192 protein-coding genes, 4 tRNA genes and 1 pseudogene (2 of these 197 running past the window's edge) are annotated in these 230,686 nt (G+C 64.6%); 92 read left to right on the top strand and 105 right to left on the bottom strand.

Annotated elements, in window-relative coordinates; translation table 11 throughout:
* Positions 1–1,722: the 3' portion of a TonB-dependent receptor gene (locus M0209_RS11620; RefSeq protein WP_258888430.1), read on the top strand. The gene continues 639 nt to the left of window position 1, outside the view; 1,722 of the gene's 2,361 nt are visible here — the last part of the coding sequence; its start codon lies off the left edge, out of view; its stop codon occupies positions 1,720–1,722.
* A 172-nt stretch (positions 1,723–1,894) separates the two neighbouring features.
* Here the strand turns inward: M0209_RS11620 and M0209_RS11615 are convergent, their stop codons facing one another.
* Together M0209_RS11615 and M0209_RS11610 are read right to left on the bottom strand one after the other, a co-directional pair.
* On the bottom strand, positions 1,895–3,178 hold the full coding sequence (locus M0209_RS11615; RefSeq protein WP_258888429.1) for a sensor histidine kinase: 1,284 nt from the start codon (positions 3,176–3,178) through the stop codon (positions 1,895–1,897).
* Positions 3,175–3,825, bottom strand: a complete 651-nt coding sequence (locus M0209_RS11610; RefSeq protein ID WP_258888428.1) for a response regulator transcription factor — start codon at positions 3,823–3,825, stop codon at positions 3,175–3,177. Before M0209_RS11610 ends, M0209_RS11615 begins: the two co-directional genes overlap by 4 nt.
* A gap of 143 nt (positions 3,826–3,968) precedes the next feature.
* Here M0209_RS11610 and M0209_RS11605 point away from each other — a divergent pair, with 143 nt between their 5' ends.
* From M0209_RS11605 to M0209_RS11590, 4 genes are all read left to right on the top strand, one after another.
* Positions 3,969–8,270 carry an S-layer family protein gene (locus tag M0209_RS11605; RefSeq protein WP_258888427.1) on the top strand — a complete coding sequence of 1,434 codons (4,302 nt, stop codon included), beginning with the start codon at positions 3,969–3,971 and terminating at the stop codon, positions 8,268–8,270.
* 574 nt (positions 8,271–8,844) lie between these two features.
* Complete coding sequence (locus M0209_RS11600) at positions 8,845–9,807, top strand: Abi family protein (RefSeq protein ID WP_258888426.1); 963 nt, start codon at positions 8,845–8,847, stop codon at positions 9,805–9,807.
* Between the two features lie 425 nt (positions 9,808–10,232).
* Positions 10,233–14,045 (top strand): S-layer family protein, encoded by a 3,813-nt coding sequence (locus tag M0209_RS11595; RefSeq protein WP_258888425.1) that lies wholly within the window; start codon positions 10,233–10,235, stop codon positions 14,043–14,045.
* A gap of 23 nt (positions 14,046–14,068) precedes the next feature.
* Positions 14,069–16,459, top strand: coding sequence for a serine/threonine-protein kinase (locus M0209_RS11590; protein WP_258888424.1), 2,391 nt, complete (start codon positions 14,069–14,071; stop codon positions 16,457–16,459).
* On the opposite strand, the gene M0209_RS11585 is transcribed toward M0209_RS11590, so the two are convergent.
* The 6 genes from M0209_RS11585 to M0209_RS11560 form a co-directional block, all read right to left on the bottom strand.
* A complete protein-coding gene (locus M0209_RS11585) occupies positions 16,444–16,950 on the bottom strand; it encodes an ECF-type sigma factor (RefSeq protein WP_258888423.1) in 507 nt (168 codons plus the stop codon). The genes M0209_RS11590 and M0209_RS11585 overlap by 16 nt on opposite strands.
* Before the next feature lie 589 nt (positions 16,951–17,539).
* Positions 17,540–18,166, bottom strand: a complete 627-nt coding sequence (locus M0209_RS11580) for a hypothetical protein (protein WP_258888422.1) — start codon at positions 18,164–18,166, stop codon at positions 17,540–17,542.
* A gap of 524 nt (positions 18,167–18,690) precedes the next feature.
* On the bottom strand, positions 18,691–19,290 hold the full coding sequence (locus M0209_RS11575) for an outer membrane protein (protein ID WP_258888421.1): 600 nt from the start codon (positions 19,288–19,290) through the stop codon (positions 18,691–18,693).
* Positions 19,291–19,888: 598 nt separating this feature from the next.
* Positions 19,889–21,253 (bottom strand): efflux transporter outer membrane subunit, encoded by a 1,365-nt coding sequence (locus M0209_RS11570; protein WP_258889629.1) that lies wholly within the window; start codon positions 21,251–21,253, stop codon positions 19,889–19,891.
* 2 nt (positions 21,254–21,255) lie between these two features.
* Complete coding sequence (locus tag M0209_RS11565; protein ID WP_408988198.1) at positions 21,256–22,425, bottom strand: HlyD family secretion protein; 1,170 nt, start codon at positions 22,423–22,425, stop codon at positions 21,256–21,258.
* Positions 22,422–24,101: an MFS transporter gene (locus M0209_RS11560; protein ID WP_258888420.1), complete on the bottom strand. Its 1,680-nt coding sequence runs from the start codon at positions 24,099–24,101 to the stop codon at positions 22,422–22,424. Before M0209_RS11560 ends, M0209_RS11565 begins: the two co-directional genes overlap by 4 nt.
* A 282-nt stretch (positions 24,102–24,383) precedes the next feature.
* On the opposite strand from M0209_RS11560, the pseudogene M0209_RS11555 reads away from it, so the two are divergent.
* Together M0209_RS11555 and M0209_RS11550 are read left to right on the top strand one after the other, a co-directional pair.
* Positions 24,384–25,015: pseudogene (locus tag M0209_RS11555) on the top strand (tyrosine-type recombinase/integrase).
* Between the two features lie 267 nt (positions 25,016–25,282).
* Positions 25,283–25,957: a Crp/Fnr family transcriptional regulator gene (locus tag M0209_RS11550; RefSeq protein WP_258888419.1), complete on the top strand. Its 675-nt coding sequence runs from the start codon at positions 25,283–25,285 to the stop codon at positions 25,955–25,957.
* Here M0209_RS11550 and M0209_RS11545 read toward each other — a convergent pair.
* Entirely contained in the window at positions 25,951–27,564 is a 1,614-nt protein-coding gene (locus tag M0209_RS11545) for a hypothetical protein (protein WP_258888418.1), read from the bottom strand. The two genes, M0209_RS11550 and M0209_RS11545, sit on opposite strands and share 7 nt — an antisense overlap.
* A gap of 124 nt (positions 27,565–27,688) precedes the next feature.
* Positions 27,689–28,054 (bottom strand): UrcA family protein, encoded by a 366-nt coding sequence (locus M0209_RS11540; protein ID WP_258888417.1) that lies wholly within the window; start codon positions 28,052–28,054, stop codon positions 27,689–27,691.
* Positions 28,055–28,215: 161 nt separating this feature from the next.
* Here M0209_RS11540 and M0209_RS11535 point away from each other — a divergent pair, with 161 nt between their 5' ends.
* On the top strand, positions 28,216–29,976 hold the full coding sequence (locus M0209_RS11535) for a hypothetical protein (RefSeq protein ID WP_258888416.1): 1,761 nt from the start codon (positions 28,216–28,218) through the stop codon (positions 29,974–29,976).
* Between the two features lie 7 nt (positions 29,977–29,983).
* On the opposite strand, the gene M0209_RS11530 is transcribed toward M0209_RS11535, so the two are convergent.
* The 9 genes from M0209_RS11530 to M0209_RS11490 all read right to left on the bottom strand — a co-directional run bounded on the left by M0209_RS11530 (position 29,984) and on the right by M0209_RS11490 (position 45,531).
* Complete coding sequence (locus M0209_RS11530; protein WP_258888415.1) at positions 29,984–30,250, bottom strand: hypothetical protein; 267 nt, start codon at positions 30,248–30,250, stop codon at positions 29,984–29,986.
* A gap of 30 nt (positions 30,251–30,280) precedes the next feature.
* Positions 30,281–32,197 carry a TIR domain-containing protein gene (locus tag M0209_RS11525; protein ID WP_258888414.1) on the bottom strand — a complete coding sequence of 639 codons (1,917 nt, stop codon included), beginning with the start codon at positions 32,195–32,197 and terminating at the stop codon, positions 30,281–30,283.
* Positions 32,194–33,237: a serine protease gene (locus tag M0209_RS11520; protein ID WP_258888413.1), complete on the bottom strand. Its 1,044-nt coding sequence runs from the start codon at positions 33,235–33,237 to the stop codon at positions 32,194–32,196. Before M0209_RS11520 ends, M0209_RS11525 begins: the two co-directional genes overlap by 4 nt.
* Positions 33,234–35,171, bottom strand: coding sequence for a caspase family protein (locus tag M0209_RS11515; protein WP_258888412.1), 1,938 nt, complete (start codon positions 35,169–35,171; stop codon positions 33,234–33,236). Before M0209_RS11515 ends, M0209_RS11520 begins: the two co-directional genes overlap by 4 nt.
* Positions 35,168–38,455, bottom strand: a complete 3,288-nt coding sequence (locus M0209_RS11510) for a caspase family protein (RefSeq protein WP_258888411.1) — start codon at positions 38,453–38,455, stop codon at positions 35,168–35,170. Before M0209_RS11510 ends, M0209_RS11515 begins: the two co-directional genes overlap by 4 nt.
* Positions 38,456–39,007: 552 nt before the next feature.
* Positions 39,008–40,840, bottom strand: a complete 1,833-nt coding sequence (locus M0209_RS11505; RefSeq protein WP_258888410.1) for a DUF885 family protein — start codon at positions 40,838–40,840, stop codon at positions 39,008–39,010.
* A 17-nt stretch (positions 40,841–40,857) separates the two neighbouring features.
* On the bottom strand, positions 40,858–42,648 hold the full coding sequence (locus tag M0209_RS11500; protein ID WP_258889627.1) for a long-chain fatty acid--CoA ligase: 1,791 nt from the start codon (positions 42,646–42,648) through the stop codon (positions 40,858–40,860).
* Positions 42,649–42,796: 148 nt separating this feature from the next.
* A complete protein-coding gene (ggt, locus tag M0209_RS11495; RefSeq protein WP_258888409.1) occupies positions 42,797–44,464 on the bottom strand; it encodes a gamma-glutamyltransferase in 1,668 nt (555 codons plus the stop codon).
* A gap of 23 nt (positions 44,465–44,487) precedes the next feature.
* The gene (locus M0209_RS11490) at positions 44,488–45,531 is read right to left on the bottom strand and encodes a quinone-dependent dihydroorotate dehydrogenase (RefSeq protein ID WP_258888408.1); all 1,044 of its coding nucleotides are present in this window, start codon (positions 45,529–45,531) and stop codon (positions 44,488–44,490) included.
* 318 nt (positions 45,532–45,849) lie between these two features.
* On the opposite strand from M0209_RS11490, the gene M0209_RS11485 reads away from it, so the two are divergent.
* From M0209_RS11485 to M0209_RS11450, 8 genes are all read left to right on the top strand, one after another.
* Positions 45,850–46,713 carry a helix-turn-helix domain-containing protein gene (locus tag M0209_RS11485; protein ID WP_258888407.1) on the top strand — a complete coding sequence of 288 codons (864 nt, stop codon included), beginning with the start codon at positions 45,850–45,852 and terminating at the stop codon, positions 46,711–46,713.
* A gap of 45 nt (positions 46,714–46,758) precedes the next feature.
* Positions 46,759–47,169, top strand: a complete 411-nt coding sequence (locus M0209_RS11480) for an Rrf2 family transcriptional regulator (RefSeq protein ID WP_258888406.1) — start codon at positions 46,759–46,761, stop codon at positions 47,167–47,169.
* A 169-nt stretch (positions 47,170–47,338) separates the two neighbouring features.
* Positions 47,339–48,829, top strand: a complete 1,491-nt coding sequence (gene sufB / locus M0209_RS11475; protein WP_258888405.1) for a Fe-S cluster assembly protein SufB — start codon at positions 47,339–47,341, stop codon at positions 48,827–48,829.
* 405 nt (positions 48,830–49,234) lie between these two features.
* Positions 49,235–50,071: a Fe-S cluster assembly ATPase SufC gene (sufC, locus tag M0209_RS11470; RefSeq protein ID WP_258888404.1), complete on the top strand. Its 837-nt coding sequence runs from the start codon at positions 49,235–49,237 to the stop codon at positions 50,069–50,071.
* A 166-nt stretch (positions 50,072–50,237) separates the two neighbouring features.
* The gene (locus M0209_RS11465) at positions 50,238–50,966 is read left to right on the top strand and encodes a SufD family Fe-S cluster assembly protein (protein WP_258888403.1); all 729 of its coding nucleotides are present in this window, start codon (positions 50,238–50,240) and stop codon (positions 50,964–50,966) included.
* 53 nt (positions 50,967–51,019) lie between these two features.
* Positions 51,020–52,234, top strand: a complete 1,215-nt coding sequence (locus M0209_RS11460; protein ID WP_258888402.1) for an aminotransferase class V-fold PLP-dependent enzyme — start codon at positions 51,020–51,022, stop codon at positions 52,232–52,234.
* Entirely contained in the window at positions 52,231–52,686 is a 456-nt protein-coding gene (locus tag M0209_RS11455) for an SUF system Fe-S cluster assembly protein (protein ID WP_258888401.1), read from the top strand. The genes M0209_RS11460 and M0209_RS11455 overlap by 4 nt, the downstream gene beginning before the upstream one ends.
* Positions 52,686–53,045: an iron-sulfur cluster assembly accessory protein gene (locus M0209_RS11450; protein ID WP_258888400.1), complete on the top strand. Its 360-nt coding sequence runs from the start codon at positions 52,686–52,688 to the stop codon at positions 53,043–53,045. Before M0209_RS11455 ends, M0209_RS11450 begins: the two co-directional genes overlap by 1 nt.
* Here M0209_RS11450 and M0209_RS11445 read toward each other — a convergent pair.
* On the bottom strand, positions 53,042–55,294 hold the full coding sequence (locus tag M0209_RS11445; RefSeq protein ID WP_258888399.1) for a S8 family peptidase: 2,253 nt from the start codon (positions 55,292–55,294) through the stop codon (positions 53,042–53,044). The genes M0209_RS11450 and M0209_RS11445 overlap by 4 nt on opposite strands.
* 114 nt (positions 55,295–55,408) lie before the next feature.
* On the opposite strand from M0209_RS11445, the gene M0209_RS11440 reads away from it, so the two are divergent.
* The 5 genes from M0209_RS11440 (at position 55,409) to pdeM (ending at position 60,455) form a co-directional block, all read left to right on the top strand.
* The gene (locus M0209_RS11440; RefSeq protein ID WP_258888398.1) at positions 55,409–56,092 is read left to right on the top strand and encodes a pyrimidine 5'-nucleotidase; all 684 of its coding nucleotides are present in this window, start codon (positions 55,409–55,411) and stop codon (positions 56,090–56,092) included.
* Positions 56,089–56,922, top strand: coding sequence for a 2,3,4,5-tetrahydropyridine-2,6-dicarboxylate N-succinyltransferase (gene dapD / locus M0209_RS11435; protein ID WP_258888397.1), 834 nt, complete (start codon positions 56,089–56,091; stop codon positions 56,920–56,922). The genes M0209_RS11440 and dapD overlap by 4 nt, the downstream gene beginning before the upstream one ends.
* A gap of 170 nt (positions 56,923–57,092) precedes the next feature.
* Entirely contained in the window at positions 57,093–58,661 is a 1,569-nt protein-coding gene (locus M0209_RS11430) for a cisplatin damage response ATP-dependent DNA ligase (RefSeq protein ID WP_258888396.1), read from the top strand.
* 196 nt (positions 58,662–58,857) lie between these two features.
* Entirely contained in the window at positions 58,858–59,832 is a 975-nt protein-coding gene (locus tag M0209_RS11425) for a retroviral-like aspartic protease family protein (RefSeq protein ID WP_258888395.1), read from the top strand.
* Entirely contained in the window at positions 59,790–60,455 is a 666-nt protein-coding gene (gene pdeM, locus M0209_RS11420) for a ligase-associated DNA damage response endonuclease PdeM (protein WP_258888394.1), read from the top strand. Before M0209_RS11425 ends, pdeM begins: the two co-directional genes overlap by 43 nt.
* Positions 60,456–60,683: 228 nt before the next feature.
* On the opposite strand, the gene msrA is transcribed toward pdeM, so the two are convergent.
* The 3 genes from msrA to pabB all read right to left on the bottom strand — a co-directional run bounded on the left by msrA (position 60,684) and on the right by pabB (position 64,485).
* Positions 60,684–61,364, bottom strand: a complete 681-nt coding sequence (msrA, locus tag M0209_RS11415) for a peptide-methionine (S)-S-oxide reductase MsrA (RefSeq protein ID WP_258888393.1) — start codon at positions 61,362–61,364, stop codon at positions 60,684–60,686.
* Between the two features lie 162 nt (positions 61,365–61,526).
* Positions 61,527–62,729, bottom strand: coding sequence for a pyridoxal phosphate-dependent aminotransferase (locus tag M0209_RS11410; RefSeq protein ID WP_258888392.1), 1,203 nt, complete (start codon positions 62,727–62,729; stop codon positions 61,527–61,529).
* Between the two features lie 25 nt (positions 62,730–62,754).
* Positions 62,755–64,485 (bottom strand): aminodeoxychorismate synthase component I, encoded by a 1,731-nt coding sequence (pabB, locus tag M0209_RS11405; RefSeq protein ID WP_258888391.1) that lies wholly within the window; start codon positions 64,483–64,485, stop codon positions 62,755–62,757.
* Between the two features lie 65 nt (positions 64,486–64,550).
* Here pabB and M0209_RS11400 point away from each other — a divergent pair, with 65 nt between their 5' ends.
* Positions 64,551–65,918: an L-serine ammonia-lyase gene (locus M0209_RS11400; RefSeq protein WP_258888390.1), complete on the top strand. Its 1,368-nt coding sequence runs from the start codon at positions 64,551–64,553 to the stop codon at positions 65,916–65,918.
* A gap of 1 nt (position 65,919) precedes the next feature.
* The gene (locus tag M0209_RS11395; protein WP_258888389.1) at positions 65,920–66,444 is read left to right on the top strand and encodes a TetR/AcrR family transcriptional regulator; all 525 of its coding nucleotides are present in this window, start codon (positions 65,920–65,922) and stop codon (positions 66,442–66,444) included.
* Here M0209_RS11395 and M0209_RS11390 read toward each other — a convergent pair.
* From M0209_RS11390 to hflK, 5 genes are all read right to left on the bottom strand, one after another.
* Positions 66,441–66,806 carry a hypothetical protein gene (locus M0209_RS11390; protein WP_258888388.1) on the bottom strand — a complete coding sequence of 122 codons (366 nt, stop codon included), beginning with the start codon at positions 66,804–66,806 and terminating at the stop codon, positions 66,441–66,443. The two genes, M0209_RS11395 and M0209_RS11390, sit on opposite strands and share 4 nt — an antisense overlap.
* 135 nt (positions 66,807–66,941) lie before the next feature.
* Positions 66,942–68,576 carry a DUF853 domain-containing protein gene (locus M0209_RS11385; RefSeq protein WP_258888387.1) on the bottom strand — a complete coding sequence of 545 codons (1,635 nt, stop codon included), beginning with the start codon at positions 68,574–68,576 and terminating at the stop codon, positions 66,942–66,944.
* Positions 68,577–68,656: 80 nt separating this feature from the next.
* Positions 68,657–70,192, bottom strand: coding sequence for a Do family serine endopeptidase (locus M0209_RS11380; RefSeq protein ID WP_258888386.1), 1,536 nt, complete (start codon positions 70,190–70,192; stop codon positions 68,657–68,659).
* Positions 70,193–70,276: 84 nt separating this feature from the next.
* The gene (hflC, locus tag M0209_RS11375; protein WP_258888385.1) at positions 70,277–71,146 is read right to left on the bottom strand and encodes a protease modulator HflC; all 870 of its coding nucleotides are present in this window, start codon (positions 71,144–71,146) and stop codon (positions 70,277–70,279) included.
* On the bottom strand, positions 71,143–72,222 hold the full coding sequence (hflK, locus tag M0209_RS11370) for an FtsH protease activity modulator HflK (protein WP_258888384.1): 1,080 nt from the start codon (positions 72,220–72,222) through the stop codon (positions 71,143–71,145). The genes hflC and hflK overlap by 4 nt, the downstream gene beginning before the upstream one ends.
* Positions 72,223–72,294: 72 nt before the next feature.
* On the opposite strand from hflK, the gene M0209_RS11365 reads away from it, so the two are divergent.
* Positions 72,295–73,263, top strand: coding sequence for an Mrp/NBP35 family ATP-binding protein (locus M0209_RS11365; protein WP_258888383.1), 969 nt, complete (start codon positions 72,295–72,297; stop codon positions 73,261–73,263).
* A 1-nt stretch (position 73,264) separates the two neighbouring features.
* Positions 73,265–73,684 (top strand): CoA-binding protein, encoded by a 420-nt coding sequence (locus M0209_RS11360; protein WP_258888382.1) that lies wholly within the window; start codon positions 73,265–73,267, stop codon positions 73,682–73,684.
* A 104-nt stretch (positions 73,685–73,788) separates the two neighbouring features.
* Here the strand turns inward: M0209_RS11360 and M0209_RS11355 are convergent.
* A tRNA-Thr gene (locus M0209_RS11355) sits at positions 73,789–73,863 on the bottom strand.
* Positions 73,864–73,964: 101 nt separating this feature from the next.
* Here M0209_RS11355 and M0209_RS11350 point away from each other — a divergent pair.
* The gene (locus M0209_RS11350; protein ID WP_258888381.1) at positions 73,965–74,162 is read left to right on the top strand and encodes a hypothetical protein; all 198 of its coding nucleotides are present in this window, start codon (positions 73,965–73,967) and stop codon (positions 74,160–74,162) included.
* A 1-nt stretch (position 74,163) separates the two neighbouring features.
* On the opposite strand, the gene M0209_RS11345 is transcribed toward M0209_RS11350, so the two are convergent.
* Together M0209_RS11345 and M0209_RS11340 are read right to left on the bottom strand one after the other, a co-directional pair.
* Positions 74,164–74,949, bottom strand: coding sequence for an SDR family NAD(P)-dependent oxidoreductase (locus M0209_RS11345; RefSeq protein ID WP_258888380.1), 786 nt, complete (start codon positions 74,947–74,949; stop codon positions 74,164–74,166).
* A 13-nt stretch (positions 74,950–74,962) separates the two neighbouring features.
* Entirely contained in the window at positions 74,963–76,135 is a 1,173-nt protein-coding gene (locus tag M0209_RS11340) for an acetyl-CoA C-acetyltransferase (protein ID WP_258888379.1), read from the bottom strand.
* An 89-nt stretch (positions 76,136–76,224) separates the two neighbouring features.
* Here M0209_RS11340 and M0209_RS11335 point away from each other — a divergent pair, with 89 nt between their 5' ends.
* Positions 76,225–76,887: a nitroreductase gene (locus M0209_RS11335; protein ID WP_258888378.1), complete on the top strand. Its 663-nt coding sequence runs from the start codon at positions 76,225–76,227 to the stop codon at positions 76,885–76,887.
* A gap of 105 nt (positions 76,888–76,992) precedes the next feature.
* On the opposite strand, the gene M0209_RS11330 is transcribed toward M0209_RS11335, so the two are convergent.
* Together M0209_RS11330 and M0209_RS11325 are read right to left on the bottom strand one after the other, a co-directional pair.
* Positions 76,993–77,187 (bottom strand): hypothetical protein, encoded by a 195-nt coding sequence (locus tag M0209_RS11330; protein WP_258888377.1) that lies wholly within the window; start codon positions 77,185–77,187, stop codon positions 76,993–76,995.
* Between the two features lie 43 nt (positions 77,188–77,230).
* Complete coding sequence (locus M0209_RS11325; RefSeq protein ID WP_258888376.1) at positions 77,231–78,142, bottom strand: DUF808 domain-containing protein; 912 nt, start codon at positions 78,140–78,142, stop codon at positions 77,231–77,233.
* 85 nt (positions 78,143–78,227) lie between these two features.
* Here M0209_RS11325 and M0209_RS11320 point away from each other — a divergent pair, with 85 nt between their 5' ends.
* Both M0209_RS11320 and M0209_RS11315 read left to right on the top strand, forming a co-directional pair.
* Positions 78,228–79,541, top strand: a complete 1,314-nt coding sequence (locus M0209_RS11320; protein WP_258888375.1) for a M20/M25/M40 family metallo-hydrolase — start codon at positions 78,228–78,230, stop codon at positions 79,539–79,541.
* Positions 79,542–79,572: 31 nt separating this feature from the next.
* On the top strand, positions 79,573–79,938 hold the full coding sequence (locus M0209_RS11315) for a four helix bundle protein (protein WP_258888374.1): 366 nt from the start codon (positions 79,573–79,575) through the stop codon (positions 79,936–79,938).
* A gap of 32 nt (positions 79,939–79,970) precedes the next feature.
* On the opposite strand, the gene M0209_RS11310 is transcribed toward M0209_RS11315, so the two are convergent.
* On the bottom strand, positions 79,971–81,122 hold the full coding sequence (locus tag M0209_RS11310; RefSeq protein ID WP_258888373.1) for an acyl-CoA dehydrogenase family protein: 1,152 nt from the start codon (positions 81,120–81,122) through the stop codon (positions 79,971–79,973).
* Positions 81,123–81,243: 121 nt separating this feature from the next.
* Here M0209_RS11310 and M0209_RS11305 point away from each other — a divergent pair, with 121 nt between their 5' ends.
* The 5 genes from M0209_RS11305 to M0209_RS11285 all read left to right on the top strand — a co-directional run bounded on the left by M0209_RS11305 (position 81,244) and on the right by M0209_RS11285 (position 86,793).
* Positions 81,244–82,524 (top strand): 3-methyl-2-oxobutanoate dehydrogenase (2-methylpropanoyl-transferring) subunit alpha, encoded by a 1,281-nt coding sequence (locus M0209_RS11305; protein WP_258888372.1) that lies wholly within the window; start codon positions 81,244–81,246, stop codon positions 82,522–82,524.
* Positions 82,525–82,669: 145 nt separating this feature from the next.
* Positions 82,670–83,674, top strand: a complete 1,005-nt coding sequence (locus M0209_RS11300) for an alpha-ketoacid dehydrogenase subunit beta (RefSeq protein WP_258889626.1) — start codon at positions 82,670–82,672, stop codon at positions 83,672–83,674.
* Positions 83,675–83,679: 5 nt separating this feature from the next.
* Positions 83,680–85,011 (top strand): dihydrolipoamide acetyltransferase family protein, encoded by a 1,332-nt coding sequence (locus M0209_RS11295; protein WP_258888371.1) that lies wholly within the window; start codon positions 83,680–83,682, stop codon positions 85,009–85,011.
* 172 nt (positions 85,012–85,183) lie between these two features.
* Positions 85,184–86,389 carry a multidrug effflux MFS transporter gene (locus M0209_RS11290; RefSeq protein ID WP_258888370.1) on the top strand — a complete coding sequence of 402 codons (1,206 nt, stop codon included), beginning with the start codon at positions 85,184–85,186 and terminating at the stop codon, positions 86,387–86,389.
* A complete protein-coding gene (locus M0209_RS11285) occupies positions 86,389–86,793 on the top strand; it encodes an EVE domain-containing protein (RefSeq protein WP_258888369.1) in 405 nt (134 codons plus the stop codon). The genes M0209_RS11290 and M0209_RS11285 overlap by 1 nt, the downstream gene beginning before the upstream one ends.
* Positions 86,794–86,828: 35 nt before the next feature.
* Here M0209_RS11285 and M0209_RS11280 read toward each other — a convergent pair whose 3' ends face one another.
* A complete protein-coding gene (locus M0209_RS11280) occupies positions 86,829–88,859 on the bottom strand; it encodes a beta-propeller domain-containing protein (RefSeq protein ID WP_258888368.1) in 2,031 nt (676 codons plus the stop codon).
* Positions 88,860–88,972: 113 nt separating this feature from the next.
* Here M0209_RS11280 and M0209_RS11275 point away from each other — a divergent pair, with 113 nt between their 5' ends.
* Positions 88,973–90,298: a dipeptidase gene (locus tag M0209_RS11275; protein ID WP_258888367.1), complete on the top strand. Its 1,326-nt coding sequence runs from the start codon at positions 88,973–88,975 to the stop codon at positions 90,296–90,298.
* Here the strand turns inward: M0209_RS11275 and M0209_RS11270 are convergent.
* Positions 90,282–91,274: a glycerophosphodiester phosphodiesterase gene (locus tag M0209_RS11270; protein WP_258889625.1), complete on the bottom strand. Its 993-nt coding sequence runs from the start codon at positions 91,272–91,274 to the stop codon at positions 90,282–90,284. The genes M0209_RS11275 and M0209_RS11270 overlap by 17 nt on opposite strands.
* Before the next feature lie 65 nt (positions 91,275–91,339).
* On the opposite strand from M0209_RS11270, the gene M0209_RS11265 reads away from it, so the two are divergent.
* Together M0209_RS11265 and M0209_RS11260 are read left to right on the top strand one after the other, a co-directional pair.
* The gene (locus tag M0209_RS11265; protein WP_258888366.1) at positions 91,340–92,005 is read left to right on the top strand and encodes an MBL fold metallo-hydrolase; all 666 of its coding nucleotides are present in this window, start codon (positions 91,340–91,342) and stop codon (positions 92,003–92,005) included.
* An 11-nt stretch (positions 92,006–92,016) separates the two neighbouring features.
* Positions 92,017–92,433 carry a low affinity iron permease family protein gene (locus M0209_RS11260; protein ID WP_258888365.1) on the top strand — a complete coding sequence of 139 codons (417 nt, stop codon included), beginning with the start codon at positions 92,017–92,019 and terminating at the stop codon, positions 92,431–92,433.
* A gap of 19 nt (positions 92,434–92,452) precedes the next feature.
* On the opposite strand, the gene kynU is transcribed toward M0209_RS11260, so the two are convergent.
* The 9 genes from kynU to M0209_RS11215 all read right to left on the bottom strand — a co-directional run bounded on the left by kynU (position 92,453) and on the right by M0209_RS11215 (position 102,074).
* Positions 92,453–93,688, bottom strand: a complete 1,236-nt coding sequence (gene kynU, locus M0209_RS11255) for a kynureninase (protein WP_258888364.1) — start codon at positions 93,686–93,688, stop codon at positions 92,453–92,455.
* Positions 93,685–94,308 (bottom strand): arylformamidase, encoded by a 624-nt coding sequence (gene kynB, locus M0209_RS11250; RefSeq protein ID WP_258888363.1) that lies wholly within the window; start codon positions 94,306–94,308, stop codon positions 93,685–93,687. Before kynB ends, kynU begins: the two co-directional genes overlap by 4 nt.
* A gap of 118 nt (positions 94,309–94,426) precedes the next feature.
* A complete protein-coding gene (locus M0209_RS11245) occupies positions 94,427–94,726 on the bottom strand; it encodes a hypothetical protein (protein ID WP_258888362.1) in 300 nt (99 codons plus the stop codon).
* Between the two features lie 115 nt (positions 94,727–94,841).
* A complete protein-coding gene (locus M0209_RS11240; protein WP_258888361.1) occupies positions 94,842–96,098 on the bottom strand; it encodes an isoprenylcysteine carboxylmethyltransferase family protein in 1,257 nt (418 codons plus the stop codon).
* 55 nt (positions 96,099–96,153) lie between these two features.
* The gene (locus tag M0209_RS11235; protein WP_258889624.1) at positions 96,154–97,818 is read right to left on the bottom strand and encodes an ATP-binding protein; all 1,665 of its coding nucleotides are present in this window, start codon (positions 97,816–97,818) and stop codon (positions 96,154–96,156) included.
* Positions 97,819–97,906: 88 nt separating this feature from the next.
* Positions 97,907–98,671 carry a TIGR02186 family protein gene (locus tag M0209_RS11230; protein WP_258888360.1) on the bottom strand — a complete coding sequence of 255 codons (765 nt, stop codon included), beginning with the start codon at positions 98,669–98,671 and terminating at the stop codon, positions 97,907–97,909.
* The gene (locus M0209_RS11225; protein WP_258888359.1) at positions 98,668–99,582 is read right to left on the bottom strand and encodes a sulfite exporter TauE/SafE family protein; all 915 of its coding nucleotides are present in this window, start codon (positions 99,580–99,582) and stop codon (positions 98,668–98,670) included. The genes M0209_RS11230 and M0209_RS11225 overlap by 4 nt, the downstream gene beginning before the upstream one ends.
* A gap of 66 nt (positions 99,583–99,648) precedes the next feature.
* Entirely contained in the window at positions 99,649–100,344 is a 696-nt protein-coding gene (locus M0209_RS11220) for a hypothetical protein (RefSeq protein WP_258888358.1), read from the bottom strand.
* A 344-nt stretch (positions 100,345–100,688) separates the two neighbouring features.
* Positions 100,689–102,074, bottom strand: a complete 1,386-nt coding sequence (locus M0209_RS11215) for a glycosyl transferase family protein (RefSeq protein ID WP_258888357.1) — start codon at positions 102,072–102,074, stop codon at positions 100,689–100,691.
* Positions 102,075–102,220: 146 nt separating this feature from the next.
* On the opposite strand from M0209_RS11215, the gene M0209_RS11210 reads away from it, so the two are divergent.
* The 4 genes from M0209_RS11210 (at position 102,221) to ung (ending at position 112,138) form a co-directional block, all read left to right on the top strand.
* The gene (locus M0209_RS11210) at positions 102,221–107,968 is read left to right on the top strand and encodes an alpha-2-macroglobulin (protein ID WP_258888356.1); all 5,748 of its coding nucleotides are present in this window, start codon (positions 102,221–102,223) and stop codon (positions 107,966–107,968) included.
* Positions 107,969–108,145: 177 nt separating this feature from the next.
* On the top strand, positions 108,146–110,227 hold the full coding sequence (gene pbpC, locus M0209_RS11205) for a penicillin-binding protein 1C (RefSeq protein WP_258888355.1): 2,082 nt from the start codon (positions 108,146–108,148) through the stop codon (positions 110,225–110,227).
* A gap of 19 nt (positions 110,228–110,246) precedes the next feature.
* Positions 110,247–111,443: a Na+/H+ antiporter NhaA gene (nhaA, locus tag M0209_RS11200; protein WP_258888354.1), complete on the top strand. Its 1,197-nt coding sequence runs from the start codon at positions 110,247–110,249 to the stop codon at positions 111,441–111,443.
* Positions 111,440–112,138, top strand: coding sequence for a uracil-DNA glycosylase (gene ung / locus M0209_RS11195; RefSeq protein WP_258888353.1), 699 nt, complete (start codon positions 111,440–111,442; stop codon positions 112,136–112,138). Before nhaA ends, ung begins: the two co-directional genes overlap by 4 nt.
* 9 nt (positions 112,139–112,147) lie before the next feature.
* On the opposite strand, the gene M0209_RS11190 is transcribed toward ung, so the two are convergent.
* From M0209_RS11190 to M0209_RS11170, 5 genes are all read right to left on the bottom strand, one after another.
* A complete protein-coding gene (locus M0209_RS11190) occupies positions 112,148–112,402 on the bottom strand; it encodes a DUF5654 family protein (RefSeq protein ID WP_258888352.1) in 255 nt (84 codons plus the stop codon).
* A gap of 23 nt (positions 112,403–112,425) precedes the next feature.
* A complete protein-coding gene (locus tag M0209_RS11185; protein ID WP_258888351.1) occupies positions 112,426–113,355 on the bottom strand; it encodes an electron transfer flavoprotein subunit alpha/FixB family protein in 930 nt (309 codons plus the stop codon).
* Positions 113,352–114,101: an electron transfer flavoprotein subunit beta/FixA family protein gene (locus M0209_RS11180; RefSeq protein ID WP_258888350.1), complete on the bottom strand. Its 750-nt coding sequence runs from the start codon at positions 114,099–114,101 to the stop codon at positions 113,352–113,354. The genes M0209_RS11185 and M0209_RS11180 overlap by 4 nt, the downstream gene beginning before the upstream one ends.
* Positions 114,102–114,198: 97 nt before the next feature.
* The gene (gene sucC / locus M0209_RS11175; protein ID WP_258888349.1) at positions 114,199–115,398 is read right to left on the bottom strand and encodes an ADP-forming succinate--CoA ligase subunit beta; all 1,200 of its coding nucleotides are present in this window, start codon (positions 115,396–115,398) and stop codon (positions 114,199–114,201) included.
* Between the two features lie 39 nt (positions 115,399–115,437).
* On the bottom strand, positions 115,438–115,746 hold the full coding sequence (locus tag M0209_RS11170; RefSeq protein ID WP_258888348.1) for a hypothetical protein: 309 nt from the start codon (positions 115,744–115,746) through the stop codon (positions 115,438–115,440).
* Positions 115,747–115,876: 130 nt separating this feature from the next.
* On the opposite strand from M0209_RS11170, the gene M0209_RS11165 reads away from it, so the two are divergent.
* Entirely contained in the window at positions 115,877–116,389 is a 513-nt protein-coding gene (locus M0209_RS11165; protein WP_258888347.1) for a sterol desaturase family protein, read from the top strand.
* Between the two features lie 28 nt (positions 116,390–116,417).
* On the opposite strand, the gene clpA is transcribed toward M0209_RS11165, so the two are convergent.
* The 3 genes from clpA to M0209_RS11150 form a co-directional block, all read right to left on the bottom strand.
* The gene (gene clpA / locus M0209_RS11160; protein ID WP_258888346.1) at positions 116,418–118,748 is read right to left on the bottom strand and encodes an ATP-dependent Clp protease ATP-binding subunit ClpA; all 2,331 of its coding nucleotides are present in this window, start codon (positions 118,746–118,748) and stop codon (positions 116,418–116,420) included.
* A 110-nt stretch (positions 118,749–118,858) separates the two neighbouring features.
* Positions 118,859–119,059, bottom strand: a complete 201-nt coding sequence (locus M0209_RS11155) for a DUF1192 domain-containing protein (RefSeq protein WP_258888345.1) — start codon at positions 119,057–119,059, stop codon at positions 118,859–118,861.
* A gap of 40 nt (positions 119,060–119,099) precedes the next feature.
* Positions 119,100–119,765 (bottom strand): CDP-alcohol phosphatidyltransferase family protein, encoded by a 666-nt coding sequence (locus tag M0209_RS11150; protein ID WP_258888344.1) that lies wholly within the window; start codon positions 119,763–119,765, stop codon positions 119,100–119,102.
* Positions 119,766–119,984: 219 nt separating this feature from the next.
* Between M0209_RS11150 and M0209_RS11145 the strand changes: the two genes are divergently transcribed.
* Both M0209_RS11145 and M0209_RS11140 read left to right on the top strand, forming a co-directional pair.
* Positions 119,985–120,986, top strand: a complete 1,002-nt coding sequence (locus M0209_RS11145) for an NAD(P)H-quinone oxidoreductase (RefSeq protein WP_258888343.1) — start codon at positions 119,985–119,987, stop codon at positions 120,984–120,986.
* Positions 120,983–121,675 carry a hypothetical protein gene (locus tag M0209_RS11140; RefSeq protein WP_258888342.1) on the top strand — a complete coding sequence of 231 codons (693 nt, stop codon included), beginning with the start codon at positions 120,983–120,985 and terminating at the stop codon, positions 121,673–121,675. Before M0209_RS11145 ends, M0209_RS11140 begins: the two co-directional genes overlap by 4 nt.
* On the opposite strand, the gene M0209_RS11135 is transcribed toward M0209_RS11140, so the two are convergent.
* Positions 121,672–123,534, bottom strand: a complete 1,863-nt coding sequence (locus tag M0209_RS11135) for an ABC-F family ATP-binding cassette domain-containing protein (RefSeq protein WP_258888341.1) — start codon at positions 123,532–123,534, stop codon at positions 121,672–121,674. The two genes, M0209_RS11140 and M0209_RS11135, sit on opposite strands and share 4 nt — an antisense overlap.
* 212 nt (positions 123,535–123,746) lie before the next feature.
* Entirely contained in the window at positions 123,747–126,743 is a 2,997-nt protein-coding gene (locus tag M0209_RS11130) for a class I SAM-dependent DNA methyltransferase (protein WP_258888340.1), read from the bottom strand.
* Between the two features lie 74 nt (positions 126,744–126,817).
* On the opposite strand from M0209_RS11130, the gene M0209_RS11125 reads away from it, so the two are divergent.
* The 4 genes from M0209_RS11125 (at position 126,818) to M0209_RS11110 (ending at position 130,205) form a co-directional block, all read left to right on the top strand.
* Positions 126,818–127,438: a glutathione S-transferase family protein gene (locus tag M0209_RS11125; protein WP_258888339.1), complete on the top strand. Its 621-nt coding sequence runs from the start codon at positions 126,818–126,820 to the stop codon at positions 127,436–127,438.
* Between the two features lie 75 nt (positions 127,439–127,513).
* Positions 127,514–128,386 (top strand): UDP-2,3-diacylglucosamine diphosphatase, encoded by an 873-nt coding sequence (locus M0209_RS11120; RefSeq protein ID WP_258888338.1) that lies wholly within the window; start codon positions 127,514–127,516, stop codon positions 128,384–128,386.
* A gap of 11 nt (positions 128,387–128,397) precedes the next feature.
* A complete protein-coding gene (locus tag M0209_RS11115; protein ID WP_258888337.1) occupies positions 128,398–129,423 on the top strand; it encodes a glycosyltransferase family 1 protein in 1,026 nt (341 codons plus the stop codon).
* Positions 129,424–129,521: 98 nt separating this feature from the next.
* Entirely contained in the window at positions 129,522–130,205 is a 684-nt protein-coding gene (locus M0209_RS11110; protein ID WP_258888336.1) for a DUF1013 domain-containing protein, read from the top strand.
* Positions 130,206–130,324: 119 nt separating this feature from the next.
* Here M0209_RS11110 and M0209_RS11105 read toward each other — a convergent pair whose 3' ends face one another.
* The gene (locus tag M0209_RS11105; RefSeq protein WP_258888335.1) at positions 130,325–131,710 is read right to left on the bottom strand and encodes a metallophosphoesterase; all 1,386 of its coding nucleotides are present in this window, start codon (positions 131,708–131,710) and stop codon (positions 130,325–130,327) included.
* Between the two features lie 217 nt (positions 131,711–131,927).
* Here M0209_RS11105 and M0209_RS11100 point away from each other — a divergent pair, with 217 nt between their 5' ends.
* The 7 genes from M0209_RS11100 (at position 131,928) to queA (ending at position 138,267) form a co-directional block, all read left to right on the top strand.
* Positions 131,928–133,025, top strand: coding sequence for an MBL fold metallo-hydrolase (locus tag M0209_RS11100; protein WP_258888334.1), 1,098 nt, complete (start codon positions 131,928–131,930; stop codon positions 133,023–133,025).
* 36 nt (positions 133,026–133,061) lie between these two features.
* Positions 133,062–134,750 (top strand): AMP-binding protein, encoded by a 1,689-nt coding sequence (locus M0209_RS11095; RefSeq protein ID WP_258888333.1) that lies wholly within the window; start codon positions 133,062–133,064, stop codon positions 134,748–134,750.
* Between the two features lie 33 nt (positions 134,751–134,783).
* Positions 134,784–135,023: an exodeoxyribonuclease VII small subunit gene (locus M0209_RS11090; protein WP_258888332.1), complete on the top strand. Its 240-nt coding sequence runs from the start codon at positions 134,784–134,786 to the stop codon at positions 135,021–135,023.
* A gap of 9 nt (positions 135,024–135,032) precedes the next feature.
* Positions 135,033–135,932: a polyprenyl synthetase family protein gene (locus M0209_RS11085; RefSeq protein WP_258888331.1), complete on the top strand. Its 900-nt coding sequence runs from the start codon at positions 135,033–135,035 to the stop codon at positions 135,930–135,932.
* On the top strand, positions 135,929–136,426 hold the full coding sequence (coaD, locus tag M0209_RS11080; protein ID WP_258888330.1) for a pantetheine-phosphate adenylyltransferase: 498 nt from the start codon (positions 135,929–135,931) through the stop codon (positions 136,424–136,426). Before M0209_RS11085 ends, coaD begins: the two co-directional genes overlap by 4 nt.
* Before the next feature lie 64 nt (positions 136,427–136,490).
* On the top strand, positions 136,491–137,198 hold the full coding sequence (locus M0209_RS11075) for a peptidylprolyl isomerase (RefSeq protein ID WP_258888329.1): 708 nt from the start codon (positions 136,491–136,493) through the stop codon (positions 137,196–137,198).
* 13 nt (positions 137,199–137,211) lie between these two features.
* Positions 137,212–138,267, top strand: a complete 1,056-nt coding sequence (gene queA, locus M0209_RS11070) for a tRNA preQ1(34) S-adenosylmethionine ribosyltransferase-isomerase QueA (RefSeq protein ID WP_258888328.1) — start codon at positions 137,212–137,214, stop codon at positions 138,265–138,267.
* Here queA and M0209_RS11065 read toward each other — a convergent pair.
* Positions 138,242–139,144 carry an OmpA family protein gene (locus M0209_RS11065; RefSeq protein WP_258888327.1) on the bottom strand — a complete coding sequence of 301 codons (903 nt, stop codon included), beginning with the start codon at positions 139,142–139,144 and terminating at the stop codon, positions 138,242–138,244. The genes queA and M0209_RS11065 overlap by 26 nt on opposite strands.
* A 205-nt stretch (positions 139,145–139,349) precedes the next feature.
* On the opposite strand from M0209_RS11065, the gene tgt reads away from it, so the two are divergent.
* Both tgt and M0209_RS11055 read left to right on the top strand, forming a co-directional pair.
* Positions 139,350–140,459 (top strand): tRNA guanosine(34) transglycosylase Tgt, encoded by a 1,110-nt coding sequence (gene tgt / locus M0209_RS11060; RefSeq protein WP_258888326.1) that lies wholly within the window; start codon positions 139,350–139,352, stop codon positions 140,457–140,459.
* A gap of 40 nt (positions 140,460–140,499) precedes the next feature.
* The gene (locus M0209_RS11055; RefSeq protein WP_258888325.1) at positions 140,500–141,681 is read left to right on the top strand and encodes an aspartyl protease family protein; all 1,182 of its coding nucleotides are present in this window, start codon (positions 140,500–140,502) and stop codon (positions 141,679–141,681) included.
* Here the strand turns inward: M0209_RS11055 and M0209_RS11050 are convergent.
* The 3 genes from M0209_RS11050 to M0209_RS11040 form a co-directional block, all read right to left on the bottom strand.
* Positions 141,672–143,051 carry an MATE family efflux transporter gene (locus M0209_RS11050; RefSeq protein WP_258888324.1) on the bottom strand — a complete coding sequence of 460 codons (1,380 nt, stop codon included), beginning with the start codon at positions 143,049–143,051 and terminating at the stop codon, positions 141,672–141,674. The two genes, M0209_RS11055 and M0209_RS11050, sit on opposite strands and share 10 nt — an antisense overlap.
* 140 nt (positions 143,052–143,191) lie before the next feature.
* Complete coding sequence (locus M0209_RS11045; RefSeq protein WP_258888323.1) at positions 143,192–144,565, bottom strand: DEAD/DEAH box helicase; 1,374 nt, start codon at positions 144,563–144,565, stop codon at positions 143,192–143,194.
* Between the two features lie 61 nt (positions 144,566–144,626).
* On the bottom strand, positions 144,627–145,088 hold the full coding sequence (locus M0209_RS11040; RefSeq protein ID WP_258888322.1) for a hypothetical protein: 462 nt from the start codon (positions 145,086–145,088) through the stop codon (positions 144,627–144,629).
* 56 nt (positions 145,089–145,144) lie between these two features.
* On the opposite strand from M0209_RS11040, the gene M0209_RS11035 reads away from it, so the two are divergent.
* Both M0209_RS11035 and M0209_RS11030 read left to right on the top strand, forming a co-directional pair.
* A complete protein-coding gene (locus tag M0209_RS11035) occupies positions 145,145–146,560 on the top strand; it encodes an FAD-binding oxidoreductase (RefSeq protein WP_408988233.1) in 1,416 nt (471 codons plus the stop codon).
* A 70-nt stretch (positions 146,561–146,630) separates the two neighbouring features.
* A complete protein-coding gene (locus tag M0209_RS11030) occupies positions 146,631–147,416 on the top strand; it encodes a SapC family protein (RefSeq protein WP_258888320.1) in 786 nt (261 codons plus the stop codon).
* 208 nt (positions 147,417–147,624) lie between these two features.
* On the opposite strand, the gene M0209_RS11025 is transcribed toward M0209_RS11030, so the two are convergent.
* A complete protein-coding gene (locus M0209_RS11025; protein ID WP_258888319.1) occupies positions 147,625–148,464 on the bottom strand; it encodes an N-formylglutamate amidohydrolase in 840 nt (279 codons plus the stop codon).
* A 113-nt stretch (positions 148,465–148,577) separates the two neighbouring features.
* Here M0209_RS11025 and M0209_RS11020 point away from each other — a divergent pair, with 113 nt between their 5' ends.
* From M0209_RS11020 to M0209_RS10990, 7 genes are all read left to right on the top strand, one after another.
* Entirely contained in the window at positions 148,578–148,955 is a 378-nt protein-coding gene (locus tag M0209_RS11020) for a response regulator (protein WP_258888318.1), read from the top strand.
* A 55-nt stretch (positions 148,956–149,010) separates the two neighbouring features.
* Positions 149,011–149,085: transfer RNA gene (locus M0209_RS11015), tRNA-Val, on the top strand.
* A gap of 73 nt (positions 149,086–149,158) precedes the next feature.
* Positions 149,159–150,139, top strand: coding sequence for a thioredoxin-disulfide reductase (gene trxB / locus M0209_RS11010; protein ID WP_258888317.1), 981 nt, complete (start codon positions 149,159–149,161; stop codon positions 150,137–150,139).
* Positions 150,140–150,178: 39 nt separating this feature from the next.
* A complete protein-coding gene (gene maiA, locus M0209_RS11005; protein ID WP_258888316.1) occupies positions 150,179–150,793 on the top strand; it encodes a maleylacetoacetate isomerase in 615 nt (204 codons plus the stop codon).
* Positions 150,794–150,822: 29 nt separating this feature from the next.
* Positions 150,823–152,109 carry an acetyl-CoA acetyltransferase gene (locus M0209_RS11000; RefSeq protein WP_258888315.1) on the top strand — a complete coding sequence of 429 codons (1,287 nt, stop codon included), beginning with the start codon at positions 150,823–150,825 and terminating at the stop codon, positions 152,107–152,109.
* Entirely contained in the window at positions 152,106–152,900 is a 795-nt protein-coding gene (locus M0209_RS10995; RefSeq protein WP_258888314.1) for a DUF1295 domain-containing protein, read from the top strand. Before M0209_RS11000 ends, M0209_RS10995 begins: the two co-directional genes overlap by 4 nt.
* 72 nt (positions 152,901–152,972) lie before the next feature.
* Entirely contained in the window at positions 152,973–154,454 is a 1,482-nt protein-coding gene (locus tag M0209_RS10990) for a carotenoid oxygenase family protein (RefSeq protein ID WP_258888313.1), read from the top strand.
* A 37-nt stretch (positions 154,455–154,491) separates the two neighbouring features.
* Here the strand turns inward: M0209_RS10990 and M0209_RS10985 are convergent, their stop codons facing one another.
* The 9 genes from M0209_RS10985 to M0209_RS10945 all read right to left on the bottom strand — a co-directional run bounded on the left by M0209_RS10985 (position 154,492) and on the right by M0209_RS10945 (position 167,840).
* Positions 154,492–157,470 carry a TonB-dependent receptor domain-containing protein gene (locus M0209_RS10985; protein ID WP_258888312.1) on the bottom strand — a complete coding sequence of 993 codons (2,979 nt, stop codon included), beginning with the start codon at positions 157,468–157,470 and terminating at the stop codon, positions 154,492–154,494.
* 165 nt (positions 157,471–157,635) lie between these two features.
* Positions 157,636–159,108 (bottom strand): D-alanyl-D-alanine carboxypeptidase/D-alanyl-D-alanine-endopeptidase, encoded by a 1,473-nt coding sequence (dacB, locus tag M0209_RS10980; protein ID WP_258888311.1) that lies wholly within the window; start codon positions 159,106–159,108, stop codon positions 157,636–157,638.
* A 4-nt stretch (positions 159,109–159,112) separates the two neighbouring features.
* Positions 159,113–160,147, bottom strand: coding sequence for an N-acetyl-D-Glu racemase DgcA (dgcA, locus tag M0209_RS10975; protein ID WP_258888310.1), 1,035 nt, complete (start codon positions 160,145–160,147; stop codon positions 159,113–159,115).
* A complete protein-coding gene (gene dgcN, locus M0209_RS10970) occupies positions 160,093–161,088 on the bottom strand; it encodes an N-acetyltransferase DgcN (protein ID WP_258888309.1) in 996 nt (331 codons plus the stop codon). Before dgcN ends, dgcA begins: the two co-directional genes overlap by 55 nt.
* A gap of 69 nt (positions 161,089–161,157) precedes the next feature.
* The gene (locus M0209_RS10965; RefSeq protein WP_258888308.1) at positions 161,158–162,042 is read right to left on the bottom strand and encodes a LysR family transcriptional regulator; all 885 of its coding nucleotides are present in this window, start codon (positions 162,040–162,042) and stop codon (positions 161,158–161,160) included.
* Between the two features lie 68 nt (positions 162,043–162,110).
* A tRNA-Gly gene (locus tag M0209_RS10960) sits at positions 162,111–162,184 on the bottom strand.
* A gap of 265 nt (positions 162,185–162,449) precedes the next feature.
* The gene (locus tag M0209_RS10955) at positions 162,450–163,742 is read right to left on the bottom strand and encodes a glycoside hydrolase family 130 protein (RefSeq protein ID WP_258889623.1); all 1,293 of its coding nucleotides are present in this window, start codon (positions 163,740–163,742) and stop codon (positions 162,450–162,452) included.
* Positions 163,743–163,776: 34 nt separating this feature from the next.
* Positions 163,777–166,062 (bottom strand): glycosyltransferase family 4 protein, encoded by a 2,286-nt coding sequence (locus tag M0209_RS10950; protein ID WP_258888307.1) that lies wholly within the window; start codon positions 166,060–166,062, stop codon positions 163,777–163,779.
* A 116-nt stretch (positions 166,063–166,178) separates the two neighbouring features.
* Entirely contained in the window at positions 166,179–167,840 is a 1,662-nt protein-coding gene (locus M0209_RS10945; protein WP_258888306.1) for a formate--tetrahydrofolate ligase, read from the bottom strand.
* A 180-nt stretch (positions 167,841–168,020) separates the two neighbouring features.
* Here M0209_RS10945 and M0209_RS10940 point away from each other — a divergent pair, with 180 nt between their 5' ends.
* Genes M0209_RS10940 through M0209_RS10930 form a run of 3 tightly spaced genes read left to right on the top strand, consistent with a single transcriptional unit; the run spans position 168,021 to position 171,839 of the window.
* On the top strand, positions 168,021–168,737 hold the full coding sequence (locus tag M0209_RS10940) for a response regulator transcription factor (protein ID WP_258888305.1): 717 nt from the start codon (positions 168,021–168,023) through the stop codon (positions 168,735–168,737).
* The gene (locus tag M0209_RS10935; protein WP_258888304.1) at positions 168,734–170,008 is read left to right on the top strand and encodes a FecR domain-containing protein; all 1,275 of its coding nucleotides are present in this window, start codon (positions 168,734–168,736) and stop codon (positions 170,006–170,008) included. The genes M0209_RS10940 and M0209_RS10935 overlap by 4 nt, the downstream gene beginning before the upstream one ends.
* Before the next feature lie 4 nt (positions 170,009–170,012).
* Positions 170,013–171,839 (top strand): CHASE2 and HATPase_c domain-containing protein, encoded by a 1,827-nt coding sequence (locus M0209_RS10930; RefSeq protein WP_258888303.1) that lies wholly within the window; start codon positions 170,013–170,015, stop codon positions 171,837–171,839.
* 6 nt (positions 171,840–171,845) lie between these two features.
* On the opposite strand, the gene M0209_RS10925 is transcribed toward M0209_RS10930, so the two are convergent.
* The 7 genes from M0209_RS10925 to M0209_RS10895 all read right to left on the bottom strand — a co-directional run bounded on the left by M0209_RS10925 (position 171,846) and on the right by M0209_RS10895 (position 177,765).
* Entirely contained in the window at positions 171,846–172,343 is a 498-nt protein-coding gene (locus M0209_RS10925) for a hypothetical protein (RefSeq protein ID WP_258888302.1), read from the bottom strand.
* Positions 172,344–172,348: 5 nt separating this feature from the next.
* Entirely contained in the window at positions 172,349–172,927 is a 579-nt protein-coding gene (rpsI, locus tag M0209_RS10920) for a 30S ribosomal protein S9 (RefSeq protein WP_258888301.1), read from the bottom strand.
* Positions 172,927–173,406, bottom strand: coding sequence for a 50S ribosomal protein L13 (gene rplM / locus M0209_RS10915; protein ID WP_258888300.1), 480 nt, complete (start codon positions 173,404–173,406; stop codon positions 172,927–172,929). The genes rpsI and rplM overlap by 1 nt, the downstream gene beginning before the upstream one ends.
* Before the next feature lie 155 nt (positions 173,407–173,561).
* Complete coding sequence (locus M0209_RS10910) at positions 173,562–173,855, bottom strand: hypothetical protein (protein ID WP_258888299.1); 294 nt, start codon at positions 173,853–173,855, stop codon at positions 173,562–173,564.
* 134 nt (positions 173,856–173,989) lie between these two features.
* The gene (locus tag M0209_RS10905) at positions 173,990–175,660 is read right to left on the bottom strand and encodes a diguanylate cyclase (protein ID WP_258888298.1); all 1,671 of its coding nucleotides are present in this window, start codon (positions 175,658–175,660) and stop codon (positions 173,990–173,992) included.
* Between the two features lie 94 nt (positions 175,661–175,754).
* Positions 175,755–176,717 carry an oxidoreductase gene (locus tag M0209_RS10900; protein ID WP_258888297.1) on the bottom strand — a complete coding sequence of 321 codons (963 nt, stop codon included), beginning with the start codon at positions 176,715–176,717 and terminating at the stop codon, positions 175,755–175,757.
* Positions 176,718–176,739: 22 nt separating this feature from the next.
* Entirely contained in the window at positions 176,740–177,765 is a 1,026-nt protein-coding gene (locus tag M0209_RS10895) for a COX15/CtaA family protein (protein WP_258888296.1), read from the bottom strand.
* Positions 177,766–177,853: 88 nt separating this feature from the next.
* Between M0209_RS10895 and M0209_RS10890 the strand changes: the two genes are divergently transcribed.
* Together M0209_RS10890 and M0209_RS10885 are read left to right on the top strand one after the other, a co-directional pair.
* Positions 177,854–178,219 (top strand): MerC domain-containing protein, encoded by a 366-nt coding sequence (locus M0209_RS10890; RefSeq protein ID WP_258888295.1) that lies wholly within the window; start codon positions 177,854–177,856, stop codon positions 178,217–178,219.
* Between the two features lie 9 nt (positions 178,220–178,228).
* Complete coding sequence (locus tag M0209_RS10885; RefSeq protein WP_258888294.1) at positions 178,229–178,687, top strand: Fur family transcriptional regulator; 459 nt, start codon at positions 178,229–178,231, stop codon at positions 178,685–178,687.
* Between the two features lie 93 nt (positions 178,688–178,780).
* On the opposite strand, the gene M0209_RS10880 is transcribed toward M0209_RS10885, so the two are convergent.
* On the bottom strand, positions 178,781–179,317 hold the full coding sequence (locus M0209_RS10880; RefSeq protein WP_258888293.1) for a GNAT family N-acetyltransferase: 537 nt from the start codon (positions 179,315–179,317) through the stop codon (positions 178,781–178,783).
* 93 nt (positions 179,318–179,410) lie between these two features.
* On the opposite strand from M0209_RS10880, the gene dxs reads away from it, so the two are divergent.
* Complete coding sequence (dxs, locus tag M0209_RS10875) at positions 179,411–181,333, top strand: 1-deoxy-D-xylulose-5-phosphate synthase (protein WP_258888292.1); 1,923 nt, start codon at positions 179,411–179,413, stop codon at positions 181,331–181,333.
* Positions 181,330–181,731 (top strand): diacylglycerol kinase family protein, encoded by a 402-nt coding sequence (locus tag M0209_RS10870; protein ID WP_258888291.1) that lies wholly within the window; start codon positions 181,330–181,332, stop codon positions 181,729–181,731. The genes dxs and M0209_RS10870 overlap by 4 nt, the downstream gene beginning before the upstream one ends.
* 156 nt (positions 181,732–181,887) lie before the next feature.
* On the opposite strand, the gene M0209_RS10865 is transcribed toward M0209_RS10870, so the two are convergent.
* Positions 181,888–182,217, bottom strand: a complete 330-nt coding sequence (locus M0209_RS10865; protein WP_258888290.1) for a type II toxin-antitoxin system PemK/MazF family toxin — start codon at positions 182,215–182,217, stop codon at positions 181,888–181,890.
* A complete protein-coding gene (locus tag M0209_RS10860) occupies positions 182,214–182,441 on the bottom strand; it encodes an antitoxin MazE-like protein (protein ID WP_258888289.1) in 228 nt (75 codons plus the stop codon). Before M0209_RS10860 ends, M0209_RS10865 begins: the two co-directional genes overlap by 4 nt.
* A 188-nt stretch (positions 182,442–182,629) precedes the next feature.
* On the opposite strand from M0209_RS10860, the gene M0209_RS10855 reads away from it, so the two are divergent.
* From M0209_RS10855 to M0209_RS10840, 4 genes are all read left to right on the top strand, one after another.
* Positions 182,630–183,364, top strand: a complete 735-nt coding sequence (locus tag M0209_RS10855; protein ID WP_258889622.1) for a TlyA family RNA methyltransferase — start codon at positions 182,630–182,632, stop codon at positions 183,362–183,364.
* A 13-nt stretch (positions 183,365–183,377) separates the two neighbouring features.
* Positions 183,378–184,028, top strand: a complete 651-nt coding sequence (locus M0209_RS10850; protein WP_258888288.1) for a TonB-dependent receptor domain-containing protein — start codon at positions 183,378–183,380, stop codon at positions 184,026–184,028.
* A 64-nt stretch (positions 184,029–184,092) separates the two neighbouring features.
* Positions 184,093–184,653, top strand: a complete 561-nt coding sequence (locus tag M0209_RS10845; RefSeq protein WP_258888287.1) for a TspO/MBR family protein — start codon at positions 184,093–184,095, stop codon at positions 184,651–184,653.
* A 19-nt stretch (positions 184,654–184,672) separates the two neighbouring features.
* Complete coding sequence (locus M0209_RS10840) at positions 184,673–184,918, top strand: accessory factor UbiK family protein (protein WP_258888286.1); 246 nt, start codon at positions 184,673–184,675, stop codon at positions 184,916–184,918.
* Position 184,919: 1 nt separating this feature from the next.
* Here the strand turns inward: M0209_RS10840 and M0209_RS10835 are convergent, their stop codons facing one another.
* The 3 genes from M0209_RS10835 to M0209_RS10825 are packed head-to-tail and all read right to left on the bottom strand — an operon-like array spanning position 184,920 to position 186,877.
* Entirely contained in the window at positions 184,920–185,657 is a 738-nt protein-coding gene (locus M0209_RS10835) for a thioredoxin family protein (protein ID WP_258888285.1), read from the bottom strand.
* Between the two features lie 48 nt (positions 185,658–185,705).
* Entirely contained in the window at positions 185,706–186,347 is a 642-nt protein-coding gene (locus tag M0209_RS10830; RefSeq protein ID WP_258888284.1) for a DUF1109 domain-containing protein, read from the bottom strand.
* Complete coding sequence (locus M0209_RS10825; protein ID WP_258888283.1) at positions 186,347–186,877, bottom strand: sigma-70 family RNA polymerase sigma factor; 531 nt, start codon at positions 186,875–186,877, stop codon at positions 186,347–186,349. Before M0209_RS10825 ends, M0209_RS10830 begins: the two co-directional genes overlap by 1 nt.
* 105 nt (positions 186,878–186,982) lie before the next feature.
* Between M0209_RS10825 and M0209_RS10820 the strand changes: the two genes are divergently transcribed.
* Complete coding sequence (locus M0209_RS10820; protein ID WP_258888282.1) at positions 186,983–187,492, top strand: YbjN domain-containing protein; 510 nt, start codon at positions 186,983–186,985, stop codon at positions 187,490–187,492.
* A complete protein-coding gene (locus M0209_RS10815; RefSeq protein WP_258888281.1) occupies positions 187,489–188,271 on the top strand; it encodes a pyrroline-5-carboxylate reductase in 783 nt (260 codons plus the stop codon). Before M0209_RS10820 ends, M0209_RS10815 begins: the two co-directional genes overlap by 4 nt.
* A 494-nt stretch (positions 188,272–188,765) precedes the next feature.
* Here M0209_RS10815 and M0209_RS10810 read toward each other — a convergent pair whose 3' ends face one another.
* Both M0209_RS10810 and M0209_RS10805 read right to left on the bottom strand, forming a co-directional pair.
* Entirely contained in the window at positions 188,766–189,461 is a 696-nt protein-coding gene (locus M0209_RS10810) for a hypothetical protein (RefSeq protein WP_258888280.1), read from the bottom strand.
* 218 nt (positions 189,462–189,679) lie between these two features.
* Positions 189,680–190,195 (bottom strand): MarR family winged helix-turn-helix transcriptional regulator, encoded by a 516-nt coding sequence (locus M0209_RS10805; RefSeq protein ID WP_258888279.1) that lies wholly within the window; start codon positions 190,193–190,195, stop codon positions 189,680–189,682.
* Positions 190,196–190,249: 54 nt separating this feature from the next.
* Here M0209_RS10805 and M0209_RS10800 point away from each other — a divergent pair, with 54 nt between their 5' ends.
* The 4 genes from M0209_RS10800 to ligD all read left to right on the top strand — a co-directional run bounded on the left by M0209_RS10800 (position 190,250) and on the right by ligD (position 195,264).
* Positions 190,250–191,338: a branched-chain amino acid aminotransferase gene (locus tag M0209_RS10800; RefSeq protein WP_258888278.1), complete on the top strand. Its 1,089-nt coding sequence runs from the start codon at positions 190,250–190,252 to the stop codon at positions 191,336–191,338.
* 55 nt (positions 191,339–191,393) lie between these two features.
* Positions 191,394–191,468: transfer RNA gene (locus tag M0209_RS10795), tRNA-Gln, on the top strand.
* 458 nt (positions 191,469–191,926) lie between these two features.
* Positions 191,927–192,769: a Ku protein gene (locus tag M0209_RS10790; protein WP_258888277.1), complete on the top strand. Its 843-nt coding sequence runs from the start codon at positions 191,927–191,929 to the stop codon at positions 192,767–192,769.
* Positions 192,769–195,264: a DNA ligase D gene (gene ligD, locus M0209_RS10785; protein ID WP_258888276.1), complete on the top strand. Its 2,496-nt coding sequence runs from the start codon at positions 192,769–192,771 to the stop codon at positions 195,262–195,264. The genes M0209_RS10790 and ligD overlap by 1 nt, the downstream gene beginning before the upstream one ends.
* Positions 195,265–195,759: 495 nt before the next feature.
* Here the strand turns inward: ligD and M0209_RS10780 are convergent, their stop codons facing one another.
* The 4 genes from M0209_RS10780 to M0209_RS10765 form a co-directional block, all read right to left on the bottom strand.
* A complete protein-coding gene (locus M0209_RS10780) occupies positions 195,760–197,043 on the bottom strand; it encodes an MFS transporter (RefSeq protein WP_258888275.1) in 1,284 nt (427 codons plus the stop codon).
* A 33-nt stretch (positions 197,044–197,076) separates the two neighbouring features.
* Positions 197,077–198,393: an MFS transporter gene (locus tag M0209_RS10775; RefSeq protein ID WP_258888274.1), complete on the bottom strand. Its 1,317-nt coding sequence runs from the start codon at positions 198,391–198,393 to the stop codon at positions 197,077–197,079.
* Positions 198,394–198,468: 75 nt separating this feature from the next.
* Positions 198,469–201,198 carry a TonB-dependent siderophore receptor gene (locus M0209_RS10770; protein ID WP_258888273.1) on the bottom strand — a complete coding sequence of 910 codons (2,730 nt, stop codon included), beginning with the start codon at positions 201,196–201,198 and terminating at the stop codon, positions 198,469–198,471.
* Between the two features lie 201 nt (positions 201,199–201,399).
* The gene (locus M0209_RS10765) at positions 201,400–202,749 is read right to left on the bottom strand and encodes a LuxR family transcriptional regulator (protein WP_258888272.1); all 1,350 of its coding nucleotides are present in this window, start codon (positions 202,747–202,749) and stop codon (positions 201,400–201,402) included.
* A gap of 159 nt (positions 202,750–202,908) precedes the next feature.
* On the opposite strand from M0209_RS10765, the gene M0209_RS10760 reads away from it, so the two are divergent.
* Genes M0209_RS10760 through tcuB form a run of 3 tightly spaced genes read left to right on the top strand, consistent with a single transcriptional unit; the run spans position 202,909 to position 206,198 of the window.
* Positions 202,909–203,712 carry a substrate-binding domain-containing protein gene (locus M0209_RS10760; protein WP_258888271.1) on the top strand — a complete coding sequence of 268 codons (804 nt, stop codon included), beginning with the start codon at positions 202,909–202,911 and terminating at the stop codon, positions 203,710–203,712.
* A 7-nt stretch (positions 203,713–203,719) separates the two neighbouring features.
* Positions 203,720–205,099 carry an FAD-dependent tricarballylate dehydrogenase TcuA gene (gene tcuA, locus M0209_RS10755; RefSeq protein WP_258888270.1) on the top strand — a complete coding sequence of 460 codons (1,380 nt, stop codon included), beginning with the start codon at positions 203,720–203,722 and terminating at the stop codon, positions 205,097–205,099.
* A complete protein-coding gene (gene tcuB, locus M0209_RS10750; protein WP_258888269.1) occupies positions 205,086–206,198 on the top strand; it encodes a tricarballylate utilization 4Fe-4S protein TcuB in 1,113 nt (370 codons plus the stop codon). Before tcuA ends, tcuB begins: the two co-directional genes overlap by 14 nt.
* 368 nt (positions 206,199–206,566) lie before the next feature.
* Here the strand turns inward: tcuB and M0209_RS10745 are convergent, their stop codons facing one another.
* Positions 206,567–207,724 (bottom strand): diguanylate cyclase, encoded by a 1,158-nt coding sequence (locus tag M0209_RS10745; RefSeq protein ID WP_258888268.1) that lies wholly within the window; start codon positions 207,722–207,724, stop codon positions 206,567–206,569.
* Between the two features lie 163 nt (positions 207,725–207,887).
* Here M0209_RS10745 and M0209_RS10740 point away from each other — a divergent pair, with 163 nt between their 5' ends.
* Positions 207,888–209,870 (top strand): lipoxygenase family protein, encoded by a 1,983-nt coding sequence (locus M0209_RS10740; protein ID WP_258888267.1) that lies wholly within the window; start codon positions 207,888–207,890, stop codon positions 209,868–209,870.
* 18 nt (positions 209,871–209,888) lie between these two features.
* Here M0209_RS10740 and M0209_RS10735 read toward each other — a convergent pair whose 3' ends face one another.
* From M0209_RS10735 to M0209_RS10725, 3 genes are all read right to left on the bottom strand, one after another.
* Positions 209,889–211,241, bottom strand: a complete 1,353-nt coding sequence (locus M0209_RS10735) for an MFS transporter (RefSeq protein ID WP_258888266.1) — start codon at positions 211,239–211,241, stop codon at positions 209,889–209,891.
* Positions 211,242–211,327: 86 nt separating this feature from the next.
* Positions 211,328–212,566, bottom strand: a complete 1,239-nt coding sequence (locus M0209_RS10730) for an MFS transporter (protein WP_258888265.1) — start codon at positions 212,564–212,566, stop codon at positions 211,328–211,330.
* A 63-nt stretch (positions 212,567–212,629) separates the two neighbouring features.
* Entirely contained in the window at positions 212,630–213,193 is a 564-nt protein-coding gene (locus M0209_RS10725; RefSeq protein ID WP_258888264.1) for a CHAP domain-containing protein, read from the bottom strand.
* A gap of 159 nt (positions 213,194–213,352) precedes the next feature.
* Here M0209_RS10725 and M0209_RS10720 point away from each other — a divergent pair, with 159 nt between their 5' ends.
* Positions 213,353–213,634: a DUF3297 family protein gene (locus tag M0209_RS10720; protein WP_258888263.1), complete on the top strand. Its 282-nt coding sequence runs from the start codon at positions 213,353–213,355 to the stop codon at positions 213,632–213,634.
* Here M0209_RS10720 and M0209_RS10715 read toward each other — a convergent pair.
* Complete coding sequence (locus M0209_RS10715) at positions 213,591–214,175, bottom strand: CHAP domain-containing protein (protein WP_258888262.1); 585 nt, start codon at positions 214,173–214,175, stop codon at positions 213,591–213,593. The two genes, M0209_RS10720 and M0209_RS10715, sit on opposite strands and share 44 nt — an antisense overlap.
* Positions 214,176–214,316: 141 nt before the next feature.
* Between M0209_RS10715 and M0209_RS10710 the strand changes: the two genes are divergently transcribed.
* Positions 214,317–214,958 carry an MOSC domain-containing protein gene (locus M0209_RS10710; protein ID WP_258888261.1) on the top strand — a complete coding sequence of 214 codons (642 nt, stop codon included), beginning with the start codon at positions 214,317–214,319 and terminating at the stop codon, positions 214,956–214,958.
* On the opposite strand, the gene M0209_RS10705 is transcribed toward M0209_RS10710, so the two are convergent.
* Positions 214,955–215,347, bottom strand: a complete 393-nt coding sequence (locus M0209_RS10705; RefSeq protein WP_258888260.1) for a hypothetical protein — start codon at positions 215,345–215,347, stop codon at positions 214,955–214,957. The genes M0209_RS10710 and M0209_RS10705 overlap by 4 nt on opposite strands.
* A gap of 29 nt (positions 215,348–215,376) precedes the next feature.
* Between M0209_RS10705 and M0209_RS10700 the strand changes: the two genes are divergently transcribed.
* Complete coding sequence (locus M0209_RS10700) at positions 215,377–216,291, top strand: S9 family peptidase (RefSeq protein WP_258888259.1); 915 nt, start codon at positions 215,377–215,379, stop codon at positions 216,289–216,291.
* Positions 216,292–216,301: 10 nt separating this feature from the next.
* Here M0209_RS10700 and M0209_RS10695 read toward each other — a convergent pair whose 3' ends face one another.
* The 10 genes from M0209_RS10695 to M0209_RS10650 form a co-directional block, all read right to left on the bottom strand.
* Entirely contained in the window at positions 216,302–217,174 is an 873-nt protein-coding gene (locus tag M0209_RS10695) for a RimK family alpha-L-glutamate ligase (RefSeq protein WP_258888258.1), read from the bottom strand.
* Complete coding sequence (locus tag M0209_RS10690) at positions 217,171–219,177, bottom strand: 3-hydroxyacyl-CoA dehydrogenase NAD-binding domain-containing protein (protein WP_258888257.1); 2,007 nt, start codon at positions 219,175–219,177, stop codon at positions 217,171–217,173. The genes M0209_RS10695 and M0209_RS10690 overlap by 4 nt, the downstream gene beginning before the upstream one ends.
* Positions 219,178–219,195: 18 nt before the next feature.
* Positions 219,196–220,422 carry a serine hydrolase gene (locus M0209_RS10685; RefSeq protein ID WP_258888256.1) on the bottom strand — a complete coding sequence of 409 codons (1,227 nt, stop codon included), beginning with the start codon at positions 220,420–220,422 and terminating at the stop codon, positions 219,196–219,198.
* Positions 220,419–221,363 carry an aldo/keto reductase family protein gene (locus M0209_RS10680; RefSeq protein ID WP_258888255.1) on the bottom strand — a complete coding sequence of 315 codons (945 nt, stop codon included), beginning with the start codon at positions 221,361–221,363 and terminating at the stop codon, positions 220,419–220,421. The genes M0209_RS10685 and M0209_RS10680 overlap by 4 nt, the downstream gene beginning before the upstream one ends.
* Positions 221,360–222,160, bottom strand: a complete 801-nt coding sequence (locus M0209_RS10675) for an SDR family NAD(P)-dependent oxidoreductase (protein WP_258888254.1) — start codon at positions 222,158–222,160, stop codon at positions 221,360–221,362. The genes M0209_RS10680 and M0209_RS10675 overlap by 4 nt, the downstream gene beginning before the upstream one ends.
* Positions 222,157–222,918: an SDR family oxidoreductase gene (locus M0209_RS10670; protein WP_258888253.1), complete on the bottom strand. Its 762-nt coding sequence runs from the start codon at positions 222,916–222,918 to the stop codon at positions 222,157–222,159. The genes M0209_RS10675 and M0209_RS10670 overlap by 4 nt, the downstream gene beginning before the upstream one ends.
* Positions 222,915–223,976 (bottom strand): phosphotransferase family protein, encoded by a 1,062-nt coding sequence (locus tag M0209_RS10665; RefSeq protein ID WP_258888252.1) that lies wholly within the window; start codon positions 223,974–223,976, stop codon positions 222,915–222,917. Before M0209_RS10665 ends, M0209_RS10670 begins: the two co-directional genes overlap by 4 nt.
* A 46-nt stretch (positions 223,977–224,022) precedes the next feature.
* Positions 224,023–225,111 carry a Zn-dependent alcohol dehydrogenase gene (locus tag M0209_RS10660; RefSeq protein WP_258888251.1) on the bottom strand — a complete coding sequence of 363 codons (1,089 nt, stop codon included), beginning with the start codon at positions 225,109–225,111 and terminating at the stop codon, positions 224,023–224,025.
* A 9-nt stretch (positions 225,112–225,120) separates the two neighbouring features.
* On the bottom strand, positions 225,121–226,362 hold the full coding sequence (locus M0209_RS10655; RefSeq protein WP_258888250.1) for an acyl-CoA dehydrogenase family protein: 1,242 nt from the start codon (positions 226,360–226,362) through the stop codon (positions 225,121–225,123).
* A 61-nt stretch (positions 226,363–226,423) separates the two neighbouring features.
* Complete coding sequence (locus M0209_RS10650) at positions 226,424–227,836, bottom strand: MFS transporter (protein ID WP_258888249.1); 1,413 nt, start codon at positions 227,834–227,836, stop codon at positions 226,424–226,426.
* A gap of 105 nt (positions 227,837–227,941) precedes the next feature.
* On the opposite strand from M0209_RS10650, the gene M0209_RS10645 reads away from it, so the two are divergent.
* Together M0209_RS10645 and M0209_RS10640 are read left to right on the top strand one after the other, a co-directional pair.
* Entirely contained in the window at positions 227,942–229,096 is a 1,155-nt protein-coding gene (locus M0209_RS10645; RefSeq protein ID WP_258888248.1) for an acyl-CoA dehydrogenase family protein, read from the top strand.
* A 475-nt stretch (positions 229,097–229,571) separates the two neighbouring features.
* Positions 229,572–230,686, top strand: the 5' portion of a protein-coding gene (locus M0209_RS10640; RefSeq protein ID WP_258888247.1) for an acyl-CoA dehydrogenase family protein. 16 nt of this gene lie beyond the right edge of the window; the window shows 1,115 of its 1,131 coding nt (coding positions 1–1,115); it begins with the start codon at positions 229,572–229,574; its stop codon lies off the right edge, out of view.

Below are 230,686 nucleotides of genomic sequence, written 5' to 3'. Positions count from 1 at the left end.
CCGTGGGTCAACCAGCTCGACGGCCTGCGCTACGGCGGGTCGAACGACCTCTCGGGCCGCGCGACGCTCAAGGCCGACTTCGGCGGGATCGAATGGGTCGTGCGCGGCGACTATACGCGCCTGAGCGGTGACGGCGTCGCCAATTTCGATTTCGACGCGAACTCGGTGAGTCCGGCGCGTCTCGCCTTCATCCAGGCCGCGTTCAACGGCGGCCCCGACACAGTTCTGGGCGACCGCAACATGAACCAGTTCATGGCAACGGGCCTGGTCGATACCAACTGGGGCGTGTCGAGCACACTGACTGTCCCCGTCGGCAACGCGTCGCTGAAGCTTATCAACAGCTACCGCGTGTGGAAAAACGATCAGCTCGACGGCGACATCATCTACTTCCCGGTATCGCTCGCCTCGCGGCGCAGCCTGTTCGATTCGAAAAGCCACAACCACGAGTTGCAATTCATCTCGCCCGAGAGGGAATGGTTCGGCGGCGCGTTCGACATGGTCGCGGGCGTGTATTATTTCAATGAAGATTTCCGCCTCGACGAACTGCTCAACATGGGCACGAACTATTGCGGCGTCCTCGTGCCGGCAGGCGCAGCACGCACGGCCTGCGCCGCCTATTACGCGACCGCCAATGGTGTCGCCGCGACCAACCAGCAGGTGTTCCAAAACGTCAGCAGTATCGCTGCCTATGCACAGGGCAATATCCACCTCGGCGATCAACTGACGCTGACCTTGGGCGGCCGCTATACCAACGACCGCAAGCGCGGCACCTATAACCAGGCATCGAGCGCGTTCACGCAAACCTTGCGCGCGCCCGAGGTACTGACCTATCCGGGCCTGAACGAAAGCAAGTTCACCTATCGCGTCAGCCTGAACTACAAGCCCAGCCGCGATGTCCTGATCTTCGCCAACCTGTCGACCGGTTATAAATCGGGCGGTTACAACTCGGGCGGCGGCACGCCGTCGCTCTCGACCTTCGATGCGAACGGCAACCTCGTCTCGACCAAGCGCGTCTTTGCGCCGGAAACGGTCAAGAACTACGAACTGGGCATCAAGTCGAGCTGGCTCGACCGGACGCTGCGCGCGAACCTCACTTTCTACCGCATAGATATCGACGGTTTTCAGGACCGCGCGTTCGACGGTGTGAGCTTCATCGTCCGCAATGCCGGCGGTCTACGCCAGCAGGGATTCGAATTCGACACGACGCTCAGCCCGACGCGCAACCTGTCGCTGACCGTATCGATTGCCTATCTCGACTCGAAATTTACCTCGTTCACGACGGCGTCGAACCTGCCGGGCCTCACCGGCACGCAGGATCTGACCGGCAAGCCCAACAGCTTCTCGCCCGAATGGACCGGCAATTTCGCGCTCGACTGGTCTTCAGAACTGGGTTCGAGCGGGATGCGGTTCGCCGCCAACGCCAATCTGTCGCTGGTGTCGGATCAATTCGTCGGCACGCAGAACGACGGCAACGTCCAGACTCTCGCCGACGGCTATGCGTTGCTCGGCGCGCGGCTCACGCTGTCGGGCCGCGACGACCGCTGGTCGGTCAGTATGTTCGGCCGCAACCTGACCGGTACCAGCTACTCGCCGCTTGCCGTCTATCAGCCGCTCGGTGCCGCGCTCGGCCTGAACAACACGGTCTTCAACGGCAGTACTGCCGTCCGCATTCAGGCAAGCGAGCCGCGGACATACGGCGCGAGTGCGACGATCCGCTTCTAGATGATTGGTGTCGAAGCACAGCATCTGAACGAATGTCAGCTAGCGACGATTACGAAGCTCTGACGCAATGTCTGCAATGTTTGGGGAATACGGCCGCGTGACTTGACCATTCCCGCGTCGGCTAACCGAGCATGATCTTCGACGCAGCATTTGGGTCGAATATGGGTAGCAACTAGAAATTGCGCGCCTCATCGCGTTTATGAGGAAGCCACAAATCGATGCGGGTTCCCTTGGCGACGACTGCGGCGATGTCGATCTCGGCGCGCAATATGGCGGCGCGCGCCCGCATTGCCGTCAGTCCGGTGCCGTTTTTCGACAGCTTGTCGGTCGCAAAGCCGCGCCCGTTGTCGCTTATGACGAGCAGGACGCCTTCGGCATCGTGCCGGCGTTCCGGTCGGCACTCGAAACGTATGTCGCTGGCCCCCGCATGTCCGATAACGTTGCTGACCGCTTCGTTGACAAGGCGCAGCAGGTGCAGCGCATGAACCGGATCGAGCCAGGCAATGGGCGGGCAATCGCGCACGTCCCAGACGACGGCAAGCCCGCATCGCTGCAGATCGTCGTCGAAACGATGTCGGAGTCCGCCCAGCAAGGCGAGCAGGTCGCCGTTAAGGGGATCGAGGGAGTCCACGGTGAGTTTGAGTTCGGACAGCGCGCGCCGCAGGACTTCGGTGGTTTCAGCCGGATGTCTTTCGCGCTGCGCGATGGCGAGTGCCGTGACCAAGCTCGAGCCGATCCCGTCGTGGACTTCGCGCATCAGGCGCTCGCGTTCGGTATCGATGGCGCTGCTCACTTCAAGTTTGCGCCGTTCGGTTTCGGCCGCCGCAAGATCGGTCTGGGTTGCGACCAATGCCGCATGGGCCTGATTGATCGACCGGGTAATCGCCTCGCGAAACGCCATCATCAGTGCGGCAAAGATCGCCAGAATGACCAGAAGCGTACCACCCAGATACCATCCTTCGATCAGGTGCAGCGCCAGCAGGGGCGGCAGTTCGACGACTGGGGCGAGTGTCGCCAGCAAAGTACGCGGTTGTTTGCCGGGCGCCGTGATCGTCGCCGTCGAAGCTATGGCGATATAAACAACCGCAAAAGTTACGGCGAGAAATCGGCGATCATCGCCCGCCGCCGGGTTTTCGAGCCAGTCAAGCGTCACACTGGCTAGGCCCGTGCTCCAGAGCATGGCGACGATGAAACCCTGCCAGGAATCGTCGCGGTCGATGCCGTGCGAGAGCCGCCGCCGATGCAGCGCCAGACCGACGATCCAGCAGGTCAGCAATAGCAGGAAGGTCAGGTCTGCGGCGTCAGCGGATGTGGCACCGAGCCGTCCGGCAGCCCAGTTGTGAAAGCTGAACCAGTCCACCAGCAGCAGAACGATGGCGATGACGACGAACGCCAGCCGCGGCGACAGCACCACCGGCAAAGCAGCTGCTGCGCGCGCAAATGGATGAACCTTCAATCGATCATTCCCTGGGCAGACGCCTCATAAATCGCCGCGGTGCGCGAATTGACCTCGAGCTTGCTGTAAATCCGTTTCACATAAGTGCCGACCGTATTGACCGAAATGCCCAGCAAACCCGCGCACTCTGCTTTCGAGAAGCCGCGCGCGAGCACGTTCAGGACGTCACGTTCGCGTTCGGTCAACTGGGCGTCGCCGTCTATGGCATCTGGCCTGATCTGCTGAAGCAGCATGCGGGCGATGCGGGGGTTGATCGGCGATCCGCCGCGCAGCATTTCACGGATCGAGCCCGTACAGGCATCGGCTTCCATCCCTTTTAACAGATAGCCGCGCGCGCCTGCGCGGATCGCGTTTACGACGTTCCGCTGGTCGTCGAACAGGGTGACGACCATGACATCGGCGTCGGGATGCTGGCGCACGCTCTGGCGGATCAGGTCGATTCCGCTGCCATCGGGCAGGCCCAGGTCGCAAAGTAGGACATCATAGCCGCCCTTGTCGATCAAGGCAGCGCCGTCGCGCGCGGTCGTGGCAACCGCGCTGATGCAGAGATCCTCGGCACCTTCGATTGCCGCGCTGAGCCACGAGACCATCGCCGGATCGTCCTCGATGATGGCGATGCTCGAGATAGTGCCCCCCCTGCAATACATCCGCGATGATCGAACCTACGCAATCCGGACACCGACTTAGCGGACTCGATGACTGCCGGTTGTCACCTGTTCGGGTGACGAGGCTGCCCCGCTGCTGTGTCTACATTCCCCGCCACAGTTCACGCAACGGCAACGAGGTTCTCATGCACAGCACAGCTTCACCTCTTTCCAATACCCGTTTTCTGGGTGTCAGCACGCTCGCGCTCGCACTAGCGTTGACGGCACCGCAAGCGGCGCGGGCACAGGCGGTAATCGGCAGCAGCGACGCGACCGCACCATGCCTGCAGCTGACGGCACCGCGCCTGCTCGCGTGCGGCACCAACAGTATCGCGGGCAGCCCCTCGGGCGTCAGCGACGCGACGGCGGTCGGTAATGGTGCCCAGGCGAGCGAGGAGGACACGACCGCGCTCGGCTCGGGCGCGCGCGCGTCGAATCTTCGCGGCACCGCCGTCGGTAACAACGCCAATTCGGCGGGGATCGATGCCATCGCCATCGGTGCAGATGCACTTGCCAATGCCAACCAGACCGTCGCGGTCGGCAATTCGGCAAGCGCAGACGACGACGATGCGACGGCGATCGGCTATCGTTCGCGGGCCAATGGCGGCAGCACCGCCATCGGTTCGCAGAGCAACGCGCAAGCATTCGGTGTCGCCCTTGGAAACAACGCCGTGGCGAGTGCCTATCGTTCGGTTGCCATTGGTGCCAATTCGGTCGCGTCGAGCGCCAATACGGTGTCGTTCGGCGACGCCGCAAACGGGCTCACCCGGCGGCTGACCAGCATCGCTGCGGGCACCAGTGCGACCGATGCCGTCAACCTCGGCCAGATGAGCAGCGCCATTGCCGCCATTCCGACCTATCTGATGGCGGGGATCATCACCGGCATTCACACAGTCCCAATAGCAAGCGGGGCAAACGCCCTTGCGTTCGGCAGCGACGCCCAGGCGCAGGGCGACAATTCTGTTGCCTTGGGACTCGGGGCGACTGCCAGTCAGTTCAGCAGCATCGCGATCGGCCGAAACAGTACGTCGTCGGGCTCGCTCGCTTCGGCAGTAGGTGTCGCGGCAGCGTCGGATGGCTTCCGCAGCACGGCGCTCGGCCCATTTGCGCGCGCGGGCGGCGACTTCGCAGTGGCGCTCGGCGACAGCACGGTAGCATCGGGGGCCAACGCCGTCGCCATCGGCATCCTGTCTTCTGCCACGGCGGCGAGCAGCGTGGCCATCGGCAACCAGAGCGTGGCGGATCAAGCCGACACGGTGTCAGTGGGATCGACTACTCAGCAGCGTCGCATCGTCAACGTCGCAGCCGCGATTGACACCGCCGACGCGGTCAACCTGGGCCAGGTCAACACGCTGATCGCAGCGAGTGCGGGGAGCGGTGACAATCCGGGCTTTGCCGCAAACCGCGTCGGCACCACGCCGGCGGCGGCGGCGAGCGGTGCCTCAAGCGTCGCGTCCGGCTACGGCGCGCAAGCAAGCGGGTCGGCAAGCGTGGCAACCGGTTTTCGCGCAACCGCATCGGGCACTTCGGGAACTGCGACGGGCGGCTTGAGCACCGCAAGCGGCGACTATGCGACTGCCACCGGGACCAGCAGCTCTGCGAGCGACTTTTCATCGACGGCTAATGGCGCGCTGAGCAGCGCAACCGGCCGGTTCAGCACAGCTTTGGGTGCCTCCGCTGCCGCTTCGGGACTACAGAGCGTCGCGCTCGGGGCCAATTCGGTTGCCGATCAGGCCAACACCGTCTCGGTCGGGTCGAGCACGCAACAGCGCCGGATCGTCAATATCGCCGCCGGGACGGCGAACACCGATGCGGTCAATGTCGGTCAGCTCAATAGCGCCCTCGCCGCCCTTCCTGCCGGGGGAATTCCGGCCCTCGCCGCGAATAATACGCATGGTTTTGCAAACGCAGCGGCATCGGGGCCGGACAGCCTTGCCATCGGCTATGCCGCATCGGCGGGAAGCAATGCGAGTGTCGCGACCGGCACCGGCGCAAATGCTGCAGGAAGCGGAAGCGTCGCGAGCGGCGCATCCGCCAGCGCGACCAGCACAGGCAGTGTCGCGGTTGGCATCCTGGCCGTCGCCAGTCAGAACAATGCCGTCGCGCTCGGATCGGGTGCCCGTTCCACTGGTGTCGGCAGTGCGGCTTTCGGTTCCGATTCGCTTGCCACACAGGACTATACGGTATCGTTCGGCACTTCGGCGCAGCAGCGCCGTTTAGTCAACGTTGCGGCAGGTTCGGCGAACACGGATGCGGCCACAGTCGGTCAGCTTAACAGCGCCATCGCCGCAATTCCCGCGGGCGGCGGCAGCCCGGCCTTTTCAGCGAACAATGGCGGAAGTTTTGCTAGCGCCGTCTCCAGCGGCAGCAACAGCGTCGCGTCGGGCTATGGCGCCCAAGCGGGGGGCAGCGGCAGCGTTGCCAGCGGCACGCTGGCAACTGCGAGCGGGACTGGCAGTGTCGCGCTCGGGGCTGGCGCGGTAGCGACACAGGATTTCACGGTTTCGCTGGGAACTGCATCGCTACAGCGGCGCGTCGTCAACGTCGCAGCGGGTATCGCCGCGACCGATGCAGCGACAGTCGGTCAGCTCGATACAGCGCTCGGCGGCTTCGTCGCCGACAATATGGCGGGATTGGCCAAGGCATCTGCAACCGGCACGAACGCCGTCGCCGGTGGCTATGGCGCGATTGCCACCGGCACCGGGACGGTCGCAAGCGGCGCGAACGCGCGGGCCAGCGGCCTCGGCAGCGTCGCGCTCGGCGCGAACGCGGTTGCCGATCAGGACTTCACGGTCTCGGTCGGCTCTGCCAGCCAGCAGCGCCGTATCACCAATCTCGCCAGCGGAACCTCGGCATCCGACGCTGCGACCGTGGGTCAGCTCAACGTCGCGCTCGGCGGGTTCCGCATCAACAATGCCGCTGGCCTGTCCATTGCCTTTGCCAATGGCACCAATGCAGTTGCACTTGGGTACGGCGCGAATGCGGGGGGCGTTGGCAGCGTGGCGCTGGGTGCAAGCACTTCGGCGAGCGGCCTCGGCAGCGTTGCCATCGGCGTGAATTCGGTCGCCAATCAGGCGAACACCGTCTCGGTCGGCGCCGTCGGCAGCGAGCGCCGCATCGTCAACCTGGCCAATGCCATCGGCGCACAGGATGCGGTCACGCTGAGCCAGATGAACGCTGCCATTGCCGCGATCAGCATCACGTCCGGCGGCTCAAGCGTACAGAGCGGTACGTCGACGGCGACCGGTGTCGGTGCCGTCGCGCTCGGCTTTCGCCAGAATGCCAATGGGAACGGAGCGGTCGCCCTCGGCGATCCGAACAATGCGACCGGCACCGGCGCTGTGGCACTGGGGGCCGACAACAACGCAACCGGTGACGGCGCGGTGGCTATTGGCAATGCCAACACCGCCAATGGTGCAGGGGCCGTTGCGCTCGGTAACGGTGCCAATGCGGGGACGGCAGGGGCGGTGGCGCTGGGCGGCAATGCCCAGGCGACGGGAGCCAATTCAGTCGCGTTGGGCACCGGCTCGGTCGCGGGCCAGGCGAACACCGTGTCGGTGGGGGCGTCGGGCAGCGAACGGCGCGTGGTCAATGTGGCATCGGGCAATGTCGCCAGCGGATCGACCGATGCCGTCAATGGCGGCCAGTTGTTCGCAACCAACCAGGCGGTGACGGCGGCGCAAGGAGCGGCCAATACCGCCCTTGCCAACGCCGCCACCGCGCAGGGCGTCGCGAACACGGCCCTGACCAACGCCGCGACGGCCCAGACGACCGCGAACACCGCGCTTGCCCGTACCGACTATGTTGCGGTCAACGGCACCGGTACCCGACCGACGGCGAGCGGCGCGAACGCCATCGCGATCGGCAGCGCCACCAGCGCAACCCATGCCAATGCCACTGCGGTCGGTGCCGGGGCGACCACCACGCGTAACGCCCAGGTAGCGCTCGGCGGCGCAGGATCTTCGGTGACGGTCGGCGACATCGCCGCCTCGACAGCGGCGCAGGTCGGGCCGACCGATTTGTCAACGGTCGATGCGTCGGGAACGCTCGGTCGCGACACCACCATCCGCCCGGCGATAGCGTCGTTGCAAACCAGCGTCGGTAATCAGGCGACGCAGATCACCGCGTTACAGGCGATGGACGCTGCCCAAGTCGGTCGTTTAAGTGCGCTCGAAGCCGGGCAGGCAAGCCTCTCCGCCCGGATCGATGTCAACAATCGCAACGCCAATGGCGGAATTGCGGCGGCCATGGCGTTGGGCGGGACGATCATCCCGGCCGACGCGCGCGTGGCGGTGTCGTTCAACCTCGCGACCTATCGTGGCGAACAGGGCTTTTCGACTTCGGCCGTCGTGAAGGCGGGCGACCATGTCTATTTCAACGCGGGTATCGCGGGATCGACGGTCAAGGACAGCACCGGCGGTCGCATGGGGGTTACCTTCGCTTGGTGAGGGTGCGCAAGCAACACCCACACCGCGCAGCGGTGGCTTTCGCAGCCATACTAGCGAGAGCCGCTGTTCTTCATGCCGTCGGATCGCCATCGATCGGACACCTAATCTGACGATGTCTGCTTTGGCAGATGGCGATCCTGACAGCGAACCCACTGCACGCGGCCCCATGCCGATCATTTTCTTCTCGGCGAAATCTCCGATGAACGGACGGCCGTTTTTGGGATTGGCTAGGCGGCGGACTATCAACCGCAATGTTGGCGGCAGCTGACCGTCCGCTTTGGCCGAAGCAGTATGTCCGTAACCGCCAACATTGCTGCCGTTCGGTGATCAAGAAAGCCGATTCGATAGCCGTCATACATTAATCCTGCCTTCGCGAGCGATCTGAGGCGCGCTTGGGTTCGCCTCGACGTTGGTGCCGAGGCGTGTCATTCAGGCACCCTAGCTTCCAGTGGCTGTCGAACGGCTGTCAACTTTTAGTTGAATCCTAACCCTCTCGTGCGTATATCGGTTTCAACATGGCCGCCCCCGCTGTTGCCGCTGGCATCAAGGGGCGGCCTTCTTCATATGAGGCTGGATGCTTCCGCCTTATACCAAACCCCACCTTACTTTTGCCGCCCAACTTGGGCTTCTCATGCAGCGCGGGCTTGTCGTAACCGATCAAGCCAAAGCGATCGTTCACCTTCAACGGATCGGATACGGGCGGCTTACGCCTTACTGGCAACCGTTCCAACAGCTCGTCCCCGATCCCAATGACACAACACGCACCATCCGCAGCGATAATTTTCTACCCGGTGCGGAGTTTCGCCACGCCGTAGATCTCTACCTGTTTGACAAACAGCTCCGTTTAATCTTCCTCGACGGCATTGAGAGAATTGAGGTCGCGCTACGCGTCGATCTCGCGCATGCGCTCGGCAAGCGAGACCCTTGCGCGCACCGCTCTACCGCTTTCCTCGATACGCATCGTGCGAATCAGACGATGCCAAGAGGAGGCACGCGCCATCAGAATTGGCTAATCAAGGCAGATGATGCCATTACTCGGTCCAAGGAAGATTGGGTTACAGAATTCTTTGCTAGCTACAGCTCGCCCGTGCCAATCTGGATGGCCGTGGAGGCATGGGACTTTGGCACGCTGTCCTGGCTGCTCGAGATGGCGCACCCCAATGATCGTGCTGCAATTGCTAAACGCTACGGCCTCCTTCCCAACACGCTGGTGAGCTGGATCAAGACGCTTGCGTTCGTACGAAACATTAGTGCGCACCACGCCCGTCTATGGAATGCCGGGATCATCAATCAGCCCTTAGTACCCAAGCCGTTTGAGGCACGACAGCTGGTGCACATCGGTAGCAACCTGGAGCGTCGCACGCGCGTCTATGGCGCCGCGGCGGTGGCGAGCTATTTCGTAAGGCGCATCAACCCCGGGACCTCTTGGCCAAGCCGCATGAAGGCGCACTGGCAAGCTTTCCCGATCATGCCGTTCGCCACTCCCGCCCAAGGTGGGTTTCTGCCAAACTGGAATCAGGAAACAATTTGGACCTAAAACAAGGGAACGTTGGAGTCACTTTCATTCGATTCAGCCGGATCCGCCGACATTTCGGACCTACAGAATTGGCTTGGCGGGGCTAATTCCCGCCTTTCGTTCAAGCAAAATGAATGGCCCGGCCCGGACAAATTACAGGCGAGGTGCGTTTCGTCATTTCTGCACAGCTTCGACATTTTGAATACGTGGTGATCGCCTGGGTTAGCTCCAGAAATTGCGAAGCATGACAACCTGCAAAAGGGCAAAGCAGGCAACCGTCGTGAAGCCGAATGACGGTCTTTTGACGACCATAGGCCGGCTGCCGTTGCCCCCGAATTCCGTCCGGCCGAGAATTATTTTTCATGCTCGTGAACCGGAATCCGGCCCGATGTCGCCTCTGCCTTTTGAACGCGGTCGTTCGGACCGATGGGCAAAGGGGAATGGCGATGACACGAATTTCAGCGCTTTGTTTGAGCGTGGCGGTGGCGGCGTTGCTGGTGCCGGCGTCGGCATGGGCCGATTGCGTGACGACGACGGCGGTCGACGGCACGGTCACGATAACCTGCGGCAATACGACAACGACCGTCGCTACCAACACCAGCGGCACCAACGCAGGAACGACTGCCAATCGCCACCAGTTCACCGCGCCGATCAACGTCAACATTGCCAGCGGAACCACGATCAGCGGCTTTGGCCTCGACGTTGTCGGTCCACTGTCGGGTCCGCTAGTGACCAACAACACCGGTCCCGTCACGATCACCAACAACGGCACGATCGGCCACACGGCGGCCAATGCCAACGAAGCTTTGCCGAGGGATGGTCTGTCGGTGACAAGCAGCGGCGGACTGATCACCTATCTCGGCAACGGCACCGTCACGACCAACTCTACGGCTGCACTGGCCACCGCGTTGGTATTGAACGCCGCAGGGACTTCCAGAATCATGGTGGGGACCCAGGCCGCCCCCATTTCCGGCACGTTCAGCGGGATTGCCGGGATCGACCTCTATTCGTTGAATCGCGGGATCGATGCGTGGTTCGCGGGCGGCACGATCACCGCAACCGGCGTAAATACGGGTGCAGTCGCGCTCGCGCTCGACGGCGGGGCTGACGTCAACCTGACAATGACCGGCCAGACTGTTGTAACGGGAGGAATCGCCGCCTCGATCTTCAACGGAAACGATGTCGCACTGTCGTCGGCGTCGACTCTCAACCTGACCACCAACGCGCTGATCACCAACACCTATTCTGCCGGAACGGGCATTGCCGCATCGGGGCGTGGAGGCGGAACCAATGTCACACTGACCAGCGGCGGATCGGTCACCGTGGCGAATATCGGCGTCTTACTTCGCCCCGATACCGGGGTCGCTCGCTTCACCACCGCCGCAGGCACGACCATCAACCAGACTGGCACCACCGGCGCCCTCCGGAATGGCGTATGGTTCAATCCCCTCAACAACGGGGCGCTGATTGCCGACCTGTCGGGCACGATCAACGCGACGGGGACGGGCATGCTGCTGTCCATGGGCAACGGCAACGCCAGCGTGACGATCCGAAGCGGGAGCAGCGTCAGCGGCGACACGGCGGGGATCGTGGTGAGCCGCACCGCCGGGGCGACCGGCGTGGTCGATATCCTCAACCTGGGCACGATTACATCCGCCAATACCGCCGCCGATTTCGACGGCACGCTCCGCATCGGCGATGGCAATTTCGCCGGCACGATCAGCGGCAACATCGTCAATCGCGGCAGCCTGATCTTCAATCGCGCCGACCAGACCACCTATGGCGGCGTCATTTCGGGGACCGGCTCGCTGACCAAACAGGGTGGCAATTTCGGCAGCGGCCTCAGACTGACCGGAGCCAACACCTATACTGGCCTGACCACGATCGCGACCGGGGCACAACTTATTCTCGGCAATTCGACGGGGGGCCAGAACGGGTCGATCAATGGCACGTCGGGCGTCGTCAATAGCGGGCGGCTGACCTTCGACGAAGCAACAGCAGTGACGTTCTCCCGACAGGTCAGCGGGTCGGGGGAGGTTTTTGTGCAGGGCACCGGCGCTGTGACGATCACCAGCGCGCAAAGCTACACGGGTTCGACCGGGGTGATCGGCAGGCTCAACATCGGAGCTGGCGGCTCGATCGCCAGCAGCAGCAGCGTCGGCTTGCTCAACGCCGCCTCCGAGCTCGATATCTCCAGCGGCGGCAACCAGACGGTCCAGCAGCTTGGCGGGAGCGGCTTCGTCACGCTGGGCAGCAATACGCTGACAAACCTCGAACCCGGGAATTTCGTGAGTATCTATTCAGGCAATATCCGGGGCGCGGGCAATTTGATCGTCGACGGGACGGGAAGCCTGGTTCTGGACGGCACCAATAGCTACACCGGCACCACGACCGTCCGCGCCGGAACGCTCTGGGTCGCGGGATCGACCGCCAGTTCTTCGCTGACCACCGTCGCCAGCGGCGCAACGCTGGCAGGTAACGGCACGGTCGGCAACACCGTCGTGAACGGCACCTTGTCGCCGGGCATCTACACCCCGACCGGCACGCTCACCATCAACGGCAACCTCGTGTTCAACGCGGGTTCCACGTTCCGCGTCGATGTCGGCGCGACGCAGGCGGCGACCGACCGGGTGCTGGTCACCGGCACGGCGACGCTGGCGGGGAGTGTGTCCGCGTTCGCGGTCGGCGGCGTGTTTACGTCGGGGAGTTACACGCTGCTGACGGCGAATGGCGGACGGACGGGCACGTTTAGCCCGCTTTCAACCAATCCAAACGCAACGGCAGCGTTGCGCTACGACGCAAACAATGTCTATCTCGATATCAATTCAAGTCCGACAGACAGCTTCACCGATGCGACGCGTCAAAGCCTCGTATTCAACGCGGCGACCGTGGCGACCAACCGGTCAACAGCCTTTTCGACGCAAATCGTCGGCCGTCTGCTTGGCGGGGCGCCGCTGTACGATCAGACATTCGCCGCTGCTTTTGCCAGCACCGCTGTCCAGAATGGAGTTACGGCGGCGCGAGCGGCGATAACGACTGCGGGTGGTCCGGGGGTTATCATCGGGAGTCCGACCCGCACGGCATCGACCACGACAAGCACAGCTGTCACCGGCACCTCGACCTATTCGCTTGCCGGTCCCGGCGTTCAGACGCTGAACACCGTGATCACGATTGGGCCCGCCACGGTCCAAGTTGGAGCCTTGTCGACTTGCAACGTCTCGTCGCTGCCCTCGTCAACGCGACCGACCTGCACGACCGGCGGGACATCCTATGTCGTTGGCGAAAGCGAGAATAACTTCAACACGATCACCACCACGACCTACACCATCAACGAAACCCGCACCGATACCGTCACCGAAACGCTGCGCGAAACCTATGAGCTCAACGGACAGGTCGTCGCGGTCGGCAGTGTTCATGCCGAGGTGCAGTCGGGGCTGTTCGACCTCGGCGGGCGGCTGCTCGGGCGGCTGGGGCGCGTCGAGGCGGGGAGCGCGGGCTGGGCCGATGTCTATGGCTTTCGCGTGAACCAGGGCGCGCGGCGCGCGGCGCTGGGCATCGCGGGCGGGGTCGGCATCGGCGTCGCGCCGGGGCTGACCTTGGCGCTCGGCATCGACCGGGGGCGGATCGATATGGATGTCGCGGGTGCGCTCGAGACGGGCCGGGTCGAACTGACGGAAATCGGCGCGGCGCTGCGCTTCGACAGCGGTCCGTTCGCCGCCTCGCTGGCGCTCGTACAAGGCTTCGGCAATGCCAACACCCGCCGCACGATCATCGGCAGTTCGTCGGCGCGCTACGACGTCCGCGTGACCGGCGTGGCACTCGACTTGGGCTATGCGATTGAGAGCGGCGGGTGGACCTTGCGGCCCGAAGCCGGAATCGACTGGGTACGGCTGTCGACCAGCGCCTTTACCGAAACCGATACGCTCGGGCTCGTCGTCGGCGGCACCTCCACGCGACAAGTGCGCGCGACGGCGGGGCTGTCGGTCGGGCGCGATTTCGGCTCGTTCAGCCTGTCGGCCCGCGCGCGCTACCTCGCGGTGCTCGAAGGATCGGCGCGCAACGTGCCGGTCGCGTTCGCGCTGGCCCCCACGCGATCGTTGACGATGAGTGCGCCAGGCGAACCGAACGGCGTCCTGCTCGGCGCGCGGGTCGGCGTGCCGGTCGGCAAGCGGGCCTCGCTCGGCTTCGGCTATGACGGGCGGCTGGGTGGCGGCTACACCTCGCACACCGCGACCGCGAGCGTGCGGGTGGCGTTCTGAGGGCGGCGCGTTAGGCTGATCCGATGTCCACCGATGCAGACGCGCTGAGGATTGTCGAGGCCGCACTCGGCCTTGACGATCCTCAGGCGCGCGCCGCCCTCATCGTGGCCGAATGCGGCGGTGATGCGGGGCTGCGCACGCGCGTTGAGGAGCTGCTCTCGCGCGAGGGCGGCGATTTCCGCCTGCTGCCCACCGAAAGCTTCATCCGCCCGCTGAGCATCGTCGACAGCATCCCCGAGCGCATCGGCCCTTATCGTGTCACCGGCGAAATCGCGCGCGGCGGGATGGGTGCGGTGGTGAAGGCCGAGCGCGACGACGGCGTGTTCGCGCAAACGGTCGCGATCAAGCTGATCCGCGGCGACCTCGCCAGCCCGCGCGCCCAGGCACGCTTTGCCGAGGAACGCCGCATCCTCGCGCGCTTGTCGCATCCCGGCATCGTCCGCATCCTCGACGGCGGCGACGCCGACGGGCGGCCGTGGCTGGCGATGGATTTTGTCGATGGGGTGGCCGTGACCGAGGCGCTCGACGCGCGCGGGGCGGATCGCGCCGCGCGGCTCGACGCGGTGGAGACGGTGTGCGATGCGGTCGCCTATGCCCACCGCAATCTGGTGATCCACGCCGATATCAAGCCGTCGAACGTGCTGATGACCGCCGATGGGCGGGTGCATCTGCTCGATTTCGGGATTGCGCGGCTGATCGTCGGGCTCGATCCGGACGAAAGCGGCGACCCCTATCCGCTGACCAAGGGCTATGCCGCGCCCGAACGCGGTGTCGGGGTCGCGCCGACGATTGCCAGCGACGTGTTCAGCCTGGGCGTGCTGATGCTGGCAATGCTCGGCGTGGCGGTGCCGGGGCCGGACACCGTCCATGTGCCGGGGACGCGCCTGCCGGTCGGGCAGCTCGACGGTGATCTGGCGGCGATTGCCGGCCGCGCGCTGCGCGAGCAGCCCGGCGACCGCTATCCCGATGTCGCGGCGCTGCTGTCCGACATCCGGCGGCACCGTGCGTTCGTGCCGGTTGCGGCGCGCGACGATGCGGGCTGGCGTTATGTCGCGAGCCGGTTCGTACGGCGGCACCGGCGCGGGCTGGCACTGACCGCGCTGGTCGGGCTGGCTCTGGTGGCGACGACAGTGGTCAGCACGGTGCAATATGTCCGCGCGGAACGGGCGCGGGCGGAGGCCGATGCGCGATTCTTCGAAGTGCGAAAGCTCGCGCACTTCATGCTGACCGAACTCAGTGACGACCTGAGCGATGCGCCGGGCACGGTGGTCGCCCGCGCGCGGCTGGCGGAAGTGTCGGGCCGCTATCTCGAACGTCTGGCAGCAGTCCGCGATGCCCCCGCCGACCTTCGCTTCGATACCGCGCAGGGCTATCGGCGGCTGGCGAGCCTGCTCGGGCTTTCGGGCACGGCAAGCTTGGGGCGACCGGCAGACGCCGCTCGTGCACTTAACGCAGCGCAGGACCTGCTCGACACGCTGCACCGTGAGCAACCGGGCGACGCCCAGGTGAACGAGGAACTGGGCTGGGTCGCCAGCGCGCGCTGGACACTGGCGAAGGATGGACGCGACGATCGCTGGAACGAGGTCGCCGCGGCAGCTTTCGACAAATCGCTGGCGGCGCAGCCCGAACGCGCGAGCGCGTTGCTCGGCCGCCTGACTGTCGAGAAGAACCGCGGGTTTGCGCGCACGACGTCGGACCGGCCCAAAGAAGCCATCGCGGTGCTCGATGCTGCGCTGGCACGACTGCGCGCGTCGGCGCTCAAGACCGCACTGCCGCGCGAGGCAAAACTGCTCGAATCCGGGTTGCTGGAGCGGCTGGGGGACGCCCGCTATTACGCCGACGATATTCCCGGCGCGCTGGCGGCCTACCGCGCTTCTGCCGCAATTATCGACGCCGCGCTCGCCCGAACGCCTTCGTCGCTCTGGACGGAGAAGCAGGGCGGGGCGGCCTTCAACATTTCAAGCACGCTGGCCGACATGAAGGGCCGCGAGAGCGAAGCCCATGCGATCGCCGCAAAGGGCATTGCCGATCTGCGGCGCTATCTCGCGTTCGGGCCGGATGCCGCGCTCGAAATGCGTTTGCTCATCCTGCTGGGAGAAGACTCGATCCTGCTGCAGGCACTTGGCAGAACCGGCGAGGCCGCATCGACGTCGCGCGAGGGTGTTGCCCTGCGCGAACGACGACTGGCCGCCGCACCTTCGGACCCCACACGCCGACGCGATCTTGCCGTGGCGATGGCCAATCATGCGGCGATCGTCGCGGCGGCGGGGAGCCGCGCGGAGGCATGCGCGGTGGCGCGGCGCGGGCAGAACCTCTGGACTTCGATCCGGACGTCGGGTGCCTTGGCCGAACGCGATGCGCGGATCGACATTCCAAGGATAAACCAAGCGGTTGACCGTTATTGCGGCTCCTGAAGTTCGTCGGCCAGCCACAGCCGCGCGGTTTGCCACCGCCGCTTCACCGTCGATTCCGAACTGCCGAGCACAAGCGCGATCTCGTCGGGCTTGAGGCCCACGAAAAAGCGCATCTCGACGATTTTGGCGAGTTCGGGCGAGACGCCCTCGAGCTTGGTCAGCGCCGCATCGAGCGATTCGACATCGACCCCGGCATGGTCGGCGTCGCCATCGAAGAAGATCGTCGGTGCTTGTCGCTTCGCGCGCTTGCGGCTGCGGATGGCGTCGATCATCGCCTGCCGCATGATCCGCGCGCCGGTCGCAAAGAAGTGCTGGCGGTCGTTCCAGCTCATTTTTTCGAGCCGGACGATCCGCAGCGCCGCCTCGTTCGCGAGTTCGGTCGGCTGGAGCGTCAGCTGCGGTGCGTCGTAGCGCAACATGCGCGACGCGGCGGCGCGCAACTCGTCGTAGAGTTCGCTCAGCATCGTGTCCCGACTGTCCTTGTCCTGCATCGGCCCCCGCACAGCTTCGCAAACACTCTATCGCGATACAGGCCCGCAGACCAAACTTGTCAGATTGCGGCGGCTCGAATCGTTGGCTCGATCGCCGCTTTCGCCAACTTTGCGGACGCAGCACGGGGTACAGCTTCATCCTGATTGCTGACATTCGTTCATGGGCGGCGATTTACGAGACCAACTGCTCACTTTGGCAAGATTTAGTGCTGCAAAGCGCGTCTTCGCGGCGTCGACAAACGCGCGGACATTGACGGAGGCGCGTCTGTTCGCCTGATAAACCAGATGAACCGGCACCGGCGGTGGGGCTTAAGGGCGGCCTCGCTCAATGGCGTTCGGATATTCCGCAGCCACACGATCCATGGCTCGACGCATTTCTTGCCGAAGCCACGCGTGTGCCGCCTGACCGCTTCCCGGCGGCAGTAACCTAGACCCGGTGACCTCGCGGGACCTGGATGCTCGCCGAAGGCGGATGCCCGTTCAAGGCGGTCAGAACCAGCTGACGATCGGCCCATTGCCCGTCGGGTCTCACGTCTGTTATTATCAGGGACATGGCCACGCAATTGGCATCCGGAAAAGCGAGCGCTCGTCAGTTGCGAGACGCAGGACCAGCTAGCTCAACCATGCTATTCAGCGCCATTTCTTGGAAGCCCCGCATGATGCCTTCATAGACATCGATGCGAACGTCAAATGGTCGATGTCCGCGCTGATTGGTGATGAGCTGGGCGGCAACTGCCGGGTTCTGCCCGGTGAGAGCGCCCCCAAGGGCCGCGCCCATTGCACCGCCAAGCGCGCCAAATCGGAAGCCACGCTGGACGTCGAGGTTCGCAATCTGAGTCCGCTGCCAAACATCGGCCCCACTGGCGAGGTCGCGCAAGCGATAAGTCACGACGCTTCGGTTATGGACCCCTGCGGCCAGTGGCGTGATTGCCATCGATCGAACCTGGGCAGTAAGTTCGTAACGCGCGGTTTCCGGCTTCTTGGACAGCAGGCCATTGCGTTTCAGGGCTGCGCGATATGTTCGAGTGAACCAGCCGTTGGCAGGTTCGGAGTCTGATGCAGACGTGAAAACCAGACTGGATATGTCGGACGGCACGACTTCGCGGAGGCTCGGACCACCTGTAGCGGCGCCTAATCGGACAGCGCCCACCAGATCGCTCGCCGGAATCGACAGTACTTTCGGCGGTTCGACGGCTTCAATGGCGCCCGTTCCCATTGCAGTGGGGACCCGTCGCCTTGGCACCGGATTTGCGAGATTAGCCTGCGGTGCGAGATCCGCTGAACGCATGGCGCTAGCCGGTTCGGCCGCCCTTACGGGCGCCACAGTCGGTGACGCGCCGAGATCGGCCAGTCGCGATCTTGGGAACATTGGCGTCTTTGGCAAGGGATCCGGAATGCTTGCTATCCGATCAACCCGAACTTGCTCCACCGCCGAAGGAGCAGACCGCTCCGGGGTGCCGCGAAGGTTTGCCGGAGATCGTTCTGGCGGTGCGCTCGCCACATTCAAAGGTTCAACCGGCGGTGGAGGCGGCAAAGGTTCGAGTGTTGTCTGCGCCCAGGCGGAAATGCTGGCTGCACTTACAGCGAGCCCGAGCATTACCCGAATGGGAAGCTTTATCATGCCGCGCACTGCTCTCTCCTCGTTCATCGGTTAGCGGTCAGGGTCACACGTCCTGCTGACCTGCCGTGCGTGATTCGACCTGGACGATGCCCGCTACGGGGAGCAGCGGGCATCGATTCTCAGAAGCGGTAGCCAAGACCGGCGATGGCTTGATGGCGTTCGAACTTCACGCGCGTACCCAGTCCGTCGTCATAGCTGCCGTAATTTGAGTAGCGGTACTCGACGAGGCCGAACAATTCGCTTGTGAGCTTGAACTCAGCACCGGCACCGAGACGCCAGCCGTCGACAGTTGCTTTTGCCGACAGGCCCGCGGACGTCGCTTTGACTTCGGCGTTGGTGTATCCGCCCTTCATATAGAGCGCGACGGCTTCGGATACGTCAAACTTCAAGCGCCCGCCGATGTAGAGATCGCGACCCATCTTCACGGTGTCGCCGCCGCCGAAGTCCAGCTTTGCCGTCGAATTGGTTGCTTCGACTTCGACCCCGAGCAGTCCGTATTGCGTCACGCTGAAATCATAGCCGAGCTTTACGCCATAATTGACACCATCGAGCGTGTCCGACGCGCCACCCCCAGAAAATTTGCTGCCGTCGTACCCGGTGACGATGGCAACATGAGCGCCTGCGCTGCTCTGCGGCTCGCTGTAATCGGGCGCCTGCGCAAAGCATGGCGCCGAAGCACACAGCAGCGGTAGTGCGACGAGTTCAAATTGTTTTTTCAAGCTTACTACCCCTGTTACGTTAGACCGCAGCGGTGCGGCCGTCGAAGGGCGCAGTACTTGCTTCGTGTTAAAACTGAGTAACTTCGCAAAGCAAATGCGCAAAAGTTCGTGATTAGTCCAAGTGGTTACGTGTCCGTTCCGATCACAGGCCGAGTTCAAATTCTTCTGATCGTTGATTTCGAAACTTAACCCGACGTTCCAAGGGAAATGATTAGTGTCGGGTTCGAAGCCTCGACACAGCCTAAAATATCAGGCTCGTCGGCAACCGCCAAATCTGCGGACGTCGCGATCCAAGAATGGTTGGCTCTATAGCTGACATTCGCTCATTCGGTTTGGCGGCGTCTGCTTTGCGCCCAATTTCGATTGTTCCGACGCCCAATTGCAGGTCTTAAAAGCAGCCCATCTACGCTGGACTGCCGTCCGCAATTTGGAAGTTCCAGATCGTCATAGGCAGGCAACAGCTGGGGCAACAGCTGCAGAGCGGCAATTGCGAAGCTAGGCTGAGTAACCAGCGGCACGACGGATTATGGGCAGTGGCCCGCCTATGGACTATTGATCGAGGCTGTCACGTCCTCTGGACCGTTCACAAAAATCATCTCTACTCTCGCCAGCCGCCGCCGAGCGCCTGAAACAGAGCCACGCGTGCATTGAGCGTGTCGGTCCGCAGCTGGACACGAGAAAGATCGACCTGAAGCAGTGCGCGTTGTGCATCGAGCTGTTCCAGATAGGGGCTGTACCCCGCGCGGTAGCGGTTGGTCGCATGACGTAACGCATCGGCGATAGCCAGTCGTTGTGCCGTCAGGACGCGTTCCTGTTCTGACAGACGGTCGATAGCAGCAAGTGCGTCCTCCGTCTCACGGAACGCCTGAAGTGCAATCTTCTGATAGCCGAAGGCGGCCTGATCTCGCCGTGCGGTTGCCGCATCGACATTCGCACGTAGACGCCCGCCTTCGAAAATGGGTGCGAGGATGCTGGCGCCGATCGACCAGATGGTCAGCGGGTTGGCAAGCGCGTTGGAAAGAACGGCGCCGCCCGTGCCGTTGAGCCGCAAACTCGGCAGATACTGCGCGCGGGCGGCAGCGATGGTTGCGTCGGACGCCGCCAGCGTTCGCTCGGCCTGGGCGATATCGGGCCGACGGCGCAACAAGTCCGACGGCAGGCCCAATGGTACGCCCGGCATGGAGACACGGTCGATCGTCGACACGCGCGCAATCGGGCCGGGATTGCGTCCGGCGAGGGCGCTCAAGGCATTCTCCTGCCGCGCGATCGCCAGTTGCACCTGCGGCAGGATCAGCGCGGTTGCCTGATATTCGGCCTCGGCCTGTCGCAATTCGAGCTGCGACGTATAGCCGACGCGCGCACGTGAACGGGCAATCCGCAGCGCCTCTGCTCGCGACGCAATCGTATCACGCACGACCTGCAATCGGCCATCGAGGCCGAGGAGCGTGAGATATCCCGAAACCGTGGCGGCCGTGATGCTTAGCGCCGCGGCGTCACGCGCGGCACCGAGCGCGTCGCCCGTCAGGCGCGCAGCGGCAATCTGGTTGTCGATCCGTCCGAACAGATCGACTTCATAGGCGGCCTGAAACACCGGCTGGACCCCTGCACTCGTCGTCGGCGTGCCGAACGGGCTGACGCTGCGCGCGTAAGTGGCGCCTACACCCAGATCGAGCGTCGGGAAGAGCTGGACGCGTGCCAACGATTCCTGGGCGCGCGCCTCGCGTACGCGTGCGGCAGCCGTCGCGATATCCGGATTGTTCGCGAGGGCATCGGTGACCAGTCGGTCGAGCGCGGGATCGCCGAAATCCTGCCACCACTCGGCGTGAAGCGGCACAGTTGCCGCCAGCGGTGTTCGCCATGTCAGCGGGGGCACGACGCGGGCCGCCTCGGGCCGTGCCATCTGCCCGGGCGCACATCCGGCGAGGAGCAGCGCGACCGAGGCCGCCGACACGATAAGCCGCATCGTCACCGGCGAGGCCCCGCGTCGACCCGCGCCTCGACCGACATGCCGGGACTCAGTCGACGGTAGAGCGGGTCGCGCGTATCGAGCGCGATCCGCACTGTAATGCGCTGCGCGACCTTGACGAAATTGCCAGTGGCGTTGTCGGGCCGGATCACCGAAAACTCGCTGCCGGCGGCGGGTGACAGGCGCTCGACCGTGCCATGCAGTTCCGCGCCACCGAGTGCGTCGACCCGCACAGTAGCGCGCTGCCCCGGTGCAATGCGCGCCGTTTGTGCCTCTTTGAAATTGGCTGACACCCAGACACGCGGCGGCACCAATGTCGTGAGTTGCGTGCCTGCGGTCACGAACTGTCCCAGCCGCACCGCAACTTCGCCTAAGCGGCCGTCCTGCGGCGCACGGATGACGGTATTGGACAGGTCGATCTGCGCGAGGCGGACCGCCGCATCGCCACCTGATACCGCCGCCTGCAATCCGCCACGTCCGACCTGTACGGTGCGCACCTGTTCGGCGGCAACGCTGCGCTGGGCCTGCGCCTGGAGCACCCCGGCCTCCGCCTGACGGAGCGCGGCAAGCGTCTGGTCGCGTTCGCGTAACGAGACCGATCCCTCCTGCACCAGCTCGTTGACCCGGCGCATGTCGGCCTGCGCGCGCAGCAGTTGTGCGCGGGCATTGAGGACGGCGGCGGCCTGACCGCCCAGCGTCGCTTGACTCGATCGCTGGCTTTGCTCGGCATTGGCCAGCGTAGCCAGTTGCCCGGCGCGCGCGGCAATCGCCTGTTCGACGCGCTGGCGGTAGATGCGGTCGTCGATGCGCGCGATCACCTGGCCTGCGCGGACCGTGTCGAAATCCTGCACCAGCACTTCTGCCACGTAACCGCTCACCTGTGGCGCGATGATCGTTGTCTGCCCGCGGACATAAGCGTTCTCGGTGGACTCGATCGCCGAGACGAACGGCGGGAGGCGCCACGCGTAGAGGATCAGCAACACCCCAGCGATTGCGAGCGCGATGAAGCCCAGCGTCGCGCCTCGCCCGCCGCGAGGCGGAGCCCAGCCGCCACGCATCGGCGTCGGTTCTGTTGGCTGCTCGACCGGAGTCTCGATCGGTTCGTCGAGCCTATTATCTGCGCGCTCGTCTGGGGTGTCGCGCGACACCGGACGTCCATCGTCGGTCATGCTGCCTGCCTTTGTGCCATCATTTTTTGAAGCGCTGCCAATTCGTCCGCGAGCGGATTGATCCCCCGGTATTTCAAGATCGCCCAGCGCGCCGCCAGCCACGCGAGGACGATCACCGCGAGGACCGCGATCAGCATGAAGACGTCGTTGAACGCGAGGATGTTGGCCTCGCGCGCGACTTGCTGGGTCAGCAGATTTATCCCTTGCGTCTGGCGCTGGACCGGATCGCCTACTGCCCGGGCATAAGCGCCGCCAAGCTGCTGAACGCGCGTCGCGACCAGCGGGTCGGTCAGGACCAGCGCCTGCGACAGCGCGTTGGAATGGAACTTCTCGCGCACGATCTGGAAGCTTCCCAGGAGCGCCGCGCCCCCGATGCCGCCGAGCGTCTGCGAGATCGAGAAAACGGCTGAGAAACTGACGATATGGCTGGGCCCCTTGGCCAGGGCCCGCAACAGCCCGACCATCATCGTGGGACCGACGAAGTAGATCGCGGCAAAGGCGATCAGTGCCTGGCTCAGGTACAGATTTTCCGGTCGCGTCAGATTGGTCGCGCTCGCATCCATATAAGCGCCAATCGCGATGAGTGCCGTGGCGAAGATCACGGGGCGGAGCAGGTCGAGCGGGTTCAGCAAGATCACGCTGATCACGAGCCCGGCAAGCGACGCGACCGTGAGCAGCGCGTAGAAGCTGACCAGCTGGTCGTTGGTCATGCCGACGACGGTGAACAGGCCCAGGGCCCCGAAATTCTGTTCGGAAAGCAGGATTCTCATCGCTGCGGCGACGGCCGCAAAGCGCAGGACATCGCGGCTGCCGATCCAGCGCGTATTTAACAGCGGGTTCGCGCGGTTGCGCTCGACCAGTAACGCCGCCGAAATCAGGATTGTCGCGCCCGCCAGGGCCCAGCCGAGCCAAGGCGTGCTCCACCAGATGATGCGCCCCTGCACGAGCACGGCGCAAAGCAGCGCCATACCTGGTGCGAACAGGGCGAAGGTCAGGAAATCGAGCGGTTCGAAGGCATCGACCCGCTCGCTTGGAGGGAGACGCAGCAGTGCGACGCTGCCGAGACAGGCCAGTGTCAAACCGAGCTCGAAGACGAACAGGTTCTGGATGTCCCCTTGGCCGAGCAGGAAGGGCGACACGACACGCGCGAGCGGCGTGGCAATCTGGCCGAAGCCCACGCCGAGCACGAAACCGCCGAGCCGCTTGGCCGCCGGCATGGCCTGCATGATGTAGAACAGCGCCAGCGTCGACAGGCCGCTGGCAACGACGCCGCTGGCCGCGCGCAGCACGAGCTCGAACCCATAGCTGTGCACGAACAACTGCGTCAGGTTCAGCGCCAGAAAGCCGGCGAGCGTCACACGGGTGAAGCGCTGGATGCCGAATTCTTGCCGGAACTTGATAAGCAACAGGCTCATGCAGATGTTGGTCATCGAATAGGCGGCGGTGAGCCAGCCGCCCTCGACCGGTGTCAGCCCGAGCGCACCCTGGATTTGCGGCAGATTGGCCATCAACAGGCCATTCAGGAAACCGCCGGTGATTGCCAGCAGCACACCGATCACGAAATAGCCCAGACGCCGCCGGACCGGATGATCGGGCGTCGCAGGCGAACCGGGCATCAGCGGGCGCTCATGCGGCAGGAATTCATGGGAAGGCGTGGAGACGGAAATGCAGGCCACCTGTTCTAATCGGCAGCGTAACAATGTTCGACAAGGATAATGGTTTCGACGAAATCGCGAGTCGTCATCAGCAATGAGCTGATCGCTCGGGTCATAGACAGACGTTCCACGAGCGACCGCCGCGAACCGTGACTGGAAATGCAGCCAGTCGGCTTTTGGGACTTCAGTGACGGCCGCAAAGCGGAAGTATCTGGCGCGGCAGGTGCCATGCATGAAATGTCGCTTCACCCACGTCCAACAACACGTTCCCGTGCTGGCCAATTCCGGCCGCGGGGAAGGAAGATTGGATATTCACGATACGATTTGGCGGTTCAGGCGCGTCCGGCATGGGATGCCGGCAAGGACGTCGGCACCAAGCGACCTCTCACCCCGAAGCAAATTTGGGGCGCGCGCTTCTTTCTCGATCATGGTGGTCGGCTGCGGGACCGAGCGCTCTTCGACCTAGCGATCGACAGCGAGCTGCGCGGCTGCGACTTGGTCTAGATCATGATCGGCGACCTCGTTTCGGGCGCTGAGACCAGAACCCGTTCGAGGGTCATTCAACAGAAGACCAGTCTTCCAGTTCAGTTCGAGCTCACTGCCGACGTTCGGGCAAGTCTGCTCGCTTGGCTTGAACGTCGGGGCGGCTTGACGGACGACTATGCTTTCCCAAGTCGTGTTGATCACACCGGCCACCTCAGCACCAGGCAATATGCCTGGCTCGTGAACGAATGGGTCACCGCCATCGGGCTCCGGCGATCCGAATATGGTACGCATTAGCTGCGCCGGACGAAGCGTCGATGATTTACAAGGCGGCCGGCAATTCGCGGGCAATCCAGATACTCCCCGGCCATACCAAGATCGAAAATGCGGTCAGGTATCTTGGTATCGAACTCGAGGATACTCTTCTATTCGCTGAATGCACCGAAATCTGATGCTCGAGGCGGCCCGTGCAGCCTCACGAAGGGCCGCCTAAAGCCGGCGGCATGCGCCAACATTGCTGCCCACTAACCGCCACATCTTCCCGATTAACAGCAGTCTTACGTTCAGCTTGCTCACGGACAGCTCATTCATGGGAGCAAAAAGCCATCCGCTCAAATCTCGGTTCGATCGGCAAGAACAATGGCATTGTCGAACGCGGGCGGACGGCAGACGACCGGTCCAGCTTGACCATAACCGGACTGCAGTGCTCAACTCGCGAAATGGTTGGCACCATGCCTCTCGACGCGCCCGGCGTCATCGCCGCTGCGTTCGGTTGCGAGGCTGCGGTGGCCAGTATTGTCGCCACGAAAGCTGCCTATCGCCATTATCCCGCCCGTTCGATGATCGCCGGCAGCGAGGCATTGCCCCAACAACTCTACATCGTGATCGCAGGGCGCGCGCGGATGCTGGCATATGCAATCGACGGACGGCTGGTCGTGGTCGAGGACTTCAAAGCAGGCGCGCTGTTCGGCGAGGGTGCGCTGTTTGATTCCGCTGCTGCAAGCCACGAAGTGACGGCAGTCGACCCGGTCGACGCAGGCGCGTTCGAACGCCATGTCTTTCTCACTCTGATGAGCGGTTACAGCTGCATCGCGCTCGCGGTCTCACGCCTGCTCGTAGCGCGGCTCGAAGCAACGACACGCCGACTGGTCGAGGGCGCGACTCTGTCGGCAGCGGGGCGCATTCACGCTGAATTGTTGCGGCAGGCGCGGTCGAGCCCGGACATGACGATCCGCCCTGCTCCGGTACTCGCGACGCTCGCGCTGTCGGTCCAGAGCACGCGCGAGTCGGTGTCGCGGGCGATTAACGCCTTGCAAAAGCGCGGCATCATCCGCCGCGACGAGGTTGCGCTGACCGTGGTCGCACCACACCGGCTCGAAGAACTGATCTACTGAGGCGTCAGCGCGAACAGTCGCGCCCCGTCGCCGAGCTCGCCGACCCATTCCGCCCGCGCATCCGCCACATCGCACGCCGACAGGGCAGAGGCAAACGTCTCGCTGACGGTTGCCACCCCCGGCATCGCGCGTGCGGCAATCCGTTCGAGTTCGACAATGCCGGGGCCGACGAGCGCGGGCGGCATGTCGAGCCAGTGGGCGAGGGCGTAATGGCCCGCGATCCGCAGCGGTAACGGACCGTCATGCGCTGACATCAAGGCCGAGGCGAAGCGCCACGCCGCCGCCGGATCGGCAAAGCCGACGATCCGCGCATTGCCTGTCGGCAGGACGATGTCCGGCTGCGGATCGACCGACGCGATCCGTTCGCGAAACGGCGTGAGCATCGTATCGACGGTCGCGGCAAAGGCGCTGTCGTCGAGCGTGTCGAGCCCCGCGAACGCAATGTGGAGCATTGCGGCGAGACGCCGGTCGGGTCGTCCCTCGGGCGCCGTGCGCGCGCCAGAGGCGACGACAGGCGCGTCGCGCGGGTGGACGACAACGTGCTGCGAACGACCGCTGCGCGCCCAGCGCAGACCGTCGCGCGCGGTACCCAGCCCCGAACCGAACGGGCCGGGTCCCTCATCGACAACGAGCAATTGTACCGCCGCACTGTCGAGCATTCGCGCGTTGAGCACCGCCGACCCCATGGCGACATCGGCGGCGAGTGCGGTTGCCAGCGGCTCGTAATCGCCGCTGACGCGCGTCAGTTCGCGCACGCTGGTCGCAGCGTCGAGGCAGGCATCGAAGCGCCGGGTCCACGTGGGGGCGTACGGCGCGACCGACTGTGCGCGGAAAGTGTCGGCGGGGACGGGCAAGACGACATGCAATTCGGCCCCTGCGGCGAGCAGCGCTTCGGCGATCACGATGTCGGCCCCGGCCGCCAGCGCGCCATAGCCGAACCCGATCCGTGCCTCGGCGATCAGCGCGTCAACGCGCGCGCCGAGATCGCTGTCGGGCGCAACGCCCAGATGTCCGGCAAAATGCAGCGAACGGGGAGGGCGGAACCGGTCAAGCCACATCGCGGACTCACCACGCGCGGCCAAAACCAGCCGAAGCTGGGCGAGCGTCGATGCGTGGTCCGCCCATCCGTCTGGATCGGCGACATAGGCTTCGTCGAGCGCAGCCTCGGCTGCATCGACATCGCCAAAAAGCAAATGTGCTTCGGCGCGCGTCGCCGCCAGATAATAGGGTGTTTCGGCGATGGCATCGCCCGACGCCAGCCAGCCGAGCAGGTCGCGTGCGATCATTGCCGCACGCGCGCCGTCCCCTGCGAGCAGGGTCAGTGTCGCCATGTTGATGCGCGTATAGGGCTGGGGTGCCATCGCGTCGGCGGCGGCATAGGCACGCGCGGCCTCGGCGAAAGCCGGACCCTGTGCGTCTGGCGGCAGACGGAGCGCGGCGTCCTTGAGCAGCCGCCCTTTCACGGCAAGCGCACCGGGATCGCCGGTCCGCGCTCCATAATCCCCGGCAGCGAACAGCGCGCGCGCATGATCGAGACTGCCCGCGCGCGCAGCAGTGATAATCGCCGACAGGGTCGGCGTGCCGGTCGGGAGCGGGGCTAGGGGCATGTCGCGGACTTCACGGGGCAGCGCTAGCAAAGCGCGGGGAGCATGACGAATCGAAGGAGCCTTGCCGGGTCGCTCGGCAAGGCTCCTTCCCCCCGATGATACATGTCGGGGTAACCGTGAGGACTTACTTGGCCGTCGGCAGCGCGTTGGTGTCGGCGACGGCAACCTGTTCGCCGGTGCGGCCTGCCGTGCGGATCTGGCGTAGCGCCTCGATCTGCCGGGTGACCTCGACGACGTTGCTCTTGAAGCATCGGTTGGCCGCGACGCTGAGGCCGAGATCGCGGTGCTTATTGACGCCGCACGCTTCCATCGCTGCCATGTGGGCCTTGCGCGTCAGCGCGGCGACGCCTTCGGGGCTCGAGAGGTCATAGCCCTTCGAATTCAGTGCAACGGTTGTGAGATCATCGCGAGTTTGTCCTGCCAGCGCGGGGCCGGTGAAGGCGGTGACGGCGACGGTCGCGAGGATCAGGTTCTTGATGGTGCTGGTCATGGTCGTGGTCCTTTTCTTCGATTTCATGCCTGTCTGGCGAAGACCGGATTAGGCGGGGCGGGACGAAGAGGCGCGTGACGGCCATCACGCTTGCGTCACGTTTTTTGACAAAAGCAGCCCAGCGATTGACCCGCCCTTGTCGGGGCTTCTACGAAAGCGGGGTGACCGCCCCGCATCCGCCCCGTCCCGACAACCAAGGCGATGCGACGGACGCCGCGACCCCGCGCGCCGCGCTCAACATCGGAGTGACGGGGCACCGGCTCGAACGGCTGGGCGATGTCGATCCCGACCGGCTGCGGATAGCAATCGCGGGTGTGCTTGCCGATATCGAGGCGGCGAGCGGCGAGCGCGGGACCGTCGCACTGACGATGGTCAGCAGTATTGCGGACGGGGCCGACAGCATCGCCGCGCGTGCCGCCTTGGCGCGCGGCTGGGCGCTCGATGTGGTGCTGCCCTTTGCCGCCGACGATTATGCGCGCGATTTCGCGAAAGGTGCGGCGCGCACGACGTTTGAGGAAGAACGCTCTGCTGCGCGCGCGGTGTTCGAGCTACCGGGAATACGCGATGCGGGCGGCGAGGCGGCGGTCGCGTACGAGCGCGCCGGTCGGGTCGTGTTGACCCAGTGCGACATGCTGATCGCGGTGTGGGACGGCGAGCCCCTGCGCGGACGGGGTGGTGCAGCTCAGATTGTCGCCGAGGCCGTCGCGTCGAGCATTCCCGTTGTCCATATCGACCCGCGGACGCCCGACGCGCCGCACCTGCTGTGGTCGGGCCTCGAAGCCCATGATCTCGGCCAGCAAACCGTCGAGACGGTGCCGCGCGAGGGGATCGCGGCACTGGAAACGCTGGTTCGAGACCTGTGCTGTGTACCCGACGACGCGGGACAGGCCGATGCGCTGTTGCCCCGCTGGTCGATTGCCTTTGCCTGGCCGCTGTTCCTGACTCTGCTCGGCATCCGGCGCGTGCGGGTGTCGGATATGGTGCGTCCCCGTGTCTCGATCGAACCGGCGACGGGGCCACAGGAAACGGTGCAGACACGCTTCGCGAACGCCGATGCCGTCGCCGCGCATGCGGCACAGCTGTTCCGCAGCGGTTATGTCATGAATTTCAGCTTTGCCGCGCTCGCGGTGATCTTGTCGCTGCTCGGGTTCGTCCTGCCTGCCGCGACCAAGCCGGTGCTTGTCGTCCTCGAGCTTCTCGTCATCGGCACGATCCTCGGCGTCACCTGGGCGGGTAATCGCGCGGGGTGGCACCGGCGCTGGCTCGACAGCCGCAATCTGGCCGAACGGCTGCGCTGCCTGAACCTTTCCGCCGATGTCGGCGATCTCGACCTGCGGACCGATGGCGCGCGGTCGAGCGCCTGGGTCGGGTGGCAGGTGCGCGCCACCGCGCGCGCGCTCGGCCTGCCCTCGGCGCGTGTCGATGGGGCCTATCTGGCGCGGGTGCGCGACGCGCTGTCCGCGCTGATCGATGGGCAGGTCGCCTATCTATCGGGCGATGCGAAGCGGATGCATCGGCTCGAACACCGGTTGCACCGGCTGGGGCTGTTCCTGTTTGGGGCGACCGCGCTGGTCTGTGTGTTGACGCTGACGTTGAAAGCTGCGTCGGGGATGGGCCTGCACCTTGCCGCCGAGCCGGTCGAGCATTCGCTCGCGATGTGGCTGACCATCGGCAGTGCGGCGCTCCCCGCAATGGGGGCGGCGATCTATGGCATCAGGATGCAGGGCGACTTTGCCGGGATCGCCGAGCGCAACGAAGCGCTCGTCGACCATCTGGCATCGCTGCGCCGCGCCATCGATGCCGATGCGCTCGATTTCGACACGCTACGCAGGCGCGTCCGCCGCGCGACCGACCTGTTGACGACCGATCTCGACAACTGGCTGCAAACCTACCACGCCCGGCCGCTCGCGCTGCCGGGGTGAGAGTCGATCAGTGGCCGCTGCTGCCGCCGTGCGGATCGGTGCCGTTGCCTTCGGTCGTGTTATTGCCCGCCATCGCCGAATTGCCCGCACCGCCGCTGCTGTCCATCGCATTCCCGGTGCCGTTCGCCATGGCGTCGACCGCGTTGTTGTCGGCCATCGCTTCGGGTGCCGTGGCCATCGCGTTGTCGGTGGCGTTGGGCGTGGCGGGTGGTTTACACGCACTGAGCGCGACTAGCGATGTGGCGATGAAAAGCCCTGCTACGATCTTCTTCATGATGCACTCCCCCGTGGTTGACACCCGCAGTTAATCAAATCCCAGCGACTTAAGCAAAGCCGAAAATTCGGGCCGGTTGCGGATGGGATCGAGAAGCGGATCGGTTGCTGCGTATATCAGGCCCGTATCGCTCGCTTTTTGGGCTCCAAGCAGCGCGGCGATTGCCAAATCCGTTTTGCCCCATTGTGCCGCAATTTCCGCTTGCTGGTAGAGCGAGTTATCACCCAGACGCTCGATCAGGTCAGCTCGTGCTGCCTGCGCTTCCGCCGTTCGCCCGAGCTTCTGCTCGATAATCGCCAGTCCGGTCAGGCGAAACAGATCGATAGGCTCTCCGGCACAAATGTCGCGGGCTTCAGCGGCACGACCAGTCAGCAATAATGCATTGGCCTTGATCGCGCGGGCAAAGCCAAGGTTCGGCGCAAGCCGGATCGCGTGATCATAGTTGCCGATCGCCGAAGGATAGTCGCGGCGCGCATAATCCACCGTCCCAACCATTCGCCAGGCGCGCGGATTGAGTGGGTCAAGCTCACGCGCCTTGGTCGCGGCACGCTGGGCATCGGCGACACGTTTGGTCATCGCAAAGTAGAAGGCACACGGGATCAACACATCGGCATCGCCTGCGCCGAGCTGCGCTGCGCGCTCATAGGGTGCACGTGCGCCCTTCACATCGATCCGCCCGTTGAACAGCGTGTTGCCGAGCGCAATCTCGGTATCGACCAGATCGGGCGCGATCTTTGCCGCGTGCTGTGCGGTTGCGATGGCGGCGTCATACGCCGCGCGCAGTCCGTCGGGAACGGCATATTGATCCGCAATCAAGGCCTGAATGCGTGCCTTGAGCGCCAGCGCCGCCGCGTAATTGCCGTCGCGCGCCACGGCCGCGTCGATCTGTGCCAGTGCCGCGCGGTCCGACGCCTCGCCCGCGTCGGCGTTGTAGAGCGCCTTGGCGCGCAGATAGGCGTCATAGGCAGCGGGATCGTTGGTAGAGCCCTTGGCCTTCGACGCCGGATCGACCTTGACCGCGAGCGCACGCGCCACCGTATCGGCAATCTCGGTCTGGACGTTGAGCACATTGGCGGCGGGCCGGTCGAAGGTCTGCGACCAGCTGCTGAACCCGGTTTTCGCATCGATCAGCTCGGCGGCGACGCGGACCATATCGCCACCCTTTCGCACGCTCCCCTCGAGCAGGAAGGCGACGTCGAGCTTCTTCGCCACGCCCTTGGCATCGTCTTTCAGGTCGCGGAACAGGTTCGACGACGTGCGCGCCGCGACCTTCAGCCGCCCATTGCGAGCGAGCGCCGCGCGGACTTCCTCGGCCAGCCCGTCGGAGAAATAGGCCTGTGCCGGATCGCCGCTGAGATTGGCGAAGGGCAGCACTGCGACGCTGTTGGCATCGGCGGTGGCGGCAAAGGGCTTGAACACCACCAGCGCGCCGACCGCCGTCGCCGCAACGGCGGTGCCGCCCGCAAGCATGGCTGTGCGCCGCGAAACGCCGCTACGCTTTGCGATGCCCCGTTGCGGCGCGGGGGCACCGCTGACATCGGCAATGGCCGCAATCACAGAGTCGATTTCGGGCGCGCTGGTATTGCCGTGCCATTTCGACAGGTCGACCGCATGATACTGGCCGAACCCGAGCGGCGGCAATGTGCCGTCGAGCAGCACCGGCGCGAGGCGACCGCGCTGGCGGGCATGATCGGCCTCGTCGCGCACCCAATCGGACACGACTGATGCTGCCGACCAGACGACGATGACCGCATCGGCGGCCTGCAACCGCTCGGCGATCGTCTTGGCAAACGCCGCGCCGCCCTCGATCAGCACGTCCCACCAGACCTCAAACCCCGCCGCCGTCAGCGCATCAGCCAGCGGCTTCACGCGCGGCCGGTCGGTGCGTGCATAGCTGATGAAGACGGTCGGCTTGAGTGCCGCTTCGGTGCCCCCGGCCTCAGTCACATCGGGGAGACCTTGCCCACGGGGGCTGCCTTGGCGAGCTCGATCCAGCGACGATAATAGGACACGCGCGTGTAGATCGCCGGATAGGCCGGGAGCGCACAGCCGCGCCCCGACGACACGATGCCGACCAGCAGGCGCGGGCCGCCGGGGCTGTCGGGGTCGCGGGTCAGCGGCCCGCCGCTGTCGCCGCCGCAGACGTCCTTGCCGCCGGGCAGCGTTTTCGCCGCGTCGATCACGCCGGCGCACACAGTACGTTCGGGGTCGATCCCGCGCCCCACAATATTGCAGCTCTTCCCAGGCAGGGCCTGAAGCGCGATCTGGCGCAACACCGCCGAATTGACGTTCACCGTGCGGTTGTCGCGCGCCATGATGTTACGGCCCGGGTCCATCGACTCCATCATGCCCCAGCCGGTGACGAGCAGGTCGTCGTAATCGGTGAGGGAGCGGTCGGTCGGTCCGGGCAGCGCGACCCTATCGATCAGTCTCGGATCGAACGGGCGGCTGCCGCGCGGGCGCTTGAGATGGATGATCGCGATGTCGTTGGGGTAGGTGCCGCCCGCGACATAATCCTTGTGATAGGCGGCGCGGTCGACCGAGAAGACCTGCCCGCGATTGCCGCTGATCGTCTGGGTGCCCAGTCGCACCTTGCGCGCCTTCAGAAAGGCAACGTCGGGCCGGAACACGCAATGCGCCGCGGTCAACAGCCAGTCGTCGCCGATATAGACCGCACCGCAGCGATGATTGCGGTCCCAGTCCGCGCGCGTGCCGAGGTGGAACCCGGCATCGGCATTCTTGGCGACCAGTGCGTTGTCGTCGGCGACCTCTTCGGGCGTGTAGGGCACGACGGTGAAAATCTGGGCTTGCCAAGGTGCAGTGCCGGGAGGTGCAACCTTGCCGCCGACGATGCGGCCATTGCCGGGATCGGGTTCAGGCGGCGTGTCGGGGTTCTGCACCGGCGGCGTCTCAGGCACCGTCTGCGCCGCCGCCGCCATCGGCACGGCGGCGAGCAGCAATAGGGCGAATCCGGCGCGGTTCATCATTGTTTACCTTCGAGCATCGGGTCGCCGGGCGCAACCACCCGCGCGGGCAGGACAATCGCGCTCCAGTCGCCGACCGCGGGGACCGTTGCGTCGCGGGTGCCGCCATTGGCGTCGCACAGCAGCCGTGCGAGCGTCGATCCGCACGCTTCGACACTGCGCGCGCCGCTATTCTGTTCGAGCGCGGCAGCATTGATCGGCGTGTCGCTGGCGAGCACCATGAACAGGTAATTGCCCGCCGAGCGCGGCGTGATCTGCTGGTTCTGCGGCAGCATTCGTCGCTTGGACAGTGCTTCGTCGGTCACGCCGACGATCGGCAGGATCTGGCGGACGTTATACTGCGCGTCGATGCCGAAAACGTAGAAATGGCGCGGGCGGTCGGTCGCATTGAACACGCGCACGCGCACCGGCTTGCCGCTTTCGAGCACCCTCCCGTAGCGTCCGGTCACCGGCGCGCAGGGCGCGGCCCCCAGCGGCGCATTATCGAGGCAGAAATCCACATCGCCCTTGGCCGGGTCGCTCCGCAGCGCAAGCATTGCCTGTACCCGCGCGACGCGACGGAGCGCGGCGGCAAGTGCATCGATCAGGCTTGGGCCAGGGTCGGACGGCAGCACCTCGACCACGCCGCCGTCAGGTGTCGTCAGCAGGTGACGCATCCCCTGCCCGCTCTGGCCGAAGCTCAGCACGAGCTGCGGCGGCCCTTCGAAACTGACGAACGGCAGGGTGGCAAGATCGCGCTTGAACGCCGCTTCGCGCGTTGCATCGAGCGCAAAGCCCAGCCGCAGCTGGCGGTCGCCGAACGCATGGTCGGTCTCGCGCGCGCGCAGAAGGCCGCTTGCCGTGCGGTCGAGCGTCAGCGTCGCGGCGAAATCGTCGAGCGCGGTGACACGGCCCGTCGCAACCGGTTGCGGGTCGGCAGCAATGGCACGCGCTCGGTCGGGGAAGAGTGCATAGACCGACCCCATCGTCACGCCCGCCAGCCGTCCGGCAGCGAGCTTTGCCGAGGTGCCGCTCGCCTCGACATCGACCAGAGGAATGTTGCTGTTCGCCCCGCCCAATGTCGCGTTCAGCGCGCCCTCGACCTGCGGATGCTGGTCGGTGCGTCCCGTATCGCGCACCGCCAGCTGCACCGCCGTCGCAATGTCACCGAAGGTCGCGCCCGCCAGACGCGGCTGGGCGATCGTTTTGACAAAGGCATCGGTGAACAGCCCCCCGTGCCGCCCGCCGCCCATCGGCACCTCGTAGGATTGCTCGTCATCGGTAGAGGCGCCGAAATGGACCCAATAGCCCGGCCCCGCGACCACCGCGACATCGGCCGGGGTCGCGATAGGCAGCGGCGGCGCGCTGCGCTTGCGACCGGCCGGCCCCATCCCGCGCGCGCCTGTACCCGAATGGCAGGAGTCGAAGATCGACACGAAATTGACGCCCTTCGCAACCGCGCGGTTGATGAAGACGCGGATGTCGTGGTCGAGTATATCGCCCTGCACCGTCGCATCGGGGCTGCGCGCGTCGACCGGCAGGATGGTGCTGTTGCGCCCCGACACCTGGGTCCTGAGCGACCCGTCGTCGGTCTGCGACCCGTGTCCGGCGAAGAAGAAGATCAGCGTGTCGCCCTTGGCCGCCGCAGCGATCTGGCGGTCGAGCGCGGCGAGGATCGCCTTTTTCGTCGCGCAGTTGTCGATCAACGTCACCGAAACGCCCGCCCCGTTCGGGCAGCCGCGCTGTCGCGTCGGTCCCACATCGATGCCATAGGCGGATTGCAGCGCCGCCTTGGTCCGCCCGACATCGCTGACCGCGCCTTCGAGGTCGTCGAAGTCGTTTTCGGGGGCGTTCGAGTAGCGGTACTTGTCGATGCCGACGAAGACGCTGCGGATCGTTGCTGCACTGGCCCCGAGCGGCATCGCGAGCGCGAGCAGGAACAGGACGACCCGCGTCACGGCGTCCGTTTCCGCAATACGGTGCTGCTCGGCCGCCCGGTGAAGTCGAACAGCGCAGGTTCCTGTGGCTTGGGCTTTTCGACCGGGACCAGCGGCACGAGATCGAAATCGCGGCTGCCGAGAGTGCTGTAGCGTTTGAGGCGCACATCCTCGCTCAAGGCAGGCAGACGCTCGGTCGCATAGCGCAGCCATTCGTCGAGCGTGATCGCACCGTCCCTGTCGCGGTCGGCACGCCCGAAACCGCCGGCGTCGATCCCCTCCCCGGCCAGCGCCCAGGTCAAAAGCCCGTGGCCGAGCTTGTCGTCCTCGAGCGCGACATCGGCATTCTGCGTCGCCGCGAGAATGCGGATACCCTTGTCGAACGCCAGCTGGCCGAGATTGGCATCGCCCATCGGCCCCGGCTTGAACCCGCCCGCATCGACGCTCGCTGCCGAATTGCACGCATCGATGATGAAGGCGATCTCGCCCGCGTCGACGCCGCTCAGCCAGTTGCCGAGATCGATGGCGGACACGAACCGCGACGTGTCGGGCGGGGTTGCCGGGTCGATGGCCTTGGCATCGCTCGGGATCAGAAAGAAATTGCCGGTCTTGTCGGCCCAGCCGTGCCCGGCATATGCGATGATGACGATGTCGTCGGGGGATGCCGCGTCGAGTGCCGAGGCGTCGAAGCCAGCCTCTCGGAGCTTTTCGAGCAGCGGTCCACGTGGAGCGCCCGCAAGGATGCCGAGCGCCGCGCTTATGGTTTCCTTCGAAATCGCGCGCGACGCCCCACTCGGCGCGGTCAGTGCGACCCGCCGCACATCGCCCTCGCCAAAGCCCGGGATCGCCGCGAGCCGCGTCGCGATCAGATCGGCATCGCGCGCAGCAAAGCGCAGCTTGAGCCGCGTATCTGTATAGGCATCGATCCCGATCGTCAGCACATAGGCACGTCGTGGGCGTGGAGTTGTCGCGGGCCGGTCATAGGTCAGAGCCGCCGTCTCGCTTTTGATGCGGTCCTCGTTGAACGCATAGGCACTGAATCGCACTTCCTTGATGTCCGCACCGGTCGGCAAGGCGACGACCCGGCGGTAGCGCGCGACGCCATCGGGACCGGTTCGCACCAGATTGGCGGTGCGCCAGTCGTCCAACGACAGCCCGGCCCGGTCAGTCACCCCTGGGAGGCGCGCGACGAGATTGCCATCGCGAAACAGGCGAAGGTCGTAGATTGCGCTCGACGTCTTGCCGAACCGGGCCTCGGGCTTGTTGCCGGGTCGCGCGACGATCTCGACCCAGGCGGTATCGGGTTTAGGCCCCGGCGTGAAGCGGGCAATCTCGACGGTCGGCAGCGCGCGGTTGAGCTGGACCACCGATGGCACCCGCTTGAACATCTGGTCGCAGTTGCCCGCCGCAGTACACGCCAGCGCCCGCCCGCCGAGGCGCGGCTCGAAATAGTCGCGCATAAAGGTTTGCGGGCCGAGCGATTCGAACGCCGAGTCGGTCACGATCCAGCGAAACTGGTCGCTGTCCGCGCCCAGATCGGTGTCGTAGCGACGGTCGGGGGTCAACGTGAAATAATGCCCGCCGGGAATCAGCCAGGTCGAGATCATATCGAAAGTGCTGCGGGTCAAGTCGAACGATGACGGCCAGAACCGGATCCCGTCGTTCCGGGTCACGGCCCAGTAGACGTTGTTGCCGGGCATCAACCCCGCCGCAACGACCCCATCGAGCTTGCGCGTCACACGCGGTGCAGCACCCGGTCGATTGGGGCCGATGTCGATCAGCGACACCGTATCAAAGGACGAGCTATATTCGTGCCAGCTCAGTCCGTCGGCGGCGACCGCAGGCTGGGTAAAGGGCAGTGCGGGCGGCGTATTCGGCCCGACTTCGATGGGGGGCTTGCCCGGCTCCCAGTTGAAATGGCGACCGTTGAGCGTCGCGATCACCGATCGGCCGTCGGGGGCATAGGCCAGCGCGGCATAACTATAGTCGGGCATCGGCGTCTGCGCGATGGTCGCACCGCTCGCGGCATCGTACAGCCGCAAGACATAGGTCTTTGCGGGGGCCGCTCCCGCGTAGAACACGGCGATCCGGCTGCCATCGGGGGACGGCGCGATGTGGCTGATGACGGCCCCCTTGAAGCTCGCTTCGTCGAGCGTGCGCCAACCGCTGCCTGGATCGTAGCGCATCAGCCCCCGCGCCGCCGTCATGTCGGTGGAACAGTTCCCGAGCCCCGCGCCGACCAGCACATCGCCCTTCAATGGCACCACAAAGCAGCGTTCGGGAACCGGCGGGGCAACCTCCTGGCCCGTCGTCACATCGACAATCCGCGCGGGTGTGGGCGGGCGTGGATCGGGCAGGAATTTTGAATCGCCGATGGCAATGGCGAGGTCGTTCCGGGCCAGCAGGATGCGCTTGTCATCAAGCCACGTCACCCGTGCATAAGCACCCGGGACGGTGATGGGCTTCGGTTGGGTGGATGTCGGAATCTCGAACAACAAAACCCGCGTGCTCGCGGGCTGGGCACGTAGCCCTTCGTCAATGTCGACAATGTAGCTCCCGTCTTCGCGAAATCTGCGAGCGTCGACGATCAGCGCCATCGTGCGTCCATCGGGCGACAGCGCCGCGTGCGTGAACGCGAGCGGTGGCGGCTTTTGCAGGCGGCGGATCACGCGGTCATTGGCGTCGAGCACGCGCAGCGCCGGGTCGTCTGTGGTGCGACCGTTGACCAAAGTCATCAGCCCGTTGTGCGCGTAGGTGCGTCCGCCATCGTCCGACCTGGCAACGGTATTGGCCGCACCACCGGGGGCACATGCCACCTTGTCTTCGAACGGGGTCGAGCGGTTCCAGATTCCGGCTTTACCCAGCGGGTAACGCAGTTCGACATAGCGGCAGAACTTCTCGTCGTCGGCTGAAACAAGACGACCACGCACAGTCATTCGGGCGTCCTTGTCGACCTCGACCGCCACTTGGGACGGCTCGAACCACTCGTCGTCGGCAAAGGACGGAAAATCGATCTTGTTGATCAGCCGCCCGGTCGCGACCTCCCAGACGAACACCTTTTGATCGAGTGCGTGGACGGCAACGACGAACTTGTCGTCCCACGTCCACGCGACGGCGTCCGCGGCTGAACCCCCTGGATTTTGCGATTGCAGGATGAGGCGGGCATAGGCTGGGTAAAAGGCATCCCCGACCCGCGTCCGGGGCGGCGCGTCAGCCGTCTGGGCAACACCGGTCCCGATCCCGAACAGCGTCACGAGCACGGCAAGCACGATGCGAACCAGAACCGGCATACGCAGAACGCTCATCGCAGCCCCCTTGTGGCGGATGCCTACCGCATTTGTCGAGTAGCTCCTAGCTGCGGCGGATCGCTGCTGATTCAACCTAAGGCGCCGGGTAACTTATCCCACAGTGGTTCCGCGCTTCCCGTTGTAGCAAATCGGTATGTTGGCACGGAACGGTCGGTCTTTGGATCACGACCAGTGATTGCCGTGGATGGGCTGGATTAGCCCCGAAGCTGCCATACGCAAGCAGATGAATGAAAGGCCGGTTCAAGCCTTTGTAGCTCAATAGGAGACTTTCCGGACTGTCCAACGAAGCTGCCGTCACGCTACCCGTGACCATGGCACTGAAATTTCCCATTGTTCTGAGTGCCCATCTTGGTAGGCTTTGGGGCACCAGTGTTCACTGCACAAAATCGTCCGGGGGACGATTTTGGCGTGAACACTCCCGAGCGAAGCGAAGGGGTGCGCTGCCGGGGCACGATTTAGCGAAGCTAGATTGCCCACCGGCTAGCACGGCCGGCCTGAGCGAAGCTTAGGACCGACGACGGCGCGGCTTTGCCGCGACGCACACCCTCCTTACTTCGCCCGCGCCGCAATCCACTCGTCGACCCGCCGCTCCAGGATCGACAGCGGCTGCGAGCCCGAGGCGATCAGCAGGTCGTGAAATCCCTTCAGATCGAACTTCGCGCCCAGCGCGGCTTCGGCTTTTTTGCGCTGCTCCACGATCTTGAGCATGCCGATCTTATAGCCGGTCGCTTGTCCGGGCAGCGTGATGTAGCGCCGCACTTCCGAGCGAGACCGTTGCAGCGGCTGGCGACCCGTCGTCGTCATATATTCGACTGCGGCATCCTCGGTCCAACCAAGTGCGTGGAGGCCGGTGTCGGTCACGAGGCGCGCGGCGCGGAACAGTTCGGCGTCGAGGCGCATGAAATCGGCGGCAATGTCGGGGTAAGCTCCCATTTCCTTGCATACGGCTTCGGCATACAGGCCCCAGCCTTCGCCGAACGCCACATAGCCCGTCACCGCACGGAATTTCGGCCCGCCTTTTTGCCGCACCTGGATATCGCCCTGCGTGTTGTGGCCGGGGACAGCCTCATGGCACATCAGCGTGTAGAGAGCCGCCGGGTCGGTGGTGTTGCCGACCAGATGGACATAGGTCCGCGCCGGTCGCTTGCCGTCGGGGCTCGGCGCGGAGGCGTGCGCGGCCCCGCCCGCCACTTCGCTGAACGCCGGTTCGCGCACCACTTCGATCCCGTAAGCCGGCAGCATCCCGAAATAGCCGGGGAGCAAGGCGCGTGTCTTGGCGACAAAAGCATTGGCGGTGGCCAGATATTCGGCGCGCGATGCATCGTCATAGGGCTTTGGCGGGAACAGCCGCGCACGTTTGGCGTAATAGGCGCTGCGGTCCTTGAACCCGGCCTGCCGCGCCAGCGCGTCCTGCTCGCCCTCGATCCGCGCGACTTCTTTCAGGCCGATGGCGTGAATCTGCGCGGCGGTCAGGTCGGTCGTCGTGTTGAGTTTCAGTTCGTTGGCATAATAGGCCGCGCCGCCCGGCAGCGAAATTGCGCCCACGCGCCCGCTCTTCGCGGTCGGCAGTTCGGATTTGGCCCAGGCAATCACGCGCGCATAGGCCGGCTTCAGCGCAAGAATGGCTGTACGTGCTTCGGCCAGCCGTGCATCGGCGTCGCTGCGCGACAGCTTGTTCGCGGCGACCAAGGCTTCGGTCTTCGCCTTCACATCGGCCCAGAGCGCGGCATCGGGACCGGGGCCGAAGGGCGCACCGCTGACCAGTTTCGTGCTGCCGTCGATGATCCAGTCGATCTGGAATTTCGGCGCGCGGATCCCTGCGGCGCTGCTTACCTTGCTACGCGCGATCGCGACGTCGAGCACGGCAGGCATGCCGCGCAGTCGGGCGATATAGTTCTGCAAGTCTATCGCGTCGGCGACAGTGTGCGTGTTGACCAGGAAATCGGGCAGCTGGCTGTGCAGCGAGTAAAGCCGCGAATAAAAGGGCGGACGATAGCGGCGGTCGGCCTGCGACAGCGCGGCACGCTCGGCCTCGAGCGCCCAGATATCGTAATTCACCTGCGCTTCGGGCGACAGGCGTGCGCGGTCGAACTGCGCCTTCATCCGCGCGACGCTCGCCTTGCGCCACGCGAGCTGGTCGATCGCGGCCTTGTCGCCGATGTCGTTCCAGCGGTCGCCACCGTCCTTGATGCCGAGGCGCGTCGCCAGCTGCGGCTGGGTTTTGACATATTCGGCGAATTCGGCGTCGAGGAAGGCGGTCAGCCGCGCATCCTCGCTGCTTGCGGTCGCTGCGGCCACCGGCGTTTGCGCGGGCGCGCCGGTCGCCGGGAGGAGCAGGCTTGCGGCAACGATAGCGAGGCCAAACATCGGTTTCTGCTTCATAAAATATCCTTTGGCCGTCAGGCCTTGTACAGCGCGTCCAGCCGCTCGCCATAGACTTCGCGAATCTTGTGCCGCCGGATCTTCATCGACGGGGTCAGCATCTCGTTGTCGACCGTGAACGCGTCCGCCGTCAGGCACACCCGGCGTACCTTTTCGGTGACCGACAGCTCGGCATTGACCCGGTCGACTGCCGCCATGATCGCACGCTGGACGGCGGGGTCGCCGCACAGCGCGGTGACATCGGGCTTCACGTCATTCTTGATGCACCAGTCCTGCAGCCATTCGGGATCGGGTACGACCAGCCCGACGAGATGCGGCCGCTTGTCGCCCGCGACCATGGCCTGGATGATTTCGGGTTGCAGCGTCAGCATCCCCTCGACCTTTTGCGGGGACACGTTGTCGCCCTTGTCGTTGACGATCAGGTCCTTTTTGCGGTCGGTAATGACGATGCGGCCCTTGTCGTCGATATGGCCGACGTCGCCGGTGTGGAGCCAGCCGTCGATCAGGACGCGCGCGGTCTCCGCCTCGTTGTTCCAATAGCCGTGCATGACGAGCTCGCCGCGCACCAGGATTTCGCCGTCTTCGGCGATGCGGACTTCGGTGTCCTTCATCGGCGGGCCGACGGTGTCCATCTTGAGGCCCGCCTTGGGCCGGTTGCAACTGATGACCGGACCGGACTCGGTCTGGCCGTACCCCTGCAACAGGGTCAGCCCGAGCGCGTGGAAGAACACGCCGATTTCGGGATTGAGCGGTGCGCCGCCCGACACCAGCGCCTTGATCCGCCCGCCGAACTTGGCCTGCACCTTGGGCCGCAGCGTCTTTTTGATGAAGAAATCGACTGGCTTGTCCCAGAAGGGCACCCCCTTGCCGAGGTCTTTGGCACCCAGCGACAGCGCGCGTTGGAGGAGTTTTGGCGCGAGGCCGCCCTGTTTCTCGATATTCTTGACGATCCGCGCGCGCAGCACTTCGAACAGGCGCGGCACGACGACCATCAGGGTCGGGCGGACTTCCTCGATGTTCGACGCGAGCTTTTCGAGCCCTTCGGCGTAATAGATTTGCCCGCCCAGCCCGATCGGCAGGAACTGCCCGCCCGAATGCTCATACGCATGGCTGAGCGGCAGGAACGACAGAAAGATTTCGTCGTCCCAGCCATAATCGTTCGACACGATATCGATGCAGCCCGCGACATTGTGCAGGATCGCGCCATGATGCTGGCGCACGCCGCGCGGGGACCCGCCGGTGCCGCTGGTATAGATCAGGCAGGCCAGGTCGCTGCGCTGAAAATCGGCAGCGGCTGCCGCTGCCGCGACGTCGGGCGTCTGGCCCGCGATCAGCGCATTCCAGTCTTGCAGCACGATCTCGCCCGACTGGCCGATGCGGACGTCTTCGATGCCGATCACGGTCTTGCAATGCGTCGAGCGCAGCACGGCCGGGAGCAGGGTGCGCGCGAGTTTTGCGGTCGAGACGATGGCCGCCTTCGCGCCTGAGTCGCCCAAAATATGCGCGTGGTCGCGTTCGGTATTGGTGACATAGGTCGGCACCGTCACACAGCCTGCGGCCATGATCGCCAGATCGGCGATACACCATTCGGGCCGGTTTTCGCTGACCAGCATCACCCGGTCGCCGCGTTGGAGGCCCATCGCCTTGAGCGCGGCGGCAAGGCTCGCAACTTCGAGCGCGGTCTGCGCCCAGCTGCGCGATTCCCAGCCCTTGCCCGCCTTGTGCGACAGGAACGGCGCGTCGCCGTTCTCCGCCGCGCGCGTAAAGAACATCGTCACGAGGTTGGGGAATGTCTCGAACGTCCGCATGTCTCTCCTCATCCTCCCTCTCCTTAAAGGGGAGAGGGAAATGCGAGCGCAGCGAGCGAGGGAGAGGGGCCGGGTTTCCCGGCTCTCGGCACTCTCCTCTCCCTGGCGCTGCGCGCCTGTCCCTCTCCCCTTCAGGGAGAGGGAGATATCACTCGCTCAGCGCCTCGCCCTTGCTGCGCGGATCTGCGGCCCCGACCCAGCCCTTGGACGTGCGCTCGACCGCGTTCAGTTTCGAGCCGAGGTCGGTGGACACCACCGTACGCCCGAGTGCTGCCAATTCGTTCGACATCGCCGACAGCTTCGTCCCCTGTTCGACCAGGATGGCGTCGCCGCCGAAATAGATGTTGGGCAAGCCCAGCGCGTTCTTGGCGGGCAGTCCCCAGTCGAGCACGCCGACTAGCGCCTTCATGACATGCATGATGATGCGTTTGCCGCCCGCCGAGCCGACCGCGAGCACGACCTTGCCATCGGGGCCGTAAACGATCGTCGGCGACATCGAGGACAAGGGCCGCTTGCCTGCCGCGACGGCGTTGGCCACCGGCGCGCCGTCCTTGACGGGGGCAAAGGTGAAATCGGTCAGCTCATTGTTGAGGACGAACCCTTCGGCAATCAGCTGGCTGCCGAACGGCCCTTCGACGGTCGAGGTCATGCTCGCGACATTGCCGCTCCCGTCGACCGCGACGAAATGCGTGGTGCCCGCAACTTCGGACGACAGCGCAGCGGTGCGCGCCTCGGCCCCCGGCGGGGTGCCCGCCTCGTATTTCGCCAGCGAGGTCTTTTCGGAAATCAGCGCCGAGCGCGATTTGACGTAGGCCGGATCGAGCAGCCCCGCGACCGGCACTTTCACAAACCCCGGATCGCCCAGATATTTTTCACGGTCGGCATAGCCCAGCCCCATGGCCTCGGCGATCAGATGCCAGCCGACCGGGCTGTCCGGCCCCAATGCCTTCATGTCGAAGCGCTCGATCATGCCGAGCATTTGCAGCACGGTGGTTGCGCCCGACGACGGTGGGCCCATGCCGCAGACTTTATACTGGCGGTACGGACGGCAGACGGCGGCGCGGTCGACGACCTTATAGGCGGCGAGATCGGCTGCGGTCAGTTGCGTCGGGCTGCGGGTCGAACCGGCGACGGTGGCGGTGATCGCGCGGCCGGTCTGTCCCGCGTAGAACGCCCGTGCACCGCCCTTGGCGATACGGCGCAGGGTGGCGGCGAGCGCCGGGTTCTTGACGGTCGACCCTTCCGCCTTGGGCCGGTCGCCATCCCAATAAATCGCGCGCGCCGCCGGAAAATCCTTCCACAAGGGCGCGACGGTGCGGAGCAGCGCGGCGGTCGGGCCGCTGACGGTATAGCCGTCCTCAGCCAGCTTGATCGCGGGCTGGAACAGCTTGCCCCAGGCGAGCTTGCCCCAGCGGGCATGGACACGTTCCATCAGGCGGATATTGCCGGGCACGCCGACCGACTTGCCGCCGGGAAAAGCCTGGATGAAGGGGAGCGGTTTGCCGTCCGCGCCGAGAAACAATTCGGGTTTCGCGCTTGCGGGTGCCTTTTCGCGGCCGTCGATCGTGCCGATCCGTCCGGTCTTCGCGTCGTGGTACAGGATGAACCCGCCGCCACCGATGCCCGAGGACTGCGGCTCGACCACGGTCAGCGCCAGCATCATCGCCATCGCGGCGTCGGCGGCGCTGCCTCCCTGGCGCAGGATTTCCTGCCCGGCCTCGGCAGCGCGCGGGTCGGCGGCGGAGACGGCTCCCCCATCGGCAAGGACGGGCTGGGCGGCGAAGAGGGCGAGCAGCCCGATGAGTTTGCGGATCATGGACGGCATCCTAGGGCGCGATGCTAAACCGCGTCTACCCCCACGGCTTCGGCGACGCTGGCAAAACCGTCGTGTTTCAATTGGCGGGCGAGGCCGTCGGCGATTTCGCGCGCGAGGCCGGGGCCGCGATAGACCAGCGCGGAATAGAGCTGGACCAGCGCCGCGCCGCTGCGGATCCGGGCATAGGCTTCCTCCGCGCAATCGATGCCGCCGACCCCGATCAGCGGGATCGTGCCGCCGGTCGCGCGGCGGAAATCGCGGAGTCGCTCATAGGCATGGCCGCGCAGGGGCTTGCCCGACAGCCCGCCCGCCTCGCTTTTGTGCGGCGAACGCAGGTTTTCGAACCGCATGATCGTTGTGTTGGAAACGACCAGCGCATCGACTCGACCCGATGCCGCCTTCACAATCCCGTCGATGTCGCCGTCGGTCAGGTCGGGCGCGACTTTCAGAAACAGCGGCGGCCCGCCCGCAACGCGCACGTCGCCGATGGCCGTCAGCAACTCGGTCAGCGGCCCCAAATCCTGCAAACCGCGCAGCCCCGGCGTGTTCGGCGACGAGATATTGACCGTCAGATAGTCGGCGACCCCCGCCATCGCCCGCACGCCCGCGACATAATCGCCGATCCGGTCCACCGCGTCCTTGTTCGCGCCGATATTGATTCCGACCACACCGCGCCGCTTGCGCCGCTTGCGCCGTTCCAGCCGTTCCAGCGCCGCCGTCTGCCCGCGATTGTTGAACCCCATCCGGTTGATGACTGCCTCGTCCTCCTCCAGCCGGAACAGGCGCGGGCGCGGGTTTCCTTCTTGCGGCAACGGGGTCAGCGTGCCCACCTCGACAAAGCCGAAGCCCAGCCCCAGCATTGCATCGGGCACCTCGGCATCCTTGTCGAACCCGGCAGCGAGCCCGACCGGCGAGGGGAAGTCCAGTCCCGCCACTTGTGTCGCCAGCACCGGATCGTGCCGCACCGTCCGCCACGGCGCGACCTTCAGCGCCGCGAGCGTCATGCCGTGCGCGCGTTCGGGGTCGAGGCGGAACAGGGCAGGGCGGGCAAGATCGAACAGCGACATGGCGGTTGCGGCTATCGCCCGTCGCGCACGCCGTCAAAGCAGCTTTCGGCAATGGTGAAGTTTTTCGATATGTCGATTCCATCCAATACGACTCGCAAACGTAACGTTTAGACACATTCCTGCGACCCGAAGGGCTTCGCGGGGCTCGTCCACGCGGAAACCTTTTCCTGGCGGCCCGGACGGGAAACTGTCCGGGCCCCTTTTTTTCGGGCCATCCGACGCAATATTTGCATCGTCCGACATCGCTCCTGCGACTTTTCATTTGCTTGTGAAGCGCATAGCCTGAAATCAACCGGGGCTTATAATAACGGGCGCAACATGGGTGATGCAGTGCAGCCAACGGGCGCCGTGACGCTCGACTATGCGATGCCGCCCGAAGACCTGCGCGCGCACTTGTCCGTTTTCTACGAGTTCCGCGCCGACGTCCCGTCCTTCGAGGACACCGACAAGGCCGACCTCGCCCAATTCCGCATCAACCTGGCCGGCGAGGGCGAGTATCGCTTTGCCGACGGGCACGTGCAGCGCGTCCCCAAGATCCAGATCGTCGGCCCGACCACCGGTCCCACGCATATCTCGATGCGCGGCCCGGTGCACACCATCGGCGTCGGGCTGCTCCCCGCCGGCTGGGGAACCTTGCTCGATTTCGAGGCCTCGCTGCTCGTCAACCGCGTGGTCGATGCGGTCGAATTGCTCGGCGACGACGTCCGTGGCGCACCCGAAGCACTGTCGGCGTGCACGACCTTCGACGAGCGCGTTGCCGTCGGCAGCGCGCTGGCCCGTCGGCTAATCGCGCAGGGGCGCACAATTGCGCTCGATTTCACCCGCATCGTCGATGACTGGCTCGCGTCGCCCTATCCGGAGGTCGACGATCTCGTCCGTGCGACCGGCCTGTCGCGCCGCCAAGTCGAGCGGCGCTGCAATGCCTATTACGGCTCCCCGCCGAAGATGCTCGCGCGCAAATATCGCGCGCTGAAGGCGACCATCGCCATGGCAAGAGGGCAGTCGAACGCCGACGCACTGCTCGACGGCGGCTTTTACGACCAGTCGCATTTCATCCGCGAGATCAAGGCGTTTACCGGGGTCACGCCGACACACATCCACACCGATCTGCCGACGCTGGCGGCGCTGACGCTCAAGCGCAGCGAATTCGACGAGCTCGACCCGCTGGTGACCAAGGCCTAGCTGAAGCGTGACTTTTCAATCGGATCGATTATATCCGATTACAACATGCGACTCACTGCCCAGGCCGATTACGCCATCGTGATGATGAGCGCCGCTGCCCGCCACCGCTGCGGGACGCGGCTGTCGGCGACGCAATTGAGCGCCGAAACCGGCGTGCCGCTCCCCACCGCGCAGAAACTGATGCAGCGGCTAAGCCATGCCGGGCTGCTGTCGTCGTTGCGCGGCACTGGCGGCGGTTTCCGACTGACGCGCCCGGCGGCAGCGATCAATCTGGCCGACATTATCGAAGCCATCGAAGGGCCGATTGCGATGACTCCATGCGTCGAGACCGGTCGCCATGATTGCGGGCTGGAGGGCAGCTGCCAGACCAAGCCGCACTGGGGTGCCGTTAATGGCGCGGTGCGCGGCGCGCTGGCGGCGGTGCCACTGACCCAACTGGCGGAAGTGCACGCATGACACGCCCAAGCGCCGCAGGCCTCCCCCCTTCTTTGCGTCTTTCCCTCTTCTTTGCGGCTTCGCGTGAAACCCTTCTTGCCGACGGCGACGGGAGAAAAGATTTAACGCAAAGGCGCAAAGTAGAGAAAAGGCGCAAAGGTTTAATGCCTGCGGCGCGGGGAGCGTTTTAATGGCCACGAAGAACGCCGAAGCCATTGCTGCCGCCGACAGTGTTGCCGATTACGAGCATGGCTGGTCGAGCGACATCGAGACCGATTTCGCGCCAAAGGGGCTGAGCGAGGACACCGTCCGCTTCATCAGCGCCAAGAAGAACGAGCCGCAGTGGATGCTCGACTGGCGGCTGAAGGCGTTCCGGATGTGGCTGACGATGGAGGCCCCCGACTGGGCCAAGCTCGACGTTCCGCCCATCGACTACCAAGATGCGTACTATTACGCCGCGCCCAAGCCCAAGCCGAAGCTTGGTAGCCTCGACGAGGTCGATCCCGAAATCCTGCGAGTCTATGAAAAACTAGGCATTCCGATTGCCGAGCAGAAATTGCTCGCAGGCGTCGAGGGTGGCGAAAACGGCGGGCTGCCGCAGCGCCGGGTCGCAGTCGATGCGGTGTTCGACAGCGTCAGCGTCGCGACCACCTTCCGCGCCGAGCTCGAACGCGCGGGCGTCATTTTCCGCAGCATCTCGGAGGCGATCCGCGAATATCCCGAGCTGGTGAAGAAATGGCTCGGCAAGATCGTGCCGATGCACGATAACTACTTCGCGACACTCAACTGTGCGGTCTTTTCCGACGGGACGTTCGTCTACATCCCCGAAGGCGTGCGCTGCCCGATGGAGCTGAGCACCTATTTCCGCATCAATGCCGAGAACACGGGGCAATTCGAACGCACGCTGATCGTCGCCGACAAGGGCAGCTATGTCAGCTACCTCGAAGGCTGCACCGCGCCGATGCGCGACGAGAACCAGCTCCACGCCGCCGTCGTCGAACTCGTCGCGCTCGACGATGCCGAGATCAAGTACTCGACGGTGCAGAACTGGTATCCCGGCGACGCCGAGGGCAAAGGCGGCATCTATAATTTCGTGACCAAGCGCGCGCTATGCCAAGGGCGCAACTCCAAGGTCAGCTGGACGCAGGTCGAGACCGGCAGCGCGGTGACGTGGAAATACCCGTCGTGCGTCCTGTCGGGCGAAAACAGCGTCGGCGAATTCTACTCGGTCGCGGTGACGAACAATTACCAGCAGGCCGACACCGGCACCAAGATGATCCATCTCGGCAAGAACACCCGCTCGACTATCGTGTCGAAGGGGATCAGCGCGGGGCACAGCAACAACACCTATCGCGGGCTGGTGCGGGTCGGACCAACGGCGGAAAACGTCCGCAATTTCACCCAGTGCGACAGCCTGTTGCTGGGCAGCCTCAGCGGCGCGCACACCGTCCCCTATATCGAAGTCCGCAACCCGACCGCGCAGATCGAACACGAAGCAACGACGAGCAAGATCAGCGACGACCAGCTGTTCTATGCGATGGCGCGCGGCCTGAACGCCGAGGAAGCCGTGGCGCTGATCGTCAACGGCTTTGCGAAGGAAGTGCTGCAGCAACTCCCGATGGAATTCGCGGTCGAGGCGCAGAAACTGCTGGGGATTTCGCTTGAGGGGAGTGTGGGGTGATGAGGCCTTCAACTCTTGTCGTACTCATTTTTCTCGGTTTTTCAAGCATAGTTTCGCAGCTTGCAACTGCTGGCACGACTTGTGATACTACACAATTTAGAAGTTCCCAGAAAGTTGATCACGATCGAATACAAGCGGAAATGTTCAGGCTGACGTTAGCAGCGAAACTTACGATACAGCAACGTTCCGATTTAATTGATTTACAAGTCGAATCGATATCGATGAATCCTATCGGACGAGCATTCAGTCAAAAGCACAATGAGAGAAACATCGAGAAGCGTCTAGATGCATTGTCAAGAAAGCTAGACGGCATAAAAATGGAGATGAAGTTTCTAGATATTGAGCGAAATGCGCTCGATGTTCAGCTCCAACAGTTCTTGTTGGAATGTAGGGTGAAATAAGACAGTGCTCCAAATTAATAACCTGCTCGCCAACGTCGGCGACAAGCCGATCCTCAAGGGGCTTTCGCTCACTGTAAACGCGGGCGAGATCCATGCGATCATGGGGCCGAACGGCGCGGGGAAATCGACGCTGGGCTATGTGCTGGCCGGGCGGCCGGGTTATGAGGTGACGGGGGGTGAGGTGCGCTTCCGCCCCAAAACCGACTTGGCTGAGCTTGTCGAAGCCCCTTCTTCCTCTGGTGCAGTCGAGAAGGAAGAAGGAAGGCCTTCGACAAGCTCAGGCAAGTCGGTCGACCTCCTCGCTCTCGCCCCCCACGAACGCGCCGCCGCAGGCCTGTTCCTCGGCTTCCAATACCCGGTCGAAATCCCCGGCGTGTCGAACGTCCAGTTCCTGCGCGAGGCGCTCAACGCGCAGCGCAAATCGCGCGGCGAAGCGCCGCTGTCGGGGGGCGAGTTCCTGAAGATCGCGCGCGCTCAGGCGGCGGCACTGGGCATGGATTACGACATGCTCAAGCGCCCGGTGAACGTCGGCTTTTCGGGCGGCGAAAAGAAGCGCAACGAGATGGTGCAGATGGGCATCATCGACCCCGCGCTGGCGATCCTCGACGAGACCGACAGCGGCCTCGACATCGATGCGCTGCGCGTCGTCGGCGACGGTATCAACCGGATCATGCGCAAACCGGACAAAGCGGTGCTGCTGATCACGCACTACCAGCGTCTGCTCGATTATGTGAAGCCGGACTTCGTCCACGTCCTCGACGGTGGCCGCATCACCCGCACCGGCGGCCCCGAACTCGCGCTCGAACTGGAGCGCGAAGGCTATAGGGAACTGGCGGCATGACGAGCGTTAGCGCCGCAGGCCTTATTCCTTCTTTGCGTCTTTCCTTCTTCTTTGCGCCTTCGCGTGAAACCCTGTCCCACACTTTTGGCGCGTACACAGTTGCAACGAAGGGAAGAGGTTTAACGCAAAGGCGCAAAGTAAAAAAAAGGCGCAAAGGGTGCGTTCTGTGACCGCCCTTGTTCTCCCCACCCGTAAGGATGAGGCGTGGCGGTATAGCGATTTGGAGGCTGTCGCGCGCTTGTGGCCCGTGCAGCCTGCAACCGAGATTGTGGCTGCGGCGGGCGAGACAGCGAAGCGCTATCTGATCGCCGACAGCGGCATCCATGACTTCGCCATCACCCTCGGCGCGGGCGCGCGGATGGACTTTCATGTGTTGAACGAGGGCGCTGGTTATGGCCGCATTGCCATCGACGTGACGCTCCACGACGGCGCGCATTTCGAATTCGGCGCGGTCCAGATCGGCGGCGGGGAGGCCAACCTCGAAATCGTCACCACCGTCCGCCATATCGAGCCGAACGCGACCAGCAATCAGGTCGTGCGCTCGGTCCTCGGCGGGTCGGCGACGGGCAGCTACCTCGGCAAGGTCGCCGTCGCGCGCGACGCGCAAAAGACCGACAGCGTGCAATCGGTCAAGGCGATGCTGCTCAGCCGCACCGCGACCGCCAATTCGAAACCCGAACTCGAAATCTACGCCGACGACGTGAAATGCGCGCACGGCGCGACGGTCGGCGAACTCGACAAGACCGCGCTGTTCTATCTCGCCGCGCGCGGGATTCCGCCGGAGGACGCGCAGACGCTGTTGCTGCAGGCGTTCGTGAGTGAGGTGTTTGCGGGGGCGGAGGCGCAGGACAAGCTGGAAGCGGCGGCGCTGGACGCTCTGGGGCGGTTGTCGTGAGCACTCTCACACCCGACTTGACTGAGCTTGTCGAAGGCCTTTCTTCTGCGTCCATGGCAGAAGAAGGAAGGGGCTTCGACAAGCTCAGCCAAGTCGGTGCGTTGGGCATCTCCTCTTACCGCGCCGATTTCCCCGGAATCGGTGACTGGCACTACCTCGACACCGCCGCCACCGCGCAGAAACCGCAGGTCGTGATCGACGCCATCGCCCGCGCCTATGGTCCCGATTACGCGACCGTCCATCGCGGGGTGTACGCGCGTTCCGCCGACATGACGCTCGCTTACGAGGCCGCCCGCCGCCGCGTCGCGAAGTTCATCGGGGCGGCGTCGGAAAACGAGATCGTGTTCGTGCGCGGCGCGACCGAGGGGATCAACCTCGTCGCGCAGAGCTACCCTGAAAAGGGCCGGGTGCTGCTTAGCCAGTTGGAGCATCACTCGAACATCGTGCCATGGCAGCTCGCGGGCTGGCAGGTCGACGTTTGCTCACTGACCTCCGACGGGCAGATCGACCTCGACGCCGCCGAAGCAATGCTGACGCCCGACCACAAGATGGTCAGTTTTGCTCATGTTTCCAATGTCTTAGGGTCAGTGCTCGACGTCGAGCGCGCCGCCACGCTCGCTCACGCTGTCGGCGCCAAGCTGCTGCTCGACAGCTGCCAGGCGATTCCGCGCCTGGGAGTCTCCTTTACGAACCTTTCGGCCGATTTTGCGGTGTTTTCAGGCCACAAGCTCTACGGGCCGACCGGTATCGGCGTGCTGTGGGGCCGCGCCGAATTGCTCGATGCGATGCCCCCGATGCACGGCGGCGGCGCGATGATCGACCGGGTGACGTTCGAGCGTACAACCTACGCACCACCCCCGGGTCGGTTCGAGGCGGGGACGCCGCACATCGTCGGTGTCGTCGGGCTGCATGCGGCCATCGACTATGTGGACAGCATCGGTCTCGACGCGATCCACGCCCACGAGACCGCGCTCGTGGCCCAGTGTCGCGACGCGCTGCGGTCGATGAACTCGGTCACGCTTTACGGTCCCGAAAACTCGGCAGGCATCGTCAGCTTCAACGTCGAGGGGGTGCACCCGCACGACGTCGGCACTATCTTGGACGAAGAGGGCGTGGCGGTCCGCGCGGGGCATCACTGCTGCCAGCCGTTGATGGAATATTTGGGCGTGGACGCCACTGCGCGCGCGTCATTCGGCATTTACAACGGGCCCGACGACATTGCGGCGCTGGTCCGGGGACTGGAACGGGTAAGGAAGCTGTTCGGATGAAGATCGAGGAAGTCACCAGCGTGGAAGCGCCGCCCAAAGCGCGGGTGCAGGATGTGGAGGAGTCGCCGCGCGAGTCGTTCGAGCGCAAGCGCGACTATCTCGACGGGTTCCTGAACGCCAAACCGCCCGAACTGGCGGCAGGCGAACCCGGCGGCGACCTGTACGAAGCGGTCATCGCCGCGTTGAAGGACATTTACGACCCCGAAATCCCGGTCAACATCTACGACCTGGGCCTGATCTACGGCGTCGAGGTCGATGAGGGGCATGTCCATGTCAACATGACACTGACCACCCCGAACTGCCCGGTCGCCGAAACCATGCCGACCGAAGTCGAACTCCGCGTCGGCAGCGTGCCGGGCGTGGGCGTGGTGGACGTCAACCTCGTCTGGGATCCGCCCTGGGATCCGGGCAAGATGACCGACGAAGCGCGCCTCGAACTGGGGATGTTGTGATGAGTGTGGAGACCAAAACCCGTGCGCGCCCGGCAGCGCTTCTCCTCACTCCGGGTGCCGAGACCCGCATTGCCGACCTCATGTCGAAAGCCCCCGCCGATGCCGTCGGCGTCAAGCTCTCGACCCCGCGCCGCGGCTGTTCGGGCCTCGCGTACTCGGTGGACTATGTCAGCACCGCCAGCCCGATGGATGAGAAGATCGAGACGGCGGGCGGCACGCTTTATGTCGACAGCGCGTCGGTGCTCTACCTGATCGGCAGCCGGATGGACTGGGTCGAGGACGACTTCACTGCCGGGTTCGTCTTCGAAAACCCCAATGCCAAGGGAGCCTGCGGCTGCGGCGAGAGCTTTACGGTCTAAAACCCGAAGCTGTAGCGCACCGCCGCGCCCAGATCGTCGGGCGCGGTCGCATAATGCCCCGCCTGCCGCCGCAAATAGGTGTTCGCCGTCAGCCAGCCACGCCCCAGCGGCCGCGCATAGACCGCCTCCCAGTCGCGCTCGCGGCCCGAAGGCGTAAGCGACAGCAGCTGCGGCATGCTGCCCAAGGCTAGCAGGTCCAACCCGCCCCCGGTTACGCGCAGCGGTTCCGAATAGCGGAGCGCCAAACTGTCGCCCGCGACCCATAGATTGTCGCGCGTGACCGTCCCTGACAGCCCCTGCGTCAGCAGCACCGAGTGCCCGCGCACGCTATTCGCCCCCAGCCCGGTCCACCCGCGCCGCCACGTCGCGCCCAGCCGCATGTTCTCGCCCGGCGAGACCGTCGCCCCGACATCGGCGAACCAGCTAACCGCGCCATTGCCGCCCAGCGCCGCGCCGAAGCGACTGCCGAGCACCGTCGCCCGCTCGTCGAGCCGCGACAGTTTCGCGGTCAGCGCAACCGGCCCTGCGCGACCATCGACGCCGGCCGACACCTGCGAATAGGCATAGCGCCGCACGCCATCGGCCATCGGGCCGACTTCGCCGCGTTGCCACAGCTGCATCTGGCCGCTCTCGGCAGCGAGCGTCACCCCGATCCGCCCGAACGCCTGCCGCACCGCGAACGCGCCCAGCGGCGCACGGTCGAGGCTGCGGTCGGTGACGAGGAACGCGGGTTCGCGGCTGTGCTGTGCGTCCGGCAACAGCCCGTCCGCCCCGACACCGCCGCCGAAGCCGAGCTTCAGATCCTTCGACACTGCGATGGTCATCGACCCGGCCAGCACCCGCGCCTGCCCGGCCTCGCGCGACGTCAGCATCAGCGGACGCGCGCTCTCGCGGTCGTCGATGGCGAGCGCGAAGCTGGTCCGCCCGCCCGCCGCCGACAGGTTGCGCCCCAACAGCGCCAGTCCGCCCGCCAAAGTCCGCCGGACTGCGGTGCGCGTCAATGTCGGCGCGAGATCGACGCCGAAATCGCGCCCGAACTCGTCGCGGATGACGGCGCTCAGGCTCCCTTTCACCGCATCGCCCATCGCCCCACCCAGCGTCGCATTGGCGCTGAGCGACACTGGCACTGCCGAACCGGGCAGCGATAGCGACCCGATGGGGCCGAACGCGCGCGCCAGGTTGATCTCGCCATTGCCATAGACCGTATCGACGCCGGTCGCGCCGCGGTCGTCGGCGGAGCGGTAAAGCAGCGCCACGATCTGCGCCGGGGTCAGGGTGGGAAAGGCCTGCGCGATGAGCGCCACCGCGCCCGAAATCACCGGCGCAGCAAATGACGTTCCGCTGTAGAGGTACGACGTGCCGGTCTCGTCCACTGCCCGCACCCGCGACCCCAGCGCCGCCAGATAATTCGTCGCGCCATTGCCCGCCCGGTTCGAGAAATCGGCAAGCACCCCGGTCGAGTCGGTCGCGCCCGCGATGATCACCAACCCGCGCGCGATGGGATCGTTGGCGACTTGCGCCAGCATGTCGGGATTGTTCGCCGCGACCGGATTGGTCACGCCTTCGTTGCCCGCCGCGATGACGATGATCGTGCCCGCCGCCGTCGCGCGGTCGATGGCCCCGCGCAGCCGGGTGTTCGCCGGTGTCCCGCCCAGCGAGATGTTCACCACCCGCGCCCGCGCGGACACGGCGGCGTCGAGCGCGGCGGCAATATTGTTGTCGTTATGCGTGCAGCCGTCGCTGCCGCCCGTCGCCGACGCGCAGGTTCCCGGCGTGTCGGTGCGGAGCGCCAGCAGGGTGGCGTTGAAGGCGACGCCATGAATGCCGGTGTCGTTGCGTGCACCCAGCAACACATCGGACACGGCGGTGCCATGGCCGCCCTCGTCCTGAATCCCGCGCGATCCCGCAAAATCGGCAGACAGCGGGCTGATCCGTCCGGCAAACTCGCTGCTCGTCGCATCCACACCCGAATCGATCACACCGACGAGCACGCCTGCGCCGGTCGCCCCGGCGTTATACGCCGTCAGCGCCTGCGCTTGTGCAGCGGCATTCGAGCGACGGTATTCGGCGGTATCGTAATTGACGGTCGGCGTCGGCGTCGGCGCAGGGGTGGCGGACGAAGTCACCGATACGGGTGTCGGGGTCGGGGTGGAGGCGACGCTGCCACCGCTCTCCCCGCCGCCGCACCCTGCGAGTGCGCCCAACGGCAAGGCCAGTCCCGCCAGCAATCGCGCGCGTATCGCCGTCATAAGCCCTCCCGACTCCCGCACCGGAATCATGGAACATGGCTAAGCAGCGATTATCCGTTCGGGCACTGCGAACGCGATTGCGCCGTGGGACAGTGCCGGTAAGGGACGTTCACCATGAGCGTTCACGCATCTCCCGACCTGTCGCACATCGAGGCGTGGATTTTCGATCTCGACAACACGCTCTATCCGGCGTCGTGCGACCTGTTCGCGCTGATCGACGAGCGCATGACCGCCTATGTCGGGCGGCTGGTCGGCTGCGATCCCGTGCAGGCGCGCGCGATCCAGAAGCGCTATTTCCGCGATCACGGCACGACGCTTTCAGGGCTGATGGCGTTGCACGGCACAGATCCCCGCCATTTCCTCGGCGACGTGCACGATATTGCGCTCGACCGGGTCGAGCATGACGCACGTCTGGTGGAAGCAATTGCACGGCTGCCGGGCCGCAAGCTGGTCTTCACGAACGGCGATGTCGATTACGCGCAGCGGGTGCTCGACCGGATCGGCCTCGGCACCAGTTTCGAGGCGATCCACGACATTCATGCGATGGACTATGTGCCCAAACCCGCACCTGCCAGCTACGCCGCGATGTGCGCGCGCTGGGACATCGATCCTGCCGCTGCGCTGTTCGCCGAGGACATGGCGCGCAACCTGAAACCTGCGAAGGCACTCGGCATGACGACCTTGTGGATCAACAATGGGTCCGAACAGGCGTCCGACGAGGAATTTGCGCCCTACATCGATTATCGCGCTGCGCATCTGACCGACTGGCTGCACGAACTTACGGGGGAAATGGCGTGAATCTGGAAAGCATCATCGACGCAGCCTGGGAGGCGCGCGACACCATCTCGACTGCGACGCAGGGCGAAGTGCGCGAGGCTGTCGAAGCGGCGATCATGGCGCTCGACAGCGGCGATCTGCGTGTGGCGGAACCGGACGGCAAGGGCGGCTCGACGGTCAATCAATGGGCGAAGAAAGCGGTGCTGCTCAGCTTTCGCCTTAACGACAACGCCATCATGCCTGGGCCGCACGGGGCGAACTGGTTCGACAAGGTGCCATCGAAATTCACCGGCTGGGGCGACAATGCGTTTCGCGCCGCGGGCTTCCGCGCGGTGCCGGGAGCCATCGTCCGGCGCGGGGCGTATATCGGCAAGAACGTCGTGCTGATGCCCAGCTTCGTCAACATCGGCGCGCATGTCGGCGCGAACACCATGGTCGACACCTGGGCAACCGTCGGCAGCTGCGCGCAGATCGGCGCGAACGTCCATTTGTCGGGCGGCGTCGGCATCGGCGGCGTGCTCGAACCGCTGCAGGCCAATCCCGTGGTGATCGAGGACGATTGCTTCATCGGGGCGCGGTCCGAAGTCGTCGAGGGCGTCCATGTCGGGCGCGGCGCGGTACTGTCGATGGGCGTGTTCATTTCGTCCACGTCGAAGATCGTCGACCGCGAAACCGGCGAAATCTTCGTCGGCCGCGTGCCCGATTATTCGGTCGTCGTCCCCGGCAGCCTGCCCGGCAAGCCCCTCCCCGACGGATCGCCGGGGCCGAGCCTGTCGTGCGCGGTCATCGTCAAGCGCGTCGACGCACAGACGCGTGCGAAGACCGCGATCAACGAACTGCTGCGGGACTAAAAGCCCCTCTCCCCTTGCGAGAGAGGGGCCTCGCGCGAAGCGCGGGAGGGTGAGGGGTCGGCGGTCGGACTGCTGCTCTTGCCGACCCCTCACCAAGCGACGCTAGGCGGCAAGCCGCCAAGCTGCGCTATCCACTCCCGCAAGGGGAGAGGAGCTCCTACATAGCATTCGTGCAAGCTTTCTCCGACCTCCTCGACCGCCTGATCTACACTCGCTCACGCAACACCAAGTTGCGTCTGATCGGGGATTATCTGCGCGCGACTCCGGACCCTGATCGTGGCTGGGCGTTGGCAGCACTGACCGGCTCGCTCGACCTGCCGGGCGTGAAGCCCGCCGTTATTCGCGCGCTGATCGAGGACCGCGTCGACCCCGTGCTGTTCCGCATGAGCCGCGATTTCGTCGGCGACACGGCGGAAACGGTCGCGTTGCTATGGCCAACTCGCGACGCCGAGGCGCAGGATTTGTCGTTAGGGGCCATCGTCCACCGCCTGATGATGCTGGGTCGGGTGGAAGCCCCTGCCGCACTCGCCGCCATGCTCGACGCGCTCGACGAGAACGAGCGGTTCGCGCTGCTCAAGATGGCAACCGGCGGCCTACGTGTCGGCGTCACCGCGCGCCTTGCCAAGACCGCGCTCGCCCAAGCCTTCGATCTCGATGTCGAGGCGGTCGAGGAAGTCTGGCACGGCATCGCGCCGCCCTACACGGCCCTGTTCGACTGGGCCGAGGGCCGTGCCACGCAGCCTACCGCCGCCGATACACCGGTGTTCCGCAGCTTCATGCTCGCGCACCCATTGGAGGAGACCCAAGTCGATCTCGCCGACTATGCCGCCGAATGGAAATGGGACGGCATCCGGGTCCAGATCGTGCGGGTCGCGGGGCAGGTCCGCCTGTTCTCGCGCGGCGGCGACGATGTGTCAGACAGCTTTCCCGATGTTGCGGGCACGGTGACCGTCGATGGCGTGTTCGACGGCGAACTACTGGTGCGCGGGGCTTTCCAAGGCGGGGAGGCGGCCAGTTTCAACGCCCTACAGCAACGCCTGGGGCGCAAGGCTGTGTCGGCAAAGATGCTGACCGATTACCCGGCCTTTGTCCGGCTCTACGACGTGCTGTTCGATGGCCTCGAAGACTTGCGCGCGTTACCGTGGACCGAGCGGCGCGCGCGATTGGAATCAGTCATGTCGCGCTTCGATAGCGACCGCTTCGACATCTCTGCTATTATCGACGCCGCAGACTTTGCTCACCTTGAGGAAATCCGCGCCGGTGCCCGCGATGCCGCCATCGAGGGCGTCATGCTCAAGCGCCGCGACAGCCCCTATGTCACCGGTCGCCGCGTCGGCCTGTGGTACAAATGGAAACGCGACCCGCTGACCGCCGATTGCGTGATGATGTACGCCCAGCGCGGCAGCGGCAAACGCTCGTCCTTCTATTCGGACTTCACCTTCGGCTGCTGGACGGCGGAGGGCGAGCTGTCGCCGGTCGGCAAGGCCTATTCGGGGTTCACCGACGTCGAACTGAAAGACCTCGACCGCTTCGTCCGCCAGCACACCGTCGCGCGCTTCGGCCCGGTACGCGAAGTCGAAAAGACGCTGGTCCTCGAAGTCGCGTTCGACTCGGTCCACAGCTCGTCACGCCACAAATCGGGCATCGCGATGCGCTTTCCCCGCATCCACCGGATCAGGACCGACAAACCGGCGGCGGAGGCGGATACGGTTGAGACGCTGAAGCGGATGGTGACATAGGCCGACATTCCTCCCCGGAACGGGGAGGGGGACCACCAAGTGGTGGAGGGGGTTCTCCGCGCTGGATCGGTTGCGGGCGGAGAGTCCCCTCCGTCGGCTTCGCCGCCACCTCCCGTACCGGGGAGGAGTGAAACACGATACCGCTGTCCAACTTCCGAAAAATACTTCATCCTCCCCGCCGGAGAGGAACAAGGACATGACCGTCCCCCGTTTTGCGCTCGTCTGCGCCGCGCTTGTCGCGGCAGCTCCGCTCGCCGCCCAGCAGACTCCGCCGCCCGATTACAGCCCGACGACGACCGTCAGCACGGGGGTCGATCGGATCGACCGCATGACCGTCCCGGTCACGGTCGATGGCAAGGGTCCGTATCCCTTCGTCGTCGATACCGGTGCGGATCGTACCGTGCTGTCGCGCGAACTTGCCGATCACCTCGACCTGAAACCGGGCGAGAGCGCGACGATGCACACGATGACCGGCGTTGGGGAGGTGCGAACCGTGCGGGTGCCGACACTCGAGGTCGGCGGCGGGCGCAACGACGATTTCAACGCGCCCGCGCTGGCCGAGGCGCATCTGGGAGCAAAGGGTCTGCTCGGCATCGACAGCCTGCAAGGCCGCCGCGTGGTCATGGATTTCCGCAAAGGGACGTTCACGGTCAGCGAGTCGAAAGCGGTGCGCGAGCGCGTCGAACCCGACATGATCGTCGTCACAGCGAAGTCGCGCTACGGCCAGCTGATCCTCGTCGATTCGGATGTCGGCGGCGTGCCGATCACCGTCATCATCGATTCGGGCGCGCAGAACAGCGTTGGCAACCTCGCGCTGCGACAGATGCTCGCCAAGCGCAAAAAGGTGCGCAATTTCGTGCCGATGACGATGACCGATGTCACCGGCACGTCGATTGCCGCCGAGCTCGCCTCGGTCGATGGCATCCGCATCGGCGGCTTCACGATCAACGATGTCGCGGTCGCGTTCGTCGACGCGCATCCGTTCAAGAAATTCGGGCTGCTAAACCGACCGGCGATGCTGCTCGGCATGGACACGTTGCGCGCGTTCCGCCGGGTGTCGGTCGATTTCGCGCAAAGGAAGGTCCGCTTCCTCTTGCCCGACGGCAGCTCGAACGATACCCGCAAGCAATGGTTCGCTTTTCGTTCGCCGGACAGGAATTCGCCGCTTTAGGCGCAGGCGCGCTGTGGTGGGCGGACCGGCGCGCGCTGGTCGTGGCCGATCTGCACCTCGAAAAGGGCAGCTGGTTCGCGCGTGGCGGGCAGATGCTCCCCCCCTACGACAGCCTGGCGACGCTATCCGACCTGACCGCGCTGGTCGCGGCGACCACGCCCGCCGAAATCTGGTGCCTGGGCGACAGTTTCCACGACACGCGCGGGTGCGAACGCCTGCCGCAGGAGGCGCAAGCGATGCTGCGCGCCCTGACGGCGGCGACCGACTGGGTGTGGGTGACCGGCAACCATGATGCAGGCGGCGTCATCGACCTGTGCGGCGGGCGGATCGTCGAGGAGGCGGTCGTCGACGGCATCGTCCTGCGCCACGAAGCCGACCGGCGCGAGACGCGGCCCGAGATGTCGGGCCACTTCCACCCAAAACTGCGCGTCACTCTGCGCGGCCGCAACGTCGCGCGGCGCTGTTTCGTGGCGAGCGCGACCAAGCTGATCCTGCCCGCCTTCGGGTCGCTGACCGGCGGCCTCGATGCAGGCCACCCCGAAATCGTCCGTGCCGTGGGGCTGGACGCGCGGGCGCTGGTGCCCGTCGCCGACAAGATGCTGAGCTTCCCGCTGGCGGCCTAGCGATCGTTGGGGAATCGGGCCGGTTTCACGCAAAGGCGCAAAGAAGAAGGGAAAGGCGCAAAGAGCGCGATCTGCACGGCGATGGTCCGCGAAGCGGCTTTTCGACTGGGTTCGAACTGATGCGATAAGCTCGCTTCGCGGGACGCGACCCGCGCGCATGATCCCTTTGCGCCTTTTCTTTCTTCTTTGCGCCTTAGCGTGAAATATTCTCCTCGCTACCGACTCTGCTCAGGCCGACGGTTTCGCGCTCCACAATGTCGGGAATGCCTTTTGCAACGCCGCCACCTTGGGCGCGTCCCATATGCGGATATAGCCGTGGTTCGGGTTCTTCACCGCGAAATCCTGGTGATAGGCCTCGGCGGGAAAGAACTTGCCGCTCTCCAGCCGTGTCGCAATCGGTGCACCCCAGCTTTTGGCGGCGCTCAGTTGCGCGATATAGGCCCGTGCCACGCGCAGCTGCTCGGCATCCTGCGGGAAGATCGCCGAACGGTAACTGGTGCCGCTGTCCGGTCCCTGCCGGTTCACTTCGGTCGGGTTGTGCGCGACCGAGAAATAGACGCGCAGCAATGTGGCGTAGCTGATCTGGCGCGGGTCGTAGACGACGCGGATCGCTTCGGCGTGGCGGGTCGTTTCGCTCGACACCGCGTCGTAATTCGCGCCCGCGGCATCGCCTCCGGCATACCCCGAGGTAACGAGCTGAACGCCCTTCAGATGGCTGAACACCGCTTCCATGCCCCAGAAGCACCCGCCCGCGAGCACCGCGACCGCGCGCGGCGCGGCGGTCTTCGCATCGGTTGTGGCAGCGGGGACCAATACCGTCCGCTCGGCGGCGAATGCGGGCAGCAGCGTCTGGCTCGCCAGCACCGCTGCGCCCACAAGTGCAGCGCCGGTCAGCATGCGCCCGATCATGAAAACAGCCCCGTCGTGATCGCCATCGGGACACCGGCCACGGCAAAGCCGATCAGGAACGCGTTGAAAGCGGAATTGCGGAACAGGACAAGCATGGCGAAACACTTTCGGTGGTTGCGTATCCAGTTACGGACGCAACCCCCAAATGGTTTCACCGCTGCGTTACTTCAATGCCGCGCAGGCCGTTTGCATCCGCGTGCACGCCTCGGTCAGGATCGCTTCCGACGTCGCATAGCTGACGCGGAACGCCGGGCTGAGGCCGAACGCGTTGCCCGGCACCGCTGCCACGCGCGCCGCGTCGAGGAAATAGTCGATCAGGTCGGCGTCGCTGTCGATCCGTTTGCCCCCCGGCGTCGTCTTGCCGAGGCAGCCGGTCGCGTCGGGATAGACGTAGAATGCCCCCTCGGGCGTCGGGCAATGCAGACCCGGCGCAGCATTCAGCATGCTGACAACGAGGTCGCGGCGCTTGAGGAACGCGGCGTTGCGGTCCTTGAGGAACGACTGGTCGCCGTTGAGCGCCGCCACCGCTGCCGCCTGGGCGATCGAACAGGGATTGCTGGTCGATTGCGACTGCAGCTTCGACATCGCCTTGATCAGCCATGTCGGACCGCCCGCGAAACCGATCCTCATGCCCGTCATCGAATAGGCCTTGGCGCAGCCGTTCACCGTCAGCACCCGGTCGTACAGGTCGGGCGCGATCTGGGCGAAGCTCATGAACGGTGTGTCGGCGTACCAGACATGCTCGTAGATTTCGTCGGTCAGCACCATCACCTGCGGGTGGCGGCGGATGACCTCGGCGAGCGCCTGTAGCTCCCCGGCCGAATAGGCCGCGCCCGTCGGGTTCGACGGCGAGTTGAGCAGCACCCATTTCGTCCGCGGCGTAATCGCGGCGTCGAGCTGTTCGGGCAGGATCTTGTACAGCTGGTTCGCGCCCGCCGACACGATCACCGGCGTCCCGCCCGCGAAATTGACGATGTCGGGATAGCTCACCCAATAGGGCGCGGGGATAACGACTTCGTCGCCCGGATCGAGCGTCGCGACGAACGCGTTGAAAATCGTGTGCTTGCCGCCGACATTCACGCTGATCTGGCTGGGTTCATAGGTCAGCGTATTGTCGCGCGCGAACTTGGCCGCGACCGCCGCCTTCAGCTCGGGCGTGCCGTCGACGTCGGTATATTTGGTCTTGTCGGCATGGATCGCGGCGACGACCGCTTCCTTGACGAAATCGGGCACAGGAAAGTCGGGTTCGCCCGCCGACAGGCCGATCACGTCGATCCCTTCGCGACGCATCGCCCCCACCCGCGCGGTCATCGCGAGCGTCGGCGAGGGTGTGATGCGGTCGAGCGCGGCGGACGTCTGGGCCATTTTCAATCCCCTGTTGCGCGGTGGCCTATAACCCCGCCAGCGTCGCGGGCAACAGGCCCCGCAGGCTGTTTCCGATAAAAAAGCGCTGTCGCAGGTCATCGGCACACAATTCCGCTTCGCGCGCGCGGCCCTCCGCAATCAGTTCCTGACGCAGGATGCCACCCAGCAAGCCGGTATCGAGCGATGGGGTCAGCAGCACGCCGTCGCGTTCTACGAAGATATTGGTGAAGCTTCCCTCGGTCAGGCATCCGTCGGAATCGGCGAACACGACCTCGAACGCGTCGCCCCGCGCCGCGTCGTAAAACGCCCGGTCGGTGCTCTTGTGGCGCAGGCGGAAATCGCCCGTATCGACCGGCAAGGGCACGACCCTCACTTCGACCGGTCCAGCCGGAACCGGCGGCAGCACGCGGACCTCGACCGCGACATGCCCGCCGCGCCCCAGCAACAGCCGCACCCGCGCCGGTTCGCGCAAGCGGAAAGTCGCCGCCTGCAAATCGTTGCGCGCGGCGTGCCGGTCGAACGCGAACCCGAACAGATCGGCGCTCGCCTTCATCCGCGCCAGATGCAGGTCGAGCCGCGCCAGCCCGCCTTCAGGCTCGAAGCGCATTGTCTCGATCAGGTCGAACCGCCGCGCCGACGGCACGAACGCGCCCTTGGCCAGACATTCGATCCACTCGCTCGTTGCAACCGAATCGGCGACGATTCCCGAACCGAGGCCCAGCCGCGCGGTGCTGTCGCCATCGTTCAGCACCAAAGTCCGGATCGCGACATTGAACGCCGCGTCTCCGTTGGTATCGATCCGCCCGATGGCACCGGTGTAAACCCCGCGCGACCGCGCCTCGATCTCCCTGATCGCCTGCATCGCCCGGATTTTCGGTGCGCCGGTAATCGACCCGCAGGGGAACAGCGCCCCGATCACATCGACCGCATCGCGCCCCTCGGCGAGCTGCGCGGTCACGGTCGAGGTCATCTGCTGCACCGTCGGATAACGCTCGACCCGGAACAACTCGGGCACCGCGACGCTCCCCGTCGCCGCGACCCGCGACAGGTCGTTACGGAGCAGATCGACGATCATCAAATTTTCGGCGCGCTGCTTGGGATCTTCGGCGAGCGCCTCGGGACCGGCATCGGGCGGGGCAGTCCCCTTCATCGGCCGCGTCGTCACCTTGCCGTCGTGCAGCGCAAAGAACAGCTCGGGCGATAGCGAGAGCAACCATTGCTTTCCCGTCGCGACGACCGCGCCATAGGGATTGGCCGACCGCGCGCGCAATCCGGCATAAAGCGCCAACGGATGCCCCGCCGTGGCAACGGTCGCGGCAAAGGTCAGATTGGCCTGATAGATATCGCCCGCCTCGATCAGCGCCTTCACCTGCGCGAGCTGCGCTTCGTACTCGCCCCGCGACACATCGGGCACGGGCTTCCCGAGCCATCCCCCCGCCGCATCGGGCAGCGCTGCGGCGACGTCGCCCGGCGCGATCTCGCGAAACCTGCGGAACAGCCCGAACCACAGCAAGGGGGTATCGCTTGTCGCTGCGGCCCCGAGTTTCGGTTCCAGCGCCGCGCCCGCCTCATAAGCCAGATAGCCCGCCGCATGCAGCCCACCCCGGGTCGCTGTCCGCAACGCCTCAAGTGCAACCGCCACCTCGCCCGCGCGCCGCGTCGTCACGATCTCGACCGGATCAGTGTACAGCCGCGCCGGGGCCGTCGCGGTGGCGCGGGCATCGTCGAGCAAGACAAAGGGCGGGGTGAAACTCACAAGCGCCTCTTGGCATTACGGAGTTGCGCTTGCCAGCCCATCCCGGTGCGGCGCATGACGCGCCAATGGTTGCCAGCACATTCGACTTGTTCAAGATCGGCGTCGGCCCGTCGTCGTCGCACACGATGGGGCCGATGACAGCCGCCGCCGATTTCGCCGCAGGTGTCGTCGTCCTGCCCGTCGCCCGCGTCGATGTCGCACTCTACGGATCGCTGGCGTTGACGGGGAAGGGCCATGCGACCGACCGCGCGATTCTGCTCGGCCTGACCGGAGAACGGCCCGCGACTTTGTGCCCCGACCGTGCCGATGCGACGGTGGCGGCAATCCGCGAGGCCGGTCGCCTGGTGCTCGGCGGCACGCACGATATCGCGTTCGACGAAGCGCGAGACCTGCGCTTCCTGCAAAAAGAACGCCTGCCCTTCCATTCGAACGCCATGCGCTTCGCCGCCTTCGATGCCTCGGGTGCAGAGCTGCTCGCCGTTACCGCCTATTCGGTCGGCGGCGGCGCGGTGGTGTACGAGGCGGACATTGCCCGCAATGCGCCGCCCGAGGGGCTGGCGGATATCCCGCACCGCTTCTGTTCGGGTGACGAACTGCTCGCCAAGTCCGCCGCATCGGACAAGTCCATCGCCGAAATGATGCGCGAAAACGAGCTGGCCGCGCTGTCCGAAGAAGAACTTTCAACGCGCCTCCGTGCCATCCGCGATGCCATGTCGGCCTGCATCGACCGGGGGATTTCCATCGGCGGCATCCTGCCCGGCGGTCTTGAAGTCAAACGCCGTGCGCCCAGCATTCTCAGGCAACTGGTCGAGCGGCAGGAACGCGCGCTCGCCGACCCGCTTACCGTCATCGACTGGGTCAACCTCTGGGCACTCGCGGTCAACGAGGAAAATGCAGCGGGTGGCAAGGTGGTGACTGCCCCCACCAACGGCGCGGCGGGCATCGTTCCGGCCGTGCTGCGCTACTACGAACGCTTTGCCCCCGGCGCATGTAATCGCGGCGCGGAGGACTTCCTCCTGACCGCTGCCGCCATCGGATCGCTGTTCAAGGAGAACGCTTCGATCTCGGGGGCCGAAGTCGGCTGTCAGGGCGAAGTCGGCGTCGCCTGCTCGATGGCGGCGGCGGGCTTGGCAGCGGCACTCGGCGCAACCCCGATGCAGGTCGAAAATGCGGCAGAGATCGGCATGGAGCACAACCTGGGTCTCACCTGCGACCCCGTTGCGGGGCTGGTGCAGGTGCCCTGTATCGAGCGCAATGCGGTCGGCAGTATCAAGGCCATCGAAGCAGCACGCCTCGCGATGCTCGGCGACGGCACGCACCGTGTGTCGCTCGACCAGGTTATCGAGACAATGCGGAAAACCGGTCTCGATATGAGTGAGCGCTACAAGGAAACCTCGCTCGGCGGGCTGGCGGTCAATGTGGTTGAGTGTTGAAGTGACCAAGGCCGAAGACCGCCGCACCGTCCTCCTCGACTGCCTCGCCGACCATGTCCTCGCGCATGGCCTGTCGGCGTCCAGCCTGCGCCCGTTGGCCAAAGCTGCCGGGACCAGTGACCGGATGCTGCTCTATTATTTCCCCGACAAGGGCGCGTTGATCGGGGCCGTACTGGAGGTCGTTGCAGCTCGGATGGTCGTGCTGCTCGACGCGCGGCGCGCGGCGGGGCCGCTGCCTTACGCCGAACTCAAGCGCCAGTTGCTCGCTATCGTCTTCGCCGACGATCTGTGGCCCTACATGCGGCTGTGGCTCGAAATGGCGTCGCTCGCCGCGCTCGGCGATCCGGTGTTCCGCGCGGTCGGCGAGCAACTGGGCCGCGGATTTCTGGCCTGGGGGGCGGCGCAACTCGACAGCGCCGACGAGACCGCCCGCGAGGTCGAGGCGGCACAGTTGCTGGTCGCGATCGAGGGCACGCTGCTGTTGCGCAGTGTCGGGCTGGGCGACGTCGCGGCGCGCGCGGTCTAGCGTCGCTCCAGCATCATCCCCAGCGCCAGCGCTACACCCGCGCCCCACATGATCGACGCCGCGCCGCCGAGCACCACTGACGGATCGGTGCCATAAAGAGATTTCGCCCAAGTCAGTGCCACCCCGTCGAGCAATAGCGCCGTCCCCGTCATCACCGTCGCCGAGATCTGTGCCCGGTCGCGCCCGACCCGCGCAACGGCCATGCCCAAGAACAGCGCCGGCACCGTCGCGACAACGATCAGCGCAAATACCAGCGCGGTCGCACCGTCGCTGCCAACCCAGTTCGCGGCCGTCCAGCGCACCACCAGTGCGGCAACGAACCAATAGACCGCGCCCATCGATGCGAGGGTTGCGGTCTGCATAGTCGTCAATCGGCGGGGCGGGGCGAACTCGGTCACGGCAAGGCTCCCTTGAGGAAGAGCCATGGCATAACACTATGTAGCAGTTGCTACAATAACTGAATATTTGCCGCGGGGGAGCCAGCAGGACAAGCTGGGCTATTTGAACAAGCCGCCCAGAATACCGCGAACCAGTTGCCCAGCTATGCCGCCGCTGCTCGACCGGCTCCGCCCACCGCCGAACACCGCTCTTCCCACTTCGTTGGCAACCTGACGCGTGATCGTCGTCGCGGCGGTCTGTGCCATCTTGCCCATCATCGTCGGCTTGGCCGCTTCGCGCGCGGCAGCGGCGTCGAGCCGCGCTTGCTGCGCGGCCTGTTGCCCGGCGAGCTTGGCGGCGGCGGCATCGGTTTTCGCCTGTTCCTTGGCGGCGACGGCAGCCGCTTTCTCCGCTTCGGTCGTGGCCTTGGCTTCGGCAGCAGCAGCGGCAGCCTGTGTCGATTTGGCCAGCAGGATCTCCTCGGCCGATTCGCGGTCGACCAACGTATCGTATTTGTCGCCCACGGCATCGGTCGCGATCATCACACCGCGCTCCTTGGCGTCGAGCGGACCGACGCGGCTGGCAGGCGGTTTGATCAGGGTGCGCTCGACCGGCGTCGGCGATCCGTCGGGCTGGAGCAGCGAGACCAGCGCCTCGCCGATCTTCAACTCGGTGATGACGGTCGCGACATCGACGCCCGGATTGGCGCGGAACGTTTCTGCCGCAGATTTGACCGCTGCCTGATCGCGCGGCGTGAAGGCGTTCAATTTATGCTGGACGCGGTTGTTGAGCTGGCCCGCGACCGTGTCGGGAATGTCGATCGGGTTCTGCGTGATGAAATAGACGCCCACGCCCTTCGACCGGATCAGCCGCACAACCTGCTCGATTTTTTCGAGGAGCGCCTTGGGCGCATCGTTGAACAGCAGGTGCGCCTCGTCGAAAAAGAAGCACAGCTTGGGCTTGTCGGGATCGCCGACCTCGGGAAGCGTCTCGAACAGTTCGCTGAGCAGCCAAAGTAGGAACGTCGAATAGAGTTTCGGGGACGCCATCAATTTGTCGGCAGCAAGAATGTTGACGACCCCGCGCCCGCTGTCGTCGAGTTTGATCAAATCGCCGATGTCGAGCGCAGGCTCGCCAAAGAAATGCTCCCCGCCCTGCGAACGCAGTTGCAACAGCGACCGCTGGATCGTGCCGACCGACTGTTTCGACACATTGCCGTAAGTGACGGTCAGCTCGTCGGCCTGATTGGCGCACTCCGCCAGCATCGCCTGAAGGTCGTCGAGGTCGAGCAGCAGCAGCCCGTCCTTGTCAGCGACGTGGAAGGCGATGGTCAGCACCCCTTCCTGCACTTCATTGAGATCCATCAGTCGGGCGAGCAGCAGCGGCCCCATTTCGCTGACCGTAGTGCGGATCGGGTGACCCTGCTCGCCGAACAAATCCCAGAACTGGACCGGATTGTCCTTATAGGCCCAGGCGGTGTCGCCGATGTCGGCGGCGCGCGCGGTGAAGATGTCGTGCATCTTGCCCGTCGGCGATCCCGCCATGGCGAGGCCCGACAGGTCACCCTTCACATCGGCCACGAAGCAAGGAACGCCGTTTGCGGAAAATCCCTCGACTATGCCCTGCAACGTCACGGTCTTGCCGGTGCCGGTCGCGCCCGCGATCAGACCGTGGCGGTTGGCACGCTTCAGGTTGAGCTGCTGCGGGTTCGCGCCGCCGCTCGCTGCGCCGATAAAAATGCTGTCGTCCGCCATTACGAAAAACCCCTGCCGAAACTCGTCCGGCAGGGGCTTAGCGCAATCGAGTGCGACCCGAAAGCTGGCTTGAACGTGGACTATTGTCCGTCGTTCAGCCGAACCGGAACATAGCGGGACGGGGTATTGCCGCGCTGGACGCTGAGCAGCACGCTCGGGCGACCGGCGGACTTCGCTGCGGCGACCGCGGCGGCGATCTCGGCAGCGGACGTCACTGGGCGCTGGTTGACGCCGGTGACGATATCGCCGCGCTGCAGTCCCTTTTGCCCCGCATCGCTGCCTTGGTCGATCGACGTGATGACAACACCCTTGACCGGCGCAGGCAGACCCAGCGCGCGCGCGATATCGGCCGTCATCGGGGTTACCGAGAAACCGAGCGTGTCGCGTGTCGCCTTTTGCGTGGTCTTGTCGTCCTGCGGGACGGCACCGTCGCCGTCGGCGCCCGACAGGGCCGCAAGCTTTTCGTCGGAGGGTCGTTCGCCGAGCGTTGCGGTGACGGTCTGGCGCTGGCCGTTGCGGATCAGCTCGATCGGGATGCGCGACCCGATCGGCAGATTGGCGACGATGAACGATAGCGTCTGGTCGGGGGTCACGTCCTGATTGTTGACCTTGGTAATCACGTCGCCCTGCTGGATGCCCGCGCGCGCCGCACCCTCGCCGGGAACAGTGCTCGCGACCAGCTCGCCGCGATCCTTGGGCAGACCCAGCGATTCGTAGAATTCGGGCGTCATCGGCTGGAGCTGGATACCCAGATAGCCGCGCTTGATCTTTGCGCCGCCCCGCAGCTGGTCGACGATGGGCTTGGCCTGTTCGGCAGGAATCGCGAAACCGATGCCGACATTGCCGCCGGTGGGTGTGTAGATCTGCGAATTGATGCCGATGACATTGCCGTTCATGTCGAACATCGGGCCGCCCGAATTGCCCTGGTTGATCGAGGCATCGGTCTGGATGAAGCGGTCGTACGCGCCGCCCTGCCCGGTAACGCGGTGGAGCGCCGACACGATACCCGCCGTCACCGACGAACCGATACCGAAGGGATTGCCGATGGCGACGACCCAGTCGCCCACGCGGGCGCGCGCCGAATCGCCGAAACGTACGAAAGGCAGGCCCGCAGCGTCGATCTTGAGCACGGCGATATCCGACGCGGTATCGCGACCGACCACGCGGGCCTTGTACTCCTTCTTGTCGGTCAGCGTCACTGTGATCGACTCGACCACCGCCGTCCGCGTGCCCGCCGAAATCACATGGTTGTTGGTGACGATATAGCCGTCGGCCGAAATGATGAATCCCGAACCCAGCGACTGGCCCTGCCGGGTTACCGGCCGGTCATCCCCGCCGCCCTGTTGCTGGCCGAACAGATCGCCGAAGGGGGTGCCCGCGAACGGGTTGTTCTGCTGCACCGTGATTTTTTGCGTGGTCGAGATGTTGACGACGGCGGGCTGGAGCTTCGCCACCATATCGGCAAAGCTCATCGGCGCCCCAGCGCGGGGCGGCGCGACAGTGATGGCACCGGGTTCGTTCTGCGCGACCTGCGCTGCGGACGGTGTCTGGAACACCATCGTCGCGGCAGTGCCGCCGATCAGCAGGGCCGTCGTCAGGGCATAGACATTACGCACGTGTGGTCTTCCTCTCAGGATGTGCTCATCAACTCGCCACCGGCGATGCCGCGCCGTGGCTGAACGCCGATTGAATGAACCCGCTTAACGGTTTCCGCCACGGAATTCCCGCAGATAATCGTTGCCGGGCGACAGGATGATCGACGATTGCCCCGTCGGCGTGCTGCCATCGGCCCCGAAGGTGTGCTCGTACGACTGCATCGCGCGATAGAAATCGTAGAAGCTCGGGTCTTTTCCGTAAGCCGCTGCATAGATGCCCGCCGCTTCCGCATCGGCGTCGGCGCGGATGATCTGCGCCTGTTGTAGGCCCTGCGCCTCGATGGTCCGCGCTTCCTGAACGCGTGCGCTCCGCATCCGTGCATAGGTCGCGTCGAGCGGGGCGCCCTCGGGCGGATCGGTCTTCTTGATGCGGACATCGACGATTTCCGCACCGTACTGCCGCGCCTGCACGTCGAGCGCGCGGCGGATATTCTGCATGATGATGCCGCGTTCCGGGCTGAGCAATTCGGCGAACTGGCGCTTGCCGAGCTCGTTGCGAACCACCGACCCGAGAATCGGCGCGAGCTGGTCGGCCACCCGGTCCTCGGTGCGCGCCGAGATATACATTTGCAGGGGATTGGTGATGCGATAGCGCGCAAACGCATCGACGTTGAGCCGGTACTGGTCGGTCGACAGGACCTGTTGCCCCGCCATGTCGACATCGCGCACCCGCTTGTCGATCCAGATAATCGAATCGGAGAACGGGATGATGGCCAGCAACCCCGCACCCGACGCGCCGAATTGCTGGTTCGGCTGATAACGGTTCACCAGCGCGACCGGCTCGCCGAAGCGGAGCACCACGCCCTGCTGGGTTTCGGGCACGACCCGGATCGTGTTGGTGATCAGGAACAGCAGCGCAATCGCGCCGATGCCGAAGATCAGGGGATGGCGCATGAAGCGTTCGATAAGGCTCATTGTGCGGCTCCCGTCGCGGGTTCGGGTGCGCGCTTCAACTCGCGCAGCGGCAGGTAAGGAGTCACACCCGGTGCCTCGACGATGGTCTTATCGACCTTGGACAGGACGCGCTCCATCGTCTCGTAATACATGCGTCTCCGCGTCACTTCAGGCGCAAGTTTATACTGGGTGTAAACGCGGTCGAATGCACCCGCCTCGCCCTTCGCCTTGGCGAGGACTTGCTGGGCGTAAGTGCGCGCGTTGTTGACCGACGTTTGCGCGTTGGACCCGGCCGCCGTCACTTCCTTGAACGCATCGACGACCGCTTCGGGCGGATCGGTCTGCTTGATCGTCACGCGCTGGACGGTGACGCCGGTGCGATAGCCGTCGAGGATCGTCTGCATCTGCTGGCGGACCTCGGCCTCGATGGTGTTGCGGCCCGAACCGATGGCGACATTCAGCGGCATGTTGGCGATGGCGGCGCGCATCGCGCTTTCGGCGACGCTCTTGATCGTCGTTTCAGGCTCGACCGACTGGAACAGGAACAGCTCGGGATCGCGGATTTTCCAGCCGATGGAATATTCGAGATCGATGATGTTCTGGTCGCCGGTCAGGACCAGCCGTTCGCCGCTGCCACCCGGAATGTCGATGGTCTGGAGGCTCGACACGTCGATCGTCTGCACCCGGTCGATGGGGGCAGGCAGTGTCAGGCTGACGCCGGGGCTGAGCGTGTGCGAATACCGCCCCAGCCGCGTGACGACCCCGCGCTCGGCAGGTTCGATCTGGTGGACGCTGGTCAGGCCGATCCACAGGGCGAGGATGGCGAGCACGCCATAGCCGATCCAGCGCACCGGATTGCTGCCCTCGGGCATCTGGCCGCGCACCCCGCGCGCGCGCTTCATAAACTCGTCGAGCGCCGATGGATTGGTGCCGCGCGGACGGTCGCCCTCCGGGGGCTGGCTCCACGGATTGCGCGGGCCACCGGTATCGCCACCGCTGCCCGATCCGCCGGACCCCTTGTTGCCGCCGCCCCAGGGGCCGCCGCCTTCGTTGAACAGCACGGCCATGGCCGAACGCATCTCGCGCAGTGTTTTCATATATGACGTTATAGGTAGCGTTGGCGCGATTTACAGTGGGTAACCGCCGATGCCGGTGTATGGGCACGCGCGATGACCGATATTGCAACGCTCCAGACCGCCCTCGACGCCATCCCCGCTGCAAAAGGACGCGCCGGACCGCCGCGCTTTACCGACGGCCGTGCCAGCCTGATCCTTGATGTGACCGGCCTCGACCTAGCGGCTCGCGAGGCGCTCGACGGGGCGATCAAGGGAGCGCTCGGCGCGCTTCCCGGGGTCGAGAGCGTCCGCATCGCCCAGACCAGCGAAAAGGGCGGCCGCCGCCTGATTGCGGTCGCGAGCGGGAAGGGCGGTGTCGGCAAATCCACCTTGTCGGCGAACCTTGCGATTGCCCTGTCGCGGCAGGGGCTGAAGGTCGGGTTGATCGACGCCGACATTTACGGCCCGTCGCAGCCGCGCCTGATGGCAACCGAGGGCGCAAAGCCGATGGCGAGCGGCAACCGGCTGGAACCCGTCCCCACCCGCTTCGGCATCCCGATGCTGTCGATCGGCCATCTCGTCGAACCGGGTCAGGCGGTCGCGTGGCGCGGGCCGATGGCGGGCAACGCGCTGGGCCAGATAATCGATGCCGACTGGGGCGCGGCGGACGTGCTGATCGTCGACCTGCCGCCAGGTACGGGCGATGTGCAACTATCGATGATCTCGAAGCACAAGCCCGCCGGCGCGGTTATTGTCTCGACGCCGCAGGATCTGGCGCTCATCGACGCAACGCGCGCCATCGACCTGTTCAACCAGTCGGGCGTTCCCGTGATCGGCATGGTCGAAAACATGAGCGGTTACGAATGCCCGCATTGCGGCGAAGTCAGCGACCCGTTCGGCAGCGGCGGCGCAAAGGCGGCGGCAGGAACGATGGACTTGCCCTTCCTCGGCCGCATCCCGCTCGACATCGCGATCCGCACTGCGTCCGACGCGGGCGATCCCCCGGCGGCGGGGAACAGCGCGCAGGGACAGGCGTTCGCCGATATCGCGGCCAAGGTCGCCGACTGGCTCAAGGACCACTGACATGCCGCTGACCACCGATGTCGAAATCGCCGACCTGCTGTCCTCGGTCCGCACTATCGCCATGATCGGTGCGTCCGACCGGCCCGAACGGGCAAGCTATGGCGTGATGCGGTTCCTGCAGGATCACGGCTACCGTGTGATCCCGGTCAATCCGCAGATCACCGGCGAACATGTCCACGGTGAATATGTCTGGCGCGAGCTTGGTCAGATCGGCGAACCCATCGACATCGTCGACATCTTTCGCCGCAGTGCGGATGCAGGCGAGGCGGTGGATCAGGCGATTGCGGCAGGTGCAAAGGCGGTGTGGATGCAGCTGGGTGTCGTCAACGAAGACGCGGCTTCGCGTGCGGAAGCGGCGGGGCTGAAGGTTGTCATGGACCGCTGTCCGAAGATCGAAATCGGGCGGCTGCGCCTGCCGTGAGTGGCCGTCGCGGAATAATTCCGCGCCGTCGGTCCTCGCTGCGCGGGCCGGCCGCGCTTGGCCGTCTCGTGAATAGCTTCGCTATTCGCGCGCGGCCTGCGCGGTGGTGCTGCCGGTGAGGATTGAACTCACGACCTCAGCCTTACCAAGGATGCGCTCTACCACTGAGCTACGGCAGCATACCGGCGCCACGTCTCTGCTTCAGACGTCTCGCTGGTAGGGGCGGGCCTATGAAGAAAGCGTGTGGACGCGTCAAGGCGCACGGGCGTATTGTGGGATTATGGCCAAAGCTGACCCCGAGGCGCTTGCCGCCGCGCTTCGCGAAAACCTGAAGAAGCGCAAGGAACGGATGCGCGCCGCCCGCGACAGCGGCACCGCGATCGAAAGCTTCGGGTCGGACGAAGAAGGCGATGTCCCCATGCCCGAGGACGGCTCGCGCCCCGGGGCATGGGTGAATATCGGGTCGAAGAAGACCTAGCTTAGCGCGGCGCCATCCGCAGCGCGCCGTCCAGCCGGACGTCCTCGCCATTGAAATAGTCGTTCTCGATCATCGTCAGCGCGAGGTGCGCGTATTCCGCCGGTTCGCCGAGACGCTTGGGGAACGGCACCGACGCCGACAGCGATTCCTGCGCCTTTTCGGGGAGCCCGGCGAGCAGCGGCGTCTTGAACAGCCCCGGCAGGATCGTGTTCACGCGGATGCCCTCGTTCATCAGGTCGCGCGCGATGGGAAGGGTCATGCCGACGACGCCGCCCTTCGACGCCGAATAGGCCGCCTGGCCGATCTGGCCGTCCTCGGCAGCGACCGACGCCGTATTCACGATCGCCCCGCGCTGGCCGAACTCGCCGAGCGTATCCAGCGTCATCATCCCCGCCGCCGATTTGGCGATGCACCGGAACGTGCCGATCAGGTTGATCTCGATGACGAATTTGAACGCATCGAGCGGGAAGTGCTTGATGCTGCCGTCTTCTTTCGAGCGGCTCGCGGTCTTGATCGCGTTGCCGATGCCTGCACAATTGACTAGGATGCGTTCCTGCCCGTGTGCGGCACGCGCCTTGGCGAACCCCGCATCGACGCTCTCGTCGCTGGTCACGTTCACTTCGCAAAAGATGCCGCCGATTTCATTGGCGACTTCGGTGCCCTTGCCTTCCTGAAGGTCGAAGATGGCGACCTTGACGCCCTTGGCGGCAAGCGCCCTGGCCGTGGCGGCCCCGAGGCCGGAAGCGCCGCCGGTGACGACAGCGGAAATGGTTGAGTCGAGTTTCATGAGGTTTCGTTCCTTAAAGCCGCTCGATAATCGTGACGTTCGCGATCCCGCCGCCTTCGCACATCGTCTGCAACCCGTACCGCCCGCCGCGGGCCTTGAGCGCATGCACCAGCGTTGCCATCAGCTTCGTCCCCGACGCGCCCAGCGGATGCCCCAGAGCAATCGCGCCGCCATTGACGTTGAGCCGGGCATGATCGGCCCCGACATGTTTCATCCACGCCATCGGCACCGGCGCGAACGCCTCGTTGACTTCGTACAGGTCGATATCGTCAATGCTCAACCCGGCCCGCTTCAGCGCACGGTCGGTGGAGAACAGCGGTTCTTCGAGCATGATGACCGGATCTCCACCCGTGACGGTGAGGTTGTGGATGCGCGCCATCGGAGTCAGGCCGTGGGCCTTCAACGCCGCCTCGTTGACGATCAGGACCGCGCTCGACCCGTCGCAGATCTGGCTGGCGTTGGCGGCGGTGATGCTGCCGCCTTCCTGCAACAGCTTGACCGCAGCGAGACTCTCGGGCGACGCGTCGTAACGGATGCCCTCATCGGTGCGGTGGCTTTGCGTGCCCTCAGGCGTTTCGATGTCGAGCGGCACGATTTCGGCATCGAACGCACCGCTCTGCGTCGCGGCCGCTGCACGGCGGTGCGATTCGAGCGCATAGGCATCGAGCATCTCGCGGTTGAAGCCATGCTTCTTGACGATCATTTCGGCGCCCATGAACTGGCTGAACATGACACCGGGGTAGCGCGCCTCGAGACCGGGCGATTTATAATTGCCCATGCCTTCCTTCATGAACAGCGCCATGGTCGAGCCCATCGGCACGCGCGACATGCTTTCGACGCCGGCGGCGATCACCATGTCCTGCGTGCCCGACATGACGGCCTGCGCCGCGAACTGCATCGACTGTTGAGACGATCCGCACTGCCGGTCGATGCTGACCGCAGGGACGCTGTCGGGCAGGTGCTTCGAGGCGAGCACCGCGTTGCGCCCGACTTGCCCCGCCTGTTCGCCGCCCTGCATGACGCAGCCCATGATGACATCGTCGACCGCTGCACCGTCGATCCCCGTACGCGCAACCAGCGCGTCGAGCGTGGCGGCGGCCATATCGACCGGGTGCCAGCCCATCAGTTTCCCGTTGCGCTTGCCGCCTGCGGTCCGCACCGCATCGACGATATAGGCTTCCGCCATCCCCTCATCCTTTCCGTGAACGTAAACTTTAGCCTTCAATCGCGCGTTCGGCTAAGCGAGGCAAGACGGTTTCGGATCAGGGGAGCGATATGGACGTTCGCGATGCAGTGGCGGCCCGGCGGTCGGTACGCGGGTTTCAGGACACACCGGTCGATCTTGCCCTGGTGGAGCGGCTCGTGGCCGAAGCGGCCCGGTCGCCCTCGGGCGGCAATTTGCAGCCCTGGCACATCGACATCGTCGCGGGCGAGGCGATGAACCGGTTGAAGCAGGCGATGATGGCGAAACTCGCCGGGGGTCAGGAAACACCCGAATACGACATCTATCCCAAGGAACTCGTCGCCCCCTATCGCGACCGCCGCTTTGCCGTCGGCGAGGCGATGTACGAACGCATCGGCATTCCACGCGAGGACAAACTTGCGCGGCGCATGTGGTTCGCGCGCAATTTCGCGTTCTTCGGCGCGCCGCTCGCGCTGTTCATGACGGTCGACCGCCGTATGGGGCCGCCGCAATGGAGCGACATGGGTATGTTCCTGCAAACGTTCATGCTGCTCGCGGTCGAACAGGGCCTGGCCACCTGCGCGCAGGAATGCTGGGCGGTGTACCCCGAAACGGTCAAGGCGTTCCTCGGCACGTCCGACGAGCGGATGCTGTTTTGCGGCATGGCGGTCGGATATGAGGACTTGAGCGAACCCGCCAATGCGCTCCGCACCGACCGCGCCGACGCGGGCGAGTGGTTGCGCGTGCTGGCCTGACGATTGGATCGGGGGTGCACGCGGACGCATCGGTGATTTTTTCACGCAAAGGCGCGAAGAAGAAGGGAAGGCGCGAAGGGTTCGCACCCGTTGAGTTTGCCCGCGTCAGCGGGCGTTAATATCACAAACGGAGAGCGCGATCAGTATTGCCGCTTCGCGGACGTTGCCGGTTGAGAGATCGGCCTTTGCGCCTTTCCTTCTTCTTCGCGCCTTTGCGTGAAACCCGGCCCGATCCTTCGACACGCGATCCGCAGCAGCTAAGGCGTCGGTGTAGCCCGCGCCGTAACCGATGCGACGCACTTTGCGGTCCTCGAGCGGGTAGCTCTCGCCGTAACTAGATCGCTCATCCGTGTGCCTTCCCGCGCGCCCTTTGGATGAGGCCCACCGCGGCTGCGATCACGCCCCCGATCGCCAGCCCGACGACGCCCGAAAAACCCGCATCGGCCAGCCAGTGCACGAACCCGTTGCCGCCGCCGACGTCCTCGATAAAATGCGGCGTCGCGTGCAAGCCATGTACGATGATGCCGCCGCCGACCCAGATCATCGCGGCGGTGCCCAGCACGGTCAGGAATCTCAACAACCACGGCATCGCCTCGACCAGCCCGCGCCCTGCCGCGCGGAACGGCGACAGCTTGTTCTTCGCCAGATGCACGCCGATGTCGTCCATTTTCACGATCAGCGCGACGACGCCATAGACGCCGGCCGTTACCGCAAGCGCAACCAGGATCAGGCTTGCCGCCTGCGCCCAGATCGACTGCGCCGCCACTTCGGCCAGCGCAATCGCCATGATTTCGCCCGACAGGATGAAATCGGTGCGGATCGCGCCGGCGACCTTGGTTTCCTCGAGCAGCGCATGATCGTCGCCGCCGTCGGGGTCGAGGTCTTCACCGGCATGATGCCCCGTAAAAACATGAATGACCTTTTCCGCGCCCTCGAAACACAAATAGGCGCCACCGATCATCAGGATCGGCGTGATCAGGAACGGCGCGAAGGCGCTGAGCAACAGCGCAGCGGGCAGCAGGAAAAAGATCTTATTGCGTAAGGAGCCGACCGCGATCTTCCAGATGATCGGCAATTCGCGGTCCGGGGTAAAGCCCGTTACATAGGTCGGCGTGACGGCGGTATCGTCGATCACGACGCCCGCCGCTTTGGCACCTGCTTTCGCCGCCGCAGCACCGACGTCGTCGACTGAGGCAGCAGCGATTTTGGCGATACCGGCGACATCGTCGAGCAGCGCGGCGAGACCCGAGGGCATAAGCGATCCTGTTTACCTGGAGACAATGTGTAACACGTGAGCGTAACACTTGGCATCGCGCGACCGGCTCGGCTAGCCTTGGCGTATGAAACATCTGCTCACGCTCGCCCCCGCCCTGATCGTCGCCCTATCGCTGCCTGTCGTCGCTGACGCCAAACTTTCGCCCGCAGAGGCGAAAATGGCTGCGCATGTCGAGGCGAACTACGAACCTTCGGTCGCGCTGCTCCAACAGCTTGTCGATGTGAACAGCGGGTCGATGAATTTCGCCGGTGTCGAGCAGGTCGGGCGCATGATGCGCGCCGAGCTCGAACCGCTGGGGTTCAAGGTCGAATGGAAACCGATGGCCGCCGCCAATCGCGCAGGCCACATCTTTGCCACCCATGCGGGCAAGCCGGGCACGAAGCGCCTGCTGCTCATCGGCCACCTCGACACGGTGTTCGAAAAGGATTCACCGTTCCAGAAATTTGTTCGCAAGGGCGAGTCCGGCGAAGGGCCGGGCGCAGGCGATGACAAGGGCGGCATGGTCGTCATCCTGATGGCGCTCAAGGCCATGAAGGCAGCGGGCACATTGGCAGGCGCGAATATCGAGATCGCGCTGACGGGCGACGAGGAGGACGCGGGCGACCCCATCGATGTCGCGCGCGCCGACCTGATCGCGGCGGGCAAACGCGCCGATGTCGCGCTCGATTTCGAGGGGCTGGTGACCGAGAACGGCCGCGACATGGGCTCGGTCGCGCGCCGCTCGTCGAACAGCTGGACTCTGACCGCGACGGGGAAGGCGGGGCATAGCTCGGGCATTTTCAGCAGCGGCGCAGGCGACGGCGCGATCTATGAACTGGCGCGGATCGTAGCGACGTTCCGCAAAGAGCTGCCCGAACCGAACCTGACCTTCAACGTCGGCCTGATCGCGGGCGGGCAAAGCGCGGCGTTCGACACCGACGGGGTGCGCGCGACGGCAACGGGCAAGTCGAACATCATCCCCGGTATCGCGATTGCCAAAGGCGATTTCCGGACATTGTCGGAGGAGCAAACTGCGCGGGTGAAGGCAAAGATGACCGCGATTGTCGCCGCCCATGCCCCGCTGACCGATGCGAAGATCGCATTCGAGGCGGGCGGCTATCCCGCAATGGCCCCGACCGACGGCAACCGCGCGATCCTGACTGCGCTCAACGGGGTGAACGCCGACCTCGGCCTGCCCGAAATGCCGCCGCTCGACCCGCTGAAGCGCGGGGCGGGCGACATCTCGTTTGTCGCAAACGATGTCAGTGGCCTCGCGGGGCTGGGGCCGTCGAGCCGGGGCGACCACGCGCCGGGGGAAACGGTCGATCTGAACAGCATGAAGCGTCAGGCAAAGCGCGCGGCGATATTGATGACTCGGTTAAGCGGGCAGCGGCGGTAGAACAGGGAGCAGGGAGCAGGGAGCAGGGAGGGTGGGCGTTTCGTCTTATCGTGAACTCAAGACGTGGCAAACTGGCATGGCACTTGCGGCAGAAGTCTATCGGCTTTCACGTGGCTGGCCGAAAGACGAACTCTACGGACTCACAAGCCAAGCGCGCCGCGCCGCAGGCTCGATCCCTGCCAATATTGCGGAGGGTTATGGACGCGAGAGCCGGGGAAGCTACATGCAGTTTCTCAAGATTGCTCGGGGTTCACTCAGGGAACTCGAAACGCATTTGCTCTTGGCGGAAAGAGTAGGGGTCGCAGCTTCCGGGACGTGTGAGGCCAGCCTGCAGTTCGCGGACGAACTTGGCCGCATGCTGCATTCGCAAATCCGGCGCTTGGGCGAAACGAGCTAAACCGCTCCCTGCTTCCTGCTCCCCGCTCCCTGCTATAATTTCCGCCCGATCAACTCTTTCATGATCTCGTTCGTCCCCCCGAAAATCCGCGTCACCCGCGCGCCGCGCCACATCTTCGCAATGGGATATTCGTTCATATAGCCCGCCCCGCCGTGGAGCTGGAGGCATTTGTCCATCACTTCCCACTGGAATTCGGTGTGCCACAGCTTGGCGGCGGCCCCTTCCTCGGCGGTCAATTCTTTCCGCAAATGCCGCGCAATTGCCCAGTCGAGATGTGCCCAGCCGACTTGCAATTTCGACTTGAGATCGGCGAGCGTAAAGCGCGTGTTCTGGAAATCGATCACCGGCTTGCCAAACGCCTTGCGGTCGCGGACGAACGCCACGGTTTCGTCATAGGCGCGCTGCGCCGAGGCCTGCGCGCCGATGGCGATCGACAGGCGTTCCTGCGGCAATTCGCTCATGAGGTAGATGAAGCCCTTGCCCTCTTCGCCGAGGCAGTTGGTCATCGGCACACGGACGTCCTCGAAGAACAGTTCCGATGTGTCCGCCGCGTCCTGCCCGATCTTGTCGAGGTTGCGACCGCGCTTGAACCCCTCGCGGTCGGCCTCGACCAAGATGATCGACACGCCCTTCCACGCCGGTTGCACCTCAGTGTCGGTTTTGGCGCAGACGAGGATCAGGTCGGCATTCTGGCCGTTCGTGATGTACGTCTTGCTGCCGTTGATGACGTAGTGGTTGCCATCTTTCTTTGCCGTAGTGCGGATGCCCTGAAGGTCGGATCCGACGCCGGGTTCGGTCATTGCGATGGCGGTCACGACTTCGCCCGAAACGAGCTTGGGCAGCCAATGGCGCTTCTGCTCCTCGCTGCCGTAGCTGACGATATAGTTGACGACGATATCCGACTGGAGCGAGAAGCCGAGCGCGGTGCCGCCGTAGCTGATTTCTTCGTCGATAATCGCATTATAGCCGAAATCGAGGCCCAGCCCGCCGTACTCTTCGGGCACCGTCGGGCACAGCATCCCGACCGCGCCTGCCTTCGGCCAGATCGCTTTTTCGACGATCCCGGCTTCGTCCCAGCGGTCGATGTTCGGCACCACCTCTGCCTTGATGAAGCTGCGGACGGAGTCGCGAAATGCTTCGTGATCCTCGGTATAGGCAGTGCGTCCGGCGACATCGAGCGTCATGGGGGTCTCTCCAGCTTTACGTTTGCGTAAAGGTTAGCGAGCGGGGGCCGGGGCCGCAACGCGTTTTCGAGCGTTGTAATATTATTGCGCGCGACTAATGCTTGAGCCTCAGGAGAACCCCGTGTCTGAGTCGTCTTCGTCCCTTGGTCGCCCCAACCTGCCGCCGCTGTCGCTGCACGTGCCGGAACCGCAATTCCGCCCCGGCGACGAGGCCGAATTCGTCAGCGTCGAAGTGCTGGCAGCCGGGATCACGCCGCGTCCGGACAGCGCCGCCGATGCGGGCACGATGCGCGATATGGCCTATGGGCTGGTGCGGGTGCTCGATGATGCGGGGGTTGCGGTCGGCGCCTGGGATCCGCGCCTCTCGCCAGATTTGCTGCGCCGAATCTTGCGCAGCATGGCGCTGACCCGTGCGTTCGACGAACGCATGTTCCGCGCCCAGCGGCAGGGCAAGACCAGCTTCTATATGAAGTCCACCGGCGAGGAGGCCGTCGCGGTGGCCGCGACCTATGCGCTCGACCGCGACGACATGTGTTTCCCGAGCTATCGCCAGCAGGGCATCCTCATCGCGCGTGACTGGCCCATCGTCGACATGATGAACCAGATCTATTCGAACCGCGCCGACCGGCTGAAGGGCCGCCAGCTGCCGATCATGTATTCGACGAAGGAAGGTGCGTTCTTCTCGATCTCGGGCAATCTCGCGACGCAATATCCCCAAGCAGTCGGCTGGGCGATGGCGAGCGCGGCCAAGGGCGACACGCGGATCGCCGCGACCTGGTGCGGCGAAGGATCGACCGCAGAGGGCGATTTCCATTCGGCGTGCATGTTCGCCACCGTCTACCGCGCGCCGGTCATCATGAATGTCGTCAACAACCAATGGGCGATCAGCTCGTTCGCGGGTTTTGCGGGCGGCGAGGCGACGACCTTTGCCGCGCGTGCCGTCGGCTATGGCATCGCGGGGTTGCGGGTGGACGGCAACGATCCGCTCGCCGTTTATGCCGCGACCGCCTGGGCAGCGGAACGCGCGCGGACCAACAAGGGACCGACCCTGATCGAGCATTTCACCTATCGCGCGGAGGGGCACAGCACGTCGGACGATCCGGGGGCCTATCGCAGCGCCGACGAGGCGACGAAATGGCCGCTCGGCGACCCGATTGCGCGGTTGAAGACGCATCTGATCGGGCTAGGCGAGTGGGACGAGGACCGCCACGCCGCGCAGGATGTCGAACTCGCCGAAATGGTGAAGGCTGCACAAAAGGAAGCCGAGAAGAACGGCATCCTCGGCCACGGCCTGCATCAGCCGTTCGACACGATGTTCGAGGATGTGTTCGAGGAGATGCCCTGGCACCTGATCGAACAGCGCGACCAGATGCGGGATGAGCGGAAGGCGGCGGGGGTATGAAGCGCGCTGATCAAACCCTCTTCGCTTCGCGGAGAGGGCGATGCGAAGCATCGGGAGAGGCACAGCCCGTTGCCATGCCATTCCTCTCCCGGCTGCGCTACGCTGCGCCGCCCTCTCCACGAAGTGGAGAGGGTTGATGCCGCGCATGAACATGATCGAGGCGATCAACTCCGCGATGGACGTGTGCCTTGCCCGCGATCCGGATGTGACGGTGCTCGGCGAAGACATCGGCTTTTTCGGCGGCGTGTTCCGCGCGACGGCGGGGCTGCAGGCGAAACACGGCAAGACGCGCGTGTTCGACACGCCGATCAACGAATGCGGCATCATCGGCGTCGCGGTCGGCATGGCCGCCTATGGCCTGCGCCCCGTCCCCGAGATCCAGTTCGCCGATTACATCTACCCCGGTCTCGACCAATTGGTCAGCGAAGCGGCGCGGCTGCGCTATCGCTCGGCGGGCGAGTTCGTCATGCCGATCACGGTGCGCTCGCCCTTCGGCGGCGGCATCTTCGGCGGGCAGACCCATTCGCAATCGCCCGAGGCGATGTTTACCCATGTCGCGGGGCTGAAGACGGTCATCCCGTCGAACCCCTATGATGCCAAGGGGCTGCTGATCGCCGCGATCGAGGACAACGACCCCGTCATCTTCTTCGAACCCAAACGCATCTACAACGGTCCGTTTGATGGCCATTACGACCGGCCGGTCCAGCCGTGGTCGAAAGTCGAGACGCCCGATGTGCCTGAGGGCCATTATACCGTGCCGCTCGGCAAGGCGGCGGTGGTGCGCGAAGGGGCCGAGGTGACCGTGCTCGCCTTTGGCACGATGGTCCATGTCGTGCGCGCGACCGTCGAGGAAAAGGGGATCGATGCCGAGGTGATCGACCTCCGCACCTTGCTCCCGCTCGACATCGAGACCATCGAGACGAGTGTGAAGAAGACCGGCCGCTGCGTCATCGTGCACGAGGCGACGCGGACCAGCGGGTTCGGCGCGGAACTGGCCGCGCTCATTCAGGAACGCTGCTTCTATCACCTCGAAGCGCCGATCCAGCGCGTGACCGGCTTCGACACGCCCTATCCGCACTCGCTCGAATGGGCATATTTCCCGGGGCCGATCCGCATCGGGACGGCGCTCGACCTGGTTCTGAAGGACTGACGACGATGGCGCTCTACAAATTCCGCCTGCCCGACATCGGCGAAGGCATTGCCGAGGCCGAAATCGTCCAGTGGCATGTGAAGGTCGGCGACCGGATCGAGGAGGACGCCAACCTCGCCGACATGATGACCGACAAGGCGACCGTCGAGATGGAATCGCCCGTGTCGGGCGTGGTCGTCGAACTGGCGGGCGAGGTCGGCGATATGGTGCCGATCGGGAGCACGCTCGCGGTGATCGAGGTCGCGGGCGAGGATGAAGTTGCCGAGCGGATCGATGCGGAGACGCCGGATGCCAATCCTCCCCTGCGCATAGACGCAGGGGAGGGGGACCGCGAAGCGGTGGAGGGGCGCGACGCAGTCGCGGCGGTGCCTGCCATCAGTGCGTCGCTCCCTGCGGTCGCACCCCTCCACCACCCGCCGGAAGAGGCGGGCGGTCCCCCTCCCCTGGCTTCGCAAGGGGAGGAATTAAGAGTCCTCGCCTCCCCCGCTGTCCGCACACGCGCCACCGATCTCGGGATCGACCTGTCGCACGTCAAACCCTCCGAAGACGGCCGCCTGCGCCACGCCGATCTCGACGCCTATCTCCGCTACAACAGCGCACAGGGCTTCGGCGTTGCTGCCGCGCCGCGCGCCGACGAAGCCATCAAGGTCATCGGCATGCGCCGCCGTATCGCCGAGAACATGGCGGCATCGAAGCGCAACATCCCGCATTTCACCTATGTCGAGGAAATCGACGTTACCGCGCTGGAGGCGATGCGCGCCGACCTGAACGATAACCGCGGCAACCGGCCCAAGCTGACGATGCTGCCGCTGATGATCGTCGCGATCTGCAAGGCGGTGCCGCAATTCCCGATGATCAACGCGCGCTACGACGACGAGGCCGGGGTCGTGACGCGCAGCGGCGCCGTCCATCTCGGCATGGCGACACAGACCGATGCGGGCCTGATGGTCCCGGTTATCCGCGACGCGCAGGCGAAAAACGTGTGGCAGCTTGCGAGCGAAATAACCCGGCTCGCCGAGGCCGCGCGGACCGGCAAGGCGACCAGTGCCGAAATGTCGGGCGGCACGCTGACGATCACGTCGCTGGGGCCGCTCGGCGGGATTGCAACGACGCCGGTCATCAACCGGCCCGAAGTCGCGATTATCGGTCCCAACCGCATTATCGAACGCCCCGTCTTCGCCAAAAATCCTTTGGGGGGCGACGACATCCGCCGTGCCAAGCTGATGAACCTGTCGATCAGCTGCGACCACCGTGTCGTCGACGGCTGGGACGCCGCCAGTTTCGTCCAGGCCGTCCGCAAATTGCTGGAAACACCGGTACTGCTGTTCGCGGATTAAGCCCTCTCCCTGAAGGGGAGAGGGACAGCTTGCGGTTGCAACGCAAGCAGGGTGAGGGAACGAGTGAAGCTTCATGCCCTCACCCCGCCGCGCTTCGCGCGAGTCGACCCTCTCCCCTGTAGGGAGAGGGTATCCATTTGCCGCAATGCAGCATAAAGGCGACGCCATGAAAATGCCCGGCCGCATCGAATTCGTCGCTCTTGTCGCCACGATCAACATGATCGCGGCGTTTGCGATCGATTCGATGCTGCCGGCGCTTCCTGCCATCGGTGCCAGCCTGGGTGTTGCCGAGGAAACGCGCTGGGGGCTGGTGGTGACCGCCTTCACTTTCGGATTCGGCGTCGCGCAGCTGTTCGTCGGTCCCTTTACCGACCGCTACGGGCGGCGCGGGCTGATGTTGGGCGCGCTGGTCGGTTATGCACTGACGGCCCTGCTCGCGGCTTCGGCGTCGACCTTTACCCTGTTGCTGGCAGCGCGGATGGCACAGGGGCTCGCGACTGCCGTGGCGCGGGTTCTCGCTACCTCGATCGTCCGCGACCGGTTCGAGGGGCGCGATATGGCGCAGGTGATGAGCCTGTCCTCGGCGATCTTCATGGCCGCGCCGATCATCGCGCCGTTCATGGGCCAAGCGGTGCTTGAGGTCGCGCCATGGCGCTATATCTTCATTGTGCTGGCGTTCGTGGGCGTTGCGATTTTCCTGTGGGTGGCGCTGCGCCTGCCCGACACGCTCTCGCCCGAACATCGCCGCCCGATTTCGTTTGCGTCGATCAGGGAAGCCGCGGGCATCGTGCTGCGCGACCGCCAATCGGTCGCCTATAGCGTGTCCAATGCTTGCCTCACCGCGACTGTGATGGGGTTCCTGACCTCGGTGACACTCGTCTTTACCGAAACTTTCCACCGCCCAAAGCTGTTGTCCGTCGGCTTCGGAATCATGGCGGGGTGCATGATGGCGGCCTCGCTGACCAATGCTGCCATCGTCAAGCGGTTCGGGATGCGGCGCATCGGCCATGCCGCAATTCTGGCGATGACGGCGATTGCGGCGTTCCATGCCGGACTGGTGGCGTGGCGCGGCGATGGGCTGGTCACCTTCGTCGTGCTGCAATCGGCGATGATGGTGTGTTTCGCGCTCGCGGCGGGCAATTTCGGCGCCATGGCGATGGAGAATATGGGCGATGTCGCCGGGACGGCGAGTTCGATCCAGGGGTCGTTCGGGGCAGTGCTCGGGGCCATCGGCGGCACCGTGATCGGCGCGAGTTTCGACGGGACGACGATGCCGCTCTATCTGGGCGTGACCTTCATGGGGCTGGTCTCGATCGCCGTCATCTGGCTGGCCGAAGGCGGATTGTTCGTCGCCCGCCATGATGTAAGACCCGCGTGATGGCGTACTGGCTGGTGAAATCCGAACCGCATAAATATGCGTGGACCGACATGGTCCGCGACGGCCGCACGATCTGGGACGGGGTGCGGAACCACACTGCCGCGATCAATCTGCGCGCGATGAAACTGGGCGACCGCGCGTTCTTCTACCATTCGAACGAGGGCAAGGAGATCGTCGGCATCGTCGAGATCGTCCGCGAGCACTACCTCGACCCGAAGGACGCCGCGGGACGGTTCCCTGCCGTCGATGTCGCACCGGTCGCGGCGCTCGAAAACCCGGTGACGCTCGCCGCGATCAAGGCCGACCCCGCACTTGCCGAGATGGAGCTGGTACGCCAGTCGCGCTTGTCGGTTGCGCCTGTGCGCGACGCGGAATGGGCGCGCGTGCTGGAGATGTCGCGCTAGCGCGGGCTATCGGCGGGTTCCGTCCGCGACGATTTTCAGGGGCGCATGTCCGGCTCTGCCCGCCGCACCAGCGACGCCATATCGACGCGGCCGACCTCGTCCATCGTTCCCTGCTTCGCGCGTCCCTCGACCAGCTCATAACCGAGCAGCGCGAACACGCGGGGCCCGCGAAAGATCGGGCGGGCATTGCCGTACCAGTCGACGCACGAGGCGCGGCAGCCGTCGTCGCGCTGCTCGCTGCGCGATGCCGCCAGTTCGCCATTGGGGCCGAGTTCGCGGCCCGACCGGCGCAGGAACACCACCGCCGCCGATTGCTGGAACCCGCGCGCCAGCCTGAACTGGCGGGCGACGGGCAGGCCGAGCAGACCCGACCGCCCCGCCGGATCGCGCGCATCGGGCTGGAAGAAAAACGCCTGGCTACGCGATTCGCTCTCTTCCGCGTCGGGCAGGCGGTATTCGGCGGCGAGGCGCGGCGTGCCAGTCAGATCGATGGCCGAAAAGCCGAGATAGCCCGTCCCCTGTCCGACGACGACGGCATCGGGGCCGATCGCGTCGAGCCGGTCGACCCGGTGCGGCAGCGCAACCGCCGTCACCGTCCGCGTCGCCAGCGACACGACGCGCACCGCATTGGTCGCGCCGCGTGCGCCATAGCCGCCCGACATACCGTAGAGCAGGTGGTCGCCGACAAAGCGGTTCTGGATGCCCCAGCTTTGCCCTTCGCCGGGCAGCCGCTGATAGCGGCTCTGCGGCACTTCGGCGGCCCCGCTGCCGAACAGCCCCATCGGCACGCTGACCAGCGCCAGCCGCCCGTTGGTCCATTCCGGTCCCCACATGCGGTCGCCGCCGCCGCTGCCGACGACGACCTGCAGCGCGCTACGTTTCGTGTCGGCAAAGAACGAGAACTGGTCGACCGGCTGGCCGCGCGCGGCCACGGCTTGCGGGCGCGAGGTGTCGAACGGCAGGCGATAAAGCAGCGCTGACGGACCGCCGCGCGGCGCGTCCTCGTCGTACTCCGACTGTCCGCCGTTCAGGCCGGTCCAGACATAGACGGCGTTCTGCGACACATAAAAGGTGCGCGAGTCCGATCCGAGCACACTGGTTGCGTCGCAATCGAGCACGGCGGCGGTGAGGTCGCAGCTGGTGACGCTGTGCACCGTCGTTACCGCCCATGGCCCCGCGCGGCGGACGCGCTCGGGCACATAGACCATGTTGGCGTTCCACAGCGGCTTCGACGGATCGGCGCGCCCGTTGCTGCGCCAGCGGGTCAGCGACGGGAACGAGCTTTCCCAGCGATCGATGTCGAGCGGAATCGGGGCGTAGAGCACCAGCCGGTTGCCGATCAGACGGCTGGCATAGTTGCGCGACGAATAATAATCGGCGGATTTGAAGCTGTACGCGTCGAGGAAGCTCAATTGTCCGGCGGGGCCGAGCCGGAAGCGGTTTACCTGCGTGCCGTTTCGCGCATAGCTATAGCCGATCACCGCGACAGTATCGTCCGCGACCAGCATCTCGTCGTACCAGTCGCCGCGCCCGTCGAGCCCCGGCGCCATCGCGTCGATGGCGGCAACCGGGCGCATCCCGCCGTTTGCGGTCGAGACCGTGAACAGCCGCCCGCGCCGCAACACGACCAGGATGTCCCCGCGCGCCTTGACGATGCCGCCCTCATCGACGCCCTGCACTTGCGTGTTTGTGATATTGTCGCTGGCGGCCTTGCTGCCGGTTACGACCATTGCTTCGGCGGCGGGCGGCGCGGCCATGGCGACCGCCGGAGGTGCGGGGGGAGGTGGCGGCGGGGGTGGCGATGCCATGTCATAGCTCGACTGACTGCGGTTTCGCATCGTTGCTGCCCGCGCGTTCCGCAGGTCGCGCATGTAGGTGGCCAGCTCGGCTTTGTTGCGGAACGCTGACAGGCCGGGGCCCGAACCGCCGCCCAGCCCCATGACCGTCGCGCCGCGGCTGGCGGCTGCCGTCGACGTGCTGCCGGGGACAAGCACGAGCGCTACTGCGACCGCGACGACCCATAACCCCGTCATGACCGCTCCGAAGCGATGTGCAGCGTCCGGCATGGCTCTCTCCTCTCCGCTTGGCGAAGTCGACGAATGATACATTATAACTTGACCGATGCAAGCACGCCGAAAACCGCTGTCCTACACCCCGCCTGCTGTGCTTAGCTGGCGGGATGACCAGACCCATCGCCCCAGCCCGCACCGCACTCCGCCCCATTGCCGCGCATCTTGTCGCAGGCGCGATATGGGTGAGCTTAGTGACTTTAGGGACGCCGATCGCAGCCCAGAGCGCTCCGCCGCCACTCGACGCCGCGACCCAGGCGCGCATCGACCGGGTGCTCAAGGCTACCCCGCTGATCGACGGTCACAACGACCTGCCCTGGGAATTACGCGAGAAATACGCCTCGAAAGTCGAGACCACCGATGTGTCGGCGAACAGCGACAAGCTGCGCGAGCCGCTCCAGACCGACATCGCGCGGCTGCGTGCGGGCCGGGTCGGCGGCCAGTTCTGGTCGGTCTATGTCCCCGCCGAACTCACCGGCGGCGCGGCGGTGCAGGCGACGCTCGAACAGATCGACATCGTCAAGCGGCTGGCCGCGCGCTACCCGCGGGATCTCGAACTCGCCACTACTGCTGCCGATGTGGTCCGCATCCACAAGGCGGGGCGAATCGCGTCGCTGATGGGGATGGAGGGCGGCCACCAGATCGGCAATTCGCTGGGCGTGCTGCGCCAGATGTACGGGCTCGGTGTCCGCTACATGACGCTCACCCATTTCCTCAACAACGACTGGGCCGATTCGGCGACCGACGACCCGAAGCGCAACGGGCTGACCCCCTTCGGCAAAAGCGTTGTCGGCGAGATGAACCGGCTGGGGATGATCCTCGATCTGAGCCATGTCAGCCCCAAGACGATGATGGACGCACTGGCCGCGACCAAGGCTCCCGTGATGTTCTCGCACTCCGGCGCCCGCGCGCTCAACGACCATCCGCGTAACGTGCCCGATGACGTGCTGAAACTGCTCCCTGCGAACGGCGGCGTCGTCATGGTCAATTTCTATCCCGGCCATTTGTCGCAGGCAGTGACCGCCTGGAACGCCGTGCGTGCGGCGGAGGAAGCGCGGAACAAGGTCTATTTCAACGGCCAGCCCGAACGGCGCAAGGCGGCGATGCAGGCGTGGGACAAGGCCAATCCGAAGCCTGCAACGTCCATGGGTCTTGTTGCCGACCATATCGACCATATCGCCAAAATTGCGGGCCATGACCATGTCGGCATCGGCGGTGACCTCGACGGCATCGGTGGCGATTTCGTGGTCGGGCTGGGCGGCGTCGACGGTTATCCGCACCTGTTTGCCGAACTCATCCGCCGCGGCTGGAGCGACGCCGACCTCGCCAAGCTCGCGGGCGGCAATATCCTGCGCGTGATGCGCGGGGCCGAAGCGACAGCGGCGGCGATGAAGGGGGTGCCGCCGGGAACGGATGTGCTCAGCGCCGCGAAGTGACCGCAATCCCCGGATAGTCGCTGAACACCCCGTCGACGCCCAGCGCATAGAACTGGCGGAGTTCGGCGGCGAGGTCGCCATGCCCCTCCGGCTCGCGTCCGGCGCGCAGTTCGAGCGGCAGGAAGAAGTTCTCGGCGCGGAAGGTCCAGACATGGACTTTCAAACCAGCCTTGTGCGCGTCGGCAACGAGAGTGAGCGGCTTCACCGAGTGCCCCGCCCCGTCGCGCGGTACGACCAGCGTCTTGGTCACGCCAATGGCATCGGCATAGCGCGCTACCTCGGCAAGGCCCGTCGGCGTCACCATCGTCGCGCTCGGCAGATCGGGCCGGTCGGCGGGATGGCCGCTGCCGTCGATCAACTGGACGAGGCGCAGCTTCGTCGCTTTTCGCAGCCGCTGGAGATTGCCGACCTCGAACGACTGGATGAATACGGGATCGGTCCTCTTGCTGAACCCCGCCTTTTTCAACGCGGCAAGCAGCGGCGCTTCCATGTTCATGCCAAGGCCGTCGAAATATGTCCCGTGCTTGATCTCGGGATAGACGCCCACCCGCCGCTTCGTCGCTTTCACCAACGCGAGGATTTCGTCGAATGTCGGCACCTCGAACTGCCCGTCGTACGCCCGGTTCTGCGGGCGCAAATCGGGCAGACGCTCGCGGGCGCGGAGTGTCTTCAGCTCGGCCAGCGTAAAGTCCTCGGTAAACCAACCGGTAAAGCTCTGCCCGTCGATGACCTTGGTTGCCTTGCGCGCGGCAAATTCGGGGTGCGCCGCGACATCGGTCGTCCCCGAAATCTCGTTCTCGTGCCGCGCGACGAGCACATGGTCCCTGGTCATGACAAGGTCGGGTTCGATGAAATCCGCGCCTTGCTCGATGGCGAGCGTGTACGAGGCCAGCGTGTGCTCGGGCCGTTCGCCGCTCGCGCCGCGGTGGGCGATCACCAACGGGTGCGCGGTGGAAAGGGCGGCAGCGGCAATCATCGCAATCCAGTCGAGCACGGTCGTCTCCCCTTGTCACGCCCTGATGCGCGCGCCATGTCGCCGCTATGACAGTCACGCCCCCTATGCGCGCCGCCATCATTCCGGTCACCCCGCTTCAGCAGAATTGCACCCTGTTCTGGTGCACGGCAACCATGCGCGGCGCGTTCGTCGACCCCGGCGGCGATTTGCCCAGGTTGAAAGCTGCCGCCGCGCAGGCGGGGGTGACCATCGAGAAGATCCTGATCACCCACGGCCATATCGATCATTGCGGGGAGGCGGGGACGCTGGCGAAGGAACTCGGCGTCAGGATCGAGGGACCGCATGAGGCCGACCGCTTCTGGATTTCGCGCCTCGAGGACGACGGGCGCAGCTACGGCGTGAATGGCAAAGTCTTCGAACCCGACCGCTGGCTCGACAATGGCGACACGGTGACGGTCGGCAATCTGACGCTCGACGTCTATCATTGCCCCGGCCACACCCCCGGCCATGTCGTGTTCCACCACGCGCCCTCTGGCGTGGCAATGGTTGGTGACGTCCTGTTCCAGGGTTCCATAGGCCGCACCGATTTTCCGATGGGCAATCATCAGGATTTGCTCGACGCCATTGTCACCCGGCTTTGGCCGCTCGGCGGGCATACCAATTTCGTGCCCGGGCACGGGGCCATGTCGACCTTTGCCCATGAACGTGCGACCAACCCCTATGTCGCCGACCGGGTCTTGGCCGCCGCCTGAGGGGAGCTGCCATGAAACACACGCTCGACAAATTCTTCACCCGCATCTCGACCTGGATCGCCGATGCGGCGGGGCAGCCCGCGACGTTCATCCTCGCAATGGCGACGGTCATCGTCTGGGCGGTGACCGGGCCGATGTTCGCGTTCAGCGAGACGTGGCAGCTGGTCATCAATACCGGCACGACCATCGTCACCTTTCTGATGGTGTTCCTGATCCAGAATTCGGCGAACCGCGACACCGCATCGATGCAGGCCAAGCTCGACGAACTGCTGCGCGCGGTCGAGGGGGCGCGCGAGAAATTCATCGGGATCGAGCATCTGACGTCTCACGAGGTCGAGGCAGTGCGCGCCGCGCTCGAAAAGGAAACCAACGGCGAAAAGGGTGAGGCCGTCGACGAAAGCCTGAAAAAACTCGCGGCAAAACTCTAACGCCGCATCGACCCGATGGTCAGGTGACTACCGAATGCGCATGATAGGCCGGAGCGTCCCATGCCCCGCTGTCGACGATGTCGCGAATGGCCTCGACCGCGTGCCAGACATCCGCGAACCCGGTGTAGAGCGGCGCAAATCCCAGCCGCAGTGCGTCGGGCGCTCGAAAATCTCCGATCACGCCGCGCGCGATCAGCGCCTGACAGATCGGCCAGGCGTTCAGGTGGGCAAAGGAAACATGGCTGCCGCGCGCGTCGCCATTGCGCGGTGAAATCAGGGCAAAGCCCTGTCCGGCGCAGCGCGCGTCCATCAGGGCAATACAATAATCGCCGAGCGCGCGCCCCTTGGCGAACAAGGCGGTGGTATCGACGCCGTCGAAGGTGTCGAGCCCCGCATCGAGTGCCGCCATCGCCAGGACCGAAGGGGTGCCCGACAGGAACCGATCGATACCGGGAGCCGGGCGATAGCCATCCTCGAACGCGAACGGCGCGGCATGCCCCATCCAGCCCGAAAGTGGCGAGTGAAGTTCGTTTTGCAAGCGCCGCGCGACATAGAGGAAGGCCGGGGCACCCGGACCGCCGTTGAGGTATTTATAGCCGCACCCGACCGCGAGATCGGCGTTGCACCCGTTCAGATCGACCGGCACCGCGCCGGTGCTGTGGCTCAGATCCCAAATGACAAGCGCGCCGACAGCATGGGCGGCGGCGGTGATCGCCGCCATGTCGTGAACGGAGCCGGTTTTGTAGTGGACATGGGTAAGCAGCAGTACCGCAACATGGTCGTCGAGCGACGACAGGATTTCAGCCCCCGCAGCGGTTTTGAGCTGCGCGCCGCGCATCGCCGCTGCGCCCTGCGCGATGTACAGGTCGGTCGGGAAGTTTCCCGCTTCCGACAGGATGACTTGCCGGTGCGGCCGCGCAGCGAGTGCGGCGGCGATCAGCTTGAACAGGTTGGTCGACGTGGTGTCGGTAACAATGACTTCGTCGGGTGCGGCCCCGATCAGCGGCGCGATCCGGGCACCAAGGCGCTGCGGCAGGCCGATCCAGTCGTGGCGGTTCCAACTGGTGACCAGTCCCTCGCCCCATTGCCCGGCGATCACGTCGGCCATGGCGGCCGACGTTGCGAGGGGCAGGGCACCGAGCGAATTGCCGTCGAGGTAGATCACGCCGTCCGGCAGGGTGAAGCGGTCGCGCGCAAAAGCGAACGGGTCGGCGGCATCGCGCGCCTGTGCTGCGGCGAGCGAGAGATCGCTCATGGCAGGTCGCGCAAGATGGCGCGCACGGGAGCAGCGTCAAGGCCCGCCAGCTTGAGCGGCAGCGCGATCAGCTCGTAATCGCCCGCCGCGATATCGTCGAGCACCAGCCCTTCGAGGATTGCCATCCCTGCCGCGCGAACCGCGAGATGCGCGTCCATCGTTTTCGACTCCTGCGGGTCGAGCGACGGGCTGTCGATGCCGATCAGGACGACACCGTGCGCCGCAAGCAGATCGATTGTCGCCGCTGCCACCGTCACGAAAGATGCGTCCCAGTGCCCATGGGGGAAGCGGCTATAGGTTCGCAGCAGCATGCGTTCGCACGGCGTCGCCAGCGCGGGGGCAACCATGTCGGGCGTTACCACCGAACCCTGCCCGCGCACATCGACCAGACGGGCGGGGCCGACATAAGGGGCCAGATCGACGGCTGCGATGCTGTCTCCATCCGGATCGTAGTGCAGCGGCGCATCGGCATGGGTGCCCGCATGCGTCGAACTTTCGAAGCGCGACACATTGACCGGGCAGCCGGGACCATAGCTCCACGTCTGCGCCGATCCGAACGGCGTATCCCCGGGCCACATCGGGGTTTCGGGGCCAAGCGGTTGCGTGATATCGCGCAGCATGGCCGCTTAGTGGGCGCTCGGCAGCGCGGCTGCAACTAGATCAACAGGGCAAGCGCCATTGCGGCAAGCACAAGGCCGGTCGCGACCGTGACTTCGGTCCAGAGCCGTCGCTGCGTCATCAATTGGCCGTGTAGCGATAGGTTGAAACCTCGCACACGTTGATCCGGGTGCGCGTCAGCTTTTGTCCGTCGTCGAAATCGGCGCGGAAGTCATAGATACACGACCCCGTGCCATCGTCGACATTGATGCGAACCGACTGGCCGGGTTTCAGGATGCGGTCCCCCAGAATGTCTTCTTCCCAGCTCGTCCGCCCGCTGTTCGATGCGTAGAAGCGCACCATCGTGTCGTTGGTCGCGTTGACGATGGTGACATGACGATCCGCTGCGGCTGCCGGTCCGGCAAATGAAGCGAGCAGCACGGCAGTCAGGGCTGTACGAAATTTCGGCATGGCAATGTGTTCCCCCAAGTGAACCCGTCGATGCCGGTCTCGCGCAGGGTGCCGTCAGGCGGCAGCCCCATTTGGGGTAGGTCGCCTAAATTTTCAGCGCGCGGCGTCCGCGTGCGAACCAGCCGTTGCGGTCGATCCAGGATGCATAGGTGCGGTAGTCCTCGTCCGAGCGCAGATGCTTTTCCTCGGTCATCGCGCGCCAGAAATAGACGCCGCTGACCGCCGCCATGATGATCGTGTTGCGCGCGGCATCCGCAAGGCTGTCGGTGCTGACCAGAAAGGGGAGTGTCGAGAGCCACCAGAAGGTGTTCTTCGACACATAGGCGGGGTGCCGCATCCAGCTGTACGGCCCGTGGGTCAGGATGCCGCGATGCGTGAGATTGGAAAAGCGAATGCCGAACGCCATGGTTGCCCAGGCGTAGACCCCAGTCAGCACGACGAGAGCGAAGGCCCAGATCCAAAGCATTGCAGGGTATGCAGCAAGCCAATGCGCCCAGCCTTGGTCACCGAACGTCCCGACATGATAGTCTAGCGGGCCGCCGCCACCCATAAGAACGAAGGGCGGATAACAGATCAGCGCGGACACCCAGCCGCTGGCATAGGGCGTAGCGGAGCGAATATGAGCGTCGAGCGGCTTCATCGTCAGGATATAGCCGACGGTGGCAAGCGTCATGTCGATCAGGAACATGACCGAGATCAGGAAATTGGCGAGACCCACGGGGTCGTTGAGCGCGGGAAAGGGGCGCTCCACTGTGTCGAAGAAATTGCCCGGAAAGCCCGACAGCATGAACGCGGTGAAGAACGCCTTCACCGCCCAGCTGCGGAAATGGTCGCCGATCGCGCTGCGGTCGGCAGTGCGGTCGCCCATCAGCCAGCTGCCGAATGCCCAGCACCCGTCGCGCGGGTTTTTCAGCCGCGTATCGAGCCACAGGATATAAGGAACCGAGGCCACGAACAGGAACGGCGCGGCGACGATGAACGTCTTCATCGCAAAGGTATAGTTGCCGACCCAGTAGAAGCGCGCGCTGGCATAAACGACTGCGATAATCGCCCAAGTCGCCCAAAGGCCCGCCAATTTGGCGAGGCTGGTTTCGAGCGTTTCCGACAGCGGCTTGCGCGGTGCGCTCCAGTCGATGCCTGTTGTCGGGTTCCGGTGAACGCGGTCCACGAACAGCGACCACAGCACCATCGGGATGCCCGCCGCAAACGCCGCCGTCACCGCCGAAAACGGTCCGTACATGTGAAAATAGCGCGCGATACCCATCCACAGCGCGAGGCCGACAAGCCCCGCGATACCGACGCCGGACGAAACGGCGGAGCGCGGGCGGGGGTCGGCGGCCATTACCGACGTCCCTAGCGCGTTCGGCGCGCGCACGAAACCGCGCCCCGCGTCCATGCTATTTGCCCTGGGCGCGCCAGCGCTTGATGACGCGGGTCAGGATTTCCTCTTCGCCGCCGGATTCCTTCCAGAGTTCGGAGAACAGCGGATCGGACGACGCCGGGCGCTTATGGTCTTCGAGCGGGTCGAAACTGACGCGCACGGGAATGGCGACGCCTTCGCCGCAGATAATGCATTCGCGGTTTCGCAGCGCCGGGATGGTATCGAGGAAGCCGCGCGCGCCCTCGGGCATGGCGGCCTTCACGAAGGCTTGATCGCGTTCGTTGTTGAGGCGCATCGCGATGATCGTGCCGCACTGCGACAGCACGCCTTCGGCAAGGTCGGACGGGCGCTGGGTGATTAGGCCGAGCGAGACGCCGTATTTACGGCCTTCCTTGGCGATGCGGCCGAGAATCTTGCCGACGGCACTCTTCTGCGAGTTCGCTTCGTTCGGCACGTAACGGTGCGCTTCCTCGCAGACGAGCAGAATCGGGCGCTGCGGCTCGTTGCGGCTCCAGATGGCATAGTCGAACACCATGCGCGCGAGCACCGCGACCACCACCGATGTGATGTCCGACGGCACACCCGACACATCGATGATCGAAATCGGCTTGCCGTCGCCGGGCAGGCGGAAAATGCGCCCGAGGAACCCGGCCATGTTGTCGGCGACGAGCATGCCGGAAAACATGAAGCTGTAGCGCGGATCGGACTTGATCTCGTCGATCTTGGTCTTGAGCCGCATATACGGCGCATTGTCGCCCGCCTTGTCGAGCTTGCCCATTTCGGCGGTGATGAAGTTGGTCAGGTCGCTGAGCAGATAGGGGATCGGCGAGTCGACGGTGAGTTTCGAGATGCCTTCCGCCGCGCGGCTTTTCGATTTGGCGGCGAGCAGGCACTTGGCGAGGACGTCTGAATCGGTCTGCCGTTCGGACCCCTGCGTGGTCACAAAGACCTCGCAATGCTCTTCGAAATTCATCAGCCAGTACGGCATCGCCAGATTCGTTACGTCGAACAGCGCGCCGTTGGTCTTGAACGCCGCCGAATATTCGCCGTGCGGATCGATCATCACGATATGGCCTTGCGGCGCCAGTTCGCAGATGCGGTGAAGGATGAGTGCGGCGCTGGTCGATTTGCCGGTGCCGGTCGACCCCAGCAGCGCGAAATGCTTGCCGAGCATCGCATCGACGTAAACCGCACCGCGAATGTCCTTGGTCGGGTAGACGGTGCCGACTTCGATGAAAGCGCGGTCGTCGGCGGCGTACATCTGGCGCATGTCCTGCCCGCTGACGGGGAAGACCTGCCCGCCGGGAGTCGGGTAACGGGTGATGCCGCGGCGGAAGTTGTAGATCTTTCCGGTCAGCCGTTCCTCGTCGCCTTCGCCGAGAAAGTCGATGAACCCGATCACGCTGCCCGCTTGCTGGGGATCGACGCGGAGCGAGCGGACGTTGGCGACGAGCCATGTCGAACCGAGCCGGATCTTGATCTGGCTGCCGACCTGGCCTGCGGTGGCGAGGCTGGGATCTTCGGCACCGCTCTGGCGGGCGAGCGCGGCACCGTCGAAACGGACTTGCGAGGACGATCCGGAAATCTCGATGACTTCGCCGATGGGGCCGTTGAAGGCACCGACGGTGCGCGGCCCTTCGTTGCTGGTCGTTGTCGATTCGAACGCGCCGGTACGCTGCATGTCCACTAGTTTGATCCCACCTGTAAAACGCACCGTCGGTCGTAGCGCGGGAGTGGTTAACAAACCGGTTACGGATGGGCCAAGTGGTTCAGATGCGCCGGAACAATGCGCCCGCGCCCCAGCCGAAACCGACCGACAGCAGCACCGCGAGCAAGCCATAGGAAATCGGCCAGTCTTGCGCGAAGCTTGCGACGATCCGTTCGAAGCCCTGTTTGCGGACCGTAATGGTGCGTGTGGCCGCCGCGATGACCTTGCCGTCGCGGATCAGGAACGTCTCCGCTGTATAGCGTCCGTCGGGAACGCGTGGCGGAATGGTGAGGCGCGCGCGATAGAGCACACCCTTGGAGATTTCGATGGCGCCGGGTTGGGTTACGAACAATCCGCCCCTGGCACGCAGATCGACGAAACCGGTCTCGAAGCGGTGTGCGACTTGCGGGTCCGCCCCGCCCGCAGGGGACAGATGGATGCTGCCGAGACCGAGTTCGTAGATCGCCGCCGTGCGCTCGTCGACGAGCTTGTCGAGCGGGCGCGATGCGGCAATCGCATAAAAGGCCGGTGCCGAGCGAAACCGCGACGATCCTGCGTTGGCCCAGATGACGCCCGCCAGCTTCTGCTTCTCGCGCACGAGGATCGATTGCGGCGGCCCTTTCAGCACCACCGCCACATCGGTGCGTCCGTCAGGCACCTTGCCGCCGGGATAGAGGATCGCGCCGAACAACAGCAGTTCGGCCCCGGTGAAGCTGTAATGGATGTCGACTTCGCGTTGCGACACGTCAGGGACGAGCACCGGCGCATCTTCGGTTGCGGCGGTGAGCAGGACCAGAGCCAACAGGGCAACAGCGACCCGCTTCACAGCAGCTGCACCGTATAGATTTCCTCGGGCTGCCAGGTCAGGCCGATGGCCATGCGGAAAGCGACGGCAAGCACGATCGCGGCGAGCAGCAGCCGCAGGTAATCGGGTTTGAACCGCGCCGCGAGCCGCGCCCCGACCTGCGCCCCGATGACGCTGCCGAGTAGCAGGAAAAAGGCGAGGACGACGTCGACAGCCTTGGTCGTGACCGCATGGACCATCGTTGTCGCGGCAGTGACGAACAAGATCTGGAACAGCGAGGTGCCGACGACAACGCGGGTTGCCATGCCGAGGATGTAGAGCATTGCCGGCACCATGATGAACCCGCCGCCGACGCCGAGCAGCACGGTCATGATGCCGGTCACAAAGCCCAGGATCAGTGGTGCGAGCGGCGAGATATAAAGGCCCGAGGCGTAGAAGCGCCAACGGAAGGGCAGGGCGGCAACCGCCGGGTGATGCCGCCGCTTCTTCGCGGGCAAGGGCGTGCCAGATATCGTCGCGGCAACGCTCTGCACCGCCTCACGCGCCATCGGGATACCGACGCCCAGCAGCAGCACGACATAGAGGATGTTGATAACCGTATCGATCTGGCCGAACTGCTGGAGCACGCGGAAAATACCCGAGCCCGCGATCGCGCCGACGATGCCGCCAACGACCAGTACTGCGCCCATCGGGATATCGACCCCCCCCCGCCGGTAGTGCGCCAGCGCGCCCGATACGCTCGCCCCCGTCACCTGCGTCGTGGCGGAAGCGGCAGCGACCGTTGGCGGAATGCCATAGAAGATCAGCAGCGGCGTGGTCAGGAATCCGCCACCGACCCCGAACATACCCGACAGCAAGCCGACGCCCCCGCCCAGCAGGACGATGACCAGCGCGTTGACCGACAGGTTCGCGACGGGAAGGTAGATATCCATCGGCGCGACCAGCCCTAGCCGCTCGGTTCGCCGCCCGAAAGGGTCGCCCCGGCAAAAACCCTTCGATCAGAAATCGGCGCCCAACGTTACGGCCGGTCCCGATCCCGGCGCAGCACTGCCCGCCACTCGCTGCCGCCATTCGGCGGACAGACGCACCGCCCGCCCACCGAGCGATGCGCGCGCCACGATTTGCGGGCCGATATCGAGCCGGGAAACGCCCGGCTGGACGCTCCCCCATGCGCCTGCGCCGACCGCGAGACGGTCGGCGCTGGTACCGATGATTGTCCGCTCAACCCGCAGCGCGCCATCGGCAAAGCCGTCGCGGCCGACGATCCCGGCCTGGGCATAGCCGTCGAGCCGGATTGCGAGTGGCAAGCGAATGTCCGAAACGCCCGCTACTGCTGTCACCGACCAGTCGTTGCGCCCGCCGCCATCGAGCGCAAAGCGGCGCTCGGCGAGCAGGGTGAACGCGCCACGATGCAGCGCAAGTCCGGCGGACGCCTCGCTCTGTCGCGTGGCAAGCGCTGCCGAAACACGCCCTGTGAGCGAGAGTGCAGGCCTCACTTGGCGATAAATCCGGACCCCCGCTTGCGATCCGCCGAGCTGGCTGCTTCCCAATGTCAGTGCCGTCGAAACGCCTTCGCGTGCCGTTAGCCAAAACGATCCGGACCATTGCGATTGCGGATGGACAGACAATTGCCGATCGAAGGTAGGCAAGGCCGCGACCGGCGGCGAACGGGCCGTCGTTGTTGCCAGCGTCATCGGCAGTGGAGCACTTGTTGCTGGAGGCGTGAAATCGCTCTCGACCTGGGACGAGACGAAATCTTTCGATGTTGAGACGACGGGCCTTGGTTGCGCTCGCCGGACTGCCCATATCGTTGCGGCAATCGGTACCGGTCTTGGGGATGCCGGAATTGCAGCCGACGCTTTCTCAGGAACGCCTTTCGGCGAGGAGGCAATGGCCGCAATCGGCAGGGCGACCGCCGTTGCTGGACTCGCGCCTGCCGCGACCGGATTCCTGCTCAGCAGAAATGCGGCGCGTGCGCCGACCCAAAGTGCGAGGACCGCAACCACCGCGCGGATCGGGCGCGCGGGACCCGCCCTGTTCACCGCGCCGTGCCGGGATCGGCGGGGAAGGCGTGGCGAGTCTTGTCCCAGCGGACGACGCCGTCGCGTCGCGCCTTTAGATAGACCTCGACCGCGCGTCGGGCGGCCATCATGTCGATGACGTTGGCAAAGAAGGAGCGCGGGATGGATCGCAGCCCCTCGCGCCACCCGTAGAGCTGCGTGACCAGCACCCCCCGCAGCGTCAGTCGCCACAGCAGCAGGACGCCGCACAGGAGCAGAAGGATATCGAAGAGCCAAGAGCTGCGGAGGCTGCTTTCGATGCCGAGCGCCGCACCGAGCAGCGTTGCGATCGCATAGGTTGCCAGCGCGCCATAGGCTGCGAGCATCACGATAGCAGCAAACAACGCGCGCCGGTCGTTGAGGCGCATCCAGCTTTCGGCAAAGCCGCCCTGCCAGCCGAGACGATCCCAGCCCGACAGGGCGATCCCCGCAATCCAGCGCGATTTCTGGACGACGGCATCGGCGAGCTCTGCCGGAAAATGCGCGCGCACACAGACGAGCGGACCGCCCGGTGACTCGGGCAGTCGAACAAAGGCGCCACGTCCGCCCAGCTGGCGGATGCGAAGTCCGAGTTCATAGTCTTCGGTCAGGCTGGCCGCGTCGAACGGGCCGTCACGCCCCTGGGCGATCCTGTCGAGCATAGTCCGCGAGAAGGCACATCCCACGCCTGCCGAGGGCAGCCCCGCCCCGATCCACTCGCGCGCGACAATGGTCTTGCCATGATGGACGGCGAACTCGTCGATGTAATGGCCGGAGATCCAGCGCGACGCAGGATCGACCAGCGGTACGACGGGAAGCTGGACGAGGTCGAACCGGTCTGTGAGGCAGTCGAATACCCGGGCTTCCGATGCGTGAACAACGTCTTCTGCATCGTGGAGAACAACCGCCTTGGTGCGGACCCCGTCGACGAGGTCGTCCGCCTGCATCTGCTGCCAGAGGATATTCAGGCAGTCGGCCTTGGTCGTGGGGCCGGGGCGGGGGCCGATAACCGGTCGCACGCGGGGCGACGCGACAGCGGCGACGGCAGCAATGGTGGCCGGATCGTTCGGATAGACCCCGACGTAGATGACACAGTCGGCCGGTGCGAGCGCGTCTATTGCATGGCGGAGCATGGCGCCGATGACGGTGCTTTCGTCCCATGCGGGGATGAATACGGCCAGTCGCTCCGGTTTGACCGAGGGTTCCAGTGAAATCGCCGTGGCACGGGTGAAACGCTTGAATATGAATCCGCGTCGCCATGTAGCCCGCGCGGCCCAGATCAGGTCGACTGCCGTGTCGCTAGTGCCGCCCAGCACAAATGCGAACGCCGCGAACAGCATGAGTTCGTGCGAGATCGACAGCAGGACTTGAATGAAGACGGCCATCGTCCCCCGAAATGGCTTAACGACTCAATTATTGAACAATGAACTATTGGCCGAATTCGTCAAGTAACGAGCCGGGTCGAAATTTACGACGGCCACTGGACTCGTCCCGATGCTTGTCGGACCATGGCTGCCAAGGGAGATCGTCGATGCGGATTCGGTGGCGGTGGCTGGCGCTCGGACTATGTGCGGTTCCCTTGATCGCCATCGGCAGCGCCGCGCCGCAAGTCGTTCTGGCAACGCCGGGTTCGGCGGGTGCAAATGGCGGGGCCATCGAACGCTTCACGATGCGCTTTTCGGAGGCGATGGTACCGCTCGGCGATCCACGCGCGACGCCGCCGGCCAAGATCACCTGTCCGATTGGCGCGAACGGGCGCTGGGTCGATACGCAGACCTTTGTCTATGATTTCGAAAAGGCGCTTCCCGGCGGGCTGACCTGCAAAGTCGACCTGAACGACAATCTCGCCTCGGCGCGGGGCGCGCAGGTCGAGGGGGCGAAGAATTTCACGATTGATACCGGCGGTCCGTCAGCACGCGGCGTGCTGAGCGGCAATGACTCGGACATCGAGGAGGAACAGGTTTTCCTTGTCGCGACCAATGTCGCGCCGACGGCGGCATCGGTGGGGGCCAACGCCTATTGCGCGGTCGATGGTATCGGCGAAAAGATCGCCGTCGATGTGCTGAAGCCCGAGGTCGCCGCGACAATCATCGACGGGTTGGGTGAAGACAGCTGGCAGCTCCGCAACTTCCTCGATCAAGCGGGCCAGCCACAGACATTGCCGACCAACGCCGCCGACAAGGCCAAGGCGCTCTCGACGATCGTGCCCGTCAAATGCCGTCGCCCGCTGCCCGCCGGACGCGATGTCGCGCTGGTGTGGGATGCGGGCGTCGCAAGCGCCGACGGGCGTACGGCGGGTAGGCTCCAGCGGTTCGACTTCACCGTGCGCAAAGCGTTCGAGGCACGCTGGGAATGCAGCCGTGTCAACCCGCAAGCGGGCTGCAACCCGGTTAGCGACGCGCACGTGCGGTTCGCTGCACCGATCCCGATGGCGCTGGCAAAAGCGATCAAGCTGACCTTTGCCGACGGCACGGTGCGGACGCCCAAGATCGCCGACGAAGACCGCAGCGATCCCGAGATCGCCGACCTCGATTTCAAGGGACCGTTCCCCGAGGCGCAGGCAGCAACGCTGACGTTGCCTGCAAATATCAAGGACGCGAGCGGGCGTACGCTCGCCAATGGCGAGCGCTTTCCTTTGCAGGTCAAGTTCGACCCGGCACCGCCGCTGGTGAAGTTCGCGGCGCCCTTCGGGATCATCGAATCAAAGGCGGGCAGCTCCCTGCCGGTGACCGTTCGCGCTGTGGAACCGCAGCTCGCCATGAACATGCGCCCCATCCAGGGCAACATGATGCGCGTCGATGGCAGTGACTCGCAGGACGGGGTCGTCGCCGACTGGCTGCGACGGCTCGGCAAGGCGAACGAGAACGACTTTCGTGAGGAAGGCCCCGAGGACAAGGACGGCAATCGCAAGACGGTCAATTACACCGGGGCAACGCCGCTGCTGACTGGCGGCGGAAAGCCGCTGCAACTCGATCTGCCCGGTAAGGGAAAGGACTTCGAGGTCGTCGGCGTGGGCTTCGCGCGCCCAGGATTCTACGTCGTCGAATTGGCGTCACCCATTCTCGGCAAGGCCCTGCTCGGCCGCGATGCCGTACGTTACGTGACTGCGGGTGCGCTCGTCACCAACATGGCCGTGCATTTCAAATGGGGGCGCGAAGGCTCGCTGGCCTGGGTGACCGCGCTCGACAGCGGCAAGGCGGTCGCAGGAGCGGATGTCCGCATAACCGACAGTTGTTCAGGCAAGCTGCTTGCGCGCGGCAAGAGCGACGCTGAAGGGCGACTGCTCGTGACGTCCGGCCTGCCGCAACCCGAAACCTATGGCAGTTGCGACGAGAGTTCGGAGGCGCACCCGCTGATGGTTTCGGCGCGGCTGGCCGATGATTTCAGCTTCACGCTGACCGACTGGGGGCAGGGCATCCGTCCCTATGATTTCGACTTGCCCTATGGCTATTCGGAGCGTGACGACATCCTGCACACCGTGTTCGACCGGACCCTGATGAAGCAGGGTGAGACGGTCAACATGAAGCACATCCTGCGCAAACCCGTGGGCGCGGGGTTCGCTTTGGCGCAGGGGATCGAGGGCACGCTGCGGCTGTCGCACCGGGGCAGCGAAACCCAGTTCGACATGCCGGTGAAGATCGGCGCGGACGGGGTCGGCGAGTCGAGTTGGACAGCGCCTGCGGAGGCGCCGCTCGGCGACTACGATCTCAACATCATAGTCGGCGACAAGACGATCTACACCGGCCAGTCGGTGCGCGTTGACGAGTATAAGCTGCCGACGATGCGCGCGACGGTAACGGGGCCGAAGGAAGCGCTGGTGCGACCCAAGCTGGTCCCGCTCGACCTGTTCGTCGGCTATTTGTCGGGCGGCGGCGCGTCGAACCTGCCGGTTGCGCTCCGCACCGCCTTCTCGACGAGCTATGTCGACCCGCAAGGCTGGGACGGCTGGACCTTTGGCGGCGAAGCGCTGAAGGAGGGAACGACCCCGCTCGACGGCGACGGCAATGCGCCCGATACGCCCTTGCCGCTGTCGCAGACTTTGCCGGTCACGCTGAAGGACGACGGCACCGCGCAGACCCAGATCGAAATCGCGCAGGCCGTCGAGGCGACCACCGCGATGACGGTCGAGATGGATTATCTCGACGCCAATGGCGAAACACTGACCGCATCGCGCACGCTGCTGCTCAATCCGGCGGCGGTGAAGCTGGGCATGAAGACCGACGGCTGGCTGATGCGCGACAGCGACCTGCGGTTGCAGTTCGTCGCGCTCGATGCCGAGAATAAGGTTAAGAAGGGCCAGCGGGTCTCGGTCGACCTCTACACCCGCGAGACGATTACCGCGCGACGGCGGCTGATCGGCGGGTTCTATGCCTATGACAACCAGTCGAAGGTGACGAAGATCGGCGCGAGCTGTTCGGCGACGACCGACGACAAGGGGCTGGCCAACTGCAAGCTCGACCCCGGCGTCTCGGGCGAAGTCGTGGCGGTGGCGACCACCACCGATGCCGACGGCAATGTTGCCCGCGCGGTCCGCACGGTGTGGCTCGCGGGCGAGGACGACTGGTGGTTCGGCGGCGACAATGGCGACCGCATGGACCTGATCGCGGAGAACAAGGCGTATAAATCGGGCGAGACCGCCAAGTTCCAGGTGCGGATGCCGTTTCGCAACGCGACCGCGCTGGTGACCGTCGAGCGCGAGGGCGTACTGTCGAGTTTCGTGACCCAGCTATCGGGCAAGGATCCGGTGGTGTCGGTGCCGATGCCCGCCAGCTACGCCCCCGATGTCTATGTGTCGGTGATGGCCGTTCGCGGGCGCATCGGCGGCTGGACTCTCTGGTGGGCCGACCTCGCCAAACGCTGGAACCTGCCCTTCCTCAGCCGCGAGGGGGCCGAGCCGACTGCGCTCGTCGATCTTGCCAAGCCGAGCTACCGGCTCGGCATCGCCAAGGTGCAGGTCGGCTGGGAAGGGCACAGCCTCGGCGTCAAGGTCGTTGCCGACAAGCCGAAATATGCGATCCGCGAGACCGCGCAGGTCGATGTCGCAGTGACGCAGCCCGACGGCAAACCTGCGCGGTCGGCCGAAATCGCGTTCGCCGCCGTCGACGAGGCGCTGTTGCAGCTACAATCGAACGAGAGCTGGAAATTGCTCGACGCGATGATGGGTGAACGCACGCTCGACGTGCTGACCTCGACCGGCCAAACTCAGGTCGTCGGCAAGCGTCACTATGGCAAGAAGGCAGTCGAGGCGGGCGGCGGCGGCGGCGATGCAACGGCGGTCACGCGTGACGATTTCAAGCCCGTCCTCATGTGGAAAGGCCGCGTCACGCTCGATGCCAACGGCCATGCGCGCATTCCGGTGCAGCTGTCTGACGCGCTGTCGTCGTTCAAGATGGTCGCGATTGCGACCTCCGGCCCCGACCTGTTCGGCACTGGCATGGCGAGCGTGCGGACGAGCCAGGACTTGCAGCTGTTCTCCGCATTGCCGCCGCTGGTCCGCAGCGGCGACTTCTTCGGTGCGAGCTTCACGCTCCGCAATTCGAGCGACAAGCCGATGCGCGTGACCGCCACGGTGAAGGTCAACCCCGGCATTGCCGATGGCAAGCCGCTGACCGTCGATCTCGCCCCCGGCAGCGCACAGGCGGTGACCTGGAACCTGACCGCGCCTGAGGGGCTAGCGAAACTCGACTGGGTCGTCGAGGCGAAGTCCGAGGACGGCAAGGCCATCGACCGCGTCGCCGCGTCGCAGGACATCGTCCCCGCCGTGCCGTTCGAGGTGTGGGCGGCGACGCTGGCGCGGGTCGGCAGCGGCGGGAATATCCCCATCGCTCCACCTGCAGGCGCGCTGACGGGCAGCTATGTAGATGTGAAACTCAGCGACAGCCTCGCGCCGCCGCTTGCCGGAGTGCGGGCGTATATGGCGGCCTATCCGTATAATTGTTTCGAACAGCAATTGAGCCGCGCGGTGGTCCTCGGCGATGCGGGTGCCTGGGGCGCGCTCGCGGGGGCGCTGCCGACCTATCAGGACAGCAACGGCCTGATCCGCTATTTCCCAGGCGAATGGCCGGGGTCGGAGGCGCTGACGGCCTATGCGCTGTCGATGACCGCAGAAGCGGGTTTCGCGATGCCCGAAGCAGGCAAGGCGAAAGCGGTCGAGGCGCTCAAGGCGGTAATCGAGGGGCGGCTGAAGGCGGACAGCTATGGGCCGGTCGATAACCGCTTGCTCAAGGTTGCGGCACTGGCCGCGCTCGCGCGCAACGGTGCGTCGAGTCCGGCGTTGCTCGGGGCCATCGATATCGCGCCGGCCGATATGCCGACGGGTGCCCTGTCCGACTGGCTGGTCGCGATCGACCGGACGCCGGGACTGAAGAATGCGGCGGCGCTGCGCGGTGTGGCGGAGGGGACGCTGCGTCGGCGGCTGGTCTATGAAGGCACGCGGATCGACCTGACGGACGCTTCAACTGCGCCGTGGTGGATGATGGTCAGCGATGACGAGATGGTGCTCAAAGCGCTTGGTGCGATCCTCGGACGTCCCGGCTGGGATAATGAGGGACCGAAAATGATGGTCGGGGTGGCGCTGCGCCAACAGCGCGGCAGCTGGGACACGACGCCCGCCAACGCCTGGGGCACGGTCGTCGCGCGGCGGTTCGCGACGCTCTATCCGGCGAGCGCGGTCACGGGAACGACGACGGTCGCTTTGGGCGGTGTCAGCCGGACGCAGGGCTGGCCGATGGCGGCGAATGCATCGCCGTTGCGACTGCCCGCCGTCGCGGGACCGCTGACGCTCGCCCAGTCGGGCGGCGCGGGACCATGGGCGACGGTGTCGGTCAGCGCCGCCGTGCCGCTGATGCAGCCGCTCTACGCCGGTTACCGGATCGAGAAATCGACCGAGATGGTCAGCCAGAAGGTCAAGGGTCGTCTGACGCGCGGAGATGTGATGAAGGTCACGATCAACGTCGATGCGACCGCCGACCGGACCTGGGTCGTGATCAGCGACCCGGTGCCGCCGGGGGCCAGCATTGTCGGCGGGCTGGGCGGACAATCATCGATCCTCGGCAGTCTGGCGGGCGGATCGGGCACGACGCCGAGCTATGTAGAGCGCGGCCGCGATGCGTGGCGCGGCTATTTCGGCTGGATGCCGCGCGGGCGGGCGACGGTGAGTTACGTCGTGCGCCTGAACGGCGTCGGGCGCTTCTCGCTGCCGCCGACGCGCGTCGAGGCGATGTATTCGCCTGAGGTCCGCGCGGCGCTGCCGAACAAGGGAGTGGAGGTGGGGCTTTGACAGGTGCCAGAAATAACCTATTTGGACATTTTACTTGACACGTAACTTCAATTCAGGTAAATCTACCGCGTTGGGCGCATATCGTTGTCCGGTGAGGAGAGGCCCGAATTGTTGCCTGACCCGGTGAAGCTTGTGAAGTTAACGCACCCATTTGGGCCGATTCGCCTGAGTCGCGTCGTGCCCGGCGTCGCCGCTTTGCTGGTCGCAATTGCGTTCTTCCTCACTCTCCCGCCGCCGCTTCCGACCTACGCCCGCGTCGTCGCCGCATGGCAGCCGTCCGAAGCCTGGCTTTACGACCGCAACGGCACCTTGCTCGACAGCGAGCGCGTCGCGTTCAAGGCGCGGCGGCTGGCGTGGGTGCCGCTCGATGCCATGTCGCCTGCGCTGGTCGGCACCGTCGTTGCCAGCGAGGACAAACGGTTCCGCGACCATGGCGGGGTCGATTTCGTGGCGCTCGGCAGCGCGATCCGGGCGCGGCTTTCGGGAGAACGCGCGCGCGGTGCGTCGACCATCTCGATGCAGGTGGCGGGTTTCCTGTCGCCCGATCTCGCCCGACCGGGCGCGCGCGGGTGGCGCGACAAGCTGCGCCAGATGCGCGCGGCATGGGCGCTCGAGGGGCGCTGGTCGAAGGACGAGATTCTCGAAGCCTATTTCAACCTCGCGGGCTTTCGCGGCGAAGCGCAGGGGATCGGGGCGGCGGCACAGGCGATGTTCGGCAAGACGCCCGCCGACCTGACGCGCAGCGAGGCGCGGGTGATCGCGGCGCTACTGCCCGATCCCAATGCGCCCATCGCGCGCGTTGCTGCGCGCGCGTGCCGAATGGATGTCGCAGACTGCGACCCGCTTCGCACCGCCACCGCAACAGCCCTATCTGCCGAACGTGCGCGCGCGCTCGATCCCGGCCTTGCCCCGCACCTTGCCGCGCGGCTGCTCGACAAACCGGGGATGAGGATCACGACCACGCTCGACGCCGGTATCCAGCGCGTGGCGACAGCCGCGCTCAGCCGCCAGTTGCAGGGACTGGGGTCAGGTCGCGCTCGCGACGGCGCGGTCGTCGTGGTCGACAACGCGACCGGCGATGTTCTTGCCTATGTCGGCGGAGTCGGTCTCGGCTCGACGGCCGCGCAGGTCGACGGCGCGAACGCGTACCGGCAGGCGGGATCGACGCTGAAGCCGTTCCTCTACGCGCAGGTCATCGAAAAGGGCTGGCTGACCCCCGCCTCGATCCTCGACGATTCGCCGGTGCAGCTCGACACCGCCTCGGGGCTGTACGTGCCGCAGAATTACGACCGTAGCTTCAAGGGGCCGGTGAGCGTGCGGACGGCGCTGGCCGGATCGCTCAACGTGCCTGCGGTGCGGACATTGCTGGTCGGCGGAGTCGAGGCGTTCCGCAACCGGCTGTGGGACACCGGCTACAAGGGACTGGTCGAGGACGGGCAATATTACGGCTTTTCGCTCGCGCTGGGGTCAGCGGAAGTGACGTTGCTCGAACAGGCCAATGCCTATCGCAGCCTCGCCAATGCTGGGCAATTTGCGCCGCTCCGACTGCGTGCGTCAGAGCCGGCAGGACGGGGCAGACAAGTGTTGTCTCCCCAGGCGGCCTGGATCGTATCCGACATCCTGTCCGACGCCTCGGCGCGTTCCTCGACCTTCGGCGTCGACAGCGCGCTGCGGCTGCCATTCTGGGCGGCCGTGAAGACCGGCACGTCGAAGGCGATGCGCGACAATTGGTGCGTCGGCTACACCGACCGTTTCACCGTCGCGGTGTGGGTCGGCAATCTCGAAGGCGACAGCATGAAGGCGGTGTCGGGCACCAGCGGCGCGGCACCGGTGTGGCGGGACGTGATGGTGGCGCTGAACCGGGGCCGCACCAGCGCCGCCCCGCCGCGTCCACCGGGCCTTGAGCAGCGCCGGGTCACCTTCGCCAGCGCTATCGAGCCGCCTCGTACCGACTGGTTCCTGACCGGCACCGGCCAGTCAGCGCAGATTGCCGCCCCCGCCGCCGCGCGCCGCCCGCGCATCGTCAATCCGGTCAGCGGCAGCGTCTTTGCGCTCGACCCCGATATCCCCGTCAACCGCCAGCGCATGGGGATAGCCGTGACCGGCGCGGTCGCGGGGCACCGGCTGATCCTCGACCGCCGCGATCTGGGCGATGCCGATGCGCGGCCGCAGCTGCTGGCCGGACCGGGCAGCCATCAACTTGCCCTGCTCGACCCGTCGGGGCGGGTTATCGACCGGATTCGCTTCACCGTGCGCTGACGCTACGCTACGACAAAGCATGTCGACCCTCCGCCAAATTACCCGTCGCCCGCGTTCGGCCATGCGCGCGTTCCTGCGGTCCGAGGCAGCCGGCGGCATCCTGTTGATGGGCGCTGCAGCGCTGGCGATGCTGATCGCCAATTCACCGCTGGCGTGGACCTATTTCCACGTGCTGCATCTCGAAACCGGGCCGGTGCTGACGCCCAAACTCGGGCCGATGACGGTGCATCTGTGGATCAACGACGGGCTGATGGCGGTGTTCTTCCTGCTCGTCGGGCTCGAAATCAAACGGGAGTTCCTCGACGGGCATCTATCGAGCTGGGCCGACCGTCGTCTGCCGTTCATTGCGGCAGCGGCGGGGATGGCAGTGCCCGCGCTGGTGTATCTCGGCGTGACCGGCGGCGCGCCGGACCTGACGCGCGGCTGGGCGATCCCGGCGGCAACCGACATCGCCTTTGCGCTCGGCTTGCTCGCGCTGCTCGGCAAGCGCGCGCCGACTTCCTTGAAGCTGTTCCTGACGACGGTCGCCATCGTCGACGATGTCGGCGCCGTCGCGATCATCGCGCTGTTCTACACCGCCGCGCTGAGCTGGACTGCACTGGGTCTGGCACTGCTCGTGCTCGGTGGCATGTTCGGCATGAACCGCGCGGGCGTGAAGCATCCGCTGTGGTATTTCGCGGCTTTCGCGCTGCTCTGGTATTTCATGCTGCTCTCGGGCGTTCACGCAACGGTCGCGGGGGTACTTGCAGCGCTCGCCGTCCCAATCGTCAACACTCCCGGCGCGCCCGATGACGAAGATTCGACGCTGCACCGCATGGAGCATGGCCTGCACCCTTGGGTCGCATTCGGCATCGTGCCGCTGTTCGGATTTGCCAATGCAGGTGTCGCGCTCGGCGGTGATGTCGCGCCATTTGCGCCACTCCCACTAGCGATCGCGCTCGGGCTGTTCCTCGGCAAGCAGGCAGGCGTGTTCGGCAGTGTGTGGCTGGCGGTGATACTCAAACTCGCAACCCGACCGTCGAAAGCCAGCTGGCCGCAGGTCTATGGCGTGGCGCTGCTCTGCGGGATCGGCTTTACGATGAGCCTGTTCATCGGTGGGCTGGCGTTTCCGGCAGCGCCGAAAGCCGACGCGGTCAAGATCGGCGTATTAATGGGATCGCTGCTGAGTGCGATGGCGGGGGTGGCGGTGTTGCGCTTTGCGGGGCGCGCGCAGTGAGCGGAGCGATCAAACTCCACCCCGATTGGCTGGCGGCGCTACGGACCGAGTTCGACGATCCGTACATGGCCGCGCTCAAGACCTTCCTTGTCGCCGAAAAAGCCGCAGGCAAGCGCATCTTCCCCCGTGGCGACGAGTGGTTTCGCGCGCTCGACCTGACGCCGCCGGACAAGGTTCGCGTCGTCATCCTCGGGCAGGATCCTTATCACGGGCCGGGGCAGGCGCACGGGCTGTGTTTCTCTGTGCGCCCCGACGTCCCGCCACCGCCGTCGCTGGTCAATATATTCAAGGAACTCGAAAGCGATTTGGGCATTGCCCGCCCGCGCCACGGCCATCTCGAAAACTGGGCGCAGCAGGGGGTGTTGCTGCTCAACAGCGTGCTGACCGTCGAGATGAGCAAGGCCGCGTCGCACCAAGGGCGAGGATGGGAGAAGTTCACAGACGCGGTCATCCGCCATGTCGCCGCCAAGCCCGAGCCGGTCGTGTTCCTGCTCTGGGGTAGCTACGCGCAGAAAAAGGCGTCGTTCGTCGACAGCATCGAACGCGGCGGGCGGCATCTTGTGCTCAAATCGGTCCACCCCTCGCCGCTGTCCGCGCACGGCGGGTTCTTTGGGTGTCGGCACTTCTCGCAGGCGAATGCGTTCCTGGAAAGCCGGGGGATGGCAGCAATCGACTGGGCGTTGCCCGAGGGCTGATCGGCCCGATCAGCCCTCGGCTTCGCGTTCGAACGCAGCCTCGCCGCCGAGCTTGCTTGCCAGCCGTCCGAGCAACGACAGCACGATAATGGCAACAAGCGTCGCGACAATGGCATAGGCATAAAGCCCGGCAAGATCGTCGCCGAGGCCAAGCTTGGCGAGCGTTGCCTTGATCGCCTCGTTCCACGCCAACGCCGCTACCAGCCCGAGCGACGCTGAGGCCAACGCGATCATGGTCTGCACGAATGCACGCGGGTCTTTCATGGCAACGCCCTTCAGTAAAAAATCTACAGTTTCTCGGTCAACTCCGGCACCACCTTGAACAAATCCCCAACCAGACCAATGTCCGCCACCTGGAAGATCGGGGCGTCCTCATCCTTGTTGATCGCGATGATCGTCTTCGAATCCTTCATCCCCGCGAGGTGCTGGATCGCGCCCGAGATGCCGACGGCGATGTACACTTCGGGGGCCACGATCTTGCCGGTCTGGCCGACCTGATAGTCGTTAGGAACATAGCCCGCATCGACCGCCGCGCGGCTTGCGCCGACGCCCGCGCCCAGCTTGTCGGCGAGCGGTTCGATGATCGCGTGAAAGTTCTCGCTGTTCTGCAACGCGCGGCCGCCCGAGACGATGATCTTGGCGCTCGCGAGTTCGGGGCGGTCGGATTTCGACAATTCCGCGCTGACGAACGACGACATTCCCTTGTCGCCGGTCGACGCGACCGCCTCGACTGTGCCGCTGCCGCCGCTACGCTCGGCCTTGGCAAACGAGGTGCCGCGTACGGTAATGACCTTCTTCGCATCGCTCGACTGGACGGTCGCGATGGCGTTGCCGGCATAGGTCGGGCGCGTGAAGGTGTCAGCGCTTTCTACCGACAGGATCTCGCTGATCTGCATTACATCGAGCAACGCCGCGACGCGCGGGGCGATGTTCTTGCCATTGGCAGTGGCGGGCGCGACGAACGCGTCGTGATGGCCCATTAGTTCGACGATGAGCGGTGCTACGTTTTCGGCGAGCGCGTGGTCGAACGCGGCATCGTCGGCGACATGGACCTTACCGACGCCTGCGATCTTCGCGGCATCGGCACCGACGTCGGCGACGCCTTTGCCCGCCACGACCAGATGGACTTCACCCAGTTGCGACGCGGCGGTGACCGCGCTCAGCGTGGCGTCCTTGATGCCCCCGGCATCATATTCGACCCAGACCAAGGTCTTCATGCTGCGACTCCCATGTCCTTGAGTTTGGCGACCAGCGCATCGACGTCGGCAACCTTGATCCCGGCGGTGCGCTTGGGCGGTTCGACGACCTTGAGTGTCGTCAGCCGCTTGGCGACGTCCACGCCGTAATCGGCCGGTGTCTTCTGCGCCATCGGCTTGGACTTGGCCTTCATGATGTTGGGCAGCGACGCGTAGCGCGGCTCGTTCAGGCGCAGGTCGGTGGTGACAATGGCCGGGGTCGCCAGCTTGACGGTTTCAAGCCCGCCATCGACTTCGCGCGTTACGGTCACGCTGTCGCCGTCGACCACAACCGCGCTGGCAAACGTGCCCTGCGGACGACCCGTCAGCGCGGCAAGCATCTGGCCGACCTGGTTCGAATCGTCATCGATTGCTTGCTTGCCGAGGATGACGAGGCCGGGAGCTTCCTCCTCGACGACCTTCGCAAGCAGCTTGGCCACGCCCAGCGGCTCGACTTCGGTTTCGCTGACGATCAGGATCGCGCGATCGGCACCCATGGCGAGCGCTGTGCGCAGCGTTTCCTGCGACTTCTGTTCGCCGATGCTGACGGCGATGATTTCGGTCGCGACGCCCTTTTCCTTCAGGCGAATGGCTTCTTCGACGGCGATCTCGTCGAACGGGTTCATGCTCATCTTGACGTTGGCCAGATCGACACCCGTGCCATCCGCCTTCACGCGCGGTTTCACGTTATAGTCGATGACCCGCTTGACGGGGACGAGAATCTTCACGGGCGCTCTCCTGAGAATCGCTTTACGTTAACGTCAACTACGGCGCATGTGACGGACGCGCGGCAAAATATCAAGAGTCTTCGCCGCCGTGGACGGGCTATGCCGCTTTGCGGACCTCGGCGACAATCTTTTTCGCCGCGTCGCCCAGATCGTTCGCCGCCACGATGGCCAGCCCCGAATTGGCAAGGATGTCCTTGCCCTGCTGCACGTTCGTGCCCTCCAACCGCACGACCAGCGGCACCGACAGATTTACGTCCTTTGCCGCCGCAACGATGCCGTCGGCGATGATGTCGCACTTCATGATGCCGCCGAAAATGTTGACGAGGATGCCCTTCACATTCGGATCGGCGAGGATGATCTTGAACGCCGCCGTCACCTTTTCCTTCGACGCGCCGCCGCCGACGTCGAGGAAGTTCGCGGGGAACTCGCCGTTCAGTTTAATGATGTCCATCGTCGCCATCGCGAGGCCCGCGCCATTGACCATGCAGCCGATGTTGCCGTCGAGCTTGATGTACGCGAGGTCGTATTTCGAGGCCTCGATCTCCGACGCGTCTTCCTCGGTCAGATCGCGCAGCTCGGCCAGATCCTTGTGGCGGAACATCGAATTGCCGTCGAACGCGACCTTGGCGTCGAGAACCAGCAGCTTCCCGTCCTCCGTTACGGCCAGCGGGTTGATTTCGATCTGCTCGGCATCGGTACCGAGAAACGCATCGTACAGCTTCGACGCGACGTTCGCGGCCTGTTTGGCAAGATCACCGGTCAGGCCGAGGGCGGCGGCCACTGCGCGTCCGTGATGCGGCATGAAGCCCGTCGCGGGGTCGATGTCGAGCGTCTCGATCTTTTCGGGCGTGTCGTGCGCGACCGCTTCGATATCCATGCCGCCTTCGGTCGAGACGACCATGCCGATGCGTCCCGACGCGCGGTTGACCAAAAGCGCGAGGTAGAACTCCTTGGCGATATCCACGCCGTCGGTGACGTAGAGCCGGTTGACCTGCTTGCCCGCATCGCCGGTCTGGATCGTCACCAGCGTATTGCCGAGCATGTCGCTTGCCGCCGCGCGCACCTCGTCGGCGGTCTTGGCCAGCCGCACGCCGCCCTTGGCGTCAGGGCCGAGCTCGACGAACTTGCCCTTGCCGCGTCCGCCCGCGTGGATTTGCGCTTTGACGACATAGAGCGGCCCCGGCAGCTTCGCTGCCGCCGCGACGGCTTCGTCGACCGATAGCGCGGCATAGCCGGCGGGAACGGGAACGCCGAACTTGGCAAGCAATTCTTTGGCCTGATATTCGTGGATGTTCACGGTGCGCGCTCCATGTTGCGTTGCAGCGCCCTAAAGCACCTACGAGGCGATGGCGCAACCGAGTCCCGCAGTGGTGACGACGCCGAGGATTTCGGGATCGCCCAGCGCCGACGTCTGCTTCAGAAACTCGCGCACGGTCAGCTGGCCGATCCGGCTTTCTTTCAACCCCGACAACCGCGACAGTTTCTGCAACTGGCCGAGCGACAGCCGGTCGACCATCCGCTGCGCCATGCAGCTTGCGATCGGGCGCGAGAGGCCCGCATCGATCAAGGCAGTGCGGACGCGGGTTTCGGGAGTGGCACAGGCGGCCAGGGCGAGAATAGGTGCGACAATCAGGACAAACCGCATTTTGGAAACTCCGTCATGCTGAACTTGTTTCAGCATCCACCCAGCCACATGAACAGCGGCTTATGCGGATGGGCGGGCCCCGAAACAAGTTCGGGGTGACGAAGCAAGAGTGGTTGCCTATATGCCCACCATGTCCATCGCCCTCGGCCTCGCCATCTTCTTCGCCACCATCGCCGCGATGGAGGTGGTCGCTTATGTCGCGCACCGCTGGGTGATGCACGGGTTCGGTTGGTTCCTTCATGAAAGCCACCATCGCGCGCGGCACGGCATGTTCGAGCTGAACGACCTTTACGGGGTGTTTTTCGCGATCCCCGCCATCATCCTGCTGCTCGGCGGCGTCCAGCTCGGATGGCCCGCATGGACAACCTGGGTCGGGGCAGGGATCACCGGCTATGGTGCGATCTATTTCGGGTTCCACGACGTGATCGTGCACAAGCGCGTCCGGACGCGGTACCTGCCCAAATCCGAATATATGAAGCACATCATTCAGGCGCACCGCCTGCACCATGTCGTCGAAACGAAAGAGGGCACGGTCAGCTTCGGCTTTCTCTGGGCTCCCAAACCCGAAGACCTGAAGGCCGAACTCAAGCGCCGTGGCCACGCCGGCGTGCGCGCGCCGGTGGGCACGTTCGGCGAGGCGTAAGGAACGCCGCCCCGCCGCCGGGCGACTTCTAGACGCCGACGCCGACCTTCGCCTTGCCGCCCTTCTTGCCCTTCTTGGGCGGTGCAGGGGTGATCTCGAAGCCGAGCGACTTGCCCTTGTCGGGATCGTCCTTCAGGTGGACCATCACCTCGCCGCCGTGGACCAGCTTGCCGAACAGCAGTTCCTCAGCGAGCGGCTGCTTGATCTTTTCCTGGATCAGGCGGCCCATCGGACGCGCGCCGTAAAGCTTGTCATAGCCCTTCGATGTCAGCCATTCGCGCGCCGGATCGTCGAGGCGGATATGGACGTCGCGGTCGGCGAGTTGCAGTTCGAGCTGCAGGATGAACTTGTCGACCACGCGCGCGACCACTTCGGTCGGCAGATAGCCGAACGGGACGATGGCATCGAGGCGGTTGCGGAACTCGGGGGTGAACATCTTCTTCACCGCCTCTTCGTCCTCGCCCTCGCGGGTCATCGCGCCGAAGCCGACGGCCTCGCGCGCCATGTCGCTCGCGCCCGCATTAGTCGTCATGATCAGGATGACGTTGCGAAAATCGACCGATTTGCCGTGCTGGTCGGTCAGGCGCCCGTGATCCATGACCTGCAACAGGATGTTGAACAGGTCGGGGTGCGCCTTTTCGATCTCGTCGAGCAGCAGCACGCTGTGCGGCTGCTGGTCGATGGCGTCGGTCAAGAGGCCGCCCTGGTCGAAGCCGACATAGCCCGGGGGCGCACCGATCAGGCGGCTGACGCTATGGCGCTCCATATACTCTGACATGTCGAAGCGTTGCAGCGGAATGCCCATGATCGAGGCGAGCTGGCGCGCGACTTCGGTCTTGCCGACGCCGGTGGGGCCGGTGAACAGATAGTTGCCGATGGGCTTGTCGGGATCGCGCAGGCCTGCACGGCTGAGTTTTATCGCGGACGCCAGCTTTTCGATGGCGTCGTTCTGGCCGAAAACGACGCGCTTGAGATCGGTTTCGAGGCTGGCGAGCGACTTGGTGTCGTCGGTGCTGACCGATTTCGGCGGGATGCGCGCCATCGTTGCGATTACCTGCTCGATCTCCTTGGGCGTAATGACCTTTTTGCGCTTGTTCGGTGCGACCAGCATCTGCATAGCGCCGACCTCGTCGATCACGTCGATCGCCTTGTCGGGCAATTTGCGGTCATTGATATAGCGGGCTGACAGCTCCACCGCCGACTTGATCGCGTCTGGCGTGTACTTGACGCTGTGGTGGCTCTCGAACGCACTGCGAAGGCCCGCCAGAATTTTGATCGTGTCTTCGACCGTTGGTTCGTTGACGTCGATCTTCTGGAACCGGCGCAGCAGCGCGCGGTCCTTTTCGAAATGGTTGCGGAATTCCTTGTAGGTCGTCGAACCGATGCAGCGGATCGTGCCGCCGCTGAGCGCGGGTTTGAGCAGGTTAGATGCGTCCATAGCCCCGCCGCTGGTTGCGCCTGCGCCGATAACGGTGTGGATTTCGTCGATGAACAAAATGGCGTCGGGCAGCTTCTCGAGTTCGTTGACGACCGCCTTCAGCCGCTCCTCGAAATCGCCACGATAGCGCGTGCCCGCGAGCAGCGCGCCCATGTCGAGCGAATAAATGACCGCAGGAAGCAACACCTCGGGGACATTGCCCTCGACGATCTTGCGCGCGAGGCCTTCTGCAATCGCGGTTTTCCCGACGCCGGGGTCGCCGACATACAGCGGGTTGTTCTTCGACCGGCGGCACAGGATCTGCACGGTGCGATCGACTTCAGGTCCGCGCCCGATCAGCGGATCGACCTTGCCGTTTTTGGCCTTTTCGTTGAGGTCGACGGTGAATTGCTTGAGCGCGCTTTCCGTCTTTTTGCCGCCTTCGGCCTTCGCAGGCTTTTCTTCCTCGGCGCCCTTGGGCGTCGAGGCCTCGGGCGCGGTCGCACCTTTGCCGACGCCGTGGCTTATATAGCTGACGGCATCGAGGCGGCTCATATCCTGCTGTTGCAGGAAATAGACGGCATAGCTTTCGCGCTCGCTGAACAGCGCGACCAGCACGTTTGCGCCGGTTACTTCGTCGCGGCCCGAGCTTTGGACGTGAAGGATTGCGCGCTGGACGACGCGCTGGAACCCGCTGGTCGGCGACGGATCGGTCTGCCCCTCGACCCGCAGGGCTTCGAGTTCGCTGTCGAGATAATGCGTCACCGTCGCTTTCAGTTCGCCGGTATCGACGCCGCACGCGACCATCACGGCCGAGGCCTCCTGGTCGTCGACGAGCGCGAGCAGCAGATGCTCGAGCGTCGCATATTCGTGCTTGCGCCCGGCGGCGGCGGCCAGCGCATTGTGAAGGGTGGTCTCGAGGTTACGGGCAAAGGACGGCATCGGATTTTCCCATATCGGAGCCGACGGGCGCGGCCCCACTTGGACCTCAATGTCGGGTGCCCGAGCGTTCCCGACAAGACCTGACCGGCGAAAGCCGCAATGCGCCTTCGTCAGCGTTTGAATATGGCATCGGCACTTGCGCGATGGTTAACGGCCTTTTCACGTCTGGCGCGCGTCCGCGCAATCTCCGCTTCGAGCGCAGCGATGCGCGCGTCGCACTCGGCAACCGACAAGGGGTCGAGATCCTGTCGCGACAACAGCGCCACCGCATCGCCTGCGCGTGGTGGTGGTGCGATGTCATCGGTATCCATGGCCGCAAGGTTCGCCCGCAGGCCTGCAGCTGTCAACCGCTCACTCGCCGCGGCGGAGCAATTCGCGCGAGGTGATTGTCGTCTGGACGACGAACAGGATGACCAAGATGGCCGCAATCGATCCGATAAACCAGTCGAAGGCCGACAAGGCCGTTCCGAAGACGGGATCGGGCCCGAGGATGAACATGGCCAGCGTCATCGCGATCAGCATGATCCGCAACTCCGTCGGTCCGCCTGCCATATAGGACAGCCGAAATTCGCCGATCACCCGTGCTGCCAGAAATGTGTGGATCGAGAGCAGCAAGTAGGCCGAAAGGCCGAACAGCGCGACGTCGAGCCGCAGAAAAGGACTGAGGCCGAGCCCGACCAACATCACCATATTGCCGAGTGCATCGGTACTATGGTCGATGAAATAGCCGAACGAGGGACGTTCGATCTTGCGAAAGCGCGCCAAGCTGCCGTCGAGCGAGTCGCCGAACCAGTTGATGAAATAGCCCGCAATCGCGACCCACAGCCAGTTGATGTCGAAGGTGCTGAGCGCATAGCCTGTACCGACGATAACACCCCCGAGAAAACCGATCGACGTCAGCCGGTCGGGCGTGACCGACGGAGGCATCCGTGCGGCAAGCCAGGTCAGCAGGCGGCGCTCGTTCACCGCCAGCAAATTCTGCTGGATGCGCTGCACCGGTTTAATCGGCTCGCTCAACGCAGCACGCCCGAAGGGTATCGTTGCGACGGGGATTGGGGGGCGACCATGTGCATTCCGTCTCCGAAACGTCTTTCTCTTGTCATTTGTATGTCGCACCCGTGCGCGCGAAACGGGATTCGGTCAAGAAATGTCGATTATCGTCCGGCATTCAATCGGATGCTGACACGGGCGGTTCCCCTCGTCTAGGAAGCGGCAGAGCGCGAACGGGGGAATTCCATGACCGATATTCCGGCGACGATGCAGGCCATCGATCCGGCGAGCGCGGGCGGGCCTGAAGTGCTGGTCGCGGTCGAGCGCCCCGTACCGGTGCCGGGCGCGGGCGAAGTCCTGATCAAAGTGGCGGCTGCGGGGATCAATCGGCCCGACGTCCTCCAGCGCAAGGGGATGTACCCGCCGCCGCCGGGTGCGCCGACCATTCCGGGGCTGGAAATTGCGGGCGAAGTCGTGGCGGTCGGCGCGGGCGTAATGCCCGAACTGGTCGGGCAACCGATGTGTGCGCTGGTCGCGGGCGGCGGATATGCCCAATATTGCGTGGCACCCGTAGGCCAATGCCTCCCGGTGCCTGCATCGCTGACGATGGTCGAGGCGGCGGCGCTGCCCGAGACGCTGTTCACCGTGTGGACCAATTTGTTCGAGCGCGCCTATGCGGCGGAGGGCGATACCGTGCTAGTCCACGGCGGGACGAGCGGCATCGGGACGATGGCGATTGCACTGGGGCGGTTGTTCGGGCTGACCGTCATCGTGACCTGCGGCAGCGACGAAAAATGTACGAGCGCGCTGGAGATCGGTGCGGCTTTTGCGATCAACTACAACACGCATGATTTCGTGGCCGAAGTTGCCCGCATCACCGGCGGCGCGGGCTGTGCGGCGGTCCTCGACATGGTCGGCGGCGATTATGTGCCGCGCAACCTGCAATGCCTGTCCGAGGACGGCCGCCATGTCTCGATCGCGGTGCTGAACGGGCCGAAGGCGGAGGTGTTCATCCCGCTCATCATGATGAAGCGCCTGACCCTGACCGGATCGACGCTGCGCGCCCGCTCGTTGTCGTTCAAATCGCTGGTTGCCGACGAAATCGCGCGAACCGTGTGGCCGCATGTCGAGGCGGGGCGGCTGAAGCCGGTCATCGACAGCGTGTATTCATTGAGCGACGCTAGAGATGCCCATGCGCGCATGGATTCCGGTGCGCATGTCGGAAAACTGGTCCTGGAGATTACATGACGCCGCTTCGCCTGCTGCTTGCCGCTTCTGCACTGTGGCCCGTCTCGCAGGCCGTGTTCGCCGATGCGCTCCAGCAACAAGTGCTGGCCGGGGCCAAGGCGGTCAGCGCGCGCGACTTTACCTTCATCCAAACGATGCGGTTCGAGCGCACCGGGGCGGCGCCGATGGAGCGTGTCTCGCGCTACGATCCGCGTGGGGTCGGGAAGCCCTGGACGCTGATGAAGATCGACGGGAAGCCACCGACGCCCAAGCAAATGGAGCAGGACGCCAGGCGTGCGTCGCGCGTGCCCCCGCCCAGCTACGCGCGCATCGCCGAATGGTTCGGGGCGCCCGCGACCCGGATCACGACCACGCCAACCAGCGTCACCTATCGGTTCGCAAGCCTGCCAAAGGGGACGATCAAGATGGGCAGCTACGACGCCTCGCCCAACACAAGTGCCGAAGCAGTCGTAAATATCGCCGGAAAAGTGCCGTTCGTCGAACGGGCCCGCTTTAGCTCGAACACGCCGACGCGGCTGTTTCTGGTGGCTAAGCTCGAACGCTTCGTTGCAAATTCGACCTATCGCCTGCTCCCCGACGGGCGCCCGGTTCCCTCGAGCGTCGCAACCGAATTCAGCGGATCGATGATGGGGAAAGCGGCGACAATGACGACGCGCACAAACTATTCTGAATTCGCGGCGGCGCGTTAGCCCACAATCTCCAGCGCCTCGCTCGCTTTGACCCAGGCTGCTTCCGCCGCTTCCAGCTTCGCCTCGATGCTGGCACGCAGCTTCATCAAGTCGGTCATCGTCAGCTTCGCATGTTCGGGCGCGGCGCTGGTGGGGTCGAACATCGCGCGTTCGATGGCGCTGCGGGTTGCGGTGAGTTTCGCCATCTCGCTCTCGGCCGTCTTGACGGCGTTGCGGAGCGCGGTGCCCTTTTCGCGGGCAGCGGCGGCTGCTTTACGGTCTTCCTTCTTGTTGCCCTTGCCGCCCTCGGACTTGGGCGCCTTGCCCAGAATCATGTCGGTATAGTCGTCGAGCGTCCCGGCATATTCCTTCGCGGTGCCGTCATCGACCAGCACCAGCCGGTCGGCGGTGAGTTCGAGCATGTGGCGGTCGTGGCTGACCAGCACCACCGCGCCGTCGTACTCGTTGAGCGCCTGCACCAGCGCCTCGCGCGCATCGACGTCGAGGTGGTTGGTCGGTTCGTCGAGGATCAGCATATGCGGTGCCTCGCGGGTGATCAGCGCGAGCGCGAGCCGCGCCTTTTCTCCGCCCGACAATTTGCCGACTTGCGTCGTTGCTTTCGCGCCTGAAAAGCCGAAGCGCCCCAGCTGCCCGCGCACCGCGCCAGGCGTCTCGCCGCGCATCGCGCGGGTCATATGTTCGAGCGGGGTATCGGCGCCGTCGAGCTCCTCGACCTGATATTGCGTGAAATAGCCGACACGCATCTTGCCCGCCGCGTTTATTGCGCCGTCCATCGCCGGGAGCTGCGCCGCGAGCAGGCGGGCAAGCGTCGTCTTGCCGTTGCCGTTGCGCCCCAGCAGTGCGATCCGGTCGTCGGGGTCGAGGCGCAGGTTTAGCCGCTGGAGGATCGGCTTGTTTTCGGTGTAGCCGACCGCTGCCATGTCGAGGGTGACCAAAGGCGGCTTCAGTTCGTCGGGGCTGGGAAAATCGAACGACAGCGTCGGATCGTTGGCAACCTCGGCAATCGGCTGCATCTTCGCCAACGCCTTTTGCCGCGACTGGGCCTGTTTGGCGGTTGAGGCGCGAGCGGAGTTGCGGGCGATATAGTCCTGCAATTTCTCGCGTTGCTTATCCTGCGCCGCGCGGGCCGATGCCAGTTGCGCCAGCCGCTCGGCGCGCTGCCGCTCGAATGCGTCGTAACCGCCGACGTAGAGCGTGGTCTTGCCGCCTTCCAGATGGAGGATGTGGTCGACGACATTATTGAGCAAGTCGCGTTCGTGGCTGATGACGACCATCGTCGCGCGGTAGCTTTTAAGGAAATTTTCGAGCCACAAGGTCGCTTCAAGATCGAGGTGGTTCGACGGTTCGTCGAGCAGCAGCAGGTCGGGTTCGCTGAACAGCAGTGCGGCGAGCGCGACGCGCATCTTCCAGCCGCCCGAATAGCTGTCGAGAGGGCGGTGCTGCATCTCCTCGTCGAAACCCAGCCCGACGAGGATACGCGCGGCGCGTGCAGGCGCGGCATGCGCGTCGATGGCGATCAGTCTTTCATGGATTTCGGCGATGCGGTGGTGATCGTCGGTGTGCTCTTCCTCGACCATCAGCGCCGCGCGCTCAGTATCGGCGGCGAGTACGGTTTCGAACGGGGTGGTCGTGCCCGACGGCGCTTCCTGCGCGATATAGCCGATGCGCGATTTGCGCGGGATGTCGATGCCGCCCTCATCGGGGTCGTAGTGGCCGGTGATGACTTTCATCAACGTGGTCTTGCCCGCCCCGTTGCGCCCGATCAGCCCAACGCGCGCGCCCGTCGGCAGTGCGGCGGTCGCACGGTCGAGAATGGTGCGCCCGCCAAGGCGCACGGTGATGCCGTTGATGTTGAGCATGGCAGGGCCGGTAGCAGGGAAATGCTGCAAGTGCGAGAGGGCGTGTCGCCAAGTCCTCCCCAGGCCGCAGGCCGCAGGGGAGGTGCCCGCAGGGCGGAGGGGCCGCCGCGTTCAGCGGCGGACGGTGTTTCGGTTGGAGACACCGCCGCTCGCTGCGCTCGCGCCCCTCCGGCGCTGTCGCGCCACCTCCCCTGCGCTTCGCTGGGGAGGACTTATCTCCCGCTCCGCGCCTGGTTCAGCGCGAACAGGTGCGACAGGATGTCGTCGTCGCTCATGCCGAGCGCCCACGCCGCGCCCCAGCCATAGGCATCGGCGACGGCGGCATCGAGCGTGGCGTGCGCGTTCGCCAGCCATACCGGGCGTGCGTTGTAGAGGTTGGTCAGCGTGCGCTTTTTCAGCTCCTTCGCCGCATCGTCGTCGCGGGGCAGGATGCGGTCGGGATAGCCCGGCACGACTTCGGGTTCGCGCACGATCAGGTCGGCGGGGTTCAGCCAGTTCTCGCGCAGCTCGTTGAGCGTCGCGGCGGCAGCGGCGATGGCCTGTGCGCGGGGGTCGTTCGCATAGTTGGCGGCGGGGATGTCGGGGGTCAGGCCTTCGGGGAAGGGGAAGGTCTCGAACGTGGTCGAGGGCGTATAGCGCGGGTCGTTGCCGACGCCGAGGAAAGTCCCCATCCGCAGCGACCAGAGTTCGTGGAATCGCGAATGGAGGATGCCGAAGGTCGTGTCGTCGTCGCGGGCGATGGCGTCGAGCAGGTTGGATGGCCTTGCGAAGTTGGAGAGCCAAACAAAGATGCGGTGTTTTGAGACGACAGGCGTTGCGATGTATCGCTGTAGTCCTTCAAACGACTTGCGAAGCTCGGGACGCGGGCGTTCGTAGCGCCACCATTGCTCGCGGGTGCGCTCGTTACGGTCGCGCGCTCGGATCGGTTGAACGTGCGCCAAAGCATGCTGAAACGGTTGCTCGTATTGTGCAGCCTCAATTTCCGAAGATGTTGCAAAATCTATTGCCCAGCGATCCGATGGTCGGCGCACGATGTCTTTCGCGATGATCCACGGGAATAAGACGTCGGCGTTTGGCCTCCCGTTCACGTTTACCGGCAGTTGAAGCCAAGCGCGCGCGATCGAACCGGGCACATCAAACGCACCGTATTTCTTCAATCCCTCGAAGCATCGTGCCGAATTTTCAGGAAGCCGCTGAGCGCGTGTCAAATCAACTACGTCCATCCCCCCGGTCAAATCGGCATGGATTTGCTCAACAGGTCGACCGTTAAGCATCGGCTGACGAAAAAAGCCTAACCCCGTGTCAAGCACGGGGCGACGGGTTGGATATTTCGGCTCTAAACTCTCATCGTCAGCCCGCACTTGATGCGGGCCTAGGCTGCCTTCGGCTCCTCGCTCGAAGGCGATCAGAGAGACCCGTACGGCTGCCCCTTCAACGGTCCAGCCCTCATCGCTCCACGCATCGAAAATACGGCCTTGATCGACGATCGGTTTGAGTACTTCCCGATTGGCACCGCCCCGAATGCTGTTCGTCGAAACTAAACCTGCGCGCCGAATCTGTTCCGACACGATCATCGACCAAGCTTTGGCGAACCAGTAGCAAACCAGATCGACGCCACCCGGCACCTCCGGCCAAGCCTTACGGAGCGCGACCGCATAGTTCTCGCCCAGCTCGCCGATCATCTTCTTGTTGCCCAAAAACGGCGGGTTCCCCACGACCACGTCCGCGCTCGGCCACTCCGCGCGCGTCCCGTCGGCGTTCAGCACCGCATCGCGACACTCGATCGTTTCCAGCGGGCGAAGGATCGGGTTCTTCGCCACGTCGAACCCGTTGCGGCGCATCCACTGGATTTCGCCGATCCACACGCTGACCCGCGCCAGTTCCGCCGCATAGGGATTGAGTTCGATCCCCAACACGCATTCGGGGCCGACACGCGGGAAGCCGCGCGGCAGCCCCAGCGCCTCGGCATCCAGGTTCGCGCGGTGCTCGATATCCTTGAGCGCCCTCAAGGCGACATAGAGGAAATTGCCCGACCCGCAGGCCGGGTCGAGCACGCGGAATGCCGCCAGCCGCTCGATAAACGCGCTGTGGATCGCCTCGGCCTCGGCATGCAATTTGTCGGCCTTGCGCTTTTCGGCCGGGGACAACAGTCGTTCGGCGGTGCGTTTGGGGGCGCTGTCGACCAGCGCGGTCATGCGTCCCAGCGCATCGGCCCATTCGGCCTCCAGCGGCTCGACAATGACGGGCCGCACGATCAGGTCGATCTTGGCCCGGTCGGTATAATGCGCGCCCAGCTGGCTGCGCTTGGCGGGGTCGAGGCCGCGTTCGAACAAGGTGCCGAGGATCGACGGGTCGATCTGCGACCAGTCGCGCTTCGCCGCCTTGGCCAGCTGCTCGACATCGTCCTCGGTCAGCGGCAGCGGGTCCGCCCCACCGGACTCTGCCCCCTCGAACAGCCCGCCGTTGAACCATTCGATGCGCTTGAACCCGACCTTGCCGCCCTTGTCCGCCATCGCCGCAAACAGGGTGCGCGCGTGGTCGGGAAACAAGTCCCATTCGAACCGGCACAATTGCAGCATGTCGGTGAACATATTGTCGGGCAGCAGCGCCGAATCCTCGGCAAACATGCAGAAGACGAGCTGGTTGACGAAATGCGCGACGGCCCCCGCATCATGGCCCCGGTCGCGCAGGCGTTGGGCCAGCCCCGCGAACTCGCGCGCGGTCTCCTCGGTCAGCGCAGTGCGCGTCTGCGACGGCTTGAACGCATCGGGATCGGTAAACGCGCGCTTCAGCCGCTCGCGCGTGTCGCCGTCGCGCAGGTCCTCGAGTTCGAAATCGTGCTTTTCCTGCACGGTGTTGGTGAAATTGGTCCGGACGATAATCCGGTCCATGTCGCTGACGATCAGCAGCGGCGGATTTTCGAGCGCGGCCTGATATTGCAGCAGTTGCGACAACGCCTTGTCGAGGTTGGCGTGGCGGCCCTTATACTCCCACGCAAAGCAGCCCTTGCGCCACACGTCGGCCCAGCCGTTGCCACCGCCGGTTTTGGTCGCCCCTTTTTCGAAGGTAAACCAGTCGCCGGTGGGGTCCGCACTGACGGGATCGAGGATGCCGAGCAGCGCGCACAGGTCGTTGAAATGGCTCTGGCTGGCGCTGCGCTCCTTCAGTTCGGCATTGCGCCATTTGCGGATGAAATCGTTCGGGGTCATCACTGGTCGCTTAGCGCGATTGCGGGTAATGAACACCTCGTTTCGACCGAATCCGCGGGGGGGCGCAGGCGACCATGACCGACCAACTGATCCTTCACGAATATGCCCAGTCGGGGAATTGCTACAAAATCCGCCTGACTGCCGCGTCGCTCGGCCTGCCTATCGAGCGGCGCGAGTACGACATTATGAAGGGCGAAACGCGGACGCCGGAATTTCTGGCGAGTGTCAACGCCAACGGGCGCATTCCGGTGCTGCAGATCGGCGACAAGTTGCTGCCCGAAAGCAATGCCGCCTGCTGGTATCTGGCCGAGGGGACGGCGCTGATGCCGGAGGACCGCTTCGGGCGCGCCGATGTGCTGCGCTGGATGTGCTGGGAACAATATAACCACGAGCCCAATGTCGCGACCCTGCGCTTCTGGCGCGCGTTTCTGGGCGAGGACAAGCTGAACGACGGCCAGCGCGCCCAGCTCGAAAGCAAATGGATGGCAGGGGAGGCCGCGCTGTGCCTGATGGACCGGCATCTGGCGGCGCAGGACTGGTTCGTTGGCGGTGGGATGACGCTCGCCGATATCTGCCTTTATGCCTATACCCATGTGGCCGGAGAGGGCGGGTTCAAGCTGTCGCGCTATCCCGCCGTCGAGGCATGGCTGGCGCGCGTCGCGGCGCAACCGGGGCATGTCACGATAACGGCATAAGAATGGCGGCAAGCTGTAACAAATCCGATTCATAGGCGGTGGAACACAGCCCCGAAATCGCCTAGGGAGCGGTCCATGGACGCGATTACACGCCTGCCCTTCGATGCCGATATCCACGAGTTTTCCGCGTCCGAGCCGACGATCCCCGAGCCGGAAGGCCAGCGCGGGCGGCGGCGGTTCCGCACGATCTGGATCAGCGACGTCCACCTCGGCACGCGCGGTTGTGCCGCCGATTTGCTGATCGATTTCCTCGATTCGACCGACAGCGAGACGATGTACCTCGTCGGCGACATTATCGACGGGTGGCGGCTGAAGAAGAAATTCTACTGGCCCGATACCCACAACGATATCATCTGGCGGATCATGAAGCGCGCCAAGCGCGGCACCCGCGTCGTCTATGTGCCGGGAAACCACGACGAAATGTTCCGCCAATATGCGGGACTGAATTTCGGCGGCGTGGAGATCAAGCGGCAGGCGATCCACGAGACGGCGGACGGGCGCACATTGCTTGTCGCACATGGCGACGAGTTCGACGCGATCCTGCTCGGCCACCGCTGGATCGCGTTCTTCGGCGACCAGCTCTACCATTTGATGATGCGGATCAACCACGGTGTGAACTGGGTTCGTGCGCGGCTCGGCAAGCCCTATTGGTCGTTCTCGAAGGTCGCCAAGCAAAAGGTCAAGAACGCCGTCGAGGTTATCTCGCAGTTCGAGCACACCGTTGCCGCAGAGGCCGCGCGGCGCGGGGTCGACGGGGTGGTCTGCGGCCATATCCACCACGCCGAATTCCGACCGCTCGCGGGGGTCGAATATTACAACGACGGCGACTGGGTGGAGGGCTGCACCGCGTTGGTCGAACATTTCGACGGGCGGATGGAAATCCTCCACTGGGTCGAGGAAATGGCGAAGCGCGATGCATCGCGCCCGGTGCTGAAGATCGCTGCTTAGGGAGTTTCCCCATGCGTATCGCCATCGTTACCGATGCATGGGAGCCGCAGGTTAACGGCGTCGTTCGCACGCTGAAAGCGACCAAAGCCGAGCTGGAGGCGAAGGGGCACGAGGTGCTGGTCGTCTCGCCCGATCTATACCCGAACCTGCCATGCCCGACCTATCCCGAAATCCGGCTGGCGCTGACCCGTGCGGCCTGGGTCGGCGGGCGGCTGGCGGCGTTCGCGCCCGACGCGGTGCATCTGTCGACCGAGGGACCGCTTTGCCTCGCCGCACGACGCTGGCTGGTGCGGCAGGGGTGGGCATTCACCACCGCTTACCACACGCAATTCCCCGATTATTTCGCGGCGCGCACCGGCATCGATGCCGAATGGGTCTGGCCGTATTTCCGCTGGTTCCATGCCGCGTCGAGCGCGGTGCTGGTCTCGACGCCCTCGGTGCGCGACGGGCTGCGCGGCCACGGGATCGGGCACTCAATGCACTGGAGCCGGGGCGTCGATCTCGACGCCTTCTCGACCGATGCCTCGCCGCACCCCGCCTTTGCCAGCCTGCCGCGCCCGATCCAGCTCTATGTCGGACGGGTCGCGATCGAAAAGAATATCGAAGCGTTCCTGGCTTCGTCGCATCCCGGCACCAAGGTCGTCGTCGGCGACGGACCGGCGCGGGCGATGCTTGCCGCGCAATACCCCGATGCCGTATTCCTCGGCGCGTTGTCCGGCGAAGAATTGGCGGGCAGTTACGCGGGGGCGGATGTGTTCGTGTTTCCCAGCCGCACCGACACCTTCGGGCTGGTGATGATCGAGGCGCTGGTTTCGGGAACCCCGGTGGCGGCATTCCCGGTTAGCGGCCCCATCGACATCGTGACGCCCGCAACCGGTGCGCTCGACGAAAGTCTCGACGCGGCGATTACAGCGGCGCTGACCCGCGACCGCGGCGATTGTGCCTATTACGGGCGGACCTACACTTGGGGTGCAAGTGCCGCACAGTTCGTCTCGGCGCTGGTGCCCGCCATCCCCCCGCTGGCCCACGCCGCGTAACGCTTGCCCTCTACGGCGCTTCGGACTAAGCCCTTCAGCGATTAGGCCGTCCCGAAAGGGGCGGCCCTTTTATTATCGCTTACGGAAAGACCCGAACGATGGCCCAGCCGCTCATGCCCCATGCGACCGCTTCCTGGCTGGTCGATAACACCTCACTGTCGTTCGAACAGATTGCGGTGTTCTGCGGCCTCCATATCCTCGAAGTGCAGGCGATTGCCGATGACACGGCGGCGACCAAGCTGACCGGGCGCGACCCGATCCGCGCGCACGAGCTGACGATGGCCGAAATCGAAAAGGGGCAGGCCGATCCCAATTACGCGCTGAAGATGGACCGCGAGCCCGAAGCCGCGACGCGGACCAAGGGGCCGCGCTACACGCCGGTCAGCAAACGGTCGGACAAGCCCGACGGCATCGCCTGGATCATCCGCAACCACCCCGAAGTCAGCGACGGCCAGATCGGCAAGCTAATCGGCACGACGCGCAACACCATTTCGGCGATCCGCGACAAGAGCCACTGGAACATGGCGAACATCGTGCCGAAGGATCCGGTGACGCTCGGCCTGTGTTCGCAGCGCGAACTCGACGCGATTGTCGCAAAGGCCGCCAAGGCTGCCGGTCTGGACCCCATCGTCGATACCAAGCTCGACGGCGACCGCGAGGCCCTGATCGACCAGCTCCGCATCGAACGCACCGAAGCCGCGCGCATTGCCGAGGCGATTGCGAACGGCGAAATGGAAGCGCCCGCGATGATCGGGAGTTTCGTGGATCCGTTTAAACGCTGATGCGCCAGCGCGGGCTGTGATTGGCGGACGCTAATCGCGCACACGGGCCAGCACTGCCGGCGGGCATCGTCCGGCCGACGAAAGCACGGGCTTTGCCCGTGTCCCGCCAGCAATACCTCTCAATCCGGCGCCTCGCACGTCGCATCGAGCGACAGGGCATAGCTGCGCGGGTTCTTCGGTGCAGTGCCGTTGACGCGTAGCCATTTCAGCATCAGGTCGGCCAGCCCCTGCGACGTTCCGATAACGGTCTTGTTGTCGAGCGCCGCGATGCGGTCTTTCAGTGTGTCGCCGGGCGCGCATTTCTTGCAGGGGTAGTTCATGCTGTCGAACGACAGCGGCTTGTTGCCGTTCCAGCCCGTCCCCTTGTTGTCCGACGCGTAATAGGTCGTGTTTTCGGTCCATTCGAACTGCGTATTGTATTCGACCAGCTTCAGCGACGGGTTGTTGCCATGGTCGGTGGTGATCGACGGAATGGCGAGGTCGAGTTCGGTGAACCTGCCGAGATTGGGCAGTTTCCGGCTGCAATCGCGGAGCCGCCTGATCTCGTTGTAATGGGTGTGGCTGCTCAACAGCCCGACGATTTCGGGACCATAGGATGCGATAATTTGCAGGAACGTCTGCTGCACCCAGGCTTGCACCAGATCGGGGTCGGTGCCGGTATAGTTCAGGCTGCGGCTCCACATTGTCTTCACGCCGCCGTTGCCGTCGCCATAGCCGTCGATCCCGGGCGGCACGTGCATGGCGACGATTACCCTTTCGCCCTTGGTGCGGGCATCCTTTAGCTGGGCGTTGAGCCATTCGAGCTGGGCGTTGGTGTCGGCCTGATAGTGCGGCACGCCGTTCGGGTCGGGTGCACCATTGCGGCTGTCGTAGGAGGCGGTGAAAATGTTGGTGTCGGCCTGATAGTGCGGCACGCCGTTCGGGTCGGGTGCACCATTGCGGCTGTCGTAGGAGGCGGTGAAAATGTTGGTGTTGAGCGCGATGACGCGCAGGGCCGGGGCGGTGGCGGATTTCTGCGCGGCATAGACCGAATAATATCCCTTCGGCAGGTTGGCCGTGTCGATCAGGTCGCCGGACTGGGCATTCAAAACCGGACTGCCGCCCCATGTCGAGGACAGGTTCAGCGGCGTCTGCTGGTTGTAGGTGAACGCCTGATAATCGCCGCCCAGCGAATCGTTGTTGCCGGGCAGGTAGATCAGCTTCGTCGTGGTACCGGCGATGTTCGCGAGTCCGTCGAGCGCGGCCTTGAACTCGGTGGCATAGCCCCCGGCGCAATGCGCGGGCAGGTCGCCGACATAGATCGCAAATGCCGGTTTGGCGGTCGCGATCAGTACCTTTGCCTTTGCCTGTGCAGCGGACCAGAGCGCGGGCCGCGTCTCCTCGCCGGCGGAACTGCAACTGACATTGTCGGACATCGCCAGATGGATGTCGGACAGCGCCAGGAAAGTGCCGGGGCTTGCGGCGGCAGGTACTGCGGGCGCAATTGCCGACTGTGCAATGGCCAAGTGCGGCGCGGCGGCAAGGCCCAGCACAAATGCACCGCATAAGACTGCGTTCCTGATGCGTCTCGCCATCGCCCTGTCCCCGTATCGCCCCGATCGTGTCGGTGTCGAAATGTAAACTGCGCTTTTCACATCGTTTTGGCCAGAGGCGCGGTTTGAGCACGTGGGCGGCGAGCCAACGCGCTGGTATCGGCGAACCTGCCATGCCAAGGGGTTGCAAATGGCAACTGCATCCACCGAAACGCCGGACGCGCCTGCGCCCGACATGAGCCTGACCGACCACGGGTTCGAGCCGCTGGAATCGCGCGGCCTGACCTATCCGATGGGCAAGTTCGCGCCCGAATATGGCGTCGTCCACCCGCTTGGCGAGGGACTAGGCTGGACGCGGCTGCCGGTGCCTGGATTGCTGAAGCACATCAATGTCTGGCTGCTGGAGGATGACGGCGGCGTTGCCCTTGTCGATACCGGGCTGAAATTGCCGGAATCGAAAGATGCCTGGCGGCGCGCTCTGGATGGACGGCCGGTGTCGCGGGTGCTGGTGACGCATTTCCACCCCGATCATCTCGGCCTCGCAGGGTGGCTGTGCTTCAAGCACGGCGCGCCGTTGTGGATGAACCGCACCGAATATCTGCTGGCGCGGATGCTGATCGCCGACAAGCGCGACGAACCGCCGGTCGAGGCGGTCACGCAAGCGGTCGAGGCGGGATGGACGCCCGAACAAGTGGCCCCGTTCAAGGCGCGCGGATGGGGCAATTTCGCCGCCATCGTCTCGCCGATGCCGGTCGGCCATGTCCGCATCAAGGACGGCGACGTCATCCGCATCGGTGCGCGCGACTGGACGGTCTGGGTCGGCAGCGGCCACACGCCCGAACACGTCTGTTTCGTCGATCTGAAGGGCAAGGTGATGATCGCGGGCGACCAGGTGCTGCCGCGCATCACCAGCAATGTGTCGGTGACGATTACCGAGCCGACCGGCGATCCGCTCGGCGACTGGCTGGCCTCGATCGAGAAGTTCCGCGCGCTGCCCGACGACCTGCTGGTGCTGCCCGCGCATGGCGAGCCGTTTTACGGGCTGCACGCGCGGCTCGACCGGCTGGAGGAGGGGCACCGGACCAGCCTCAACCGGCTCCACGCGCATCTGACGGTCGAGCCGCGCCGTGCGGTCGATTGTTTCGGCGTGCTGTTCGGGCGTGCCATCGACGACAGCATATTGGGGCTGGCGACGGGTGAGGCGCTCGCGCATCTGCGCCATCTGGAGGTGACAGGGCGCGCCACATTCGAACTGCGCGAAGGGGTGCGCTTCTATTCGGCGGCCTGATTGCAGCGTGCGATGTCGCCGCTTACACTGTTGTCAATGAGCGATCCCGAAACCGTCTGGCGCACGCATTACGTCCATCCCGGTGCGTGGGATGTGACTTATCCGCCGCTGACCCTGCCACAGATGTTCGACGCCAGCGTCGCGGCGCATGGAGCAGCGATCCTGACCGATTTTCTGGGTGCGCGGCTGAGCTATGCGCGAATCGGGGCGATGGCGGACCGCTTTGCGGCGACCCTGATCGGCTGGGGCGTGGCGAAGGGCGACCGGGTCGGTCTCTATCTGCCTAACGTCCCCGATTATCTCATCGCCTATTATGGCGCGCTGAAAGCCGGGGCGGTCGTCGTCAACATGTCGCCGCTCTATTCGCGCACCGAACTGGCGCACCAGACCGCAGACAGCGGGGCGCGGATCGTGGTGACGACCGATGTGCCCGCGATGTTCGATACGGCACGGGCCTTGCTCGACGAGGGCGCCATCGACAGGCTGGTAGTCGGCAATCTGTCTGGCTGGTTGCCCCTTGTGAAGCGGTGGCTATTCCGTCGCTTCCGTGCCGCTGAAGTCTCGCCAATCCCGACCGGCGACTCCAGAATCGTGCGCATGGCGGATATCGTTGCCGGGCAGGGAGCGGTCACGCCGGTCGCGGTTGCGCCCGAAGACATTGCGCTCATTCAATACACCGGTGGCACGACGGGCACGCCCAAAGGGGCCATGCTGACGCATGCCAACATGACGGCGAACGCGCGCCAGGTTCACGCGCTCGACCCGCATCCCGATTTGCCCGACCGTATCTTGGGCGTGCTGCCGTTTTTCCACGTCTTCGCCAATACCTGCGTGCTCAATCGCACCGTGTTGAGCGGTGGCATGATCGCGATGCTGCCGCGTTTCGGCGCGAAGGATGCGCTACGGACGATCCAGCGGGTGAAGGCGACGGCGCTTCCCGGCGTGCCGACGATGTATCAGGCTTTGCTCGATCATCCCGATTGCGCGAGAACCGATTTTAGTTCGCTGCGCGTTTGCATTTCCGGCGCGGCCCCGCTCGCCGAAACGCTCAAGGCCAAATTCGAGGCGGTGACGGGTTCCAAGGTCGTGGAGGGTTATGGCCTGACCGAATCCGCCGGGGTGGTGGCGACCAATCCCTATGAGGGCGTGAACAAGGGGGGCACGATCGGCCAGCCGGTCCCAGGGACGCGCGTGCTGCTGGTCGACCGCGACGACCCGACCCGGCCTGCGCCCGACGCCGAGCCGGGCGAGCTGGTGGTGCTGGGGCCGCAAGTGATGGCGGGCTATTGGGGGCAGGGCGAACGCGAAGGCGACTTTGTCATGACGCGGGCGGGGCGCGCCCTCCGCACAGGAGATGTCGCGACCATCGATAGCGAAGGTTACATCCGCATCGTCGACCGGCTGAAGGACATGATCGCGGTCGGCGGGTTCAAGGTGTTCCCCAGTCAGATCGAGGAAGTGCTGTACCGGCACGAGGCGGTCAAAGAGGCCATCGTGATCGGCATCCCCGACAACTATCACGGCGAAATGCCCAAGGCTTTCGTGACCTTGAACGACGGGTACGAAGTCGAGGGCGACGCGCTGAAGAACTGGCTGAACCCGCAGCTCGGCAAGCACGAGCGCGTGGCCGCCGTCGAGGTCCGCGCGGACCTGCCCAAGACGCTCGTCGGCAAGCTCAGCCGTAAGGAACTCGTTGCGGAAGAACGGGTGAAGGCGGCCGCTTGACCCCCGCGCCGCCGCTCGCCACAAGCGCACGCCATGGCCGATGACCTGTCCACCCTGTCGTTCGAAGACGCGCTGAAGCGTCTTGAGACGATCGTCCAGCGCCTCGAAAGCGGCGAGGAAAGCCTCGATGACTCGATCACGCTTTACGAGGAGGGGGCAAAGCTACGCGCCCAGTGCGAGGCGCGGCTGAAATCGGCACAGGAAAAGATCGACAAGATCGTGCTCGGCGCGGATGGCAGCCCGACCGGGACCGTGCCGTTCGATGCCGGCTAGGGACAGGCGATGGGGGCATTGACTCCGATCCTGGCGAACGCGCTGATCGAGGTCGCGCGCGAGGTCGATCAGCTGTTCGATCATGTCCTCGCCGTCCCCGATGATGCGCGCGCGCCGCTCTATCTGGCGATGCGCCACGCCGCGATCGGCGGCGGCAAGCGGATGCGGCCGCTGCTGACTGTCGCGGCCAGCCAGTTGTTCAATGTCGACCGCGCCGCCGCCGTGCGCGTCGGCTGCGCGATCGAGGCGATCCATGTCTATTCGCTGATCCACGACGATTTACCGTGCATGGACGACGACGACATGCGGCGCGGCAAGCCGACGGTGCATAAGGCGTTCGACGAAGCGATTGCGGTGCTTGCGGGCGACTCGCTGCATGAGATCGCGTTCGAACTCATCGTGGATGGTGCCACCCACGCCGACCCGTTCGTGCGGCTGGAACTGATCGAGGGGCTGGCGCGCGCCTCGGGTCCCGCGGGCATGGCGGGCGGCCAGATGATGGATATCGCCGCCGAAACCTCCGATTTCGACCTAGCGGCTGTTACACGTTGCCAGGCGCTCAAGACGGGCGCACTGATCGCCTTTTCGGTCGAGGCCGGGGCCATCCTCGGTCGCTTGCCGCCCGAGGGACGGGCGTCGCTGCGCGGCTATGCCCGCGACATCGGACTCGCTTTCCAGATCGCGGACGACTTGCTCGACCATGAGGGCGACGAGGAAGCGGCAGGCAAGGCGCTCCGCAAGGACGAGGGCAAAGGCAAGGCGACATTCCTGTCGCTGCTCGGCGTCGAGCGCGCTCGCGCTCAGGCGCAGATGCTCGTCGACCAGGCCATCGGGCATCTCGCCAGCTTCGGCGCGGAAGCAGATTTGCTGCGCGCCATCGCGCGCTATGCGGTGGAGCGCGACCGGTGAGGGTGGGCGTCTATCCCGGCACTTTCGATCCCGTGACGCGCGGCCATATGGACGTCATCTCGCGCGGGGCCAGGCTCGTCGACCGGCTCGTCATCGGCGTCACCACCAACATGGCGAAATCGCCGATGTTCACTGCGGAGGAGCGCATTGCGACGCTGACGCGTGAATGCGCGGGGATCGACGGCGTCAGCGTGGTCGGCTTCGATTCGCTGCTGATCGATTTCGCCGAGGCGCAGGGCGCGACCATCGTCCTGCGCGGCGTGCGCGGCGTCACCGATTTCGAGTACGAGTACCAGTTGACCGGCATGAACCGCGCGCTCAACGATCGGATCGAGACCGTTTTCCTGATGGCCGACGTCGCGCTGCAGCCGATCGCGAGCCGGCTCGTCAAGGAAATCGCACTCTACGGCGGCAACATCGACAAGTTCGTGTCGTCAGCTGTCGCTGCCGAAGTTACGGCACGGGTAGAAAAGCTGGGCCGCAAGGGCCATTGACGTTCAGGCGCGGCTCATTTCGGGGCGCTAAGGCCGCGCGTTATCGATTGGAGACCTGGTTTCAATGAAGTTCCTCACCGCGTTCATGGCGATCCTCGCCATTGCCAGTCCCGCACTTGCCAAGAAAAAGCCGAAGCCCGTGACCGGTCCGGCCCCGATGGCGGCGGTCGTGCCCGATCCCGTGCCGACACCCGACAATCTGTGGCATCTTCAACTATCGACCGGCGGCGAGGTCGTCGTCCAGCTGCGGCCCGACAAAGCCCCCAATCATATCCAGCGCATCAAGACGCTGACCCGCGCCGGATTCTATGACGGGCTGTTGTTCCACCGCGTGATCGAAGGGTTTATGGCGCAGACCGGCGATCCGCAGGGCACCGGGCAGGGCGGGTCGCCGCTGCCCGACCTGAAGGCCGAGTTCAACGATATGCCGCATGTGCGCGGTACCGTGTCGATGGCGCGTGCGACCGAGCCGAACAGCGCCAACAGCCAGTTCTTCATCGTTTTCATGCCGACGCTGCGCCTCGACAATAACTACACCGCCATCGGGCGGGTCGTCAGCGGCATGAACTTCGCCGATTCCGTCGAGCGTGGCGAGCCGCCCGCCAACCCGTCGAAAATCGTTCATGCCTGGATCGAGGCCGATGGACCGAACGCGCCGAAGGTGGCGCTGAACCCATCGGCGCCGCAACCGGTCGTGGAAGCACCTCCGGCCCCACCCGCTGCGGCACCGGCGCCTGCGACGAAGCGCAAGAAGGTGCTCGGACTCTTCTAGGAGCTGCGACGCAATGCGCGTCGACCTGTTCGATTTCGACCTGCCCGAGGACCGGATCGCGTTGCGTCCGGCGGCGCCGCGCGATGCCGCGCGGATGCTGGTTGTCGACGAGATCGGGATGCACGACCGGAGCGTGCGCGACCTGCCGTCGCTGCTACTTCCGAGCGATTGCCTCGTCTTCAACGACACCCGCGTCATCCCGGCGCAGCTGACCGGGCGACGCGGCCAGGCGGCCATCGGCGCAACCTTGCACAAGCGCGAGGGGCTGCGCGGCTGGCGGGCCTTCCTGAAAAACGCGCGGCGTGTGCGCGACGGCGACCGGATCGATTTCGGGTCGGAGGTCGCCGCTGTTGCGAGCGAACGCGCCGACGACGGCAGTGCGCTGCTGCGGTTCGAGGGCGACGAGCCGGTCGAGGTATTGCTGGCGCGCGCGGGCACGATGCCGCTGCCCCCCTATATCGCCAGCAAGCGCGGCATCGATGCGCACGATGCCGCCGACTATCAGACGATGTTCGCCGACAAAGACGGTGCGGTCGCCGCCCCCACGGCATCGCTGCATTTCACGCCCGATCTGATCGCGGCGCTCGATGCGGCGGGCGTAGCACGCGAGACGCTGACGCTCCACGTCGGCGCGGGCACATTCTTGCCGGTCAAGGCCGACGACACCGACGATCATGTCATGCACGCCGAATGGGGCCGAATCGACGCTGCGACCGCTACACGCCTGAACGCCGTCCGCGCGAACGGCGGGCGCATCATCGCAGCAGGCACGACATCGCTTCGCCTGCTCGAAAGCGCGGCGCGCGAAGATGGCACCATCGCCCCGTTCGAGGGCGATACCGCGATCTTCATTACGCCGGGCTACCGGTTCAAGGCCGTGAGCGGCCTGCTCACCAATTTCCATTTGCCCAAATCGACGCTGTTCATGCTGGTCAGCGCAATGATGGGCCGCGAGTGCATGCAGGCGGCCTATGCCCATGCGATCGCGAACGGCTACCGCTTTTACAGCTATGGCGACGCTAGCTTGCTGCTCCCCCCACCGCTTACATCCCGTCGACCGCCTTGCTGACGAGCACGTTGACCGACACGCGCCGGTTCTGCGCCTTGCCTTCGGGCGTCTGATTGTCCGCCAGCGGGTCGGATTCGGCCATGCCGGTGGGCGTGAGCATCCGGTAGGGCTTCCAGCGGCAGGCCTGTTGCAGATAGTTCATGACGCTTGCCGCGCGCTTTTCGCTCAGGGTCTGATTGAACTCCTGGCTACCGGTCGAATCGGTGTAGCCCACGACCAGCAACAGCGCGTTACTGGTACGCCCGGCCTCGCCCGCAGCCGCGCACAGGTTCGCCTTGGCCTGCTCCGACAGCGCCGCCTTTCCAGTGTCGAAGTTGACGTTGGTCGTGCTCTTGACGTTGTAATTGTCGATGTCGCCCATGCGACCGCGCAGGGCCGCCGTGGCGGCGGTCTGCTCGTCGAACCGCTGGTTGGTTCCGCTGCGGATCATTGCGGCGGTCTTGAGATCGCTGCCCCGGAAATCGATCTGGCGCGCGATCAGGCCGGCTTCCGGTCCGGCAGCGGATTGCAGCGTCTTGACGGTCACTGGCAGGCCGTTGAGCAGGTCGTTGGCCGTGAGCTTGGCAGTGCTGCCGCCGAACAGGCCGCTGCGACCGCGAATCTTTGTGGCATCGGTGACGGCGATGATCGTGCCGGTGCCATCGGCCGCCGTCACCTGAATGCGGTTGCCGCTGCGCGCCGAAATAATGCCTTTGATATCGGGACCGGCTGGGGCAGCGATCATGTCGGGGACGGCAGTGGGTGCGGGTGGCATGCCGGTGACGGTAATGTTGTCGCGCGGCGGTGCTTGTTCTTGCGCCGACAGGACGGCCGAGATCGGCAAGACAAATGTGCCGATCAGGAGGATGAGTGCTGGTTTGCGTGACAGGAAGTGCATGGTGTCGCTCCTACGATTCTGCCCCCCTTCGCGTGCGGTGTTGTCCGAAACCTTTCACTCACATTAACGGACGTGCTGCGACGCACTCGTTGCGGGCGTTTCGAGCGGTTTCTGCGGCGAGCCGAACAGAGTTACTGCAAACCATTGCAACCGATGGGTCGGCTCGACGCTTCCCCCGAGCCGTTCAACTCGGCATAGCCGCGCGATGCCTTCTGCCGCGTCCGACCGTTTCGCCTTCACCTGCACCGCCACCGACGGTCGCGCCCGCACCGGCGTCATCACAACCCCGCGCGGCGACATCCGGACGCCCGCATTCATGCCGGTCGGTACGGCGGGGACGGTCAAGGGCATGAAGCCCGCCGATGTGCGGGCGAGCGGTGCCGACATCATCCTCGGCAATACCTATCACCTGATGCTGCGCCCGGGGGCCGAGCGGCTTGCCCGACTGGGGGGGCTGCACGCGTGGATGGGGTGGAACCGCCCGATCCTGACCGACAGCGGCGGCTATCAAGTCATGTCGCTCGGCGACCTGACGACCAAGAGCGAGGAGGGCGTGGCGTTCAAATCGCACCTCGACGGGTCGCGGCACATGCTGTCCCCTGAACGCTCGATGGAAATCCAGGCTGCAATCGGCAGCGACATCGTCATGGCGTTCGACGAGTGCACGCCGTTTCCTGCAACGCACGAGGTGGCGCAGGCGTCGATGGAGCGGTCGATGCGCTGGGCCGCGCGGTCGAAGGAGAGCTATCGCGGTCCCGGCGTGGTGTTCGGTATCCAGCAGGGATCGATGTTCGAAGATTTGCGCGAAGTATCGACGCGCGCGCTGATCGACATCGACTTTCCCGGCTATGCGGTCGGCGGACTCGCCGTCGGCGAGGGACAGGCGGAGATGTTCCGCGTGCTCGACTTTGCGGTGCCGATGCTGCCCGCCGACAAGCCGCGTTACCTGATGGGCGTCGGCAAGCCCGACGACATCGTGGGGGCCGTCGAGCGCGGGATCGACATGTTCGACTGCGTGTTGCCGACGCGGTCGGGACGTAACGGACAGGCGTTCACCTGGAATGGGCCGATCAACATCCGCAACGCGAAGTTTGCGGAGGACACGACACCGCTCGACCCGGAATCGCCCGTCGCCGCGTGGAGCAAATCCTATCTCCATCACCTCGTCCGCTCGGGCGAAATGTTGGGCGCGATGCTGATGACCGAACATAATCTGTGGTTCTATCAACAGGTGACGGCGGGCCTGCGCGGGGCGATTGCAGCGGGGCAGCTGGACGAATGGGCGAACGCATTCCGGACGCGTTACGCCAATTGACCGGCTTGCGCGTGTGACGCTTGCGGCTTAGCCAAAGCGCATGGATGACTCAAAGATGCGCCCGTCGCGGCGCGCGGTGGTGATGGGGCTTTCGGCCTTTGGTTTGATCCCGGCCGGTGTCCGGGGTGCAGCGACTCCCGTCGAGGCGAAGTTCGTGATCGAGGACCGGCGGCTTTGGGTCAGCGCGTCGGTCGACGGCAGCGAACCATTGCTGTTCATTGTCGACACGGGCGCGGCGAGCAATTTCCTGCGTCCTGAAATCGCGAAGAAGCTGAAACTGCTCGTTCAGGGCACCGGCAGCGTCGGCGGTGTCGGCGGTCGCAGCGCGAACACTGGCGTGGTGCAGGCGCGCGAGATCGCCATCGGCGGCGCGTTCCGACAGAACCGCGTGCTGTTCAACACCTATGACATGGCGCGCGGCTTTCCCGATGACGCCGCAGGGATGTTTGCATCGGGACTGTTCACCGCGCTCGATACCGACCTCGATTTCGCCAACGGGACGTGGCGCATCTGGCCGAAGGGGCGCGAGGGCGACCCCAAGGGCGTACGGCTTGCAGATTCGTCGATCACTCTGCTCGGCGACCGGGGCGGCAGCCAGCGCATGTACGCCACCATCCAGATCGATGGCCGACCCTATCGTATGGGCATCGACACCGGTGCGCCGGGCGCGCTGTTCCTGTTCCCCCGCGCGGCGGCGCGCAGCGGTTTGTTCGAGGGCCGCCCCTATGCGCCGAGCGGGGTTTCGGGCTTCGGTGGGCGTGCCAAGAGGCTTGGACGGATCGTGCGTGCGGAGCGGCTGAATTGGGGACCGCTGGCGCTGAAGCGACCGTTCGTCACTCTGATGGACCCGGCGGAAACGTCGCTGTTCGACTTCGACGGGCTGATCGGCCTGCCGTTGATCTCACTGTTCGACATGGCGACCGAGGTCGGACCGGGCAAAGTCTGGCTGGCGCGCAATACGTTGAAACCGACCGCTGATCCTTATGGCCGCAGCGGTCTGTGGCTCGGGCTGCGTGGCAAGGATATCTTGGTCGAGGCGGTCGGCAAGGGCAGCCCAGCCGAAACGGCGGGGATTGCGGTCGACGATGTGGTGGCCGTTCCGGCTGTCCTGTCCGATGCGATCAAACTGATCAACGGCGACGCCGGACGCGAGATCGCGCTATCGCTGCGCCGTGACGGCAAGGCTCGTGAGGCAAAACTGACGCTCGCGGATTATCTCTGAGCAACCGTCAGCCCCAGCGCCTCGCGCCGCATCCAGCGCCACAGCACGAGCACCGCGACGACCGCCAGCCCGCTGGCGAGGCCGAGCCAGATGCCGAGGCCGCGTAACCCCATGGGAAAGGCAAGCGTCAGGCCAATGGCGACGCCGACCACCCAATAGCCGATCACCGCATAGACCAGCGGCCAGCGCGTATCGTGCAACCCGCGTAGCACACCCGCGCCGACGACCTGTGCGCCGTCGACGATCTGGAACAGCGCGGCCACCGCAAGGAATGAGATGGCGGTGGCGATAATCGCGGCGTTGGCCGGATCGTTCAGGTCGAGGAAAATGCCGACAAGCTGGCGTGGAAACAGCAACAGGCACGTCGCGGTGAGGCACATCGCCCCCACCCCGATGGCAAAGGCAAGCCAGCCAGCGCGTGCGATGAGTCCCTTGTCGCCTGCGCCCAGCCCCAGCCCCACGCGAACCGTCGCCGCCTGCGCCACGCCCATCGGTACCATGAATGCGAACGCGGCGATCTGGATCGCGACGGCGTGCGCGGCGAGCGAAACCCGGTCGATCAGGCCCATGACAAACACTGCGGCGGTGAACACGCCGATTTCGAGCAGGATCATGATCGCGATCGGCAGACCCAGCTTCCAGATCGCGGCAAAGCGTTGCCAGTCCGCGCGCCACCAGCGCCCGAACAGGCGGTAACGGCGGAACTGCCGGTCGGTGAGCACCACCGCGACCAGCCCGAAACACAGGAAATATGTCGAGATCACGCTTCCCATTGGCGCACCCGCAAAGCCCATGGCGGGCAGCCCGAAATGCCCCCAGATCAGCGCCCAACTCGCCAGTGCATTGACCGCAACAGTCGCGAACAGCACTGCGAATACCGCGAACGCGCGCTCCATCGCCGAAATGTAGAAGCGCAGCGCGAGGTGCACGAAATAGGCGGGTAGGCTCCACATCACGATCTGCAGGAACAGACCGGCCTGCTTGGCCAGCGCCGCGTCCTGCCCCAGCATCAGCAAGATCGCCTCGCCGTGCCACAGCGCCGCCCAGCACGGCAAAGTCAGCGCGGCGGCGACCCAGAACCCCTGCCGTACCGACCGGCGAACGTCGCGCACCGAATGCTTCATCCGGCCCCGCTCAGTCGCGATCATCGGCGCGAGCGCGGACAGCAGCCCGGTGCCCAGAAACATGAACGGCCCATAGATATTGACCGCCAGCGACCCCGCTGCGAGCGCATCCGCGCCCAGCCGCCCGAGCAGGACGAGGTCGGTCGCATAAATCATCGACTGCGCCAGATTGCCGAGGATCAGCGGCATCGCCAGCGCCATCAACGCCCGTGCTTCGGCGCGCCAGGGAGTTGGGACGGAGGGCATGGACGTGGCTGGTAGCGGGTCGGGGGGTGAGGGAACAGGGGTGGTAGGGGAATCGGGCGTTTCGAATCGGTGCTTTCCCTCACCCTGCCGCGCCAGAGCGGCGCGTGTTGCCCTCTCGGCTTGGGGGAGAGGGAAACTCGCTACCCCAGCTTCACACCCAGGAATCCCGGCAGCGGGCCGTTCCAGCCGTCATCCGGTTCGTCATCATGATGGGTCCGCTGCGCCCCGCGCGGGGCGGGGGCCGGGCGGGGGGTGCGCTCGGGGCGCAGGGCGGGTTCGGTCTTTGTGCGCGGGGCGGGGACCGGTTTCGGGTCGGCCTTGGCGCGAGGTTCGCGTTTGGGCCGATCGTTTGCCGTCGCGGGTTCGGCAGGCGCGGCATCTACGCGCGGCGTGGCTTTCGCACCGGTGCCGACGCGCTCGATCTTGGTGCCGGTCAGCTTTTCGATATTGGCGACCGCTTCGGCGTCGTCGGAGGTGGCCAGCGTAAACGCCTTGCCTTTTGCGCCGGCGCGGCCGGTGCGGCCGATGCGGTGGACATAGTCGTCCGGATGCCAGGGAACGTCATAGTTGAAGACATGACTGACGCCCTTCACATCGAGGCCGCGTGCCGCGACGTCCGACGCGACGAGAACGACGATATCGCCCGATTTGAACCGGTCGAGCTCGCGGATGCGTTCGCTCTGGTCCATGTCACCCTGAATCTGGCCCGACTTGAACCCGGCGCGCGACAGGTCTTTCGCCAAATCGCGCACCGTCGTCTTGCGGTTGGAGAAGACGATGGCGCTGCTAACGTCTTCGGCGCGGAGGAGCCCGATGAGCGTGTCCTTCTTGGTCCGCGACGTGCATTCGACCAGCCGCGCCTCGATATTGAGGTTGGTACTGGCAGGCCGCGCGACCTCGATCTGCTTGGGGTTGCTCAGGAATTTGTCCGCGAGCTTCTTGATCGGTCCCGGCATGGTGGCCGAAAACAGCAAGGTTTGACGGTTGGCAGGCAGTTTCGTGCAGATGTCCTCGATATCGGGAATGAATCCCATGTCGAGCATCCGATCGGCCTCGTCGATCACGAGCAAATTGCAATCGTTGAGCATGATCTTGCCGCGCCCGAACAGGTCCATCAGGCGGCCCGGCGTCGCAATCAGCACGTCGACGCCTTTTTCCAGCGCCTTGACCTGATCGCCCATCTGCACGCCGCCAATCAGCAACGCCATGCTGAGTTTGTGGTATTTGCCGTATTTCTCGAAATTCTCGGCAACCTGCGCGGCGAGTTCGCGCGTCGGTTCGAGGATCAGGCTGCGCGGCATGCGCGCCCGGCTGCGCCCGTTGCCGAGGATGTCGATCATCGGCAGGACGAACGCTGCGGTTTTGCCGGTGCCGGTCTGGGCGATGCCGATCAGATCGCGCATCATCAGCACCGGCGGGATAGCCTGCGCCTGGATGGCGGTCGGCTCGGTATAGCCGGATTCGTCGATAGCGCGGAGGAGTTCGTCGGAGAGACCGAGGTCGGCAAAGCTCATGCCGCCCGCCTGTGGCGCGAGGGCGCATGAGTCAAGGGGAAGCGCGGCAACGAAAAAGCGCCTAGCGTTCGGGCACCAGCATCCGGAAGCGCTCGACGCGGCACTGCTGACCGGCACGGGTGTGGAGCATGTCACGCCGCTGGCAGACCTGTCCGTCCGGCGTCGGTGCGAGGTAAAATCCCGAATAATAATCGAGTGCGGGGCAATCGTCGTCGAGCTTGGCGCGCAGCCGGGTGCCGCCGCGCAGGAACAGGTCGACCGTGTCGTTCTGGCCGATCGACGCGCCCGCCAACTGGCTGACAGGCACGCATTTCGGCCCTTTTACCTCTTTCCACTTGATCGGGCGGGGCGGCGGCGGGGGCGGCGACATTGCGGGGACGCGGATGATAATGCGCTGCTGAATCAGCATCTGGGTGACCTGAACCTGTGTCGTCGGGGGCGGTGCGGCCGCCTCGGCGGCGGGCGCGGGTGCGGGCGCGACACTTGTCGCCGCCACGAGCAGGCCATAGGCAATCGGGGTCACGCAGCGGATTCCATTGTGCTCCGGGCGTTGGCGGGACGGGCTTGAACAGGCGATTAATCGTGCGAACTACAGCTGTCGAGGCCGTGATTGCGGCTGCCACCGAACGATTTGGTGCGAAGAGTGTGGCAACCGCGCCACAGGATATCGCGCCTTGGCTGACCGACTGGCGCGGGCGCTATCATGGCGCGGCGGCGGCGGTACTGTCGCCCGCGAGCCTCGAAGAGGTCGCGTTTCTGGTCGCGCTGGCCGCCAGACACCGTGTGCCACTGGTGCCGCAAGGCGGTAATACAGGTATGGTCGGCGGGGCGACCCCGCCTGCGGATGGCTCTGCCCTGCTGCTGTCGCTGCGGCGGATGAACGCGATCCGCGAGATCGACGCTGTCGCGGGTTTTGCGGTGGTCGAGGCCGGGGTGGTACTCCAGACCTTGCACGAAACGGTCGCGGCGCAGGGCATGCGCTTTCCGCTTACGCTCGGCGCGCGGGGGTCGGCGACGGTCGGCGGGCTGGTCTCGACCAATGCCGGAGGCACGCAGGTGCTTCGCTTCGGCACGATGCGGTCGCTGGTCGCGGGGGTAGAGGCAGTGATGCCCGATGGGGGTATCTGGCGCGGGCTGGAGGTGCTCAAGAAGGACAACCGCGGCTACGACCTCAATCAGCTGTTGATCGGCGCGGAAGGGACGTTGGGTGTGGTCACGGCGGCGACATTGAAGCTGGTTCCCGCTATCGGCGACCGCGCAGTGGCGTGGATCGGGGTGGAGACGCCCGAGGTAGCGCTGCAACTCCTGCGCCGGTTCGAGCGGCAGACGCGAGGGGTCGAGGGGTTCGAGATCGTGCCTGCCGATACGCTGGGGCTGGTGCTGGCGCATGTGCCGGGGACGCGCAGCCCTCTCGGCGGCGAACATCCCTGGCACGTGCTCGTCGAGCTGGTCGCGGACCGCGAGGCGGTGGCCGAACTCGAACCGTTGGTGGCCGACGCTTTCGAAGCGGGGCTGATCCGCGACGCGACGATTGCCGCGAGCGAGGCGCAGGCCGAGGCGTTCTGGCGGCTGCGCGATTCGATCTCGGAGGCTGAGCGCGCCGCAGGCCCGGCAATGCAGCACGACATTTCGGTGCCCGTCGATGCGATGCCGCGTTTCATGGTCGAGGCGGCGGCGACGGTCGAGGCGGCGTTCCCCGGTACGGTCGCCAGCGCCTTCGGGCACCTTGGCGATGGCAACGTCCATTTCCACGTCCGCGCTCCCGCTGCATCGGACGCCGATAGCTGGCGGCGCGACGTCGGCTATGCGGCGAGCGGCATGGTCCACGATCTGGTCGATGCGGCAGGCGGATCGATCTCGGCGGAACACGGCATCGGCCAGATGAAGCGCGACGAACTCGCCCGCCTGTCCGATCCAGTGCGGATGGCAACGCTGCGCGCGATCAAGCACGCGCTCGACCCGCTCGGCATCATGAATCCGGGGAAGTTGCTCTGACCTTGCACCGGCGACGCTCTGGCCATAGGGACGCGCGCAACTTCACCCTGACATTCTTCGGAGAGACATTATGGCCAGCACGGCCCCTCAGAACGCCGGCCTGCCGCTGCTTTACAAGGACCTCATGCCGCTGTCGTCGGTCGATCATGCCGACTGGAAAATGCGCGCGCTCGACCACATCGCCTTTGCAAAGGGCGATCACGCCATTCCAGTCACCGTCGATGAGTTCGCGATGGCGCAGCGTCACTATCCGATCGTGTTCTCGGTCGGCGACAACCCCGTGCCGCTGGCGCTGATGGGGCTTAACGAAGGTGTAAACACCTTCATCGATGACGACGGCAAGGTTACCGAGGCGGTTTATCTGCCCGCTTATCTGCGCCGTTATCCGTTCCTTCTGGCGAAACTGCGGCCCGAAGCCGAGGAACTGTCGCTGTGCTTTGACCCGACGACCGAGGCGCTGGGCGCGTTCGACGAGGGCGAGCCGCTGTTCGACGGCGACAAGCCGACCGACGTGGTGACGCGTATCCTCGGTTTCTGCCAAGAATTCGAGGAATCGGGCATGAAAACCGGCCAGTTCATGGCCGAGCTTGCCGAACACGGCCTGCTGATGGACGGCGAAGTCTCGATCCAGCCCGATGGCGAGTCGCAGCCGTTCATCTATCGTGGCTTCCAGATGGTCGACGAGACCAAGCTGCGCGATCTGCGCGGCGATGTGCTCCGCAAGATGATGCAGTCGGGTCTGCTGCCGTTGATCCACGCGCACCTGTTCTCGCTGCAGACGATGCGCGAGATTTTCGGGCGTCAGGTGATGCAGGGCAAGACGGTTATCCCGACCGCGCCCGACGCCGCTGCATAGCACGAAGCGCGCGACATAATTTCATCGTTACCGGGGCAGTACTGCCCTTGTAGCTTTGGTTGCATTGCACTATCTATCGCGTAGCCGCTTGCGCGTTCCCCCTTTCGCGCGCGGCTGGTGCATCTCCGGATGCACCTCCTCCCTGAACCTGGCCACCGCGTGTGAAAACACGCGGTGGTGCTTTATCCGGCTCCTGTCATTCAGCCGGCTACTCGGCAGCGAGCGGCCAGATCGCATTGTCGCCGGGCGATTCGAGCCGGTCGGCAAGCGCCGCGATCAACCCCTGCATCGCAGCGAGCCCCGTGCCGGGCCCGTCCAGTACCGGATCTAGGTAAAGTCGCCGGTCGATCTCGATCTGGATCGCCGAGACACCGCGCGCCGGTCGTCCGTGCCGCTCAAGCATATAGGCCCCGGCATAAGGCGCGTTGACCGCGACGCGCAGCCCGGCGTCCCGGAAAATACTCGCTGCGCGTTCGGTGACTTCGGGCGACGCACTTGCGCCGTGCCGGTCGCCGATCACGACCTGCGCCGCACCTAAAGCTGCCAGCGACGGCATCGAATGCACATCGACCAGAACGGCACGGTCGCCTGCCGCCCGTGCCTGCGCCAGCGCCGAATCGACGGCGCTATGCCACGGGCGATGAACCGCGACGATACGCTCGGCCAGTTCGGCAGCGCGCAACGGGGTGCGCCATAGCCGCACGTTGCCGAGCCGCTCGGGAACAAGGCCCAGCCCGCCCCGGGCGCGGTGCGAGGGGCGGGCGACGGGGTCGCGCGCCCCCGAAACCGCGCGTGCCTCAAAATCGGTTTCGGCCCGGTTGAGGTCGATGAGCAGGCGCGGCATCCGGGCAATCAATGTGCGATGCCCGATGGCGACCGCCGTTTCGACCAGCAGATCGGCCAGCCGGTCCTCGAGGGGCAGGGCGCGCGCCACCGTCACGGCGAGCCGGTCGTGCACCCATTCGGGATAGTCGCGCCCCGCATGCGTCACGGTGACCACAACCGGCCCCGGGGCCGAATCGTTGAAGCTGTCGAACGGACGGATCATCCCCGGGGCATAGGGGCACGATCGGGCCGGTGCACTGGAATTTCTTAACCGCTGTCGGCATACAGAAGATGCGCGGTGCCGCTTGGGCATCGTTGCGCTGTTCGGGACCGGTCATGATCCGCATTTTGCTTGCCGAAGACGATGGCGCGATGCGGATGCATCTGACGCGGGCGCTCGAACGCTCGGGTTACGCCGTGGTCCCGGTCGAATGCGGCAACGATGCCTTCGATCTCGTGCAGGCCGGCGAACAGTTCGACCTGCTGCTGACCGATATTGTCATGCCCGGCATGGACGGCATCGAGCTGGCGCAAAAGGTGTCGGTGACAGCGCCCGGCACACGCGTGATGTTCATCACCGGTTTTTCGGCGGTCACACTGCGTGCAGGCGAAGCCCTGCCGCAAGCGAAAGTGCTGTCGAAACCGTTCCACCTCCGCGACCTTGTGCTCGAGGTAGACCGCATGTTCGAAGAGGCAAGCGCGGGCCGCCTTTGACGGCTTGCAACGTGCGCGTCGCGTCGCTAGGGACGCCGCCTTACCCCGTACGAGTGGGCGTGTAGCTCAGTGGTAGAGCACTGTGTTGACATCGCAGGGGTCGCAAGTTCAATCCTTGCCACGCCCACCAGTTTACTCTTCGAGTATCAAGAGAAGCCGGTCCGGCGTTCCGCTGCTCGTCGGACTTAATTGCGAAGAGTGCCATGCCCGACCGTCATAACCGTCTCCTGATCCTCGGTTCCGGTCCCGCCGGCTATACCGCCGCCGTCTATGCGGCGCGGGCGAACCTGAAACCGGTACTGGTGACCGGCATGGAGCATGGCGGGCAGCTGACAACGACGACCGATGTCGACAACTGGCCGGCCGATGCCGACGGCGTGCAGGGCCCCGAACTGATGCAGCGGTTCGAGCGGCACGCCGCGCGCTTCGGTACCGAGTTCATCTGGGACCATATCCATACCGCGCACCTGAACGAGCGCCCGTTCCGGCTCGAGGGCGACGGCGGAACCTACACCTGCGACGCGCTCATCATTGCGACGGGGGCGTCGGCGCAATATCTCGGGCTGCCGAGCGAAGCCGCGTTCATGGGCAAGGGGGTGTCGGCCTGCGCGACCTGCGACGGGTTTTTCTACAAGGACAAGCCTGTGGCGGTGATCGGCGGTGGCAACACGGCGGTCGAGGAAGCGCTTTATCTGTCGAATATCGCGTCGAAGGTGACGGTCGTCCATCGCCGCGACAAGTTCCGCGGCGAGAAAATCCTCCACGACAAATTGTTCGACAAGGCGGCGGCAGGGAAGGTCGAGATTCGCTGGAACGCGACGCTCGACGAAGTGCTTGGCGACGAGCGCGGCGTGACGGGTATGCGCGTGAAGAGCGTGGACAGCGGCGCGACCGAGGACATCGACCTCCACGGCGTGTTCGTCGCGATCGGCCATAAGCCTAATACGTCGCTGTTCGACGGACAGCTCGAGATGGAAGGCGGCTATATCGTCACCCACGGCGGTCGCCACGGCAATGCAACCCAGACCAGCATCCCCGGTGTGTTCGCGGCGGGCGACGTGCAGGACCATATCTACCGACAGGCCGTGACGAGCGCGGCGACGGGCTGCCAGGCCGCGCTCGACGCCGAACGCTACCTCGACGGCATCGCCGAGGCCGTCGAAATGGCGGAAACCGCCAAATAGGCAGCGAGGCGACTGTCGGCGAGAAGGAATGGACCACGCATGATCCTCCACGATTTCCCCCTTTCCTCGGCGTGCTTTCGCGTTCGCATCGTGCTCAATCTCAAGGGATTGGCATATGAGAGGCGCAATTATGCGCTGCGCGACGGGGAACAGCGGGCGCCGGCGTATCTGAAACTCAATCCCGCCGGCTTCGTGCCCGCGCTCGAAGCGGACGGGATTGTGCTGGGACAGAGCCTCGCCATAATCGACTACCTCGACACCGTCGCGCCCGAACCGCGAATGATCCCCCCGGCACCGCTGGCGCGTGCGCGGGCGATGGAAATAGCGTTGACCATCGCGGCGGACATCCACCCGATCAACAACCTGCGCATTCTGAAGTATCTTCAGAACGAGCTGGGGCAGCCGCAGGAAGCCGTGGATAGCTGGTACCGCCACTGGATCGGGGCGGGTTTCACGACGCTCGAAAAGCTGCTGCCCGATACCGAATTCGCCGGCGGCGAGGTGCCGAATATCGTCGATGCGTGCCTTGTGCCGCAAATGTACAATGCGCGGCGTTTCAAGACCGATCTGACGCCGTTCCCGAAAGTGACCGCGATGGCGGACCGGGCAGCGGCGCTGGCGGCCTTCAAGGACGCGGCACCGCCTGTCGCCTGACATATCGGCGGCTTGCCAACCCGCCGTAATTGGTCGAACCCGTCGTCAAGGTCGATGCGCCGAACGCATCGCTGGGGGAGAGTGGCATGGTCCATGTTCTGGGCGGATGGCAGAGCGATTATGCCAGCAACTGGAACCGCCAGGGCATGGAACTGGCCGATGCATTTGCCGAGGTCGTCCGCAACGGTCTGGACGCGGTCGGGCTTGACGCGTCGGACATCGACGTCGGGCACGTCGGCAATTTCGCCGGTGAATTATTCGCGGGGCAGGGGATGCTCGGCGGCTTTTTCGGGCTGGTGGACCCGGCGTTCGACGGCCTGCCGACCTCGCGGCACGAAGCCGCTTGTGCTTCGGGCAGCGTTGCCGTGCTGGCGGCGATGGCCGACATCGAGGCAGGGCGGTACGATCTTGCCTGTGTCGTCGGTATCGAGCTGATGCGGAATGTGTCCGGCGCGGTCGCGGCGCAGCATCTGGGTGCAGCGGCCTGGGCAGGGCACGAATACCTCGATGCGACCTATGTCTGGCCGCGCGCCTTCTCCGACTTGGCCGACGAATACGACCGTCGCTACGGCTTGTCCTACGACCATTTGATGGCAATCTCGCGCAACAATTTCGCCAACGCCAAGCTCAATCCCAACGCCCAGACGCGCAGTTACCAATTCGTGCCCGAGGCTTTCACACCATCTGACGAACATAACCCGATTATCGAGGGACGCACGCGCAAGATGGATTGCGGGCAAGTGAGCGACGGTGCCGCCGTGGTGTTTCTGGCTTCGGCGAAACGGGCCGCCAGTTATGCGCGTCAGCGCGGGATTCCGTTCGAGACGATCCCGCAGATCACCGGCTGGGGTCATCGCTCGGCCCCGATTTCCTATGCCTCGAAAATCCGGGCGAGCTCGAACGAACCCTATGTCTTTCCGCAGGTCCACCGCGCCGCCGCCGAGGCGCGCGCGCGTGCGGGAGTGGCGGACGTGACGCAAATCGACGTGTTCGAGGTGCACGACTGCTTTGCGATGACCGAATATATGGCGATCGACCATCTCGGGATCACGACACCCGGCGAGGCCTGGAAAGCGGTCGAGAGCGGTTCGATCGGGATCGGCGGGGCCAATCCGGTCAATCCATCGGGGGGGCTGATCGGCATGGGGCATCCGGTCGGCGCAACCGGCGTGCGCATGCTGCTCGACGGCTACAAGCAGGTAACAGGCACGGCGGGCGATTATCAGGTCGAAGGGGCGCGACGTTTGCAAACGCTCAACATCGGCGGATCGACGACGACGACCGTCAGCTTCATCGTGGAGAAGATCGCAGCATGAGCATCGCACAACTTCTGCTGGCCAACGCGGCTGTCCTGGTCGCGGCTTTCGTCCTGCTTTGGCTGATCTGCCTCGGCCTGCGCGATGTAACGCCGGTGGACAGTTTCTGGGCGTTCGGCATGGTCGTCGTGGCGGGCGGCACGTTTGTGATGGCCGACGGCAATGCCGAACGAAAGCTACTGCTGCTCGTGCTGTGCGCGCTATGGGGCGTCCGGCTCGGCGGGTATTTGCTGTGGCGATGGCGGCATCACGGGACCGACCGGCGCTATGTCGCGCTTCTCGAGAAGGCGCAGCGCAATCGCGGATGGGGGTTCGGCACGGCTTCGCTGCTGCTGGTCTTTGCGACGCAAGCGCCGCTGCTGTTTCTGGTGTGCCTGCCGGTCCAGCTCGGCCAGCTTGATGCGGCCCCGCCTTTGGGGCTGCTCGGCTATGGCGGTGCGGCCCTAGCTGTATTCGGGATCGTCTTCGAGGCGCTCGCCGATTACCAGCTGGTCCGTTTCAAGCGCGACCCGGCGAATGCGGGGCAAGTGATGGACGGTGGCCTGTGGCGCTACACGCGGCATCCCAATCATTTCGGCGATGCTTGCGCGTGGTGGGGCATGTATCTTGTCGCGGCCGAGACGGCGACGGGGCGCTGGGCGATCATCGGGCCGCTGTTCCTGACCTGGACATTGATGAAATGGTCGGGCGCGCCCACCGTCGAGGGCAGCATGAAAAAGCGGAAACCGGACTATGCGGCCTATGTCCGGCGCACCTCGGCTTTCTTCCCCTGGCCGCCCGCAAAGGGATGAGGCACGCGGTCAAGAATCCGGATGCGCGTTGCTGCCCGTCCTTCTAGGATGCCCGTGTTTGGGAGATGCGTTGTGGATGTGGAACTGCTCGAACCCGTAGTATCGTCGCTCAGGCCGACCAATCATCCCTATCTGACCGGGCCGTGGACGCCGTTGCTGAGCGAGGCGACGGCCATCGACCTAGATGTGATCGAGGGGCGTATCCCCGACGACATCGACGGCATCTATATCCGCAACACCGAAAACCAGGTGCACCAGCCGCTGGGCAATTATCACCCGTTCGACGGCGACGGGATGGTGCATGCGATCAGTTTCCGGAATGGCAAGGCCGATTACCGTAACCGCTTCGTGCGGACGCGCGGCTTTGCAGCGGAACAGGAAGCGGGCCAGTCGCTGTGGGGCGGCCTGATGGACCCTGCGGGGACATCGTTGCGCCCGGGCTTCGGGGCGCATGGCGCGCTGAAAGATTCATCGAGCACCGATGTCGTCGTCCACGCGGGCAAGATCGTCTCGACGTTCTACCAGTGTGGTGAGGCCTATCTGCTCGACCCTGAAACGCTCGAGCAGGAGGGGATCGCTGGCTGGGCACCGATCGACGGTGTCTCGGCGCATCCCAAGGTCGATGAAGCGACCGGGGAAATGATGTTCTTCAACTACAGCGTCCACGCGCCCTATATGCATTACGGGGTCGTGGACCGGACCGGCAAGCTCGCGCATTATGTGCCAGTACCCTTGCCGGGGCCGCGCCTGCCGCACGACATGGCGTTCAGCAAAAGCTATTCGATCCTGAACGACTTGCCGCTGTTCTGGGACGCGGAATTGCTCAAGCGCAACATTCACGCCTCGCGCTTTCACCGCGACCTGAAGTCGCGTTTCGCGGTCATCCCGCGTTACGGCCGGACCGAGGACATCCGCTGGTTCGAGGCCGACCCGACCTATGTCCTGCACTGGCTCAACGCCTATGAAGAGGGCGACGAGATCGTCCTCGACGGCTATTTCCAGGAAAACCCGATGCCCCGGCCGCTCGAGGATGCGCCGGAAGGCATGAGCCATATGATGGCTTTCCTCGACGAGCACAGTTTCCGCCCCAAGCTCCACCGCTGGCGCTTCGACCTGAAGACCGGCAATACGACCGAGCGTCATCTCGACGACCGCATCCTCGAATTCGGGATGTTCAACCAGCGTTATGCCGGGCTCCCTTATCGCTACGCCTATAGTACGACGACCAAACCGGGCTGGTTCCTGTTTAACGGGTTCGTCAAACACGACCTCGCAACCGGGGAGTCATGGGACCTGAAATTGCCCGACGGCGTATTCGCCAGCGAAGCACCGTTCGTGCCGCGCATCGGCGCGGTCGACGAGGACGACGGCTATCTCGTCAGCTTTCTGATCGACGAGAACCGGCAGACATCCGAATGCATCCTGATCGACTGCAAGGACTTTGCGGCGGGACCGGTCGTCCGCATCGCCCTGCCGCACAAGATTTGCAGCGGGACGCATACGACCTGGGCCGACCGCCGGTTTGTGCAGGACGGGCATCTGCCGCGGGATTAGGGTGCGCTTCCCCGATCCCGCGTAACCGAAGGCGACTCTAGAACTTCACCTCCGCCGCCATTGTGATGCTGCGACCCCGCGGATCGGCGACACGCGGCTCCCAGGACGATCCCGAACCGAAATTGCTGTCATAGGTGATCGCGAACGGCGGGTCGGTGTTGAATATATTCTTGACGCCGAAAGTGAGCGTCAGCTGCTTCTGGATACGGACCGCCGCCGACAGGTTGTAGATGATATAAGGCTTAACGCGCGGGTTGTAGTCGGGCCGCACCACCGTGCCCGCCGCGATGCCGGGCAGCGCCTGGTTGGTATAGCCGTCGCGATAGATTTGCGAGACGCTGAACGTCGCCGTGTCGTTCGCCCAGGTGATGAAGGCATTGTGCTTCCACTTGAGCGCAAGATCGCCGGTATAGGTGAACACCCCGATCAGGCTCGGCCCGAACGCTGTGTTGGCGAGGAAGCGTTCGCGCCGCTTGAGCATATACGTACCGTCGAGGCCCGCGCTAAGCACACCGCCGAATGCCTCGACGCCGCCACGCAGGCTGACTTCGAGCCCCTGCGTCCGCCGCGACCCGATATTGTCGTTCCGCAGATCGAGCGCAGTGATAATCCCGCCGGTGCGGAAAATGCGGTTGGGAAACAACGCCTGATTAGCGAGCAGCTGCTGGATAGTCAGCGCTCCGATGACGTTATCGACATCGATCGACCAGAAATCGAACGATGCGCTGAAGCGGCGCGCGGGCTGGAACACGACGCCGAGCGAGAATTGCTTCGAGGTTTCCGGACCGAGGTTCAGATTGCCGCCGGTGGCAGTGTCCGGCGTGATCGCGGCGCAGCCGGCCACGGCGGGATTGGGGCCGGCCAGGCTGCACGTCGTCGGATCGATCAAAGTGTTGCCAGGATTGGGCGACACGGTCACCGGATTGAAGATCTGGTTGAACGACGGCACGCGGAATCCGGTATTGTACGAGCCGCGGAACATCAGCCAGTTGACCGGCTGGAACTTGCCCGAAATCTTCGGATTGAAGGTGCCGCCGAAACCCGTGTAGTTATCGTAGCGTCCGGCGACGGTAATCTCGAGCGGTTCGAACACCGGGATCAGCAATTCCCCGTAAACCGCTTTGACATCGCGCGAGACGGGCGCGAGGGCACGGTCGTTGTCGTCGGCTACGTTGAAAATTTCGGGCTGTGTCAGGGCAAACGACGCCGAGCCGTTGAAGCTGTAGCGTTCGCGGCGATAATCGGCCCCGATGGCCAGTTTCACCTCGCCGCCCGGCAGGTCGAACAGCCCGCCTGTAACCGCGGCATCGGCCTGATACACTTCGTAGCGTCCACCGTAGAGCGTGGTTCCCTTTGCCGAGATCGAATTCAGCGCAGCCAGCGCGGCGGGCGTCTGCGTCACCGAAAACGGGTTGAGAATGCCGCTGTTAAGCAGGCCGACGATGCCCGGCGCGGTCGCCCCCGGTGCGGTCGGCGCGCGGGTATCGAGACCGCCCGATACGGCCCCGGCTATGCCCGATTGCTGCGCGCGCAACGTGGAGGAGAAGATGCCGCGATAATGATAGCCGTCGCCGAGCAGCGAGGAGGACTCGCTCTTCGCATAGGAACCACCGGCGCGGTAATCCCAGCCCTCGAACAGCGGCCCTTCGGCACCGAGGGCCACGCGGAACGTGTCGGTCGTGGTCTTGTACTCGCGGTTGCCGCACGCGATGCAGCGCCAGCGATAGGCGATGGGACGCCCGTAATTGCCGACCGCGTCGACGATGCGGTCGCCGACCGCGCCTATGGTCGGAAATACGGCTGCAAGACGGTCGTAGACGTCATTGTAGGTGGCTGCCGTCGTCGCATTCAAAGGATAATATAGCGGCGTCGTCGTCGCGTTGCCCGAATATTGGTTGTTCGAGAAAATCTTTGCCGATTTGGCATTCGACCCGGTGATTTCGGCAAACAGTTCGTGACTGCCCGCGCGCACCGTCGCGCGGCCGTAATATGTCAGCGTGTTGATCGGTTGTTGCAGCACGACCGCACGTCCCGTGTCCCACGCGCAGGCAAGGCGCGCATTGGGGTTGGCCCAGAGTTGCTCGTCATAGGCCATGCCGCCGTCCATCGAAGAACAGCCTGCACCGCCCGGCAAATCGAGAAAGTTGATGCCGGCGCTTGCTGCCGCATTTGTCGTGCCCGGCTCAACAAGGGTGGCTCCCGTCAGCAGCGACCCCTGCGGCGCGAACAGCGCGTTGACGCCGTTGGGGAAGATCGTCGCAATCGGCGTGCCGCGCGTGTCGATCGACAAGCCACGGTTGGGCTGGTTGCCGTTCACGAAGCTGCGCTGCGACCCTTGCAGGATTTCGTTCACGGTACGCCCCACGGTCGCCATGATGTTGAACCCCTGCGTCGCGAGGTCGCCATAGCCTGCGGTTGCCGACAGGCGGTAAATGTTGCCACCGCCGCCCGTCGTGGCGTCGGTCGACCCGTTGAGCGTCAGCCCCTGAAAGTTCTTCTTGGTGATGAAATTCATCACGCCGCCGATGGCGTCGGTGCCATAGATCGCTGACGCGCCATCTTTCAGGATCTCGATGCGCTCGATAGCAGCAAACGGGATCTGGTTCACATCGACCGCCGACCCTTGCAGCCCATGGGCGGCCACGCGACGCCCGTTCAGCAGGACAAGCGTCGCCGCCGCGCCCTGTCCACGCAAGTTTGCCGACGACAGGCCATTGGTACCGCGCTGCGCGCCGCCGACGACGTCTGCGTTCGACGCGAGGTTGTCTGGCCCGTTCCCGTTGGTGCTGAGCAGCGAGACCAGCTGTTCGGGGCTGTTGATCCCTTCGCGCGTCAGTTCCTCGTTCGAGATGATCGTCAGCGGCAGCGCGCTGTCGTTCGGGTTGCGCTTGATCAGCGAGCCGGTGACGACGATCTCGGCCTCCGCCGCCTCGGCGGCTGCGGCGAGCGATGGCAGAGCCCCGGCGAGCATCGTCGCGGAAACGAGAATGGCTTTGGTCAGTGCAGCGCGTCGCATGTCGATTTCCCCCGAACCGGCCGTTGCCGGACACCCCCGAGTAAATGACACATCGGTGGCAGTGCACCATAGTTACTTGTCGCCAGCCTATAACCATATGGCATTATCGCGAAGATTGGGTCCGCGACGTGGCGCGGATGCAACACTCGGACCCCGGAATTGCGGTCAGTTCGCCGCCGCGATCAGGTTCAGCACCGCATCGATGACGGGAATGGCGCGCTGCCCCTGCGGCACGTCATTGGCAAAAAACGCGAAAGTCAGTTCGCGTCCGCTCGCCGCTGTCATCCAGCCCGACAGCGCATTGGTCGCGTTGAGGCCGCCGGTCTTGGCAAATACCTTCCCCGCAAGCGGCGTGCCGGCGAAACGTCGCGCAATGGTGCCATCGACCCCGCCGACCGGCAGCGTAGCGCGGAATTTCACGCCCCAGGGCTGCGTCGCCGTCCAGCGCAGGAAGGCGATCATCGCGCGCGGGGCGACGCGGTTATAGGTCGACATGCCGGAGCCGTCGGAAAAGTCGTAGCCGGTGCGCGAGACGCCTGCACGAGCCAGCATTGCCTCGACCGCCTTGAGGCCGCCCGCGACCGATGCCTCGCCCCCGGCCGCGCCGACGCGGCGCAGCAGCAGTTCGGCGTGGAGATTCTGGCTGACCTTGTTGATGATGGTCAAATCATCGAACAAAGGCGGCGGGGTGAGCGTCTGCAGTTCGACCGCATCGGTCGGCTTCGGCTTGCTACTCGCTTCAGGTCGATAGGCTGTCCCCGTCACCCCTCCAACCTTCACGCCACGTGCTACGAGCAGGCGCTGGAAAATCTGTGCCGCGAAGAACGCAGGATCATCGATACCCGCGCGGAATGCCACGGATGCCGCGCCCACCGCGATCGTGCCGGTCAGACGGATGACATTCTCGAACGGTAACCGATCATACTCCAGTGCAGTCTCGCCAGCGGCAACCGTCAACGCGCGATTGTCGATACTGTAGTAGGGGCCACCGTTCAGGACGATTACTCCCCGCCGTGGTGGCACTGGCGTCGTGCCGTTTTCCGCGCCAAAGGTCACAATCGGTGCTGCCCCGACTGCACCCGGCGTGACCGTAAAAGGAACCTCGTTATTGTCGAGAGTGAGAGCGGAAACGGCAGTTCCCGATTCGGTCGGGATGTTGTTCCAGCTCATCCCGGCGCTCCAGCGCCGATCCACGAAAGCACTTGCATCGCCGCGAACGCTCCACACCGACTTCACTTTTGCCGCCACGGCATCGGCAAGTGTTGCGAGGCAATCAATCTGGCAGTCTGGCTTAGCAGACATTCGCGCATCGCCGCGCCCGGTCAGGACGACTTCTATTCCTTGAGCGGTCTTGTCGATACGTACACTTGTGCCACCGACGGTGTCGGGTTTGTCGATGTCAGTTAGAGTCGCCAGCGCGGCAGCGACCGTAAACATCTTGGTATTCGACGCCGGAATGAACCGGTCGGTCGGCGCAATCGCGACCAGTTCGCGTCCCCCGGCATCGGCGACGACCAGCCCGAAACGCGTCCCCGGCCCCATTTCCGCAAGCCGTGCCTCGACCTGTTGCTGGAGCGTCGTCGGCGCGGCGTGGAGCGGTGCAGCAACTAGCGCGAAGGCCGCAAATCCGTGCTTCATGCCGTCAGTCCCCCCAAAATCCCGACTGCGGCGGCATCAGCGTACCCCCGACATCGACAACGCCCCCCGCGCGATCCTCCGCCATCCACAATGGCCCGTCGAGATCGACGAAATCGGCATCGCGCGCAACATGCATCGCCGGGGCAATCGACAGCGACGACCCGACCATGCAGCCGCACATCAGCCCCATCCCGCGCGCGCGCGCCGCCGCCGCGAGATCGAGGGCCGTCGTCAGCCCGCCGGTCTTGTCGAGCTTGACGTTGATCCCCTGATAGCGCGCGGCAATGCGGTCGAGATCGCCGCCGACATGCACCGCTTCATCCGCGTAAATCGGGATCGCATAGTCGAACCCCTCCAGCCAGGCGTCGTCATCGGCGGGCACCGGCTGTTCGAGCAGCGCGACGCGCGCCTCGATCAGCACGTCCTGCATCGCTTCGAGCAGCGCGCGGTCCCAGCCCTCGTTGGGGTCGACGATCAGCATCGCCTCAGGTGCCGCCGCGCGGACGGCGCGGAGGCGCGCGGCGGGCTCATCGGCATCGAGCTTCACCTTGATCAGCGGCACATGCGCGATTGAGCGTGCCGCAGCCGCCATCGCCTCGGGCGAGTCGATGACGACCGTGTGCGCGCTGACGATGGGCTCCAGCGGCGGCCGCACGAGGCGCGTGGCGACACTGATGCCCAGTTGCTTCGCCTCCAGATCCCATAGCGCACAATCGACGGCGTTCCGCGCCGCGCCGGGTGGCAGCAGAGGCATCAGTTCTTCACGGTCCGCACCCGCCTCAAGGGCGGCACGCACGCTTTCGATGGCGGCCAGCACACCTTCGACGCTCTCGCCATAGCGCGGATAGGGTACGCTTTCGCCGCGCCCGGTCACGCCGTCGCCAGTCAGTTCGACGACCACGACTTCGGCAACGGTCCTCGCCCCGCGCGAAATGCGGAACGGGCGCGCGAGCGGCAGCGATTCGTGCCGCGCCGCCAATGTCCTCACGGCAGCGCCTCGAGCAACGCCTCGACCCCGAAGCGATGCGGATCGGTGCATGGCAGCGCGTGCGCGTCGCCGGTTTCGGCGCACAGCCGCCGCGCCGCGTCCTCGTCCATCGCCGAGGTGTTGAGCGCGATGCCGGTCATGACGACATCGGGACTGGTCAGTCGTGACATCTGCAGGTTGAGGGCGATGCAGTCGGCGAGCGGCGGCAGCGCGCGTCCGGGCAGGCCGCGCATATGATCGCGGACCGGGTCATGGCACATCACCAGTGCTTTGGCCTGCGCGCCATGGAGCACGCCGGCCGACACGCCCGCAAACGACGGATGGAACAGCGACCCCTGTCCCTCGATGACGTCCCAGCCGTCGTCGTCTCGCGCGGGAGACAGCATCTCGATGGCGCCCGAAATGAAATCGGCGACCACGGCATCGACGGGGATGCCCGCGCCCGCGATCAATATGCCGGTCTGGCCGGTCGCGCGGAAATCGGCGGCGATCCCGCGTGCGTGCAGGCCGCGGACCAGCGCCAAGGTCGTGTACATCTTGCCGGTCGAACAATCGGTGCCGACGGTCAGCAGCCGCTTTCCCGCGCGGGCATAGCCGGTGCCGACCACCAGATCGGCGGGCGGATCGCGCACATCGAACAGCGACAGGCCCTTTGCTTCGGCGAGCGCGGCCAGTTGCGGCACGTCGCGCAAGCGGTGGTGCAGCCCTGCCGCGACATTCATCCCCGCTTCGAGCGCCGCCGCCGCGTCGTCGAGCAAGCCCTCGCCGAATGTGCCCCCCGAATTGGCGATGCCGAGCACCAATGTTTTCGCGCCCGCCGCTGCCCCTTCGGCAATCGTCAGACGCGGCAGGTCGAGCGTCAGCGGGCAATCGTCATGGCGGAATTCGCCGACGCACGCATCGGGCCGGAAAACGGCGAGGCCGCGCGATGTCTTGATACCCATGAAGTCGCGGCTATGGCCGAGGTAGAGCAGATAGGGGGCAGGGATCATGCTGCTGCTGCTATCGCCGCGCGTGCTGCCCGCCCGCATAATGAATGGGCGGCGCGCTATAGCCGCTCGTTATGGCTGGGCTATCGTGGCGGCGAACGCTTTGAGGAAACTTGCCGCGAGGGCACCCGGCGGACGGGTGGCGAGATACATCGCCGTCACCTCGAACCCCATTGCCGGGTCGAGCGGTCGCCACGCCAGCCCCGGCGCCATCGCGGCCTGGGCGGTAAAGCTGTCGACGACCGTCAGCCCCGCACCGTGCCGTACCAGCGACGTCGCAATGTGGAAGGTCCGCGCCGACACCACATCGTCGAGCACGACGTTCGCGCGGTCGAGCTCACGCGCGAACATGCGCCCCAGCGGCCCGCTGGCGACCGGGCTGATGAATCGGTGTCCGGCCAGCGCCGCCAGCGGCAGGCGCGGCGGGGCATCGGGCATGTCCTGCTCGCGGTAGAGTGCCACGAGTTCGCCGCGTCCCAGCGGCGTGTGGGCCAGCGGCGCATTGGCCGGTGCCTCATAAGCAATGGCGATATCGGTTTCGCGCTCGAACAATTTCCGCAGCAGATCGTCGTGGTGCACCGTTTGCAGGTCGAAGCGGACATCGCCGTGCGTCGTCAGGAATTTGGCCACAGCTGCCGGCAGCGCATCGAGCGCCAGCGAGGGCAGCGCCGATATCCGTAGCGTCCCCTGCGTCCCGCGTCGCATGTTGCGGCTCGCCTCGCGCAGTGCCTGCACCCGGTCCTGGATGTCGGCGACGTCGCCGAACAGGATGTGCGCGTCCTCGGTCGGGATCAGGCGACCGGCGGCGCGACGGAACAGCGGAAAGCCGATCAAGGTCTCGGCATGGCGCAATGTCTTCGACACCGATGGTTGCGACACATTGAGCGCCCGCGCCGCCGCGCTGACAGATCCGTTCGAATAAACCGCGTGGAACACTTCGATATGGCGCAGGTTCATGGCTGGAAATTCCCCTGCTCCCGGTCGCTTTTGTCCGGCGGAGACCTGCCGATGTCGGAGAGTGTCTGTGGAGCGGGTGAAGGGAATCGAACCCTCGTCGTAAGCTTGGGAAGCTTCTGCTCTACCATTGAGCTACACCCGCAAGTGTCTGTAAACACTGCATTTATTCCGGTTTTTCGTCCGGCCTTCCAACGCGTTCCATGTTGGAATCCCAACGATCGCCCGTCAGTGGGGGAAACCGGCAAGTCGGTCAAGCGGGGTGTGGAACCGCTGCCGTCGCCATGGCGCACTTGCAATTGGTTACGGCCCGGTTTTGCACCATCAGGCACAATGCGACTGCAGGATGACCCCGTTATCGCCTGAAACTGCGATGCGCGCCGGATCGACCGCCAGCGCCTCCGCATCGGCTAGCGCATCGCCGCCAGCAACTCCTTGATCCGCACGAACCCGAAACCGATCGAGCTGTCGGCAATGCCGAAGGGCAGGAACAGATCGTCGCCCACGCGCATTGCGCCGCAGGTGTAGACGACGTTCGGGACATAGCCGTCGCGTTCCTGGTCGAGCGGTTCGAGGATCGGCTTCGACGTCCGCCCGATGACTTTAGACGGATCGTCCTTGTCGAGCAGCATCGCGCCGATGCTGTAGCGCCGCATCGCCCCGACGCCGTGGGTCAGGAGTAGCCAGCCCTCGTCGAGCTCGATCGGCGCGCCGCAATTGCCGATCTGGATATATTCCCACGCGTGCTGCGGACGCGCGAGCAGGGTGCCATCGTCCCAGTCGGTCAGGATGTTCGAGCTCAACAGGAACAGGTTCTCGCCGTCCTGCCGTCCGATCATCATGTAGCGCCCGCCGACCTTGCGCGGAAATAGTGCCATACCCTTGTTGCGTGCGGCATTGCCCGTCATCGGCACGAGGTCGAACTTGCGGAAATCGCGCGTCCGCATCAGTTCGGAACGGATCGAGCGCCCGTCATAGGCGGTATAGGTGCCGATCCATTCAGTCTTTCCCTGACCATTGGAGAACGGCGTGATCCTGAGGTCTTCGAGGCCGTTGCGCTGCGCTTCGGTCATCGGGAAAATGACGGTGCGCGACAGGTCGCTGTCGGCGTGCCGATAGACGGTCACCGGCGCGCCCGGCACCATCGGCTCGCCGCGCTTGATCGCCGAGACATCCGCAGCGGTCGCGATGCGCGGCGGGGAAGGGATCGAGACTTCGCGGTCGGGCGTGACGATGCCTTGCGTAAAGGCGATGGTGCTGATGTGCCCTTCGCCGACCGTCCGCAACGACATCGCAAAGCGCACCGCACCGCCGGTCAGCCCGGTCTGGTCCGGCGCGGCGACCACGCTGGGGTTCATGATCGCGGCGGCCGCATAGCTGTACTCGTGGCAGAAATAGGCACCGAGCAACTGCCGGCGTCGCGGCGTCACCGATGCGGTATTGATCGCGTCGCCGAATTGCTCGCACAGTTGCTCGTACCGGCGCTCGAACACTTTTTCGACCTGCCAGTGGCGCGCGTCGAAATCGCGATAAACGCGTTCGAGCGCGTCAGTCACCTCGTCGTGACTTAACGCCAGAACGTTCTCGACGAGGCGGAGCGCGCGGCTAGGTTCGGTCCCGCTTGCTTGCCATGCAAGGTGAAAAGGCCGGACAACGACGCGGCGAGGATCGGGCCGCAGTCGCAGCGGATGGATATCGACAATAGAAATAGGACTGCCCCTTAGTCCAACCGCCCCGTCAGGCAGCGTTTGCCATATTCTCCACCGGGTCTTGAACCGGCGCGGCCGATTCGGACAAGCGCACAAATGCGCGGCGTCCCATTTGCCAGGCGATGACCGACTCTGCGCCGTTGTTGGCATTGACCGAAACCGAAGTCAGTCCGTCGCCGCACTCGCCGGTCGCCGGATCGACGATCGGTACGCCCAATGTGTTGCGCCCAATGAACCAGTCGTGCGCAGCCTCGGCACGGACCAGCCATTTCGGGTCGCCGCTCGCGGTCCAGGCGGCGTCGCAGGCATCGATCATTGCCCATGCCTCGAGCGGTTGCTGGTCAAACAGCGCGGGCGTTTCGCGCGCCTCGCCGAACCCTTCGGTGCCGATGGGCTGGAACATCCCGTCATGGCCGCTGGTCTGCGTTGCGATCCAGTCCAGCGCCTCAAGGCCGGTCGCCACGGCATCGGAATCGTCGAGCGCGAGACCCGCGCGGATCAACGCTTCGGGCAGACGGGTGTTGTCGTATGACAGCACGATCTCGAACCATGCCCAGTCGGGACGGCTGTTGCGCGCCAGCAACGCCGACAGCATCGCAATGCCATCGCGCAGCAGTGCTTCGGACTCGGCGTCGCGTCGCACCTCGACCATTGCGGCCGCGCCCAGCATCGCAAAAGCACGCGTCCGCACCGACCCGAGCTTGGCGATCGACTCTATGGTCTGGTCGTAGAGCATCGTCGCCCAGTTTCGCAGCGGCGCGGAAGGCGCACGGGCAGCCGTAACCCCGAGCGCCCACAGCGTGCGGCCATTGCTGTCTTCCGAGCCGACATCCTCGAGCCAGCGCCGGTCATAGCCCATGAAATTGCGGTATTGCGCGGTGTCGGGGTTCCAGCCGTGCTGGACGAAACTTGCATAGGTTTCGGCGTAGCGGATGCGCGTTTCGACCGGCAGATCGTCGGCGACGGCCATCAACAGCAGCCCCCGCGCATTGTCGTCGATGCAATAACCGTGGTCGCGGTCGGCGATGCCGAACACGCTGTGTTGCAACATGCCGACATCGTCGGTCATCCGCTCGATGGGGGCGAGATTGAGCACCGGCTTGCCGAGGCTGTGGCGACGCTGGCGCAGTGCTGGGGCCATTGCGGTCAGCACGGCTTCGGCATTGCGCGGCCACGTCATCGTGCGACCGCGGGCATAGGCGCGCGCGCTGACTTCGGCGCGCTCTTCGGTGTCGGTCAGCAGCCCGCCGACCGCAGCCGCCAATGCCTCGGGATTGCGGAACGCAACCAGCTTGCCATGATCGTCCGACAGGATTTCGGTCGCATGGACATAGGGGGTAGAGACGACGGCCTTGCCGAGCCCGATGGCATAGCTGAGCGTGCCCGACGTGATCTGCGCCGGATTGCGGTACGGGGTCACATAAACGTCAGCTGCGGTGAGCCATTCGGTCAATTCGTCGAGTTCGCAGAAACGGTCGACGAAGCTGACATTGTCCTGAAGGCCGAGCTCGGCGACGCGCGCGACCAGCGCCTCGCGATACGCCTCGCCCTCGTGGCGCACCAGATGCGGATGCGTGGCACCCAGCACGATGTAATGCGCGTCGGGACACGCGCTGCGGATCGCGGGCATCGCTTCGATCATGTCGGCGATGCCCTTGTCGGGCGAGAGCAGGCCGAAGGTCAGGATCGTCGGGCGCTCGGGCAGGCCGAGTTTGGCGCGCGCTGCCGCCGCGTCTCCCTGCGGCCGGTCGGGGATGCCGTGCGGGATGACACTGACCTTGGCAGGATCGACCGCATAGACTCGCTCGAGAATTTCGCGGCCCTTTTCGGCCATGACGACGATGGTCGCCGCGCGGTCGAGAAGAGCCTCGAGCACCGAACGCTGCGACCCGTTGGGCTGTTCGAGAATGGTGTGAAGCGTAACCGCAACCGGAATGGTCACCCGGTTGACGAGCCCGAGCAGGTAGCTGCCCGCTTCGCCGCCGAAAATGCCGAATTCGTGCTGGACCCACAGGATCTGCGCGCCGCTGGCGTCGATGGCATCGGCGGCGGCGTGATAGGCGGCGACATCGTCCTGCGGGATCAGGCGTGAGATGTCGGGGCCGTAGCCATCGACTTGGCCGTCATCCATCGCATAGACATCGACGCGGGGCGCGGGCGTTTGGGCCTTCAGCGCCAGCCAGCTGTCTTCGGTGTAGGTAGCAAGGCCGCAGCGGCGCGGCGGGAAATTGCCCAGCAGGGCGATGTGCGACGGCGTCCGCACTGCGCGGGCGATGGTCGGATGGCCGGGCCAGGGTAACGGGTCGAACTTCATACGGTCCCCTCTCTAAGGGCGAGCGATTCAGTTCCTCCTCAACTTTCTATTTGCCGGGATGTTCCTGCGATTCGCGCTGCACTGCAACAAAAAAGTTAGTGCGCCCTTTTCGCGGGTTAAGATAGCCCCTCGATCTCCCCGTCCGGTCCGAGGTAAATCCCTTCGGCAGCAGGATTTTTCGGCAATCCGGGCATCGTCATGACCTCGCCGCAAATCGCGACGACAAAGCCCGCACCTGCCGACAATCGCACTTCGCGGACCTTGACGACATGGCCGGTCGGCGCGCCGAGCAGCGCCGGGTCGGTCGAAAAGCTGTACTGGGTCTTGGCCATGCACACCGGCAGATGGCCGTATCCGGCTGCTTCCCAGCGCGCGAGCTGGGCATGCACGCTGGGTTCGGCAACGGCTTCTTCGGCGCGGTAGATGCGGGTCGCCACCGTGTTGATCTTGGCGAACAGCGGCAGGTCGTTATCGTAGAGCGGGGCGAACTGGCCCGCATCCTTGTCGGCGAGCGCTGCAACAGCGTGCGCCAAGTCTTCAGCGCCCGCGCCGCCGTCTGCCCAATGGGTGCAGACGAACGCCTCGCACCCGTGCGTGGCGGCCGCCTCGCGGATGACGGTCTGCTCCGCTTCGCTGTCGGTCGCAAAATGGTTGATTGCGACGACGACAGGGATGCCGAACTGGCGAACGTTCTCGATATGGCGGACCAGGTTGACGCTGCCGCGCCGCACGGCGTCGACATCCTCGCCTGCCAGATCGGCCTTGGCGACACCGCCATTCATCTTGAGCGCGCGGACAGTGGCGACGATCACGGCAACTGCCGGTTTCAGCCCTGCCTGACGGCATTTGATGTCGAAGAATTTTTCTGCGCCCAGGTCGGCACCGAAGCCGGCTTCGGTCACTACATAGTCGGCGAGGTCGAGGCCGAGCCGTGTCGCGATCACCGAATTGCAGCCGTGTGCGATATTGGCGAATGGGCCGCCATGGATGAGCGCGGGGGTGCCGCCGATGGTCTGGACGAGGTTGGGCTTGATCGCTTCCTTCAGCAGGACTGCCATCGCGCCATCGGCCTTCAGGTCGCGTGCGGTCACCGGCGCGCGTGTGCGGGTATAGCCGATGACGATTCTTCCCAGCCGCGCTTGCAGATCGGCTAGATCGGTCGCGAGGCACAGGATTGCCATGACTTCGGATGCGACGGTAATGTCGAAGCCGCTTTCGCGCGGATATCCGTTGGCGACGCCGCCGATCGACTGGACGATATCGCGCAGCGCGCGGTCGTTGACGTCGAGCACCCGCCGCCACACCACGCGCCGCACATCGATGTCGAGCGCATTGCCCCAGTGGATGTGGTTGTCGATCATCGCTGCGAGCAAATTGTGCGCGGCGGTAATTGCGTGGAAGTCGCCGGTGAAATGGAGGTTGATGTCCTCCATCGGCACGACCTGCGCGTAACCGCCGCCGGTGGCCCCGCCCTTGGTCCCGAAACACGGCCCCAGCGACGGTTCGCGCAGTGCCAGCATCGTGCGTTTCCCGATGCGGTTCATCGCATCGGCGAGGCCGACCGAGGTCGTGGTTTTGCCCTCGCCCGCAGGCGTCGGATTGATTGCCGTGACGAGAATGAGCTTGCCGTCCTTCCCCTGCGGTACGGCATCACGGTCGATCTTGGCCTTGTGTCGGCCATAGGGTTCGACCGCCGCATCCGGCAGTCCCGCGCGGGCGGCGATGTCGGCGATCGGGGCGAGATGTGCGGCGCGCGCAATGTCGAGGTCGATGGTCACCTCCGGCGATTAGCCGCCCTGCCGCCAATGCGCTACTCCCCGGATCGGCGTTCGGGCTCGACAGCGACTGTCACAAATGTTGACATTGCAGGGGTAGCCGCACGCCCGTGCGAGTTTACAATTGGAGGCAGGTGTATTTCGGGCAGTTGTCCCCGAAGATATGAAAGTCGAACCCGGACCATGCGTATTGCCGTCGTCGATGACGATGCCGATTTTGCGGCATTTCTGAACAACTTGCTGGTAGAAGCAGGGCATAGCGTCGTCGGTTCCGGCAACGGCAACACGTTTATGCGGCTGGCAAAAACCGAGACGTTCGACCTGATCCTGCTCGACTGGAACCTGCCCGGCCGCGACGGCATCGATATCGTCCGCAATTTGCGGAACGATGTGCGTAGCGATGTGCCGATCATTCTGCTCACCCTGCGCAGCGAAGCGAACGATATCGTTGCGGGGCTGGAAGCCGGGGCCGACGATTATATCGCCAAGCCGGTCGACGGGCGGATCCTGCTGGCGCGCATCGATGCCATCATGCGGCGGCGCAATGCGGGCCGGAACGGCGACGGCGTCCAGACCGTCGGCCAGTTCGCCTTCGACAGCGCGCAAGAGATCGTCCGGCGTGGCGATCAGACGATGCAGTTGACCTCGAAGGAGTTCCAGCTCGCGCTGGTGCTGTTCCGCAACCTGTCGCGCCCGCTGTCGCGCGCCTATCTGCTCGAGACGATCTGGAACCGCAATCCCGATGTCCAGACGCGCACGCTCGATTCGCACGTCGCGCGGTTGCGGTCGAAACTCGACCTCCGCCCGCAAAACGGCTGGCGTCTTTCGCCCATCTACAGCTATGGCTATCGGCTTGAACCAGTCGAGGGCGGGGCGGAGATGACCGAAGACGCCGGATGAGCGGCACGGCAGCCCTGCTGCTTGCGCTGGCGGGCGCGGTTCCGATTGCGCCGCCGGTTCAGGCTCCGGCGCAATATACCGTCAAGGCGGGCGACAATCTCATCACGCTCGCGGGGCGCTGGTTCGTTCGCAGCGACAGCTGGCCGACGGTGCAGCGGCTCAACCGCATTACCGACCCTTACCGGATGCCCATCGGCAAGGTGCTGACGATCCCGCGCGAACTGCTGAAAAGCGAGCCGGTCGGCGCAAAGGTCGTTGCTTTCCGTGGGGCGGTGACGCTCGCGGGTAAGGCGCCGACACTGAATGCCCCGGTCCGCGAGGGCATGGCGATCGCGACCGGCGACGGCGGATCGATCACGGTGGAATGCGCCGATGGCTCGCGTTTCAGTCTGCCGTCGCAGACGCAGGTCGGCATTGCGCGGCTGCGGCGCATCCTGCTGACGGGCGACCTCGACCGGGTATTTGCTACATCGCAAGGGCGCGGCGAATGGCGGGTCAGCCCCGCGCCGACCCCGAACAGCCGGTTCATGGTTACGACGCCGGTTTCGGTATCGGCGGTGCGCGGCACGGGCTTTCGCGTCGGCTACGACAGTTCGGCGGTGGTCGGAGTCGTCGAAGGCACCGTGGGCGTCTCCAGCGAGGATGTGAGCCGCGCGACACCGCTGCCCAAGGGCAAGGGCGTTGCCGTGACGACGGCAGGCGTCGGCGCGCCGGTCGATTTGCTCCCCGCGCCCGAAATCGTTCGTCCAGGTGCGGTGCAGGCAGCCGCGCAAGTGCGGTTCCGCGTCGATCCCGTGCCGGGCGCGCGGTCCTATGTGTTCGAAATCGGTAGCGATGCCGGGATGATCGAACTGCTCGCCGAATTGCGCGGCAGCGGCGGCGAGGTCGCGTTCGACGGGCTGCCCGACGGCAGCTATTTCGTCCGCGCGGCGGCAACCGACCCGAGCGGTATCGACGGCTTCGCCAAAACCTGGGCGTTCGAGCGGCTGGCACTGGGAGCCAAGCCTCCCGAAGCGATCGGTCGCGGGATGCGCTTTCGTTGGTCGGGCGGCGGCGACGGTGCGCGCACCTATCGCTTCTCGCTTTATGCCGACGAGGCCGCGACGCGCGCGCTGATCGACAATGACGGGCTGACCGATACCGCGTTCACGGTGACCGACCTGAAGCCCGGCAGCTATTGGTGGCGCGTGGTGCTGACCAAATTCCGGGACGGCAAAGCCATTGTCGCGATCGGCGAGCTGCAAAGCTTCACCATTGCCAAGCCCGAATGAGCCGGTGCGGGCGCGCCCGCTGGCACGGCTGATCGCGGGCGGGGCAGGGTGGTTCGAATGGGTGCTGCTGTTCGCCGCGGCCGTTGCCCTGGCGGGGGGGCTGTTGGCGGCTCGCCTGACCGATCCGCTCGACGCGCTGATCCACGATGCCATTGTTCGCGCCACGCCGCACAGCCCCGATCCCCGCCTGCTGATTGTCGGGATCGACGATGCGAGCATCCGCGCGCTCGGGCGCTGGCCCTGGTCGCGCAGCGTTCACGCGCAACTGATCGACCGGTTGAGCGATGCAGGCGCGAAAGCGGTCGGCTATGACGTGCTGTTCGTCGAACCGGGCGAGAGCGATGCCGCACTGGCCGGTGCCGTTTCGCGCTCTGGCAAGGTCGCCTTGCCGCTGCTGCTGGCCCGTCCGGGCGACAATGGCGCGGCATTCCGGGTGACGCGGCCGGTGGTTGCGGCGGCATCGGCCGGTCATGTCGTGGTGCGGCCCGACGGCGACGGCGTATTCCGCCGGATCGCGCCAGTCGAGACGGCGGGCGCGGAAAGCCTGCCGCATCTCGGGCTGGCGACGGCCCTGCTCGCCGGACCGGTCTCGCAAACGGCGGGCGTTTTGATCCCTTACGCCGGGCCGCCCGGTGTTTATCCGACCGTGTCGTTTGCCGCAGTCCTGCACGGCGAAGTTCCCCCCGAATTGCTCCGGGACCGCATCGTCCTGGTCGGTGCCACGGCGGCGGGGCTGGGCGACCGGTTCGCCACGCCGGTGGGGGGGACTCGCGACCTGATGGCCGGGGTCGAGGTGCAGGCGAGCATCGTCGACGCGCTGCGCCACAGCGGTCTGCGAAGCGTAGCCGGTTTCGCCGCCTGCCTCGCCTTTGCCGGCTGTGCGCTAGCGCTGCTCTGGGCGGGGTTCATGTTCGCCGGGCCACGCGAGAACCTGGTTTTTGCCGCGCTTATCTTTGCAGGCGTTTCGGGGATCGCCGCGCTGGTGCTGGTGCAAGGCGGCGTCTGGATTCGTCCGGCGGCGGCGCTGGTCACGCTAGTCGTCATGTTTCCTTTATGGGGCTGGCGGCGACTGGCGGCGGCAAGCCGCTTTCTCGATGCCGAACTCGACCGGCTGGGGGGCAGCGACGCGCCGCGTCCGGCGGGCGGCGACCGGCTCGCGCACCAGATTGCGCTGCTCGACGCGGCCAGCGACCGGATGGACATGCTGCGCCGCCAACGCGAGGAGACACTGGCGTTCCTGAGCCACGATCTCCGCAGTCCCGCCGCCGCGATCCTCGGCCTCGTCCCCGAAGGCGACCGGATTGCAGGACATGCCCGCCGCCTGCTGCGCCTTGCCGACCAGTTCGTGCAGGGGCTGCGCGCCGAAGAAGCGCCGCTCATCATCGAACCGGTCGAACTGGCCGCGCTGCTCGACGAAGCGGCGGACCAGTGCTGGGAAGCCGCGCAGCGGGTCGGCGGGCGTGTGACCGTCGAGGCGAGCTGGGACATTCCCGAAATCTCGACCGACCGCCAATTCATGGCGCGGGCGGTCGTCAATCTCATCGACAATGCTCTCAAATACGGTGGCGAGCAGCCGCATGTGGAGGTGCGTGGCTGGTCGTCGAATGGACGCGCCTTGGTGACTGTCGCAGATCGCGGACCCGGCATGTCGCCCGACCACTGCGCGGCCCTGTTCCGGCGTTTCGAGCGTGTCGGCGCGTCGCGGCCCGACGGTGTCGGCTTGGGGTTGGCGCTCGTATCGACCTTTGCGCGGCGGCAAGAGGGTGAGGTCAGCTGTGTCAGCCGGGAGCGGGTCGGAACGCTGTTCGAATTGTCGATCCCGCTGCTCTAGCGCCGGTCAGGGATGCAGGGCCGCCTCGATCAGGCGCGCCATATCCGCCGCCGGGGCTTTGCGCGTCACGATTTCCTGCGCGACGCGTTCCTCGCGCAACTGGCCGTCGGGCGACAGGAAGCGGATGGTCAGCCGCACTTCGCGCCGCCCCTTCGAAAACCAGCCGTCCCTGACCGGCCGGTCGACCCAGCCGGGCGCGGCCTGCGAGGCGGGCAGCGTCGTGCCGACGGCGGTCCCGCTGGCACGCGGGCGGTCGGCGAGTGTCACCGAGATGAGGCGCTCGGGTGTTTTGCCCGAAGCGGCTGGCATCATGCTGTGTATCGCCAAGCCGCGCGCGAGTGCGGTGCGGGCCGGGATCGACAGATCGTCTTCGCCGACAATGCTGTAACTTGTCGCCGGTGGCGGCAGCGCGCCCGCAATCTTGAGCGGCGCAGGCGGCACGCAGGCTGCAAGTACACCCGCAGCCGCGAGGGAAGCGAGCAGGCTGGCTGCACGCTTCCCCATGCCGATCAGCGCTTCGAGAACTGGAAGCTGCGGCGGGCCTTGGCCTTGCCGTACTTCTTGCGCTCGACCGCGCGGCTGTCGCGGGTCAGGAACCCGGCGGCCTTGACCGGCGCGCGCAGCTCGGGCTCGTATTTGGTCAGTGCCTGCGAGATGCCGTGCTTGACGGCCCCGGCCTGACCCGACAGCCCGCCGCCCTTGACGGTGGCGATCACGTCGTAGCTGCCGACGCGGTCGGCGACTTCGAAGGCCTGGCTGATGACGAGGCGCAGCGTCGGACGCGCAAAATACACTTCCTGGTCGCGGCCGTTGACCGTGATCTTGCCGCTGCCGGGCTTGATCCACACGCGGGCGACGGCGTCCTTACGACGGCCGGTCGCATAGCTGCGGCCCTGAGCGTCGATTTCCTTGTCGCGCAGCGGCATCGTCGAGACGGGACGGGCGGGGGCCGCATCCTCGTCGTTGACGACGGTGTCGGTGACTTCGGTCTTCACAGGCGCGGGTGCAGCACCGGTCAGCGCAGCGAGATCGGCCAGCGACTGGCGCGTGTCGGAGGTTTCACCAGATGCGTTCGGAGTTTCGGACATTATGCGCCCACCTTGTTCTTGCGGTTCATCGAGGCGACGTCGAGCACCTTGGGGCTCTGGCCGGCATGGGGATGTTCGGTACCGGCATAGATGCGCAGTGCGCGCATCTGGTCACGACCGAGCGGTCCGCGCGGAATCATGCGTTCGACCGCCTTTTCCAGGACGCGCTCGGGGAACTTGCCCTCGAGGATCTTGGCCGGCGTCGTTTCCTTGATGCCGCCCGGGTGGCCGGTGTGCTTGTAATAGATTTTGTCGGTCAGCTTCTTGCCGGTGAAACGCACCTTGTCGGCGTTGATGATGACGACATTGTCGCCGCAATCGACGTGCGGGGTGTAGCTCGGCTTGTGCTTGCCGCGCAGGATGTTGGCGACCATCGAGGCCACGCGACCGACGACCAGCCCGTCGGCGTCGATCAGCATCCAGTCTTTTACCACATCGGCGGGCTTGACCGCCTTGGTGGTCTTCATCAACGCCTTCATGGCTTTGGACCTCTTCAAACGAAACAAGCCGCCCCGGTGCGGAGCGGCGTTCGAGGGGGCCAATGCTGCGTGAGCCTGAGAAAGTCAAGCATAACCGCCCTTTTGCAAATGGGTATCATAATACCGGTTACAAAAGAGCGGCCATGTTCAGCCGGTTAGCGGACGGCAACTTCGGCCGGTTTGGCGACGCTCGTGATCGGCTTCACGTCGCGCAACGCGAAGGATACCGGCTGGCCGTCGACTTCGCCTTCGACCCGGCGCTTGCCGACGCGCAAGGTGAAGGCGCGTCGGTTGGTCAGGTCGTACCCGGTGATGACCCGCGAGCCGCCCTTTTCGGCGACGGTATATTCATAGGTGATGCCGTTGTGCGTGAGCGTCTCTGCCGCAATTGCCGGACCCGAAACGAGGAGGCCGAACGTCAGTGCGGCAGTGGCAAACAATTTGATCATGATAGCGTCCCTTCGTGGTTGGAAGTTCCGCCGCTCAGGCCTCTTTATGTTGTGCGTTGCAGCATAAAACCCACTTTCTAAGGGGCAATGTCGAAGGTTGCAGAAGCGAATGCAGTTTCCGCAACGCGGCAGCGTTAGGCTGCCAGAGTATGCGGCGCGTGGCTCACGCGGTTGCGCCCGCCGTTCTTCGACCGGTAGAGCGCCTGGTCCGCCGCATAATAGATCAACCGCCATGACGCATCGTCGGCGATTACACCGTCGGCCACGCCCACACTGATCGTCACCGAATGCCCTGCGGGGGTAACGGCGGCTTCGACTGCCCGGCAGAGCCGCTCGGGCAGGGCATCGACCGGCTCGGCAGGCAGCAGCAGCGCAAATTCCTCACCACCGAGCCGCCCGATCACCGCTTCTGGCGGCGCGGTTTCGCGGATCGCCGCAGCGACGGCGACCAGCACATCGTCGCCTGCCTGATGGCCATGGCGATCATTGATCCGTTTGAACTCGTCGATATCGATGACGAGCAAGCGCTCTCGGGGTGGGCGGGCGCGGACCCCGAGCGCATGGTCGATGAACGCGCGGCGGTTGAGCAGGCCGGTCAGCGCATCGGTGTCGGCCACTTCGCGCAATTTACTATGGCTGGCGCGGGCTTCGTCACGCTCGGTACGGAGCTGCCCGACGCGCCACGACACCGCGAGCGCCGACATCAGTGCCTCGATCGCCATGAGCATTAGCGGCCCCATCGCGATGACGACCGACGTGCCGCCGACCAGCCCCATCGCCCACACCGAGCGCGCGATCCCGGCGAGGATCGGAGCCGACCAGGCGAGCAGGTAAATCCGGCCCGAGCGGCTGCCGCGCAGCGTCGCTGTCGCTGCGGTTGCGATCAGGCCGACCAGCACCGCAACCATCGACCAGTAGCTGATCCGGTCCATCGCTTCCCAGGCAAAGCGGCTGTCGACCAGGCGCATGACACACGAACCGAGTCCGACCACTGCCGCTGCCATCGTTGCCGCCCACAGCCGCTGCGGTAGCCGGTCGGGTTCGACGAAACTTCGCAGGAACAAGACCCCTGCGGCCAGCACACCCAAAGTGCCGAGCATGGTCAATGAAATCTGTTCGGTGGTGTCGAGGTTCGGAAAGAGCAGGAATATCCCGCCCGACCAGCTCAGCCCCATGCCGAGCATCGCCACGGCGCCGAGACAATAGCACAGGATAAACGTGTAGCGCAGTGCGACGAAGAGCGCGAAGTTGTAGATCAGCAACGCGCCGACAATGCCGCCGAGCAGACCGTAAAGCCACAGCACCAGCAGGTCGCCCTCGAGTGCGGCGCGGCCGGTCTTGAGCTCCATGCCGGGTGCAATGCCACGCTGGTTGCGGAGATTGTCGGCGCGGATCAGGATGTCGGTGATCGTGCCGCGTCCCGGCGGCAGGGCGTAGGAAACCATCCCTGGCGAGAAATAGCGGCGGGCGCTGGCACGATCCGACGGCGCTTGCGCGACCCTGCCGTCGGCATAGCGGACGTAAATCGCCTCGGCATCGGCCTGGCTGTATTCGTGGCGCAATTCCCAGGGGTCGGTCGGGTCGCTTGTCAGTTTCAGGTTGCGGACCAGCCCCCAGCTGTGCGGCGCGCTGACATGCGCCGTGCCGCGCGCGCAATCGAAGCGTTCGGGCCGTTCGAACAGCGCGCCCGGATCGAGCGGTGTCGCGCTGGTCAGGATGCAAGGCGGGCCGGGATCGATGCGCGGCGGCGCGGCCTGCGCCGGGAAAACGGCGAACAGCGCCAGCGTCGTGATGACGAGGCGCATCCAAAGCCCGCAAAGACGACCCAAACCCATGGTGCAGGTTTAGGACCGCAGTCCTTAGGATATGGTTGCGGGATTGTTGCTTTTTCGACGCAATTCAGCCGGAAAAGGCAACGCCCGTCATCTCTTCCGACACCGTCCACAGCTGCGCGGCAATGGCGGGGTCGATGGCATGACCGCGGACGCCCACATTGACGTCCATTCCCTCGGTCCAGCGCGCGGCGATATCGCAATCCTCGCAATAAACCCCGCCCTTGTCCGCGAGGAGCGGGGAAGTCGCGCACCACACGCTGGTCGCGGCCCCCTGTTCGACCGTCTTGAAGCGCGGGTTGATATTGCCCTCGGCGTCGATCCAGCCCATTGCGACCTGCTCTTCCATCGTCAGATGGCGCTGCAGCGGCGTCACGATCCCGCCGGGATGGACGGCAAAGGCGCGGATGCCGTGCGGCTTCCCCAGCGCGTCGAGCTGGATCGCGAACAGCGCGTTTGCCGACTTTGCCTGCCCGTAAGCCAGCCACTTGTTATAGTCGCGCCGGTCGAAACCGATGTCGTCGAAGTCGATGCCTGCGATCCGGTGGCCGATCGACGACAGCACCACGACACGCGTGCCCGGCCCGGCCGCTTTCAGGAGTGGCCACAGCCGCGCGGTCAGGCGGAAATGGCCGAGGTGGTTGGTCGCGAACTGGCTCTCATAGCCCTTGGCATCGCGGGCGAGCGCATTGGCCATGACCGCGGCGTTGTTGATCAGGATATCGATCTTGCCTGTTACGCCCGCGACTTCGGCAGCAAACGCATCGACCGAAGCGGGGTCCGACAGGTCGAGTTTCAGGATTTCGACGCCGGAAATCCCGTCGAGGTCGGCGGCTGCCGTGTCGGGTCGCCGAGCACCGACAATCACCCGCGCGCCCGCGCCTGCCAGCGCGCGCACCGTTTCCAGCCCCAGCCCCGAATAGCCGCCTGTGACCAGCGCGGTCTTGCCGCTCAGATCGATGCCCGCAACCACATCGGCGGCGGTCGAACGCAGGCCGAAGCCGCTGGTCAGGGGGGCTTGTTCGCTCATATGTCTCTCCGTCGAATCCGGTTTATCGTTGTCGCCCGATAACATGCGCGCCCCATGCGACACTCGCAACCAGCAACGCCCCGACCGCCTGATGCGCGACGGCCAGGCCGATGTTTACACCAGTCATCACCGTCGCAATCCCGAGCAGCACCTGCGTCCCGAACGCCGTGTGGATCGCGAGCGACGCAGGGCGGACGCCCGTGCGCTTCACGCGCACCGCGAGCATGACCAACGCCACCACCGCGACCCATGCCCACCAACGGTGGATAAAGTGGACGAGATACGGATCGCTGCTGAACGCGTGCATCCACCCCTGCGACCAGTCGACGCCGGTCGGCAGGAATCGGTCGCTCATCATCGGCCAGTTCTGCGTCACCTTGCCCGCGCGCATTCCGGCGACCCATGCGCCGTAGAGCAGCTGGATATAGAGCACCCCTCCGACGACGAGCGCAAAGCCGGTCAGCCGTGCCGGTCTTGTCGCGCGGTTGCGGGCGAGCGCCAGCAGGTCGAGGGCGGTCCAGACGAGCGCCGCGAGGATCGTCAGGGCCAGCAACAGGTGCAGGGCCAGCCGGTAGTGGCTGACCGCGACGCCCTGCCACAGCCCCGATTTGACCATCCACCAGCCGACCGCGCCCTGCAACGCGCCGAGCGCAAGCAAGGCGATCAGACGCAGCTTGTACCCCGCCGGAATTGCGCGCCGCACCCAGAACCACAACAGCGGCAGCGCAAAGGCAAGGCCGATCACGCGCCCCAGCAACCGGTGCACCCATTCCCAGAAAAAAATGAACTGGAACTGCGCCAGTGTCATGCCCGAATGGATCGCGGCATATTGCGGCACGCGCTTGTACGCGTCGAATGCGGCCTGCCACTCGGCCATGGTCAGCGGCGGGATCGCGCCCGAAACGGGTTTCCATTCGGTAATCGACAGGCCCGATTCGGTCAGGCGCGTAATGCCGCCGACAACGACCATGAAGAAAACGAGGAACGCCACGAGCAGGAGCCAGATGGCGAGCGCGCGGGGACGGGGAGTAGGGCGGACGTCGGGCATGGCGCGCCTATAGCGCCGTGCGCGCAAACGCCAATCGGTTGCGTTTTGATATGTTGTAACTTGACCCTGCCGGTGCCATATCGCGCCCGTGTCCCGCTCCGCGATTCTTTCTGCGCTCGACCGCGCCGCCATCGGGCTATCGGCCCTGTGTGCGGTGCATTGCCTGGTCAGCGTCGTCTTGATCGCGGGATTGTCGGTCGCGGGCACGATCTGGACGGACCCCGCCATCCACCGCATCGGCATGTTCGGGGCGGTGTTGCTGGCTGGCATCGCGTTCGGGCCGACGCTGGCGCGGGAGCGGCTGTCGCGCGGGCTGGCGGTCGGTCTTTGCGGCCTGTTCCTGATGGCGCTGGGCTTGCTGGTCCCGCATGGCTGGCCCGAAATTGCGGCGACGATCACCGGTGCCAGCCTGCTCGCCGTCGCGCACTTGATGAACACCCGCGCACGGGACTAGAACATGGCCATGGCCGCCCACGCCCATACCCTGCATCACGGCGCGCCGCTCGACGTCGCCGCAAAGGCTGCGCTCGAGGCGTCGGGCGAGCAATGGACCGACATGCGCGCGCGCGTGTTCGACGCGCTTGCCGGGTTCGACCGGCCCGCGTCCGCCTATGACATCGCCGAGGCCATGTCGAAATCGGAAGGGCGGCGGATCGCGGCAAACAGCATTTATCGTATCCTCGACCTGTTCGTGGCGGCGAACGTCGCGCGGCGGGTCGAAAGCGCCAATGCGTTCCTCGTCAACGAGCATCCGGATTGCATCCACGACTGCATTTTCCTGATCTGCGACAATTGCGGACATACGACGCATATCGACGACGATGCCGTAACCGGCGCGGTGCGCGCAGCGGCAGGGGCGACGGGTTTCGGCGTGTCGCGCCCGGTGATCGAAGTGCGCGGGGTGTGTAAGGCGTGCGGGTAGTTTCGTCGCCCCGGACTTGATCCGGGGCTTGGCTATTTTTGACGGTAGTTTGAAGAAGGAGCCAAGGCCCGGATCACGTCCGGGCCGACGCGGCTAGAGCGTCTTCCCCATCCGGATCAGCGGTACGCTCACCCCATCGACCGGCGGCGACTGCACATATTCGATCGGCAGATAGCCGCACGCCCGGTACAGCGGTTCGCCTGACAGCGTTGCCATCATCTCCGTCCGGCTAAACCCTGCCGCACGCGCTGCGCCCTCGCACAGGTCGAGGATCATCCGCCCGATCCCCTGCCGCACTTGAGTAGGGTCGGTGTACATCGCGCGCACCCGCGCTGCGTCCTTTGCCGGATCCAGCGGGGCAGGGTCGCGCGCCACGATGCTCGCATCCCCGCCGTACAGCGTCGCCCGCGCGCTCCACCCGCCGCACCCAACCAGCGTCTCTCCACGCTCGATCAGGAAATAGGTGCCATCGGCGATGATCTGGGTATCCAGCCCCATCACGCTGTGGCTCAGCGCGATCTGGGCAGGAGTCAGGAATGCCGTCTGGTTCACCGCAATCGCCCGCGCCATCAGATCGCGGATCGCGGGAATGTCGGCTTCGGTGGCGATTCTGTGATGAAATCCGGACACGCTGGCGCTGTCGAACGGCGGCGCGCGCAGGTCAAGCGACACCGTTACGCGGCTGGCGATTGCAGCGCGTGCAACGAATCGATACTGTCAGGCATGTCCATTCGTCCCGACACGCCTTTGCTCGACACGGTTCCGACCCCGCACGAGCTCCGCAAACTCAAACCCGAACAGCTCCGCCAGCTCGCCGACGAGCTGCGCGCGGAGATGATTTCCGCAGTCGGAACGACCGGCGGGCATCTTGGTTCCGGCCTCGGCGTCGTCGAGCTGACGACCGCAATCCATTATGTGTTCGACACCCCGAACGATCGGCTGGTGTGGGATGTCGGGCATCAGGCCTATCCGCATAAAATCCTGACCGGACGCCGAGATCGCATCCGCACGCTGCGGCAGGGCGGGGGCCTCAGCGGCTTCACCAAACGCACCGAAAGCGAATACGACCCCTTTGGCGCTGCGCACAGTTCGACCTCGATAAGCGCCGCCCTCGGCTTCGCGATTGCCAACAAACTCAACGACAAGCCCGGCAAGGGCATTGCAGTCATCGGCGACGGTTCGATGTCGGCGGGCATGGCCTATGAGGCGATGAACAACGCGCGCGATGCGGGGAACCGCCTCGTCGTTATCCTCAACGACAATGACATGTCGATTGCGCCGCCCGTCGGAGGCCTCAGCGCCTATCTCGCGCGCATCGTGTCGAGCCGCGAATTCCTGAGTGTCCGCGAAGTGCTCAAAAAGCTCGCCCGCGCGCTGCCCGGGCCGCTGCACAAGGCCGCGAAAAAAACCGACGAATTCGCGCGCGGCATGGCGATGGGCGGGACGCTGTTCGAAGAACTGGGCTTCTACTATGTCGGCCCCATCGACGGCCATAATCTCGAACAACTCATCCCCGTCCTCGAAAACGTGCGCGACGCCGCAGAAGGCCCGTGCCTGATCCATGTCGTCACGCAAAAGGGCAAGGGCTATGGCCCTGCCGAGGCGAGCGCCGACAAATACCACGGCGTCCAGAAATTCGACGTGGTGTCGGGTGTGCAGGCAAAGGCCCCGCCCGGACCGCCCAGCTACCAGAATGTGTTCGGCGAAACGCTGGCCAAACTGGCCGAGACCGACAAGCGCATCGTCGCGATCACCGCCGCGATGCCGAGCGGCACCGGCGTCGACAAATTTGCCAAGTCCCACCCCGACCGCGCGTTCGATGTCGGCATTGCCGAACAGCACGCGGTGACCTTCGCGGCGGGCCTCGCCGCACAGGGGATGCGCCCGTTCTGCGCGATCTATTCGACCTTCCTCCAGCGCGCATATGACCAGGTCGTGCATGACGTCGCGATCCAGAATCTGCCGGTACGCTTCGCCATCGACCGCGCAGGGCTGGTCGGGGCGGACGGTTGCACCCATGCCGGATCGTTCGACGTGACTTATCTATCGACCTTGCCCAATTTCGTGGTGATGGCCCCCAGCGACGAGGCCGAACTGGTCCACATGACCTATACCGCCGCCGAGCATGACAGCGGCCCGATTGCGGTCCGCTACCCGCGCGGCAACGGCACCGGCGTGGCGCTGCCCACGGTTCCGCAGAAACTCGAAATCGGCAAAGGCCGCATCGTCCGCACCGGCAAGAAAGTCGCGATCATTTCGCTGGGCACTCGGCTCGAAGAAGCGATGCGCGCCGCCGACGCGCTCGAGGCCAAGGGGCTGAGCACGACCGTTGCCGACCTGCGCTTCGCCAAACCGCTCGACACGGACCTGATCCGCAAACTGCTCATCGACCACGAAGTCGCGGTGACGGTGGAAGAAAACAGCATCGGCGGCTTCGGCGCGCACGTCCTGACGATGGCGAGCGACGAAGGGTTGATCGACGCAGGGTTGAAACTCCGCACTCTGCGCCTGCCCGATGTGTTCCAGGACCACGACAAGCCGGAGCTTCAGTACAAGGAAGCAGGGCTGGATGCGGATGCGATCGTGGAAACGGTGCTGAAGGCGTTGCGGGTGAACAGCGTGGGCGTGGTTGAGGTTCGGGCTTGAAGCCCGACGCTGAAGGTAAACCGCAAGGGTTTTCGCTTCGGTCGCGTTTCAAGAGCTTTGGCTACGCGTTCTCCGGCCTCGGCCTTCTCCTAAAGGCCGAGCACAACGCTTGGATTCATTTCGCGGCGACGATCTCCACAATCGCCGTCTCATTTGCTTTGGGTATTTCAGTTTCCGACTGGCGCTGGATTGTTCTTGCAATCGGGCTGGTTTGGTCCGCCGAGGCATTCAACACGGCGATTGAAGGCTTGTGCGATATCGTCAGCCCCGGTTTTGACGAACGCATCAGGGTCGTGAAAGACGTGGCCGCTGGAGGTGTTTTGGTATTTGCTGCTGCGGCAGCATTGATCGGCGTCCTGACGCTCGGTCCATATTTTTTGGTATTGCTCGATCTGTGATCTCGGTCCGTCATTGCGAGAAGCGGAGCGACGAAGCAATCCACCTCTTCGCACGCACTGATCTGGATTGCTTCGCTACGCTCGCAACGACGGGGGGAGAGCAGGATCGTGGCGACAGATTGCCACAGCGTTCGTAAGCTTGCCTTCAGCTACTGATCAATCCAATAGTCCGACCACGGCACCAAGCACCTGATCCATATCCGCTATCGCCCCGGCGTCGAGATGCCCGATCACCTCGCGGCATTTTTCGTGGCGAACCATGTGGATTTTGTCGACCATGATTTGGGAGGGCAGTTTCAGCCCGTTGCCTGCGCTGGGTAAAACCAGAACGCGACGCTGAACGATTTCCTCGCGGATTGTCGTCGTCATCGGACAGACAAGCGTGTGACCCGTCGCGACCAGCCGGTCACTGAGGATGATAACGGCAGGGCGGGGCTTACCAATGTCGCCGGAGAGCGCGACCATCACGATATCGCCGCGTTTCAATCCCAAGTTTCGGAGTCTTCGGCTTGCAGCGCCTCAATGAACCGCATGGCTTCCTCTTCTTCCGGCGCGCCGTTCAGAATTTCAGCTTCACGGGCTGCTTGCGCCTTGAACGCAGGCGAGTTTACGTCCCACACCCAGCGCCGGATTTCCTTGAACCCGGCCGCCCTCTTTCGCGCGCGATACGCGTGAAATTTGTCGTAATGAGCAGGACTTAAGTCGTTCATACTCAGATGGTAGCGCGCTACCTTTCCATCGTCCAGCCCCTTGCAATGTAGGGGAATGCAGAGGACGCCGGTTCCTGCATGATTCGCCCCCTTATCCACGCCACCCCTTTCGCGACTATGGGGCCGGACCATGCCCGCGCAGCGTATGTTTCAGGTGTGACCTTTGTGACCTTTGGCGGAAATCCGCCATTATGAAGACCCGTATCGACCAGCGACTTGTCGAACTCGGCCTCGCCGACAGCCGCGCGCGGGCGCAGGCGTTGATCCTGTCGGGCAATGTCTTCGTCGGCGACCGGCGGATCGACAAGGCGGGGCAGAACATCGACGCGGAAGCTATCCCGACCGTCAAGGGCCGCGATCACCCTTGGGTATCGCGCGGCGGGGTGAAGCTGGCGCACGGGCTCGATCATTTCGGCTGGGATGTCGCGGGGGCGGTCGCGATCGATGTTGGGAGTTCGACCGGCGGGTTCACCGATGTGCTGCTGACCAAAGGGGCCGCAAAGGTCTATGCCGTCGACAGCGGCACCAATCAGCTCGCGTGGAAATTGCGGCAGGACGCCCGCGTGGTGGTGCTCGAACAGACCAGCGCACGCATCCTGACCGAGGCGCACATCCCCGAACCCGTCGATCTGATCGTATGCGACGCGAGTTTCATCGGCTTGGCCAAAGTGCTCGAACGCCCGATGACTTTCGCCAAACCGGTCGCGCGGCTGATGGCCCTCATCAAACCGCAGTTCGAGGCAGGCCGCGACGCGGTGGGCAAGGGCGGCGTCGTGCGCGATCCGGCCGTCCACGCGGCCGTCTGTGCCGAGGTGCAGGCGTGGATCGAGGGACAGGCCTGGACCGTCGAGGGTATTGTCACCAGCCCGATCACCGGTCCGGAAGGCAATGTCGAATTCCTGATCGCGGCAACGCGCGGCTGACCGTTCGTTCATCTTGCAGTCAGACCCCAATCCGGCCGTGGTGGTGCCACCGACGAGCGACTCGCCCTGGCTGTTCAGCGCGACCGGTGCGCTCAACCTGACGCCGGGGCTTGCCGTTTACGCGGGCTATACGCGCGGTCTCGAGGAAAGCCCGGTTGCGCCGCAGAACGCGGTCAACATCGGCGAGGCACCGCCCGCGATCCGCACCGAGCAAAAGGATGCCGGAGTCCGTTGGAGGATCTCGCCCGGCGTCACTGCGATTGTCGGCGTGCTCGACATCGCCAAGCCCTATTTCAACCTCGACGCCGCCAACCGCTTTCGCCAGCTCGGCATGGTCCGCCACCGCGGCGTGGAACTGTCGGTCGCGGGACAGATCGCGCCGGGCCTGAACATCGTCGCGGGGAACATCTTTCTCGACGCGACTGTCAGCGGCGATCTCGTCGACCGGGGCTTGATCGGCAAGCGGCCCATCGGCACGATGAAGCGCCGCACGCTGATCAGCCTCGGCGCGCGTTACCGGCTCAAGATCGCGGACAAGCCGGTGCTGCTTCGGGCGCTCGTCGGCAATGTCACCAACACCTTCGGGTGGAATGTCGGCGGCAGCGGTTTTTTCGTGCCCAATGGCGCGCGCCGCCTTTCGCTCAGCATTGCCGCCGACATCTGACCCCTTCACGCCTCCGCAACAATCCGCCATGCCCGTCGTTGACAGGTATCGGTTGGAGTCGCGCATGAGTGAGCTGGCATCGAGCGGACAATTGCGCGCCGCCTTTTGGCGCTGGGCGCTGGTCACGGTGCCGATGGTCGTCGTACTCGGCTTCCTGTCGGGCGCGCTCAGCAATTCGGGCGATGCCAATCGCTGGTATGCGCTGCTCGACAAGCCGTGGTTTCAACCGCCGAGCTGGGCCTTTCCGGTGGCGTGGACGATCCTTTACGTGATGCTGGGCCTTGCCGTCGCGATCGTGCTCAACGCGCGTGGTTCGCGGTTTCGTGGCTATGCCGTGGCGCTGTTCGGCGTGGCGTTCGCGCTCAACCTGACATGGTCGCCGGTGTTTTTCGGGATGCACCGGCCGACGATGGCGCTGGCGATCATCGTCGGGATGTTCGTAGCAGCGCTGGCGACGACGATTGCGTTCGGGCGGGTGCGGAAGACGGCGGCATGGCTGATGGTGCCCTATCTCGGCTGGCTCGTGTTCGCCGGGATACTCAACTGGGAAATCATCCGCCTCAATCCGGGGGCGGAGGGGCTTGTCGTCGACCGCGCCGGTACCCAGATTGACCTCACACGCTGACCTTCACGGGATTATTGCCATGCAGACCGACAACCGCCTGTTCGACGATTTCGCCAAGTTCATGAACGGGGCTGCGGGAACGCTGGCCGGGGTTGGCCGCGAAGCCGAAGCCGGTCTGCGCGAGCGGATGAAGGAATGGATGGGCGGTCTCGACTTCGTCAGCCGCGACGAATTCGAAGCCGTGAAGGCGATGGCCGCTGCGGCGCGCGACGAGGCCGACGCGCTCAAGGCGCGGCTCGACGCGCTGGAAGCGAAGAAGAAGTAACCTACAGCCGCGCCGCCGCCAAAATCGGCCCGCCGGTTCCCGACTGGACGAGGACGGCGCGCTTCAATCCAGCGGGTGTCGAGGGCGCGGTCAGGCTGACGGCCTTGCCCGACCAACTCCCGAGTGCCACCAGCTGCCGCACGATGTTGCGGTGGGGCAGGGTCCGCCCGTTGTTTTCGCCCGCGCGGATCGGCACTTGCACCGTTCGCGGGTCGTAGCCGACGAGCCAGACGGTCGCCGGTTTGGCGAAAGGCGCCGCGGCGATGGTGATCGTGTTGCCCTGAGCCGCCAGCGCCGGGCCGCCGGTGCGCGCATTACGGGCGATCGCCTGCTCCACCTCGCCCTTGCGGCTGCCGAGCACGGCGACGCGGCCGTTGACGATCAGCTGCGGCGTCTGGACATTGCCGCGTCCCTGCGCGTGCGAATAGGCCCATTGCCGCGCGGTATAGGCGGGTTGGGCGTAAATATCCTTCCAGCCGAGCTGGTCCCAATAGGTAACCGCAAAGTTCAGCGCGAGGACATCGGGCCGGTTGGCGACCTCGTCGAGCACCGCCAGCGCGGGCGGGCAGGAGGAACAGCCCTGGCTCTGGTACAGCTCGATCACGGCGGGGTGCGCGGCGTCGGCGCCGCTGGTGACGGGCGCGGCACTGGCTTCGGGCGCAACCTGCGGTGCCGCGAGGTGCAGCCCGAGCGCGCCGGCGCTGGCCAGCGCGAGAATCGTGTACACGGACTTGGACATGGAAATCTCCTTTGCCGGTGATACGGACGGTCGCACGTCGAGGTTACGCTACCAGCGCAGCAGTTTCGGGCCGAGCGCCCAGCCAGCGGCGGTCGCCGCCGCTATCCCCAGCGAATACCAGGTCAGCACGAAACTCGCGCCTGCCTCCGGGCAGTGCAGGCTGTAGAGCGTTGCCGACGCCGCGCCCGACGCCAGCCCGATCACCGCCCCGGTCGCGCGCAGCCGGGTCGGCGCGAATTGGCGGACGACCAGAACCAGCGCGCCCGCAATCGGCACCGCGAACACCGCGATCAGCGGCGAACATACCGACCAGCTCCGCCCGAACCACATTTGTAGCCAGTCGTCATGCGGCATTTCGGCGAGTTCGTGCGCGCTGACCAAGCCGAGCAGCGCGACCGGGATGGTCAGCAACCACAGCCAGCGGGGCGGTCGCGCCTCCGGCCGGATCAGGGTGAGCAGCGCCGCAATCGCGACCAGCGCGAGCGAGGCAGTGTACGACAGCTTCATCCAGAACATGGTCCCTGCCATCGCGAGGTCGAGGTCGGGCCGAAACCCCAGCGTGGCGGCGATCAGGACCAGCGTCGCTGCCATACCCGCGAACAGGCTCAGTCCAAGCCGCAACGGCGCGGCATGGCGCGGCACCGGGGCGGTGTCGCGCGCCAGTGCTTCGATCAGGGCGTCGGTATCCATCAGTCGGGTCTCAATCTTTTGGCCAGCGCCTTCAGCCCGCGGTGGACCGACACTTTCACATCGGCCTCCGAAATATCGTCGCGCGCCGCCGCCTCGGCAATGCTCAGCCCCTCGATCTTGGTCGCGCGGATCGTCGCCGCCTGTTTGGGCGACAGCGTCGCCAGCGCCGCATCGATATCGAGCCGCGCTGACACCGCATCCTCGAACCCGCCGTCGCCCAGCAGATCGCCGAGATCGTCGAGCGCGACATCGTGGCGGCTGCGGCGGAAATGGTCGATCATCTTGTAGCGCGCGACCGCGAACAGCCACGGGCCGAACGCGCGGGTCCGGTCGTAACTCGCGCGGCGGGTGTGGACGGCAATCAGGGTTTCCTGCACCAGATCCTCCAGATCGGCTGCCGACGCCATCCGCCGCGCGTAATAGCGCCGCAGTACGGGCACGAGCGCCGACAGCAGCGCATGCGTCGCCGCCGCATTGCCGTCGAGGCTCGCCTGCATGAGGTGCCGGAGTTGAGCTTCGTCGGTTGCCACGTACCTCCCCATTCGACGGCTGATGCCGCACGGTTACACGCGCTTATCCACAGTTTCGCGTGGCCCAGCCTTGCATCGCACGTAAAGGCGAGTCACGCACGACCGATGACATCGGTCGAAATCGACATGGACGGGCAGCGCGCGGCCCCCATCGACATGCTGGAGGCATGGTTCGAGGCGCATGGCTGGACGCACGAGCGCATCGGCGACGAGGAAATCGTGGCGTCGGCGCAGGGGTCTTGGGGCCAGTACGAGCTGCGCGGCGTGTGGCGCGACGACGACAATGTCCTGCAATTCATGGCATTCCCGGACATCAAGGTCGCCGACCACCAGATGGCGACGGTGTACGAGGCCATCGGCCTGATCAACGAGCAGCTGTGGCTCGGCCATTTCGAGCTGTGGTCGGGCGGCGGCACGGTGCTGTTCCGCCATGCGGTGCTGGTCGACAGCGGCGACGAGCCGGGACTGAGCCTCGACCAGGCCGAAACCGTGATCGAGGCAGCGGTGGACGAGGTCGATCGGTTCTATCCTGTGTTCCAGTTCGTGCTGTGGGGCGGGAAGTCGCCGAAAGACGCCATCGCGGCGGCGCTGGTCGAAACGCGTGGCGAGGCGTGAGTACGGATCGCTTCTGGCTGATCGGCTGCGGCGCGATGGCGGGCGCGATGCTGTCGCGCTGGCTGGCGACGGGGATGGACCCCGCCCGCGTCACAGTGATCGACCCCGCCCTCCCGCACTTCGACGGCGTCCGCGCGGTCGCGACGCTGCCCGACGAATCCCCGCCCGCGATGCTGATGCTGGGGGTCAAGCCGCAGATGCTGGGCGATATCGCGCCGGTGGTGGCGCGGGCAACGGGGCCGGAGACGGTCGTGCTGTCGATCCTCGCGGGCACGCGCCATGCGAAATTGGTCGAGGCGTTCCCGCACGCACATCGGGTCGTCCGTGTGATGCCGAACCTGCCGGTTGCGATCGGCGAGGGCGCGGTCGCGCTGCATGCCCCGGGGGCAGACCGTGCGGGAATTACCGCGCTGATGGCCCCGCTCGGGCTGGTCGAATGGATCGATGACGAGGGGCTGTTCGACGCCGTCACCGCGCTGTCGGGATCGGGTCCGGCGCTCGTCTATCGCTTCGCCCAGGCCTTGGCCGAGGGCGGCGCGGCGATGGGCCTGTCCCCCGACATGGCCGACCGACTGGCCCGCGCCACCGTCGCGGGCGCGGCATCATTGGCCAAGGCGTCGCCCGAACCGCTCGGCGTGCTGGCCGATCGCGTGGCGAGCAAGGGCGGCTCGACGCGGGTCGGGCTGGACGTGCTCGACGAGGGCGCCGCGCTAAACGCGCTGGTCGCCGCCGCGCTAAAGGCCGCACAGGCGCGCAACCGGGAATTGGGCAACGGCTGAGGCCGAAAACGACCGATTTCCGCCAAAGGTCACAAAGGTCACACCTGAAACGCCCGCCGCACGGGTCAGGCGGGACGTGAAGGAGACATGCGGACACATCAACGGCGCGCGTATTCCCGCTCGGTCGCGCATTTCACCGGAGCCGCGCTTCGATCGACGGTGGAAAGAGCCGAAGGTTTGGCGAGAACATATAGCGAACGAAGTTGCCTGTCAAGATGCGATGGCCGCAAACCGTCGAGGGCATGATCAGCCGCTATCGAACAGATTTCGGACGTTCGAGCACATAATATGCCCAACCGAGAGCGGACACCCCCGCCACGTCACCCCGTGCTTGACACGGGGGTTGGCTTTCCGTCGATGCCGACCCGCGGAAGCAGTTGGTGGGGCATTGAATTCGACCCAACCTCGCAAACCAACGGCAGGTTTGTTGGGGAGTCCGGAACGGCAGCTTTTGAGCGTTTGGCGGGCCATAGCCGACATCAATTCGCACCAGATCAGGAAAGTTTGGCGATCCGCTTCCATGCTTCCACAAATACGTCACCAGCTTGGAGCGACTCAAAGATTCGGCCGTGGCTCATGATTATTCGGTCAACTTGCCTAAGCCGTACCCACTCGACGAGTGCCACAGCCGAAGATTTATCCTTGATCGAAAAGCGGTGGTAGAAGGCAACCTTCGGGCTTCCATAACAGCCGATCATTTTGAACCAGAGCCTTTCTGAAGGGAACTGGTCCGTCGTATAATTATAGATAAGATCGGACGTGACGAGTGTTTTTGATGATCTATGATACAGGATCGTTTCGCGAATCCGGTGGCCCGCGAAAGTGAATTGCTCGATTTCCGCCTCGGGAGCGATCCTGGTTTGGCCGTCGATAACTTCCGACCCCGCTATGGGACCAATCTTCTCGGCAAGGCCTTGCGGCAGGAGAATTCGCGCGGGCCTGAACGTCGTAGCGCATTCGCGAAGAAACAGGTGGTGGTAGAGATTGGGAGCTACGATCACCGATACCCGCCCGAGCTCACCGATTTGCACAACGTGCGCATCGTCAAGGTGCACTGGCGAATACAGAATCAACCCTTCCGACGTTGAGATCGTCGTCATGCGCAAGCTGCCCTTGCAGCCAAGCGACAGAAAATGGGAATTCAGACACCAAATGCCGTCGGTGACGGCCTCGACTTTGCTCCCAGACATCGTCCGCTCTTAGGTGGCGAGGCCCTGTCTGCCAACGACTGCAAAGTTGTCGGTTAGTGACGTTGCAGCGTCGAGACATATTGAATGCCACAGCTAAGCAGTGGTTCGACACCCGAGCAGACCAAGAGAAGCCTAGCCCCGTGTCAAGCACGGGGTGACGTGCTTGGGAATGTCTGCAAACCGAACGGTAAGAATGAAAACCGGACGATCCGCCCCCCTCACTCCCCCCGGCTCAACTCCATCGCCAGCGCGCGGTCTTCGGGCGGGATCAGGCCTTCGAGGACTTGCCAGAACCCGGTCACCGCTTCCTGCCCCGCGCGGCCATAGGCCGCCGACAACCGCTCGCGCAGCCGGTCGAACAGGTCGATTTCGAGGGCGGCGCCCGTGTCGGTCAGGCGCAGCAGTTTCTGGCGCCGGTCGGTCTCGCCCGGGGCGGTGGCGACCAGATTGCGGGTGGTGAGTTCGGTCAGCACGCGACCCAGCGACTGTTTGGTGATCGCGAGCAGCCGAAGCAATTCGCCCACGGTCAAGCCGGGCTGGCGCGCAATGAAGTACAGCGCCCGCTGGTGCGCGCGGCCGAGCCCGTGTTCGGCCAGCAACGCATCGGCACTGCGCGTCATGTGCGAATAGCCGAAATAGAGCAGTTCGACGCCGCGCCGGATTTCGGGTTCGCGCAGGAACAGCGGCGAGGCACGCGGCGTCGACATCGCGTTCGGGGAAATTGGGCCAGCCATGTTGACCTGTTCTGCCAGTCTGGATAGGCCGAGGCAAGACCTGCGGAGAGCCTGATGTCCGACTTTGCGTTCGCGCCGAATCCGAATTGCGTCACGCCCGATGCCCGCGCGGCGTTGCTTGCCGATCCCGGTTTCGGGCGGGTGTTCACCGACCATATGGCGATGATCCGCTATGCCGACGGCAAGGGCTGGCACGATGCCAAAGTTGTAGCGCGCGGACCCATCCCGATGGATCCCGCCACCGCCGTGCTCCATTACGCGCAGGAAATCTTCGAGGGGATGAAGGCGTATCGCCATCCCGACGGCGCGACCGCGCTGTTCCGGCCGTTCGCCAATGCGGCGCGCTTCAACCGGTCGGCAACGCGCCTCGCCATGCCCGAATTGCCGGAGGAGATGTTCGTCGGATCGGTCGAAGCGCTGCTGCGCGCGGACGCCGACTGGATGCCGAGCATCGACGGCGCGTCGATCTATTTGCGCCCCTTCATGTTCGCGTCCGAAGTGTTCCTGGGGGTGAAGCCCTCGGCGGAGTATCTCTATCTGGTCATCGCCAGCCCGTCGGGCAATTACTGGAAGGGCGGGGCGCGGGCGATTTCGATCTGGGTTTCTGACCAGTACACCCGCGCCGCGCCGGGCGGGACGGGGGCGGCGAAATGCGGCGGCAATTACGCCGCGAGCTTGCCCGCCATGGCCGAAGCCACCGCGCACGGATGCGACCAGGTCGTGTTCCTCGACGCGGTCGAGCGCCGTTATGTCGAGGAACTCGGCGGGATGAATGTGTTCTTCGCGTTCGACGACGGGTCGATTGCCACCCCCGCTCTGTCGGGGACGATCCTTGAGGGGATTACCCGCGATTCGCTGATGATGCTTGCCCGCGACGAGGGGCTGACGGTGCGCGAAGAGCCCTATGCCATCGACCAGTGGCGCGCCGATGCGGCCAGCGGCCATCTGCGCGAGGCATTTGCGTGCGGCACGGCGGCGGTCGTCACCAGCATCGGGGAAGTGCGGAGCGCGAACGGCAATTTCACCATCGGCGCGGGCGGACCCGGCCAGTTGACCGAGCGGCTCAAGGACCGGCTGGTCGCGATCCAGCGCGGGACACAAGCCGATCCCCACGGCTGGGTGCACCGGATCGGCCCGAATTAACGCCTACTCCTTTGCAACCGTGCGCGGCTTGGCTAAGGGCCGCGTTCCGTCGTGCTGGGGCGTCGCCAAGCGGTAAGGCAGCGGCTTTTGATGCCGCCATTCGCAGGTTCGAATCCTGCCGCCCCAGCCAAGTAGTTATAAAACTAAATCTAGCAATTTAGTAACACAAATGCTGGGATTTAAGCTTATTATCATTTCTATATGAATCTGTTTTCGATATATTATGCCGTAATGACGGATCAATGCCCAAGAATGTTGGTCTTTTTGTTGGTCTCGTGTTGAGAAGAGGGGCATATAAGTCCAGCGTGAAAAGATGTTGGACTCGTAACGCATTCGATCGTTGTGAAAGTGTCAGTTCGAATCCCAATATTCCAGCCATTCTCGGGCAGTCGTCAGCTGAGCCGAAAAACGTGAATGTCATTTCGCAACTGCTTTTGGGTCGGTAGTCGATTGGCAGCTTAGGGTGTGCTGATGTGGGAAAGCAGTCATTGATCGAGCCGCGGCTCAATGTGCTCGCTTGATTCAAGCGGCGGAACGTCTGGCGTTTCCATGAATTGAACCGGTTTCGTAACAGATGGAGACCGATTTATGACCGCGCGCGCCTATTGGCAGGGACAGATCAGGCTCGCCCTCGTCTCGATCCCGGTCGAGATTTTTAGTGCGACCAAATCGGGTGCGCAAATCGCGTTTCACCAAGTTCATGAACCCAGCGGCAAGCGGGTGAAGTACGAGAAGGTCGTGCCTGGCCTCGGGGCCGTCGATACCGAGGAAATCGTTAAGGGCTTCGAATATGCCAAGGGCGATTATGTCCTGCTTGAACAGGACGAAATCGACGCGGTCAAACTGGAATCGAAGAAGACGCTCGAGCTGACCCAGTTCGTCGATGCCAACGAGATCGACGTCCTCTATTACGAGCGTCCCTATTTCGTCGTTCCCGCCGACGATCTTGCCGAAGAAGCCTTTATCGTTTTGCGTGAGGCGCTGCGCCAGTCGAAGAAGGTCGGTCTCGGCCAGCTGGCGATGCGCGGTCGTGAATACGTCGTCAGCCTGAAGCCCTGCGGACGCGGGATGGTGCTCGAAACGCTGCGCTACGCCGATGAGGTCAACAAGGCGCAGGGATATTTTCGCGATATTCCCGACACCAAACCCGATGCCGATCTGCTCGAACTGGCAACAACCCTCATCGACAAAAAGACCGGCGATTTCGATCCGTCGAAATTCCACGATCGCTATGTCGACGCCCTGAAGGCTCTGATCGAGCGCAAGAAGAAATCGAAGTCGAACCGGAAGATCATCGAGGATCAGGACGAAGGCGGCGCACGGTCGGGATCGAATGTCATCGACCTGATGGCCGCTCTCAAAAAATCGATTGAAAAGCCTGCCGCCGCAAAGGCTCCGGCAAACAAACCTCCGGCGAAAAAGCGCGCGTGATGGCCGAGGACGATCCGCTCTCCACCTATAATGCGAAGCGCGACTTCACCAAGACCCAGGAACCAAAGGGCGCGCTGGAACCCGGTTACGGCAATCGCTTCATGGTGCAAAAGCATGATGCCACGCGGCTGCACTGGGATTTGCGGCTCGAAGTCGATGGCGTGATGAAGAGCTGGGCAGTGACGCGCGGCCCCAGCCTCAACCCCGACGACAAACGTCTGGCGGTCCAGACCGAGGATCACCCGCTATCCTATTCGAACTTCGAGGGCACCATCCCTCAGGACGAATATGGCGGTGGCACGGTGATGCTGTGGGATGACGGCACATGGGCACCGATTGCGGGCAAGTCGGCCAAAGACCTGGAACAAGGCCACCTTCACTTCGTCCTCGATGGCGAACGGATGAAAGGCGAATGGCTGCTGATCCGGTTGAAGCCGCGCGGGCAGGAACGGCACACCAACTGGTTGCTGCGCAAGATCGCTGACGATCACGCTGGCGGGTCGGACGATCTGGTCGAGGGTGCCGTTACGAGCGTCAAGACCGGCCGGACGATGCAGCAGATCGCCGACGGCCAGAAAGCAAAGGAATTGCCACGGTGGACGGCATTGCGAGAGGCCGCGGCGCGCATCGCGTCGCCAGAGCGTGCAAAGTCAGTGTTGACATCGAAGCAGGCCAATCGCGTCCCGACCAAAGCTGCGAAGATGCCCCCGTTCTCGGCGCCACAGCTCTGCACGCTGGTCGACAGCGTTCCGACAGGGACGGGCTGGATCAGCGAAGTCAAATATGACGGCTATCGCGCAATGGTTTCGGTCGGCGGCGGAAAGGCGCGTGTCTTTACCCGCAGCGGCCTCGACTGGACGGACAAGTTCGCCGGTATTGCGGCGGCGGCCGCATCCCTTCCTGTCGGCTCTGCATTGATCGATGGTGAGATTGTGGCGTTCAAAAACGGTCGCCCGGATTTCTCGACGCTGAAGGATGCCATTTCGAACGCCGGCGACATGACGTTGTTCGCCTTCGACCTGCTCGAACTGGATGGCGAGACGCTTGTCAAAATGCCCAATGTCCTGCGCAAGGATCGTCTGCGCGCGTTGATCCCCGATGACAATGACCGCCTCAGTTTTGCCGAGCATATCGTCGGTGAGGGCGAAAAGCTGTTCGAAACCATGTGTCGGGAGGGCTATGAAGGGATCGTCTGCAAGCGCGCCGATGCGCCCTATCTCGGCAAGCGCACGCCATCATGGCTGAAAGTCAAATGCACGCGGCGCCAGGAATTCGTCATTGTCGGTTGGATCGAAAGCAATACATCGCGCGGCTTCCGCTCGCTCTTGCTCGGCCTGCATGAGGGTAAGAAACTGCGTTACGCTGGAAAGGTCGGGACCGGCTTCTCGCAATCCTCGATGGCCGACCTGTTGGCAAAATTGGAACGGATCGAGCGCAAGCCGCCGACGGTTGAGGCACCGCGCGATGCCATTCGGGGCGCGCATTGGGTGAAGCCCGAACTGGTCGCCGAAATCGCTTTTGCCGAAACCACAGCTGACGGCGTCCTGCGCCATTCCAGCTTCCTCGGTTTGCGCGGTGACAAGGTTGCCCGCGAGGTCGTCGAGGATATTGCGAATTCCCCGCCCGCAATGAAAAGCGCGATCCCGATCACGCACCCCGATCGGCTGATCTTTGACGATTCTGCAGTGACCAAAGGCGATCTGGCCGCCTTTTACGAGACTATGGCCCCGGTCATGCTGCCGTTCACCGCCAACCGACCGATCAGCCTCGTTCGCTGTCCGCAGGGGCGCGGCAAGCAATGCTTTTTTCAGAAGCATGATGCCGGGTCCTTCGGCGCACACGTCAAGCAGGTGAAGATCAAAGAAAAGGACGGGTCGGTCGAACCCTATCTCCATGTCAGCGACGCCGACGGGCTGGTGCAATGCGTACAGATGGGCAGCATCGAGTTCCACGGCTGGGGCTCTTCTGTCGGAAATGTCGAAAAGCCCGACCGGCTGGTCTTCGATCTCGATCCCGACGAAGGGCTCGGATTCGACCATGTCAAAAAGGCTGCTGTCGATCTGAAGGACCACCTCGCCGAAATCGGTCTGGTCAGCTTTGCCATGTTGTCGGGTGGAAAGGGCGTGCATGTCGTCGTGCCACTGACGCCGCAAGCCGAATGGCCAGCTGTCAAGGATTTTGCCGACCGCTTTGCGCAGGCGATGTCACAGGCGGAGCCGGACCGCTTCACCGCAACGATGAGCAAGGCCAAACGTAAGGGCAAGATCTTCATCGACTGGCTGCGCAATCAGCGTGGAGCAACCGCCGTCATGCCCTATTCGGCACGGGCGCGCAGTGGCGCGCCCGTCGCTGTGCCGGTTACCTGGGCCGAACTCGAAGACATCGATACGGCTGGCAAATGGCACGTGGGCGATCAGTCCGAACTGCTGAAACGCGCGGCGTCGAAATCGCTCAGTGCCTGGGGGATTGCGCGGCAGTCGTTGCCTGACGTTTGAGTACGGTGCAGACATCATCGCGGTCGATTTGCGCGAACATTGCGGTCGTTCGCCTAGCGCCACTTCAATCCTAAAAGCGGTCGTCCGTTCATCGAGAGTTTGCTGAACTCTAAAACGCCGATATGGGGTCGACAGCGGACTGGCGGCTATTTGACGGATCGGTCGGGTAGCCGGACACTAAATTGCCCAAAACGGTCGGCTCTTGCTTCCGCCGTTGCAACAGTCGTTCGCCGAACTATGATGTGGGTCGGGGCTGAAGGCGTCGATTGACGCTTGGCCGAAGAGCGCCTCGTCCTAGAGGAGCCAAACGGCTCGAGGCTCGGTTAGCCGACGAGCGTGATTGCGCTCACGACGTTCGAGCGCCCGAGCGACAACTGCACAGTGCAGATTCTGGCCGCAGTGCACGTCAGCAATGCCGTAGCATGATCCATCGAGCGCGTGCCAAACCTGATGAATGCCGAAAGCCGCTCACCGGAAGGTCGTATCAGCAACCAGTCATCCAGGATTGATGTGGGACACCCGACTTAACGAAATTGTGATCAAAGCACCGAGCAGAGTCATTAGACCGAGCGGAATGAGAGCCATAGGATAACTGCCGGTCATTTCATGGATGTTGCCCACTGCGGCAATCGCGCCCGCCGTACCAAGGTGCGCCAAGGCATTGATGGCAGCTAAACCGGCAGCGGCAGCTCCGGCGGGCAAAATCTCTGCCGCCAGGGCCCAAAACGGTCCCTTGATCGCGTAATTGCCAACCAGTGCGAGTGTGAGCAGAACCATCGTGAAGGCAAGCGAACCGGTCAGCAAGGTGGCAATGAGCGACGCCGCAGTCAGCAGCAGGGGCAGCGCGGTGGCCCAGAACCGCTCTCCGTTCCGGTCTGCCCGCCTGCCCCAATAAAGCATAAACAGTGCGGCGACCCCGAACGGGATCATGTTGAGCAAGGCTGCTTCCCAGATCGACAGGCCGAACGACTTGATGATCTGCGGCTGCCAGAGCGATAAGGCATTGCTGGTCGCCGAGCTGCCGCAATAGATCAGTGTCAGGAACCACACTTGCCGCGTTTTCAGCATGGTCACGATCGAGCCATGCCGCTCCGAAGGGTCCTGGCGTTCCGCGGCCAATCTTCCGATCAGCCAATCGCGCTCGTCGACCGAAAGCCACCCGGCCCGGTCCGGACCGTCGCTCAGCACGAGCAGGGCGATCAATCCGAGCCCGATTGCGGGGATTGCTTCGACGATGAACAGCCACTGCCAGCCGGCCAGGCCAGCCGCCCCGTTGAGCGAGAGCAGCAGCGCCGCCAATGGCGAGCCGAGCACATTCGACAACGGAATGGCGATCATGAAAAACGCGACCATGCTGGCACGGTGGGCGCGCGGGAACCATTGGGCGATGAACAGCACCGCGCCCGGAAAGAACCCGGCCTCCGCCGTGCCGAGCAGGAACCGCAGGAGGTAGAATGAGAAAGGCCCGGCCGTGAAAGCCATCGCCAGCCCGACAAGGCCCCAGCTCACCATAATCCGGGCGATCCAGCGCCGGGCGCCGAAGCGCTGCTGGGCGAGATTGCTGGGCACTTCGAACAGGACATAGGCAACGAAAAAGAGGCTGCCGCCAAGCCCGAATGCCGCCGAACTCAGGCCGATGTCCGCGTTCATGGTCAGCGAGGCAAAACCGATATTGGTCCGGTCAATATAGGCGATCAGGTAGCAAAGGATCAGGAACGGCATGAGCCGCCACGAGACCTTGCGCATGGCACGGCGTTCGACCGACGATCGATCGTCCAACGTCGCTACGCCATCCGCCACGTCAGCGGATACCTACAGCGTCGACGGCGCGGGCATGCGCAGATCGTCCGCCCTTGCCGACGAACGATGCAGACGTGTGAGCAGCAGCGTTGCGACGAGACCCGCCACTGCGGCGACGGACAACCAGAGTCCCGGGGCCGCCTTGTTGTCGGTTACATGGATCAGATAGGTGCAGATTGCGGGCGTAAAGCCGCCAAGCGTCGTGGCGAGGCTATAGGCAAGCGAGAAGCTGGTCGTGCGGATCCGCTGCGGCATGACTTCGGTCAGGAATACGATCATCGCACCATTGTACGACGCGTAGAGCACCGCCAGCCACAATTCGACGATGAGCAGCCGTTCAAAGCTGGGGGCCGAAACGAGCCAGGTCATTGCAGGATAGGCGGTCAGCAGCGCGAGCACAGTTGCCCCGATCAGGAGCGGTTTACGACCGATCCGGTCGGACACGCCGCCCATCACCGGCAGGACGATGAAGTTGGTGAGGCCAACGCAAAGCGTGACGAGGAAAGCGCTTTCATCCGAAAGCTTGAGCTCTCTGGTCCCAAAGGTGGGCGTATAGTTGGTGATCAGGTAGAACGATACTGTGGTCATGACCACTAACATCATGCCGAGCAGCACGCGCGACCATGCCGAGCGAACCCCGGCCATCACTTCGCCAAAAGTTGGCTGATGGGGTAGGGCTTCGAATTCGGGCGTCTCTTGCAATTTACTACGCATGAACAACAGCAGCGGAATGATTGCACAGCCGACCAGAAACGGTACGCGCCAGCCCCAATTCTGCATTTCTGCCGGCGACAAAATGCTGGTGAGCAGATACCCAAGTGCGGCCGCGAAGATCACCGCGACCTGCTGGCTGGCGGATTGCCACGCGACATAGAATCCCTTGCGACCGGGCTTTGCGATTTCGGCCAGATAGACCGACACGCCGCCAAGCTCGACGCCCGCGGAGAGGCCCTGCACGAGCCGCCCGAACAGCACGAGCAGCGGTGCCGCGAGACCGATCGCGGCATAGCCCGGCGTGACCGCGATCAGGAACGTCCCCACCGCCATCATCGAGAGCGCCACAAGCAACCCAACGCGCCGGCCCTTTCGATCGAGGTACGAACCAAGCAGCAAGGCGCCGACCGGACGCATGAGAAACCCGGCGCCGAAGGTCATGAGCGTAAGCATCAGCGCGCCATAGGCATCGCCCGAGGCGAAGAAGACCTTGCTGATGATCGCCGCATAGAAGCCGAACACCATGAAATCGTACATTTCGAGGAAATTGCCGCTCGCCACGATTGCGATGGATTTCCAAGCCGCCCGTTCCCGACCAATGGCCTGTTCAGTCATTCTCGCATGCTCCGCGATAAAAATGGTGCCGTTGCGGGCGGCGCGGGGCCCCGTTGCCCCGCCGCCCTGTTGTCTTCAGAACTTGTGCTTGAGACTGACGTACAGCTGGCGCCCGCGAATATCGTGCACCTCGTTGTCATATCCCGGCCGCACGGTAAGCGCCGGTGGGTTCACGTTGAACAGATTGATCGCCCCGACTGTCAGCGATGTTCCCTCACCACCGAGGAACTTGTCCAGCGAAAGGGTGTAGCGCGCATCGATGGTCAGCTGCGAGTTGATGGGCAACTTCGTCTGATCGTCGATATACGCGCCGATGTACCGACCCGATACGTTAACGCTGTGCAGACCGTGCTGGACCGTCACGCCGGCGTTGACCTTGAAATCGGGAACCGACCCGAAAGCATTGGCAAAGTTGCGACTACCCTTGAGATCGCCGCTACCGTCGAGGCCCGCGAAGTCGGTTGACCGGAAACGGGTGATGATCGTCGACGTGGCATCGAACGTAACGTCGGTGCTGGCGAACCATTTCGGCGAATAGCGAAGGTTGATGTCGATGCCTGACGCGCTGGCATCGCCCCGGTTGAGGAATTGCGTGAACACTTGGCGCAGCTGTCCCGCTCCGTCGCGAACGACCCGGCTGGCGGGCAGGCGGCCAGCTCGAACCTCATCGACGATGAACTGCGGATCGCCCTCAGGGAGAATCAGGTTCTTGTAGTTATAGGTGAAATAGTCGACCGACATTTTCAAACCGAACCGGGTGTTCAGGACGAGGCCCAGATTGAGGTTCGATGCCGTTTGCGACTTCAGATTCGCGGACCCGCTGGTAAAGACCGTGACGTTGAAAGAGCCCGCGTTTGGCGGATCGTTCACGCTCGAATTGCTGACGGTGCCAGCAACTTGACGGATCGACGGCGCCTGGAACGAAGTACCGTAGGACCCCCGGATCGAGAGGAAGTCGGTCAGATCGAATTTGCCTGACACTTTTGGATCCACCGTCGACCCGCCCTTGCTGCCATAATTTTCATAGCGGAGGGCGGCGGAGATGTTGAAGCGATCCAGAACCGGCAGTGCGATTTCGCCGAACGCGGCGAAGACCTTCTGGGTGGTGAACGGAATTGCCGGCTCGATCTCATCCCGTCCGTTGGCACCGGACTGACGGCGCCCGTCGGGAATGTTTTCGAACCCGACCGAACGGAACTGTCCGCCGAGCGCAAAGGAGATTTGGCCGCCCGGCAAGTTGATTCCGGAGTCGCCGCTCAGGATCAGCTCTGCTGTCTGCTGAACGGTCTTGCCCGTGTCATTGATCGTGAAACTGAACGTTCCGAGCGCTGCTTCGGTGTTCGCCGCCAGCGACCGGCCATCCCTGCCGACGAGGGTGGGATTGCTGATTGCTGTGCCGAACGGATTGAACGTGCCGTTAAGCAGCGCTTGCTGGAACAGTCCGGAATCGAAATCGTGCGGTTGCGACCGCCGGTAGCTGTTCTCGGCGTATGTGTAGCTGCCGCTCAGGATCAGGCCCTTGCCCAGGTCGTAGTCGAAACCGCCGACCAAGCGCAGATTGTTGAAAGTGGTAACGAGGTCAGGGGCGGCGGCGCCATCGCCGGCGGCACCGATCGGCCGACCGCGAAAAATCACGGGGACGGCCTGAAGCGTCGGATTGGCGGCGAATTCGGCGGGTCCCGCATAGCGCAGGCCTGTTGCACCGTTGGCCACAAAGTAATTGAACGGATGCGATGCAGGAACGAGGAACCCGCCGGCGACCTGCGTCTTGTTGAGCACAGTGCCGCCGATTGCATCCCGGATTTCGTTGCGCGAGTAGCTGATCTCGCCGAACACCTTCAAGGCATCGGTCAACTCATAGTCGAACTGCGCCAGCAGCTGGATGCGCTGTTCTTTCGGAATGACCCGCCGTTGGTCGATGAAGGGATAGGAACAGGTCGTTGCAGCCGTAAGGATGCCGCCCCCGGCAACGCAGTCGGGGTCCGCAAGCGTCGTGCCGAGTACATAGGTCGTGCCCGAAGGCACCGCCCGGCTGATACGTCCCGGAGCACTGGTACCGGAGATGTAGAGCGCGCCGATGCCTGCAGCATTAGCCGAATCAAGCTGCTTGATGATCGGGATTTGGCTTCGGAAAGCGCCCGACTGCTTTCGCCAATTGGCAAATATCGAGACCCGACCCCGATCGAACCTATGTCCGAACGCCAGACCCGCTTGATAGGCATCCACGACCGATGTGCGCGCATCGGCCGTCAGCTCCAAACCTTCGAAATTCTTGCGGGTGATGACGTTCACGACACCGGCGACCGCCTCGGAGCCGTAGGTTGCCGACGCGCCGTCCGTCAGGACTTCGACCCGTTCGATGGCGTTGACCGGAAAAGCATTGGAATCCGTGAACAGCTGACCGGTGCCGTCCGTAATCGGGGAAAGCCCGGCGCGACGTCCGTTCACAAGGGTAAGCGTCGAACCCACTCCAAGTCCGCGCAGCGAGAACTGGGAAAGCCCCTGCAGGGCATTTTGTTCGTTGGCTTGTTGCGAACCCGCATTGGCCGTCAGACCCTTGAAAATATCCTGCACTGAAACCGCCCCGGTGTTGGCGATCACGGCGGAATCGACGGTCTGAACGGGAGAGACCGAATTGAAATCCCTGCTGCGGATAAGCGAGCCGGTGACCACGATCTCCGTCTCGGTCGCTGCATTCTTACCCGTAGCGGTCTGGTCCGTCGCTTGGGCGAACGCTCCCGACGAAAGCGAGACGGCGAGGACACTTGCGGAACACCGCAGCAAAAGGTTGCGATTGCAGGCCATTCTATCCCTCCCATGCGCCGGTTTGCCCGGCCGACTTTTCCAAAATCTCGGTATCCGTTCCTCGGACCGACTTTCGAGCGGGCAGGCTCCGGTGAAGTCGCGCCCAAGCCAATCCGTCAGATGGCGTAGCCGTAGGAAATGTCGTGATCCGTCATCCGCCAAATGACGTATAGCTGGTTCAAACCGCGCGCGCGGAACTGGTCAGAATTTCAGATCTTCGAGGAAAAACGCTGAAAATTCAGCGCGGCTCGCGAGACCCGACTTTGCGTAGATGTCCTGAGCCTGCTGGCGCACGGTCCTTTCGCTTGTGCCGCGTGCCCCGGCGATCTCCTTGAACTGCAGCCCCTTGAGGATCATCCATGCGATCTCGATTTCCGCACTCGAAAGGCCCCAGGTGTCAAGTTGTCGGGCGATGGCGGAGCGTTCGGACGACGCGTCGGATTCGATTTGGGCGCAGACCGTTTCAAGTGCCTGTCTGGCTTCGCGCAGTTCGCTTTCACTTCGCCGGGTGGCAAGTCGCTGCCAAACCACGATGCCGGCGAACAGTGCGGCAGCGACCAGCGCTACGACTGCGTACCGCCAGGGTCGATCAAGGAGGTTTCGATAATAGGAATCGGGTTCCCGGTTGGCAGCATCCGATGTCACGAGACGGGATATTTGCCGCTCCTGTTGAATAATGAATTCCGGAAAGTCCTGCGGGCTCGACTGCGGTGCATTCCAGCCGTGTTTGCTGGATTCGCGTGTCCAGCTGGGACTGGCCAGGACGCGGCGCATGATGTCGCGAACTGTCAGCACCTGATCCGCCGATGCTTTTCGGGATATAAAGACACCCTTCCAGTCCGAAAAGGTCAGGTCGATGCCTGCCTCGCGAATCGTGGGGACGTCGACACCAGGGATGCGGTGCGCACCGGAAACGGTCAGCATACGCAGCGTCGACTTCAGCGGGGACTCGTCGACCTCCTCATAGCTGCTGACGGCGGCAAGATGGTGTCCGGCCAGCAACCGTTCGGAAATGGCATCGCCACCACCCGGAACGGCGATGAAGTTGAATCGCTCGCGCGGAAGGTCGAGCTTTCTGGCAATTGCCAGCAACAGCATTTCGTCGGGACTACCCAACGAACCCCCGACCCATTCGAAGCGATCTTCCGACGTTCGCATCAGCTCGATCAAATCGGAGAATGATCGGACGGGGCTGTCCGATCGCACCGCGACCACCAGCGAAATCTGATTCAGCTGGCAAATGGCGGTGACATTCCTCAGCGTTACGATCGATCGGTTCTCGGTCGCTGCGCCGACGATGCTCGACCCGCCGATAAAGATGGCGGGCACGTCTGGCGCAGGCGCGGCATCGAACTGGGCCAGCGCGATCAGGCCACCGGCGCCGGGGGAGCGACGAATCTCGACTCGCTTTGCCAACCCCTCACTGCGCAAGGCCCTGGCCAGTGCTTGGGCGGTATTGTCGAATCCGCCGCCCGCCGAGCCAGGAACGATAATCACCAATCGATCGAGCGGCGTCTGGGCCGAAGCCGGGGCGTGACCGAGCATAGCCATCACCAATGATGACAAAAGTACAAGAACTCGCCCGACCACGAGCCTCAAACACTGCCCTCCCCTATGATTTGTCCCCGTCCGGCCCGCTAAGTCATCCGTCGGATTGTCGCGGACACTGTCTGCGGTCAGTAGGTAGCCAGACCACTTGGGGAAGGCAATGTGAACCGCAGAACGGCTCTTGGACTTTTTGCAGCTGCGATCTGGTTGCAAAGTTGTGCATCGACAATCCGGACACCGCAGCTCGCGCCGCACCGCGCCGATCTGGCGGTGATGACGTCCGGCGGCTATGCCGAAGCGCTCGACCGGCTTGCACCCGATTTCGAGCGCCAATCCGGCCTCCACATCACGATCATCCATGGCAGTTCGGCTGGCGGCGCAGCGGATTCGATTCCCGAACGGCTGAAGCGCGGCGAACCTGCGGATGTGGTCGTCCTGTCGCGCCAAGGCCTTGCACTGCTGCAGCAACAGGCGCTCGTGCAGGCTGGGACCGACCGCGATCTGGTCCGATCGCGGATCGGCATGGCGGTACGCGTCGGCGCGCCGGTCCCTGACATTTCCACCCCGGACAAATTTGTCGCGGTCATGCTGAACGCGCCTTCGATCGGCTATTCGGCCAGCGCCAGCGGCACCTATCTGTCAACTACGCTCTGGCCCCGACTGGGTCTGGCGGCTGCGCTGCTCCCCAAGTCCAAGCGGATCCTGAGCGAACGCGTCGGCTCGGTGGTCGCGCGCGGCGAGGTCGCGATCGGCTTTCAGCAAATGAGTGAATTACTACCGATTCAGGGGATAGTCGTTGTCGGGCCGATTCCGGACGCATATCAGAAAGTCACGGTCTTCACGCTCGCCAAGACATTGCGAGGGGCCGGTAATCCGGCAAGCGACCGTCTGCTCAGATTCCTGACCTCGCGGCAGGTGGCCCGCCAGGTTGCGGCCACCGGCCTCGAACCCATCGATCCCCGGTAACGTCGCCATGCCGGACGTTCTCGTGATCGGCGGCGGCAATGCCGCGCTGTGCGCTGCGATCAGTGCACGTGCAGCGGGGGCGTCGGTCATGATCCTGGAGAGCGCCCCGCGACACATGCGAGCCGGCAATTCCCGGCATACGCGCAACATCCGCGTCATGCATACGACGCCTCAGGCGCCACTTCTCGGACAGTATGAGGCGTCCGAGTATTTCGACGACCTGCTAAAGGTAACCGGCGGCCGGACCGATACAGGGCTTGCCACGCTCGTTATCGAGCAAAGCACTGAAGCCTTCCAGTTCCTGCGCTCGCATGGCGTCCATTTTCAACGGGCCCTGTCGGGGACGCTGAATCTGTCGCGCACCAATGCCTTCTTCCTTGGTGGCGGCAAGGCGCTCGTGAACGCGCTCTATGCGACCGCTGAGCGGATGGGGATCGCAATACGTTATGATGCGGAAGTGCAAAGCGTCGTACTTCGCGACCAGCGCATCGGCTTTGTCGAATTCCAGTCAGAGGGAGAGCACAAGTCGCTAATACCCAAAGCGGTCGTTGCCGCGTCGGGCGGATTTCAGGCCAATCTCGAATGGCTTGGCGAGGCATGGGGCGACGCCGCCGCCAACTTCGCCGTGCGGGGCACGCCCTATGCGCAGGGCAAGGTGCTGCGGAATCTGATCGAGCAGGGAGTCGCCACGGTCGGCGATCCCACGCAATGCCATGCCGTCGCCGTCGATGCGCGCGCGCCGCAGTTCGACGGTGGCATCGTTACGCGGCTCGATGCCATTCCCTTCGGAATCGTGGTGAACGTCCGGGCCGAACGGTTCCATGACGAAGGCGAGGATATCTGGCCCAAGCGCTATGCAATCTGGGGGAGGCTGATCGCCGAGCAGCCCGGGCAGTGCGCTTGGGTAATCTGTGACAAACCTGCAACGGCGCTGTTCATGCCCTCCTGCTATCCGGCGATCGAGGCGGACACGCTCGAGGGGCTCGCCGAGCGCCTGGGGCTCGATGCTCCAGCGCTCGCAAAGATCGTCGGGTCGTTCAACGCCGCCTGCCCGAAGTCAGGCTTTGACGCGGCCGGCCTCGATGGCTGCGCGACCGTCGGCCTGTCGCCGCCCAAGAGCAACTGGGCCGCGCCGATCGCCACGCCGCCCTTTATTGCCTACCCGTTGCGGCCGGGGATCACGTTCACCTACCTCGGCGTGAAGGTCGACCGGCACGCCCGCGTGCAAGACGCAACAGATCAACCGGTCGACAATCTTTACGCAGCCGGGGAGATCATGGCCGGCTCTATCCTTGGCCAAGGCTATCTCGCTGGGTTCGGCATGGCGATCGGAAGCGTCTTCGGGCGGATCGCCGGACAGGAGGCGGCCCGCCATGCACGGACCTGACCTTGTCGCCCTGACCGGATCGAAGGGCGAGGCCGCATTGGCCGAAGCGCGCCGCGCGCTGCAAATCTGCAACGCCTGCCGCTATTGCGAGGGTTATTGCGCCGTTTTCCCGGCGATGACGCTGCGCCGCGAGTTTGCCGACGCGGACCTCATTCACCTCGCCAACCTGTGCCACGGCTGCCGCGATTGTCTTTACGCCTGCCAGTACGCGCCGCCGCACGAATTCGGGATCAACATTCCCAAGACCATGAGCGAAGTGCGGATCGAGAGCTATGCGAGAGCGGCGCCCGGAACTCGCCTTCTGGTGGACCGCCCACAATTGGCAACGGCGCTGCTGCTCGGCATGATGGTCGCTCTGGTCGAACTGTATCGACGACTGCTCGGCGGCGATCCGGGAGGGCGGGGATTTTACGCAGTGATGGGCCGCGAGGCGATGATCGCCTTCGGGTTGACCGCAGCGGGCTTTGCCCTGACCGGGCTGACCATTGGCTTGCTCCGCTATCGGGCATTTGCGGGTCCAGCGGATCATTTCGGACCATCGCTACGGAGCTGGTGGCGCGCCGCCGGCGATGCTGCCACCCTTCGCTATCTCGGCGGCGGAGGTGTCGGCTGCAACGACACCGGCGAAAGCTTCAGCTACAAGCGGCGCCTGTATCATCACCTGATGGCGTGGGGCTTCGCCGCCTGCTTTGCGGCGACATCCCTCGGCGCAATCTACGACCACCTGCTTCACTGGCCGGCACCTTATCCCTGGATCAGCGTCCCTGGCTTGTTGGGTACTGTCGGCGGCATCGCCATGATCGCCGGCACCACCGGCCTGATCTGGCTGAAGCGCATCGAAGGCGATTCCGTTTCCAGCCCGACTACCCGCGCATTCGACCGGTCGCTTCTAATCCTGCTGCTGATCGCGGCCGCAACAGGACTCGCGAACCGACTGGCACACGGAACCGCTACCCTGACGCCAGCGCTCATCATGCATTTGGCCAGCATCGGTGCATTGCTGGTGGCAATGCCGCTTGGCAAGTTCATGCACGCAGGCTTTCGTTTCCTCGCGCTCGCGCGTCATGCCGACGAGCGACGACGTTTGAGGATCGATTAACTTGTGTACACGCGAAATCGAACATTCTGAGCGGCCGAAAAGGGCGCTGACCGACGGGCATCGAAGCAGCCCGCCGAGCTGGAAAGGAGAAGCTCTAGACATTCGACATCGGTCGAGTCCGCTTCCGGCCGCTCGGAGCAAGCAATTCAATGACCGGAATGGGGGCGCATAGCGGGCGTGCAAATCACGCATTGATCCTTTCAGCGCTTGAACACTGTCGTCCCATCGCATCCCGCACCTTTGTTGGTCCCATTGTTGGTCTCATTGTTGGTCTCGCCACGGCAGGCAGAAGATAAAACATAGCTTTTTCAGAATGATAACTCACTGTGGTGTATCCTGCCGCCCCAGCCAGTTAGCGAAACGCGCCTTCAGGCAGATGCCGCGGCGGTGTCGGCAGCCCTATCAGCATGCGATGTCGATGCCCTGACCTCGGCCTTGACCTGATACAGCGCCTTGTCGGCGAATTCGAACAGCTCGTCAGCGCTCGTGCCATTATCCGGCCATTGCGCCACACCGACACTTGCGCTGACGTTGACCGGGTGGCCGTTGATCATATGCGGACGGACAAGCGAGATCAGGATCCGGTCGGCAATCGGGGCTTCCATCAGCGATGATTGCGGGGGCAGCAGTACGGCGAACTCGTCGCCGCCCTGGCGCATGACAAGGCCTTCGTCACCGATCGTATCGCGCAGCCGGTCTGCGACCGAGCGCAGCAGCTTGTCGCCAAAGGCATGGCCGAAACGGTCGTTGACCGGCTTGAACCCGTCGAGGTCCAGCAACACCAGCTTGAACGGCAGCGCTTTATCCGAAGGTTGCAAGAGGTGCGCGATCCGTTCGTCGAGCGCGCGACGATTGGCCAGGCCCGTCAACGGGTCGGTATACGCAAGGTCGCGGGTCTGCTTCTGCAATTGCAGGAGATCGACCAGCATTGCGTGGCTTTGCAGAATGAACCGGATCAGGATCGCGGTGGCGAGGATGAGGCTGGTCGCCGCCGCCATTTCGGTCGGGCGGCCCGACGACAGCATCAGCGCGGAGATCGGAACCACCCCAATGGCCAGATTGAGAATCGCGGCAAGGCGGATCGATGACAGGCAATAGGCCGTTGCGAGCGATCCCATTGTCAGGATCATGGCGAAGCTAGCATGGTTTTCGGGTGCCGAACCCAGCCAGTTGACGACGCACCACAGGCTGCACATCAGGGCGACCCACCCGGAAACGCGGCTGGTCTTTTTGACTGTAAGCCGGGCGCGGCGCAGGCTCATCGGTCGTTGGCGGCTCTGCCGGTTTTCGATCATGCCCAGCACGCAGCACAGCGCGAGCAGCGCGGGCAAGCCGTAGCGTACGCCCCAGTGCACGTCTGCCGCGCCCGCCCATGCCGCCGTCGGCGTCGTGGCAAGCAGCATCAGGTACATCATCGGCGTCTGCGTCTCGACGCGTTGCGCGCGCAACATCGTGAAATCGTCCCGGATCGCCTCCGGGATAGACGGCATGAACTGCTCGCGCAGGCTGGAAATTGACCCGATCATGATGCTGTCGACTAGGGCCAGAGTGTAAAACACGCGTTAACAATCTTGTTGTTCGCACATCAATACTCGACTGCACGACAAGCTGACGAGTATTTGCGGACTGACGGATAGTTAACCGTTGCACTCTACGATGCCGGGCTTCCACGGACAGAGGAGTGCACCCATGACCATGCAGTCACCGATCGCGCCGCACGCGGCCTTGCTGATGGCGCCGATGCCGCCGGTTGCGCCGACCCTGCCGCAAATGGACACACCCGCCCAGCAGGCCGCGCGCGCGGCGCAGCTTGCCGCCAGCCGCACGTCCTATATTTGGGATACCGAAGTTCCGACGCTCCCGGGTGTGCCGCTCGCCGCTGCGGTGCCTGCCGATAATCTGCCGGCCTTGGCCTGGTGGGGGCTGCTGATCGACATCGCGCTCGGGATCGTCCGCAATGCGCTGGCGGTAAAACTCGGCGGTGTGGACCGCGGCGAGATCGACACGCCGCGCGCCAAGTTCGAGGCCGAGCTGGCGGAATGCGATGCGATCGAGGCCTCGGCTGCCCTGCTGGTCGCGCCGCAACAGGTGGCGCATGAAAGCCTGTTCGGTCATCTCGTCAGCGATCTCGAAGCCATGGTCGCGCGTGCCGACCGCGACATGAAGATCGCCGCTTTGCGTGCCCATAAGGCGCGGCTGGAAGAGCTGATGAAAATCGACGACGCCGCCGGCCTCGGCAGCGGCACCGCGCCTACGCTCGAGGCGTATCGCGCGCTGTTCGACACATTGCCGGTACCCGGCATCGCCTGGACATTTCAGGACGACGCCGAGTTTGCAGCGCTGCGCGTTGCCGGTCCCAATGCGATGCTGATCGAGGCGGTCGGCCCCGCTCTGCCAGCAAATTTCCCGCTTACGTCGGAACGCTATGCCGCCATCGTAAATGGCGACACGCTGGCCGCAGCACTGGCGGAAGGGCGGCTCTTCAAGCTCGATTACCGCGTGCTCGGCGCACTCGATCCCGGCAGCTGGGGTGGGCTCGCCAAATATGTCTGGCAACCGATCGCCCTGTTCGCGGTCCCGCCGGGCGGAGCCAGCCTCGTGCCTGTCGCCATCCAGTGCGGGCAGGACGCGGACGAATGGCCCATTTTCGCGCCTTCGGTCGTCGCCGCCGATCAATGGGGCTGGGAAATGGCTAAGCTGATCGTCCAGATTGCCGACGGCAACTATCATGAACTGGTTGCGCATCTCGGGCGCACCCATCTGGTCGTCGAAGCGGTGGCGATGGCGACACATCGTCACCTCGCCACGGTGCATCCGATCTGGGCGCTGCTTGTGCCGCATTTCGAGGGCACGCTGTTCATCAACGAAGCGGCGGCAACCTCGCTGATCGCGCCGGACGGACCGATCGACCATATTTTTGCCGGGACGATCCAATCGACCCAAGGGCTGGCGGTGGCGGCGCGGCTAACGTTCGATTTCACCGCTAAAATGCTGCCCCACGATCTGGCGACGCGCGGGGTCGGGCCCGGATCGGCCCTGACCGATTTTCCCTATCGCGACGATGCGCTGCTGGTGTGGGAGGCGATCCATGACTGGGCGCACGGCTATGTCGACCTTTACTATGTCAGCGATGCCGATGTGACGGGCGACACCGAGCTCGCGGCCTGGGCAACCTGCCTTGCCACCGAAGCGAAGCTGTCCGGTTTCGGTCCGATCGCCAGCCGCGCAGGCCTTGTCGATGCCTGCACGATGATCCTGTTCACCGCGAGCGCGCAGCACGCCGCCGTCAATTTTCCGCAGAAGGATGTCATGGCCTTTGCGCCGGCAGTCACGGGCGCGGGTTGGCAAAGTGCGCCGCCGTCGCAGGCCGGACAGGACAAGCCCGGCTGGCTGGCGATGATGCCGCCGATGGCGCTGGCGCTCGAGCAATTGAACGTGCTCGAACTGCTGGGATCGCTGCACTACCGACCGCTCGGCGACTATCGCAGCACCGACTATCCCTATGCGCCCTGGTTCCAGGACCCGCGCGTGACCGCGCCGGAAGGCCCGCTGCCCGCGTTCCAGGCGCATCTGGCAAATGTCGAGACGGTCATCGCCGCGCGCAACGCCGAACGGCGGCGGCCCTACCCCTACCTTCAGCCGAGCCTCATCCCGACGAGCATCAATATCTGACGTCGCACCGGGATTCCCTCAATCGCGCAGTCGCGTGTTCCACAGCGTCGATGCCAGGATCAGCGACACGACCGACGCGCCGATCCAGAACCAGATCACGGTGGTGAAGTCATAATGGCGCACGCCGTTCACCAACGTCATGCCGTTGTTGATCAGCATGCCCGAGACCCGCTCCTGGATCGCGGCACCGAGGTAGCTGAATACGCCGACCATCCCCAGCGCGGCACCCGCCACGCGTTTCGGGCAGATGTCGATGGCGAACAGGCCGCCGACTGAGGCGACGAGCCCGGTCATGCCCAGCCCGAACAACAGCATCGACAGTGCCGTCCACATCATTCCCGTGGGTCCGTAGAAGAACAGCACGAGGCCGGTGATCTCCACCACGCCGAACAGGAGGTTCACCGGCGGGCGGCGCGCGGCGAAAAATTTGTCAGATATGAAGCCGAAGGCGACCGCGCCGACGATTCCTGCAATGGTGCTGACGGTCAGCATCGCGCCTGCCGCGACCAGCGAATAGCCGCGCGCTTCCTGAAGATAGAGGATGCCCCAGCTGTTGATGGCGTAGCGTGTAATATAGACCAGCGCGCTCGAGAAGGCGATGATCCACACTGCCGGTATTCTGACGATGGTCAGCTGCATCGCGAACACGCTCTTCGGAGCGGCGGGTGCAACAACCCCGTCGTCGGGAGCGACAGCGGCATAATGGTCGTTCTTCCAGTCGGCGACATTGGGCAACCCCATCGTCCGGGGGCGGTCGGCCATGGCGAAATAGGTCGCGCCCGCTGCCACCATCACGGCAATGCCCGGACCCCAGAAGCCCCAGTGCCAGCCGAGCACGGAGACCAGCGATGCCGTCGCGATGAAATTCAGTCCTTCGCCGATCGAATGCGATGTCGTCCAGATGCCGTAATAACGTCCGCGCTCTTTGTTCGAGAACCAGCTCGCCAAGCTGATCACACAGGCGGGGGCACCATAGCTCTGGAACCAGCCGTTCAGTCCCCACACCAGGGTCGCAACACCCACAGTAGTCGAAAAACCCATCGCGAGGTTGCACAGCGCCGACAGCAACAGGCCGATGGCCATGAACTTGCGGGCATTGGCGTGGTCCGACACGAACCCGTTGATGAGTTTGCCCGCCGCATAGCTGTAGAACAGCGCCGATCCGATCTGGCCGAGATCGTCGGGGGTAAAAATACCGCCATCGATCAATGGCTTTTTGACGACGTTAATTGCCAGCCGGCAGGTGTAGCTGAGTGCATAGCCCGCTGTGATCGCGACGATGACGCGCAGCCGGTGGCGGCTATAGGTCGAATCGACATCGATATCGCTGCGAACCGGCAAATCCGGTCCCGTCGCAAAGGCTTTCAGCATCTCGTTTCTCCCTGCCCGCGACCGGTCTGGAGCCGGTTCACGCGCGTTGCACGTCTTTATTGTCGATCCAGTCGTGCGCCGGCTCGTTACAGTTCCGCCGAGCGCGGGATATGTCGGGTGAGCGCGGCGAGCGCCACGAAAGCGACGGCCATCGCGACGGCAATCAGTAAGAAATAGGCCGCGCCCCCGCCCGCCCCGAGGACAGCGGCGCCGAGAAACGAACTTAGCACCGCGCCGATCCGTCCGACGCCGAGGGCGGCCCCAACCCCGGTCGCGCGGATCGCGTCGGGATAGACGTGCGCCGCGACCGCGAACATCGTCGTCTGCACGCCGTTGATCGCAAAGCCCAGAACCGCAAATGCAAGAATTGCGCGCGCCGCATCGCCGCTGCCGACGACCCACCAGGCGCTAAACCCTGCCATGATCGCCGCTGCCGCGCTGAGCGCCAGCAGCGACCGCCGCGAGCCCAGCGCCATGATGAACCCCGCTGCCAGCACCGCGCCGCCGATCCCGCCGAAGTTGAACGCGCTGAGGCCGTCGCTGGCGGTAGCGGGTGCGAACCCGGCCTCGGTCAGCATCGTCGGAGCCCAGGAGAACACCGAGTAGACCGCGAGCAGACACGCAAAGAACGCACTCCACAGCGCCAAGGTGTCGCGCAGGATCGCGGGGCCGAACAAGTCACCGAGCGTTGCGCGCTGCGCCGCCGCGCTGCCGGTCTTGAACGACGGCGATTCGGGGAGCGCCGCGATCAGGATCAGACCGACAAGCAGCGGCAATCCGCCCGCGACGAAAAACAGAGCCTGCCAGCCCATTCCGGGCAGGATCGTCCGCGAGATCAGTCCCGCAATCAGCCCTCCAAGCGGAATGCACACAATCGTGAGCGTTACTGCCAGTGCGCGACGCCTTGACGGCGTGTATTCGGCGGCAATGGCGGTTGCATTGGGCATCGCCCCGCCCAGCCCCAGGCCCGACAGAAAGCGCAGCACGCCCAATTGCCACAGGTCGTGGGTGAAGCCGATCAGGCAGGTCATCGCCCCGAACAGCAGCACCGACGCAATCAGCATCGCCCGTCGTCCGAACCTGTCGCCCAGCACGCCGGCGATTATCGTGCCGACGGTCATCCCGATCAGCCCGATGGCTGCAACCGGCGCCATGTCGCTTTTGGTGATGCCCCATTCCTTGATGAGCGCAGGCGTCGCAAAGCCGAGTACCTGGTTGTCGAAACCATCGAAAACGATGGCCAATGCCGCCAGTGCGACGACGCCCTTTTGATAGGTGGTCCAGCGGTCGCCGGATTGCGCGCTTTGCGAGTGTCTCACCGGCATCCCCCCGACCTGTTTTGCCACGGACCTTGCGGGCAAAACCGTCAGAAGGAAAGGTCGGGGCGCTTAGTTGCCGCCCGCCATTTCGGCACGGGCCAGCATGGCGATCTCGACCCCGAGCGGGGCGAGACGGTGCGTGGGTTTAACGGCCGACGCATAGACCGGCGCAGCGACACGTTCGCCCGCAGCCGGATAGATAAAGCCGAAAGTCGGATTGACCCGGCTACCCATGCCGTTGCCGAAGCTGACCTTCACCGCGCTCCAGTCGCCGGCATCCGACACGTCGATGACGCGGGCGTTATGCTCGACGCCGCCGCGGCGGGTCCAGTTGGCATGGTCGATGACCAGTTCGCGGTCGCTGACGATGTCCTTGACCACGGCAACATGGCCTGCCCGCATGCCGGGAATCGATTTGAAAGCGAGTACCGCGCCCGGCGTCGGCGTCTTGCCGCGCTCGTAACGACCGGCGGCCTGGCCCCACCAGGTGTTGGCGTTGCCGCGGATCGACACGTCGGTGATCGTGCGGGCATAGGTCACGCACTGCCAGCCGCCACGCGCCTCGGCGGGAGCGGCGGCAAGCGCAGCGGACAGAGACGCTGCCAGCGCCAGAAACTTTATGGTGCGACCCATGGAACTTTTTTCCCCAACTCGATTCTGCCTTTGGCGGGGGTCGGCACGTCATGAAAGCGCCGCGCGGCGGGTTGCCGGACTCGCGGGACGAGCCGAGGGGAATCGATTGCAGCCGCTTCGCACTTTACCTAGGCGGTTGGCGCGGGCATGGGCGCGGGCATGACAGATACCCCGCCCGACCGCCTCGCCGCGCACCCGTCCTCGCCCTTTCACAACGAACCCGCGATGGAACGCGGCGTCGGCGTGCGCTTCAAGGGCGCCGAGCGCCACGACGTCGACGAATATTGCGTGTCGGAAGGCTGGATCCGCGTTGCGCTGGGCAAGAAGGTCGACCGCAAGGGGGCAGCGCTGACGATCAAGCTGACCGGGCCGGTCGAAGTATGGTTCCGCGATACGCCTAACGCTGGGTCTGACGACTCTCCAGCATCGCCAGCCGCATAACGTCGGACCCGAGGCGCAGTCCCTTTGGCGGCGCTGCGCCGACGACCAAAGTGTCGAGGCGGGCGTATTCGAGTCGTGGCACGGGCTTCGCCGCGACGGTTGCGGCGGCATAAATCGTTGTCGGTTCGGCAAGGCGCGGGGTGCCATCGGGATAGATGAACCCGTCGACCGGCCATGCGGTCGTGCCGAGGTCGCCGAGGGGCGCGTACCAGACGCGGACCCGGCTCCAGTCGTTGTCGGCAGACACATCGCGGATCATGACATCGCGCTCGATCTGGCCGCGCGTTCCGTTGATCGGCGACCAGTTGGCATGGGTGACGGCGATCTCGCGGCTGCCCAGCACCTGCGTCACGGTGGCGACATGGCCGAGGCGCATCCTACCCGACGGCGTAAACGACATCACCGCGCCGACGCGGGGTCGCTGGCCCTTGGCATAGCGTCCGTCGGCCAGACCCCACCATGTCCAGGCATCGCCGCGAATCTCGATCCCCGAAAACTGGCGGGCAAAGGCGGCGCACTGCCAATAGGGTTGGTCCGCCATGGCGGGAACGGCAGCAAGCAAAGCGGCGGGGAACAGGAGGTGTGTCGAAAGGCGCAAAGCAACTTGACCCGGCTGGTGAGGCTGGTCGTGATAGCGCAGCAAGGTTAAGACACGGTTGGCAGCCAGCGGAGAACAGCCGCGATGTGGACGATCAACGCCGTGCTCACCGGAAAGGTGGCACGCTTCACCGACGACGGTGAAACGAGCGCGATTGCCAAATCGCCTGCGGACGGCCCGCGCGTGGTGGGGTTTCTGGGGATCGAGGGCGATGCCCAGGCCGATCTGTCGGTCCATGGCGGCCCCGAAAAAGCGATCCACCATTATCCGCGCGACCATTATCGCTGGTGGCAGGAGCGGTTGCCGGGGCGCGACGTGCTGGCCCGCGCGGGCGCGTTCGGCGAAAATATCTCGACGCGGGCGCTGACCGAACGCGACGTATGCATCGGCGACCGGTTTCGCCTCGGCACCGCGCTGGTCGAGGTTTGCCAGGGGCGGCAGCCGTGCTGGAAACAGGCGCACCGGCTGGGCGACAAGGGGGTAGTCGCAACGATGGTCAAAAGCGGGCGCAGCGGCTGGTACTACCGCGTGCTCGAGGAGGGGCGGGTAGCAGCAGGCGACGAACTGGTGCGGACCGAGCGGCTCTACCCCGAATGGACCGTCGAGCGGGTGACGGGGATCGTCGTTGCAGGGCGCGAACGCGATGCCGGTGTGCTGCGGGCGCTGTCGGGGTTGCCCGAACTGGCGCAGGGTTGGCGGATGCGGCTGGCGAAGCTGGCCGGTTAGGGCAGCAAGTCCTTGGCCATATGGCGTTCGAGAAACCATTGCCGGATCATCGCCTGGGTGCAGCCGGTCTGGCCGTTCGATCCGATCGCGGTGCAGCTGTTCGGGCGCGTGAAGCGCTGCGCGTCCTCCAGCCCGGCCACCCGCGATGCCCAGGAGGCCGATCCGCCGCTTTCCTCGCGGGGCTTGGTGCGGAACTGTTTGGGGATGCGATAGCGTTCGCCCTCCGGCTCGCGTGCGCAGACGATGATCTCGTCGCCGCGCGGCTTGGGGCAGGGGTCGTTGCCGAAGACCGTGGTCGTCGTCGTGGTTTTAGGCGGGTCGGCGGCCTGTGCCGGAACGCTAGACAGTGTCGCAAGCGCGATGGCGATGGCAAGGGATGGGCGGGTCATGCAAGATCGTTGTCGGTCGGCGATGATGGATGCAGGATGAACCGTTCGGCGAAACGATGCAGGAGATGAAGATGCGGACCGGTGCCCTTGCGATTCTTCTTGCTCTCGCCGCGCCCTCCGTCGCCGCGCCGAAGGTCGATCCCGCCGTTTTCGCCGACCCGGTCCACGACACCGCGCACCCTGCACGGATGGCAGTCGTGCATATCCCGAGCGGCGGCGTCGAGATCAACGCGGTGGTCTATGTGGCGGCAAGCAAGGGACCGCATCCGGTCGTAGTGCTGTGTCACGGCCTGCCGGGGAACGAGAAAAACCTCGACCTCGCGCAGGCGATCCGTCGGGCTGGATGGACGGTAGTTACCTTCAACTATCGCGGGTCGTGGGGCAGCCCCGGAACCTATAGCTTCGCGAACGATCTGGCCGACGTCGATGCCGTGTTGGCGTACGTCCGCGCGCCCGAAAATGCGGCGCGGCTCAGGTTCGACCCGAAGCACATCGTGCTCGGCGGGCATAGTCTGGGAGGTTGGGCAACAGCGCTGACGGTAGCGCATGACAACAGGCTGGCAGGTGCATTCATGATATCGCCGGGGAATCTTAGGCGGATCGGCAAACTCCCGCGTGAACAGGCCGTCGCTTTTCTCAAGGACAATGGCATGGAGTCGCTCGCCACGACCCCCGAAGCGATGGCCGACGAATTGATCGCCCAGGGCGATACCTATGACTTCGTCACCACCGCACCGCGCTTGACCGGGACGCGGTTGCTTGTCCTGACTTCCGACGATGGCGGTGCACCTGCAGCGGACGCGCTGGTCGCTGGCATCAGGGCAAATGGCGGGAAGGGGGTGACAACCGTTCACGCTGCAACCGACCACAGCTGGTCCGACGCGCGGGTGCGGCTGGCGAGCGAATTGATCGGGTGGCTGCGACGAACGACGCCCAGCCGATGACCGGTGACTGTCAAACAACCTGACGCAACAATGCCTTTCGAATTTCATCGGCAAAGGCACGCCCCGCGTCGCGCGCCTTGTGCAGGTACAGCCAAGGCTCGATCAGCTCGAGTTCCATAATGCGAAACCCAGCACCATCGGCAACCAGATCGATGCGCGCGTAGAGCAGGTCGGTGGCGACAGCGGCGATCGCGGTTTCAGCCAGATCGGTCGCGGCGCGTGGCGGATCTTCGGTCGTAACTTGGCCGCCGAACTGCGGCTGCACGCGAAAGTCGCCCGATTTCGCGCGTTTGACGATGCAATGCGCGAGCCGGCCGCCAAGGTAGAACAGCGACCATTCGCCTTGGTCGAGTATCGCGCTCATCAGCGGCTGGACAAGCATACGGCGACCCAGTGCAGCGGCGGGCGCTGCGTCGTTCGCGCACAGGCGGAAAGTGTCATCGGACCCCGCCGATACCGGCGGTTTGATGATGAACTCCCGTGCGCCGAGTGACTGGCGGGCGTTCTCCATCGACGCGGTATCCAGTGCTGGCACGTCGATGGTCGGAACAGCGGGAATGCCGCGTGCATCCAGATCGATCAGATAGCGTTTGTCGGTGTTCCACCGCAAAACCGGCACCGGATTGGCAAAGTGCGCGCCCGTTGCTTCCCATGCCTCCAGTGCAGCGTACCAGCGGTCGAGGTGGCGGTGATAGCCCCAGGCCATCACTGGCAGCGTCAGCGGCGCAGGTTCGAACGGCGCGCTCCACGCGCGATAGGCAATGCCGATATCGGGCAGCAGTGCCGTGATCTCCGCCGCCTGATCGCGCCAGTCGTCGTAACGCGTGTCATCGTCGGGGTCCGGCGTGAGGAGAGTGATCCCCGCGCCGGACGCTCCCGTCATGCTTTCGCCTTTAAAGTCTTCGCCACCGCGAACCCGTGCTTTTCCAGCCCCGCGACGATCTTTTTCGCGCCCTCCAGGTCGCCCCAGAACATCGGGCCGCCGCGATAGATGGGCCAGCCATAACCGTAGATCCACACGACATCGATGTCCGATGCGCGCTGGGCCTTGCCTTCCTCAAGGATCAGATAGCCTTCGTTGACCATCGGGTAGAGCGTGCGCTCGACGATTTCCTCGTCGCTGATCTCGCGCTTCGGCAGGTTCGATTTGGCGGCGAATTCGTCGATGATCTTTTGCGTTTCGGCGCTGGGCGTCGGGTTGCGCTTCTCATCGTAATCATAATAGCCCTTGCCGGTCTTTTGCCCCCACCGGCCGACGGCAGCGAGCGCGTCGCGGACGTTTTCGATGCGGGTCGGGTCGCGGTGCCAGCCGATGTCGACACCGGCAAGGTCGGCCATCTGGAACGGCCCCATCGGCATGCCAAAATCGACGTGGACCTTGTCGATCTGTTGCGGCGTCGCGCCTTCCATCAGCAGCTTGTTCGCCTCGACCTGGCGCGGCATCAGCATGCGGTTGCCGATGAAGCCGTGGCACACGCCCGCAACGACCGCGACTTTCCCGATTTTTTTGGCCAGACCCATGGCCGTCATCAGCGCATCGGGCGCGGTCTTTGCGCCGCGGACGACTTCCAAGAGTTTCATGACGTTGGCAGGCGAGAAAAAGTGCATGCCGAGCACGTCCTGCGGGCGGCTGGTGCTCGCCGCGATCTCGTCGATGTCGAGGTATGACGTGTTCGATGCGAGGATCGCGCCGGGCTTGGCGATCTTGTCGAGCTTGCCGAAGATGTCCTTCTTGATCTCCATCTGCTCGAACACCGCCTCGATGATGAGATCGCAATCGGCGAGGTCTTCGAGGGCGAGCGTGGGCTTCAGCGCGGTCATCGCAGCTTCGACCTGTTCGGGCTTCATCCGGCCCTTGGCGGCGGTCGCTTCGTAATTCTTGCGGATGATGCCGGTGCCCTTGTCGAGCGCTTCCTGCTTCATTTCGACGATGGTGACGGGGATGCCCGCGCTCAGGAAGTTCATGCTGATGCCGCCGCCCATCGTGCCCGCGCCGATCACGCCGACGCGCTTGATCTCGCGGGGCTGGACGTCGGGGCCGATGCCGTCGATCTTTTGTGCTTGGCGCTCGGCAAAAAAGATATGACGTTGCGCGGCGGACTGGGTGCCGAACATCAGCTTGGTGAATTCGGTGCGCTCGAAGGCGATGCCCTCGTCGAAGGGCAGGCGCGTGGCCGCCTCGACACAGGCGATGTTCGCGGCGGGCGCGTCGAAGCCCCGGTTCTTGCGGGCGTTGGCCTTGGCATAGGCCTCGATGCTCGCGGGGTCGCCCTTGACGGGTAGGTTGCGCGTCGGACGCGGGCCCTTGGCGATGCATTCCTGCGCGAAGGCGAGCGCGTCGGCGAGTAGCGTGTCCTCACCCGCGAGCTTGTCGATCAGGCCGACTTCGAGCGCCTTGGCCGCGCTGATCGGTGCACCGCCCGCGCACATTTCGACTGCGGTTTCGATACCCGCTGTGCGCGGCAGGCGCTGGGTGCCGCCCGCGCCGGGGAGCAGGCCGAGCTTCACCTCGGGGGTGCCGATCTTGGCGCTGGGCACCGCAATCCGGTAATGGCAGCCGAGCGTGACTTCGCAGCCGCCGCCGAGCGCGGTGCCGTGGATCGCGGCAATGACGGGCTTGGTGCAGGCCTCGATCGTGTCGACGACTTCGGGCAGCATCGGCATGACCGGCGGTTTGGTGAATTCGGTGATGTCCGCGCCTGCAAAGAAGGTGCGCCCGTCGCAGCGGATGACGACTGCCTTCACCGCGTCGTTTGACATGGCTTCCTTAATCCCGGCATCGAGGCCGATGCGGACGGCGGCCCCCAGTGCGTTTACCGGCGGGTTGTTGCTGGTGATGACGAGGATGCCGTCATGGATTTCGGTGGTGATCGGGCTGTCGGTCATATTTCTCTCTCCGAAGGGTCAGCCAACAAGGGCCGAATAAAGCATGGTCTTGATTTCGCGGCGCACGGGGTAGGCGCTTGAGGGCATCAGCTGGGTCATGAAGATCATGATGATGTCGTCGACCGGATCGACGAAGAAGGCTGTCGAAAACATCCCGCCCCAGTAAAACTCGCCTTCGTTACCGTGGGTCATCGTCGCGGGCGCATCGATCACGGTACCGAAGCCGAGGCCGAAGCCCATGCCCGCATTTTCTGCCTCGCTGAACAGGGATTTCGAAATCTGTGTCAGGTCACCGCCGCCGGGGAGGTGGTTGGCGGTCATCAGCTTCATCGTGTACGGCGACACGATCCGCACCCCGTCCAGTTCGCCGCCGTTGAGCAGCATCCGCGCAAAGCGGTGGTAATCAGCAAGCGTCGAAGTAAGGCCGCCACCGCCGGAGAAATAGCCGGGGGCCTTTGCCCAGGCCGAATTCGCGCCGGGGTCGAACATCTTCATCCGCTTGACCGGATCCCAAACGTAGCAGTCGGGCATGCGGTCGAGCTTATCGGCAGGCACCTGAAACCCGGTGTCGATCATGCCGAGCGGGTCAAAAATGTGCTCGGCGAAATAGTCGGACAGATTCTGCCCCGACAGTTTCTCGACGACGGCCCCGAGAATGTCGGTCGAGACCGAGTAGTTCCAAGCGGTACCGGGATCGAATTCGAGCGGCAGATTGGCAACTTCCCAGACGAACGAGTCGATCGGGCCTGCGTCGAACCGCTCGAAACCCAGCTTGCGGTAAGCCGCATCGATATTGCTGCGTTCCTGAAAGCTGTAGGTTAGCCCCGAGGTGTGGCGCAGCAGGTCGATCATGCGGATAGGCGACGCGGGCGGGCGGGTGACGAACGGCGTGTTGCCGCCGCCGCTGATGAAGACGCCGGTCTTGGCGAAGTCGGGCAGCACCTTGGCGACCGGATCGCTGAGCGCGATGCGGCCCTGTTCGACCAGCTGCATGAACGCGATCGAGGTGACCGGCTTGGTCATCGAGGCGATGCGGAAGATGGCGTCGGTCTTGAGCGGCTCGCCGGGGCGGGCATCGCCGATGACGGAGAGATGCGCGAGTTCGTCGCCCCGACCGATCAGCAAAGCGGCATGGGGAAAGCGCCCGCCGTCGATGTATTTCGCCTTCAGATGCGCGTCGATGCGGGCGAGGCGCGCGGCGTCGAAGCCGAGGTCGTGCGGGTCGGAAAGAGTGGGGAGAGTCACGCAGTCAATTCCCCCACGATTGCCTCGGCCCTTGCGAACAGCGCAGGGTCGATCACCAGCCCGCTGGCCTTCGCATTGTCGCTAACCTGATCTGGCCGCGACGCGCCAACGATGGCGGCAGCGACATTTGGTTCGCGCAGCACCCATGCCAGCGCGAATTGGGCGAGGGTGCAGCCTGCTTCGTTTGCGAGTGGTTGAAGTCTTGCGACGGCCTCCAACACGGGCGTCTCAAGAAAACGTCCGATGAACCCGCCCATCGCATCGCTCGTCGCGCGGCTGCCTTCGGGCACCGGTGCGCCGGGCTTGTACTTGCCGGTCAGCACGCCTTGGGCGAGCGGCGACCAGACGATCTGCGAAATGCCGTTGGCGGCGCACAGCGGAATGACTTTCGCCTCGGGTCGCCGCCACAGCATCGAGTATTGTGGCTGGGAGGAGACGAACTTGACGCTGTCCGGCACTGCCAGTGCATCCTCGATGTTCTGCGGCGACCATTCGGAAAAGCCGATGGCGCGCACCTTGCCTTGGCGGACGACGTCGCTGAGCGCGTCCATCGTCTCGGCAATCGACGTTTCGGTGTCGTAGCGGTGGCACTGGTAGAGGTCGATATAGTCGGTCTGGAGCCGGGCAAGGCTGGCATCGACCTGCTTCAACACCTGCGCCCGCGACAGACCCTTGTCGGTATCGGTCATCGGGAAGAACAGCTTGGTCGCCATGACATAGCTGTCGCGCGGACGGCTCTTCAACGCTTCGCCCAGAAACGTCTCCGCCGCACCGCGCCCGTAGATATTGGCGGTGTCGATGAAGTTGATGCCTTCGTCGAAGGCCCGGTCGAGGCAGGCGCGTGCCGCATCCGCTTCGACGCCGACGCCATAGGTCAGCCAGCTGCCAAGGCAGATTTCGGAAACCGAGATCCCGCTGTCGCCGAGTTCACGAAATTTCATACTGCTGTCCTTCCTGTCATCTGGCGCGTCACCGGGTGCGAACTCGACAGGCCGCCATCGACGGCGATGGCCTGTCCGTTGACATAGCTCGACTGGTCGGACGCAAGGAACAGGGCAACGTTGGCGAGTTCGATAGGTTGCGCCGCGCGGCGTAGCGGGTTGAGGCGGCCGATCTTTTCCTCGACGCCCTTGTCGCGGGCATAGTCGAAGGTCGGCTTGGTCATGCCGGTTTCGGTGAGGCCGGGGCAGAGCGCATTCACGCGCACGCCGGTGTCGCTGAGCTGCTGGGCAGAGGTTTGGGCGAGGTTGATGACGCCCGCTTTCGACGCGGAATAGCTCGGCCCGCCCGCGCCCGAGCGTATCCCCGCAACGCTCGCGGTCAGGATGATCGATCCACCACGTCCCTGGTCCCACATACGCTTGCCCGCGTGCTTCACCATCAACATCGGGCCGATGAGGTTGACGCGCAGGACTTCGGCCATGTGTTCGGGCGTCGTTTCGAAAATCCCGTCCATCCCGCCCGACACGCCTGCATTGGCAAAGGCGATATCGATGCCGCCGTAGGAGGAGACGGCGGTCGCGACCATTTTGGCGACATCGCCTTCGACGCCCGCATCCATCTGCATCGCGGTGACAGTGCCGCCCGCTTCGGTGACGAGTTTGGCGGTTTCGTGCACGCTGTCGGCTTTGTCGCCGATGACGAGCTTTGCGCCTTCGCTTGCAAACAGCAACGCCGACGCTCGACCAATGCCCGACCCTGCGCCAGTGATGATCGCGACTTTTCCTGCCAACCTCATACGACTGCACCTCCGTCGATCACCAATGTCTGGCCGGTCATGAAACTCGACGCCTCGCTGGCGAGATAGACTGCCGCACCCGATATTTCATGCGGTTCGCCAATGCGGCCGAGGCACGCGCTTGCTGTCGAATGTTTCAGATTTTCCGGATTTTCCCACAGGCCGCGCGCGAAGTCTGTCTTCACCAGCCCCGGCGCGATGCAGTTGATCCGGACGTTGTCGGGGCCGAATTCGCGCGCGAGGTTTCGGCACATCGCGATGTCGGCCGCCTTGGTGATGCCATAGGCGCCGATGATCGGCGTGCCGCGCAGTCCGCCGATCGACGAGATGATGATGACGGAGCCTGACTTACGCGCGCGCATCTCCGGCGCAACCATTGTGACCAGCCAGTGCTGCGCGACGATATTATTGTCGAGCGTCTTGCGGAACTGTTCGTCGGTAATCGTGCCCAGCGGCCCGTAATGCGGGTTCGAGGCGGCGTTGCAGACGAGAACGTCGATCTTGCCGAACGCGGTACGCCCCGCATCGACCATCGCTTGCAGCGAGTCCTTCGACGAGAGCGAGGAGGCGACCGCAATCGCGGCACCGGGATGCTTGGCGTTGATCGCGGCAGCCACCTCTTCGCAGGGTCCGATGTTGCGACTGGTGATCACGACTTTCGCGCCGTGATCGGCCATGTCGTGCGCGATGGCTTCGCCGATGCCGCGCGACGATCCCGTGATGATCGCGACCTTGCCGGTCATGTCGAACTGACTCATGCGCCTGCCTTTCGTGCGAAATCCCATGCCCGTTCAGCGAGATAAGGGACGCGCGTCGCCATTTCCGCCGCATGCGCCGAACTTGCCGTCCCGTCGATGACGCGCTTCTTGATGCCCTGCACGATGCTCGCCAGCCGGAACAGGCCGAAGGCGAAATACCAGTCGAGCTGCGGCACCCCGTCGCGGCCCGTCGCGGCGCAGTAACGCGCCACTGCCTCGTCGAGCGTCGGGATGCCGAGCGCGGGCAGGTCGAGTCCGGCAAGGCCCGCGCGTTGATCCGCCGGGGTCAGCCAGTTCATCATCAGATAGCTGAAATCGGCCAACGGATCGCCGGTCGTCGAGAGTTCCCAGTCGAGGACCGCCAGCACTTTGGGTTCGTGGGCGTCGAAGATCATGTTGTCGATGCGGTAATCGCCGTGGACGATGCTGGTCCGAGTCTGCTCTGGGATCGTGCGCGCCAGATAGTCGATCAGCGCTTCCATATCGGGCATCGTCTCGGTTTCGGCGGCGCGATATTGCTTGGTCCAGCGGCCGACCTGGCGCTCGAAATAATTGCCTGCCTTGCCGAAATCGCCGAGTCCTGCCGCGACGTGATCGACGTTGTGGAGCGCGGCCAGCGTGTCGATCATCGCGTTATAGGTGTCGGTGCGTTCGGCGGGCGTCGCGGTCGGTAGCGACCCGTCCCAAATCGTCCGCCCCTCGACCATGCTCATGACGTAGAACCACGATCCAAGCACGCTGTCGTCGGTGCACAGGCCATAGGGCCGCGCGACCGGGAAGCCGGTTGGGTGGAGTCCAGCTATCACCGCAAATTCGCGGTCGACGGCATGGGCGCTGGGCAGCAGCGGGCCGAAAGGTTTGCGGCGCAAGACATAGCTGCCCGAGGGGCTGTCGAGGCGGTAGGTCGGGTTCGATTGCCCGCCCGCGAACTTGCGAACGGTGACGGGGCCGGTGAAGCCGGAGACGTTCGCGGTCATCCAGTCGGCGAGCTTGTCCGCGTCGAGCACGTCTTGGCCAGTCGGTTCGACCGTGCCGACGAAATCCTGTTCGGCGTTCATCTAATTCCTCCCCAGCTAAGCGCAGGGGAGGAGTTGTCGAGGACACTCATTCGAACACCACCACGGTGCGCACGCTGTCGCCCTTTCGCAAATCGTCGAACGCTTCGTTGATCGCGGTCAGCGGTACGCGCCTGGCGATGATCGTGTCGAGATCGAGAGCCCCGCGCAGATAGAAATCGACGAGGCGGGGGATATCGACGGGGAAGCGGTTGCCGCCCATCAGCGCGCCTTGCAATTTCTTGCCGCCGAGCAGGTCCATCGCACCGAGGCCGACCTTGTGCCCGAGCGGCATCATGCCGAGGATCGTCGCGGTGCCACCGCGTTTGAGGGTGGCGACGGCGAGATCGCCCGAGGCGGGACGCCCGACCGCTTCGATAGCGTGATCGACACCGCCTTTGGTGAGTTCGACGACCTGCTTGCCCGCGTCGTCGATGCTGGCGTCAACCGTGTCGGTCGCGCCGAGTTTCATCGCGAGCTCGCGTTTTTCGGCAACGGGGTCGCACGCGATGATGCGACCGGCACCCGCGATCTTGGCGGCATTGACGGCGGCAAGGCCGACGCCGCCGCAGCCGATAATGCAGACGGTGTCTCCCGGCGTCACATCGGCGGCGTGGAACACCGCGCCCGCGCCGGTCACCACCGCGCAGCCCAAAATCGCCGCGCGGTCGAGCGGCATATCGGGATCGATGCGGACGCAGGCGTGCTCATGGACGAGCATCATTTCGGCATAGGCCGAGAGATTCAGCATCTGGTTGACCACGCTGCCGTCGGCCTCGCGGGTCAGGCGTGGCGGTTCGTCCTTGCCGCGCCGGGTGTCGGCACCGAGGCAGAGCGACATACGGCCGGTCACGCAAAACTCGCACTGGCCGCAGAAGGCGGAGAGACAGGTGACGACCGCGTCGCCGACTTTGACGGTGCGGACTTCGCTCCCGACCGCCTCGACGATGCCCGCCGCCTCATGGCCTGGAATGCACGGCATCGCGTGCGGGTAAGCGCCATCGACGAAGTGCAAGTCGCTGCGGCACACACCGCACGCAACCGTGCGGATAAGGACTTCATGCGCGTGGGGGGCATCGACGCGAACGTCCTCGATGACGAGCGGGGTGTTCGCGGCGGAGAGGACGGCGGCTTTCATGGCAGGAACTCAATCCGCACGATATTTCCCGAACTCCAGCCGCGCGATGGCGCGGTTGTGGACCTCGTCCGGCCCATCCGCCAACCGCAGCGTGCGCTGGTGCGCGTAGGCCATGGCGAGGCCGGGGTCTTCGCTGACACCTGCGCCGCCCCACGCCTGGATCGCATCGTCGATGATGCGCAGTGCCATGTTCGGCCCCGCGACCTTGATCATCGCGATTTCGGTTTGCGCGGCCTTGTTGCCTGCCTTGTCCATCATGTCGGCGGCTTTCAGGCACAACAGGCGGCACATCTCGATATCGGTGCGTGCGGTTGCGACGCGCTGTTCCCAGATCGAATGATCCGAAATGCGCTTGCCGAAGGCGACGCGGCTCATCAGCCGTTTGACCATTTTCTCGAGCGCGACTTCGGCCACCCCGATCGTTCGCATGCAATGGTGGATGCGTCCCGGTCCGAGGCGCCCCTGTGCGATCTCGAACCCGCGGCCTTCGCCGAGCAGCATGTTGCTGACCGGAATAAGGACATCCTTCAGCTCGATTTCCATATGCCCGTGCGGCGCGTCGTCGTAACCGAATACAGGCAAGTGGCGCAGGATCTTCACGCCTGGTGCGTCGAGCGGCATCAGCACCATCGACTGCTGGCTGTGCCGCGACGCCTCGAAATCGGTTTTGCCCATGACGATCGCGACCTTGCAGCGCGGATCGCCGGCGCCCGACGACCACCATTTGACGCCGTTGATGACATACTCCTCGCCCTCGCGCCGGATCGCGGTTTCGATATTGGTCGCGTCGGACGAAGCGACGGCAGGTTCTGTCATCAGGAAGGCGGAGCGGATTTCGCCTTCCATCAGCGGCTTCAGCCAGCGATCTTTTTGTTCGCGCGTGCCGTAGCGATGGAGCACTTCCATATTGCCGGTGTCGGGCGCGGAACAGTTGAACACCTCGCTGCCCCAGCCGATGCGGCCCATTTCTTCGGCGCACAGCGCATATTCGAGGTTGGTCAGACCCGGCCCGTCGAATTCGAAACTGTCGTCGACATGCACCCGGCCCGAGGTCGGCGGCATGAACAGGTTCCAGATGCCCGCGGCTTTCGCGCGCGCCTTTTCGTCCTCGACGACCTGCAGGACTTTCCAGCGGCTGCCTTCCTTCTGCTGGTCGTAATAGTCCTGCGCGCGTGGGAAGACGTGCTGGTTCATGAACTCGCGCACCCGGTCGCGCCAATAGCGCTGCCGCTCGGTAAGGTCGAAGTCCATAGCTGCTCTCCTTTACGTTTGCGTCAAGCCTATGACGCGGAGACTCGAAGGGCGTCCAGCCCTAATTGTCCGACGCTACGGCAAGCTTGGCGACACGCGCACGGTGTTCGGCCTCGCCGAAGGGGAATCGGCGGACGGCCAGTGCGGACAGCGCGCCGAGCGCCAATGTGACGAACACGAACGCCAATGTGTAGCTGTCGAGTATCTCGGTCGGCACCTGGCCTGCGCGCGCACTGGCCGGGAATTCTGCCCATTGCAGGATAAGGCCCGCAATGCCGATGCCGAGCGCGGTCGATGCCTTTTGCATCAGCAAGGTGCCGGCGAAAAACAGGCCTTCCTCGCGGCGGCCGGTCTGCTCCTCCGACGCCTCGACGACATCGGACATCATCGACGCCCCGATCATCAGCGCCCCGATGCCGAGCGCGGTCCCGATCGTGTTGAGGACAAGGAAGGCTGGCAGCATTGCCGGTGAGCCGACCTCGGGAAACAGGCCGAGCAAGCGCAGGACATAGGTCGAGCACACGAACAGGGCCGATCCTACCGCCAGCACCATGCTCGCACGGATTTTGCCGAGCAGGCGGACGAGAGGCATTACGGCAACGAACATCGCGACCATGCCGCCGAACAGCGACAGCGCGTACAGCTGGAGCTGGACGCCCTTGAGCAACCAGACATAGTTCAGATTATATTGCGAGATGGCAAAGCCGACGCCCTGGTTCACATAGCCGAACAGGCCCGCGAGCATCAGGATCAGAAACGCGCGGTTGCCGAGCGTTTCGCGGAGCTGGCGCACGGTTTCGCTGGCCGGTTGCGGCGCGATGCGTGCCGGTGGCGGCTTGGCCTGGGCACGGTGGGTGCCGATGGCCGAAATGAGGACGGTCAGCGTCATCACCACCGCGCCGAACAGGCCGTAATTGCTGAACCCGGCGAGCGCCGCCGGACCCGACATGACCGGCAGGAACACGCCATAGGCCAGCATCAGCATCATCAGCCCGCCAGCCCAGCCGAACAGATAGCGATAGCGCAGCACCGCGGTACGCTCATGGTAATCGGGCGTCATTTCCGGCGCGATGGCCAGACTCGGCACCTCGTTCATTGTGATTGCGGCGCGCGTGAATACGGCAACGACGCCGAGCCAGCCCAGGATCATCGCCTCGGACCCCTGCGGCGGGTTCCACAGCAGCGCCCATGACAGGCCGATGGGCAGCGCCGACGCATAGAGCCACGGATGCCGCCGCCCCCAGCGCGTATGCGTGCGGTCGCTCAAGAATCCGACGAGCGGGTCGAGCAGCGCGTCGAAAATCAGCGCCGCCGCGACGATCAGCCCGACAGTGCCCGCGGGCAGGCCGACGACCTGATTGTAGAACAGCAGCAGGAAAGTGGTGTAGCCGTTTTCCTTGATGCCATAGGCGATGGCCCCGATCCCATAGGCGACTTTGGTGCGAAAAGGCACGCGGTGCTCGGCAGAGGTCATTGCGGGCAAGCATGACGGCTAAAATTGCCGGGTCAATGCAGTTGACGTAAACGTAAAGCAGGCATAGCGTGCGGCAATTCCCTGACGCTTGGAGAGGCGACTCGCATGTCCGATCTTGAACAATTCCGCGCCGAAACACGCGCATGGCTGGAGGCGAATTGCCCGGCCGAAATGCGCCAACCCGTGCGCGACGAGGACGATGTCTGCTGGGGCGGGCGCAACTGGAAATTCAAGAACGACGCGCAGAAATCATGGTTCGATGCGTGCGTGGCCAAGGGCTACACCGTGCCCGAATGGCCCAAGGCCTATGGCGGCGCGGGCCTTTCGCCTGCCGAAGGCAAAGTGCTGCGCGAGGAGATGGGCCGCATCAAAGCGCGTCCGCCGCTGTCGAGCTTCGGCATCTGGATGCTCGGGCCGGCGCTGCTGCATTTCGGGACCGAAGAGCAGAAGGTCCATTATCTGAACGAGATCGCGGCGGGCAAAATCCGCTGGTGCCAAGGCTACTCCGAACCCGGCTCGGGCAGCGACCTGGTGTCGATGCAGACCTATGGCGAAGACAAGGGCGATCACTGGGTCGTCAACGGCCAGAAGATCTGGACGAGCTACGCCGACAAGGCCGACTGGATTTTCTGCCTCGTCCGCACCGACAAGACGAACAAGTACCAGGGAATCAGCTTCCTGTTGTTCGACATGACCACACCGGGTGTGACCACCAAGCCGATCCTGCTGATCAGCGGCAACTCACCGTTCTGCGAAACCTTCTTCGACAATGTCGTGGTGCCCAAGCACCAGATCGTCGGCGAGCTGAACCGCGGCTGGGATGTGGCGAAATATCTGCTCGGGCATGAGCGCGAGATGATCTCGGGCGGTGGCCTGGGCACCGGTATGGCGTCGATCGGCAAACAGTTCGCGGGCGTCGCGGGTACCGAACCGGTGCTGCGTGCCGACATGGCCGATTTCGATGTCGAAGTGATGGCGTTTCGCGCGATGAGCGAGAAGTTCGTCGACGAGATGAAAGCGGGCAAATCGCACCCCGCGCAGCCCAATATGATGAAATACGTCGGCACCGAACTGAACAAGCGCCGCCACGAACTCATCATGGCCGCAGGCGGCAGCGACGCCCTCGAATGGGAAGGCGAAACCGGCGGTGCGCCTGCGCGCGGCTGGCTCCGCACCAAGGCGAACAGCATCGAAGGCGGGACGTCCGAAGTGATGCTGGGTGTTGTCGCCAAGCGGATATTGGATTTGCCGGGGGCTTAGCGGTCGTCGCCGTGTTGAGAGAAGTCGCTGTTGTATTGATCCATATATATGGATCAGTACACAAAATATTTGAACTGTTTTACACCCCGTGGTTCAGGTATTCAGATTCTACATCACAGTATATGAGGAAATGGAGCGCCGCAGCATGGGTTTCGACCATTTTTATGCTGATAATAATATCTGTAATCTCTTTAGTTAGTAAACAAGCCATAGAGTTTTTAGCAACTGGAAGTGTAGCGGTATATATAATAATTTTGCCATTAATTTTCGTTATTATACAGATGGACTACGCTATTATGTATAGAGGTAAGATTTTCTTAATTTTCGAAGAAACATTTGCGTGTGAATCGAAAAGATACAAGGCACTTGTTTATGTTTTAGATGTATTACTGATTATTGGGATTTGTCTCGCAATCGGCTTAACGAGTAAACCCTACATCTCTGCAGCGGCCTCCTAAAGAAAGCGACAATTCGAATGCCACTCTACCTGACCGAAGACCAGGACATGCTCCGCGACACCGCCAAGCCGTTCCTTGCGGATGCCGCACCCGTCAAACACTTGCGGCAACTGCGCGACAGCAATGACGCGACCGGGTTCAGCCGCGACCTGTGGAGCCAGTTCGCCGAAATGGGCTTCACCGGCATCATGGTGCCCGAGGCGAACGGCGGACTCGGGCTCGGCCATGTCGAGGCGGGGATCGTGCTCGAGGAAATCGGGCGTAACCTGACGCCTTCGCCGTTCCTCACCACCGCTGTGGCGGCGGTCGAGGCGCTCAAGGCGAGCGGACGGCTGAGCGAGGAATGGCTGCCGAAGATCGCATCGGGCGCTGCCATCGTCGCGCTCGCGGTCGATGAAAGTGCCAAGCATCATCCGCGCCATGGCACGATGACTGCCGAACGCTCGGGTAACGGCTTCAAACTGACCGGCACCAAGTCGTTCGTGCTCAACGGTCATGTCGCCGACATGACGATTGTCGTCGCGCGCACGGCGGGGGCCGAGGGCGAGAGCGAGGGGTTGACCCTGTTCGCGGTGCCCAAAGATGCAGGCCAGACCGCCGATCCGCGCCGGTTGCTCGACAGCTCGCTGGCCAGCCATGTGAAATTCGACGGTGTCGAAGTCGATGCCGATGCCGTGATCGGCGAGGTCGACGGCGGCTGGGCAGTGCTGACGAAATTGCTCGATGCGGGCCGTGTCGGGGCCGCCGCCGAAATGATCGGCGTGGGCGCCGCCGCGATGGACATGACCGTCGACTACCTCAAGCAGCGCAAGCAGTTCGGCAAGCTGATCGGCGAGTTCCAGGCGCTCCAGCACCGCGCCGCGCATCTCTATGGCGAGATGGAAGTCGCGCGCGCGACGGTGCTCAAGGCGCAGCAGTTGCTCGACGCGGGCGATCCGCGCGCCGAACTCGCGGTTGCGGTCGCCAAGGCCAAAACGGGCAAGGCCGTGCGCCTGTCGGTGCAGGAAGGCGTGCAGATGCACGGCGGCATCGGCATGACCGACGAATACGACATCGGCCTGTATATGAAGCGCGACCGCGCACTCGAGGAGTTCTTCGGTGACGCGCGCTATCACGCCGAGCGGGTCGCGCG

Origin of the sequence: Sphingomonas sp. SUN039 (assembly GCF_024758725.1) — a bacterium.
Taxonomy (GTDB): Bacteria; Pseudomonadota; Alphaproteobacteria; order Sphingomonadales; family Sphingomonadaceae; genus Sphingomonas_O.
The sequence above is the reverse complement of the archived record's forward strand: the minus strand, read 5'-3'. Positions and strand labels throughout refer to the sequence as shown.

Coding starts and splice junctions, on each gene's coding strand:
- M0209_RS11600 (WP_258888426.1), top strand. CDS start 8,845: ATGCTTCCGCCTTATACCAAACCCCACCTTACTTTTGCCGCCCAACTT.
- M0209_RS11220 (WP_258888358.1), bottom strand. CDS start 100,344: ATGACGCTGGCAACAACGACGGCCCGTTCGCCGCCGGTCGCGGCCTTG.
- M0209_RS11590 (WP_258888424.1), top strand. CDS start 14,069: ATGTCCACCGATGCAGACGCGCTGAGGATTGTCGAGGCCGCACTCGGC.
- M0209_RS11155 (WP_258888345.1), bottom strand. CDS start 119,059: ATGGATACCGATGACATCGCACCACCACCACGCGCAGGCGATGCGGTG.
- M0209_RS11450 (WP_258888400.1), top strand. CDS start 52,686: ATGAGTGTGGAGACCAAAACCCGTGCGCGCCCGGCAGCGCTTCTCCTC.
- M0209_RS11095 (WP_258888333.1), top strand. CDS start 133,062: ATGAGCGATCCCGAAACCGTCTGGCGCACGCATTACGTCCATCCCGGT.
- kynB (WP_258888363.1), bottom strand. CDS start 94,308: ATGCTGCGCGATATCACGCAACCGCTTGGCCCCGAAACCCCGATGTGG.
- M0209_RS11045 (WP_258888323.1), bottom strand. CDS start 144,565: ATGAGCTTTGCCGACCTCGGTCTCTCCGACGAACTCCTCCGCGCTATC.
- M0209_RS10740 (WP_258888267.1), top strand. CDS start 207,888: ATGACCATGCAGTCACCGATCGCGCCGCACGCGGCCTTGCTGATGGCG.
- M0209_RS11365 (WP_258888383.1), top strand. CDS start 72,295: ATGACCGATATTGCAACGCTCCAGACCGCCCTCGACGCCATCCCCGCT.
- M0209_RS10810 (WP_258888280.1), bottom strand. CDS start 189,461: ATGTCTGGGAGCAAAGTCGAGGCCGTCACCGACGGCATTTGGTGTCTG.
- rpsI (WP_258888301.1), bottom strand. CDS start 172,927: ATGTCCGAAACTCCGAACGCATCTGGTGAAACCTCCGACACGCGCCAG.
- M0209_RS11235 (WP_258889624.1), bottom strand. CDS start 97,818: ATGCAGCGTACCGGCGCGTTCGAATCGACAACGACCAGCAACGAAGGG.
- M0209_RS11485 (WP_258888407.1), top strand. CDS start 45,850: ATGGGTGATGCAGTGCAGCCAACGGGCGCCGTGACGCTCGACTATGCG.
- M0209_RS10840 (WP_258888286.1), top strand. CDS start 184,673: ATGCAGACCGACAACCGCCTGTTCGACGATTTCGCCAAGTTCATGAAC.
- M0209_RS11125 (WP_258888339.1), top strand. CDS start 126,818: ATGACCGACCAACTGATCCTTCACGAATATGCCCAGTCGGGGAATTGC.
- M0209_RS10885 (WP_258888294.1), top strand. CDS start 178,229: ATGGCCGCCCACGCCCATACCCTGCATCACGGCGCGCCGCTCGACGTC.
- M0209_RS10765 (WP_258888272.1), bottom strand. CDS start 202,749: ATGGCTATGCTCGGTCACGCCCCGGCTTCGGCCCAGACGCCGCTCGAT.
- M0209_RS11215 (WP_258888357.1), bottom strand. CDS start 102,074: ATGGCCGTCTTCATTCAAGTCCTGCTGTCGATCTCGCACGAACTCATG.
- M0209_RS11210 (WP_258888356.1), top strand. CDS start 102,221: ATGCGGATTCGGTGGCGGTGGCTGGCGCTCGGACTATGTGCGGTTCCC.
- M0209_RS10935 (WP_258888304.1), top strand. CDS start 168,734: ATGAGCGGCACGGCAGCCCTGCTGCTTGCGCTGGCGGGCGCGGTTCCG.
- tgt (WP_258888326.1), top strand. CDS start 139,350: ATGCCTTCTGCCGCGTCCGACCGTTTCGCCTTCACCTGCACCGCCACC.
- M0209_RS11190 (WP_258888352.1), bottom strand. CDS start 112,402: ATGAAAGACCCGCGTGCATTCGTGCAGACCATGATCGCGTTGGCCTCA.
- M0209_RS11540 (WP_258888417.1), bottom strand. CDS start 28,054: ATGACCAGCACCATCAAGAACCTGATCCTCGCGACCGTCGCCGTCACC.
- M0209_RS11390 (WP_258888388.1), bottom strand. CDS start 66,806: ATGCAGACCGCAACCCTCGCATCGATGGGCGCGGTCTATTGGTTCGTT.
- M0209_RS11545 (WP_258888418.1), bottom strand. CDS start 27,564: ATGCCCCTAGCCCCGCTCCCGACCGGCACGCCGACCCTGTCGGCGATT.
- tcuA (WP_258888270.1), top strand. CDS start 203,720: ATGCCGGACGTTCTCGTGATCGGCGGCGGCAATGCCGCGCTGTGCGCT.
- M0209_RS10710 (WP_258888261.1), top strand. CDS start 214,317: ATGTGGACGATCAACGCCGTGCTCACCGGAAAGGTGGCACGCTTCACC.
- M0209_RS10820 (WP_258888282.1), top strand. CDS start 186,983: ATGACATCGGTCGAAATCGACATGGACGGGCAGCGCGCGGCCCCCATC.
- ggt (WP_258888409.1), bottom strand. CDS start 44,464: ATGATCCGCAAACTCATCGGGCTGCTCGCCCTCTTCGCCGCCCAGCCC.
- M0209_RS11085 (WP_258888331.1), top strand. CDS start 135,033: ATGGGGGCATTGACTCCGATCCTGGCGAACGCGCTGATCGAGGTCGCG.
- hflK (WP_258888384.1), bottom strand. CDS start 72,222: ATGAAAACACTGCGCGAGATGCGTTCGGCCATGGCCGTGCTGTTCAAC.
- M0209_RS11050 (WP_258888324.1), bottom strand. CDS start 143,051: ATGCCCTCCGTCCCAACTCCCTGGCGCGCCGAAGCACGGGCGTTGATG.
- M0209_RS10835 (WP_258888285.1), bottom strand. CDS start 185,657: ATGTCCAAGTCCGTGTACACGATTCTCGCGCTGGCCAGCGCCGGCGCG.
- M0209_RS11580 (WP_258888422.1), bottom strand. CDS start 18,166: ATGGGAACGGGCGCCATTGAAGCCGTCGAACCGCCGAAAGTACTGTCG.
- M0209_RS11320 (WP_258888375.1), top strand. CDS start 78,228: ATGAAACATCTGCTCACGCTCGCCCCCGCCCTGATCGTCGCCCTATCG.
- M0209_RS11170 (WP_258888348.1), bottom strand. CDS start 115,746: ATGCGGTTTGTCCTGATTGTCGCACCTATTCTCGCCCTGGCCGCCTGT.
- M0209_RS10725 (WP_258888264.1), bottom strand. CDS start 213,193: ATGGGTCGCACCATAAAGTTTCTGGCGCTGGCAGCGTCTCTGTCCGCT.
- M0209_RS11240 (WP_258888361.1), bottom strand. CDS start 96,098: ATGGCCGCCGACCCCCGCCCGCGCTCCGCCGTTTCGTCCGGCGTCGGT.
- M0209_RS11185 (WP_258888351.1), bottom strand. CDS start 113,355: ATGAAGACCTTGGTCTGGGTCGAATATGATGCCGGGGGCATCAAGGAC.
- M0209_RS10720 (WP_258888263.1), top strand. CDS start 213,353: ATGACAGATACCCCGCCCGACCGCCTCGCCGCGCACCCGTCCTCGCCC.
- M0209_RS11115 (WP_258888337.1), top strand. CDS start 128,398: ATGCGTATCGCCATCGTTACCGATGCATGGGAGCCGCAGGTTAACGGC.
- M0209_RS11165 (WP_258888347.1), top strand. CDS start 115,877: ATGTCCATCGCCCTCGGCCTCGCCATCTTCTTCGCCACCATCGCCGCG.
- M0209_RS11260 (WP_258888365.1), top strand. CDS start 92,017: ATGAAACACACGCTCGACAAATTCTTCACCCGCATCTCGACCTGGATC.
- M0209_RS11585 (WP_258888423.1), bottom strand. CDS start 16,950: ATGCAGGACAAGGACAGTCGGGACACGATGCTGAGCGAACTCTACGAC.
- M0209_RS10790 (WP_258888277.1), top strand. CDS start 191,927: ATGACCGCGCGCGCCTATTGGCAGGGACAGATCAGGCTCGCCCTCGTC.
- M0209_RS10680 (WP_258888255.1), bottom strand. CDS start 221,363: ATGAAATTTCGTGAACTCGGCGACAGCGGGATCTCGGTTTCCGAAATC.
- M0209_RS10735 (WP_258888266.1), bottom strand. CDS start 211,241: ATGCTGAAAGCCTTTGCGACGGGACCGGATTTGCCGGTTCGCAGCGAT.
- M0209_RS11225 (WP_258888359.1), bottom strand. CDS start 99,582: ATGGATATCTACCTTCCCGTCGCGAACCTGTCGGTCAACGCGCTGGTC.
- trxB (WP_258888317.1), top strand. CDS start 149,159: ATGCCCGACCGTCATAACCGTCTCCTGATCCTCGGTTCCGGTCCCGCC.
- M0209_RS11460 (WP_258888402.1), top strand. CDS start 51,020: ATGGCAGAAGAAGGAAGGGGCTTCGACAAGCTCAGCCAAGTCGGTGCG.
- M0209_RS10670 (WP_258888253.1), bottom strand. CDS start 222,918: ATGAGTCAGTTCGACATGACCGGCAAGGTCGCGATCATCACGGGATCG.
- M0209_RS10895 (WP_258888296.1), bottom strand. CDS start 177,765: ATGCCCGACGTCCGCCCTACTCCCCGTCCCCGCGCGCTCGCCATCTGG.
- M0209_RS10830 (WP_258888284.1), bottom strand. CDS start 186,347: ATGGATACCGACGCCCTGATCGAAGCACTGGCGCGCGACACCGCCCCG.
- M0209_RS11295 (WP_258888371.1), top strand. CDS start 83,680: ATGGCGCTCTACAAATTCCGCCTGCCCGACATCGGCGAAGGCATTGCC.
- M0209_RS10675 (WP_258888254.1), bottom strand. CDS start 222,160: ATGAGGTTGGCAGGAAAAGTCGCGATCATCACTGGCGCAGGGTCGGGC.
- M0209_RS11425 (WP_258888395.1), top strand. CDS start 58,858: ATGACCGTCCCCCGTTTTGCGCTCGTCTGCGCCGCGCTTGTCGCGGCA.
- M0209_RS11145 (WP_258888343.1), top strand. CDS start 119,985: ATGACCGATATTCCGGCGACGATGCAGGCCATCGATCCGGCGAGCGCG.
- M0209_RS11055 (WP_258888325.1), top strand. CDS start 140,500: ATGGATGACTCAAAGATGCGCCCGTCGCGGCGCGCGGTGGTGATGGGG.
- M0209_RS10800 (WP_258888278.1), top strand. CDS start 190,250: ATGTCCGACTTTGCGTTCGCGCCGAATCCGAATTGCGTCACGCCCGAT.
- M0209_RS10660 (WP_258888251.1), bottom strand. CDS start 225,111: ATGAAAGCCGCCGTCCTCTCCGCCGCGAACACCCCGCTCGTCATCGAG.
- M0209_RS10985 (WP_258888312.1), bottom strand. CDS start 157,470: ATGCGACGCGCTGCACTGACCAAAGCCATTCTCGTTTCCGCGACGATG.
- queA (WP_258888328.1), top strand. CDS start 137,212: ATGCGCGTCGACCTGTTCGATTTCGACCTGCCCGAGGACCGGATCGCG.
- M0209_RS11595 (WP_258888425.1), top strand. CDS start 10,233: ATGACACGAATTTCAGCGCTTTGTTTGAGCGTGGCGGTGGCGGCGTTG.
- M0209_RS10650 (WP_258888249.1), bottom strand. CDS start 227,836: ATGACCTCTGCCGAGCACCGCGTGCCTTTTCGCACCAAAGTCGCCTAT.
- M0209_RS11110 (WP_258888336.1), top strand. CDS start 129,522: ATGGCCCAGCCGCTCATGCCCCATGCGACCGCTTCCTGGCTGGTCGAT.
- M0209_RS11130 (WP_258888340.1), bottom strand. CDS start 126,743: ATGACCCCGAACGATTTCATCCGCAAATGGCGCAATGCCGAACTGAAG.
- sufB (WP_258888405.1), top strand. CDS start 47,339: ATGGCCACGAAGAACGCCGAAGCCATTGCTGCCGCCGACAGTGTTGCC.
- M0209_RS11275 (WP_258888367.1), top strand. CDS start 88,973: ATGACCAGACCCATCGCCCCAGCCCGCACCGCACTCCGCCCCATTGCC.
- M0209_RS11335 (WP_258888378.1), top strand. CDS start 76,225: ATGGACGTTCGCGATGCAGTGGCGGCCCGGCGGTCGGTACGCGGGTTT.
- maiA (WP_258888316.1), top strand. CDS start 150,179: ATGATCCTCCACGATTTCCCCCTTTCCTCGGCGTGCTTTCGCGTTCGC.
- pdeM (WP_258888394.1), top strand. CDS start 59,790: ATGGTTCGCTTTTCGTTCGCCGGACAGGAATTCGCCGCTTTAGGCGCA.
- kynU (WP_258888364.1), bottom strand. CDS start 93,688: ATGAGCGATCTCTCGCTCGCCGCAGCACAGGCGCGCGATGCCGCCGAC.
- M0209_RS10690 (WP_258888257.1), bottom strand. CDS start 219,177: ATGACCGACAGCCCGATCACCACCGAAATCCATGACGGCATCCTCGTC.
- M0209_RS11285 (WP_258888369.1), top strand. CDS start 86,389: ATGGCGTACTGGCTGGTGAAATCCGAACCGCATAAATATGCGTGGACC.
- M0209_RS11350 (WP_258888381.1), top strand. CDS start 73,965: ATGGCCAAAGCTGACCCCGAGGCGCTTGCCGCCGCGCTTCGCGAAAAC.
- M0209_RS10900 (WP_258888297.1), bottom strand. CDS start 176,717: ATGAGCGAACAAGCCCCCCTGACCAGCGGCTTCGGCCTGCGTTCGACC.
- M0209_RS11530 (WP_258888415.1), bottom strand. CDS start 30,250: ATGAAGAAGATCGTAGCAGGGCTTTTCATCGCCACATCGCTAGTCGCG.
- dgcA (WP_258888310.1), bottom strand. CDS start 160,147: ATGCACCGATCCGCATCGCTTCGGGGTCGAGGCGTTGCTCGAGGCGCT.
- M0209_RS11065 (WP_258888327.1), bottom strand. CDS start 139,144: ATGCACTTCCTGTCACGCAAACCAGCACTCATCCTCCTGATCGGCACA.
- M0209_RS11455 (WP_258888401.1), top strand. CDS start 52,231: ATGAAGATCGAGGAAGTCACCAGCGTGGAAGCGCCGCCCAAAGCGCGG.
- M0209_RS11610 (WP_258888428.1), bottom strand. CDS start 3,825: ATGTATTGCAGGGGGGGCACTATCTCGAGCATCGCCATCATCGAGGAC.
- nhaA (WP_258888354.1), top strand. CDS start 110,247: ATGTCGACCCTCCGCCAAATTACCCGTCGCCCGCGTTCGGCCATGCGC.
- M0209_RS11445 (WP_258888399.1), bottom strand. CDS start 55,294: ATGACGGCGATACGCGCGCGATTGCTGGCGGGACTGGCCTTGCCGTTG.
- M0209_RS11310 (WP_258888373.1), bottom strand. CDS start 81,122: ATGACGCTCGATGTCGCCGGACGCACTGCCTATACCGAGGATCACGAA.
- M0209_RS11505 (WP_258888410.1), bottom strand. CDS start 40,840: ATGAAGCAGAAACCGATGTTTGGCCTCGCTATCGTTGCCGCAAGCCTG.
- M0209_RS10715 (WP_258888262.1), bottom strand. CDS start 214,175: ATGGCGGACCAACCCTATTGGCAGTGCGCCGCCTTTGCCCGCCAGTTT.
- M0209_RS11510 (WP_258888411.1), bottom strand. CDS start 38,455: ATGAGCGTTCTGCGTATGCCGGTTCTGGTTCGCATCGTGCTTGCCGTG.
- ligD (WP_258888276.1), top strand. CDS start 192,769: ATGGCCGAGGACGATCCGCTCTCCACCTATAATGCGAAGCGCGACTTC.
- M0209_RS11325 (WP_258888376.1), bottom strand. CDS start 78,142: ATGCCCTCGGGTCTCGCCGCGCTGCTCGACGATGTCGCCGGTATCGCC.
- M0209_RS10775 (WP_258888274.1), bottom strand. CDS start 198,393: ATGACTGAACAGGCCATTGGTCGGGAACGGGCGGCTTGGAAATCCATC.
- M0209_RS11280 (WP_258888368.1), bottom strand. CDS start 88,859: ATGCCGGACGCTGCACATCGCTTCGGAGCGGTCATGACGGGGTTATGG.
- M0209_RS11385 (WP_258888387.1), bottom strand. CDS start 68,576: ATGGCGGACGACAGCATTTTTATCGGCGCAGCGAGCGGCGGCGCGAAC.
- M0209_RS11360 (WP_258888382.1), top strand. CDS start 73,265: ATGCCGCTGACCACCGATGTCGAAATCGCCGACCTGCTGTCCTCGGTC.
- M0209_RS11090 (WP_258888332.1), top strand. CDS start 134,784: ATGGCCGATGACCTGTCCACCCTGTCGTTCGAAGACGCGCTGAAGCGT.
- M0209_RS11030 (WP_258888320.1), top strand. CDS start 146,631: ATGGCCAGCACGGCCCCTCAGAACGCCGGCCTGCCGCTGCTTTACAAG.
- M0209_RS10730 (WP_258888265.1), bottom strand. CDS start 212,566: ATGCCGGTGAGACACTCGCAAAGCGCGCAATCCGGCGACCGCTGGACC.
- M0209_RS10805 (WP_258888279.1), bottom strand. CDS start 190,195: ATGGCTGGCCCAATTTCCCCGAACGCGATGTCGACGCCGCGTGCCTCG.
- M0209_RS10950 (WP_258888307.1), bottom strand. CDS start 166,062: ATGAAGTTCGACCCGTTACCCTGGCCCGGCCATCCGACCATCGCCCGC.
- M0209_RS11135 (WP_258888341.1), bottom strand. CDS start 123,534: ATGCTCAACATCAACGGCATCACCGTGCGCCTTGGCGGGCGCACCATT.
- dgcN (WP_258888309.1), bottom strand. CDS start 161,088: ATGATCCCTGCCCCCTATCTGCTCTACCTCGGCCATAGCCGCGACTTC.
- M0209_RS10860 (WP_258888289.1), bottom strand. CDS start 182,441: ATGAACGACTTAAGTCCTGCTCATTACGACAAATTTCACGCGTATCGC.
- M0209_RS10965 (WP_258888308.1), bottom strand. CDS start 162,042: ATGAACCTGCGCCATATCGAAGTGTTCCACGCGGTTTATTCGAACGGA.
- M0209_RS11345 (WP_258888380.1), bottom strand. CDS start 74,949: ATGAAACTCGACTCAACCATTTCCGCTGTCGTCACCGGCGGCGCTTCC.
- M0209_RS10905 (WP_258888298.1), bottom strand. CDS start 175,660: ATGCGCCTCGTCATCACGACGCTGGCGCTGTTCGCCGTTTTCCCGGCG.
- M0209_RS11410 (WP_258888392.1), bottom strand. CDS start 62,729: ATGGCCCAGACGTCCGCCGCGCTCGACCGCATCACACCCTCGCCGACG.
- dxs (WP_258888292.1), top strand. CDS start 179,411: ATGTCCATTCGTCCCGACACGCCTTTGCTCGACACGGTTCCGACCCCG.
- M0209_RS10845 (WP_258888287.1), top strand. CDS start 184,093: ATGAGTGAGCTGGCATCGAGCGGACAATTGCGCGCCGCCTTTTGGCGC.
- M0209_RS11500 (WP_258889627.1), bottom strand. CDS start 42,648: ATGCGGACGTTCGAGACATTCCCCAACCTCGTGACGATGTTCTTTACG.
- M0209_RS11520 (WP_258888413.1), bottom strand. CDS start 33,237: ATGATGAACCGCGCCGGATTCGCCCTATTGCTGCTCGCCGCCGTGCCG.
- M0209_RS10645 (WP_258888248.1), top strand. CDS start 227,942: ATGTCCGATCTTGAACAATTCCGCGCCGAAACACGCGCATGGCTGGAG.
- M0209_RS11400 (WP_258888390.1), top strand. CDS start 64,551: ATGGTTGCCAGCACATTCGACTTGTTCAAGATCGGCGTCGGCCCGTCG.
- M0209_RS11440 (WP_258888398.1), top strand. CDS start 55,409: ATGAGCGTTCACGCATCTCCCGACCTGTCGCACATCGAGGCGTGGATT.
- M0209_RS11020 (WP_258888318.1), top strand. CDS start 148,578: ATGATCCGCATTTTGCTTGCCGAAGACGATGGCGCGATGCGGATGCAT.
- dacB (WP_258888311.1), bottom strand. CDS start 159,108: ATGAAGCACGGATTTGCGGCCTTCGCGCTAGTTGCTGCACCGCTCCAC.
- M0209_RS10705 (WP_258888260.1), bottom strand. CDS start 215,347: ATGACCCGCCCATCCCTTGCCATCGCCATCGCGCTTGCGACACTGTCT.
- msrA (WP_258888393.1), bottom strand. CDS start 61,364: ATGATCGGGCGCATGCTGACCGGCGCTGCACTTGTGGGCGCAGCGGTG.
- clpA (WP_258888346.1), bottom strand. CDS start 118,748: ATGCCGTCCTTTGCCCGTAACCTCGAGACCACCCTTCACAATGCGCTG.
- M0209_RS11490 (WP_258888408.1), bottom strand. CDS start 45,531: ATGTCGCTGTTCGATCTTGCCCGCCCTGCCCTGTTCCGCCTCGACCCC.
- M0209_RS10995 (WP_258888314.1), top strand. CDS start 152,106: ATGAGCATCGCACAACTTCTGCTGGCCAACGCGGCTGTCCTGGTCGCG.
- M0209_RS10910 (WP_258888299.1), bottom strand. CDS start 173,855: ATGATCAAATTGTTTGCCACTGCCGCACTGACGTTCGGCCTCCTCGTT.
- M0209_RS11140 (WP_258888342.1), top strand. CDS start 120,983: ATGACGCCGCTTCGCCTGCTGCTTGCCGCTTCTGCACTGTGGCCCGTC.
- M0209_RS10655 (WP_258888250.1), bottom strand. CDS start 226,362: ATGGACTTCGACCTTACCGAGCGGCAGCGCTATTGGCGCGACCGGGTG.
- M0209_RS11290 (WP_258888370.1), top strand. CDS start 85,184: ATGCCCGGCCGCATCGAATTCGTCGCTCTTGTCGCCACGATCAACATG.
- M0209_RS10665 (WP_258888252.1), bottom strand. CDS start 223,976: ATGAACGCCGAACAGGATTTCGTCGGCACGGTCGAACCGACTGGCCAA.
- M0209_RS11120 (WP_258888338.1), top strand. CDS start 127,514: ATGGACGCGATTACACGCCTGCCCTTCGATGCCGATATCCACGAGTTT.
- M0209_RS10770 (WP_258888273.1), bottom strand. CDS start 201,198: ATGGCCTGCAATCGCAACCTTTTGCTGCGGTGTTCCGCAAGTGTCCTC.
- rplM (WP_258888300.1), bottom strand. CDS start 173,406: ATGAAGGCGTTGATGAAGACCACCAAGGCGGTCAAGCCCGCCGATGTG.
- M0209_RS11300 (WP_258889626.1), top strand. CDS start 82,670: ATGAACATGATCGAGGCGATCAACTCCGCGATGGACGTGTGCCTTGCC.
- M0209_RS11025 (WP_258888319.1), bottom strand. CDS start 148,464: ATGATCCGTCCGTTCGACAGCTTCAACGATTCGGCCCCGGGGCCGGTT.
- M0209_RS11605 (WP_258888427.1), top strand. CDS start 3,969: ATGCACAGCACAGCTTCACCTCTTTCCAATACCCGTTTTCTGGGTGTC.
- M0209_RS11480 (WP_258888406.1), top strand. CDS start 46,759: ATGCGACTCACTGCCCAGGCCGATTACGCCATCGTGATGATGAGCGCC.
- M0209_RS11340 (WP_258888379.1), bottom strand. CDS start 76,135: ATGGCGGAAGCCTATATCGTCGATGCGGTGCGGACCGCAGGCGGCAAG.
- M0209_RS10940 (WP_258888305.1), top strand. CDS start 168,021: ATGCGTATTGCCGTCGTCGATGACGATGCCGATTTTGCGGCATTTCTG.
- M0209_RS11265 (WP_258888366.1), top strand. CDS start 91,340: ATGACAGTCACGCCCCCTATGCGCGCCGCCATCATTCCGGTCACCCCG.
- M0209_RS11550 (WP_258888419.1), top strand. CDS start 25,283: ATGGTTGGCACCATGCCTCTCGACGCGCCCGGCGTCATCGCCGCTGCG.
- hflC (WP_258888385.1), bottom strand. CDS start 71,146: ATGAGCCTTATCGAACGCTTCATGCGCCATCCCCTGATCTTCGGCATC.
- M0209_RS10695 (WP_258888258.1), bottom strand. CDS start 217,174: ATGACGGGAGCGTCCGGCGCGGGGATCACTCTCCTCACGCCGGACCCC.
- M0209_RS11075 (WP_258888329.1), top strand. CDS start 136,491: ATGAAGTTCCTCACCGCGTTCATGGCGATCCTCGCCATTGCCAGTCCC.
- M0209_RS11270 (WP_258889625.1), bottom strand. CDS start 91,274: ATGATTGCCGCTGCCGCCCTTTCCACCGCGCACCCGTTGGTGATCGCC.
- tcuB (WP_258888269.1), top strand. CDS start 205,086: ATGCACGGACCTGACCTTGTCGCCCTGACCGGATCGAAGGGCGAGGCC.
- M0209_RS11565 (WP_408988198.1), bottom strand. CDS start 22,425: ATGACCGACGATGGACGTCCGGTGTCGCGCGACACCCCAGACGAGCGC.
- M0209_RS10745 (WP_258888268.1), bottom strand. CDS start 207,724: ATGATCGGGTCAATTTCCAGCCTGCGCGAGCAGTTCATGCCGTCTATC.
- M0209_RS11100 (WP_258888334.1), top strand. CDS start 131,928: ATGGCAACTGCATCCACCGAAACGCCGGACGCGCCTGCGCCCGACATG.
- M0209_RS10700 (WP_258888259.1), top strand. CDS start 215,377: ATGCAGGATGAACCGTTCGGCGAAACGATGCAGGAGATGAAGATGCGG.
- M0209_RS11570 (WP_258889629.1), bottom strand. CDS start 21,253: ATGCGGCTTATCGTGTCGGCGGCCTCGGTCGCGCTGCTCCTCGCCGGA.
- M0209_RS10925 (WP_258888302.1), bottom strand. CDS start 172,343: ATGGGGAAGCGTGCAGCCAGCCTGCTCGCTTCCCTCGCGGCTGCGGGT.